Genomic DNA, 230,686 nt, shown 5'->3' on the forward strand with positions numbered 1-230,686 from the left:
ACCCCACCTCAGAGCCAACAGCTGAAATTGGGGGGCTTTGATATCAGTTTCAAAACATAAACCCACTTATTTTGACCGAAATCAAACCTTTTTTCCAACAATTTTTTTTTTACCGGACAATAGTGAAAAAACTACGGGAATTATTCAGTTTCTGAAATACGATCCCTGGAGTAAAGACAATTACGAAAAGCAGCCAAATGGAGCAGTGGTACGCAAGTGGGGCGAAAAAGACCCAACTTTAGGAGAAGAAATTACCGGGCATGTAGCTGCTACCTTACTCAATGTAACTGGGAATATCCTCGCAGCACCGATTCAATCTATCAATCCAAGTATTGCCAATTACAAAATTAAAGGTGATGCTGCCAGGTATGCTGCTTGCCAAACAGAACTAAGTTACTTTTCTATAGATTATCAAAAAAATCCAGACCTGGCTGCTGCATTATTATTAAAAGCAAAACAGCACGCTGCAGGTTTTAAGCCATAGGAATTTCTTCCGATCTGGTTTTGCTCAGCGTAATGCCTAAAGTCATCACAATGCTGGTACCCAATACCACCAGGAATAAGAAAGATGTTCCCACCTCTGGAATTTTCAGCGAAGCAGGCAGATTAAAATAAAGCAAAATACTAATTAAGCCACGTGGCGCGATGTATCCGATTGGCGTAAGTGCACCTTTTTTAAACACTTTAAGGAAGAAAAAGCGGATCACAAAGATCGTTACCAGGATGAAAAAACCGTTGGCCAGTACAGGCTTGTCGTTTAGTTCACTAATATTCATGGTGAAGCCAAAGATCACGAAGAAAAAGGTTCTTAAAATAAAAGCACTTTCGGCAGAGAGCTGATAAAGTTGGGATAAATCTGCAGAGAGGTTTTTATAAAGAAATACTCCCCTGAACCAGGCATTCTGGATGGTATCTGCATTGTTCAGAAATAACCCGGTGCTCAGAATCAGCACCAGCGAAGATAAATGGTACGATTGCCCAATGGCATAAACCAGAATCAGGATGGAAATGATCAGGAAGAATTTAATATGGTGTACCAGTTTGCCCATTACATAAAGCAGCACCACGCAGGCAATCGCCGATAAAAAGATAATCAAAAATGTGCTCAGGCCTAAACCAATAAAAGCGGAAGTAGTGATGGAGTGGTTAGTGATGGCGAAGTTGAAAATGATAATACCGAGGATATCGGAGAATGAAGATTCATAGATTACAAACTCCCGGTCTTGTTTACCCAACGCCGCTGCCGATGGAATGGCAATAGCCGAGCTGATTACACTAAATGGAATTGCATTCGCAATGCAGGTGTAAAGATCTTTATGAGTAATCTGATAAATAATCAGTGTAATAACGGTGACCGAAGCAAGCAGAATGGTTAATGCAGAGAAAAAAGCACTTTTGATAATTTTATTTTTTTCGCGATCGTACTTCAATTCCAGTGAACCCTCAAAAACAATCAGGATTAAACCCACTGTTCCCAGCGTGGGTAAAATAGAGAGAAAATTAAACGTCTGAATTTTAAGGTTATCGACCAGAAATCGCAGGCCAATGCCAAGTAGCAGCAGTAATAAAACTGAGGGTACTTTGGTTTTACTGGCCACCAGATCAAACAGATAGGAAAAGATTACTAATCCGCTTAAAATAATAAGTATGGTATATGTAGTCATATTTTGAGCGAATGATAAGCTGCTAAAATAAAACAAACAGATTAACCAGGAAGAAGTTTTATGTAAAATTTAGGCTTTAAAGAAGAGGGCTTTGAGTTCGCTGGCATCATCGGGATTCATTTTTCCACCCAAAACTAAGCGCAATTGTCTGCGGCGTAAGGCACCATTATAAAGTTCCAGTTCTTCTGGCGTTTCCGGAATGAGTTCGGGTACAGGGATGGTTCTGGCACTTTGATCTAGCGCCACAAAGGTATAATAGGCTTCATTGCTTTTTTGGCGGGCGCCACTCGGAATATTCTCCGCCCAAACATCTAAACGTACTTCTAAAGAGGTATTAAAAGCCCGGGTTACCTTGGCTTCGATGGTAATAACATCGCCCAGTTTAATCGGATGCTTGAAAGATACGTTATCCACAGAAGCGGTAACCACAATCCGGTTGCAATGTTTCTGAGCTGAAATTGCTGCTGCGATATCCATCCAATGCAAGAGGCGGCCACCCATCAGGTTGTTAAGCGTGTTGGTATCGTTGGGTAAAACCAACTCATTCATTATCGTAAAACTTTCTTTGGCAAATTTATTTTTCAGACTCATAATCCAGCAAAAGTAATTAAAAAGCTTGATAGAAGAAGGGTTAGGGGTTTAGAAAGGTTAGGGGTTTAGAATAGGTTATAGGGTTAGGGAAATGGAAGATGGAAGACGGGAAATGGAAGATGGATAATGGGAAATGGATCAGGATAGCGAAAAACGAAAGACAAAAAACGGGAACTGGGAATGGAAAACGGGAATTGGAAGATGGAAAATGGAACTGGGAAATGGATCAGGAAAAAATGAAAAACGAATGACGAAAAATACTAATATTCTCTTCAAAGCTACCCACCTTACCATCTAAACTATCTAACCCACAATACCCCATCATAACCATCTAAATTAATTATTTATCAGATAGGTTATGGGTTTAGCGTTGGTTATAGGGTTAGGGAAAAGTAATGGAAAATGGAGAATGGATAGGAAAACGACAAACGGGAAATGGGGAATGGAACTGGAACTGGGAAATGGATCAGGAAAAAACGATAAACGAATAGGAACATTCTCTTCAAAGCTACCCAACTTACCATCTAAACTATCTAATCCACAATACCCAACACTAACCCTTCTAACCCACACTAACCTCTCTACCCCCTTTATCGTATATTTACTCCGAAAATTACACTAATACATGCAAAATCAAACGCTTATTCAATATTTCCATTGGTATTATAACGAAGATCAAAATCTCTGGGTTAAGGTTGTAAAGGAAGCTGCTTACCTGAAAGAAATTGGGATAACAGGTGTTTGGTTGCCTCCGGCATATAAGGCCAGTACAGGTGCGGCATCTGTTGGTTACGATATTTACGACCTGTTTGATTTAGGTGAATTTGACCAAAAAGGGAGTATCAACACCAAGTATGGATCGAAGCAGGAATATCTCGATGCTATAAAAGCCTTGCAGCAACAGGGCATTATCACGCTTGCTGATATTGTTTTTAACCATAAAGCAGGAGCTGATGAGGTTGAAAAAGTGAAAGTAAGAACAGTAAACCCCGAAAACAGAAACGAATTTACAAGCGATGTTTTTGAAATCGAAGCCTGGACTAAATTTACTTTTCCGAACCGAAAGGGCAAGTACTCTACATTTATCTGGGATCATCAGTGTTTTAGCGGCGTAGATTGGGCAGAAGATCGTAAAGAAACCGCTATTTACTCCATTCAGAATTTTGTTGGCGAAGGCTTTGAGGAAGTTCCTTCCACCGAACTTGGCAATTATGATTACCTGATGTTTAGCGATATCGATTTTCGCAACCGTGCAGTAGTGGATGAATTGAAGTATTGGGGCGAGTGGGTGGTAGATAATACCCATATCGATGGTTTCAGATTGGATGCCGTTAAACACATTAACCCTGATTTTATAAAGGAATGGATTGAACACCTGGATGCTAAATACAATAAGCAATTTTTTATTGTGGCAGAAGACTGGAATGTAGATAATTACGAATCACAACTGGAGTATATTAAACTAATGGAGGGGCGGACACAAATTTTTGATTCTTTGCTGCATCATAATTTTTTCATTGCCGGCCAGGAAGGAAATACTTATGATATGCGCACCATTCTCAATAATACATTGGTTGAAATGGCGCCGAAATCGGCTGTTACTTTTGTAGATAATCATGATTCGCAACCGCTTCAGGCATTGGAAAGTTATGTTGATTTTTGGTTCAGGCCAATCGCTTATGCCATTATTCTGCTACGTACACAAGGCATTCCTTGTCTGTTTTTTCCTGATTTATACGGTGGCATTTACGATGATAAAGATAAAGAAGGGGATGAAGTTCACATTGAGCTCGCCATTTTACCAGAGGTGGAAATGATGAGTAAAATCAGGGCTGCGTTTGCATATGGTGAACAGCATGATTACTTCGACCACCCAAACTGCATCGGCTGGACAAGAGCCGGAGATGATGATCACCAAAATAGTGGCCTGGCGGTGGTGCTGAGTAATAGTGCGGAAGGATACAAAACCATGGAAATAGGGACGCGTTTCGCTGGCAAAACATTTATCGATGCTTTAGCTCATAGGCCGCAGGAAGTTATTATAGATGAAAAGGGCTGGGCAGAATTTCATTGCAATGCTGGTAGTGTGTCGGTTTGGGTTTTAAAAGTGCGTTGAGTTTCCCAAAAATCGTCATTGAGGCACGAAGCAATCTCTTTGCGATTCTTCGATTGAGATTGCTTCAGCAGATAAAAGATCTGCTTCGCAAAGACGGTTTTTTTGAGGGGATGCGCCAACCGGATCGTCATGCTGATCCGATAGCTATCGGATTTAGTTCAGCAGCTTTTTTTGGTAGATCCTGAATCAAGTTCACTGTTGTCCGGTAAAACTTTTTGAACAAATTTTTACCGGACAGCCTAATCACAAATGGCTGCAATATTCCTTAACCAAAAGAATATTTTGCAGGATATGGAAGCTATGAGCGGTTTAAAATATTAAAACCTCTGAAAATGATAGTTTTTTACCGGACAGCCGAATTAGTGCAAGATTTTTAGGAAACCTATAAAACAATGGGCTTACCTTTTAAAAATGAGATAAAAACAGCTTTTTTAGCTTGATTTAAAGGATTTAATGGATCGTTTAAACTTTAACCGGACAACAGTGAATCAAGTTCAGGAGGACGATTCTTCGTAAAGACGATTCTGTGAGAGTATTCTTTAACCGAATCGTTATTGATGAGGCACGATGAAGCAATCTCCTTTGCGATTCTTCGATAGAGATTGCTTCAGCAGATGAAGAATCTGCTTCGCAAAGACGGGCTTTTGAGGGGATTCATTCACCGAATCGTCATGCTGATCCGATAGCTATCGGATTTAGTTCAGCACCTTATTTTGGTAAGATCCTGAAACAAGTTCAGGCGGACGAGTTGCAAGAATTTCTCGCAGAGGCATCTAACCTCCTAAACCTATAACCCTCTAAACTTCTTCAACAAAGATCCTGACTCAAGTTCAGGAGGACGAGTTGCAAGAATTTCTCGCAGAGGCATCTAACCTCCTAAACCTATAACCCTCTAAACTTCTTCAACAAAGATCCTGAAACAAGTTCAGGAGAACGAGTTGCAAGAATTTCTCGCAGAGGCATCTAACCTCCTAAACCTATAACCCTCTAAACTTCTTCAACAAAGATCCTGAATCAAGTTCAGGAGGACGACACTTCGTGGGTTCATGAGGACGAATTTTTAACAAACCCTACAAAAAATCATCTTCTTTTCGATAAGCTGCAATAACCGCCAATTCTCCTTCCTTTCCGCTTTTTGAATTCCCATGTTCCATGCCCATCACACCTTTATAGCCTTTGGCATGCAGGTGTTTAAACAGGTTTTTGTAATTAATTTCTCCCGTGGTCGGTTCTTTCCTGCCGGGATTATCGCCAATCTGGATATATGCAATTTCATCCCAGCAACGATCGATAGTCTTAATTAAATCGCCTTCGGTGCGCTGCATGTGGTAAATATCATATAAAATTTTGCAGGATGGACTTTGCACGGCCTTGCAAACCGCATAGGTTTCATTGGTTTTCTGTAAAAACAATTCCGGAGTGTCGCTCAAAGTTTCCAGTACCATAATCAAGCTGTGAGGTTCAAAAATCTCCGCACCTGCCCGCATGGCATCTATAATGTTGGCGAACTGATTGCCATAAGGTAAATTGCGTTCATAAAACCCCGGAACCACAGTGAGCCATTTCGCATTGCAACGTTTGGCGGCCTCAACAGATTTTTTGCAGGTGGCGATGAATTTGTCTTTAAATTCTTTTTTTCCAGTGGCAAGGGAAGTTTTCCAGTTATCGCCACCATCTACCACAAAAACGCCCATCCTCATGTCAAGTTTTGCCAGCAGTTTTCCGATTTTCTCCTGTTCTTCCACTGATCGGTTTAGATAACCATTATCTTCAATAGAGCGGAAGCCTTTATCGTGCATAAACTGAATCTGATCAAGAAAGTTTTTTCCTGCATGGTTTTCAAACATGCCCTGATGAGGAGCGTAGTCCATATTGAAAACTTGATCTGCCACTGCCTGATAAGGTTTATCAGCAGCAAAAGCACTCGTAATGCCTGCGCCTGTAGTAATCGCACCAGCTGTAAGCAGGCTGTTTTTTATAAATTCACTTCTCTTCATTGATCAGTTTTTAAAATGTAAAAGCCAGTTTTAATTCTTTAATATTTTTCTAAATCCTATACTTAAGGTATCGGCAATGGAACCATCTGGCTTATGATACACAAAATAAGCTTCCAGATTTTTGTGTTCTTCTACAAATTTTAAAGCATCGGGGAGGTGCATCCCCATTAAGGCATTGTCGTAACCATCAGCCGTAATGGCATCTGCCGCATAAACCGTTACACTGATCATTTCATTTTCTAAGGGATAGCCGGTTTGTGCATTAATCAGGTGTGAGATTTTTTTCTTCCCGCTCTGATGAAACTTTCTGTAATTACCTGAAGTAGTGATGGCTCCTTTATTCAAAACAGCAATATGCCTGATGATAGGTTCGTCATTTTCATCAGGTCCTTCTATACCGATTTTCATAGGTGTTCCATCGGGCTTCGGACCTGCAATTCTGATTTCTCCGCCCAGTTCTGCAACATAACTTTTAATGCCTTTTCGGTTAAGATATGCTGCAATCAAATCCACACTATAGCCTTGCGCAATCCCATTTAAATCAATCTGAATACAAGGTTTTGTTTTGATGAGTAAACCCTTTTCCAATTTTAGATGTTGCATGCCAACACAATTTAAGATAGATTTTATTTCCTTTTCGCTTGGTTCAATTGTGGTTGCCTTGGGGCCGAAACCCCAGGCCTGAACCAGCGGCGCTACAGTAATATCAAAGATCCCTTTCGTATCAGTATTAATCTCGAAACTTCTTTTCAGCACATCGTTTAAAAAACGATCTGTTTTAATTTGCTTTTCTGCTGCATTAAATTGGTTGATGACTGAACCTTTTCGATATAAAGACATCGACTGATCAATCGCATCTAACAAGCTATCAATGCCACTTTTCGTTGCTAAGCTATCCTTTGCATAATACATAATTGTATAATCTGTTCCTTGTGCAAAACCTTTAACCTTAAATTGTTTTATTTCCTCCTGCCGGAAGAAAGCAAAAATCAAAGGCAGGCAAAGGAACAGAATCTTGTACATGATCGATTATAAAACTTTGGTTTTGCCCGGCATAGGGATGGGATAAAGTCCGTTTCCATCTGGCATTAACTTCGGATTGGCATCCCAGGCGAAACGTTCCGGCATGAGGCTATTGTTCGCAGCCAGGGCTTCATCCCATTTAATGGTTTGCCCGGAATAGGTAGCATAGCGGCCCATAATGCCCGAGAATGTAGTGGTTGCACCGTAATCTGCATTGGTGAATTTATATTCGCCTTTTGATATGGCATCAAAAAGTTCATCATGCTCGGTTTGATAGGGATTTGCATTTCCCTTAGTATTGTGGCTATAAATCTCTTTTCCTTTCGCATCATAAATAATGGCTTGGTTTCCTCCTGATAAGTAAACTTTGCCTTTCGTGCCCTGGAAAGTTTCATCAACCCGGTTAGAGGTACCTTCAAAATGCCTGCATTGGCTATAAACCACTACGCCATTGGGATAAGTAAATTCATTGGCATGGTTATCGTAAATTTCGCCATAATCTTTTCCGGTGCGCCAGGCCCGGCTACCTGTGCCTTGTACCGAAACCGGATTTGCACCAGTGATCCAATTGGCAATATCGATATTGTGAACGTGTTGCTCCACAATATGATCACCACATAACCAGTTGAAATAATACCAGTTACGCATTTGATATTCCATTTCGGTTTGATTCGCTGTTCGTGGACGAACCCAAACGCCACCGCTGTTCCAATACACCTGACCAGAAACAATATCGCCAATGGCTCCATCCTGAATCCGTTTCATGGCTTCACGGTAATTGCTCTGGTATCTTCTTTGTAAACCCACCACCACGTTAAGCTTTTTCTTTTTGGCTTCTTCTGCTGCGGACAATACCTTTCTGATTCCTGGCGCATCTACGGCCACTGGTTTTTCCATAAACACATGTTTGCCTTGTTTCACCGCTTCTTCAAAGTGAATGGGCCTGAAGCCTGGAGGTGTAACCAGTAACACCACATCTGCCAGTGGAATTGCTTTTAAGTAAGCATCGAAACCCACAAACTGCCGTTCTTTCGGGACATCCATTTTTGCGGCAAACTTGGTGCTTAACGATTGGTAACTGCTATCTAAACGATCCTGAAAAGCATCGGCCATGGCCACTAATTTTAAATTAAATTTAGTGCTTAATGCCTGAAAAGCTGCGCCCGTTCCCCTGTCGCCACAGCCAATCAGTGCAATCTTGATCGTATCGGTGTCAGATGCATAAGCACCGGCAAGCGGAATGCTACTTAAAATTGCGCCACCAGCCAATAAGGCAGAGGCCTTCAGGAAATCTCGTCTTTCGTTTGGGTTTGGTTCTTTTTTCATTTTTGATTTATATTTGGTTCGATAGCTAAGGTGATTTAAAAATCTTTAATCGGTTGCTTATTGTAGTAAGCATCAATTTCTGCCTTTGATGGCGCTTTTGCCGGACGTACTAATCTCATGCCCACAAACGGTGCTTCTGGGAACCACCAGTTACTTTTGGGGATTTGTGGATCGAGCTGTTTCCATGATGGGTCGGAAGCCAGCCTTACAGTTGAAGTGAGATTTTCTGGTGTTTCATCAAAAGAGCCACCACGGACGGCATTGGGATATAGTTTATCAGGAATGGCCACGGGATTTACAGCAACTTTCGATTGATCTTTAGCATAAAAATCTGCAAAATACTGATCGTAAGTCCATTCGCTTACGTTTCCATGCATATCAAATAATCCCCAGGCGTTGGGTTTCTTTTCGCCTACCGGATGTGTTTTATTTCCGCTGTTATCTTTGTACCAGGCGTACTCTTTCAAACTGGCGGCATCATTTCCGAAAGAATAATTGGTTGTTGTTCCGGCTTTGCAGGCATATTCCCACTCAGCTTCTGTAGGTAAACGGTAGAAAACTCCAGTGCGAACGTACAGCCATTTGCAGAACTGGATAGCATTATATTGTGTCATGGCTACCGCGGGCTGGTGTTCCTTACCCATGCCAAAAGTCATGTCCAGGTAGGGTTTTGTAGGTCTGGTTACCGCATCTACCTCAGCAGGAATTGGGGTAGTGCTGGCTTGTTTTTCATAATCCCGGTAAAGGAAAGGTTCAAAAATATCCCAGGTAACCTCATTTTTTCCCATCCAGAAGGCATCTAGTTTCACCTCATGAACAGGTTGTTCATCCGGCTTTCCGTTTTTGTTTCCCATTTTGAAAGTGCCAGCGGGAATTGCCTGCATCTCGAAACTCAGTTTGGTACCGTTAATGGATTGGGTATAAGCTTTTGAATCTTGAGCAAAGTTTTGCCCCGGCGCGGTGATGATTAATGCAAATGCAAAAATTCTCTTCAACATAAAATTGGTTAGATTTACCTGCAGGCAGGTGTTTGGTTACTTAGTAATCTGATGACTAAGGTAATTATCCGATCTTAAAATGAAGAAAATTTATGTAACAATAAAGGTATTAATGACAATTGTTATTTGATTTGAAAAGTTTTATTTGCGATCGGTTGGATTGTTACTCAAATTATTATAACCAACAAGTGTATCCCAACGGGCTCCAGGTCTTCTGTAATAAACAAAAATTTGATAACTGTTTTCAGTCTGGAAAAATGAACCTTCAAAGGGTTGAGTTTCTACGGTTTTAGTGTCGTTGTTTAGCCAGGCATATTCATAATCATATAAGCCTTGTTTTAGCAAAATAGTGGCATAAAACTGTTTTCTGCTGGCATCATAAAGTAACTTGCTATCTTTATTTAATACATAATTATTAAAACGGCCAACTACATAGGCTTCTCCATTTGCACTGGGTGCGGCAGTGTTAAGTGTAAAAAGAATATCTGTGTATTCGGCTTCTGTTTTATCATCTCTGCCTTCAGTATTCCGGATAAAGAAATTTCCATTTTCATCAAACTGATTTCCGAAAGCGCCAGTGCTTCTGGGTGCATCGTGGAAGAGCATCACATTAACGGTTTGGTTATCTCTGTAAATATCTTTTACGTTCTCTGCTTTGTAACGCAGGCTTCGGGTATCAAACTTCCTGAACTCATTATTCCCTGGAAAGTCATTGGTATTGATATCATTATAAACCAGTTGATTTGGGCGTACAAATGCGGGGCGGGTGTTTAGCGTTGCTGTATTCGGGTTGAAATTTTGCATCACCACTGCTTTGATATCCTGGTAAGGATTCGCAATAGACATGCTATGGTTAATGCTGAAGTTGATCTTCTGTTTGGCGTTTCTGTCTGTAACCTGCAAGGGGTTGGTAATTTCTGCAGCTACCGCCACCTGACTATCCAGAATATAAAAACGCTGAGAAATGACAGGTTTATTTTTGTCGCTATCGAGGTAGACTTTTAATACGTAATTGCCACTAATTTTTGGTTGAATCTGCGTATTGGGTAAGCTTACTTCATAATGGGTATATTTTCTGGTGGTATTAGAGGAGTAGCGGTAATCGATAATCCGGTCGTCGTTGAAGCCATCCAGATAGTCTGTGGTCGAAATTCTGGAGGGTTGCCAATCTGAGGTGCAATGTTCAATAGTGTACCAGTAATTTTTAGTTCCACCTAATAAGTCATCAAAGGATAATACAATTTTTTCTTGCGAGTTGAGCGTGATCAATGGTATACTTTGCTCTTTCGTGCTGTTATAACAAAGAACGGTTTTGATATTGGGCAGATAGATTTTATTCTCGTTGGTGAATGTTTGGTTGGTTTGGGCAAAGGCTAGGGAAGAAATAAAAAGTAAAATGATAATGATTAGTTTTTGCATGGATAAATGTAAAGAGTATTCAGCATAGATAAAGAGGATTGGGGGAGATATTTTTTGGAAGAAGAGGTTGGGTTAAATGGGTTAGAGGTTTAGGAGGTTAGGGGTTAGATGCCTCCGGGAAAAATTCTTGCAGATTGTCTTCCTGAACTTGATTCACTGTTGTCCGGTTAAAGTTTAAACGATCCATTAAATCCTTTAAATCAAGCTAAAAAAGCTGTTTTTATCTCATTTTTAAAAGGTAAGCCCATTGTTTTATAGGTTTCCTAAAAATCTTGCACTAATTCGGCTGTCCGGTAAAAAACTATCATTTTCAGAGGTTTTAATATTTTAAACCGCTCATAGCTTCCATATCCTGCAAAATATTCTTTTGGTTAAGGAATATTGCAGCCATTTGTGATTAGGCTGTCCGGTAAAAATTTGTTCAAAAAGTTTTACCGGACAACAGTGAACTTGATTCAGGATCTTTGTTGAAGAGTTTAGACATCCCTATTATCAAACCCAAATCCGTGTTTATCTGTGCCGGTCTGTGGTTAAATTTACCCCATCCCCAAAAACAAAAAGCCACAGAAATAATTCCGTGGCTTCTGCAAATATCTTGAATTCGTTATCCTTCCAGTTCCATAATTTCGGCGGCTAGCGTTTCCCATCTAGCCTGGTGCTGATCCAGATCTTTTTTAGCGGCTAAGTAACGTTTATTTGCTTCGGCCAATTTATCAGCTTTGCCATAAACATTCTCGTCTGCCAGTTCTGCCTCAATTTGTTTAACAGCTGCTTCTAATTCAGAAATTGAAGTTTCAATTTTCTTCAATTCATCATTCAGCTTTTTCAACTGATTGGCTGTATTTGGCGTAACTGGTTTTGGCTCTTCTTTCGGTTTTTCAGGCATCTTCACCGGAATCGGTTTTGAAATAGGAATTTCGCGTTTGCTATTCCATTCTTCATATTCAGCATAAGTTCCAGGGTATTGTTTGATCTTTTCGCCTTCGATGAACCAGATTTTGTTAGCCACATTATCTAAGAAATACCTATCGTGAGATACCGCAATGAAAGTACCTTCAAATTGCTGTAAAGCTTGAATCAGAATATTAACCGACTGAATATCCAGGTGATTGGTTGGCTCATCCAGAATCAGGAAGTTCGAATCTGTGGTTAACGATTTTGCTAAAGCCACACGCGATTTTTCTCCTCCGGATAATACTTTAATTTTCTTAAACACATCATCACCGGTAAATAGGAAACAACCTAAAATACCCCTTAATTCTGTATCGGTATGTTTTGGCGCAAAGGCCTGTAGTTCTTCTAAAATGGCATTGTCCAGGTGAAGTGATTCCAACTGGTGCTGTGCAAAGAAAGTAGTGGTTACATTATGACCCGTTTCACAGAAGCCATCAAATTTTTCTGCACCGGCAATCATTCTTAACAGGGTAGATTTACCCTTTCCGTTTGCACCAATCAAGGCAATTTTATCACCTTTTTCAATAACTGCTTCGGCATCTTCCAGGATATGAACATTCGGGTAATGTTTCGTAGCATGTTCAATCCGCACCACGTGGCGGCCGGAAGGTTTAGTAAATTTGAAACTGAAGTTTACCGTTGGGTTATCATCATCAACATCATCCACACGCTCCATTTTATCGAGGGCTTTCATGCGCGACTGCGCCATTTTAGCTTTTGATGCTTTGGCTTTAAAACGTTCAATTAAACGCTCTTCCTGTTTAATTTTAGCCTGCTGATTCTTAAATTCACCTTTCTGAATTTCACCGCGTAAAGCTTTTTCTTCTACGTAGAAACTATAGTTTCCAGCATAGACATTTAACTTTCCTTTGCGTGATTCTACCGTACGGTTCACAATTTTATCTAAGAAATACCTATCGTGAGATACAATTACAATCGCACCTTCAAAGCCCATTAAATAAGTTTCTAACCATTTAATGGAAGGTAAATCCATGTGGTTGGTCGGCTCATCCAGTAATAAGATATCTGGTGTTTGCAACAGAATTTTAGCCAGCATTACGCGCATTCTCCAACCTCCAGAAAAGGTATTTAATGGGCGTAACTGATCAGATGTGCTAAAACCCAAACCAGCCAGAATTTCGTTCGCTCTGTATTCGATGTTATAACCATCCAAAGCTTCAAACTCCTGTTGTTTATCACTCAGTTTATATAAAACCTCTTCGCTGTAATCAGTTTCAATCTTTTTAAGCAATTCTTCAATTTCATCATGAAGCTGGTTTTGGCGCTCGAAAGCTTCCATGGCCACATGCAAAATGCTATGATGAGATTCATACGAAAGTAAATCCTGGTTGAGGTAACCGATTTTTAAGTCTTTAGACATCGAAACCGTTCCTGAAGTTGGAGCGTACTCACCTACAATTATTTTTAAAAGTGTCGATTTTCCCGTTCCGTTTGCCCCAATTAATCCGGCCCTGTCGCCCGGTTTAATATGCCAGTTTGCTTCGTCGTATAAGGCTCTTGAGCCAATCAGGAATGTTAAATTATTTATTGAAATCATTTCGGCTGCAAAAGTACGAATTTTAAAGGCTTTTTTTAGTTTCAAAATGAAATAGGACCGAACTCAAATTTCTTTACGTTTTATTGATGATTAAAGATACTATATCAGCTAACTTATCCCGCATTTGAGAAGCCTGTCTATGTTCGATTAAGTAAAGGATTGAGCTATTTTAAGTATTGAGATGAAGAATAATGGAACGATAAATCTCTAGCTGAACGATGAGACATGGCTATTTTTTACAGTTGCACAATTACAACATTCGGATGAAAAATATATTTTTGCCCAAAATTATAAAGACATGAATAACGAAAATATTAAAATAATCAGTAAAGAAATTCTTTCAGATAACTGGTATACCTTAAGCAAGATCACCTTCCAATACAGCAAAAAAGATGGTACGGTAGAAACCCAGAGTCGTGAGACTTACGATAGAGGGAATGGTGCCACTATTTTGCTTTATAATAAAGTTTCGCAAACGGTTATTTTAACGAGACAGTTTCGACTTCCAACCTATTTGAACGGAAATGAATCGGGAATGCTGATCGAAACCTGCGCCGGACTTTTAGATCAGGATAATCCTGAAACGGCTATTAAGCGTGAAACAGAGGAGGAAACAGGTTATAAAATTACAGACGTAAAAAAGGTTTTTGAAGCTTACATGTCGCCAGGCTCAGTGACCGAAATTTTATATTTCTTCATTGCAGAATATTCAAAAGATATGAAAGTGAGTGAAGGTGGAGGTCATCATGAAGAGCAAGAGAATATAGAAGTGTTGGAAATGCCTTTTGCTGATGCCGTTAAAATGATTTCAACTGGCGAGATTAAGGATGGCAAAACAATTATGCTGCTTCAATATGCCCAGCTTAATCATTTATTTGAACAGTAGTAGTTTTATTTGACCGTCGGTTTCGACTGGTTTTAAATTCACTCATAGATTCAAAATAAATTTTAAATAGTCGAAAAAGTGTTTACCTTTGTACTGTAATAAAAATAATTACAGAATGAATAACAGATTTCCGGTTTCCCTTCATATTCTTATTTTGCTTGATGATGCGAGAGGAACGTTGGTGAGTTCTGATTACTTGGCTGGCAGCATCAATATTAACCCGGTTTTGGTAAGGAAAGAAATTGTAAACTTACGCAAGTATGGTTTCGTAGAGAGTAAGGAAGGAAAGGGCGGTGGATCTTTCTTAGCGAAGAATGCAAGGGAGATTAACCTGGGGGAAGTTTATAAAGCTGTGAAATCAGATCATATTTTGGGGAAAAATAAAAATGAACCTAATCCGAAATGCCCGATTGGACGGCAAATTAATGAACATTTACTCGGCCTGTATAATGATGCTGAAAAGGCCTTAATTGAAAATTTATCAAAACAAACATTGGCAGATTTTGCCTTAAAATTTAAATAGATTTTTTTTAAACTAAACTGTAATAAAAATTGTTACAATATTATAAACATAAACTTAATTTTAATTTAAACATTATGAAAGTAGCATTAATAGGCGCCTCAGGATTTGTAGGTAAAGCCCTTTTGAACGAATTGGTAAGTCGTGGAAATGAAGTAATTGCAATTGCCCGTGATACGGATAAAATTGAAAGTACAGATGAAAAAGTAACGAAAGTTGCGGTTGATGTATTAAATACTGAAGAATTGGCTGCGGTTTTAAAAGGAGCAGACGCGGTAGTGAGTGCATTCAATGCTGGCTGGACTAACCCAAATCTTTATAATGATACGGTTGCAGGTGCAGAAGCCATTCAGGCAGGCGTTAAAGCGTCGGGTGTGAAACGTTACATTTTTATTGGTGGTGCCGGTACCTTGCAAATCGATAGTAATCAATTGGTAGACGGACCAGATTTTCCGGCTGATATTAAACCAGGAGCAACCGCAGTAAGAGATTACTTCAATACTCTGAAACAAGAAACTGATTTAGATTGGTTGTTTTTTAGTCCAGCAATTGAAATGCATCCAGGTATTACCATTGGTCGCACAGGTAAATATCGTTTAGGTAAAACATCTCCGGTTTTTAATGAAGAAGGTCGCTCAATTTTATCTGTTGAAGATTTATCTATTGTTATTGCTGATGAATTAGAGAATAATACACACCACCAGGAACAGTTTACAGCAGCATATTAGGTAATGGGAAAGGGAGGATGTGAGATGTGGTTGTTGATTCAACCTGATTAATATCCTCCATTTTAAATCGTGATGGGACATTACAATTATATTTGATGTTATTCTTGTCCTTGCCAGACGGGCTCTCTTCTTTAGACAACCAAAGAAGCAAAGTTGCCGGCTCGCAATTATTCATATAGTCTTTATATTTTTAATTGTATTCATGAAGGCTTGCGCCATTTTTCTATTCAAGTCAGTGGGTGGGCTTAGTCAGTGCCATCCCGAAAAATTGACCATGCCGGTCTAAGCGCAGAACGAAGAAACAGTGGTTTGGCCTTGTTGGGTGGCTACAGCAATTGCCATTCCTGTTATTTATTGACTTAGCGCTATCTCTATCATTGCACGAAGCAATCTTAATGCAATCGCTATTTGCGTTAAGTCGTAGCAAGAGGCTACAACCAGATTTTTTTACGCTTTATACTTAAAATGATCTTATCTTGTTCTGGCCTAAACAGGATCTCTTCTTTTGACAACCAAAGGCTAGGTTAGTGCCATCCCAAAAAATTGACCATGCCGGTTAAGAGTAGAACGAAGAAACAGTGGTTTGACCTTGCTAGGTGCCTACAGCGATCAATTGTAACAAGCAATAGCCTAGATTGTTTAAGCCCATCGCTCATTTTCCATCCTCCATCTTACATTTTTTCCATATTTTATTTATCTTCGTTGCATGTATCGCCTTATTAAACCAATATTCTTCAAATTTGATCCTGAAAATGTACACTACTTTGTAGTTAAACGGCTCAAATGGTTTAATGATAAGTTTCCATTAGGTAAAACAATTATTCGAAGCAGTTTTGATATCAACATTAAAGGGTTAGAAAAAGAAGTTTTTGGCGTTAAATTTAGAAATCCGGTTGGATTAGCCGCTGGCTTCGATAAAAACGGTGAATATGTTGAAGCACTTAGTAATTTGGGTTTCGGGTTTGTGGAAGTTGGTACAGTTACACCGATGCCACAGCCAGGAAATGATAAGCCCAGAATGTTTCGGTTACCAAATGATGAAGCTTTAATTAACCGGATGGGCTTTAATAATAAAGGGGTAGATGTAATGGCAGAACGTTTGCGGTTGCTAAAAGACAGACATCCGGAAATTGTAGTTGGCGGAAACATTGGCAAAAATAAAGCGACACCAAATGAAGATGCGGTGAGCGATTATATCAAATGTTTCGACAGACTTTTCGATGTGGTTGATTATTTTGTAGTGAATGTAAGTTCTCCAAATACGCCCGGTCTTCGCGAATTACAAGAGAAAGAGCCACTTAAAAAAATCCTCAATACACTTCAGCAACGGAACCGCAAAAACGATATTTCCCGTCCGATTTTGTTGAAAATTGCTCCTGATTTAACTGATGCGCAACTTGACGATATTATTGAGATTGTAGCAGAAACAAAAATTGCTGGCATTATCGCTACTAATACAACCATCAGCAGAGAAAACCTGGCTACCGAAAAAGATGTAGCAGGTGAAATGGGGGGGCTGAGTGGTAAACCTGTTAAAGAACGTTCGACAGAGGTGATTAAATATCTTTCAGAGAAATCAAACAAGGCTTTTCCAATCATCGGCGTAGGTGGGATTCATTCTCCAAAAGATGCAAAAGAAAAGTTAGATGCTGGTGCTTGTTTGATTCAACTGTACACGGGCTTTATTTATGAAGGACCAGGCTTAATCAAGTCGATTTGTAAATCGCTTATTAAATAAAGTATTTACAGTGAAGCCTTATTTTGATAGGCAATTGACCTTCATTAAATAGGAGATGACGTTCCTTCACGTTTTTTGATTTCTTTATTTACCTTTTTTAAGTGGGTTAAACTGTGAACTGCCGGCTGCAATCCACAAATCGCTACTGCTATTAATGGGTAATTTTGGGCTTTTATAGAAAGAATGATGGTTATTGCTGCTACAATAACCATGACAACGCCGAGACCAAGTACATCATTTTTAAACTCTCTTTTTTTAAAGTAGAGTTCATCTACATTAAGATCTGCCAGACTAATTTCTTTTGTTTTCATTTGATTTTTATATTAATAAAATACCTCATCGATATTTATGTGCGATTGATATTTATATCATTAAATAATGATCATTGCTTCTAAACTACTCTACATTACGCAATTTAATTTCCTGATCAACATGTTTCAAAGAAATGAAAATAGGTAAAAAGGGGATAAAGATGCCTCCTAAAAGAGTTAGTAACACGTAATTTTTTTTCGTTATGGCCAGATAACACAAAACAATTACGGCGATAAGACTAACAATGCCTAAACCTATCGCTGCACCAGCTATTTTTTTCTTTTTGTTTAACAGTTCGGCGGTAGAGACTTCTTCCAGTCGGTTTGCTTTTGTATTCATTGAGGCGTACTTTAAATTTGTTAAGCAAGATAAAAATCTTCACTCAAAAGTCCAAATTGTAGTGGAATTTATTGAAATTGTAAAGAGGAGTATACCAGGTCAGAATAAATCTTTTTAAAATAAAAAGGCATAAAAAAAGCATCCTTTGATCAGAAGGATGCTTTAATTTTTTTTAGAAAAAGTCTTTCTAAAAACTATCTTGTTAAGCCAGCTAAAACAGCATTGTTTTTAGCTAATTGATCGTTCTTAGGTTGTGCAGAACGGCTTCCTAACTCAATGTTAGTTGCTCTTTTTAAAAATGCTACCTCTTGGTGAGCTGTATTTTTATTTCTTCTGTCTTTTCTTTTTAATCTGGTAACTGCCATGGTAATAACCTTTTAATTATTTTATTTGTACAAATGGAGGTCGAGAGCGGATTCGAACCGCTGTAGAAGGTTTTGCAGACCTCTGCCTAGCCACTCGGCCACTCGACCTTGAAATTCAAGGATGCAAAAATAACAATTATAACTTACTCCGCAAATAATATCTCAATAAATATCTTTTTAATTTCTAACTCGCACTATTTCAGTGCAAAAAATTGCTGCACTTATGGCCACGTTTAATGATTCAGCCTTGCCAACCCGAGGAATAGTTACCGGCTGGTTAATTTTTTCAATCACCTCCGCTGAAATTCCTTTTCCTTCATTACCTAAAATCACTAAACCTTCATTACCCCAATGGGTTTTATAAATAGACTGACCATCTAATAAAGCGCCGAAAATAGGGATATCAATATCGATTAAAAATGCAGGCAGATCTTGATAAAAAATATTAACACGTGCTAAAGATCCCATGGTAGCTTGTACGGTTTTAGGATTATAAACTTCAACAGCATCCAGAGAACAAATTATATTTTCAAAACCAAACCAGTCGGCAGTTCTGATAATCGTACCCATATTCCCGGGGTCTTGAACCCCATCTAATACCAGTGTGAACTTATTTTTGAGTTCATTTTTAGCTACAGATTTAGTTTCTGGCATTTTCACTAATGCCAAAAAACCTTGTGGCGTTTGTAAAGTACTAATCTTACCTAATTCAGCGTTGTTTACTTCAAATAAAGTTATATTTGCAGGTAATTTGGGTAAAAATTGATATTGCTCACTAACGTAATAGATGGTGTCGATCTGGTAGTTGGATGTGATAAACTCTTTTATAGACTTTATGCCCTCAACCATGAACAAGCCGCTTTCTTTACGAAACTTTTTTTGATGTAATGATTTAATAAAACTAATCTGAGATTTTGAAAGCATACCAACCCTTTATATATTCTAAACTGAAAAGTCTTGCAATATTACTATTATTTATTGTTTTAATTCAAGCTTGTTCATCTACAAAATACATAGCAGATTATCAATCAATTGTTAAGAAAGTTACTATAGATAGTGTTGACAAGAGATTTGAAGAGCAGGCCTATAATTATGTTCAGAAGGATATCAGACCACCATCCGCCTTTAGTATTAACGTGCCACTATATAATTTCTTCAATACCAAAGATGGAAGATATAAAACGAACAACATCAGGCCCTTTGGTACTCCACCAGCAATTTTAGATAGTACGTTGGTTGAAATCTCCAGAAATCAGATTCAAAAGTTTTTAGTTGGTAAAGGTTATTTCGCGGCAAAAGTTAAGGCTGACATTAAGGTAAAGGATAAAAAAGCAGAAATTAACTTTATAGCTAATCAAGGTAAGCCATCATATATTGATAAAATATCGGATTCGATTCTCACTAAAAATGTAAACAATGTTTACGATAATGTTAAACCAACTTTTACCCGTTTACATAATGGTATGCAATATGATGTAGATTCGCTTACTTACGAGCGTGAGCAGATTTATCGCGTGATGAAAGAAAATGGATATTTTTATTTTCTAAGACCTTATGTAAATTTTGATGTGATTGAAACCGATAAGCCAGAAAAGGTTGATCTAAGATTAAACATTACTAACCCACCAAGCGGACCACATAAACAGTATAACATCGATTATACGCACATGCTGATTGCGCCTAGTCCCGATGGTTTTCCAGATTCGGTGAGAAGTAAATTAAGTAAAGACACCGTTGGTGGTATTATTTTTACCGATTTTTCTAAACGCTACAGAAGAAACCCGATAGTGAGGTATGATTTTCTAAAAAAGGGAGAGATGTTTGATATCAGGAATGAGAATTTAACTTTCGACCGTCTTTATGAATTGAATATTTTCAAAAATGTTAAAATTGATTATTATAACAAAGACAGTACATCGAATAAACTTATTCCAATTATTTTATTGACGCCACAAAAGGTGATGAGCAATCGTGTTGAAGGAGAGGTTCCTTTTAATGGCGGTACAGTGGGCTTCAATTTGAGTAATACCTATACCAATAATAATCTCTTTAGAGGCGCTGAGCGATTCGAATTGCAGATTAAGGGTGGTTTGCAATCCCGTATAGGAAACGGTTCAAAACCCTTCAAAGATATTTACCAACGTGATTTTTCGGTTAGTGCCAGTATCTCTGTGCCGAGATTAATCATTCCCTTTTATAATCCAGAACTTGGTGGAAACGGAATGCCTCATACCACTTTTTCATCCAGCTATATTTATGCCTTACAGAAAGACATTTTAACCCGTCGGATTTTAATTAACTCTATTACTTACGATTGGGTAGAGACGAAATCAAAACTTCACTCTTTTACACCATTCAATTTCGAATATAGATTTGGAAATCTCCAGACAGAAAATATAGATCTGGTTACGCAGCTTAATAATAGATATTATATTGATTTATTAGGTCGAAAAGATCTTACGTTAGGTATGAAGTATACTTATTCTCTTAACGCCGACAAGTTGCAACAACTAAGAAGTTTTATTTACTTCAGAGGTGCTATGGATATAGCGGGCAATATGCTACGCGTAGTTTCGAATCTTACTGGATCTAAGCATGACCCAAATAACTTCTTAGAAGGCAGTTCTACTTTAAGGGATTATGGAACCATTTTTGGCTTACCATACAATCAGTATATCCGGCCTGAAGTTGATATCAGGTGGTACAAACATCTAGGTGGCGATAGACAATTTATAGCACGGTTAAATTCTGGAGTCGGTTATGCTTATGGTAACTCTATAGCAATTCCATTTGAAAAAAAGTTTTTCGCTGGCGGATCTAATGGAATTAGAGCCTGGCAAGCCAGAACGTTAGGGCCTGGAAACTATAATCGTGAAGTGTTAAGTTCAGATGTCGAGCGTCAGGCACTATTTGGATTAGATCAATTAGGGGATTTAAGATTAGAAGCAAATTTGGAATATCGGTATACGTTGATGAAAAAATTTTTCGGAGCAACGTTAAAAGGTGCCGCATTTGTTGATATGGGTAACGTATGGAATTTAACTCAAAATCCTGAAGATCCTTATTCAGAAATAAAAATGTTCAGACTCAGCAAACTTGCACAGCAAGTGGCTATTGGAACAGGTGTTGGCTTTAGGTATGATGTTCAATATTTTGTATTCAGGTTTGATATTGGTTTAAAATTAAAAGATCCTCAATTTTTAGGGTCAGAGCAATGGGTAATCAGCAAGTTATTTTCAGGGGCTAAAGAATTCAAAAATAATTACAATGCTTCGCATGGTCCGGATACTTATCGTTTTGTACAATATAATTTCGGAATTGGAATGCCGTTCTAAGCGAGTTCATTAACTGAAGAGATCTTTGGTCGCAGGATTATCCTGAGGGTTTTTAAATGGAAATTCCTTATATGGCTGCCATTTTTTATCGATATGCTTGTAAACATAAAACCCGGAAACGGTAAATGTTCTCTTAAATTTTTTATCCTTAAAGGTATTAACGATTGATTCAAAAACAGGCGGTTTTACATCTTTGAAAGCCAGCGTTAAATGGGGGGTAAACTTAAAATTCTCTCTTTGAGAATCAAGTTTCAGCGGGGTTAGGGCTTTCTTAATTTGCCTTTGAAGATTCATTATACCAGGATTTTGTTCCGCCTCCAGGTAGAAGGTATGCTGGGGAAAAGCATTAAAATTTAAGAGTACCTGTGTGAAGGAATCTGTGAAAGCAGCAGTCGATAAGGCATTGAAAAACCTTTCCTCGGTATCTCGGGAAGTAATTTTAACAGGATTATAAAGTGTAATGTGTGCGGGGCGTTTCAATGATTCGTAAACTTTGAATTTGTCGGCAATGTAGTTTCTGATTTCATCAATATCCTCAATAATTGAAGTCGGTGGAATTAAGCAGATTAAAAACAGGTTCTCCATAAATGATAATGATTAATATCGCAAATTTATGATTTTGAGATGGGTTGCAGGTGTTTCGAGTTCGTTAATATGCTTGTTCCAAAGGGGGCTTTAGTAGATAAGGGCTGCAATTTATATCATAGATGTAATCAGCAGACTACCAATTCATTCGGGTGTCGTATTCAGACTTATATATTGCAGCTTTATCATTGAAGCGATCATATCAGGTATTATTCGGAATTATTTACTTTCCGATCAAACAACTTATTTGTATTATTGTTTATTAGTTGCCTTAAAGTTAGGCTTTTTAAACTAATTAATCATACATCTAAAAAACACTTAAACATGAAGTTTCCTATTAAATTACTAGTTGTGGCTGTAGCAATCTCATTTACGGCCTGCAAAAGTGGAAATAAAAAAGACAATGAAACTAAAACTAAAACAGAGTATGCAGATGCTGGTAATGATGATGCCAATGAAATTGTGGAATATAACAATGTTTTAGTCGGTTTAACCGATAAGAATAATGCATACCTAAAAAGAATGGATGAAAACTTGCAGAAATTGGCTAAGGGATTGGCGAATCCGAATGATCGATTTGCATTTATTGGCATAGTTTCGCCTTATTCCTCATCGGATTTAAGCCATTCAAAACTTAAACCAGAAACGCCACCATCAGCATTAAGCAGTGATGATCAGAAATACTTTAAAGAAAATGTGGCAGGTTTGAATGAGACACTTACAAAAATTAAGGACACCTATAAATCATTGGACGACTATATAAAAGCTGAAGATTGGAAAGATGACAAGAGCGCTAAAGGAAACAAGCTAATAGATTCCATTTATTCAATGAGTAAAACTTATTATAAATACGATGAGAATCTTTTAGCGAAACTTGAGGTAATTGGTGATGATGCAGAAAGAATTGTCCTGAAAACTCATCCTTTGAAGGAATATATCTTTGCGATGAAAGATGATCGGAAGGCAGTAGGGGACTTTAACAAACTGATTGTCGGATCCAAAAATTTTAAAGCAGATGAGGATAAAATAAAATCAGCTTACGAAGCTTTAGTGGCACAAAATACGAAGCATACAGAAATGGATGCGCCTGATGCTACAAAATTTCCAAGCAAGGATGGCTCTTTTAAAACTTTTAATGAAAGTTTTAAAGATTATCTGATTGAGGCTAAAAAAGCAATAAGAGATGCTTCGGCAGCTGGCAAATTAACCGAAGATCATGCCGAAGATTTGATTAGGAAATATGATTATATGCGTACCACTTATAATTATTTTGTAGACTAATAATTGGATAGCATATTTAGATTATTTTAATAATGATTGCGAAGGTTTTGCTGATTGGTGGCAAACCTACATTAGTCAATAATTGTCCCGCAGATTTAGGAGATCGTGCAGAAGCAAGGAGGAAAAATCTGCGAAATCGTTTTGATCTGCGGGCCAAAACATTTTAACCTAATGGTTGGTGTCTCACCAACCAGCCTAAATTTATCTCTTCGACTTGTTAAATTCTAAGAGCATAATGAGCAAAAAAAAACCGATGGTTTGCACCATCGGTTTAATATATATTGAAATTAATTACTCAAAATATTCTTTCATTCTTTCGAAGAAGCTTTTGTCGTTTTTACCAGGTTGCGGTTTAAAGTTAGGCGATTCGCGTAGTTTTTCTAATAGACTACGTTCTTCACTGCTCAATGCTTTTGGTGTCCAGATATTGATATGGATGATTTCATCTCCTCTATGGTAAGAATTTACCTCTGGTAATCCTTTTCCTTTAAGGCGCAATAATTTTCCACTCTGTGTGCCAGGTTCAATTTTGATTTTTGCCTTTCCGTCAATAGTTGGTACCTCAATGCTAATTCCTAATGCAGCATCGGCAAAACTCAAATGCAGATCATAAACAATATTGTTTCCTTCGCGTTTTAAAGTTTCGTGTGGCGTTTCTTCCACCAAAATAATTAAATCTCCCGGAATACCGCCATTTGGCGCTGCATTTCCTTTTCCACTCATGCTCAACTGCATGCCTTCACTGACACCCGCAGGAATGTTAATGGTAATGGTTTCTTCACCACGTACCACACCGTCACCATGACAAACTGTACATTTAGACGTAATCTGCTGGCCGCTACCATTACAAGTAGGGCAGGTAGATGCCGTTTGCATCTGGCCTAAAATAGTATTTGTAACGCGTCTTACTTGTCCGCTACCGCCGCAAGTACCACATGTACTTACAGAAGATTTATCCTTTGCACCAGAACCATCACAGGTTTTACAAACAATTAGTTTATTAACCTTAATTTTTTTCTCAGCACCATGAGCAATTTCTTCGAGGGTTAACTTTACTTTAATACGTAAGTTTGTGCCTTTCGATACCCTTCGGCCACCACGTTGCTGGCCACCGCCACTGCCGCCGCCAAAAAAGCTTTCGAAAGGATTATGTCCACCAAAAATATCTCCAAAGTTGCTGAAGATATCGTCCATATTCATATTACCGCCACCACCATAACCTCCTGATGCGCTACTGCCAACACCGGCATGACCAAACTGATCATAGCGTTGTTTTTTTTCAGCATTACTTAACACCTCGTAAGCTTCTGCAGCTTCCTTAAATTTATCTTCTGCAGCTTTATCGCCAGGGTTTTTATCCGGATGATATTTAATCGCCATCTTACGATAGGCTTTCTTTATCTCTTCGGCTGCGGCACTCTTGGTAACGCCTAGTACGTCGTAATAATCTCTTTTACTCATCTTCTTTTTAAAATGATTGAATTATTGAAGGATTGAATTATTGAATGTATAAACCATTCCATCACTCGCTCATTCTAAATTCAATAATTAATTTATGCTCCAACTACAACTTTAGCAAAGCGGATTACATTATCGTTAAGGGTGTAACCTTTTTCCACTTCATCAATTACTTTTCCTTTTAAATCGGCTGTGGGTGCAGGAATATTAGTAATGGCTTCGTGGAAGTCTGTATTGAAAGGCGCATTGATGCTCTCAACATCTTTTAAACCTTTTTGCGAAAGTGTATTTTTTAATTTTGTACTTACTAAAAGAATTCCTTCTTTAACAGGTGCCACATCTGCTGCAGTTTCCATTGCTTTTAAAGCACGGTCAAAATCATCTAACACTGGTAATAAAGATACAATTACGTCTTTACCAGCAGTTTGCAATAGTTCTACGCGCTCTTTTTGTGTACGGCGTTTGTAGTTATCAAACTCAGCATATAAGCGTAAATATTTATCGTTAAGCTGTTGAACTTCAGCTTGTAATTTTTCTTCTATGGATAATTCCGGCGCTTGTTCTGTCTCATTGACAGGAGCATCAGTATCCTCTACATTTTCAGCAGCATTTTCCGGTGTATTTTCAGGATTCATTATATTTTCGTCTTTATCTTTATTTTTTTTCTTATTAAACATAATATTAGGCTGAATTTTTTCTGTTAACGTCAACTATTTTGCCATTAACGTAAATCAGCCAAGCTGGCAGATTTATTTGAATTTAGCTGAACAGATTGACAGCGGATTTACAATTGTCGATTTTTAGCTATACGATTTTGGCAGAAACGAGATGGATGAACATAGAGTATAGCATTACGATTTTAGCTTTAGCATCAGCTTTTAAGTTTGATGCAAATCTAAAATCGTAATGCTGAAAATTTAAAATCTCTAAGCTATTTTAGCACCTTCGAGTATTACCCCATTTTCACATTTAATAATGCGGGATGGGAAGGTACGAATAATGTGATAATCGTGAGTAGCCATTAAAACTGCGGTTCCAGCCTGGCTAATTTGCTTTAAGAGGGTAACAATTTCCTCTGATGTTTCTGGGTCTAAGTTTCCGGTTGGCTCGTCGGCAAGGATAATCTCCGGATCGTTTAACAAAGCCCGGGCAATTACAATTCGTTGTTGCTCACCTCCGGATATTTCATGCGGCATTTTTTTAATTTTCGAACGTAAACCAACCTTATCCAACACATCTTTAATGCGTTCATTAATCAGTTTCGGATCATTCCAGCCAGTCGCTCTTAATACAAACTCAAGGTTTTTCTCAATGGTACGATCGGTTAGTAATTGGAAATCCTGAAAAACTACACCCAATTTACGGCGTAAAAAAGGCACCTGGCTTTCTTTTAAGTTTTTTAAATCAAAACCGGCGATGTTTCCTTCGCCGTTGCCAATGTGTAAATCGCCATATAATATCTTTAGTAAGCTACTTTTACCCGAACCTGTCTGACCGATTAAAAAGATGAATTCATCCTTTTCGATATGTAAATTTACGTTTGAAAGTACTAAGTGTTTCTGTTGAAAAACATCAACATTGCTTAAGTGAATTACTGCGTTTCCTGCCATTCTATATTTCTAATTTAGCAATTTGCCCAAAAGGCAAATTTTTAATCATTTCCATAATGTAATCTTGTTTTTCTGCCAGCCCTAACTTTTCTAAGGATTTATCTGGTCTGTCTACCCGAAAATAAGCCAAGAGCGTAAATTTTTCATCTCTTAGCTGTACATAATCAGGAATTTTGGCTATGCCTTTAACTTTTACGATATACATTGTTTTCAAAAATAGCTATTTAAGCTGAAAGCTGAAAGGCAAAAGACGAATAGGCTCTGCCACTTATCTCATTTAATTCAGCTTAAAAATCGTTAGGCCAGGGTATTTAAAAATTCAATTGTATTCACATTATCTGCATAATCCCAAAGTTTTGGATGCTGACTTTCTCCAAAATTGAAAGTTTGAACACTTAATGGTGTTTTAGTAATGATACACTGAATATTTTCGGCTTTTGTATTTAACTGCTCCTCTACAAATGTCAGGTTTTCATATTCCTGATAAAATAACACGGCCAGGGGAGAAGTTAAATTTTCATCTTCTTTGAGTAATAAAAATCCATTATCAAAGTGTTTTGCTGCATTTACCAGATAAATAGACTTGTTATAGTCATAGTTATTCTGATATTTAAAATGGTTGATAATGTTGCTATATTCCTCAATCCCTTCATAAAAGTTAGCAATGTCATATCCCTTCGGATAAAAAATCTTTGAAACGTTTCTGCAGCCTAAACCAAAATAGTCAAAAATATCTGCACCTAAGTTCTTTATCTCTTCAGGAGTTTCTGTTCCATCTAAAACAGCCACACTATTTCTATTTTTTCTGATAATATTAGGAACCTTGCTGAAATAATAATCAAAATACCTCGAAGAATTATTGCTCCCTGTGGCAATCACCGCATCAAAATCTTTTAGCCTTTCTACATATTCTATTTTATCCTGAAATGCAGGTTCAATATTATTAAGCGCTGCAATAACTGTTTTAATGAGTTTGTCATCAGATGAAGATAACTTGATCAGGGCAATATTTCCGGTAGCTAAAACACATAAAACATCGTGAAAACCAACCAAAGGAATGTTTCCGGCAAGGATTAAACCCACTTTTTTTGGCGAGGATGTGAAGCTGGCTGTTTTGAACCATTGTTCAACATCTTGATTATTTAACATCTCTGAGAAAGATAGTATAGACCGCTCAATATTCTCTAATGTAAACCACGCGTTGCTGTTTTGCACCTGGTAAATAGAATCTCCTAAAACATCAGTAGGATTAGCGAGCTTTTTGCCAAGTGCTTTAAATGCTATTATTGCTTTATCCTGAGTTAATACTGACATATTTAGAATTATTATTAATTGATTAAATCTTATCTTTGCAAGCGCAAAGGTAACTTAAGCAAAAGAATTAGACGAAGACATGGCGATTAAAATAACAGATGAGTGTATAAATTGTGGGGCTTGCGAACCGGAATGCCCTAATAACGCAATTTACGATGCCGGTACTGCCTGGCGTTTTTCTGACGGTACAAACCTGGAAGGTATCATTGATTTCGGTAATCAACAAATTGAGGCTGACTCCACACAAGAAGCAGTTTCTGATGAAGTGTATTACATTGTATCAGATAAATGTACTGAATGTAAAGGATTTCATGATGAGCCTCAGTGTGCTGCTGTTTGTCCGGTAGATTGTTGTGTGGATGATGAAGATATCCGCGAAACAGAAGAAGAATTATTGGCTAAAAAAGCTTGGTTACATCAAGAGGGTTAAGCTTAAGAAAATATAATGTGAAGGCGCTTTTTAGCGCCTTTTTAATTTAAAGAAATTTCATGATTTTCTGAATTCTTTCTTCTACACTAAAATCTCCTCTAATTTCCAATGCTTCCTTATTCAAACCCTTTATCCAGTCTTCGTGTACTTGTAAAGATCTACCTTTAAAGCCAGATGCCTTTGGATCAATATCATATTGGGCTGCCCATTCTATAAACTCATTATACTTTTTGATGCGGTCAGGATCATCATAAATGGCTGATCCATATCTTTCAAACTCTCTTTCTTTCAGTCTCCTCATTCTCACTTCAGGTGGAATCCAGAGAAATACAATCAAATCAAATTCGGGAAATACATTGTTGCCCCAACTTACGCTTGAGCCACCAAAAATCCAGTGATTTGTTTTCGATAAAGCCGTTTTAATAAGTTGATTTCTTTCATCAGGATCGCGTTTTGATATAAAAGGTGGATCCGTAGGCAGCCAAAAATACTGATCACTATCGAAATAGGGGATATTTAATTTCTTTGCGAGTGCAATGCCAAGAGTGGTCACGCCTGAAGCAGAAGCTCCAAATAAATGAATTTTCATTTTGTTTGATTGGAAAACTTAATCTCAAACATCGCATTTATTTGGGACATTCCAAAAGGTGAAAAACAGGTTTACAGGCAAATGGCACTTCTTTGCAAAATCAGATTCAATATTATCCTTTAGATTTTAAATCATTTCCAATACCTCAATTATTTAGCATCTTGATAAATTAATGCTTTAAACTGATTAGGCAATTGTCCGTGAGATAATGGTGATTGTTGAACGTAAATTTGTGCTGTCATTTTCTTTTTAGGGTCTACCCAATAAGTTGAACCAAAAAATCCTCCCCATCCATAAGAACCTGCTGTTTGTCCAAGTTTTTTGCTTCCCTTATCCGAAACAATTTCAAAGCCTAAACCAAAATAGTTATCTCCAAATGGGATATTGCCAATTTGATTTTTCGTCATTAAGGCTACACTGTTTTTTGATAGAATTCTTTTACCCTTGTATTCGCCGCCGTTTAAAAGCATTTGCAAAAAGATTCCATAATCTTTAGAGGTAGAAACCAAGCCAGCGCCACCTGCAAAATAACCATTCTCATTGATGGGGTAATTGATGGTTGATCCATTTACTGCGCCATCTTTCCAGGGTTTAACTTCCTTGGTTTTTGAATCTTCGGTATAAACGGATGATAATCTTGACTGTTTATTTTTAGGCAAAGCGAAATAAGTGTCGTTCATACCCAGCGAAATGAAAATTCTCTGTTTAAAAAACTGATCAAGATTTAAACCTGAAGTTACTTCCACTAACCTGCCTAATACATCCATTCCCAAGCTATATTGCCATTTTTGGCCAGGGTCAAATGAGAGTGGAAGTTTACCTAATTTATCAATATCGGTTTTTAGGTTTTTTTTATGATTAACAAATCCTGCTGAAATATCTGCCTTTGCATAAATGGCCTGCATTTCAGGTGAGCCAATTTGCGCATATCCAAGTCCGGAGGTATGGGTGAGCAATTCACGAATAGTGATTTCGCCTTTTGCAGGCCTGGTGGTATAAGTGGAATCTTTCGGGTTGAACTTATCTAAAATAGTAGGGTTTTTAAAGGTTGGGAGGTAATTGGAAATGGGATCATCCAATGAAAATTTTCCTTCCTCCAATAGCATCATTACCGCAACACTGGTAATCGCTTTGGTTTGTGAGGCTATTCTTAGAATGTCATCAGTTTTAAATGGTCTTCCCACCTGATTGCCAAATGCCTTGTTGTAAACCGTTTTACCCTCAATAGAAATGTTTGCGGTAATTCCTTTTATCCAACCGCTATCCAGGTATTGTTTAAAGAGTTGATCAATTTTGTTGAGTTTCTCTTTAGAAAACTGATTGCCGTTTGTTTGTGCTTGCAAGGCATTGAATGTCAGCAAGACAAACAATACCGACAGGGAAAATAGTTTTTTCATCTGTTTTATATTTCTTTATTCAGCTACATCCCACTTATTCGGAATAATCAGCACAGGGCAGGCAGATTTTCGTGCTACGTGTTCTGCCACACTTCCCATTAAAAAGTGGTATAATCCTGTTCTGCCATAGGTTCCAATTACAATAAGGTCAGAACCCCATTCGTCAGATTGTTGGATAATGCCATGTGCAGCGGTATCTACTACACTTAGATAGGTTGTTGGAATACCATTACCATATTTATTTTCGATTTCTTTTAATAAAATATGGCTGTTTTCTTCACTGTTATCGTAGGTTTCTAGAAATACAGGAGCCAGCGTTAAGTCGGGATTTACATTTGCCGGAACGGGTTCTATAATATTCACCAGCGCCACCTCTGCCTGAAATTTTTCGGCCATGTCGTAACCAGTCTTCGCTGCTTTTTCCGAACAGGTACTATTATCAACCGCAATTAATATTTTCTTAAAATTCATAATTAGTAGATTAAATGATCATCATAAAAATAACAATTTTATGCTCAGAATGTTATGCAATAGCCGTAATTTATTAGTTTTACTCAATCTTTAACAAGTATAACAGATGGAAAATCAATATGGGATTTGCAGGGTCGCTGTAGCGCCTTTAAGAGCAGAACCTTCAGATCGGGCAGAAATAGTATCGCAGCTTTTATTCGGCGAACAGGTAGAGATTATCCAGAAAGATGAGCGTTGGTGGTTAATCCAAAACGGTTATGATGGTTATCAGGGATGGATGGATTTTAGACAGCTGGCAGCTATCACTCAGGATCAATTCGTAGACCTGCAAGATTGCAAGTTATTGTCTCCGCTAAGTTTTAATAATGAGCTAATTGCTGCTGATGGCAGTATTTATCATTTGAGCCCTGGGAGTAATTTGCCATATCTTGCTGATGGACATTGTTATGTAGGTAAAGAGAAATTCAGGTTAAACTTTGAGCCTCATGATCGTGCAGAGAGCGATTTTAAAAGTCAGGTTGAAGCAACGGCTAAATTCTTTCAAAATATACCGTATTTATGGGGAGGTAGGCACTTGTTCGGGATGGATTGCTCTGGCTTTGTGCAAACGGTTTTTAAACTATTGAATATCAAATTAAACAGGGATGCTTCGCAACAGGCAGAACAAGGTGAACTGGTTGGCTTTTTAGCAGAATGCAGACCTGGCGATGTGGCATTCTTTGACAACGAAGAGGGGAAGATTACTCACGTCGGAATCATGTTAAGCCCTAATGAAATCATTCATGCTTCTGCAAAGGTAAAGATTGATCCGATAGATGATCAGGGGATTTTTAATCGGGAATTAGGAATTTACAGTCATAAGTTAAGGATTATTAAACGTTTTGTGGAATAGCTTTTTACATCTAAACGGTAGAGAAATCATTGTAAATTTCGTTATATTTGTTAGTATCAATATTTAGCTTATGGAGCCTAAAGTTAGGAAAATGGCAATGATTGTGCGTAAATTTAACATGTATGAACATGATCAGGCGGCTGATGATTTAAACTATTGGCTTTCTAAATCTCTAGTTGAGAGGATTTCCGCAGTTACTTTCTTAGTTAATCAAACGCTAAAACCAGGGCAAAAAATGGATAAAACAAAATTTAGAAAAATTATTGTTCAAAAATGATCATTTCTGAAGATTTTGAGGATTTTCTAAAATTTTTAAATCATTACAAAGTAGATTATATCGTTGTTGGCGGATAAGTCTTAATTTTCTATCTCCCAAACCATTACTTTTCTGTCATCGCCAGTTGAAATCAAAAACTTTCCATTATTGCTCCACATTATTTTATTGATGGAATGTGTATGGCCGATTCCTGCTTTTTCCAAACTTAGAATTTTATATAGTTTAAAATTTTCTGCATCCCAAAGTTTAATGCTTTTATCCTGACTGCTCGTGGCAAAATAGGGTAGGGTAGGGTGAAAAGCAATATCGTATATCGTAAATAGATGTGCTGGAATGGTTTGCAATAATTTATAAGTAGGCAAGCCCCAAACCTTCAGTTGTGCATCTCTGCTGCCAGAAATCAAATATTTTCCATTCGGATGGTATGCTAAAGAAGTTACGGGTAAAGTGTGTCCTTCCAGATTTTGCTTTAAACTGTAATCGGCAAGATTGTAGATTTTAATTAAATGGTCCTTACATCCGAATGCAATTTCAGTTTCGTCGGGCGAGATCGCAATTGCCCTAACGGTATCATAAGCAGCCTGAAAACGATAAATTTCTGTGAAATCTTTGAGCGACCAAACGGCAACTGAACCATCTTCGCCAGTAGTTAATAGTTCGTTTTTGCTTTTAACCGTTTGAATATTGAAGATGGGCTTGGTATGAGCATTTATCCTTATCGTTACTTTTTCTTCTTTGAAATCATAAACACTAAAAGCGCCACTGCGTTCTCCAATAAAAAGCTGATTGTTATAATAGTGAAGGTGATAAACAGAGCTCTGTACAGGCATTTTAACCTTTACAAAAGCCATTGTTGCCAGTGACCATTCTACAACACCTTTATCATTCCCAGCACTAAAAAATATCTCTTCCTGATCTGAATTAGCTAAAGCATATACAGGATTCTGATGACCGGAAAGGGTTTTATAGTGTTTAAGCATTGGTGTTAGAGGTTGTGAGTTACAAGTTGCGGGTTAAGTTGTAGATAGTTTAGAAAATTTCTAATTCAATTAGTAAATCAATAATTGGATTTCTAAAGAAATAAAGAGGTACTATAATAAATAATGTCAGTAAAAATGATTTTGTCCTTTCAATTTTATGTTTTTTTAGATTAATTCCCATCAAAATAATTAAAGTTAAAATGATAAAAATTATGGCACCCCACTCGCCAATAAATACATTAATTGGTAAAGCCTCAATTCTTGCTGATTCAGCACCTTCCCCATAAGCGCCCCAATAAATAATAGGAATAAGTAAGATGTATGATAAGAAACATGTCAAAGTAGAAATTATAAATACCAAAAGAAAATGCCAAATTTTGGTTTTAGAGTTTAAAATGGTGCTAAAAATATCTATCATTTCTTAAGCGGTTTGACCGGTAACTTACAACTGGTAACTCGCAACTTATTGATGTCTTTTCTCTAAATTTTTCGCAATATCCTGAATGGATAAACCTTTTTCTTTCAATAAAAATAGCAGGTGAAAAACTAAGTCAGATGCTTCACCTATTAATTCCTCTTCCGTTTCAGCAAGTGCAGCAATTACCGTTTCAACTCCTTCTTCGCCAACTTTCTGCGCAATTTTGTTTAAACCTTTGCTGCGCATTTTGTTAATGTACGAGCCTTCGACAGGGTTTTCATAGCGATGATTGATGATGTTTTCCAGTTCAAAAATGAAATTCTGATTAAACTCAGTTTTAAAGCAACTGCGGCTACCCGTGTGGCAAGTCGGGCCAACGGCATCTGCTTTGATTAAGATGGTATCATTATCACAATCTATGTAAAGTTCTTTTACGTAAAGAAAGTTATTGCTGGTTTCTCCTTTTGTCCACAAGCGGTTTTTCGAGCGGGAAAAGAAGGTTACTTTACCTTCATCTTGCGTTTTTTCTAAAGCTTCCGCATTCATATAGCCTAGCATTAGGACCTCCAGGGTTTTATGGTCCTGAATAATTACAGGAAGTAGGCCAACTGTTTTATCCCAATCAAGGGATTGTATATCGATATTCATTTTTATGATGTTGCCATCATTGCGAGGTACGAAGCAATCTCTAGCAAAATAGATTGCTTCGTGCCTCGCAATGACGAGTGTATTTAGTAATTTATAATCTTACGGGAATTCCATGTCCTCGCAACTCTTGCTTCAAATCAGGTATCAGGATTTCGCCATAGTGAAATACAGATGCTGCGAGTGCGGCATCCACATTGGCTTTTTGGAAAACTTCCGTAAAATGTTCCATACTTCCTGCACCACCAGAAGCGATGATTGGGATGTTGATCATTTGGTTAACCCGTCCTAACAAACCGCAATCAAAACCGGCTTTTGTACCGTCATGATCCATTGATGTTAACAAAATTTCTCCTGCACCTAAATCTTCTGCCTGTTTAATCCAGTTTTCAGTTTCTAATTCAGTGATTAATCTTCCACCATTTAAGTGAACCATGTTTTTGCCGTCAACAAACTTTGTATCTACGGCTAAAACTACAAACTGAACACCAAAGGTTTTTGCCAATTCTTCAATCAGTTTTGGATTTCTAACTGCGGCAGAATTGATGCTGATTTTATCTGCACCAGCATTCAATAAAGCTTCTGCATCGGCAATTTCTGTAATTCCGCCACCAATAGTAAATGGAATATTGAGTTGCCTTGCTACAGACTTTACCATCTCAATCATCGTTTTACGACGTTCATGTGTGGCGGTAATGTCTAAAAAGACCAGCTCATCAGCGCCTTGCTGCGCATATTGAGCAGCCAGTTCTACAGGATCGCCGGCATCGCGTAAATCAACAAAGTTTACACCTTTTACCGTACGACCGTCTTTTACATCGAGACAGGGAATTATTCTTTTACTCAGCATCTGCTTGGTTTTTCGTCATTGCGAGGCACGTTAACATATTTGGGCGCTTTAGGCTCATCGTCACCCTGAATTCATTTCAGGGCCTTTTTGCATTAAAGATGCTGAAATGAATTCAGCATGATGACCGCTTGAGCATTGCGTCGAATTATTATACTAATCATTGGGTTATATGCTTGTAAGCGCCTTCAAATTCCATTCTTTAATCTCTTCAACGGTAATTCTATCTTCATAGATTGCCTTTCCAACCACCACACTTCTAATTGGGTATTTCGCCAACTCATCAATATCTTCCATTGAACTCACACCGCCTGATGCAATTAATTTAATCATTGGAGAATGCTCCAGCAGTTTTTTATACAATTCAACAGCTGCACCACCTAACTTTCCATCTTTACTAATATCGGTACATAAGAAGCGGAAGAAACCTAAAGCAAGGCATTTATCTACGTAATCCATTAATTTGATTGGTGAACTTTCCATCCAGCCAGAGTATTTGATCACTTCATCCAACACATCGATAGCAATCACAATGCGGTTTGCATAATCGTCTTTTTTGGCGAAAGCCTCACTCAGTTGTTGTAAAAAATCCGGGTTGGTGATGGCCTGGGTGCCTACGATCACGCGGTGAATTCCTGCATCAAGCAAATTGGTTACCTGCTCAATAGTCCGGATGCCACCACCATACTGCACTTTCATTTCCGTTTTTTTAATGATTTCGAAAAGTGACTTTTGGTTACTGAAATCACCTTTGGCGCCATTCAAATCAATAATATGGATAAAATCTGTTCCATTAGAACGGTATTTTTCAATCATTTCGGCGATTGAAACATCGTACTCAGTTTTTTGGTTGTAATCACCTTCACGCAGGCGAACCACTTTACCATCCAAAATATCAATAGCAGGAATTATGTACATATTTTTAAGTTAAAAGTTAAAAGCGAAAAATTAATATTCAGGATATGTAAACTCAAATCTAAATTTTGAGATCTCCTCCATTCAAGTTTGAAAAATTTTTTAATATCTGTTCACCAGCTTTACCCGATTTTTCGGGATGGAACTGAACGCCATAAAAATTATCTTTTTGCACTGCTGCTGAGAACCTTAATCCGTATTCTGCAGATGCAATGTCAAAAGTAGGGTTATATTCAATAAAGTACGAATGCACGAAGTAAAATTGTGTATTATCTTCAACGCCCTCAAACAGGCCGTTGTTATTTACACTAATTGCATTCCAGCCCATATGTGGGATCTTAATTTTCAGTGATTGATCAAACTTTTTAGTCTTCACCGGAACAATTGCTAAAAGTTCTGCATCGCCCTCTTCAGAATGCTCAGTGATTAACTGCATGCCCACACAGATGCCCAAAACTGGTTTCGTTAACGCTTTGATGGCGGCAACTAACCCCGTATTCTTTAATTTCTCCATCGCTGCACCTGCGTGACCAACACCAGGAATGATGATATGGCTGTATTTTTCCAAATCAGCTTCAGTATTTACCATTCCGTATTTTACGTTCAAGCGCTCTAAAGCTGCGGTAAGGGAAAAGATATTGCCAGCGCCATAGTTTACTATTCCTACCCCCCGGCCCCCTGAAGGAGGAGTTGAAGTGCTATAGTTCATATCAGTTTGCATAACTATTTACAAGATTAGTTGTCATCTTTTTTACTTGGTATTGCTATTTTCACCTTGCTTATAGCTCCCGTGAAGGGGAGTTGAAGTGCTATCGTTTAACTCCTCTGCTCCTAAAGTGGAATTTGAATTTCCAAAGTTCATATTTTGTGTAATTCTTTTAAAACTTTATTTATGCTATTTCCTTCTTGACCGATTTATGCTATTCCCTTTTCGCCTGCTCCCCCTTTAGGGGGCTGGGGGGGTTACAACACCCCCTTGGTACTCGGTAACACCATTTTCTCTGCATCACGTTTGATGGCCATTTTAATCGCTTTTGCAAAGGCCTTAAAGATAGCTTCAATTTTATGATGTTCATTATCGCCCTCAGCTTTAATGTTTAAATTGCATTTAGCTGCATCGCTGAAAGACTTAAAGAAATGGTAAAACATCTCCGTAGGCATATCGCCAACTTTTTCGCGTTTAAATTCAGCATCCCAAACAATCCAGTTTCTGCCGCCGAAATCGATAGCCACCTGTGCTAAACAATCATCCATTGGTAAGCAGAAGCCATAACGTTCAATCCCAAGCTTATTGCCCAAACCTTTAGCAAAAGCTTCACCAAGTGCAATCCCGGTATCTTCAATGGTATGATGTTCATCAATATGTAAGTCGCCTTTAGCAATAACTTCCAAATCTACGCTTCCGTGTCTGGCAATCTGATCAAGCATATGGTCGAAAAAGTTTAAACCCGTTTCGATTTTGGCTTTTCCTGTTCCATCTAAATCCAGATTGATGGTAATATCAGTTTCATTGGTTTTACGAACGTGGTTAATTTTTCTACTGCCGGCTTTAAGCAAGTTGTAGATATCTTCCCATTTCTGCGTCTCCAGGATAATAATATCTAATAAGGTCTCATGCTTATCTAAAGCTTCTGTAGAACCCAGCGCATCATTTTGACGAAGAAAGATCGCTTTTGCACCTAAATTCTTTGCCAACACCACATCATTTAACCGATCGCCGATTACATATGAATTTTCCAGATCATAATTTCCCGTTAAATATTTTGTAAGTAAACCAGTGCCTGGTTTGCGGGTAGGCGCGTTATCTTTTGCAAAAGTTCTGTCGATCACCACTTCACTGAAATGCACGCCCTCACCAGCAAAAGTATCCAGCATAAAATTATGGATCGGCCAGAAGTTCTCTTCAGGATTTGATGGTGTTCCAAGTCCATCCTGGTTAGTCACCATTACCAATTCATAATCCATCTCACTAGCAATTTTTGAAAGGTAATAAAGGGAACGCGGATAGAATTTTAATTTTGCAAAACTGTCTACTTGTTCATCATCTGGCTCAATGTTTAACGTTCCATCCCGATCGATAAATAATACTTTTTTCATGATATGTTTTTTAGCACATTTAATAAATGATCATTCTCTTCTTTTGTACCTACAGTGATGCGTAAACATCCTTCACATAATGTCACTTTTGAACGATCGCGAACAATGATTCCCTGATCGACTAAAGTGTTATAAATTTTACTTGCATCGGTTACGGCTGCCAAGATAAAATTAGCATCAGATGGGTAAACTTTTGTTACGATTTCCAGGCTGTTTAATTCGGCTGAAAGTCGTTCTCTTTCTGCAACAGATTCTTTGATCCAATTGTTCACTTGAGCAATGTTTTTTATTGCCTCAAAAGCTAAATCTTGTGTAGCCTGATTGATGTTGTATGGTGGCTTAATCTTGTTCAAAACATCGATCACTTTTGTCGAAGAAAATGCCATACCCAAACGCAAAGCAGCGAGCCCCCAGGCCTTAGAAAAAGTTTGCAAAATAACCAGGTTTCCGTACTCGGTTAACTCCTGAATAAAGGTCTTTTGTTTTGCATAATTAATGTACGCTTCATCGATCACAACGATGCCTTTGAAGTTGGCTAAAATCGTTTCAATATCAGTTCGGTTAATTGAATTTCCTGTCGGATTATTTGGCGAACAAATGAAAATTATTTTAGTGTTTTTGTCAATCGTTTCTGCAATTTTTTCCAGATCTAATTGGAAGTTTGGAAGCAGGTTTACTTTGCGAATTTCTACATCATTTATATTGGCAGAAACTTCATACATTCCATAGGTTGGAGGAAGAATAATTACGTTATCTTTTCCTGGATTACAGAACGCACGATACAACAAATCGATGGCTTCGTCACTACCATTTCCAAGGAAAGTATTTTCAATAGGTACGCCCTTAATTTTACTTATAGCATCTTTCAAATCCAATTGTAATGGATCTGGGTAGCGGTTGTAATTTGCAGGTAAAGGGGAACCATAACTATTCTCATTGGCATCCAGAAATATTGATGCCTGACCTTTAAATTCGTCCCTTGCTGTAGAGTAGGGGCGAAGGTTTTTTATATTATCTCTTACTAATTCGTTGATGTCCATTTTTTTTAAGGTAAAAGGTAAAAGCTGAAAGGTAAAAGGGATAGGCATGGGGCCTTAAGCTTCTACTTTATTTCTTCTACTGTTTTATTTTTTTTCTCTTTTAAATTTTCCTGTCTTCGGACTTCCGACTCCGGACTCAAAATTCAATCTAATACTCACTGCATTTTTGTGTGCTTCCAATCCTTCAGCGGCTGCAAGTGTTTCAACAGTTGGGCCAATATTCGCTAAACCCACGGGTGACACGTGTTGAAAGGTGATTTTTTTTACGAATGCATCTAAAGATACACCAGAATAGGCTTTTGCAAATCCGCTTGTAGGCAAAGTATGGTTGGTTCCAGAGGCGTAATCACCGGCACTTTCTGGAGTAAGATTTCCTAAGAAAACTGATCCTGCATTGACAATCAGCGGAATAAGGCTTTCAAAGCTTTCTGTAGCTAATAGTAAGTGTTCAGGGGCATATTCGTTTGAATAATCCATTGCCTGTTCTAAATTATCTACTAAAACTGCATAAGAATTATCAATTGCTTTGGCTGCTATATTCTTTCTTGGTAATATATCAAGCTGATTTTCAATTTCTTTTAATGTTTCAGTTATTATCTCGTTAGAAGTAGAAATCAAAATAGCCTGACTATCAATACCATGTTCTGCCTGTGCAAGTAGATCTGCGGCGACAAATGACGGATTGGCAGTCTCATCAGCGATCACTAAAACTTCAGATGGGCCAGCAGGCATATCAATTGCCACCTTGTTTTGTACCATTGTTTTGGCTATGGTAACATAACGATTGCCCGGACCAAAGATCTTATAAACCTGTGGAACGGTTTCAGTGCCGAATGCCATTGCAGCAACTGCCTGTGCACCTCCAACAAGGAATATTTTATCTATGCCTAAAAGCATTGCGCAATAAGCGAGATAGCAATTGGTCTTGCCATCACTTTGTGGTGGAGAGCAAACAATAATCTCTTTACATCCAGCAATTATTGCAGGTGTGGCAAGCATTAAAAAAGTGCTTGGTAAAACTGCAGTTCCTCCTGGAATATAAAGACCAACCTTCTCAATTGCTCTTGATTCACGCCAACAAACCACACCAGGCATAGTTTCCACTTTGTCTTCAATTTTTAACTGTGACTGATGAAATGTTTTAATGTTTTGATAAGCGGTATTGATTGCTTGTTTTGCTTCATCCGGTATGGTTGAAGCAATTGCTTTTAATTCTTCAGCATCTAAAAAAAGTTTTTCCAGCGCTACTTTATCAAAGGTTTTTGCAAAATTAAAGAGTGCTTTATCCCCATCTTTTTTTACTGTTTCGATGATGTCTGCGACACGTTCTTCAATCAATTTATCATCCTCAATTTGTCGCGAACACAGCGATTTAATTTTTTGATTAGATAAATCTTGGTAATTATAGATTTTCAATGTGTTATAATTTTAAATTAACTATTAGTTAATGTGAATTTATATGATTCTGATCTATTTTTAGGTGATTATCTTCTCAATTGGCATTACTAAAATACCTTCTGCACCGGCAGCTTTTAAGCTGTTTATTTTATCCCAAAAATCTTCTTCAGCAATTACAGAATGTACCGCAACCCAGTTAGGTTCAAACAAAGGAACTACCGTTGGACTTTTAACACCAGGTAATAAATCAACAACTTTTTGAAGGTTATCTTTTGATACATTTAGCACCACATATTTATTTGATTTTGCGCTAAGTACTGAACGGATTCTTTGCAATAATTCTGCTACCTCCGGATTGTCGGCGATTGATTTATTACCGATTAAAATGGCTTCAGATTGCATTACATCTGCGAAGGGTTTTAGTCCGTTGCTCTTTAGCGTTCCGCCTGTAGAAACGATATCAAAAATCGCATCACTCAAGCCTAATCCTGGTCCGATTTCTACTGAACCGGAAATGGTTCTGATATCAGATTTTATGCCATTTTCTGCTAAGAATTTTTCGAGAATGATAGGATAAGAAGTGGCAATGGCTTTACCATTTAGTTCTTCCAGATTTTGTATATCACTCGTTGCCTGAACAGCAATTTTAAGTGTACATTTCCCAAAGCCCAGTTTCTGTAAATAGCTTACTTCAGCTTTAGTTTCTACAATTACGTTTTCGCCTACAATACCCAAATCGGCAATGCCATCCTGTACGTACTCGGGAATGTCATCATCACGAAGGAAAAGGATTTCTAATGGGAAGTTGGTAACAGTTGATATCAGTGAACTTTTGTAGTTTTCGAAGGAAAGGCCACAGTTTTTTAATATTTCAACGGATTTTTCGTTTAACCTACCCGATTTCTGGATAGCAATTTTAAGTGTTTTCAAAGTATTGAATATAGAGTGAACAAGAAAGTATTTTACGGAAAAAAAGTTTTGAAGTACAAAACAAACATATCATATCGCCTAACGGCGATGGTGCAAATGTAAGTGATGGTTCAAAGTTAAGTTCATAAATATATTTCTGCCAATATCAATGCTTTAGCTGACTAGCGTTGGCAAATATAGTGTTTGAAATGGTAAATCAAAAAATAATGGCACTTAATTTGCCATTTATATTTTCATAGATAATTAAATCTATTTTGCCCTAAAAATGACGTGTTGAAAAATTTTCGCTTTCTAATTATTCCTATTATTATATGTGTTTCAGCTTGTAACTGGTTTAAATCGCCACCTGAAATTGGAAAAGTGCTCTCAGAACACTTTAAGAACAAGATTTACAAAGATTTCGATACAGTTGCTTATGACAGTATTTTCGTTAAAACATTGGATAGTCTTTCCAATGGATTCATCAATCCGAAAACGGTTAAAGCTTTTTATGAGGAAAACCATCGTGAACCCAGGTTGGTTACAAAATTCTACACCAATGGGGAATTAGATTCGCTGACTACTTATTTAGAAAATAGTAGGGTACATGGTTTTAATCCCGAAATATTTAAGGTTGAGCAAATTAAATCCCTGTTAAAGGAGCTTTCTGATAACAATTTTAAAAAGGTAGAAGAGACCTATCCTGTTATTGCCCAATTGGAAGCACTTTCCGCCAATGCCTATTTGAACTATAATAACTTCCTAAAATATGGTGTAGTGAATCCCCGAAATATCTTTTCGAGATACTATATTAAGGTAAAGCGTCCGGATAGTGCCGGGATGATTAAATTACTGGCTTCTGAAAGTATTTTAGATACACTAAGGGCCGTTCAGCCCACGTCTGCGCAATACAAAGGCTTGCAACGCGCTTACTTAAATGCAAATACAGATAGCGAAAAACGAATCTTGCTGCTCAATATGGAGCGTTTTAGGTGGAAAATGCCTGAAACCGGATCCAATTATGTTCAGGTTAATATACCTGATTTTAAATTGACCTGGTTTGATAAAGCTGATACCGTAATCAGCATGAAAGTTTGCGTAGGTGGGAAGCGTGAAAACGGCTATGAAGATAAGCTAAAAGCTTTCGCAAAATCTGGTAATTTAGATGATAAACCGAAAAATCATGAGACGCCTTTATTGTTTAGTAAAATTAACTCTATTCAGGCTAATCCAGTATGGAATATTCCAGTTAGTATTGCGCAAAGTGAGATCTACTGGATGGCCAGAAAAGACCCTTATTATTTATCAAATAGCAACATCAAAGTTTACTATAAAGACAAGCTAATTGGTGAGCCTGATACCATCAATTGGAACCGCTATTCGAGAGACAAATTGCCATTCAAATTCAAGCAAGGATCGGGTAGTGGAAACGCACTTGGAAAGTTTAAATTTATCTTCGATAATGGCTCTAGTATTTATCTTCACGATACCAATAATAAGAACGGTTTTAACCTAACTAACCGGGCAATTAGTCATGGTTGTGTGCGCATAGAAAAGCCATTAGAATTTGCAGAAAAACTGGTAGGAGATAGTTATACTTATGATAAATTAAGAGCCGAAGTTGACCTTCCGCCAATAGATAGTACGCATGTGAAATGGTATAAAAAAAGGCAGGCAGCAAAGGCTGATACTACAAAAGCATTTCAATTAAAACCAGCCTGGTTCGGACCAAAAAAAGCCGTGCCTTTATTGATTACTTACTTTACGGCCTGGGCACAAAATGATCATATCGAGTATCGCCCTGACGTTTATCAGATGGACGAAAAACTTTGGGTGGCGATGAAAAAATTTAGGTAGATAATATTTAAAGTTACTGATGCTAATAGACGTCCGATAGGAGCGTTAGTAACTTTAATCAGTAAATCAAGTTACTAACTTTAATAGCACCTCTAATATGAAGGTTAGTAACTTTACCATAAGTAAAATTAACTTACTAACGCTGATCTTAACTATGATAAGCGCATTTTGCTTAAATACAATATCTTTGTTTTTGGAACCGTCTTTACTTTTTTTCTAAATTACGTTTGGAATTTAGTTCCTAAATAATATATTTGTTTGTAGACACTTAAACAAATAATCAGGGTTACAGGATATAAAAATTAACGCTCAATTCCCGTCGCTGTAGCCATTCCACATCATTACTGTCAAATTACATGTACTTTAAAAGGTAACTTGTTCTTTTCTTCTGCACTTTATTGCGCTAAATCGAAATATCAATAATTTACATCTCATTTTTTACAATTATATTTTATAAAAAATCAAATTAATAATGGCTATCAATCTACAAAAAGGACAAAAAATTAATATTGGATTATCGAAGATCACCGTTGGACTAGGCTGGGACCCGAATGAAGGTACTGGTTATGATTTCGACCTGGATGCTTCGGCATTTATGATTAACTCAAATAGATTGATTCCAGTTGAAGAGTATTTTATTTTTTATGGCAATACCGATTCTCCTGATCAGGCATTGCACCATACAGGTGATGATCCAACCGGAGGCAATAGTGCTGATGGCGATGACGAAAGTATCCAGGTTGATTTATCCAAGGTTGATCCTCAGATTCAAGAAATCTTATTCGTGGTAACTATTCATGATGCCATAGGCCGTAAACAAAATTACGGACAAGTGAGAAATTCATATATCCGTATTGTAGATGATAGTAATGGAGAAGAAGTTGCCAAGTACGAATTGGGCGAAGATTTTTCTATTGAAACAGGTGTAGAATTTGGTCGCTTATACAAACGCGAGGGCAATTGGAAGTTTGAGGCTTCTGGTATAGGATATAAGGAAGATTTATCTTTTTTCCTGTCAAAATATTTTAAAGGTCAGATTATTAAATAATATCTAAATACGCTTTATGGCTATAAATTTAGTAAAGGGTCAAACTATTGATCTCCGCAAAAATGATAAAGGAGAAACTTTCGATTTATCGAAGGTTACCATGGGTTTAGGATGGGACGTTCGTCAAAAAAACACTGGTTTTTTCGGTAAGTTATTCGCCCCGAAAGAAGAAGAATTTGATTTGGATGCCATAGCTTTCTTGCTTGATGGCAATAATAAAGTCCTTAATCTGGGTAGAACCGTTAATCAAAACGGGCGTCAGGTTGGTTTATTTGAAGGAGATGTGATTTTCTTCAATTCCATGAGGCATCCTTCTGGAAACATCTGGCTAACCGGAGATAACAGAACAGGTGCCGGCGATGGCGACGATGAGCAGATCATCGTTAAGTTAGATGCATTGGACACCATTTATCAAAAAATAATTTTCATCGTATCCATTTACCAGGGCAGGCAGAATAATCAACATTTTAGCATGGTTGAAAATGCATTTATAAGGGCTGTTGATGCCAATGGAAAAGAAATAACGAGATATAGCCTTTCTGGTGATGCATCGTTAAATGGTATGTGCTCGATGGTTTTTGCCGAAGCTTACCGTAAAGATGGTGGCTGGAAATTCAGGGCCATTGGCGAACCACACCAAACAGATAGTTTCCTGGAGATTTTAAAGAATTACGTAGATGCATAGCATTTATAAAAAATTAAACCACTATTTAAATCTTAATAGTAAATTAACTACATATGGCAATCAACCTGCAAAAGGGACAACGCGAAGTAATTAATGCGCCTCAATTTACCATCGGACTTGGATGGGATACCAATAGTGCATCCACTGGTGCTAGTTTCGATCTGGATACTTCTGTTTTTGTATTGGGTGATAATAAGCGATTATTATCCGACGCACATTTTGTTTTTTATAATAACTTAAAAACACCAGATGGTGCTGTAGCGCATTCTGGTGATAACTTAACGGGAGATGGTGATGGCGACGATGAACAGATTAAGGTAGATCTATCAAAAATCGATTCGACTGCGGCAGAAATCTGTGTGGTAGTAACTGTTCATGATGCTGAGAATAGAAGGCAGAATTTTGGGCAGATCCGAAACTCTTATATCAGGGTATTGGATGGTGCCAACAATGAAGTGTTGAAATATGAATTAGAAGAAGATTTTTCTATAGAAACCGCTGTAGAATTCGGTCGGATTTATAAACGCAACAATGAATGGAAATTTGAAGCTGTAGGCGTAGGAATGAAAGATGGATTGGAATTTTTCTTAGATAAGTATAACTAAAACTGCTTTTAACCATGGCCATAAATTTATCAAAAGGACAAAAAATCGACCTGCGGAAAGAAAGCGGCGCCACTTTAACCAGTTTTTGTGTAGGAGTAAACTGGGGCGCAATTGAAACTAATGGTTTTTTAGGTTTAAAAACCAATAAACAAAGTGTAGATCTGGATCTTAGCTGCATCCTTATTGACGATAACAACAACCTTTGCGACCATCTTTATTCGCCATTGTATAAGATTGATTTTTTACAACAATTTGGGCTGCCTAAAGGAAAATTACTTTCCATGGATGGTGCTTTGCGGCATACTGGTGATGACCTTGAAGGAGATGCTGGAGGTGATGATGGTTTGGATAATGAAATTATCACTGTTGATTTATCGAAGATTGATTCAAAAGTAGCTAAGATTTTCTTCTTTTTAAATAACGTAGGGGAGGAAGATTTTTCTCAAATCCCCTATTCAAAAATCAGGATGTACGAAGGCACACCAACGCAGGTTAAAGAAGTTTTTGCTTCGTACAATGTATCTTCAGAACCGGGTTATGTTGGTAAAAAAGCACTCATTATGGGTAAACTTTATAAACGCAACAATGATTGGAAGTTTGATGCCATTGGAGACCCTACTTCAGATACTTTTATGGGGCAAACCATTAATTTGATCTTAAAATCTTATTTGTAATGAACATCAAAAATATAAAAGGTTTGAGTGAAGATGAAATTAGTGTAGTTGCAATTTATAACATCCCTGAGCATAAAGAAAGCCTTGCTCATTCATCAAATCCAAAAACGGCCGATACGATATAATATTCCCAATAATTTATAATATGAGAAGACTTCCAGTTTACCTGTTATTAGATACATCAGGCTCCATGAGCGGCGAACCCATTGAGGCGGTAAAAAACGGCGTTCAGGTAATGATCAGCTCATTGAGGCAAAATCCTCAGGCCATCGAGACTGCTTATTTAAGTGTAATTACATTTGATAGTGTGGCGCAGCAAATTATTCCTTTAACTGATTTAGCTTCCTTTCAAATGGTTGATTTAAAAGCTACAGGTGTTACAGCATTGGGCGAGGCTTTAATATTGGTGTCAAACAGAATTGAGAATGAGGTTGCCAAAACTACAACCGAGCAAAAAGGCGATTGGAAACCGCTGGTTTTTATCATGACTGATGGCGTACCAACTGATAATTGGTTGCCGGGCTTAGCTGAATTTAAGAAGCAAAAAGTAGCCTTTACGGTTGCCTGTGCAGCAGGTTCGGGAGCAGATACTGCTGTGCTTAAACAAATTACAGAAAATGTGGTAAGTTTAGATACAGCAGATTCAGCCAGTATTGGGAAGTTTTTCCAATGGGTAACAGCCTCAATTGGCGTTACCTCTACAAAGGTTGAAGATGCAGGAAAGGAAATTAGCTTACTTAAAGAGCTTCCACCACCACCATCTGAATTAAATATCGTTGTTTAATCGAATTTTATGAGAAGATTACCTGTTTACTTTTTAATAGATACTTCCGGATCAATGTATGGCGAGCCCATTCAGGCATTAAATAATGCACTAAGTGGAATGATTAATACGTTGCGTGCTGATGCGCAGGCACTGGATTCGCTTTGGATATCTATGATAACTTTTGATCGTGAAGTAAAAGAAATTGTTTCCTTAACCGAACTGGCATCTTTCCAGCTTCCTGAAATTACCTGCCCTCAAAGCGGACCAACACATACTGGTCAAGCTTTGGATGTTTTGTATAAAAAGGTACAAAGCGATGTCATAAAAGGCAATGCAAATCAAAAAGGAGATTGGAAGCCTTTACTTTTTCTATTTACCGATGGCAAACCAAGTGATTTGCAGTTTTACAGAGAAATGGTACCCAAGATCAAAACCTTAAATTTTGGAGCCATTGTTGGCTGTGCTGCCGGGCATTCGGCAAATGATGCATTGTTGAAAGAACTCACACCAGATGTAGTGCATTTGGATACTGCTGATAGTTCTACTTTAAAACAGTTCTTTAAATGGGTTTCTGAAACGATAGAGCAAGGAAACAAAAGCCAGGGGACAGGAGAAAGTGTTGCGCTGCCACCGCCGCCGAGCGAAATAACTATGGTAATATAAGATGGGAATATTTGGAATTTTAAGTTTGATAATTACGATTGTTTCGTTTATTGTCAAGATCACATCCAATAACGAAAGGGATGATTCACCTATTTATTATGTGCCTAATGCACCTGTTGATCATTTTCAAGAGTATAATTTAGATGGAATTGTAAATTGCTATGAAACTTTCAGGGTGAATAAACTAAATATATATGAATTAGAGCGTGATTTAAGAAATGGTCATCATGCTAAATTTAATTTATTGGCTACTCAGGCATCTGGAAACTGTTTGTATTTAAGTGTTCAGTTTGTAGATGTTTTTAATCGGAAAACCAGAAGTGGAGAAATGCAGGAAGTGCATAATAACGTGGTGACTTACTTTTCGATTAATTATCTGGAAGATAGTAAGAGCGTTCTTATTTATGGTTGTTCTAGTTATAACCAGCGCGTAAAGGATGGTTATAAAATGATAGCGGGAGAAATTCGTAAAGAAATTCCTGTATGATTTTAGCATTCAGAATTTTTCTAAATGTTTTGATAATAGGTTTATTTCTTTACTCAAAATTACTGCCGTATAAAGATAAATTAAACATTAAATATAAGGGTGTTTTCAACTTTTTCGAAGTTATTTTTCAACCCGTTCTTAATTTCCTGAAAACTTTAATAAAACCATTTCAGGTAGGGCAAGGCTTGGCTGTTGATATGACACAAATTGTATTGCTGATTGTGCTATTGCTCTTAAACAACTATTTTTAATATGAGAAGATTACCCATTTACTTTTTAATAGATATTTCTGAATCGATGGTTGGAGATCAGATCCAGCAGGTTGAAGAAGGGATGGCAACCATTATTAAAGCAATTAAAACCGATCCATATGCGATAGAAACCGTTTGGATCTCTATTATTGTTTTCGCCGGGCAGGCCAAAACCCTTGTTCATTTACAAGAAGTGGTCAGTTTTTATCCCCCAAAATTCCCAATTGGTGGGGGCACATCTTTAAGCAAAGGTTTGGGGCATTTAATGTTCCAAATGAGAAAGGATATTGTTAAAACCACCATGGAGCAAAAAGGTGATTGGAAACCAATTGTTTTCTTGTTTACCGATGGTGTACCTACTGATGATACCAAAAGTGCTATTGCAGAATGGAAACAAAACTGGCAGCGTACCGCAAATATGGTGGCCATTTCTTTTGGCGATAGTACAGATACCAGGATTTTAGCCGAGTTAACCGAAAATGTGCTTCAATTTAAAAATGCGACTACCGAAGATTATAATAAGTTTTTTAAGTGGGTAACAGATTCGATTAAAACCAGTAGCATCAGTGTAGAAAATAACGAATCAGGCTTCGAACTGGCCAAATTAGATGGAGATACACTTTCTAAAATTGACATTTCAAAAGCACCGGTTACCAACCAGTATGTAGATAATAACTATGTTGTTTTATCTGCTAAATGCCAAAATACCAAGAGGCCGTATTTGATGAAATATCGAAAGGTAATTAACGAATCTGGTTTTGATGGACTAAACCTGCAAACCCAGGCTTACAGGTTAGTAGGTGGATTCCAGGTAGATCATTCTTATTACGAATTATGCGAAGATAATGGGTTACAGCAAAAGGTAAATACCGAAGAATTAATTGGTGCGCCGTCTTGCCCGTGTTGCGGTAATCAGTTTGGTTTGGCCATGTGCCAGTGCCAGAAAATACACTGTATTGGTGATGAAAGTATAAGTACCTGCCCATGGTGTGGAAATGAAGGCAGTTATGGTTATGGTGAAGGGGGTTTCGATGTGGGAAGAGCACAGGGTTAAAATTTAATATAAATGCTTGAAACGAAGAAATACCTGGAAAGCCTGTTTAAAGCGCATAACATTGAGGTATTATCAAATAAAAAAAATCTCTTTGAGCAATATGTGAGTGATGCATTTAATATCGAAGCAGTAAAGCTGATCAAGGAAAAACATAAAAATATAATGGAGAAATGGGATTTAAAGGTCAAGATTGACGATGTTTTGGCAAAGCAGATCATCATTCCAAATGCAACGGTGGCAAAACCTTACCAGGCAGTTTTGGATTTTAACCAGTCTGAATTGCAGAATATCATTTTTGTAGAATTTGATAATTTAAATCAATATGGCTTAAATTTTAATGCTGATCTTAAACTGATAGAGGGAGTTCCGAGCCAAAGTGGTGATTTTAGAGTTAAAATGCTGTTTAGTGTTTTGGGTGAAGAGGAAAATTCAGAACCCCATGTTAAGATGATCTCATTGGTGATCAATGCTGATCCTAAATCGCTTTGGAAAAATATAGCCAGCGATGATCAGAAAGATGATGAATGGAAAGCTCAAAATTATTGGAAACCAGATCAGGTTAGTGATTTTCAGCCGCTGGGTGATAAACATATCTTAGTTTCTTCCAAAAGGGGAAGGAGTCATGCCAATGTAGGTTCTTTTAGAGAAGACGATTATGCCTTTAAACATTTTGAAGATAATGGATGGAGCATTGTTTGTGTGGCCGACGGTGCAGGGAGCGCAAAGCTAGCCAGGCAGGGATCGAAAATTGCCTGCAAAGCGGTTATCGATTATTTTGAGCAAAATTTAACGGCAGAAAGCTTAAAATCGTTTGATGAAATTTTATTGCACCATCATCAAAAAGGAGAAGATACAAAGCAGATTAGTCACTTTGTTTACAACAACCTTTCGAAAGCGGCATTCTATGCCCATAAACAAATTGAAGAATTCGCCACAAAAATAGAATGCCCGATAAAGGATTTTCATTCTACCTTAATTTTTGCCCTGTTAAAAAAGTTCGATTTTGGTTATGCCATTTTAACTTTTGGAGTTGGCGATTGTCCGATCGGTTTATTGAATAAAGATTTAACCAAAATTAAGCTGATGAACTGGCTTGATGTAGGCGAATTTGGTGGCGGAACCAGGTTTATAACCATGCCAGAGATTTTTAATAGTGAAAAATTTCCCACTCGTTTTGGTTTTACCTTAACCGATGATTTTTCTTACCTGATGCTCATGACGGATGGCATCTATGATGCAAAATTTGTGGTAGAGGCCAATTTAGAAAAATTAGAAAAATGGAAAACATTCATTGATGATTTGAAAGGAAATAATGAAGATAACGTAGCGATAGATTTCAATCCTTCAAATCAGGAAATTACCCATCAACTTTCTACCTGGATGGATTTTTGGAGTCCGGGAAACCACGATGACAGAACTTTGGCCATCATTTTTTAGCAACTACCATGTCAACAATAACTGTAAAATCTATACTAACCGGCCAGTCCTATCAATATGTAGATAATGGAGAACCTAAAAGTGGCACAGCCAAAGAGGTGTACTTTAGTCCTGACCGTAAATATGTTGTGGCCATTTTTAAAGAGAAGCAAGATTTTAATCAGAAAGAACGCTTAACGAAAATTGTAACGAGATACTTAAATCAAATTCAATCTAAAGAAGCTGGAGATTATTATTTAAATGAAATATATCGCTGGCCTACAGATCTGATAGAAACTAAAGATAAAATAGGAATTATCGTTCCCATATACCATTCAAAGTTCTTTTTTGCAAAAGGATATTCATCAAGTGATCTGATTAAGGGAGAAGAGAAAAATGGAAAGTGGTTTGCGGGGGCTAAATTCCGGAATAAGCAATTTCCGCTAAGTTTAGATCAGACAGAATTGGGTAGATGGCTCAATTATTTCCAAATTGGGGTTAATCTTTCCCGTGGTGTAAAGAAAATGCATCAGATGGGCTTATCACACTCCGACTTATCTTATAACAATGTGCTGATAGATCCATCAACAGGTTCGGCCTGTATGATCGATTTGGATGGTTTAGTTGTTCCGGGTTTGTTTCAGGCAGAAGTGATTGGAACTGCTGATTTTATAGCGCCAGAAGTGTTGGCTACCAAACATTTAAATAAAACAGATCCTAATAGAAAGTTACCTAATCGGTTAACCGATTTGCACGCTTTAGCCTGTTTAATTTATATGTATTTACTGCACCGGCACCCATTAAAAGGAAGCAAGGTACACGATCTGGATACCGAGAAAGATGATTTGTTGAGCATGGGTGAAAAAGCTTTGTTTGTAGAACATCCAACAGATTTATCAAACCGGCCAAAAATGAACCAGGTTTCGAAATGGGATACTTATTGGGCAGATGTAACTAAAATACCTTACACCATTACTGGTCCATATCTTAAAGCGCTGTTTGATAAGGCTTTTATAGATGGTTTGCACAACCCCATGCAACGGCCTACTGCCGAAGAATGGGAAATTGCCCTGTTAAAAACAACCGATCTGATGCAGCAGTGCAGCAATATCTACTGTGATCAAAAATGGTACGTTTTTGATAATACCACCATACCAAAATGCCCTTTCTGTGGCACCAGCCATAAAGGAACATTGCCGGTTTTAGATCTGTATTATCAATATCAGCCATCAGTTTGGAAACCTGAAAACCATAGATTAATGGTGTACAACAATCAATATTTATTTCAGTGGCATGTAAACCGCAACATCATCCGGAATGAAAAATTAACAGCCGAGCAGAAAATTCCGGTAGGTTATTTTACTTTTCACGAAGGGAAATGGGTATTGGTGAATCAAAAGCTAACTTCCCTGGTCGATAAAACAGAAGATAAAGTGATTCCAATTAATACAATGGTAGAATTGACTGATGGTAAAAAACTGCTGCTATCAAAAGAAGAGGGTGGAAGAGTAATTTTAATCACGCTTGCGAACAAATAAACTTCAAAACAAGTGGTTAATAATGGGTTTGATTAACTACTTGTTTTGCAATTGTTGCTGAAAAGGTGTTAAGAATTGATTAATTTTTAACCTGATTCGGAATTGAGAAATTTCTTAACTTTGTGTTGTTTTTACACAAATAAGGGATGATCGATCAAAATATCAAAATAGCTGTTGATGGTATAGTATTTGGCTACGAGAAAGGAATTCTTTACGTATTGGCTGTACAACAACGGTTCGGAAAGCTGACTAATCAATGGGTTCTTCCGGGAGGTTTTGTAAAAGATGATGAGCCGTTATTGGCAGCTGTTGAACGCGAACTTAAAGAAGAAGCTGGAATAACCGTAAATTACCTCGAACAACTCAATACTTTTGGTGATAATATTCACAGAGATGATCGATTTAGGGTAATTTCTGTCGCTTATTTTGCATTGGTAAATCCTCAAAATTTTGTTTTGAAAGCGGATACTGATGCTAAAGATGCCAAATGGTTTCCAGTGAATCAACTTCCTGCTTTAGGCTATGATCACAGCGATATGATAACGCTGGCACATCAGCGGTTAAAAAATAAACTCACTTACCAGCCTATAGGTTTTGATCTGTTAGGTGAAGAATTTTTGTTTTCAGATTTGGAGAATTTATACTGCTGCATTCTGGAAAGAGATATCGACAGAAGAAATTTCAGAAAAAAAATTCTGAGCTTTGGAATAGTTAATGAAACAGATAAGGTTGTAAAAATAGGTGCCAGTGGCAGGCCAGGCAAGCTTTTTACATTTGATAAGTCGAAATACAATCAACTTTTAAAGGATAATTTCCAGTTTGACATTAGGTTTGCGTAAAAAAAACACAAATTATTTTTGGATTATAAAAATCATTTATATATTTGTGTAAATAATACGCAAATATATGTTAAATTTAGATCCGAGTTTTACTCCGCTAGGCGAAAACAACTCCATAACCCACAAATCTTTTCTGTTCGCAGGTGGTGAACCACACATTAAAATTGATGGAAATTTCGATCAGAAAGAGCCAGTAACCATTACCCAAAGAATAAATTCTTTTAACGATTTAGGTTTAATCTGCATTACGGTTGATGCTTTGAAAAGAATGGGGGTGAAGGAAATTCACCTTTATATTCCATACTTCCCTGCGGCCAGACAAGATCGGGTGATGATCCCTGGCGAGCCTTTATCTGTAAAAGTATATGCCGATATCATTAACAGCATGGCTTTAGCTAGTGTAACCGTTTTTGATCCACATAGTGAAGTAACGCCCGCATTGCTTAATAACTGTATCACCATTTCCAATCATGAATTTATCAAGCAAGTGATTGCTAAAATCGGATCAGAGGTGAAACTTATCTCTCCTGATGGTGGCGCACTGAAGAAAATTTATAAAGTTTCTGAGTTTTTAGGTGGTGCTGAAGTAGTAGAGTGCTCTAAAAGCAGGGATGTAAAAACCGGAAGACTATCTGGCTTTAAAGTATATGCTGAGGATCTTTGTGGTGCCGACTGCCTGATTGTAGACGATATTTGCGATGGTGGTGGAACATTTAATGGTTTGGCTGAAGCACTTAAAGCAAAAAATGCAGGTAAATTATATTTGGCCATTAGTCATGGTATTTTCAGCAAAGGCTTTGATGAGCTAAGTAAATATTTCGAGCAGATTTTTACAACAGATTCTATAAAAGAAGTAGAACATCCGGGCGTAACGCAAATCAAACTTCAGGATATTCAGTAAGCCGGAATTTACACCCCGGTCTACGACCACCCCTCTGAAAGAGGGGAATGGCTATCGTAATTCCCCTCCTTTGGAGGGGTGCCCGAAGGGCGGGGTGGTTAAAAACCGAATAATAAGACTATCAAGTACCAAATCCATATCACATGAAAAGCAATGTTGTTCAAAGTGCACTGTTTGGTTTAGCCATTGGCGATGCACTTGGTGTACCTGTAGAGTTTCAATCAAGAGCATATCTAACACAAAATCCTGTTGAAAAGATGAAAGGTTATGGAACCCATCATCAGCCTGTTGGAACCTGGAGTGATGATAGCTCCCTCACCTTTTGTTTGGCCGAAAGCCTTTGTAATGGTTATAACCTCGAAGACATCGCACGAAAATTTTTGAAATGGTATAATGCTGATCTTTGGACACCACATGGCAAAGTTTTTGATATTGGCATCGCAACCAGTAAAGCCATCAATAAGATCGCCAATGGAACTGATCCCGTTTTATGTGGTGGAAACAACGAAACAGATAATGGAAACGGATCATTAATGCGGATTTTGCCAATGCTGTTTTATCTTCGGAATGAAGATAATCTTCAGGTAATATTCGAAAAGGTTGAGGAAGTTTCTTCCATTACCCACGCACATTTCCGTTCTGTTTTTGCATGTTTTATCTACATCGTTTACGGTTTGGAATTGTTAAAGGGCTGCGATAAAAGAGCCGCATATCAAAACATGCAGGGCAGAGTTAAAAAATTTATCGCACAAAATGCTTTCGAACCAAAAGAAATTAATCTCTTTGACAGGATTTTACAGCGCGATATAGCAACTGTTCCGGAGCATGAAATTTATTCATCTGGTTATGTATTGCATAGTCTTGAAGCCAGTTTATGGTGTGTCCTCACCACGCAAACCTACAAAGATGCGGTGCTGAAAGCGGTTAACCTTGGCGAAGATACCGATACAACTGCTGTAATTGCCGGCGGCCTGGCGGGTTTAATTTATGGTTTTGAATCCATCCCGCAAGAATGGATAGAGGTGTTGGTGAAGCGGACAGAAATTGAAAACCTTTGTGAACAATTGGAACAAGCATTTATGAACAAGCAGAAATACAGTGTTTCCGCTATTAAGGAAAAAGATGAATTCTTTTTCTTTTGGGAACATCAGGTACCGGAAGATGGAATACTCACTAAATCTTGTTTAACGCAGTGGTGGGATGCGCCTTTTATTGTTGATCAGGTTAATTACAGAACGGCTGAGCATTGGATGATGAGTAAAAAAGCAGAATTATTTAATGATGATATCGTGCTAAATAAAATCTTAGCCGCCACCTCGCCAGAAGAAGTTAAAAAATTAGGTAGGGAAGTGCGTAATTATGATGAAGGAATCTGGGCTAAAAACAGATACGAAATTGTGAAAACAGGCAATTTTCATAAATTTAGTCAGCATAAAGCGCTGAAAGAATTTCTGATCAATACCGGAGAAAAGATTTTAGCAGAAGCCAGTCCGGTGGATTTAATTTGGGGAATTGGCTTGGCCGAAGACGATCCCGATGTGAAAAATCCCGGTAAGTGGAAGGGATTAAATCTGTTAGGTTTCGCCTTGATGGAAGTACGGGATGAAATGAAACTTAATGATTTATAAACTTAATATCTGAACAGTTCTAAATCATTTTTGTTAAAATTAATCTATGAGAACACTAGTAATAGGCGATATACATGGCGGCTTAAAGGCCTTAATCCAATTATTGGAACATGCTGATGTATCAGAAGCTGATCAACTGATTTTTTTGGGCGATTATGTAGATGGGTGGAGTGAATCAGCACAAGTGGTAAATTACCTCATTCAACTGGAGGAAACGCACTCCTGTATTTTTATCAAGGGAAATCATGATGCCTGGTGTATCGATTGGCTTTGGAAAGGAATTGTTGATGAAGTTTGGTTTGCACACGGCGGAAAATCAACCATAGAAAGTTATAAAGGAATGCCTGAATCAATTAAACAAAAGCATTTGGATTTTTTTAGTAGAATGCAAGATTATCATGTAGATGAAAACAAGAACCTATTTATTCATGCTGGTTTTTCATCGATGCATGGCCCGGCAAAGGAACGTTATTCTTCAAATTACTCCTGGGATAGAACACTTTGGGAGATGGCGCTAACCGTAGATAACAGAATTCGAAAAGATTCAGCACTTTTCCCTAAGCGATTGCTGCTTTACCACGAAATTTATATCGGCCATACGCCAACGCTCTATTATGGTGTTGATGTCCCGATGCAAGGCTGCAATGTCTGGAACATAGATACTGGTGCCGCTTTTACAGGCAAACTCACCTGCATGGATATTCAAACCAAAAAATTCTGGCAGAGTGATGCCGTGCAAAGCCTTTACCCAAATGAAAGAGGAAGAAATAAAAATTAATAAATACAGTTAAACATAAATAAATATATCATGAACCCATTATTATTAACAGACGGATACAAAGTAGATCACCGCAGGCAATACCCAGAAAATACAACCTTGGTTTATTCAAACTGGACACCAAGAAAAAGCAGGTTGGATAATGTAAGCCATGTTGTTCTTTTTGGTTTGCAGTACTTTATTAAAAAATATATTATCGAAGATTTTAATCAGAATTTCTTTGCACAACCTAAAGAGGAAATTTTAAAAAAGTATGCCCGCAGGATCAATAATTATCTTGGCGAAAATTTAGTTGGTACGCAGCATATCGCAGATTTGCATGATCTGGGTTATATTCCAATGGTTTTTAAATCGCTGCCAGAAGGTGCTGAAGTGCCGCTTCGCGTGCCCATGTTTACCATGTATAATACCTTGCCCGAGTTCTTCTGGCTAACCAACTATTTTGAAACACTGCTATCGGCTGTGGTATGGTTGCCTTGTAATTCTGCTACCATTGCCAAACAATACCGGGCAATTATGGATAAATATGCAGCTGAAACCTCATCAGTACCCGAATTTGTAGATTGGCAAGGGCATGATTTCTCCATGCGTGGCATGGGTGGTATCGAAGCTGCAGTAACCTCAGCAGCTGGTCATTTATTAAGTTTTACCGGAACCGATACCATTCCGGCAATCGATTTCCTGGAAGAATATTATAATGCAGATTCAGATCAGGAATTAATTGGTGGTTCTGTTGCGGCTACCGAACACTCCGTAATGTGCATGGGTACAAATACGGGTGAGTTGGAAACATTTAAAAGATTAATTCTGGAAGTTTATCCAAAAGGAATTGTATCGATCGTATCTGATACCTGGGATTTGTGGAAAGTGCTTACTGAATATTTACCTGCCCTAAAAAACGATATTATCAATAGAGAAGGCAAGGTAGTAATTCGGCCAGATTCGGGAGATCCGGTTGATATTATCTGCGGGAATTCGAATGGTAAAGATGAAAACGAGAAAAAAGGCGTAATTGAATTACTTTGGGATGTTTTTGGCGGAAAAACCAACGACAAAGGTTATAAGGAATTGGTTCCGCAAATTGGCGCTATTTACGGTGATAGCATTACAACAGAACGTGCCACCCAAATTTGTGAACGCTTGAAAGCGAAAGGTTTTGCATCAACCAATGTCGTTTTTGGTATTGGTTCCTTCACTTACCAGTATAATACCCGCGATACCTTTGGTTTTGCCATGAAAGCTACCTACGGAGAAGTGGATGGCGTTGGACGAGAAATATTCAAAGATCCGATTACTGATGATGGCACTAAAAAATCAGCAAAAGGGTTGTTGCAGATTTTCAAAAATGCTAACGGCGAATATGAGTTGAAGGATCAGTGTAGCTGGGAAGAAGAGGCGCAGGGGGAATTGAAGGAAGTTTTCAGAGATGGAAACTTATTGATCGATTATTCTCTTGCCGAAATTAGAGAAAGGCTAAAGAATAGTTAACTTCGCCAAGTTTTTAACCGATCAGCCTCAGCGTTGGTCGGTTAAATTATGAAAGACACCTTCAAAAATGCAAGAAAATCCAACCTTTAACCATCAGGCTGATATTGTAAATAGTGCCGTGAGGTTTATAAACTCATGGTTTAAACAATCAAAATCGATTACTGAAGAGCTGAGCGACTTTTTTATTCTGCCAGGCGGAAAGGTGATTGGAAAGGACGTGATCATTGCCAGGTTAAAAGGAATTTTTGGACAATCTGACGAATATGTGGGTGGAAGATATGATATTATTGATGTTCATTTCGACTTATTAGGTGCAGGCAAGGGAATGGGTTTTGTAGAGGGCGTTGTCGGATTTAGGGCAATGCTGAAAAAGCAGTCGAAAATTGTAAGTGGGCCTTTTAAATTGTATTTTGCATTGCAAAACGGCCAGTGGAAAGTTGTAAATATAGAATTTCCGGGGTTTGCTTATTAGGATATCTTTCGGTTTAAATATGGCCTGCTGAACTTGATTCAGCATCTTTTCATAATTAAGACCCCTGAAATAAATTTAGGGTGACGACTATCTATTATTAACATAATGCCAATTTATGCCACGGAAACACAAAAACACGGAATTGATTTAATATATAAATACGCCCTGCTGAACTTGATTCAGCATCTATTTATTATTAAGACCCTGAAATAAATTCAGGGTGACGATTATCTATTATTAACATAATGCCAATTTCTGCCACGAAAACACAAAAGCACGGAATTGATTTAATAGTAAATACGTCCTGCTGAACTTGATTCAGCATCTATTCATTATTAAGACCCTGAAATAAATTCAGGGTGACGGCTATCTATTATTAACATAATGCCAATTTCTGCCACGGAAACACGGAATTGATTTAATAATTGCAAATCAAATTTTAAAAGTTTAATCTTGTATATTTGTACCAATATGGTACGCTAAAGATATAGGTATGTTAGTAGTTAGTAGTAGAGAGTTTAGAGAAAAACAAGCAGAATATATGGATATGGCCGATAATGGAGAACAGATTATTGTTCAAAGAGGCAAAAATAAAGCATACTCCATTACGCCAATTACTGATCATGATATTTATTTTTCAAAAGAGATGGTTGAAAAGATTGAAAGATCTTTATCGCAGGCGAAAAATGGAGAGGTTACACAAGTTATTGGTAAAGATGCATTGGTTGAATTTCTTAAAAATTTGTAATGTACAACTTAGAATTTACTCAACAAGCTGTAGAGGATCTTCGATGGTTAAGAAAAACTGATCAAACGGCTTACAAAAAGGTTCAGAAGTTATTAGTAGAACTTATTGATCATCCAAGTACCGGAACTGGGAAGCCTGAACTTAAGAAATATAATTTGTCTGGTTTGTATTCAAGAAGAATAACCCAAAAGCATAGATTGGTTTATCAAATAAATGGCGAAACAATAAGCGTATTAGTTTTGTCTGCTGCCGGGCATTACGGTGATAAATAAATATCAATCCTTTGGATTTTCGCATTAAAATTTTGTACCCAAAAGTAACATTGATAAAATAAACAGGGAATTTGATACCCGCTTCCATAATTTTTCTATCTTTGGTTTTTAATGAATTTCCTTTATCCGGGCTTTCTTTTCGCACTATTATCGGTTGCAATTCCGGTCATCGTTCATTTATTCAATTTTCGAAAATTTAAAAAGGTTTACTTCTCTAATGTTCAGTTCTTAAAAGAGGTAGAGCAGCAAAATTCGTCTAAAGAAAAGCTTAAAAATTTACTCATTCTTTTTTGCAGAATTTTTGCAATCATTTTCCTGGTGCTTGCTTTTGCACAGCCATATATACCGGTAGGCAAACAAAAAAATAGTCTGCTAAACAATGTGGTGAGTATTTACATCGACAATTCTTACAGTATGGAAGCCGTTAATAAAGATGGCAGTCTGCTCGATGAGGCCAAACGGAACGCTAAAGAACTGGTTAAAGGCTTCGGTATTAATGATCGTTTTCAATTGCTTACCAATGATTTTGAAGGTAAACATCAACGCTTGTTGAACGAAGAAGAATTTCTTAAAGCACTTGATGACGTAAAAATTTCGGCCACTTCCAGAAATCTTCAGCAGATTTTAAACCGACAGGGAAGCCTACTCAGCGGACCAGCCAATAAGTACAGTTTTGTGTTATCAGACTTTCAGAAAAATATTGCTTCAAATAAAAAACTTACAACAAATCCTGATATCCAGTATTCTTTCCTCAAATTAAATGCAACTGCATTGGCCAATATTGCGGTAGATAGCATATGGATGTTGTCGCCAAATCACCAGCCGGGTGCAAATGAAAGACTGGTGGTTCAGCTTAAAAATTATTCACCGGAAGCCGTACAAAATATTCCACTAAAGTTAACCATTAACAATCAGCAAAAAGGTTTGGGAGCTGTTTCTATTCCCGCAGAAAAAAGTGTTCGAGATACCTTAAGTTTTTCTGGCTTATCGGCTGGCTGGCAGAAGGGAATCATCAGTATTAAAGATTTTCCGGTCACGTTTGATGATACCTTGTCTTTCAGTTTTAAGGTTGATCAAAGTTTGCCGGTACTTAGCATTAATGGCACAAACGCTGGTAGTTACATCAAAGCACTTTTTGCGGCCGATGGCTATTACAAGCTTACTGAAAATGCAGAACAAAATGTTAATTATAATGGGTTTTCAAATTACAGGTTGATTGTAATTAACGGACTGCAAAATCCATCAACAGGTTTAGCGCAGCAGTTAAAAACCTATTTAAATGCTGGAGGTTCTGTGGTTGTATTTCCAGATCTGGATGCAGATATTAAGGTCTACAATTCCTTTTTAACATCTTTATCGCTGCCAGCTATTCAAAGTTTAAATAAGGAAGAAACCAAGGTTGATCAGATCGACCTTCAAAATCCAATTTTTAAAACGGTTTTTGAAGATATTCCAAAGAACCTGGATTTACCTGCGGTTAGCAGATATTTCACTTTTGTTGAAAGCAATGGAGCCAATAAAGAAAATATTTTATCACTTCCTGGCAGGAAACTTTTCTTCTCGAAATATGGCATAGGCAATGGCTTAGTATTCTTATCTGCAACAGGTTTAAATACAACCGATGGAAACCTGGCCCGCCACCCGGTTTTTGTGCCATTAATGTATCGTGTGGCATTAAGTGGCGGTACAGAAAGTTCACTTTATCATCACTTGGGAAGCGAAACCGTTTTATCAGGAAAGAAGATCACACTGGGGAAAAACCAAACTTTAAAGCTAACTGCCAGGAACTTAGAAACCATTCCCGAAATTCGTCAGGCAGATGGAAAAACATTAATTTATACTGCCGATCAGGTTAAAAATGCAGGTTTCTACAACCTCAATCTTGCAGACTCTACATTAGCTGTTTACGCTTTTAATAGCGGGAGAACAGAATCTGATATGCATTATCTTAGCAAAACCGAACTGAATAATTTAGCCGGAAAAAGTAATTTAAAGATCTTTGATACTGATCAAGACGCCGTAAAACTTACTGCAGGTACAGATAAAATCGGACAAACGATATGGAAACTTTGTTTAATTTTGTCGCTGATTTTTATTGCCGCAGAAATTCTTCTCATCCGATTTTTTAACAACAATAGCAAAAAAATATGAATCTCCTGGTTAAAAATGTAATCATTGCCGATCCGCAAAGCAGTTTTAATAAACAAGAATGTGATGTTAGGGTAGTTGATGGTCAAATTAAAAACATAGGTAAATTAACAGCCAATCAAAGTGAAGCCGTATTCGAAGCCGCAGGTGCTTATTTAAGTCCAGGGTTCTTTGATTTAAACTGCGTGGCAGGCGATCCTGGCTTTGAAACAAAGGAAGATATTCAAACGCTTACCGAGGCTGCAAAGGCTGGTGGGTTTACCGGTCTGGCCTTATTGCCGCAAGCCAATCCGGTTGTGCAATCAAAATCGCAGGTAGAATATATTATCAATAAAGCTAAAAATAACCTGGTTGATGTTTTGCCAGTTGGTGCAATTAGCCAGAATAGGGAAGCGAAAGAGCTTGCTGAGCTGTTCGACATGCAACAGGCAGGAGCGGTGGCTTTTTCTGATGGCGATAAAGCTTTGCAGGATGACGGTTTCATGAGCCGTGCGCTGCAATATGCAAAAGGTTTTGATGCTTTGTTAATGGTTTATCCCGAAAATAAATCCATCGCCGGGAAATCTCAGATTAACGAAAGTAAAAATTCTGTCCTTCTTGGGATGAAGGGCTTGCCCGCTTTGGCAGAAGAAATGCACATTGCCAGAGATCTTTTCCTGGCTACCTACAACGAAACTAAAATCCACATCAGTAATATTTCTACAGCGGGTTCGGTGGCTTTAATCCGGAAAGCTAAAAAAGAAGGTGTTCAGGTTTCTTGTGATGTAACCGCACATCATTTAGTGTTTACAGAAGAGCTTTTGGCAGATTTTGATAGCAATTATAAAGTTAAACCACCGCTGCGGGGTAAAGCAGATGTTAAGGCACTTATTGCCGGCTTAAAAGATGGAACAATAGATGCAATAACCTCCCAGCACCGCCCGGAAGAAATTGAATTTAAAAATGTAGAGTTTGAAATTGCCCATTACGGAATCATCGCTTTGCAAACCGTTCTTCCATTGTTGCTGAGGGCTGGTTTAGATGCGAGTTTAATCGCCGAGAAATTATCAATTAATCCACGTAAAATGCTAAATTTAGATATTCCGTTAATTGAAGAAGATACCCCGGCAAACTTTACGGTTTTTAACCCGAATGAAAAATGGTTGTACAATTCTTCAAGTAATTTTTCTAAATCAGCAAATAGCCCACTTTTAGGAACTGAACTTACCGGAAAAGTAACTTTGGTTTATAACAATAATCAATATAAAGGGAGCTAAAGGATTAAAGCTAAAAGACTAAAGCTAAGAGCCTAAAGTTAAAAGATTAAAACAAAAAGGTTAAAGCTAAATGGTTAATGCAATTTGCCCGGGCTTGATACCTGATACTAAATACTTGATACTAACAATATGGATAACAGAGTAAAAAAAGCGCTGGTCGCATCATTAAATAAATACGCTGAAGTTGCGGCGATTAATGTTGAAGGTTTCGAAACGGAATTACTGGTAGCATTCGAACTTGATACCAACTTTTTAAATAAAGCGACAGCATTTGATGCCGTTTTCGATTCGCATCCAAAATTTGAAGAATTACGCGAAGTATTTTTCGATTTGCTGATGGTTAACTTCTTTAGCAGTGATGTGCAGAAGCTGGAAGAAGATTATTTAGAAAGCGATGAATGGGCGAATATCGAAGAAGAAACCATTGATAGGGGAACAGAGTTGCTAAACCTTTTACTTTACATTAAAGAATGCAAAGATGAAGACATCGACCCTGAATTGGGCGATTTCCTTAAAGAATTTTTACTTGTAGAAGATGATGAGTTTCAGGATGAATTTGAAATCTACGAAGAAATGATCAGCAACCAACAATTGGCTGAGGGCAGTGTAGAAGAGATCTGCAACACCGCACCAACTTTGAACATTAGTGAAGAAATGCAGGATTTATTTGTTCCTTTTATGGTGTTTTTCCTTGATGTAGAAGGTAATACAACCACAACTGAAGAAATAATTCAATTTAGCAGTAACAAATCGTTCGATTCTGCGACTTATATATTAATCACAACAATTAATAGCTAAACTAAACATTCTTTATCATGGACAAAAGTGCTCAAATTTCCCAGTTATCCCTCAAGTATGGTTTCATATTAGCCGCTGTTTCAGTGGTGATCTCTCTGACCATGCATTTCATCAATCCGGTTTTGGTTTATACTAATGTAATGGCCTCAATTGGTGTTTTTGTTGTATTTATTGCTCTTTTGGTCGTTTCAGGTATCAACATTCGTAAGGAAATTGGTGGTTTTTGGACATTCGGAGAAGCATTTAAGGCTTTTCTAATCATTTCATTAATTTTGGCAATTACAGCCACACTTTACAATTTCATATTGATGAAGTTTATTGATCCTGATCTTCCGGCGAAAGCAGCAGCAGCGATTGAAGATGCGCAAAGAGCGATGATGGCTAAATTTGGCCTTGGTAATGATGAAATTGATGAAGCGATGGCTAAAGCAGGTAATATGCAGGAAAAACTGGAGCCAAGTTTCAAAAATACTTTCACCAGTTTTGGTGTTTCAATTGCATCTTATGGTGTAATCTCATTAATCCTGGCCGCGATCTTAAAAAAGAAACCACCGGTTACTTTTAATACTTTCCCAACAGAAGCCTAATTCATTTTATAACATTTAGAACATGCAGGTTTTATCATTTAATTTGATAAAATTTGCATGTTTTGTTTTAAGTCAAAAATCTAAATGCCAAACTTATACATCATTTCAGGTTGTAACGGAGCTGGTAAAACCACAGCTTCTTTCACAGTTCTGCCCGAAATGCTGAATTGTAGAGAGTTTGTGAATCAATTTTTCATTTTTTTCTGACCAGGGAAAGATCGTTAAAGTAGCAGCGAAGGACATAAAATTATAATACAGATCAAAATTTTTGAACGTGCAGGTTTTGTCATTTAATTTGATGAAATTTGCACGTTTTGTTTTAAAAGAGTTTGTAGAAAGATTCCAATCTTGATACTTAATACTCAATCCTTGATACTAATAAATGGATATATCAGTTGTAGTACCCTTATTCAATGAAGATGAATCTTTGCCAGAATTAACGGCATGGATTGATAAAGTGATGATAGACAATCAATTCAGTTACGAAATTGTGCTGGTTGATGATGGAAGTACAGATAAATCCTGGGAAGTAATAGAATTATTAAGGTTACAAAACCCGGCCATAAAAGGGATAAAATTCAGGAGAAATTATGGTAAATCTGCTGCTTTAAACGTGGGTTTTGAAGCCACTCAGGGCGATGTTATCATCACCATGGATGCCGATCTGCAAGATAGTCCGGATGAAATTCCAGAACTCTATCGCAGAATAAAGGAAGAAAAACTAGACCTGATCTCCGGCTGGAAGAAAAAAAGATACGACCCCATTACTAAAACTATTCCTACAAAATTATTTAACGCTGCCACCCGTAAAATGAGTGGAATAGAATTGAATGACTTTAACTGCGGTTTAAAAGCTTACAGAAGCGACGTCATTAAAACCATCGAAGTTTATGGCGAAATGCACCGTTACATTCCCGTAATTGCAAAATGGGCTGGTTTTAACAAGATTGCAGAACAGGTAGTAGAACACAGGGCCCGTAAATATGGTACTACTAAATTCGGTTTCAGCAGGTTTATAAATGGATTTTTAGATTTACTTTCTATTTTCTTTGTCGGCAAATTTGGTAAACGGCCAATGCACTTCTTTGGTTCGTTGGGTGTGTTGAGTTTCTTCCTGGGGATTATCATGTCACTTTATACCTTAATCGAAAAGCAATACTTAATCTGGAATGGTTTAGCCTATCGTGATGTAACCCAGCAACCACTTTTCTATTTATCGTTAGTGGCTATTGTTGTAGGATCGCAAATGTTCCTGGCTGGTTTTATCGCCGAGCTTTTATCAAGAAATGCACCAGAAAGAAATCAATACTTAATCGAAAAAGAACTTAAATAAGCTTAAAGACTAAAGCTTAAAGCAAAAAGTGCTTTGGTCTTTAGTCTTTCCGCTTTCAGCTCCAAGACATGTTTTTCTCCATCATCATTCCGCTTTATAATCGTCCGCAAGAAATTGATGAGCTTTTGTATACCCTAACCAAGCAAACTTATACACAGTTTGAGGTGCTGGTGATTGAAGATGGTTCTGTTCAAGATGCAAAGGCTATTGTAGCTAATTATGCTGATCAGCTAGATATCAAGTATTATTTTAAGGAAAACGCCGGACAAGGTTTCGCCCGGAATTATGCCTTTGAACGAGCCAGTGGTGATTATTTCATCATTTTTGATTCTGATATCCTGGTGCCTGCCGATTATCTGGAAATCGTAAGAAATTATCTTCATGAACATCAACTGGATGCCTACGGTGGTCCGGATGCTGCGCATGAAAGTTTTACGCCGGTTCAAAAAGCGATCAGCTATGCCATGACTTCCCCATTCACTACCGGTGGTATTCGTGGGAATAAAAAACACGTTGGTCAGTTTCATCCACGAAGCTTTAATATGGGGGTTTCCCGCCAGGCCTGGGAAAAGGTAGGAGGGTTTATATTAACCCGTTTAGGTGAAGATATTGAATATAGTATCCGGATTCATGAAAATGGCTTTAAAATAGGCCTAATCCCGGAGGCCAAGGTTTATCACAAGCGGAGAACTAGCTTTAGTCAGTTTTACAAGCAGCTACATTTCTTCGGCAGGGCCAGAATTAATATTTACAAACATTTTCCAAAGGAACTGAAACTGGTTCACTTTTTCCCTGCCATCGCTACTGTGGGCATGATGGTAACGTTACTCATGAATTTTATCTATCCGCCTTTGGCTTATATTTTAGATTTCATGGTGTTATTATATTTTATGTTGATATTTTTTCATTCCTGGTTTATAAATAAATCGTTTAAAGTTGCATTTTTGAGTATTATATCTTCGTTCATCCAATTAACCGCTTATGGTTTAGGGTTTATACAGGATTTATTTAAAAGAGTGGTTTTTAGTAAGAAATAGGGAAGAGGAAAATATGGAATAAAAATTAGGAAGAAGGGAATAGCTGGTGGGAAACAGAAGGCAAGAAACCGAAAGTTGAACACCGTGCAACGAACTAAAAAACAAAACAACTAACGAACTGATAAACTAAAATGATCAACTATCTAAAAGAAAGTACATTTGCGGTTAATGATGTGATCCGTAAGGCATGGAGCATCATGACGAAACATTATTTTTCGATTGCTACGCTGTGCTTTCTGATGTTTATCACGGCGAGCGCATCCAGTCTGATGGCTTTCTTTATTAAGGATGTAAGTCGGGTTTTAAGTTTTTTTATGGTGATTATTTTCATCATGCTGTACTTTACGATCAACCTTTCCTTGTTTAAATATATTTTTCATCTTATTGATAATGAGGATGAAGATGTTACCATTGTTGGTACATTGCCAACGAGACAACAAATCATTCGATTTTTAATTGCCACACTGTATTTTATTGGCTGTATTTTATTTATTGGCCTCATTTTGTTTCCGGTTTTATATGTGCTTGATCCGGTTTTGCGGTACCTGGTTAGGATTGGCTGGGTAGAAAGTTTTCAAGCCACAGGGATCATTATTACGCAGATTGCAGTGGGAATTGGTATTCTTGCTTTATTTATCACCTGGTTAAGGATTTCATTTTTCCCTTTCTTTATTATCGATAAAAACGTTGCCCCATTCGAATCTATTAAACTTAGTTTGGCCATCACCAAAGGGAATTTTACTAAAATTTTGTTGCTGTTACTGGTTTTGGGTGGTGGATACCTGATCTATTTATTATTTAACTTTTTGCATTGGCCATTTGTGGCTTTTGTTGTCAATATTTTGAGTTCATTTATTATCGTTCCATTATCGAGCGTAGCCTTAACAGTGGCTTATCGTAAAATTGCAAGTGAATATAAGGGCGATGAACATCCTGATATTTTGCATAACATCGTATAATCCCCCCAACCCCCTGAAGGGGGAGCTTAAAACCCAAAGTAAAATTAATGGCTATAGATAAAAACGATAGAAAAGCAAAGCCCCCTTCAGGGGGTTGGGGGCTTAAGGCAGCATTAAGTAAACCCTTTGCAGCATTTGCAGTTTGGCAAATTAACAAGTGGAAAAAAAATGCCGTTGCCACCCAAGATAAGATTCTTCGACAACTTATAGATCAGGCGAAAAATACCGCTTTTGGTAAAGATCATCGGTTTGCTGAAATTACCAATTACAGTGATTTTAAGAAGAATGTTCCCGTTCAGGATTATGAAGGATTAAAGCCTTACGTAGATCGGGTGGTTGGTGGTGAGGCTGATGTGCTTTGGAAAGGTAAACCGCTTTATTTTGCCAAAACATCTGGTACCACCTCTGGCGTAAAATACATTCCGCTTTCTAAAGAATCTATGCCAGAGCACATTAAAGCTGCCAGAAATGCTATTTTAACTTATATCAACGAAACGGGGAAGGCTGATTTTGTAAACGGGAAAATGATTTTCTTACAGGGAAGTCCGGTTTTGAGTGTTAAAAATGGCATTAATGTAGGTCGTTTATCTGGTATCGTTGCCCATCATGTACCGGCATATTTGCAGAAAAATCGTTTGCCATCTTATGAAACCAACATTATCGAAGACTGGGAGGAAAAGGTCGATGCCATAGTTGGCGAAACCATTCAAGAAGACATGACGCTGATCTCTGGAATTCCACCCTGGGTACAAATGTATTTCGATAAGCTTTCTGAAAAAACAAACGGGAAAAAAATTGGAGAGATTTTCAAAAATTTTAGTCTTTTCATTTATGGTGGTGTGAACTTCGAGCCTTATCGGGCTAAGATTGAACAAAGCATCGGCAGGAAAATAGATTCCATCGAAACTTATCCGGCCTCTGAGGGTTTTATCGCTTACCAAGACTCTCAGCAAGATAAAGGTTTGTTGTTATTGGCTGATGCAGGGATATTTTATGAGTTCATTCCGGCAGATGAATACCATAATGACAATCCTACGAGACTATCATTAGGAGAAATAAATCTGGATGTTAATTATGCACTGGTTTTAAATACTAATGCAGGTTTGTGGGGCTACAGCATTGGTGATACAGTAAAATTTGTTTCCAAAAATCCATACAAAATTGTGGTGACCGGACGGATTAAACATTTCATCTCTGCATTTGGCGAGCATGTGATTGGTGAAGAGGTAGAGCAGGCCTTGTTAAGTGTTGCGAATGAGGAAAAGGTAGAAATTACAGAATTTACGGTTGCGCCTCAGGTAAATCCAGAAGAGCATCAGCTGCCTTATCATGAGTGGTTTATAGAGTTTTCTACTGCACCGAAAGATTTGGTTGCTTTTAGTAAAAAGGTAGATGAGGCTTTGCAGAAGAAAAATATTTATTACTTTGATTTAATTGAAGGTAACATCCTTCAGCCATTAATTATACGTACGTTGCAAAAAGATGCTTTTGTAAATTACATGAAAAGTGAAGGGAAATTGGGCGGACAGAATAAAGTACCCAGGTTGAGTAATGATAGGAAGTTGGTGGATGGGTTGGAGAAATATATTGTTTAATCTCCATCGTCATTGCAAGGAGGTACGACGCGGCAATCTCATTTGAACTTTCGTCCTGGCCGGACGGGCCTTTTTCTTTTTGATGTCAAAAAGAAACAAAAAACACCGGCTGAAAATTTTTGTTTTGAAGTTTCTGCCTGGGCTTAATTTGTGCATGCCCAAAAATTTGTTAGGCCGGAATTAAGTAGAACGGGGAAACATTACTCAGGCCAAGTTACGTGGAAATGCCACACTAAAATTTAGGTTGTTCAAAAAAAGCAACAAGAATAAAAAGAAGAAAATTTGAAAAACATAACCATATTAGGTTCTACAGGAAGCATCGGTACGCAGGCACTTGAAGTGGTGCGGGATAATCCATCGATTTTTAAGGTTTCTGTATTATCTGCATTAAAAAATTCAGAGTTATTGATTCAGCAAGCAAAGGAGTTTAAGCCTGAAGTGGTCGTCATTTGCGATGAGAGTCAGTATCTATATGTTAAAGATCAATTATCGTCTTTAAACATTCAGGTTTTAGCCGGCGAAGAGGCTTTAAGTGAAGTGGCTGCCTATCCTAAAAGCGATATGGTGCTAACGGCATTAATGGGTTCGGTGGGCTTAAAGCCTACCATAGCTGCGATTAAAGCCGGGAAAAACATCGCCTTAGCGAATAAAGAAACGTTAGTGGTTGCGGGAGAATATATCACCGCTTTAGCTGCAGCGCATCAGGTAAAAATTCTTCCTGTCGATTCGGAGCATTCGGCAATCTTTCAATGTCTGGTAGGAGAGGAGCAAAATGCGATTGAAAAAATTTACCTCACCGCATCCGGCGGACCATTTCTTGGTAAAGGAAAAGACTTTCTCTCCACAGTAAAAAAAGAGCAGGCTTTGAAACATCCCAATTGGGTAATGGGGGCTAAAATCACCATCGATTCTGCTAGTTTAATGAACAAGGGCCTGGAGGTAATTGAGGCAAAATGGCTGTTCAACCTTGAGGTAGATCAAATCGATGTGATCGTTCATCCGCAGTCGATTATTCATTCGATTGTGCAATTTACTGATGGATCTATGAAAGCGCAGATGGGTGTTCCGGATATGAAATTGCCCATTCAGTATGCCATAAATTATCCCGACAGGCTAAAAAACAATTTCAAGCGTTTTAATTTTCTGGATTATCCGAATTTTAGTTTCCAGCAGGCTGATGTGGAAACGTTTAAAAATCTGGATTTAGCTTTTAAAGCGTTGAAAAAAGGCGGGAACATGCCCTGCATTTTAAATGCGGCGAATGAAATTGTGGTGGAGGCATTTTTAAAGGATAAAATTGGTTTCCTGCAAATGAGTGATGTTATTGAACAATGCATGGCAGAAATTAACTTCATTGAAAAACCACAATTAACCGATTATTTAGAAACTGACAAACATAGCCGTATCTTAGCCGGCGAATTGGTAACAAAAAGTAAAGTTTAACATCTAAAATAAAAATATTTAGTATAGCGTATGAATGGATTGATTATGGCGGGGCAGCTGCTGCTCGGATTGTCTTTATTGGTAATATTACACGAATTAGGGCATTTTCTGGCAGCCAGGGCATTTGGTATTAAAGTTGAAAAGTTTTATTTATTTTTTGATGCCTGGGGTTTTAAACTCTTTAGTTTCAAAAAAGGTGATGTGGAGTATGGCGTTGGATGGTTACCACTTGGTGGCTACGTTAAAATTGCCGGGATGATTGATGAAAGTATGGATACCGAGCAAATGGCTCAACCTGCTCAGCCCTGGGAATTTCGCTCAAAACCGGCCTGGCAACGTTTAATCGTTATGCTTGGTGGTATTATTGTTAATGTTATAGTGGGTATTTTCATATTCTGGATGCTTACTTTTAATGTTGGTAAAAGCTATACTGTAAATGAAAAATTGACTGATGGAATTTCTGTAGGCACGCTTGGTAAAGAAATCGGGTTAAAAAACGGGGATAGAATCCTGGCAATCAATGGAAGTAAATTAATCCGTTTTGAAGATGCCATTTCGAGCAAGGTATTGTTTGATGGCGCACAATTGACCATTTTAAGAGGCAGTCAGACTTTATATGTTTCCGTTCCGGATACGATTTTAAATAAGTTATCAAAGAACGATAAAGAGAATTTTATTAGTCCACGTTACCGCATGGCCAGCGTGGCTACGGTGCTTGCGCCAGATGAAAAAGCTGATCAGCAATCTTTTCTGGATCGTATTTTTGGACGTAAATTCGTGAAACCAGTTTATCCGGCTTATTCGGCAGGGATTAAAGCTGGTGATAGTATTTTGGCTGTAAACGGAAAGCCGGTAACTTTCTTTGATCAGTTTAAAGACATGGTTTCTGCTAACAAAAACAAGCAGATTTCCATTCAGGCTTTGCGTAAAGGCAAACCAGTTGATTTCAATATGAAAGTGGGACCAGAAGGAACTATTGGTATTTCACCTAATTTTATCTTTCCTGAAACGGCACATGTGGATTACGGTTTCGCAGAATCATTACCGATAGGGGCAGGTATGGCCTGGAGTACATTTGTAGATAATGCGAAGGGTATTGGTAAAATGATTACCGGTAAATTGAGTGCCAGGAATATCAGCAGTCCGATTGGGATTGCAAAAGTTTACGGCAGCACTTTCGATTGGGTTAAATTCTGGACTTTAACTGGTTTAATTTCGATGGCATTGGCTTTTATGAATTTATTACCAATCCCTGGCTTAGATGGAGGGCATGTAGTGTTTTTATTAATCGAGATGGTGCAACGGAAGCCAGTGAGTGAGAAGGTGTTGGAGAAGGCTCAGATTGTAGGCTTCGTGATCTTAATTTGTTTAATGGTGTTTGCTTTCGGTAATGATATTTTAAAATCTTTCGGTAAGTAAAATCAATTTTATATTATTGCCGCAGCTGTGCAGATTTGAACAATCGATCTGAACAGCTGCGGCTTTTTAATTTAATACCCACCATGAGCGAAGCACCAAAGCAACCAGATTATTTTGAGTTTTACGAATTGCCTGTTCAATTTAATCCGGATCAAAATATAATAAAAGCCAAATTCTATGCTTTTAGTAAAAAGTTTCACCCTGATTTTTATGCCAACGAGAGCGATGAAAAGCAACAGGAAGTACTGGAATTATCTACGCTGAACAATAAAGCCTATCAAACGTTAAGCAATGCGAAGAGGCGATTGAAATACGTATTAGAACTGAAAGGCATTGTGGCTACTGATGAGGGTTACCAGCTGCCTCAATCCTTCCTGATGGAAATGATGGATGTAAATGAGGCTTTGATGGATCTGGAATTCGAACCTGATGCCACTAAATTGGCCGAGGTTAAAAAAGATATAGACCTTGTTGAAAAACAGCTGGAAGATGAATTAAATCATTTGGTTGAGGCCTTTGATCGTAATCCGGATGATTCTGAAAAGTTTTTGCCTGCTATAAAAGATATTTTTTATCGTCAAAAATACACCGCCAGAATCCGTGAACGCTTATCAAAGTGATCAAGTGTGGATAAGAAATCATATTTCCAGCTTTCAGCTCATGCTTAGTGATTACCTCATCGTTGGATAGACGATATCGGCCAGTTATCGTTTAGATCTACAGGCAAACTTAAGTTATATACAAGGTAAGTGTGGCGAGAAGATGGCCTTGAGGTGGAGTAAAGGTGGGGTGAAGGCGGGGTAAAGAAATCGATTTTTTAAGTCCGGGATCTAACAGTACCTTAAATATAGGGAGAATAATTAAATTACCTTCTATAACCTGAACGTTCGATTAATAATATGTCTTAGGATATTATTTAAACATATTATTGCTATTAGTTAACCCCTATCCGCCTATCGGCACCTTTCCCCTGAAAGGGAAAGGCTTTGAAAAATATTTATCGAAGCTATAGGCGAGGTGTTTTAATCGCTTCGAAATCTCATCATTATCACCGCTGCGATATGCAATTCCTACCGATTTATCTGGAGGTGCCCGCAAGGCGGGGTTATTAATTTGTCCTGGCCAGACGGGCTTTTTTCTTTTGGCATCAAAAGAAACAAAACCGAGCATTTCTGCGAGCTCATTAACACAGAAAAAAAACAATAAATAACACATTAATAACTGTCGGCTTAAAATTTTTGTTTTAAAGTTAGTGGTTTGGCTTTGATAAGCTATCCCCAAAAATTTGTTAGGCCGATTTGAGCGGAACGAAGATGCAATACTTAGGCTTAGCCAGGCGAAAATACAAATAGTAAAAAGTCTCATTATCAATTAATTGAAAATAACGTCAATGGTAGGCGTGGTTGCAGACCGGGTTTTTAAATCAATTAATAGTTATCGAATTCAGGTTTCTATAATAATGGGTAGTGTTTACCTTTCTTCTTTTAGCTGTTCTACAACAACACCCAATTGTCAAATCATTTTTTAGTATTCGCTGAAGCATCTGTTTTACACTATTTTCGGAAAAAAATCAGATTCATGAGTTCACTATCCGTTTTTCGAAAAGTTGCTGTGGCAGAAGGGATTTCCTATTTGCTTTTGTTATTCGTAGCCATGCCTTTAAAATACTGGGCTGATCTTCCCTTATATGTGAAGTATACCGGATGGGCGCATGGGTCATTATTTGTGCTGTATGGTGCTACTTTGATTATGGCCTGGCAGGAACAAAAATGGAAATTCGGGAAAGCGGTCTTGATTTTTCTTGCTTCATTACTGCCTTTCGCACCTTTTATCGTGGATCGCAAACTAAAAGATGAAAGACCAGAAGCTGTAAATAACAGTTTGTAAGCGGGTTATAAAATATTTCAAATCAAAGTGAAAATATTTTTGTGATTTCCGCTTTCGTTTTCTACATTTGCATCCCGTCCAACACATGCCCGGATGGCGGAATTGGTAGACGCGCTGGTCTCAAACACCTGTGGGAAACCGTGCCGGTTCGACTCCGGCTCCGGGTACTAACCGGGCTCAAGCCCAAATTGACTAAGGACTGCTCGTCAAAAAGCAGTCCTTTTTCTTTGATTTTCAGTAAGTTATCAAGAAATGTCGGGTTGATGAAAGCGGTTCTAAATGACCCTTTACCCCATGTCAGGTTATCTTTGAACACAACTCTAATCAATGTTTGCTTATATCGGAGCGCTCAGTGATCAGTATGGATTTAACCAAAAGGGAAAGCAGCATTGCATATCCTGTTGCTATTAAACATTGTAATTGGGAGCATTTGGCCTACAATACCAAGATGATCACAAAAGAGATATTCAAAGAATTAAACCTCGAACAGAATCCCGAGCTTTAGATTATAATTTAGGATTTGCGAAGTTTTGTCTTGTGTCAGGATATAAATAGGTTAATGATCAGAGCCTTTAACTTGAATATATTTAGGAGTATGTAAAAATAAGTGTTAATAGTTGGCTTGATACAATAATTGGCTGTTTCAGACGTATTATGATAGAGAGCGTTAATTTAGATGGCGGTAAACAGTCGGTATGATTGTTTACCGCTTTTTTTATAAATTGTTTTTGGCAATCTCCCGAAAAACATCTTTTGGATTTTGAGATTTTATGGATGACATCTGCAACTTAAAGTAGTTTTATAGGTTTGCTGAATGGGCAATGAGTTACTAATCAATATGATATTTATATTTTTTTGTTAATTTAGCAATTGTAATTATCGTCCATCCTTAATGTTGTTTCTATGAGAACGTTGAAATTGACACCTGTTTTAAATGCCATATTTTTAACCCTTATTGTCTCTGCCTGCTCATCTTCAGGCCGATTAAAGGAAGATATTTCTGGAAAATATGCTTCTACTGGTGAAAATGAGTATGATTATTTTAAAGACACCATGGAAGTTAAGTCTACCGATGAAGGTAAATTTGATATTCAAGTAATTGCTACCTGGTCTGCTGCAAAAAGGGATGATCCTGAACGGCCAAATAAAAATAAAAAGGCAGGGCTATGGAACAATTATGGAGCGGATGAAATAGAGGTAGCCACATTACAGGCCAGTGACACTACACTAAGGATTACCGAACCGATGACAGGTAAAGTAAGGATATTTAAAGTTGATACGGATAAAAAGACAATTACTCAAATCTCAGCCGATGGAACCAGGCACGTATACACTAAAATCACTCATTGATTTTAAAAGATAAAAAAGAATAGAGATAAACTTAAAAACGCAGATTATTTTGGGTTTGAAAAGATTCTGCACTGCTTCTCTTTCCCGATAGTCCCGCTTTTCAATCGGGTTTATTTTATTTTGTGCTGTATTTTATAGGTCTCTTTCATAGCAGATTCCAGAGGCTAATTGCTTTAAGTAGATATTATAGCAAAAGAAAATGCCCCTTCATCAAAAGAATGCAAGGGGCATTTTTGATCCAACCTTAAGTGCTTTTTATGTTCATTTAAGAGGATTAAACTTACTTAATTAAGGTGTACGGCCTGATCGTCAGCTTTAACGGCAAGACCAATAACATATTGAACCAAGAAAGAATCAACTAAAGAAAGCGCATAGTCACGGTCTATTGGCAACATATCTGAGCTTAGTAACTCTTTGTCAATAAAGTGTTCCGCATCCCACAAAGAACGGGTCAATTCCGGGTGTTCAGGTTCGATATGTTCAATGATTCGCTCAAATGCGTTGTCTGCTGCCGTAATAAATTCTTTTCGGTCATCCTTATTAAGAGGGAGCGAGGAGATTTTTGCGATGGGTTTGCTCTCCAGGCGATCAATCTGTTTCTTTTCAATGATCGGTTCTTCGCTCGGTAATAGTCGATAGTCCTCATAATAAATGTCCTGTTCTCCTTCCAGAAAAATCCGGATAAAGATCTCTAATCTGAATTCATCATCAATTGTTTTGTTACCAGTTTCTACGCCTAAGATATAATCCTGCCAATCTCGTACACTGACCCTATCCATGTTATCATATAATAATTTTGATAATTCCAACCTGGATGGCGATGCTTTTGACATCTCTGTCCATTTAGTAAATCCTCCTAATTTCGCAATGATGTGCTGTGCATTCATCAGCGTGAAATTATCTTCATCAATACTGAAGTCAGATACGAGTGTGCCAAAATCAAAATATTTTGGTTCGTATTTATACATGTTGCGGCCTAATTTAGACTCGAAAACGGACGTTTGGGTTTTGTAATCTTTAAAAAGATTTTTTGCTTGGAGTTTGAAGTACTCAACTGTTTTCATAATACATTCCTTATTCACCAACTTTATTATCCAGAATTTTGCGTTCGTAATCTTGGTTGGATAATAAGCAGGTAGGTTTGCATTATTAAACTATTGGCTGATGAAATCTTTGCACGAACGGGCATGCTTGCCATAAGCATACACAATTATAGATAAAAAAAATATTAATGTCAATACTTGGTCGTGTGTGTATCTAGGTAAATGGGGTCTTCTTCAATTTTGATGAAACCTCCAAATTTTAATCAGCTAGAACATGTTCGCACAGTTTTTACGTGGCCTTTTCAAGAATCATGTCAGCTTCTAATTAATGAATATCAATTCTTTCACAAAAGTGACGAACAACCGAAATACTGGTCACTATTGCCGAAATACCCAATCTACAATTTACTCGTGTTATTTAAAAAAGTTATCTTTACATCAGTCATTTCTTTCCCTAGTTTATTGCTAACTAAATAATATTAACGCTTGAAAAAACCTATAAAAACCAAAGTACTTACGCTTGAAGAATTGGCTAAAGTCAGTATTACGAAAAAGACTTTTCAGTTCGGTAGATCGGATTTTAATTATGACTATAAAAAATTGGTGAAGCTTGGGAATCTGGATGAACAGCCGGACTTAGTTCTTATCATTCCTACAGAAGAGTTCATCAGTGTTTTTTTTAAGGCCATTTCTTCACAGTTGAACTTCAAGCTTAACAAAGATTTTGCGGCCAGCCTGGAATTTATCCAGCAGGTTGAAAAATATTATAGAGAAAATAACAGAGTCGTTATTGGTATTACAGAGCAAATTAATTCTTTATTAAAATACCTGTTGGTAAAGTCTGCCCTTGAACATGCCAGCAATTTCGAAGATGTCATCCCAATGTTCGAATCTCAGGATAAGGTATTCTTACTTCACCAATTTAATCAAGTGTTGTTCGAAAATCTCCCGGTTTTAGATTTACCTGTTAAACATGTAATTAAGTTAAGTACATTTTTGATTCCAAAAATGGAATCCAATGTTTATTATAATGCCAGCATAAGTCAAATTGGGATTGGCATTACACAACATAGCGGATTACAAGAAACTATCGCTGATGAGTATTTAAACTACTGCCTTTCTGAACCAGGCATCCCGACTTTGATTTTCGCTGCGGTAATTGCAGGGAAATACCATGTGACCGGTAACAATCCTCAGTTCCTGCAAGTTATTCTTAAAGATGAAAAAACCCATCTGTCTATCGTTACAGCGGTTTCCGCATTTAAAATCCGGGACGAAAAACAGGCATTGGAAATTATAGATCTTATTGAATTAATAAATCCTCAAACCGACGAGCTATTGATGGGCATGCCGCTTTTTTACGTAAGGCTCATTGGGAATAGCAACCTATCGGGAACTACCGTTATTAATAAGTCATTTTCTGCATTGCAGGATTTGATTCTCCAACCAAATATAGCGTTAAAGCAATTGTTGCTTCATAACCTGAGAATGATTGATAGTCATGATGTTGAAATTAGTCAGCTGATCCTTTCAATAGGAACGGAAGTCACAAATAAAGTTCTGCATGACGGCATCAGCAATGCCTTAGCTGGCCGAAACAAGCCAAAGTGCTTTTTTGATTTTGTAAAAGCTCATGCCTCCTATGGAGCGAAATTTCCTGTTAGTGCTTTTGATTACCCTATCCATCAATTTTTAGATGAAACGCCCGAGGAGTTTTCCATGGAATTGATTGCGTTGCTAATACATGATGACGGACCGATCAGACTGACTGCAGGTCAGATCTTGAAATCTGTGAATCACTCACGACTTCAGTTCAATTTTGCAATAGATTTGCTCACATTGCCACCGATGTACCAGTACAAACTTTGGGTGTCGGTTCTCCACATGGACTTAGATATTGAACGCGCACTTCCAATCGTGTTGCCAATAAGAAAAAGCAGTTCAAAATTTGTAGCTGATGTATTTAAGCTAAAGCTGGAATATGAAATTGAAAACTATGGCATTCCTATCATTGACATTCTTGAAAAATATGCAGACCACAGTGATCCCGATGATCAGGCGCTGATTGTGAGATTAAAAGAAAAAAACGAGCAGATAACTGAAATGATGAGACAAAAATCAGCTATCAAAGAGTTGAATCCATATTACACTCAATCTAAACTCATGAAGGAATTCGACGAAATATGGAGGGCTAAATTTAATAGCTCTATTCAGAAAAGTGTAGATAAGGGTAGTATTATCAGTCAACTAGCTACAACCGTAATACTTGCTAAAGGCGGAGGTTGGAAGCAGGAAGATAAGGTAAACAGCCAGATAGGCCAGCTTTCAAAAATTGGCGCAAGTATGGTGTTTCCGAGGCAACACTCCATATCGCCGAATAAATATGATTATGAAATGCGAACATGGTATATAGAAGACTGGACGAAAGATTTTAAACGATGGGAAGCAACAATATTATTGTAAGGGAATACCTTGAAAATTTGAAAGAGGACGGGGAACTTGACGCCCTGTTTCCGATATTAATTAACCTGATGGGCTTTCGTATTGTGGCAACAGCAAAAGAGGCAAAAGGGCAATCTCAGTATGGAAAAGACATTATCGCCATCGGTAAAGACGAACAAGGAATCAAGCATCGCTATTATTTTGAGTTAAAAGGACATGCTGATAAAGATATAACGGACAAAAACTACTCTTCAAAAGACGGCGTTCGTGAATCAATAATAGAGGCGAAGGATACGGCCTTCAATGACAGTTCTATTCCAGCTTTTAATTCTTTACCGATCAAAATCGTTTTTGTCCATAATGGGATAATGAAGACAAACATCAGGCCTACCTTTGAAGGATTCATAGCCAGGGAGTTCAAAGATGGGGAATTTGAAAGGTGGGATATTTTTTATCTAACAGATCTGTTTAGTCAATATTTGTTTAATGAAAACCTGTTGACGGATGAACAGAGCCTCCGGCTGTTTAAGAGAACGCTCATACTTCTAGATGCGCCTGAAAATGACTTCAACGACTTTAGAACGCTGTTTGATTTGCAAATAGAAAAAATTGGTGAAACAAAAAAAGGAAGATCGTTTCATAAATTCTTTGCGACTCAGATTCTTTTAGGAAACGTAATCCTCCATTATAGCATCGAAAATGGGAATTTAGAACCCGCTAAACAGTGCCTCACCTATCTTTTGTTGAAAACATGGTCGTGGGTGTTGTTGAATAAGCTGGAAACTAAACCTTCTGTAACTAGGGAATTTAGAAAACTTGTCTCATTACACTATAAAATGCTGGACAATTATTTCGTGACCACTTTTCCTGTAGCATCTACTGAAAATGGACTTTACTCAGAGCGAGGCGGATTTTTTGAGGAGGCAGGTTTTCCACTGAGAAGTTTTGAATATCTTAATTATTTTATTTATTACTGTCAGGCTAGGCAATACTACCCACGATTTTTACCTACAGTTTCAGCCGCAAAACGGACAATATTACTGAGCAAGCAAAAGGCTGCTTTAAAGCTATTGATTGAGAATAATGATGGTTGCTACAGGGCAGTAATGGACTATCATTCTATCACTGTGCTTAATGTCTTTCGATTTGTTTTAGATCAACATGATGAAGACGACATGCGGTTCGTAGCCGACTATTTAGTGAGCTTATTTGACAATATAGTCATTACTCAAATGATAGCTGATCGCTTTCCTTTGCTTTCCCAGGATCCTTCTTTGTTAATCAAAGCCATGGCTAGTGGTAAGAAAGAGGGGTACGAAGATCGGAGTTCGCTACTCATTATGATTTTATTTGAACTGGCAACTGTTTTAACAGGTGAATTTATCTATGACAGCTACAAACCAGGCTTCGAAGGGAAAATCAATTTACAAACCGCATATCCTAATTTTAAAGCATATGACATTGAGCAATTGCTATTTGAGAAGCATTTTGATCAAGAGTTCTATGTTGAGACGAATCTCAGTTTGAAAAGTTCCTTTAAAGACTTTAGGGAATGGATGTGTACAAAGCCTATTGAGAAGATCAACTATAGGACAGACAAAGCTGGATTTAGCTATTTGAGAACACTTGCTCACATTTATTATAAGAATGAATTTTTCCCTGATTTCTGGAGGATTATGCTCGTACCAAATAAAAGAGAAGATAAGGGAAATGGTGCGGAAGGAACAATTGAGTAATTTTTTGTAGGGCATTACTATGTAAGCCATTAATTTAAATTAGTATGAAAGACAAACATTGTAAAAAGCCCGGATGTGAGAATATAGCCATTTCTTTTAGTGATTTTTGTGGTATGCATTCTAGTAATAGAGCCATAAGGATAAAGCTAAAGGAGCATAAGCTTGCAGAGTTTAAGGACGTAAAATTATCAGGCTTAAATCTAAAGGAGTTGACCTTTGAAGATAAAGTGTTCACCAGGCTGCGGCTGGATTCCAGTGAACTGGGGTTAATTAAGTTTACACGTTGTACTTTTGATCTGCCGGATTTTATCCATCTAACTTTTAACACCTGTTTTTTTGTCGACTGCACTTTCACTGGCTTTGAAGCTAATGATGTATCATGGATGGGCTGTACATTTTCGGGCTGTAGCTTTAAGGAAGGGCAATTCACTCAATGTCCATTCGACGACACTAACCTAAAATTATGTGTATTTGAAACTACCGAATTTAACGGACATTCTTTCTTCGATATTAAGGAATTCGCCATGTGTTCATTCGAGCTTTGCCTGTTTCTACAGGTGAATTTTCTCCGTGTTGATATGTATGGTTGCAAAATAGACAATTGTAACCTTAATAAATCCTCCTTGTATGATTCAGTATTTGAAAAATGCGAGTTCAGTAATTGCTCAAATGATTTTAGGCAGATGGGTCCACCTATGCTCTGTCATTTTATTGAAACAACGTTTGAAAACTTTTACTTGCCGCGTTCGACATCGAAATGGAATAATTTCAAATTTACACGTAAAAGATTTTACCGCCGGATAGTTAAGATGATTATGGATTCAGGCAGCAATGGGGAAGATAGTTTATCAGAATTAACATTGGCATTAAAGCGCCTGGACAAGCTGAGGTATCGACCGTCATTATCTTTTAATCAAACCATTAATGATTTTTTTGCAGGTTTACTTAAAGAGAATGGCGCCAGCGGGAATTATCAGGCCGCAGGTGATGTACTTAACGAATACGGGAAAGTACCCGAGCGATATCGAGGCAGATCGTCATTCCTTCTTCCTCCTCCAACACAATTGAAGACAACCGCATTACGCAACGGCCCTGCCCGATTGATCCTGAAAGTCAAACTTAACACCTGGCATTTAAATAAAATAAGTGATTTCTTAGGCAAGCTGTCCAGACTGGAAAAATTTCTACCAGCAGGTCAGCCTTTGGTTTTGCGTACCTTAGAACATGGTAGCTTAGTGGCAGAGGCTTATGGAGACCTTAAGCAGTTGTTAGCAGCGGGTAGGCTATTAGATGTGGATAAACTGGAGGCCGAGCTGGCGAAGTTAGGATCGGCAATTGAAAAAGAAAGTCTAGATATTGAAAAGCAGAAAATTGAACTGGAGTACTTTCGCGAAGAAAAGGAATTAGATCTTGCAGTGAAACGCCAGCAGTATGCAATGGATCGCATGATATTGCTAAACCAAAAGCTTGATATGCTGGAAAGATTAGAGCGGAGATTGGGCATCGATTATAGTAGCTATGCAAATTCACCAGAAGGACGCATGGCTTTGGCACTTGCTGAAGAAATCAAGGCCGAATTCCCAATCCTTAACCTTAGAATTGAACAGGATGAATCAGATTTTGAATCGCGCTAAATATTATGATAGAAGAAAATTTAAACAAGATACCGCCATGGATGAAGCGGATGCACAACGGAAGCCTAGCTGAGGCAAGGGCCCGGGCGTTTTTATTGGATAGATTCTGGATATTAGAAAGATCGATAGATATTGATGGTGCCGATTTTATTATTCAAAGAAGACTAAACCAGGCAAACTTGCTAGATAGAGAAGGTCCAAGGTTTGGGGTTGTACAGGTAAAATACTTTGCTTCTTCCAAAACTGAGCAACGTATCCATCAGGATTATATCGTTGATAAGGAGGGCTTACCCAGGAAGGAATTTTTTATTCTTTGCCATAGTGGAGATGAGCGCTCCAATGAGCATTATTTTCTGACTGCAGAAACTCTGCATGAGGATTTTAAGCTACGAAAGACCAAAAATGGTATGCAGTATGTTATTCCGGGCCGGAAAATTTTGAGTAATCTTAAATATAAGATAATTCATCCTACAATTGTACTAGACCGTATGGAGCAATTGCTGAAACTTGCTGACTTCACCAGTAACCGGAAATTCGTCTCATGGAGCCTGCCCTCCGTGGAGGCACCCATCGACGATATAGAGGGGGATTATAAAGAACCAATTCCAAATTGGGGAATGCCTGTGCCAGAAGGATTTCAAAGTCTAAAACAGTCGGTGCATGCTTCGCTACTGCAGATTTCCAAGGTGTATGACCAACTAAAAGAAATCACTCGTACCTCAGATCCGATGAAGGCAGTCCAGATCATGGATGAACTAAAAAGCAGCTGTTATCACCATGGATGGGCAATCCCTTTACCAGAAGAACTTGGTAATCCCGATTTCGAAAATGCTTGTAGGAATGTTAAACAGCAAGTGGATAGGCTCAAATCAGATGGGTTGCTGGATGTATTTCTAGGGCTCAAGGGACATTTCAAAAAACAGATTATTGAGTTTTTATCTGGAAAAGATCTATTAGATGAATCACTTGTCCATTGGTTTTCTTTTAATACGGACGAGACTTTCCAGATAAAAGATATCCGACACTGCTTGGAGCACTTTAATGATTTTATTGGAAGTCATCAAAAATTGGTTGCTCCTGATTTTAAAGGAACCCAAGATTTGATCCTGATCAGTCCGGGTAAGTTTTTGGCTTTTTGGAGGCCAGCGATTCTATTAAAGGAGTACACAGGGGAAAACAAGCTAGCTAAGTATTTTAAGCAAAGTTCATCCAATCTTGAAGAGCTTTGCCTGAAAGAAATATTAGACGAAAGATATTACATCCGCAATTATAGTGATGGAACGCGTAGCTAATGAAAAAAGATGCATTGGTTTAGCTATATCTAGGGTTGTGAGAATCAATTCCGACTTATTTTCTTATAAACTAATTTTGATCAACCAAGCTTAAGGTGACCCTAGGTATATTTCATAATTATAGCCATACCGCTTATTCTTTCCCCGATGGCAGAAGCTTTCGTTCAGACGGTTTTAAAAAGGTTGTTGTACAAGATGCAGCAATTAAGGCCACCGAATGTGGTGGCCCCGTCTTTGATGCGAATGGCCAGTTCGTTGGTATTTATATTGGCCAGCATAGCCGCACCTCAACAGTTATTATGCCGGCTGAGGTTATCGCTTGGTTTGTAAACGCTTAAGTATTTGTGCGTTTAAAGTAGGTCGTCTAAAAAGCCCAAAGAACGCGAACCAGCAGCGCAAAGATTACTTATAGTACCTCCCTATATGATTTTAAATAATTTCCTAGTTGGATCAAGCGATTCGAGCACCTTTTGCAGATCCGTTTTCGACTGCTGGAAATAATGCATTAGATTAGCAAGGTTGGTGGTTAGGTAGAGGCTTTCCATTTGGATGCCCATAACATTGTCCAAACATTTACGAGTTACAGTAGCCATTTGATGTGTATCTGTATCATCGCTTAGCCTGTCGAGTTCTTTGATCATAGGGGTAAAATATTCTCTATCTAAAGTACGGTAGTCGAATTTACCATCTTCCAAATGGGGGAGAACCTGTACACCATAAAGTTCGTCCAACGTCCTGAACTTATCGCTGTAAAGAGCTTCTTTTCCACCCTTATTGATAAGTGTATTTTTATAGACGTGAAGTGCATGTAGCAGTTCTTGGAAATTTGCATTCAGTTTATCGTTTCTTTTTCCTATCTCTTCTAGTCCCTTGAAAAAGGTGTCCTTGAGCAATAGGCTATTGGATTTGATGATACTGATCTGGAGATTGATCTGCCCGGTCAGCGATACTGCCTCCTTGTAATCGTTAATGAAGTACCTGTTAATATAGGTGAGCAATTCGGATTTGTCTAGCGATTCGAAGTTTTCGCACTCTAACGAAGCTATGCTGACTAGTTTTGGAGGTTCATTCGGGTTTGCCTGCCGGTGATCTATCGCTTTTTGAATTTCCTCAACTTGCCTTTCTAATGGCTTGATTAGGATCTCAAGCTCCGTCTTCCACCTTTTACCAATCTTTTTCGTCCGCTTGATGTTTCCCCAGCCGTCGATCAGCTCTTTGAGCAGCAAACCCAGTACAAGGGTAATCACGGGAAGAATGTCCTTGTACCATGGATTGGTGTTTTTGGCCGCAGGATTATCCATTCGAATGTAGATGCAATGGTCAAGTTTCCTTGATGGTACCTTGACTTCTTTTACAACCAGCACAGCATTGACAGCTGGCATTACGTGCTTTGGTGTGTCAGTTTTTTTCTCAATAGGGACGGTTACCTGTTTGGGCGTAGTTTTTTCCAGTGACCTGACATCCTTGGAAGCAATCAATGCCATGACCATCAGAAAGATTGTAATGAATTTGGTTTTGGAAAGCATAGGATGCAAATTTATATTTTTTATAGGTTGCGCAAATATACCCATTTCTATCTCGCCCTATCTGAACCTGGAGATATGTTGTTTATCAGAAATCCAATTTCTGCTTCATTGATATTTGACAGAGATCAAATCGTAATTTCATAGTTCAAGTATCCTAAATAGTTGATATGGATATCACATGTGCAAAAATTGGATATTCTTAGATTTTTCTATAATGCCATACGGGATTTAGTAAGGACAGATTAAATACCCATTTAATTAATCAGCACCAAGGTACCCGGTGGACTTTCGGGGCGCAAAAATTGTTCGGCATAAACCCACTGGCTTTCCCTTTAGCCCATTTATTCCGCTGCATTTTTTGCTTGCTCAGTCACCGGCTGGTGTTCGCGCAATTAATCAAAATTTTCCATTTAAAATTTAAAGAGATGAAAGCGCAAAATTTAAATCCACTATTACAGGTTTCAGAGATCAGAGTTTCTTACCATCCGAAATTTCGTGCCAGCGAAAGACCAAGCGTAACTACTTCCAGACAAGCTTATGAGGTACTGATCAACAATTGGGATCTAGATAGGATTAACTTCCAAGAGCAGTTCTATATACTTCTTTTAAATACCGCTAGTAAGGTGATCGGCATATCTCAAATCGCTGCTGGAGGAAAAACTGTTACTGTTGCAGATCCGAAGCTGATCTTTAGCGTAGCATTAAAGGGACAGGCAACCTCAGTTATTTTGGCGCATAACCATCCTAGTGAAAGCCTAAAACCTAGTGAAGCAGATATCAACCTGACCAGGAAAATGGTTGAAATAGGTAAATTGCTAGAGTTGAATGTATTTGACCATCTGATTGTAACAAGGAACAGGTATTATTCATTTGGAGATGAAGGGCTAATTTAACTTAGCCCAATTATCATCACATTAATTGCGCTTCAATATGACTGAAAATACATTCTGATTTTTCAGAATATCGTTTAGATAATAAGGAGGTATAGATAAAACCGCTATTCGATCGAAAAAACTTTCTTTAAAAATATGATGCATACCGATCAGCATTTTTTTAATGTTTTCTAAATGGTTTAGAGATGTCTTTTATTCGTGTCATTTTCATATATTTATTTTTTAAAAGAAATTTTAACAATCTCATATGTCTGATCGCAAGGAAATTGAAATCAACACCGCGAAAGAGGAGTTGAAGAGGATTAATGCTAAGTTAACCAAGCCCCATTTATTAATTGGCGGGCTTGCGGTACAACAATATGTTTCTAGTCGGAATTCTAAAGATTTGGATCTAGTCTGTGATCATAAGACTGTTCAGCAATTGATAAAGGATTTATATCCTAGTAAAAACTACGACGTGATTGACCTCAACGAAGATGAATACCGCCCATCTTTCGAAATTGTCAATAAAATCAAAAAGAATAAAATGATTTTTTTAGGACCGAAGATTTGGGAGCGAGAGCCCTATATGGGAATAAATTGGGAAGAGTTGTTGATAGATGCTCAACCTTTCAGCTATAGGGGCGAGAAGCTTCAAAATATAAAGGTTCCTTCTATTGAAATGTTGGCATTTACTAAAATGCTTTCATTTATTTCTAGAGTTGGAAAATCACCAACTAAGGGAGAAAATGATCTCCAAGATTTTATCGATTTGACCAATAATAAGCACTTCAAAACCAATGCTCTTATAGATAAAATTAGATCAGAGAAATGTGAGCAAATCATTTCCCAGAAAATCCAAGAGTTTGATAGCTTTGGTGAATTATGGGAACAGTCCTTATTACTAGACATGGTAAATATTCTGGTTCCTCTAGCTGGTAAAGCTAATAAATCCACCGACACCGATGAGCTCGATGAAAAACGCGCCGAAATACATGAAGTTGAAAATTCGGTTGCCTTTTATGATTTGATAGCTGATAAGTATGATGACCGGAATACTAGAGAAATGTTTAATACCCATAAGAGCGTGATTTTGCTTCTTAATGAAAAATTAAGAAATGTGTCTTCATTAAAGGTGTTGGACATTGGTAGCGGAACTGGACGGAATATTGCATTTCATTATTTCGGCCATTCAAATATCGTTTGGCACTGCATTGAACCGTCTGCTCAAATGCGCGCTAAATTTGAGGCTAACCTGGAAAAATCAAAAATTGTATGTCGTATATTTGAAAACTCGATTTATGAGTTGCCTATTGAGCTTGAAACCGAGACATACGATGTCATTATTTTGTCCTTTGTGTTAAGTTCGCTGCCTAACATGCCAGATTTTAAAGAGTTGGCAAGCTTATTGAACACTAAGGGCATTGTCGTAATTGCAGATGCCGCACCTAGTTATGCCAAACTTAAACCACTATATGATTTTCAGTTAGGAAAAGATAAGGTTACCGCGTTGGCGCCTCGACAGGTCGATCCGTTTGATGTGGCAAAAGAACTCCTTCAAGAGGATTTGTTGATGAAAGAAGTTATTACAATCGAAAAGTCTAATGGGAGTCATTATTCGTATGTTTTAAGATTTCAGCGATAAGGAATATGGATGTTATTGAACTAATGGATTTTTTTCGTGTAAATCCAAATTATGAAATTAATACTAATTGGGTTGTCATTACTGGAGCCCCAAGTTCTGGAAAAACTACTTTGATTGAAAAATTGAAGGAGCTTGGTTATGCTACTTGTTCGGATATTAGTAGGGAATTAATAGAAAATCGGTTGAATACCGGGATGACCCTAGAGGAGATTTACCGAGATGAGCATGCTTTTCAATCAGAAATTCTTGCCGAGATGATTAACAAGCTTCAAACTATTCCTTCAGGTAAATTAGTTTTTCATGACTATTGCATACCTGATAATATACCTTTCTTAAAAATGCTGGAAATTCCTGTAACGGATGAATTTCGGCTTTCATCGAAACTTTATCGATTTAAAAAGGTCTTCATCTGTGAGCCATTTTCATTAGAAATTGATGGTATAAGACGTGAATCTTCAAAGGATCAATTATTCTTAGACATGGAAATTGAGAATATTTATGAAGAATTAGGTTATAGCGTCATAAGATTGCCAGCTACCGATGTGAATGAACGAATTCGCACTATCCAAGCGAATGTTAGTCAGTTAGCAGAGCTTGAAAATCTTAGTATTATTAGCCAATTGATAAGAGAAGAAGCCGCAGCTATTGATGCTGCTTTAGGCGAAAAGCTAATTGTTCCTGAGCCAATAGCCAAATTGGAGAAAGTAGTTGCTAATGAAAATGATGAATCAATTGAAGATCAATTTGAGAGGTCGAGAGAACGTATTCTAAGAATAAAAGACCTAAGCATAAAATTGCGGACTACAAATGGCTTGCAGGAATTAGAAAATGAGCCAGCCTATAAACGAAAGCAAATGCAAAAAGATCAACAATCTTCTGAGTCGCAATCTTCGCGATTTACTTTACGCAATGACGAAGGAACAGAAATTATACCAAATAGCTCTTTTTTACACGATAACGTAGATTAATAAAAAGGATTGTTTTATTAATTAATATTTTATCACTATCCAATAGTTGGTGTCTTCCAACCGCCAATCATTGCCACAAGAATTACAGGACAGGCGGGGTTTATTTACCATTCAGCCAAGCCCAAACGAAGAGCTGACTTTTGTGAAAGACAAAAACCTGCCAGATGAAATAGAACGGATAGAATTTGATCAATCTGCGGCAGCGCATATCCAAGGACAACTATTTAAAATGGGCATCAGGGAAGATATGCTGTTCCCGACCTCGACGGTTACGCCAACGACGGTATAAGGATTAACGAGATACTTGGTGCACATCATTACAAACAATGTTAGATTTAAAATTTTAGTACCTTTAGAAACGCTGACGACCCTTTAAATTATTAGACCTTTACCTTAAAATGAGCGAGACAAACCCAACCGTCAATATTTATTTTGATAGCCCTAAAACTTTTGACGCTGGTAATATCCTTTCATTGAACGGCATTACCGGACTATACTTTATTTTTAGTTCTTCTATTCAGATTCAATATCCCTTTGATACTTCCAGGCTGCTTTACATTGGCATGAGTGAAAAGAAAACCAACAGTATCGGAAGCAGGTTGAATGGTCACTTTGGCGGTAAATCAAAAAACGTCGGTTTGGTGAGTTATAGAAAAGTGGAACCGCTATGGTTTACCTATATCAATTTCGAAATGCTTAAAGGTATCTGGGCTTTTCGCGTTGAGGATTTGGAAAGCTATTTCATTTTAAATTTTGTGCAGCATTTTGGCGTTTATCCGATTTGCAATAATAAGACAGGTCTGGATGTGATGAGTAACAATATCGCAACACATTTCAAGATCGACTGGAACTATTTTAAATAACAGCTATGAGTAACGAGGTAAAATCGGGCAAGGAAATTTTGGATGACTTTTTTAAAGAGATTGGAAACATTCCAAATGTAGACAAAACGCTTGCGCAATCTTTGGCAACCCTATACGAACAGGGGAAACTCACCGACACAAACGTGAAAAATGAATTACACACTTTAAGAGAGCAGGATGCCGATCAAAATTAAGCAACTCCATATTTCCGGGTTAAGGGGAGTCCAGGAACAGTTCGCCTTAGATCTTGGTGAAAAATCCATCCTTTTATACGGGGATAATGGCACTGGTAAAAGCAGTATATCGGATGCACTGGAATGGTATTACACCGATGCGGTATCGCACCTGGGCAGCCAGGAAATAGATTTGAAAGATGCGCTTAGAAACGCTTACCTATCTGGGGAAAAAGAATCGTCGATCAAGATCAACTATAGTAAACCGGCCATTAATGCCGAAAGAAAGCTCTATTATAAAAAAGGAAAATTAGTTACTGAATTTTCAAATGAGACAACCGATTTTGCAGAATATCTTGAACGGTCACGAAAAGAAAACTTGTTACTGCGTTACCAGTTCCTGCGCGATTTTGTTGACCAAACAAAGAGTGACAAGCTAAAGAACTTGTCGGATATTATTGGTTTCTCCGAAGTGACAAAAGCAAAAGAAGTATTAAAGAAGTCTTTCAACTTTGTCAAAGCTGAAATCAAAAACCAAAACTTTGAGAACCAAATCAATACTCAAAAAACTACCTTAATTGAAAAAATAGGGGCGGCCTTCAGCCGAGAGGCCAATCTTTTTGAGAAAATCAATGAAACCATTGCTCCATTCAGCTTAGGCTTCACCGTTGCCTCAATGGCCGATATAGATAAGGTGTTGGCTAAATTGAAAACACCTGCGTCCTCCAAATTCGTAAACGAGCTGAGGTTTCTGGAAACCTGTCAGGCATCACTAACGAACCTACAAAAGGAAGTTGATTTCATCGATACTGAATACACTAAATACCATGCGGAATTTAATAAAATTGCCGATGATGTAGAATCCATCATGCAGACCTATCTTGCCGAACTCTTAAAGGTCGGAAATGATGTCATCGTCAAGAAATTCCATAAGGACGAAAGCTGTCCGCTTTGCTTACAACCAAAAAACCTGACCGACTTACAGGCAGAAATAAAAGTACGTCTTCAGGAAATAGGAGAATCTGCTAAAAAGAAAGCGGCTTTCGACAGTTCAAAAACAAGCATGGTGGCCATTGCTGCGGAACGTATCAAAAGGCTCGATGCTTTGGCAACCGACCTGCTGTATAAAGATCCGGCCAATGCAAAAATCAGCGCGGCTGTTGCTGGATTGAAAGAGAAAATCGAACTGTATCAGAAAGCTGCATTGGAAAAGGTTACCTCCGGCAATAAGTTAAGCGACGCATCTTCGTTGAAACTTCAGGCAACGGATTTCCTTGAAAACGTCGACATAACTGCCCGGATCACAAAGATAAAAACAGCCATTGAAAGTGACAACACAACTGTGCTATATGCTAATATATCAGCTGCCAAAGATGCTTTTTTGAAAATCAAAAATTTCGAGAAAGACCGGGAGAAACTTGAAAAACAAAAAAACTCGCTGGAGATCATATTTAACGAGTTTGTAAAAAAGCAAAAAGAAGGTCTACAGAATTTTATTGATACCTTTTCGGGTACCATCAATGAGTTTTACCAGTACATGAACCCCGGTGAATTGTTTGAGGAAATCCGTATCGTCACCATTGGTGAGGAAGACGAGCTTAACGGTATAACCATTGAATATAAGTACAAAGGGGAATGGGTATCACCGCCTCAAAAATATTTTAGCGAATCTCACCTGAACTGTTTTGGCATTTCATTTTTTTTAGCATCGGTGGTTGCTTTTAATAAGGAAAATAAGTTTTTAATACTAGATGATATTATCTCAAGTTTTGACACCAATCACAGGAAAAAATTTGCTGACCTGTTGTTCGAAAAATTCGCGGACTATCAAATCGTCTTGCTTACCCATGAAGAACAATGGTTCCAATATGTTCGTCAGATTGCTAAGAAAAAAGGATGGTTGATTAACGAAATCAAGTGGACAGAAGCAAAAGGGACACATTTAAATGAATCGCCCGATGACCTAAAAGAAATGATAGAACTTAACTTAGCTAATGGAAACGTAACCTTTCTGGGAAATCCTATACGGAGATATTTGGAGCACATCCTAAAAACGATCTGTTTAAACCTAGAGGTTAAATTAAGCTTCAGATACAACGAGGTAAACGAAAAGAGGATGCCAGATGAAATGATTAACGAGTTGAAATCGAAAATAAACAAGACCAGTGTGGAATTAAAAGCGAAACTTCCAATTATAGATAAGTTGTCAGGCTCTTCGGTATTCGGCAACCTTCTTTCACATGACAACCCATTTGACCCAAAACTTGGAGATTTAAAGGCATTTTGGAGTGATATAATAGAATTTGAAAAGCTATTTCATTGCCAGGATGCAGCCTGTAAAAAACCCGATGTTTCATTAAGAAATTATGACACGGTTGCCAAGAAAATTCGATGCGGCTGCGACATCACCAAATACGATTGGAAAACTTAACCTTCGTTTATGCAATTAATAAGGCTATGTCAAAATGATGAACCGGGATAACTTTAGTACCGAAACCAAACGCATTTTAGCGGGCCGGGTGGCATATGGTTGCAGTTATCCAGGGTGCCCGGCGATAACCATTGGGCCAAATACGACAGATCATCAGAAGGTAATTATTTTAGGAGAAGCCGCACATATCCATGCTGCGGCACCACTTGGCCCGCGTTATCTTCCCGAAATGACTGTCGGGGATCGCAAATCGATTGACAACGGTATTTGGATGTGCAGAGCACATGCACGTTTAATCGATGCCAATAAGGGCAATTACGCAGCGGAAACATTGCTTCAATGGAAACAATCAGCAGAGGCAGAAGCTTATCGCGCCTTGAAAAATATAGAGAGAACCAAATTTCCTGACCCTACTACGATCATCTGCCTGAACCCCAATCTAATGTTTGAGGGAATATGGAAAGCGGCCAATAACGACATCTGGACATTCCTGATCAAGGAGTTTATTTACGGGGATATTGATTCGCTCAAGGCATACCATTCAAAAACGGACAGGCCATTCAATAATTATGTGATCGTAGAATCACAGGGAGATGGACGTCTGATCGACCAGCACTTTCAATGGAATTACCGGGCGGGTGAGATGGAAATCAGCGTTAAGGTTTTCCCCTCTATCATTCGCAGAAATCCCGACAATATAGGCAGTGATACTTCAACAGGTCTGGATGGAGATATTGAGTTCGAGGATAATGATTTTAAAGTCGTTTCCGGAAAGGAGTACGCTAAGCAACTTATTGAACGTAACCTAAGCATACAGCTGGGCAGCTGGCCTGTCCACCCTAAAACAGGGTCTCTTTTTACAAAATATTACAAAGAACATAAAGCCAATCGTCTGTTGCTGAACAGGCTCATTAAAGTTGAAATCACAAGGCTCATGACCATCCCCGTAGATACCGATGATGCGACGGATGAACCAGAACTGAGCTTCATCAATCGGGTACATGAGGTAAGGGTACTGGAAGAACTGGACAATATCGTACCCGTTTATATTGCTTTGGAATGGGGAGACGGCTCATTCTGGAGCGATACTTTGCACATCCACCTTCATCAGTACAGTCATGAATTGGAAAGTGAATTGACTGATTTTCCGCAATTCATACAAGAAACTTTTGACCAGGTGGCCTTGGCACAAATGAGGAGGCTAACCGCGAATCTAGCTACAGAAGAAGTACAGGAAAAAGTTAACCCAAAGGCCATTATGAAAGTTTTCACGGATGTGCTCCCGGACATCATGAAGAAAGCAGACACAGCTTTAAACACAGAAATCTACCCGCTTTTTGACACACACATACTATACCGCTCCTTTGACAATAACACCTTTGAATACAATACCTCATACGATTTGGAACTGGCCATGTATCAGCGGGGCATTATACAACAGGTCGGGGTTACCATTAGCCTGAAGGGCTTTAAAAAGGCAGGCATAAAGGCATTCGATACCATTAGTGACCTGTTCATTTATTTCAATGATTACAATTACATGGTGGGTAGTTCAAAAACTCAGCCCTGGCTCATTAAGTTGTACCATCAGTCACCATCCGCAGATGAAACGCAGCGACTTGCAAACCAGTTGATCAATATCGTGATGAAGCAAATCAATCAAAAGATATTGGAGACCGGTTTGTCTGGAGACCTTTCAGCATGACACGCGATTACCCATAGCTGACTTACTTGATATATTTAGCAAATAACTCTTTAAGGCCCATCGTCAAATTCTCGGGGCTATCAGTTCCAAAGGTCATGTAGTGTACTGGTTCGTCCTGCTGCTGAACATTATATTGAAAATCCTTAAACATGTGCAGGTACCGCTCTTTAAAAAAGTCCTTGTCATATTTCTTAAAATAGATATTTTCATAGGAAGCGCCCGTGTGAATGTTAAACGAACCTGAAAGCACCTCTACATAATCATCATAAATACCAACGTAGTATTTGGCGTGAGACTTCTGAAAATAAGCCGTGCCCTTTTTGTCCATCTTTTTTATTAAAGGCTCTAAAAGTCCAAGCTCGACTAGCACCTTGAAATCTATTCCTGAATTGTCCTGCGCTTTTTTGTAAAGGTTGAAAGTACCCTTGCGTGTAATAAGCTCGGTTTTCTCAATATCGACATTGATTTCCAGCCAGTTCCAAAGTTCTTGTAGCGCTTGCTCCGAACTCTTATAATTGAAACCAATAAAAGGCACAACCAGCAGCACTTCCCGCGCAGTATACCGCCACCTATTTAAAAAACGTTCCAAAAACACGATCAGTTGATCTCTGGTGTAAATCCCGTCAACTTCATACTCTATATCTACGCTAGAATGATGGATCAAATATAAATTATCCATGCACAGGTCATTTTCAGAATCTACTCGCTTAGCAAAAACGGCACTATAGTTTTTGCGAGCTCTGCTATAGTTGATAATGATAAAAGACTTTTCAGCACTATAACTGCCTTTCAAATAAAAATGGGCATAGGCCTGGTATTTTGAAGTGATCTCCTGCGTTAATTTCAAGAGTTCCTGCTGAGCAGTCTTTTCAAAATTTAATGAACCTTTTGTAAACAAAGGAAACTCCGAGGGCGACCAATCCACCATTGGTGGCCGCTCATAATTAAATACTGCAGAGATATTCAGCTTATCCATCAGGGTCGCAGAAATTTTATGTTTCTCAAGTAAGTGAGCCGGAAGCTCATCGGTCCATACATCCAACTTCTTCCCGCCATTTACTATGCCCGATGCATCGTAAGGATTAGTTAACTTACAGGGAAAAACAGTTTTGCAAGTTTCGCATTCGATCACTAATCCGCCCCTATCGTTTTCACCGCCCACAAACCTGCCCTCACTTAAATGAATAGGAGCTTTGCATTTTTTACTGGGACAGATTACGATTTTAAGATGACGTTTGATTTCCATTTATAGGTTATGTTTTAACAAAGATAGGATTTGTCTATCAGCATAGCCAAGTTAAACATGGGTAGTCAGATCAACGCTGAACTAAACTAACATCAGGGTACTACATAAATGCAGTTTGCAGTTCACACCTATGGGATGGAATCCTCTATATTAAGGGCACTTCTTCCCAATTTACTTGTCTTTTTTGGTCGGTTTCTGTTTCGTTCGGCCTTGGTGAAGATTTCCGACAACCTCAAAATTTTTGGAATCGAAAGAATTTGTAATGGCAAATGACCTTTCCTTTCCGATAGTCAAGGGCCAAAGAGGATTAGTCTGATTATCCAGAGCATGGGCATTATAAAAAAACGGGAGTAAAAGTGATGAACTCTCAATAATTCTGAAAATTTGTTCCTGAAAGTAATCTTTATAAAAATCTGTTCTATCACCCTTATTTCGCTATAAAGTAGCCTTCTTTAACCTTTAAGATGTTTTTTTTTGAGACTGTACTTGGATTTGATTTTGGTTTACAGCTTTTTGTAAGGGCATTAGGATATATCTTCCTAATGCCTGTCTTTGAAGAAAATTATACTAAGAAATTAAGATTTAAAAGGTTAATATGTTGGTATACAGTATATTCTTGTAAGATCGTCCAGAAACTGGTTCGATCTTAGTGTGTCCGGGAGTACAAATTGAACTCAATTCCGATGGTTATTGTTCTTTCGGAGATGAAGGTTTGATATAGCCTGAGAACTTAACACTTTCTTTAATTCATATATTTCTTATGATCCACATTCAAAGAATTTCTATGAAGATTTGAATGAGCCTTGGATATACTGTTTTTGTTCTTTACCGCTATTCGATTGAAAAAATTTTCGATGATTTTAAACGGCGAGAATGTTTATTGTGAATTAAAATCAAAAAAATAAAAATTATGTGCAACTTTGAAATCAAAATAAAAGTTTTATAAAACTCCAAATTTTTGGTTCTAAAGTAACCCGCTAAAGGGTCGTTTTAGAACCAAAAATGAAATTTATAAGCAATAAAATATACATTTACTCTATGAAGCCCTTTGTTGTCAAATCGTCAATAATGGGTTCAAGAAGGCTTAGAAATCTATCGAGGTGTTCAAAGTATTCCCGCTCATGGGTACAATAAAAGGTCTTTAGCTTTGTTAAAGGCCTTTTTTATTTTCGAGATACAATTATTTAGATAGGTTATTGTTCTGATTGGTGAGAACACCAACCGGAGGGTAATTAGGCGTCTCCTTCTGATGAGCAGATATTAAGCAGTAGCAACCTCGGGCTTTTTCTCTTTTGTAGGGAGCAAACGATTTAACAGCTCTTCCAGTAATGGAACAAGCGGGATAAAAAGCAATACGCCTGTGGTATTGAAGATCATATGGGCATTGGCTATCTTTTGCTCTATGCTTGCATTGCCCGAAATCTGTTCTATAAATCCGGTGAAGAGCGGAAAGATCAACAGGCCTATGGCAATGGAAATGATATTGAAAAGCAAATGAAAGAGACCGGTCTTTACTGCCTGCCTGTCCGAACGGATGGTTGCCAGCAGGGTATCTGAACAGGTGCCCAGTTCCGCACCGATCATCACGGCGATACCACCGCCAAGATTGATTAGTCCTTTTTTTGCAAGGGTAATGACCATGCCTACGGTAGCGGATGATGACTGAATAACAAGTGTCACTAGTGCGCCGATAGCGGTTCCCCTTAATGGATTGTCTAATTTTTCCATCCAGGTTAAAAAAGCGGGATCGTCTTTTAAGGGTTCAACGGCACGTTCCATCGTATATAGGCCAAAGAACAGAATGCCGAAGTAAAGTACCACTTTTCCTGTTTTGGAAACTTGTTCGCTTTTTGAGAACAGGCTGAACACCAGTCCCAGAAAAATCGGTATGGGTGAATACTGCCCGATGTCCAGCGCAATAAGCTGACTGGAAAAGGTTGTACCTATGTTAGCGCCCATTACAATCCCCATAGACTGCCTGAACGTTAATGCGCCTGCATTGACCAGCACAATGGTCATGATGATAACAGCCGATGAAGAATCAAGAATGGTTGTGATTACAATGCCGGTCAGTATGGCGGTGAATACGTTTTTGGTAAAGAAGCCCATCCATTTTTTAGCCTTATCGCCAAGCAATTCTTTAAGCGTATCAGACAGGTTGTTGATGGCGAAAAGGAACAGGCCAAGCCCACCCAATACCATCAGTATAATTTCCCACATAAAATTTATAGTTATCCCTGTCTATCAACAATTGACACATCGAGCTAAGACATTAACAATCTGTAAGTTTCGGAGTTTGGTGCTGTGTATTAAGGTTGTGTAAAGAAACACTACGTTTTATCTCATCATGGCGTGAATAAGCCAACTACTGATAACGTAAGCAGTTCCAGCCGCCTCCTTCCGTTCCTCCGCCACCCATGCTGCCTGCCACTTTATAATTTCTTATAAGTGTTTCAAATCTCTGGTCAATATATTCTACCCATCTTTTTGGTAGCAAAGCGCTCAACAATCCCTTTGACGTTAAGACCGAGCCCTACGGGTTTGCTGAAAAAAAAATCTTCCCTGCTCACTACGCTCACGAGTTTTTCTGAAAAGTCTTGCCTGACAAAGGGATTGGTTTAGGTGAGGGTGCTTATCAAAAAGACAGGAGGCCCCTGCCGACTGACATATTAAAAAAACAGATAGCACATGAAAACAAAAACAGCAAATGGCAGCAGCCGACCCACCGCAAGAAGCAAAGCAACAGCACAGACAAACGCCTATAGGGCAAAATCAAATTGTTATCAGTAAAAGTGGGTGTATTCAACCCTTCAAAGGGATGGAACTCCTGTTTTTTGAAGAAGCCCATCTTTGCTTGCGCCGAATACTTTATCTCAAATCAGTTCTAAGGGACGATAACCAGATAAATCCTCACCATATTGCCTTGCTGTATTCCGCCAGCTAACCGTTCTACCCTTTTTTCTCCCCTCTTGGTATGCCCCACCTGGTTGCTCACTCAGGAATGAATATAAAAAGAGATTATGCTCAGGGAAAGCAATTTCCTCATCCTTGATACAAGGGATTTCATTTAATTGCTTGCTGATGTACATGACCAATTGTATCGGGTCTGAAGCAAAAAGGGGCATGCTCTTAAAATGCAGCCGTTTCGCCCTGTCGTCAGCGAAAACCTCCATCAATTGATTGGCTTTATATTCCAGCGATATTCCAGCGTCCATATACACTGTCGAAATATCATCCAGACTATCTCCGATAACCTGCATTCCTTCAAGGACAGTATTTAAATCGTCCTGACTGAAGAATTCGCTGAACTGCTCAACCATAGCATGTAGTTCCTGTTGCTGCTGCTGGAAATTTATGTTTTTTTCTGCAGTGATCGAACCGAGTTCATCGTGATATGTCTTTAGCGCTGATTTATCCGTCAAAAACCGTATTGGCCCCAAGCCTTTCAGCGGCAATAATTCCCAAAATGGCGAATGTTGGTTAAGGTTACTCATATCACAAAATTAAAAATTATTTGAAGGAAAACCATAGGTGTTAATGGGGCATTACTTTCCTGCCCGTTCAGCCCGGTTTGGGATTGGACTATACCTGGTGTTTGAAATCTTAAAGTTACATGGCAGCCATATTAAGGTGGATAGCAGAGTAGGTGAGGTTCGGCTTTCTTATTTAATCTCGCAGTAGACACTGGGCTATAAATGCCTTTGGTTATTTGATCTTTCCGCTTTGATTATGTTTATTCAGCGCAGCGGGATGAGTCCATTATCATTATTCCATCGTTTTTTGGTAATTTTTAAATAGAGGAATAGCGTATGATTTGATAATCAGCTTGGAGAAATGGGGCGAAAACAATAGAGCTGTTTTGGAGGCAGCCCTTAGTGAAAAAAAATAATAGAAATATTAATATGCCAACCTAATGTAATTATATTGTTTAACTATTGTGAGATATATTTCGTTGACTTCGTTTGCATAAAATGTTCAGAAGTAACTGGTAACTACGCATATGTTTTCCTTTATCATCAACATTAGTTGGGTAAAGGCAATCAACAATTATGAAATCTTACTTTCAACTTTTAATTCTATGTTAACATTGGTTCCCTGTCCATTATTACCCGAAATGATATCAAATTTTCCACCCAAATAGGCTACCCGTGTTTTGATATTACTGATTCCCATCCCTTTCTTTTCTTCCAAGCTTCCAATATCAAAGCCTACGCCATCATCCTCAATAGTAATCATAAAATTATTCAGATACAGACTACATTGCAACAACACATTTTTTGCTTTTGAATGCTTTGCAACATTATTTAATAGCTCTTGTACGATACGATAGATGGTCATCTGCTGATCAACAGGCAAGCCATCAATTACGCCCAGGCATTGAAAATCAATCACTAAACTATCTGACATAAAAGACTCACATAAATCTCTCAAAGAAACTTCAAGGCCAAATTTGAGTAAGGAGGCTGGCATCAGATTGCCTGCAATTGATCTCAATTCAGTGATTGAATTATCCAGGCGATTCACAATTGAGCCCAATTCCTGATCATCAGTCAAACCTGACTTCGCAGACCATCCAGAGAGGTTTATTTTAACAGCCGCAAGCATCCCGCCCAATCCGTCGTGCAAATCGCGGGCTAGCCTCTTCCGTTCTTCATCCTGCCCATTGATCATTGCACGCGTCAGTTTAACCTGATATTGCTGATCAATGTATTTCAGTTCCTGTTGGTAATTCAATTCTTTCAATTTTTTTCTGTTCTGGAAAAACAAAAATCCGCCAACCAACAACAATGCAAGAACCAAACTTACAGTCCCTAATAACCAATTCATCAGAAGTCTGTTCTTGGCTTCAAATTTAACCTTCTCATTGGCAGCAGTCAGCTCGGATATGCGTTTTTTATTTTCTGCAGTTCGGAACTTGGCTTCAAGCGCATTAATATCGGTATTGATCTTACTTTTATATAGGCTGTCACTTAATTTTCCATGTCGTTCTAACCACGAATAAGCAGCTTTAATATTGCCCAGGCGGAAATTGTTTCGTGCCTGCTGATTAAAAATTGATTTTCGGTTATTAGCTGAAGTCATGAAATCATTGTCTTTCGCTACACTATCAAGTATGTGTTGAGCAGCTTTATAATCCTTAAGATTAGTCAATGCAGAATATTTTTGAATCAAGAGACTTTTTACCAGATAGCTCAGTTTGAGTTCTTTTCCAATGGCAATTCCTTTATCATAACTTTTTAATGCTGATTTGTATTGATGCACGCCCTCGAAGTAATTTCCTTCCGAGAAATAGTAATCGGGCTGTATTTCAGATTTTGGATAGTTAATCAAAATAGCCTTTGCCTTATCCAGCATGGATTTCGATTGGGGAAACTTAAATAAATAGTTATAATTCGCTGAGGCAAGAATGTAGGCTTTCGCTAAAACGGGTGAGTTAACAGACAAATTTTTTGACATCTCAATCGCCAGATTGTAATAGGTTTCGGCTTTAGAGCGCTCACGGCTATTCATAAAAATCATGGCCAACTGGGTGTAGTAAGTTGCAAGTTTTAGCGTATCACCGCTTTTCTTTGCCAGCGGAATGATCTGGTTGAGCAGCATATCCACAACCGTCTTGATGTGATCATTTTTTTGCTGGATAATGGCGCTATTATGCAATACCCGCGCTCTGAAAAGGTAGGCTTCTTTATTGGAATATCTGGAGAGCAATTGATTGCCTTTAAGCGCAGCTTTTTGGCTTTTTAACGTATCGCTTTCCAGAAAGACTATAGATTCGTAAAAATAGGAGATGGCCTGCAAATAGGGATGTTTTTTGCCCAATTCCCGGCCCTTTTTTAAATGCCACTTTGATTTCTGATCTTCATGTTTATTGACGTAATAATATGATAAAAGAAAAAATGTCCTAGCTTTTATGCTGTCAGACACATTCAGCTTTAAGCTCTTATTCAGGCTGTCCGCATATGATTCCTGATTTAACGGTAATTGTGCTTTACACCAAGCGATGCACAACGGCAATATTAAAAGAACAAGTATATATTTTTTTGCCATTTATATTAGTTATGTAAATAGACTTGCTGGAAATGTTGCCATAATTATAAATCCGAAACAACTATAATAATACACCACAATTATAGTGATTAGTGTGACTTAAAATCATTCCGCAAGAACAAAATACCTAAAAACCAGTAGAAATAATTCCCTGTAAGAAAGTATTGTATAGCCTGTGCTATCGAAATAATTTTGTACAGATGCTACTGAAAGTGACAGTCAGGATCAGAGTATAAATTTAAAATTATATAGAATATCTTTTACTATTAGTCATGAACCAAACGTTATGAAAAAATTATCTGTGTTGATATTTTATTTGTTGGCCATAAGTTCCTGCACAGCTCCTGGTGCTTATAAAAACCAGTATTAGAGAAAAATAAAGATCAGGATACTGTTCAGGATATTCGGCAAAAGTTTACAGACGGTAAAATTGAAATTACCACCCCTGGATTATCCCTGGGGGAAATTTTCCAAAGTGTAGATCCAAAAAAAGGAAATGTTCGTAAACAGCTCGAAAATGCTATCAAACTATCCAGCCCTAAAACAAAGCTAGAATTTGAGGCCATCAATAATAAAAATCCTATGATGTTACTCAACTTTATGCTGTTACCCTGGAAATCATCCATTTTCCTAAAGCCAGGTGCAGCAACAGGGAAATTTGACGCTTTAACTTATCATGGCGAAAATACGGTGTAAGATCAATGGACAGTATTATGAATTCAATTACATGGTGAATGCCAATGATAAGCCCGCTACGGACATCGTACATTTTGTAGTTATCGGTGGATATGAAAAGCAGGATATGATTAAAGGGTTTGGCATCGATCTTCAGCTACCTGATGGGGCAAAAGAGACTACTTACACTGCTATCGGAAATACTGCCCTGGCACTTCATGGAAAATACTATATTCAGAATATGAAAGATGGAAAAATCGTAAGTACTACCGGATATAATGGGGGAACAAGTGAAGGCACATCTTTCACGTTGACCATCAACAGATTAACTAAATGGGGCGTAAAAGGGACTTTTTCCAGTAAGCTTAAACTGGTTGGTGGTGACGGTTATGCGGATATTACTGAAGGAAAGTTTTCTGCACCATATAATTAAATTGAAACCTATGTACAAAGTTTTAAGCCAGCAACTATAACTTCAAAAACACTTTGTATGCACACCTCAGGGATATAGTTTGGATATTAGGATTAGTGATAAGTAAAAGTTATTCCTTCTATGAAACGACGCTATAATAGACTAATCGCGACCTGGGACTTGTGCAATCAACTCTACCTCCAGTTTGGCATCAGCTTCATAAAGCCGGCTAACCTGCACCCAAGTAGCAGCAGGATAGTCTCCTTTGTAAAATTCCTTTCTTGCACCGTTGTACTTTTTCATCGTCTCGATATCAGTAGTATATAGGGTCTCTTTTACCACATCTTTTGAGGTTGCACCGTATGCATGGAGGCACTTCTCCAATGTTTTATAAACTTCAGCTACGCCCTTAAGGCTTAGATCAGCTGTTGGAACACCCGAAATATAAAGGGTATTTTCTGCTTTTACGACCTGGGCATATCCGGCGCCTTCGTTTTGCTTTTGTGCATCGCCCCAGTGCCATTTTTCTTTAATAGTAGCTCTTTGTTTATGTTGGTGGTTCTCTGGTCGATCTTTTGAACCGGTATCATGGCCACAACCAACATGGGCAACCAAAAATGGAATCAAACAAAGTAGTATAGTCGCTTTATTCATTTTGTAGCTTGATGTTATTTTCTTCATAATATGATGTAATGATCACTTTTGGCCTGCTTTCTTGTCATGCTGATGGTCTATCTCTGCACCTTATCAAAGTAGTGAGATCATTTAGTTTTTTTCTTTAATGTAATTCCATAATTATAAAATATATTATAAATCTCAAAAAACCTGTCTTCCTCTTTCTCGCCAAGTGATGTATTAGCAAAGAAAATCACCGCTATTTCCTTCTTCAGATCAGACAGCATAAAGGTTCGCACACCAGGATCAGAACCATTGTGGCCGATTCGCGTACCACCCATTTTAGTTACCCAAAACAGGCCGGAATTCAATTTTGCCGGATTTACATTTTCTGGCTTATTGGTATCACTAAATTGAAACTTGAGCATCCCCTGTACGGATTTGCTTTTTAGTATCTCCTTTCGATCATATTTCCCGTCACCTAGCAAGCAGATATAGAACTTGGTCAGCTCACCATTAACAGAAAAAATAAGGCAGGTTTGCGTTTCATCTTAAGGGATTACTATTAATATATAAATTAAGACTGCGATAAAACTGCTTTTGTTACAACTAAGCTTCTTCTTAAATGAATAGGCTTAGTTGTAGATCAGTATATGTGATTGGATAACCTAAAATTTTAGGAATGTATGCTGATATTGCTGATGAACAGCTTTGCACCATTTTCAGATTTATTAGGGCCACTGATGTAAAAATACCGGGCTGCCTTGGGTTGAAAAAGTATAGTGTCTGCCAGCTTGGTGTTATCCAGATATACGGTCATTTGATTGCCGCTTATGACCAGCTTGACATGCAGTGTGCGGTTGGCGGTTGCCGAAAGATCGAACCTGGTGTTTGCTTCCTTACTTAAATCATAGTTGCCAATGTTAACAGCGTCCGCATCATAATAATGCAGTTGCACAAAAGCTCCGCCGTTGCTGATGTAATCCCGTACAGCATTGTCTTTCACAAAACCAAAAGAAATTGGTGATATGTCCTTAATTTGCTCTGCCTGCGCCAGTATATCAAATTCAAAAGTAAAGCTCTTAGGAAGGGAAGCAGGCCTGTTCAATTTATAGGATATGTTATCCTGAAGTAATAGCCACTTAGCCTGCTGGCTGGCAGGGCGGGCAATCGTCGCCGCGCCATTTGTTTTAATACTGCGTGGGGTTGCGCCAATCTCGTATCTGGAGAAATCTTCGTTAAAATCAATATTTTGCGCTGCCGCCTGAAATACGGAAAGGCTGCTAAAGACAATAAGCAGCACGGTAATCAAAAAGTATTTTCTCATATTTAAAGGTATTAAAGGTTAATGTAAAAATCAATTGTAGGGTGCTGAAAATTTTCCTTCGGTTACGGTAACGTATTCATCACCAGCACCAACCAGTTTCAATTTACCTGAAAAAGTTCCTTTTACGCCCCAATCTGTTAAACTGGTAATGGTCAATTTAAAACTGGTTCCTTCGCTGGTTCCGCCATTATAGCCGGTGGTACCCACGATCTTTCCGTCTTTCATATTCTGGATATAATATTTACCGTGAAGGGAAAGTGCGGTCGTACCTTCAGCTACATAGGTAGTTTCTTTTGCTCCTCCGGGAAGAAACAGGTCGATACCAAACCCCTTGATCATGTCCTGTTTTTCCCATCCGCCGACTACCACAAAATGTACAGTATCGGTAGCAGGTTTATCGTTGGCGTTCACCCGGTAATTGAATTCGTAATATTGCCCGTTTAGCTTACAGGTAAGGAATTTCTCGGTATCGCTGGTGGTTTCACCACCGTTCTTACTACAGGCCGATAAGCCAAGTATTGCCAACGCCAATACTGCAAGTTGTACTCTTATTTTTTGATTTTTCATCGAATATATGTCTGGGATAAAACATGTTTATTTTAGCTTAACAGAGATCTCACCGTCATCCATGCCATCGATATTCTTTTCAGCAAATATTTGCGGTGCGGCTTTTTGCAACGTTTTGAGGATATCTGGTGTCGAGCCTGAATGCTGAAGCATGAGTGAAGAACCCGAAGAGCTGAACTTCATCTTTGTACTTTCAATTCCCTTTGCTCCTTGGAGTTTCTCATTAATATTTTTCAAAGTTGCAAAGTCCACACCGCTGAGCTTTACGGTAGTTTTGGTTATTGAAGAACCATCTTTCTTTTTCCCTAACAGCCCCAGTATTTTATCGCCAGTACTTTTTGTCCGGTCCGCAGTACGGCCCGCACGGTCTGCCCTATCAGATGCCCTATCAATTTTGTCCAGAATGGCTTGGGCCTTAGTTAATGTCGTCCCGAATATCATCAGGCCCGCACAAATTATCATGATCTTTTTCATTGTTATTTTGATTAAATTATAAAATATTGTTTATTGTGATCGCTTAAGGCATCTGTTAGAATACCCTAACCGATGTCCCGAAAGTTATTATTCTGTTTTTTTTACCACGATATTTTTGCTACCGTCAAGATTAATTTTAAATCCTTCAATTTTATTATTGCTATAAATAAATTGATTGTTAATCCCTGGAGCCTGGTACATAAAAAAATCAGTTTCAGAAGTAAAATAAACTTGCCACTTTTGCCCTGACAGCTCTAAAAATAGATTCCCCTTATCTTGCGAAATAATGTATTCCCGATCATTAGAGCTATATTTGCCTGTAAATTTCGTTAATTCACTGCTGTTAATTTTTATAACTTTTTTCAATTCAGGCTTGTAGAAGTTTTTCCATTTATAAACAGTTGCTATACTGTTGATGATTTCATAGAGTATGGTTTTATCTGTAGAATTGCACATCACCACTACGCCATTTCCATCTTTTAAGCTGCCAAAATACAGGCTGGTAAAGCCTTCATTGACGCCACCATGTCTGAAATATTTTGTTCCTTCTTTATCTTCAATAAAAATACCCAAGGCAGCAGAATTATCAAGATAAGGCGTAAGCATGAGTTTTGTCATTTCTTGACTAAGTGATTTGTTTGATTCGCCTAACAAGGATTTTTGAACTTCAATTACATATTTTGATAATTCTGTTGGATTTGTCCATAATCCTGCTGCTGCCTGTTCCGGATAAATGTGATATTTCATTTCTACTTCCTTGTTTCCATTGTAACCTGTGGCTAACAGTTTAAGCTTGCTTTTTAATGTGGTATTCGTGTAAAAGCTATTTTGCATCCCAATAGGTCTTAAAATGTTACGCTTCATGTAATCAGCATATTTTTTGCCGGATACATCCTCAATAATTAATTGAGAGATCACTGTTCCTCCTCCCGAATACTTGTATTTTAAATCGGGTTCAAAAACAGATTTTACAGCGTCGCTGTTTGCGGGTTTAATTCCGTTCAAAATCTGGATAATATTGGGTAAGGATTCAAGTTTCTTATATCCATTAAATCCACTAACATTTATGCCACCCGTATGACTCAATAAATTTAAAATGGTGATCTTCTTGCCTTTCGATATGGAATCATAAGGAAATTTCCATGAATGTAAATAAGTATTTATATCTCTATTGAGGTCGATACTCTTGTTCTCTGCTAATTTTAACATACCTAACGCATTCAGTGATTTACTTATTGAAGCTGCTTGAAAGAGAGTTGCAGGGGTAACACTCCTGCTTTCTGCTGAATCAGCCCAGCCATACCCTTTTGCCCATTCGAGTTTATAATCTTTTATAACGGCAATACTTAAGCCCTTTATTTTATAGAAATTCATCCGCTCTTTCAAATTCCATTTAGGTGTATTTTCTATTTCTACCCAGCTGGCCAACTGATCTTCAACTTGTGCTATTTTACTTTCAACCTCTTGTGAATACTTTTTCTGCGATTTAAGCACGACACATGAAAACATAAAGAGGGTCAGTAAAAAGAATGCTTTACTAAATTTAAGGTTCATCTTATATTTGATTGCTATTAATTAAATTAGTTCTACTTTTTGGAAATGAATCTAATTTCCTGTGCTACTTGCATGGCTACTATTCCTCATCTGAACACCGTATTTATAAAGCTCATTGTAAATACCAAAGAATTTGGCCTCCTCTGTTTCCAGCAGTGAGGTATTGATGAACATAATCACCGCAACTTCCTTTTTAAGATCAGAAAGCATGAAAGTCCTTACACCAAAGTCGGAGCCATTGTGCCCGATCCTTTTTCCACCCATCTTGGTAGACCAGAAAATGCCGGAATTCAGCTGAGCTGGCACCACATTTTCAGGTTTATGCGCATCATCGAACTGAAACCGGAGCATCTCCTGCACCGTTTTCTCCCTGAGAACCTGTCTGTTTTGAAATTTACCGTCGTTCAGTAAACAGATGAAGAAGTGGGATAGGTCACTAACCGACGTACGTACGCCACCATCGGGATAAGTGGTAATTCCATATATCGGAATCAATTTAATACTGCTATCCGCCTGTTTCTGGTAAAGCCTGGTGTGTTTTTTCAGATTGATCTCTGACAGGAACCAGCCTGTGTCATCCATTTTTAATGGCTTGAATAGATATTCCCGGCTGTAGTCGTTCAGCTTTTTACCTGTCCGTACTTCAACGATGTAGCCGGCCAGCGCCGTGCCGAGATTTGAATACTCACGAAACGTACCCGGCTTATGATCGAGAAAATTTTCTTTTGAATAATATTTGCCACCAGTTGTAAAATAGTTTTTCAGAAAACCGCCCAGTGCTTCCTCTGAATCTTTCCCGTTAACATATAAGCTGTCGGAGGTATAAAAAGGGAACCTGTCATTCAGGCCGGAGGTATGGGTAGCCAGGTTACGCAAGGTGATTTTCTCTTTCGGAAAGAATGGGTTATGAATCTTAAAGGGTAGATAGGTATTGATATCTTCATCAAGGGAAAGTTTTCCCTGCTCCACGGCTTTCATTAGGCAGGCCCCGGTAATGGTTTTAGAAATCGATGCAATGTTCATCACTGTTGATGTAGTGAATGGCACCTTGTTCTCCCGGTCAGCGTAACCATACCCTTTTGACCAAACCAATTTCTTGTCGACGATAATGGCTGCACCTAAGCCTACCAGTTGTGCATCATCCATTTTTTTCTGTATAATGCTGTCAATTGAGCTTATATATTTTACTGGTGATTGTCCAATCTGTTGCCCGTAGGCCGTTGCACCTATGGTAATGCATAAAAGCAAAGTAATGATGTTAATTTGTGATCTCATCTTGATAATTTCTTTGAAAACTTCGATGAAAATCGAGTAAAATAATTTATCTGCAACACAACTCTGCCAGAAAAGCCAAAAGGATGTACAGAAACTGCTATACGACCACATATTTCATTTCATCTTTGAATTTGCCCTTTTCAGGAGGGTTTTCCGCTATTCTGTCGTGTTTGGTGAGGGTAATTCTTCTATGTGCTATATTTGATCATGCCATTGATCGAAAGAATCGTTAAGTTCAGCCTGACTCACCGTTTTCAAACGCACGTCATCTTTTGGCTGATAGTTGCATTGCTTTTCATGAACCGGTACGATATTGAAGAATATAAACAATTCGACAGTATTATATACCGTCAAATTTATTATATATCGGTTACGATGCTAGCGTCGTATTTTCTTGCCTACCTCATTATTCCTAAATTAATGCGCTCGAAGAACTATTTTGAGGTAGTTGTCTATTTTATTGCAGGTTCTTACCTTATCTCTGCTTGCTCCCGTATCGCTGTTATATACCTTTTGGAACCGCTGATCAGAACACCTCCTTTCGCGCAGGAATCGCTATGGCAGATACTATCTGATCTTCCAAAATTAGTTACACATTATTTTGCCCTATCATTTTCTGCGGCCTGGGTATTCGCTTTTGTTAAACTGATCCGTGATCAGTACGTGGTTCAGCAACGTTCGCTGATGCTGGAGAAAGAAAAGGCAGAAACGGAACTCAAAGCTTTACGAAGCCAGCTCAACCCGCATTTTTTATTCAATACCCTGAACAACATTTATTCGCTGTCGCTGATGAACTCTCCTGTTACCTCAAGATCGATAGCCGGCTTGTCTGAGATACTCGATCATGTGCTTTACCGGTGTAACACTGCTTATGTCTCTATTTCATCGGAAATCAAACTGATCGAGAACTATCTTGCATTGGAAAAGCTTAGGTATGACGAACGGCTACAGGTAAATTTTGATTATATAATTGACAGGGAGGCAAGCATCGCACCATTGATTTTATTATCTTTCGTGGAAAATGCATTTAAACATGGCGCGGGCATGGATGCCGGCTACCCCTTTATCGCAATCAATCTCCATCTGCAAAATGGTCACCTTAGCTTCAAGGTCACAAATAGTATTCTGGATGATGAACCTGAAACTGGGGACAATCGCATAGGCTTAAACAATGTTACGCGGCAGCTTGATCTGGTCTATCCGTTGCGGTATAATTTAAATATAAAGAGGATCAACCATATATACGAGGTAGAATTGGGAATTGATCTGGAAGAAGTATAACAAAATCGTTTTGGGTATATGAAAATAAAATGCCTTCTGGTTGATGACGAACCGCTTGCCATAAAACTAGTGCAGAACCACCTTGCTCAACTGGATGCTTTCGAGGTCGTTGCCACCTGTTCCACTGCTATAAAGGCACTGGAAATCTTAAGAACTATTCCAGTCGACCTGATGTTTTTGGATATCAAAATGCCCCAAATGAAGGGTATTGACTTTTTGAAAGGCCTAAAGGATCCACCAGCGGTGATCGTGACAACAGCTTATCGGGAATATGCCATTGATGGTTATGACCTTGATATCGTCGACTATCTCCTTAAACCGATAACCTTTGAACGATTTTTCAAAGCGGTAGACCGGTATTTGCGAGAGCGTAAAGCTGGAAACTCTATTGCTGCAGTAAGAACGCCGAATCCTTATTTATTTTTGAAGTCCGGATTACGAAATCACCGGTTAAATACCGAGGATATCTTATATATAGAAAGCCTTAAAGATAATATATTAATTGTTTGCACAAATAGTTCACTCACTATAAGATATAAGATCGGTGATCTCGAACCTGATATCATGTCGTTCCCCCTAATCCGCATCCACCGCTCCTTTATTGTTAATTTAGATAAAGTTACTTCCTTTAGCGGGAGCGAAATATCTATTGGGAATAAAAATCTTCCTATTGGTCTAAGTTATAAAGAATACGTGCTAAAGAAATTAAAAATTTAGCATTGGCTGAGCAAGTATGCCTCAGCGAGATATATAGTGCGTATTTCAACGAAAGTAACCCGCCTAATCCGGACCAAAGTGGCTGCGAGATTGACTCCCGGGTGCAGTAATAATTAGGCTTTAACTCGATTCAAGTTTTTAGTCATTAATTAACAATACATTATACTTCTTTCCCAGGAGGTTTTTCGATTTTGTTAATATAATATTTTTTGAACCAAAATGATGCATTTTCGGGCAGTGTATCGTCCCACACTTTTACTCCGGATACAACTTTAAAGTGTCCGGCAACCTTGTATGGCGCATCGTTGACTGAGTTATCAAAGAAGTAAGCCTGATAGGCAATCTCGGCTGCATCGTATAGAAACTCCAGAGACCTGTAGTATCGTTGTTCTATTCTTTCAGCAGGAACGTTATGTCCACCCTCCCTGACACGCAGCGTGACCCGGTATTTGTTGATTTCAGGCGATTCTGTACCTACAAAATACAGATATACCTTATAGCCTGCAGCAGCAGCAAGACGCATGTCTTCTAGATTGGATTCATGGGAAAATACGGTTTCGAAAGAAAATCTTTTTTTTGCCTTGATTAATGCGTGTCTGAGGAACCTGGCTACAATCTGCGCAACCCTGTCTAAATCGTCCATATTAATTACTTTCAGCTTATTTCCTTCTAAGGAAAAAGCTTTCTCAAATTTAACTTTGGAAAAACCGCCAAAAAGCAGTCCCTGAGACCCCGCAAAATCGATCAGTTCATCTTTGGCCGCGCCAACCTGATAAGGGGTAAAAGTAAAGCGTCCAGTTTTTAGGTTCTGTGCAATATCATCAGCATTAATATAAATACCAACGTCGAGCTTTTGGTTCTCGTTTACCTGAGTACTGCGGATTGTTTTGATGATTGTGCTCTTTCCCGATCCGTTTGGTCCGGCGAATACACGTAGTCGTAACTGAGAGGATTTTTTTTCAGCCAAAGCTATAGAATTAGGCCGTCTGCAACTCTTCTATCTTTTCCACACGGCCATCACTGTGCGCACGGACAACCCATCCATCCTTAACTGTAACTACATAGCCCATAACTTCCATCGCATTCTTGGCCGCTATTTTACCTGCGCTTTGAGCTTTACCTACAAGCAGTCTTTTAGTCAGATAAGCAAACCCGTCTTTGGTTCCCCATCTGCTTTTCCTTTTATGTACTGTTTTTGATCTTGTTGCCATAATACTTAAAGATACAAAAATAACATATTGTTTTACAACAATAATATTAATATCTACAAAGTTAGCAGCGGTATGATAAAGATACCATCTATAAGAAATAAGCCGAGAAGCTTTACCTTAACGATAAGTAGAATGAATATTTTTGAATAATTGTGTTAAGCCTAGATACTACTGCGTTATTTTCTGGAAGAAAAGAGTGGCTTGCTTTTATTGGTGATGGGTGCATGCCCACTGTGGATTTACCGTCAGTATAAATCGCAGCATAATATGGGCTAAGTCTATTTATCAGAAAGTACGTTGTATAGGCTATATGATTGTTTCTTTATAGGTGGTCAAAAAATGAGGGAATTTTGATAAAATCAATGTGGCCTCGACTGGTACGTGGTTTAATCATGCTGCGAACCAAGAGTATCGATTCCTAAAGCCCAGTCGCCATAAATACCTATTTTACGGCTGTCTTTTCCTCCTTTTGGCACAAAGTTCAGCAAAAACAATACAAATTTCCTGAATTCGTCTTACCTGCCATCAATTCGTTAATTCGACCTTTATATCATAATTAAAATCAAAGAAATGAGAAAGACAATTTTAATAACTGGAACAAGCAGTGGGTTAGGAAAAGAAACAGCAAAACTATTTCAGCGGGAAGGTTGGAACGTTATTGCCACCATGCGTAAACCTGAAAGTGAAACTGAATTAAATCTATTAGAAAATGTTCTGGTAACCAGGCTGGACGTTTTGGATTTAGATTCTATTGAAACCGCGGTAAATAAGGGGATCGAAACATTTGGAAGGATTGATGTATTACTTAATAATGCGGGTTATGGTGCCTATGGTCCTTTAGAATCTTTTTCAAGGGAGAAAATCATCCGTCAGTTTAATACAAATGTGATTGGTCTTTTAGATGTTACCAAAGCATTGCTACCACATTTCCGTGGAAATAGCAGCGGCATAATTATTAACATTTCTTCTATTGGAGGCAAAATGGCGTTTCCATTAGGAGCGCTGTACCACGGAACTAAATTTGCTGTGGAAGGTATTTCTGAATCCTTGAAATACGAAGTTTCAGAATTTGGAGGTAAAGTAAAGATTATTGAGCCAGGTGCTATCACTACTGACTTTACGGGGCGTTCCCTTGATTTTAGCAACAATGAAACTTACGCAGAATACCAACCCTTTATTGGAAAAATCATGTCAGCTATGCAGTCCTTATTTCAAAATGCTTCACCGGCAAGTGTTATTGCTAATGTTATTTACCAGGCAGCCACAGATGATACCACGCAATTGAGATACATAGCAGGCGAAGATGCGGAATTTATGATCGCAAATCACAAGCAGCATGATGATGAATCTTTTGAGTCAGGAATAAAGGCCCAATTCGGAATTTAGTTCCTTTAACTAGATTATTGGAACCATTGCATTGGTAATGGCTTCAATAATTATCATATTTACGAAAACCCCTATGACATGATGAGTAAAATTATTCATTTACAAACGATCTCGGAGATATTTTTACTATTCGGACTGGCTAACGATATCCACCATCCTCTGGTTGGTGTGGTAGACTTTAGCAAAGTGAATCAGCAAATAGACTGTGAAATAAAAATGTCTGCAGATTACTACTCCATCATGTTTAAAAACTATCCTGATAATAAAATCAAGTATGGTCGCAAGATCATTGATTTTCAGGATGGTAGTTTAATCTGCATGGCACCCAATCAGGTCATCGAAATTGACAATAATGAGCAAGCGTCTGAAAACATAATGGGTTGGGGATTATTCTTTCATCCTGATCTAATCCGGGCAACTTCCTTAAATGACAAAATGAAGGACTACAGCTTTTTTTCTTATGAAACTTCGGAAGCGCTTCATTTGTCTGAAAAGGAAAAGCATGTTTTATATAATTGCGTATCCAAAATTAACACTGAACTTGAAGAGAATATAGACGTACATAGCCAGAACATTATCGTCTCCACGATTGAGTTGCTGCTCAATTATTGCAGCCGTTTTTACGGACGGCAATTTATAACAAGGAAGAGTTCCAATAATTCAGTGCTCGTTCAGTTTGAGAAAGTTCTCACCGAGTATTACAACCAGGACAATAAGCAAGAAAAGGGCTTGCCTACAGTAAAATACCTATCCGAAAAGGTGCATTTATCACCTGGATATTTAAGCGATTTACTCAAAAAAGAAACTGGTAAAAATACTCAGGACCATATTCATTTTTATTTAATTGAGGAAGCTAAAAGCAAGCTGATCAGTACAAATAAATCTGTTAGTGAGATTGCATATGAATTAGGCTTTGATTATCCTCAATATTTTAATAAACTGTTCAAGCAAAAAACAGGGAAAACTCCTATCAAATTCAGGAATATGAATTGATGCCAGCAATGAAAAAAGAATAATGAAAATCAAGAGGACGTTATGCAGATTAGGATATATACTTGATCTATTCTTAGAAGCTGTCTAAGAATTATGATTTATCAACTTACAAATTTCAAAAGCCTATGCGTTAAAGAATTTCGCAAGTTTTGATGAGAGTACTATAAAACTTTCGAAGTATTTCCCCCAACAAAGGCCACCAAAACTTCGCAAGTTGATCTTCGTTCATGAAATTTAAAAAGCCTATGCTTAAAGAATTTCGCAAGTTTTGATGACGGTACGCTAAAACTTTCGAAGTATTTCCCCCAACAAAGGCCACCAAAACTTCGCAAGTTGATCTTCGTTCATGAAATTTCAAAAGCCTATGCGCTAAAGAATTTCACAAGTTTTGATGACGGTACGCTAAAACTTGCGAAGTATTTTCCTCAACAAAGGCCACCAAAACTTCGCAAGTTGATCTTCGTTCATGAAATTTCAAAAGCCTATGCTTAAAGAATTTCACAAGTTTTGATGACGGTACGCTAAAACTTGCGAAGTATTTTCCCCAACAAAGGCCACCAAAACTTCGCAAGTTGATCTTCGTTCATGAAATTTCAAAGCCTATGCGCTAAAGAATTTCTCAAGTTTTGATGAGAGTACTATAAAACTTTCGAAGTATTTCCCCCAACAAAGGCCACCAAAACTTCGCAAGTTGATCTTCTTTTATGAAATTTAAAACAGCTCAGCAATGAAATCGAAAATAGCACCGGTATTTTATAAGCGTTACCACCCTTAAGCGTATTTTGGGGAAGGTAAGGTATACCAGTTTACCAGCTACTGCCACATTGAACACGCTGGCAAGATTTACTGGTAGCAGCGATTAGAAAAGCGAATTTGCTTTAATAGCAAGGCCAATAATAAATGTGAAACACTTTTTCTCGAAACAAAAAAATGTTTCGGATAATTTTGTTTCTAAAATAACGTAAATTGGATTAAAATTTCGCAGCATGAAAAAATTAAGAGATCAAATCGGGTTAACACAAACCGATATGGCTAAACTGATTGGGAGTAATAAAACCACAGGCAGTTTATATGAAAAGGGTTTACGCGAGCTTAATCCTAAAGCATTAACCATGTTAAGCACCATTGAACGCTTAATGGAAAATATGGACGAGATCCAATTGACAGAAAAAATCAGTTTAAATGATCAGAAAGCTTTAGTGGCCATGCTCAAAAAGCTAACCTACGATCAGAAACTTGCGGAGCAGAAGTATGAAATGCTACAAGAAAAACTTTTGAGAATGGAAGAGGCTTATGCCAGCAACCGTAAGCTGTGGCGTTTGCTTAACAAACTGAAAAAAAAGTTACTGGGTAAAGCTGTTAATCCTTATGTGGGTGTGCTCGAAATCAGGTGTTTAGATAAATTAAAAGCCTGCGGCCTTCATCAACAAGTTTTGCTGCGCCATCAACTTTCTATACTGGAAAGTGAAATTACCTCTGCACAACAAATTATTAAGGAATATGAGGGGGTTGGTGTGCCGGTGATGAAGTGATTTATTAATTTAAAATCCACATGCTACACGACTGCAAGCCGGGATCAAGATAAAATCAGGGATGGCACATTTTAATCTCGATCAATAAATTTCTGTTGGGTGGTAGCCACTTTTTATTAGGATCCTTACGATCTGCAGTTTGGATAAGCGTTCCTGTAGTTTTGATAAGATTTCCACTTTTTACATTTTTAATTTGTCTCGGTTACATAATTGATTTTACCAAAAATAGCGTCAGATGCGAAGATCTGTTTGTTGCAAATGTTTGTCAATTTTGCGGAAAGGGTCTTTTTGATTATTATTGCCATACGTTTCAATTATAATCGGAAGTACAAATGCAGAATAGCACCACAAAATCCCGGATGTTCGAATTAGAAGAAGAATTGGACAAATCTGGCGGCATGGTTGTGAATTCTCAGGTTGAGTTACTTCCCGTTTTTGCGCTTAACGAACCATTTAGATCAAATTCCTTTGCTGTAGTGGTGACGAAGAAGGGGAGTATGAGTTTAAATTATGACTTCGTATCCTATGATTTGACAGAAAAAGAGGTGTTTTTTGTGGTTCCGGATGCGATGTTTGAGATCATAACAATGTCTGCTGATGTAGAATTTTTATGTTTGAGTTTTCAGCGAGATTATCTTAAAAAACAAGGTATTTTCATGAACAGTGGTGAAATCATGCAAGTGTTTTCAGAATCTGCAATACGTAAAGTGGCATTATCTCCGGAAGAATACCAGGAGATGACTTTTCACATTACTGCCTTAGGTAGAAAGCTGGCACTGCCAGATCACACACCTCATATCAAAGAAATAATCAGGCATACCTTTTTGTCTGTATTTTACGAAGTGGTACTGGTGAATGGTAAATACTGGTCAGGAAATCCTGTTCAGCAAAATCGAAAGGAAGAGCTTACCAGCGACTTTTTGTTGATTCTTGCAGAAAATTTCAAAACAGAAAGAAGAATTGAGTTTTATTCGAAAGCTCTCTATGTAACGCCCAGGCATCTTTCTCAGGTGGTAAAGCAGGTTACCGGTAAAACCGCGGGGGAGTTTATCGATGAAATGGTTATTAGGGAGGCGAAGGTATTACTCTCTGCTCATGTCCTGAACGTTGGCCAGGTAGCCTTTGAATTGTGTTTTAGTGACCAATCTTTCTTTGGAAAATATTTTAAAAAATATACTGGAATTTCTCCCTCTCAATATAGAGCCATCAGCTCAATAGCTCAAAATCCACCATTTTGACCAATTAAGCATACAACTTAACCTTTTTCATCGCTTTATTATGTTTCATATTTGTCCGTCAATACCAATTGACCGGTACTAAAAAATATAGAAGCATAATATGAAATTAAATCTTAACTCCTCGGCATTCGCTATTCTTACGCTTAGTTGTCCTTCCTCAAGTGAAATGGTATTCAGTTTCGCTTTAGGTGATTCCAGTTTCTCCCTCTTTTCATTTTCATACATCCATTTTCAAACAGCTTAAGCTCAACATCTATCATGTCGTCAATCATTAAACAAAACACAAGGTTATTTTTTCTGGCCATAGCGCTCGTATATGGATGTGGAAATGAAAAGAAAGCGGAAAAGGGTTCAATGGATGCTCCTGTAAAGGTCACCGTCCATAAAGTTAATGCCGCTGAACTTCCGGAGGAGTTTTTTTACAGTGGAAGTATCGAAGCAGATATTAGCGTAGCTATGGGTTTTTCTGTTCCGGGTAGGGTTATCTCCGTAAATGTTCAGGAAGGACAGAGGGTTTCTGCGGGTCAGTTGCTGGCTTCCATAGAAACTGTAGATTATAATAATGCCTTCCAGATTGCAAAGGCTTCTGAAGAGCAGGCCCAGGATAATTTCAACCGGTTAAATGAACTCCATAGCAAGGGGAGTCTTCCTGAACGTGATTTCATCACTGTAAAAACTGCCCTCGTACAGGCAAAAGCAAATACTAGTCTTGCTAAAAAGAAGCTTACTGATACCAGGTTATATGCGCCCTATGCAGGAATCGTATCTGCAAAGATGGTAGAACGGGGAGCGATGGTGGCACCTGGTCAGCCTGCTTTTACCTTATTGAAAACCGATCAGGTATATGCAACCGTTTCAGTAGCCGAAAGTGAGATCAGCCACCTCTCCATTGGAAAAACGGCTATGGTAGAGATTCCTGCACTTAAAACCACTGTTCAGGGAAGTATCGATATTATTAACCCACAGGCAGACAATACATCAAAAACATACGCTGTAAAAATAAGACTGAAGAATAATGCGGGCAAATTGCTTCCCGGAATGATTGCCAATTTAAATATTAAAACAGGAATTAATAAACAGGGTATTTCAGTTCCGGCAAGTTCGATCGTTAGAGACCAGGATGAATTAAATTATGTATTTGTTTTAGACAAGGAACAAAAAACAGCCATTAAAAGGCGTATTTCTCCAGCTGGCGTTACCGGAGATAACCAAGTCATAATCAAATCTGGAATCAATCCCGGAGATCACCTGGTGGTTAGTGGTCAGACCAATTTAAAAGACGGAAGCAAAGTTCAATTTTAAGGTTAAATATAGCTATAGACAATGAGTAATCACAAAAAACTGCATTTTCTGGAAGCCGCGATGAAGCATAAACAAGTGGTGCTGCTGGTTACCGGATTATTGCTTGTAATGGGGATGTATGCCCTTAAAAATATGCCTCGTAGTGAAAATCCGAGGATTGATATGCCTACCGCTTTGGTTTTTGCATTCTATCCCGGTGCAGATGAGAAACAGGTAGAACAAGAAGTAACTAAAAAGGTAGAACAATACCTTTTCTCTTTTGAGGAGATTAAAAAACGGAAGACAAAATCCGAAACAAAAGAGGGGCAAACCTTTCTTACCGTGGAGATGAATACCGAGGTGAAAGACAGGAAGAAATTCTGGCATACCATGCAGCTGGATATGGATGCCAATCTTCGTAGTAAGCTACCCAGTGGTGTCATTGGGCCATTCGTAAACAGCAGCTTCAGCGATGTTACTGCTATGATTATTGGCGTATCATCTAACGGAAGAAGTTATGCCGAAATAGAAAAATACCTGGATAAACTGGAGGATGGGCTAAAGACCATTCCAACAGTATCAAAAATTAATCGAACTGGTGGACAGCGGCAACAGCTTTATGTCAACGTTAATGACAAGAAATTGGAGCAGTATGGATTCGACATTTCAACGTTAATGAGAACTCTTCAACAACAAAATGTAACCTTCTATTCTGGCGAGCTCAATAGCAGTTCAAATAATGTTGTGCCTATTTATACCAATAGCCGTTTCAAAACAGAAGCAGACCTGGCCAGTCAAATCGTTTATACCCAGCCTAATGGTTCGCTTGTCAGGTTAAAGGATGTAGCGGTATTGGAGAGACGGTTCGAAGAAAAATCCTCCTATGTGAGAATGGGTGAGATGACAACCATGGTACTGTCCATCGATATGCAGCCTGGAAATAACATTGTGCAGTTTGGTACCGATGTAGAGCAGCGCATCAGCGAAATTCAAAAGTCATTTCCACAGGATATCAAAATTAATACCATTGTAAACCAGCCAGAAGCGGTGGGACACAGCATCAGCGACTTTATGAAAGAATTTGCCCTGGCAATTGTTTCCGTAATTATTGTGGTTATGCTTCTTTTGCCAATCAGGGTGGCAGCAGTTTCTTCTGTGGCCGCACCGATATCTATATTAATCACTTTTGGAATCATGAAAATGGTTGGATTGGAGCTTCATCAGGTTACACTGGCTGCACTGATCATTGTGCTGGGAATGGTAGTGGATAATGCAATTGTGGTGGTAGATAATTATATTGAGAAACTTGATGAGGGAATAACGCCCTGGACAGCGGCATGGACATCTGCGAAACAGCTTTCTCTACCTATATTCACGGCAACCCTTGCCATTATATTCGCCTTTGCTCCGCTGGCTATTTTTATGGATGGTATTGCAAAGGATTTCATGCTGTCACTGCCAATAACTGTTGCTATTGCTTTGATCACATCCATGCTTGTCGCTTTACTCTTAACGCCATACATGTGTTATGTATTTATCAAAAAAGGGCTTAAGCATAAAATGTCTGATCGTCCGTTAAAGAAAAGTCTGCTGGATAGAATTCAAAATATTTTTGATGTGGGTGTGGAGTTCTGCTTCAGGTGGCCGAGGATGACCATGGTCTCTGCTGTTGCAGCGGTATTACTGGCTGTATTGATCGCTGGTAAGGTTGATCCTCAGTTTTTCCCGATCAGTGAGCGAAATCAGTTCAATATGGAGCTTTGGATGCCTTCAGGTAGTTCTCTCTCTCAAACCGAAGAGCAGGTTAAAAGACTAGAGAAAATTCTGAATAACGATAAAAGGGTAGAAAGGGTAACCAGTTTTGTAGGCATGAGTTCCCCGCGTTTTCACACCTCATACGCACCAGAATCACCGAGAAGGAACTTTGCCCAGGTGTTTATCACCACCAAAGGTAATGAGGAAACTGAAGAAATGGTGCATGAATATTTACAAAAGCTAAAGGGTTTTCTTCCTGATGGACAGATTAAGATTAAGCAGCTTAGTTTTCAGGAAGGTGCACCCATCGAAATCAGGGTGATTAGTGATGATTTTATCGCACAGAAGCGGGTTGCTGTACAGATAAAAGAGATTTTAGAGAAAGCAGAGGGTACCAACTATGTGAGGCTCGACAATGGAGAAGATTATTTCGGGATAAAGCTTAAGGTAGACCAGGATAAGGCAAACAGATTGGGTATATCCAATATGGCGCTTACGCAAACCCTTGGTGCCGGGCTTAGGGGCTATGCTATCTCTACACTTTGGGAAGGCGACAAGCCTGTTGATATCTTCCTTCGTTATGATTCCTTGAGCAGAAGCAATATCAGCTCCCTGGAAAATATTCACCTCACCTCGGCCTATGGTAATAAGGTGGCCATAAAGGAAGTTGCTGAGCTTACTCCTGAATGGCATACCGGTATGATTGCCCACAGAAACGGGCTGCGTACCTTAAACGTGCTGTCTGAATGTCAACTCGGGCTTAAGCCATCAAGAATCATCAAAAACATAAGACCTGAAATAGATAAGATAGCACTTCCAGACGGGGTAAGGATTGCCTATGGTGGTGATGAGGAATCCAGTGCAGACAATACGCCTCCAATGATGATCTCTCTTGGTGTAAGCTTGATATTGATCTTTTTAACGCTGCTGTTTCAGTTTAAGAATGTAGGAAAATCTTTGATTATCCTGGCTACCTTCCCATTAAGCCTATTAGGTGCCTTTTCGGGATTGTATCTTACAGGTAACCCTTTGGGTATGACTGCTTTTATGGGGATCGTTAGTTTGATTGGAATTGTAGTAAGAAATGGGATTATTTTGGTGGATTATGCAGATGAGCTTATTCACGAACATGGGTATAAGATCAAAGCGGCGGCACTTGCTGCTGCTAAAAGAAGAATGCGTCCGATTTTTCTGACTTCAGCCGCTGCTGCGGTAGGGGTGGTGCCAATGATTATCAGCAAGTCGCCGATGTGGGCGCCACTGGGGAGTGTTCTGGCATTTGGACTTATTGTTTCTATGATTCTCACGCTGTTTGTGGTTCCGGTACTGTATTATAAGTTTATCAAACCAGAACCGGATAATTTGGAAGCGGAAGATGCTGAAACAGAAATTCTTTATAAACCAACGCATCACTAATCATTACAATTATTTTTAAAATATAAGAAATGACTCTAAAAATTTCAGTGACTGCATTTTTTGTGTTTGCAGTTCAATATCTATATGCCCAGCAGACGCTAGTTTATAGCCTCGATGATTGCAGGAACAAGGCCCTGGAGCATAACAAAAAAATGAAGATTGCCCAAAGTGGGATTGATGCCGCAAAAGCATCTTATCAATCTGTGGTGGCTTCTTCTAAACCTGCCCTTGATGCATCGGTGATAGGCCTGCATTTGGGAAAGCCTCTTGGTGGTGCATTGGATGGCATGATACCTGAATTTGTTGGAAATGGTAGCTTAACTGCTTCAGTACCAATTTACGCGGGCGGAAAAATTAAAAATGGCAAATCTGCTGCCGGGAAAGGAATAGAGATCTCTGAAGTGAACAAAGTATTAACTGCTGCAGAGGTATTACTGAATGTGGAAAAAGCCTATTGGCAAGTGGTACAGGTTAATGAAAAAATTGTTCTTGCTACCAAATTTAAGGCGATGTTGCAATCTCTGGAAAAAGACCTGAGGAACTCACATGATGCCGGACTGATTTATAAAAATGATCTTTTAGAGGTTCAGGTTAGTTTGAACGAAGCCGAATTAAACCTGGGTAAGGCTGAGGATGGCTTGGTCATGGCTAAACTGAGCCTGGCGCAAGTGATCGGAAATGCCGGGGAAACTGATTTCAAGCTTAGCGACACCGTCTCTGGCAATTTCATGGAATTAACCAGGCCTAACATCAACCTGAATTCGGAACGCAGGCCGGAAATCGCAATTCTGAAAAAGTCCATTGAAGTTCAGGAGCTTCAGAAGAAAATTCTTATGGGGGATAGGTTGCCAACTTTTGCGCTTGCCGCAAGTGGCTTCGGAACAGCGGGTAAGCGCGTGAATATAAAAGATGGCTCAAATTTCATGGCCAGCTATTATGGATTAGCTACCATCAGTATTCCTATTTTTGATTGGGGCAAAAAATCCAACAAGGTTAGAGAACAGTCTTTTAAAATTGCAATGCAGCAGCAACAGTTGGCCGAGTCAAAAGAATTTGTGGATTTGGAGGTTCAGAATGCCTACTTGCAATTGAATCAATCTTCCAGAAAGATCAAGCTTTCGGATCTTTCTCTGGTGCAGTCTTCGGAGAATTTAAGGATCACTGAAGACAGGCTGAAGGCGGGTACAATTGTTGGTAAGGATGTGTTGGAAGCACAGGCGATATGGCAGAATGCTTACAACAGTACCATTGATGCGCGTATAGAATATAAAATTAATGAAGTGATACTCAGGAAAGCCCTTGGAGAATTAAATTAAAGAAATACGATAGTCAAACTTGCTTTGGCTATTGTATTTAATTATCGACTTAGAGTTGAACCAATGATAGACAGTAGACTTGTTGTAAAAGTTGCCATGAGACGGTATACTTACTTTGGAATTCTTAAAACTACTTTTCAGGAGATTGCAAAAGTACTGGATGTGCTCCCGGGCCAGGTGTATCAATGTTATCCATTTAAGGATCTTCTGACTATCGCAGTCATGGAGCGGCTCTTACAAAAATATTACAGGCAAGTTGTGAATGCATTTGACACCTCGAAAAATTTTCGTGAAAATCTTCTTCTCGTTCTAAAAGCCCGTTATTCTTTTGTAAAGACACATTACAGGATTTACCTGACGCTAGAAAGTTCTATGGAGCAGGAAAATTATCATAAACTTGAGGAGGTTTACAGCCTGGTCAGAAATCGTATTTTAGATCATCCCAAATGTTATCTCTTAGTTAGTAAAACTGATGATGTGGTTACACCAGCTGTATTAAATGAATTTATTACTGTGCTTGATGAGGAGTTATTTAACTGCTTTCGGGTTTTTCAGCGCAAGTTGTTGCTGAACCAAAGGCAACTCAACAGTATTTTTGATCAGCAATATAAAATCAGCGAGGAATTTCTGGCTAAGATGAACCAGTAACTTTTATTCGGGTACCCTGATCGGTAGAATAGTCGAGTACTTAATCTCATCGAGTACGAATGAACTTTGAATCTTACCTACATTTGGAATGGTTGCCAATTTTTTTGATGCAAAATTATTGTACTCCTCCAAATCCTTCACGATCACTTTTAGGATAAAGTCGAAAACGCCTCCTGTCAGGTAGCACTCTACTATCTCCTCTATTGCCCTGACCTTCTGATTGAATTGTTCAATAAACTCCGCATTCTGGATATTCAATGATACTGCACAAAAAACCATCAATGGCAGGCCTACCAGTTTTCGATCTACCAGGGCAACGTATCCTGTAATATACCCGGCATCTTCCAAAGAAACGATTCTTTTGTAGATAGGTGTCTTTGTCATATTTAATGTATTCGACAGGACTTGAATATCGAATTTAGCATTTTTTTGAAGGTGTTGTAGAATCAGTTTGTCAACCCTGTCGAGAGGGGGCAGAAGATTTTTTCCTTTAATTTTTTCCATCGATGGTGTTATTGCTATTTATTCCTGTTTTTATCTGTAAATCAGTTTAAAGTCGCAATTTAAATTAATATTGGAACTTAATAATGCAAACTACATAATTTTGTTGAAACATATTATCATTATGGATATTGATCAAAAAAAGTGTGTCATCATTATAGACAGTTCATTGCCAAAGGGTGTAGCAGCTAATGTGGCAAGTATACTCTCCATTTCAATTGGCCATAAAGTGCAGGGCATTGTTGGACATGATATCGTGGATAAAGATGGTATTACGCATCAGGGGTTAACCCGGCTACCTATACCTATCCTGGGTGCTACCCCTGAGGAAATTATTTCCATCAGGGAAAAATTCCTGAACCTGGATGCTGAAGACAAATACATTTTCGATTTTTCGACCCTGGCGCAGCAAGCACGAACCTATGAAGAGTATCAGGAAAGTATTGCTATAGCGGGAGGCAAGGAAATTATTTACCTCGGTATTGCATTAATAGCGGGTAAAAATGCAATCAATAAAACTACAAAAGGTCTGTCATTAATCTAATTATTCAAATTCATTTGTATGAAAATAGTCGTTCTTGATAAGCAAAACTTTCTGTCTGACTTTCCGGAAATGCCATTTGAATGCAGCTGGAAGGAATATGAAGATACCAATCCTGAAGAACTTATTGAAAGATTAAAGGATGCTGAAGTTGTCCTCACACATAAGGTGGCCTTAAACGAGCATCATTTTGCACTTTTGCCAAAGCTCAAAATGATCAGCACAAACAGCACTGGTTACAATACAATAGATGTATCGGCAGCATCGAGATATGGCATTGTGGTCTGCAATATTCAGAACTGGTGCACAAATTCGGTAAGTGAGCACATACTTTCCTTTATTTTTAGTTTGAGACGGAATTTGATACCTTACCATAATGCAGTAAGAAACGGCGCGTGGGAGAAACAGGCGAAAGGAAGTTACCTCATCATGTATCCGCCAAATAAAGAAATATTTGGTAGTACCATCGGGATTGTGGGATACGGCACATTGGGAAGGCATTTAGAAACAAAGGCGATGGCACTCGGCATGAATGTTTTACTTGCTGAGCGAAAGGGTAGTGAGCAAACCCGGCCAGGCTATACACCCTTTTCCAGTGTTTTAAAAGAGAGTGACATTATCGTGCTGCTGGCGCCACTGAATGAACAGACTTATAAAATGATTTCCGCGTTCGAAATTAACCAAATGAAAGGGGAGGCTTTGCTTATTAATTGCGGCCGCGGAGGGTTAGTTGATGAACATGACCTGGCTAATGCACTTCAAAATGGTATTATTGCGGGAGCTGCGTGCGATGTATTGGAAAATGAGCCACCTGAGGCAAGCGATCCCTTATTAAGTTATACTGGAGAAAACCTCATTTTATCATCGCATATAGCTTTCGTTAGCCGTGACTCTATCTCCAGAAATACCGAGCAGATTGTCGATAATATTTTGAGTTATTATTCGGGAAGGCCAAAGAATGTTGTGAATGGGATTGAAGCTGCTCCATAGTAAAAAACACCTTGCTTTAGTGCTCAAATTATGGTCTAGATAATATTAACTCAGGAATTGTGATTGGTCTTTCAGCTGGCTTTTTGCCTGTTCAGCATGTTTTTTGCAAAATCACAACACCAATTTCTATAAATTTTTTACCTATCTTAGTATATGAGAATATCTGATGATACATCTTCTATTGCCCCCTCAAGACCCGCTGCGGTATCAGAAACCATTCAAAATGACGCAGATATTTTTCACATACTGGATCTGGGCATAGCCGATAACCCATTTCTTTCATTTGAATATAGCAGGAAAATATTTTACACGGCCACTTTATTGCAAGGGGAATATCAACTTGAATTCGAGGATAGAAAAATTGATATTTCGGGCAATTCACTACTTTTTACCACTACCAAAATTCCTTTTGGGGTGCATGCGAATGATTCGGGATATGCCGGGATCAGCTGCGTGTTTAAAGAGGAGTTTATTACCAAAGCTAACAGTGGTTACCGTTTACTAGAATTCCCGATCTATAAACCGGGCAGGCAGAACATCTATTCGCTCACAGATGAGCAAACAAAAGATTTTATTGATATCTACGCTAAAATTTTCAATGAAAAACACGAAAATAGTGCCTTTAAAAGTAATCTGCAACGTACTTACCTGCTCGAAATCATTTTTAATGCACAAAAGCTCGCTCCGGTTAGCTCATTCGTAAAAACAAATAATACGACCGAGGTGATTGCCTGTTCCTTCATCAGATTATTGGAATCACAGTTTCCCATAGAATCTCCGCAGAATGAGATCAAATTAAAACTCCAAAAGATTTCGCAGACAACCTGTCGCTTCATCCAAATTATTTGAACCGCCAGGTAAAATTATCCAAAGGAAGAACGGTAAGTGAGATCATCGCAGCAAGAATTGTTCAAGAGGCTAAGATCTTATTAAAATTAACCAACTGGCACATTGCTGAGATCTCTTTTGCACTCGGTTTTGTGGAGCCGTCACATTTCAATCTGTTTTTTAAAAAACATGCAAACACTTCTCCTACAGATTACAGAAAGGTCATATAAGGAACAAATAGGTCTTTTATAGATCTTAGAATTGGCTAAGTTTCATGAATAAAGATCAGCTTGCGAAGTTTTGGTGGCCTTTGTTGTGGGAAATAATCGAAAGTTTTATGTTACTGTCATTAAAACTTGTGAAATTCTGTAGTGCGCAGCCTTTTGAAATTTCGTAAGTTGATAAATTATAATTTTAGACTGCTTCTTAAACGAGTTAAGTTTGATTATAGTAAGGATTGGTTTTATTTACGCTAACACCGGCTATGCTATCCGTTTTATCTTTGTATTAAAATTATAAAAATTACAATTATGACAAAGATAGCATTAGTAACCGGCGCCAATAAAGGCATTGGTTTTGAAACAGCGAAACAACTTGCACAACAGAATATCAAGGTTTTATTAGGTGCGAGAAATGAAACAGAAGGTAAAAAGGCAGAAGGAATTTTAAGAGACTTGTCGTTAGATGTTACCTACATCAAACTGGACATCAGTGATTCTACAGATATAGAAAACGTTAAAAACTACATTGAGGGCGAGCATGGCGCATTGGACATCCTGATCAACAACGCAGCAGTATTTTTAGACGGTGAATGGTTCGGAAATAATACTGAAACTGTTACATTAAAAACCCTTCGTGATACTTTTGATATTAATTATTTTGGAACTGTTGAACTGACCCAAGCGCTATTGCCTGCAATTAGAAAAAGTGATGCCGGACGCATTGTTAATGTCAGCAGCGTTTCAGGTTCCTTCGGTGTTCATTTAGATGAAACACATTGGCTATACGCTTTAAAACCATATGCTTACAGTGCCTCTAAAACAGCCTTAAACCAGTTTACCGTTTTTCTGGCGAATGCATTGAGTGATTCTAAAATTAAAGTAAATGCAGTAAATCCAGGTTGGGTGCAAACCTCCATCGGTTCAGATCAGGCTCCATTAACTCCAGCAGAAGGCGCTAAATCAGGCGTAGAGATGGCATTAATTGATGAAAATGGTCCGACAGGAACTTTTTCTCAATCTGGTGAAATTTTACCTTGGTAAATATTGATTCTTATTTTGTATAAAATATAAGAGTTATAATTAATTTTCAAGCAATTATCATCTAAACCAACTACCAGCCCTTCCTTTACCAGGAAGGGCTGGTAGTATATCGCATATTATTATTGTAAGCTTACGCCCACAGATGCCCTTGTTTCGTCGTAAAACAGGTTCAGGGCCTTAGGTTTGGTGCCGGCAGGAATACGGAACGTAATCAGCTCCGATTCTTTAGTCGATTCCGCTTCAACGCTAACTCCGCCTCCTTCTGATCGTGAAATAGCTGTGTTATTATCCAACGTTAATCTAAAATCTGCAGGGCCTACAAAAACAGAAGAACCTCCTATTTTATTTTTATTGGTAACACTTATTTTAAAGGTAAACTCGATACCCTCTGATTTTCTGTCGGGGTCGCTCAAATCTGTCGCACTTACTGGTATCACTTTTACAAAGGCTTCTTTTTGCTTACCCAGTAAGGCGCTATCGGGTGTAAAAGTGGCCGTGTAAGTTTTGGGAGCGTTTCCCTGCGCTACAGGTGCAGCAGTATCGGTTACAGGCTGTTCAGTTGCTGCGTTGGTATCGCTGCCTCCGGCTGTGTTGTTTGCCGTTTTTTGCTTGCAGGAAAATGATATGGCTGATAGGCCAAAAATTGCAATTAATGTGACTTTTTTCATGGTTTTTGATTCTTAAATTATTAAAATTTTAGTTATTAAATGTCCGTATCCTATTGGCCATCTTAAAAAAAACGCACAATTTATATCCGTCCGTAGTAGGTACTACTTCTTTTATTTTTTATGTACACTAATGACTTAAACTCCTGAATAACAATGATATATTTAGTGAGTTTGACTTCTCATTTGACGTATATAATTAAATAGAGCGTTGTGTTATTTAACTAGGGATATTCACCAGAGGCTTTCTGTCTTTCAGCGGAATGACCAATTTTAATCCCGACCATATTTCATCTATTGCGCAGACCTTAATGTCCACAAGCCCGTTGTGGAGTGCAAGCCCCCGTACCACATCTTCGGTCATGTCTGTCATTACCTTTGATGCTTTTTTTGGCCATGAGATCCATATTATTCCGTTGGGGAAGATTTCATTTTTTAACAAAGGGATATCGCGGCGCAGGTCATCCGCAGATTTCGTAAAATAATGGATCAGGTTTTTCTTGGGTTCTTTATCATCCAGTAAGTGAACGTTAGCTGGCATATCCTCAAAAAGGCCAAAATAATAATAAGGCTGACCAATCAGCCTTATTTTAAAACCCTCTTTGATGCCTAATTTTTTCGCCAGGGGCGTTCCGGAGTATCCTGAAGTTTTCATCAATTTCTTTTAGCACTATTTGTTATTCATAGGAACATTAATCCGCTGTATTGCCATTCGTAATAAAATTCGCCTGTTTTATTGAAGCGCCTTATCGACGAGTTTCCTGAGTTGATTATACTTTTCCTGTCTTCCATCTGATCTCAGGTAGAAAGCCATCAAAAAGGCGCAATACTTTTTCTCCTTATCTATCCAAGGGAAAGCTCCGAACAGGCCAGGGCTGCTCAGCACACCACTACCTGTTATCCATTCTCCGTAGCCATAGCCCATACCTGCGGCCTCTGCAGGTGTATAAGCTATTTTAACATCGGCTGTGATCCTGTTGACCTGCATTTGTGCAATGCTGTTTTCTGACAACACCCGCTTGCCATGAAACTCTCCCTTGTTAAGGATCATGTTCAGGAAGTTCATATAATCATTGACTGTACTGACGGCACCACCCGCTGGCAAGGCCACTTTACCCTTGCCGAAATCGGTATGTTTCATTTCCAGCGGTATTGCTATGCGCTCGGCAAACAGTGTTTCAAAGCTCTTGCCGCTGATCTTTTCGATCACCGCACCGGCTATCTGCAGACCGGTATTGCTGTAACGAAAAACCTTGCCGGGCTGTCCTTCCATTGGGTAATCTGCGATCTTGCCAATCTCTTCTTCCATACTGTTAACCTGTCTCATTTCCGCCAGGTTTTCGCGCAGATCGGGGGATCGTATTCCGGTCATATGTGACAAGCATTCGCTGATGGTGATCGATCCTTTTTTATTTTGAGACAATATGGGAAAGAATTGGCCAACGGTATCCGTCAGCTTTAATTTGCCCTCATCTACAAAGGTCATCACTAGGGCTGCACTCAGCCATTTGCTGCAACTGGCAATTGGTTGCCGGGTGCTTGAGGTATAATCGCTGAGATCCGCTGGTTTCCCCTGCTTTTTGGCGACCAGCCTGACCAGCATCTTATCTCTTCCGCTCATTTTGTTTACCGCATGGCTGTAAACTATCTTTCCATCCTTGCTAACCACCATCATGAGGCGGCCGCCCATACCGGAAACCTGTTCGGCAAGCCATTGATCTACCTGGTTAAATGGCTGTTGGGCTCTGGTATTTCCAAACACTGTCAGGACAATTAGTAAGACTATTATTTTCTTCATCGTATTGGGATTGATTAATTGCAATTAGAGATTCTGGGATTGTCCGGGCTGTTGCATGGAAACAGGTATTTGCCTGGATCGTATTTAGGGCTAGGGTTATCGGTAACCTCTAGTGGAGCCATAGACTGCCCATTGTAACCAGGCATACTCACTTGTTCCGTAGAGCCATTGCCCAGTGCAACGTTCTTCCCGGCCGGGCTACCATTAAAGCTGTAGTCTATCAGCGCATCCAGTAAACGGTAAACCCCGTAATAATCGTAGGCATCGTAAGCAGAGCGGCTATTGGGCAGGTTATGCTCCGTTGAGTATTTATAACCTGCCACCGTTGAGGGCTTCAGGTAATAGTAGTCTTTTTCCGAATCAGAGATATTGATATTCTTAAAGATGTCAATGGCCAGGCGGTGGTCATTATAGACATCCTCGTCATAGACCTGCGTGATCATTCTGGTGTTTGCCGGGAAGCTCCCAAGTTGCGCCGGCGTGATCTGGTAACTGTACCAGGGTGCCATCGTGAAAAGGAAACGCCCGTCCTGCCCCCATCCTTTTTCAGTAAAGGCCTTGTAGGACAATCCTATAGATGCGCCACCGCCAAAGGAATGGCCCATAAAGCCCACTTTTTTGGTATCGATGATGTTCGGGTAATCAGCTGCGGCTTTGGTAAAACCTGTCCATAAGGTCAAATAACGGTGATCAATGCTGATGTCAGTTGTAGGGTAAGGTACAAAAACAACAACGTAACCCTTTTTAGCGATGAACTCAAACAGTCCCCGGTTATATTCCTTATCCTCCCCGCCATAAGGGTGCGAATAAAAGATCGTTGGCCTGGCTACGGCGGTGCCTTCGGGATAAAAGATGGTTACCTGAGTGCCTGGATATTCGGTGTTAGGAAAGCTAATCTCTGCGACCTTATAGGTCCCGTCAGCACCATAGCCGGACGAAGGACGGGAGATCGGACCGGCTAGGTCATCATCCAAGGGAACAGGATCAGTGCTACTGTCGCTATTTTTGGAACATCCGGATAGCAACAGTAATAAAAAGCTCATTTTAAAAAAAATAGATTTCATTGGATCTTTTTAAGTATTTAATTAAGAGTACTGCTATTATTGTTGACCCATCTTTGATTTCATTTTTTCTTTCATCTCCTCCTCAAATGCCTGGTACTGCTTATACTGTTCGGCTGTGAATACCTTTTTCAGTTCCCCGTCCTTTTCCTTTTGGAGGGTCTTGAGCTGTTTGAACTTAGAGAGTTTGCTAGCGTCGCTTTTGATGATTGGGTCGTTTTTTAAAGCATACTTCAGGTTGATTGCCTGTACATGGTTAAGCTGCCCTGAATCCAGGCTAAGTTTGGTTTTCATCAGACTGGTCTGGAATTGTGCCCTTTCTTCCGGTGTCTTGTCCTTCATCCCGGTTGTATTTTGTGCCGTGGCCAATTGGGTGGACAGCATCATCAACAGGCTTAGCGCTAGGGCAAGTCTAAAGTTGTTTTTTTGATTTTTAATGTTTTTTTGATTAATGTTTTACGTGGTTAAACTATTTAATAATGGACAGAGGGTTAATGAACAACGACTACGCGCCGGCGTACAACAGGGCGCATAACAACAGCCCTGGCGGGTGCGACCACAACGGGTCTGATGACTGGTCTTTGAACGACTACAATTTTTCGGGCAGATGTTCTTCTTACAACAACATGCGTTTGGGCATTCACTGATGAGGCACTTATAAATGCCAGGGCTGTAATTAAAAGGATTTTCTTCATGATATTGAAATTAAATGAGTTGCTTTTAAGTAAGACTTTAAAATAAGATGCCGATTATTATTTTTCCTTTGAAGCTTCTAAAACAGGGCTTGAATTTACTATGGATGTGGTTGAGATGACTGGTTTAAACCAACCCAGAAATCCATGCATGACCAAGCGGAATGGGTTATAGCTTAGAAAGCCTGTAGTTAATCCATAGTTCACCCGCTCGGTTTCCGGCTGGTAAGTACCAAACAGCCTGTCCCAGATAATCAGCACACCGCCAAAATTCTTATCTATGTAAATGGGATTGCTGCCATGGTGAACACGGTGCGATGATGGTGTGTCCATCACTTTTTCTACCAGGCCCAGTTTGCCAATGGCTTCGGTATGCAGGAAGAACTGGTAGACCAGGTTGAGTGCATAGGAAATCACGATAAAGTCAAATGGCATTCCAAGCAGGGCTGCCGGTATAAAGAACAGCGGGCTAAGGAGTGCTGAAAACCAGTTGAGCCGGTAAGCAGCAGTCAGGTTCATGTGCATAGCCGAATGATGGATCAGATGGAAAGCCCAAAGCGGTTTCCACCTATGCGATGCGCGGTGGAACCAGTAATAGATAAAATCCGCAGTTACGAACGTCAGTAAAAATATCCAAACATTATGCGGCAGTTTGAAAGGGGAAAGATGGGCAAAGAATCCCAATACAGTCAATTGGTAGCCAGCAAACAAGTATTTAGATAATTGAAAGCCTGCAAATACCAAAAGGTTAGAAAAGGTTTCCTTCACTTCATAAGCATTGCGGCCTTTTTTCCAGCTCCAGATAATCTCCGCAGTGATTAAGAGTAGCAGGAACAATAAAATGTAAACGTGATACGGCCCGGTTTGATGTTTCATTACTTCGTTTTTTAATGTACGATGTAATTTGGTGAAGAATACATTAAGGGAAAAGGCCGGATCGGCTGAGACTGAAAAATCAGGGGGTGAAGTGTTTAGCTGTTCATCCAGTCTTTAAACTCCGGCACACGCGCCTTACTGATCAGGATGTGTTCTGATGGCTCCGGTTTTACTTTTACGGACAAGCGGCCATTGAAATAAAAATCAACTTCAGAGATGGCCATCCGGTTAACGATAAATTGCCGGTTGGCACGAAAGAATAATTGCGGATCCAATTGCTCTTCCAGGTGCTCCATCGTATGATCCAGAAAATATTGCTTTCCGTCGGATGTATGACCATACACAACCTCATTTTTGGTGTAAAACCAGGCCATTTTTGCCGTTTCTACCGGTACCAGTTTGTCACGGTAATGCACCAGAAAGGATCTCCTATAAGACTTGACACTGGACTGGAACTGCTCCATGAGCCGATCAAATTTTGACCCGTCAGGTGCCTGTCCGTATGGCATTACCAAAGTTTCAAACTTTTGCAGGGCACGCATGATGTCCTGCTCATCAAATGGCTTCAGAATATAGTCGATACCATTATTTTTAAAAGCTTCAATGGCGTAATCGTTGTAAGCGGTCACAAATATTACTGCCCGGTTAATCTGTGCCTGTTTGAAGATCTCAAAGGATAATCCATCTGTGAGCCGGATGTCCATAAAAACCAGGTCATAACCATGCTCATGCGTATTGAACCAGGACACTGCCTCGTCTACACCAGTAAGCATGGAGATCACCCTGATGTTTCGGTCAAGATGTTCCAATATATGTGCCAGGTTACGCGCCGTAACCGGTTCGTCTTCGATCAATACAATGCGTAGTGCTTTCATCAGCTCAAAGGTAGTTTAACAATAAACATCTCATTTGTTCTTTCGATCTCAATTTCTTGGTTCACCAGCAAGCGAAAACGTTCGTTCAAGTTAACCAGCCCAATTCCAGTGCTGCTTTCTGGCAGGGTCATTTCCTGAAGGTTATTGCTGATGATCAAACACTTATCTTCTCTATAGATACGTACAACCAAAGGATGATCAGCGGTAGCGGAGTTGTGCTTGGCGGCATTTTCTAATAGGGGTTGTAAGGAAAGGTGCGGGATTCGGGCATTGAGATCAAACTGTCCGATCTCAATTTCAAGGCGGAAAGCCTTTTCAAAGCGCATGTTCAACAGTTGCGCATAAGATCTGAGCGTTTCCAGCTCCTCGGCAACGCTCACCAGCGCTGTGCCGGATCGCTGGAGCGCATTCCTGAATACTTTCGACAGGTGAAAAATATAGAACTGCGCCAGCTTCGGGTCTTCCCGGACAATACCGGAGAGACTACTGAGGGAATTGAAAAGCAAATGCGGGTTTAGCTGTTCTTCCAGCAGCTTTAGTTGCGCTTCCAGGTACGCGCTTTTTAACTGTTCATGGTCTTTGTCCTTTTGTTTGGCTTCCCTGAGTAGCAGGATAATCCTGATGATAATGCCGATAAGGATGGCACTCAGACCGAAACGGGCAAAATACCCCATTCGGTGCAAGCCCGTTAAGTGGTTACCCGCAAAAAGGGCATATTGGAGGAAATTGCCAGCAACTATAAGCAAAAAGATTAAAAAAACGTTGGCACCGAAATAAATACCATAGCGCTTTTGTTCCCGATAACTGGCGAAACCCGTGCCCTTTTCCAGGTTCAGGTAAAATAGTAAGCCACAAAAGATCAGGTTTAAAAAGAACTGGAAAGTCAGTTCACCCAGGTCGAACTGCCAGTAGTGCGCCATGACCCCACTAGTCCGTAAAGCCAGTAAACGGGCAGAATTCACCATCAGGGCAATCAATAAGGAGCTGTAACCGCAAATACGGAGTTCGTTCTTATCCATAGACGAAAGTAGCCATTATATTTCCGTTGCCGATATGTTGAGCAGGTGAAACTGATAAAACAAATAGGTGAAGTGTTCAAATGAAGAGTTGAAAATAAAACAACTGCATTTATGGTGTTTGATCATTTTGTTTACATTTTGAAATTAGGTTCGTAGTCCCTTACCTTTACTCTTTACCGTCAACAGGGCGTTCCATTACTTTCAGCGAAATCCCAATTTATTGTCGACAAGCTTTTTCACAAGACCGACAAATATATGATATGAATGTAGAAGAGTTTAGAGATTTCTGTCTGTCATTTCCTGATACACGAGAGGGTATGCCTTTCGAGGGTTTCTTTAAAAATTCGCAGTCTATCCTCGTATTTTACGTGGGTAAGAAGATGTTCTGTTTGTTCGACCTCGATAAATTTGATCGTTGTACATTAAAATGTGACCCTAACCTTGTTGATGAACTTAGGGGGCATGAGGGCATTGACAAACCGTTTAACCTGAGCCAAAAACACTGGATAAGTGTTGCTTTGAATGGGGATGTATCGCAGGAATTGATCAAAGATCTGGTTACTAAATCTTACCAACTAGTTGCAGATGGTGTATCGAAGGGAAATAAATAAGGTCTTTATAAATTCTGTTAGATGAAATTTAAATTGATCAGTATATCAAGATGGTAGTGGATAGATTTTAGAAGTCATTAGACTAGGTAATTATTTTAGAAATTTATATTATCTGGAAAGGTTGCGTAATGGCTACTGCTGTTGTATGCCTTTTTTAGCCTGTTAAATATTATAGCGAACAATTTTAAACTGTTCGCTATAAAGTTCTGATTTCGAAGATGTTAGTTAGAGGTGTAAACTTCTTTTAAAAACGCTTTTGCAGTCATTGGCTTTCTGCCCAAAAGATTTTCTAAATCTGTTTTTTCAGTTGAAAATTCTCCTTGCTTAATGGCCTCGGCAAAACCTGCAAACATTCCAACATATTCAGTTGGAACGCCTGCTCCTGTTAATGTTTCCATGTAAATATCTTTTGGAGGACTTACATAATTGATTTGTCTACCTACTATTTCACTTAAATCCTGAGCCATTTCTTGAATCGATATATTTTCGGTGTTGCTCATTGAATATTCTTTGTTTTCGTGTCCTTCGCTCGTCAATACATTGGCAGTAGCTTCAGCCATATCATTCCGCAAAGCAAATGCCGATTTTGTGTCACCTGCAGGCAAAAATATTCCACTTGTTAAAACTTGTTCTCCGAAAAACATTGGTAACGCATCGAGATAAAGATTATTTCTAAAAATGGTGTAAGTCAATCCACTTGCCTTAATCAGATTTTCTGTGTCAATATGCGATTTTGCAACAAAGGAAATAGGTGAAGTTTCGGTGTCATTTTTTCGCTCAAAACTGGTATATAATATATGTTTTACCCCTGCTTCTATAGCTGCCTTCACTGCATTCTCGTGTTGTTGTCCACGTTTCACGACATCAGAACTTGATACCAATAACAACTTGTCAACGCCCTTGAAGGCTTCTACCAATGCTGTATAGTTGTCGTAATCGCCAATTTTTAAGGTAATTCCTTTTGTTTTCAAGTCTTCCGCTTTCTCCACATCTCTTACCAAAGCCGAAATACTGTTTGCCGAAATGCCTTTTTTTAATAGGAAGTCGATGGTTGCTTTTCCATAATTTCCTGTTGCTCCTGTTACTAAAATCATATTTTATAATTCTTTAAATATTGTGAAGCAAAGATATATTACCTTTGCTTCTTAAAGTATAGTAGTATACTAAAGTATAGCGATAAATTTCATAATTGAGGAAAAAATGGAAAGTATAAAGAACTTCAAATCTTGTCCAGGGCAATATGTGTTACATATAAATGACACTATGAACGTAATTAGCGGAAAATGGAGGTTAGCAATTATTGCTTCCGTCCTTTTTGGCAAAAAGCGTTTTACCGAAATACAGCGGAATATTCCGAAGATAACACCAAGGATGTTAAGTAAAGAACTGAAAGAACTGGAACTGAATGGAATGATTGTTCGAAATGTTTACGACTCAATACCTGTAACTGTGGAGTATGAATTATCCGAATCAGGAAAATCAATTACAGAAGTTATGGATAAAATGATTGAATGGGGTATAAAACATAGAATATCTGTGCTTGCAAAGCCAAGTGCTCAGGCTTTAATTGCAGTAGTTGAATAACGATTTTTAATTTGTTTACTCTATAGTAAGTGAGCAAGTTTCTTAACTGGTCAGTATCTTGGGAAGATTACTGATAAAACTATAGAAAGAAAGTCGGTAAAACACCTTCCATAAATCGGGTGAATCGACTTGAAAAAAACTTAAAATTTTCCGAATTAATTTTCAACTTATACTGTGCTTTAATATTTAAACTTCTATTTCTTTTATGTTGCCCAATTAACAGTGAATTTATGATTCCCTGTTTGAATGACCTGAAATAATTAGCTTTTAATAATCCAATCTTCAGTCATTGATACCGAAGCCACCGTAGAAATGAACTTTCTAGCCCAAACTACATTTGTTTTGAATTTCATAACTTGCAAAATGAAACGTAAAGAGACGATCAACGAATTTTATACCAATCACGGACAGGAATACCCGAAAACAGGGAAATTCAACGTGTATCGTAGGGAAGAGTTTGCGTGCGACTCTACTTCTTTACCGCCTAATCGCAGGGATTTCTACAAAATATCATTGATACTAAATGGAGAAGGCATTATTTCATCGGCAGATAAAGCCATTAAAATCAATGGGAATACCATTACGTTTATGAATCCGCTTATTCCCTATTCCTGGGAACCGACAACAGAAAATCAGACAGGTTATTTTTGCCTTTTCACAGAGGATTTTGTGAATCAAAACCTTAAGGCAGAAAGCCTATCGCAATCTCCATTGTTTAAAATTGGTGGTAATCATATCTTTTTGCTGACAGATGAAAGCGCAAGATTGTTAAGCGGTATTTTTGAGAATATGTTTCGTGAAATACAATCAGACTATGCGAATAAATATGATTTACTGAGAAGTTACGTGCAGATTGTGATGCACGAGGCCATGAAGATACAACCGCCAGAAACGTTTTATCAACCCACAAACGCTTCCGAACGCACAGTTACGTTATTTCTGGAATTGTTGGAGAGGCAATTCCCGATAGACTCACCAAGTCAAATCATCAAACTCAAAAACGCCAACGAATTTGCGGCACAACTAAACGTGCATACCAATACGTTGAACCGTGGCTTAAAAGAAACAACTGGCAAAACCACCACGGATTGGATTGCCGAACGTATTACAAAAGAAGCAAAAGCATTATTGCAGTTCAGCAGTTGGGATATTGCTGAAATTGGTTATAGTTTAGGCTTTGAACATTCATCGAACTTTATCATTTTTTTCAAAAAGCAATCAGGTATTACACCTTTGCAATTCAGGAAAGAAATCGGAGTAAGTATGGTTTAAATAACAGCATTTAAACCCTGTTACAGGTTCTGTTCGGCAGGAATAAACTCGCCTTTTTCGCTTACGACCTGATTGCCCCATTGCGTAATCGCTTCTAAAACTGGTGCAAAAGTTTTGCCGAAATCAGTCAGGCTATAAATCACTTTTACGGGTGGTTTTTTGCCATAGACTTTTCTTGATACCAAACCATCTTTTTCCAGTTGTTTTAACTGCAAACTCAATGTCATCTCGGTGACAGACGGCATTTCCTTGCGGAGTTCATTATACCTTTTTGGTTCGTCCTTTAAGTGGTAAAGGATAACAGCTTTCCATTTTCCACCCACCAAATCCATTGTCAGGCTTACTGTACAGGGATAAATTTTTCCATTCAGCTTTACGTAATCGCCAATACATTCTGTTTTCATACTGCCCTTTTTTTAACCTATCGATTTGGATAGTTATTGCAAATGTATTCTACTAAAATTAGTTTTGCAACTATAATTATGATAGTTCAAATTAAGTATAAATCAACCAAAATTAAAGACAATGAAAATTCTAATCGTATTGGCACACCCAGAACCCCAAAGTTTTAATGCCGCAATGTATTATTCAGCAATAAAAACATTACTAGAAAACGGTCACGAAGTAAGAACATCGGATTTGTACCAAATGAATTTCAATCCTGTTTCGGGCAGGCAAAATTTCACAAGTGCAAAAAATGAAGCCTATTTCAGTCAGCAAAGCGAAGAGCTTTTCGCGTATGGGAACAATGCTTTTGCAGATGATATAGTTGCAGAACAAGATAAAGTGTTCTGGTGCGATTTGATGATTTGGCAGTTTCCGCTCTGGTGGTTTTCTGTCCCTGCGATATTGAAAGGCTGGGTGGATAAAGTTTTTGCAATGGGAAGCTTTTATGATAATGGACGAATTTATGATAACGGTATGCTGAAAAGCAAGAAAGCCTTGTTATCTGTAACGACAGGTGGCCCTGAAAAGAATTACGTGACAACGAAATACGGCAGCACTAATCAAATATTGCATCCTATCCAAACAGGTATTCTTGAATTTGTCGGTTTTTCTGTCCTGCAATCCGAAATACATTTTTCTATCGAACGCATTACCGACGAAGAACGGAAAGCCGTGCTGGAAAAGTGGGAAAAACGTTTGAAAAACATTTTTATATAAACGCTCATCCATTCTGTTTTCATTCGGCACACTTCTTTGTTTCCATATCATAACAACCCGTTTGATTAGCATAATTTTTAAAAAACAACTGTATCTAATTTCGCTTCATTAAATTTTGATTTATGAAAGCAATACAATTAGAAAATTACGGCATAGAATATTTAAAGATAGCCGAAATACCGACACCCGAAATTGTCGAAAATGAAATATTAGTTAGAACCACAGCAGTTTCTCTGCAATACCTTGATTTGCTTACCGTAGAAAATACAGCAGGCTTCAATATCCCGCTTCCGTTTGTTCCAGTTTCTGAGGGTGTGGGCATAGTTGAAGCCATTGGGAAAAACGTAACCCGCTGGAAGAAAGGTGATCGTGTGCTTATTCCATTTATTCCACGTTGGGAAGCAGGCAAAATTACAACTTACCACAATACGCTGAGAACAGGCTTGCAAACTTCGGGAACGTTGGCAGAATTTACCGTACAGCCTGAAAATACACTGGTACGTACGCCTGAAAACCTGACCGATGAAGAAGCAACATCTCTTTCGGTTGCAGGCTTAACCGCTTGGGCAATGCTCATCACACAAGCCAACATCAAAGCAGGGCAAACCATTCTGATACAGGGAAGCGGAGGCGTTTCTTTGGCTGCCTTGCAAATCGCAAAGATGTCGGGCCTAAAAGTCATTGCAACCACAGGAAGCAAGGAAAAGGAGCAAAAGCTCAAAGATTTAGGAGCTGATGAAGTCATCAATTACAAAGATTTTCCCGAATGGAGCAAGGAAGCAAAACGGCTGAACAACGGCGTAGGTGTAGATGTAACGCTTGATGTAGCTGGAAGTGAAACGATTGAGCAAAGTATTCTTTCCGTTAGAGAACACGGTTTTGTGGGCTTGGTAGGTTTTATGTCGGGGAGCAAATTAGCCTTTGATGTATTCCAGCTCATTATGAACTATATCCGCCTGCAAGGCTATTCCGTAGGCAATGCACAGGAATTGGGAGATTTGGTGAATGCCATTGAAAAGAACAATCTTAAACCTGTTTTAGATAGCATTTACCCCATAGCACAAACACAGGAAGCATTTCAGAGATTAAAATCGGGTAGTGTTTTCGGAAAAGTAGTCATCAAATTTTAAAACAATCAAAGCAATGAAAGTAAGAAATATAATAACCGTAATACTCATCTGCCTTGTTTTAAAAGGTTTTTCTCAACAAACCATCAGCGGGTTTGCAATGCCCGAAAGCATAACATCGGACGGCAAACGCTTTTTTGTATCCAATCAGGGACAAGACTTTTTGAATAAAGATGGCGATGGTTATATCAGTGAAATCTCGGCAGACGGAAAATTAATCAACCAAAAATTTCTTCCTCAGAATGGTATATTGAATGCTCCGAAAGGAATGGCGGTTGCCAACGGTATTTTGTATGTGGCAGATTTAGACAGAATAGTAGGTTTTGACATCAATACAAAGAAAACGGTATTTGAACTTATTATACCACAAGCTGTTGTTTTAAATGATGTTTGCCATCTGGAAAATGGCTTTATCGGTGTTACAGAAACAGTTTCAGGCAATATTTATAAAGTAAATACCAAAAATAAAACCTTTGAAATAATCGGCAATCTACCCACTGCAAACGGCATTAATTATGATGAGAACACAAAACGGTTGGTAGTTTGTACCAACGGAAAAATTTTAGGTGAGGGTGCTGTTTACACCAAAACAGGTAATGGAAATTTTCAAGCACTTCCCAATATTGCCAATGGCTTTTTTGATGGAGTGGAATGGATAAATGATAGCCATTTATTGATTTCTGATTGGGTCACATTTCCCACCAAAGGTTTTGGTAAACTTTGGATTTATGATTTGAAAACTCAGCAAGCCAAAATGCTATTAACCGAAGAAAGTATTGCGGATATCTATTACAACCCAACCACTCAAAAAATCTATATGCCTCAAATGCTGAAAAATAAGGTCATCATTACAGACAAAAAGGAATTGGAAACGAACCAAAAACATCAATACAACAAATTATATCAATATGGTGTGGCCGACGCTTTTGTGGGCGGTTTATACAAAGGCACTTTGCCACTGAAAGAACTGAAACTAAAAGGCGATTTTGGCTTAGGTGCACCCGATATGCTGGACGGAGAATTGACGATGCTTGACGGCAAAGTATATCAGACCAAAGCCACAGGCGAAACCATTGAACCAGACAACGATTTTAAAACTTCGATGTTGTTTACAACGTTCTTTAAAGCCGATACGGTTTTTAACGTACAAGATACAATTGGAGAAAAAGCCCTTTTGGAACTGATAGGCAAGAAGATGAAAAATAAAAATTCAATGTATGCCATTAAAATATCAGGGCATTTCGACCACATAAAAACAAGGGCATTTCCACCTGTACAAGATGAACCATTACCTGTGATTACGGCTATTTTGGATACCCAAAAGTTTTTTGAGTTTTCAGATACTCACGGTACTCTGGTCGGTTATCATCTGCCCGAATACCTCAACGGTATTAATGTCAAAGGATTTCATTTTCATTTTCTTTCTACGGAAAAGACACAGGGCGGACACGTTTTGGACTTCAGGGCAGGAAACTTAACAATAGAAATTGCCGAACTGAAAAGTTTTGAGCTGAATATACCAATAGACAAAGACTTTCAGACTTTCAAATTTAACACTAAAGACAATGAAGCTTTAAAGCGTGTAGAACAAGGGAGATAAAGTTCAAAGACTTGATGTTATTGAATCACTCAATTAAATGACTGTTTAAATTGAAGTGGTGTCATTAATGTTTTCTTTTTGAATAGCTTGTTGAAAGACTGCGGATATTCGAAACCCAATTGGTAGGCAATTTCATTTACCGATAATTTGGTTGTAGTAAGCAGTTCTTTTGCCTGCTCGATAAAATAATTGTGCAGGTGTTGCTGTGTGGTCTGCCCGGTAAGATTTTTGAGCATATCATTCAGGTAATTGGCAGATACAAAAAGATGGAATCAACTGTTCATTAAGAAAAGGACCATATATATCTGCCGTGTCCAAAAAACTACCGCCCAATTCCAATGAACGATGGATGGTAGCGATCGCTTCTTTCTCATCTGCTTTTCCATAGATATCTCCCCCGAAGCCTGTTGTCATACCCATACAGCCAAGACCTAATGCAGGAACAACTAATCCTTGACTGCCTAATTTCACTTCTTTAATGTTGCTCATAGATTTGTTATTTTAATTTATAACGAAGTTATGTTGGGCAAGCCGATTAAAAGTGTCCAAATCACTTGGGATTGTATCCAAAAAATCTCTTGAAATAAACGCTTTGCTTTTTTAGCAGCGATCTTATGCTATTAAGCAAAACGGCAGGAATATTTTTTGACAGGTATTTTTATGTAAAAAAATGCCCCAATCAACTGGAACATTCTTTTACATAAATGTAATACAACCAAATTCGTTACCAAACTTTTGAAATTAGAGATTAATCAGCTTTTCAAAAATATCCGTAGAATCGCCTTTCAGATTTATCTGGTCAAAGTAGTTAAACCAGTCCGAATTTGCCATAAGGTCTTGAACCCCATTTGCAAGCTCATCAGTTGGTACAGTCCAAACGACAAAGAAATTGTAGTCAGCACGATGAAGGGTATCCTGGTCATTTTCGTTCATGCTGATGATTGCTACTCCCTGGTCCATTAGGCCCTTTGCAGACTCATTAATGTGAGCAAGGTAAGCGGCTCTCTCTTCTTTGTTTAGATCAAGCCAGGCTTGTGTTGGTGTAAAAAGTTCGATAAAATACTTCATTGTGCTTTTGTTTAATGATTTTTTAAATGATACTTATAAATATTTTTTTGTAATAAGCAACTGCTCACAAAGATATTAGCTCTGAAAATAGTAGGGAATAGACAAATCGTGCTAATGATGTCACTATTGGTGCTTTTAAGCTGGTCTATTGATTTGATCGCATCATATCGTATCAATGCTGCTGATGATATCTGTTGCAATTTTGAAAGACAATCGTCAAAATTATTTACCTTAAGTAACTGCTTGTTTTTTTATGCTTTTCAGACGTTTAATGAAAAATTAATCCTGAATTAGTCTTTTATAGTTTAAGGTGTAGATAAAATAAGATATAAAAAAAATGTACCTAAGATGGATGGTTATTATTCTTCTGAAATTTTAGAAAACCGCCTATTTCAATCAATTCGTCAATAAAATGGTTCTAATTTCGCACAGCAACAGACGACGAATTTTTAGAGCAGTTCTGAGAAAAACTGCTTAGTTATTTATAAGAAAGATGGCTATAAGAAATGTGGTTCTATGTTTTGATGTCACAAATGTAGATATATTCAAAAACGCATTTTTGGACCTACACCGCTGGTTTTTTTGGTTCGGGCCCTATCATTGAATTTGGCTAATAACTGATTTTTTTTAGATATTCAAGGACCTTTTAGGTGGTTATTATCTGAAGAGTAATATGCTGTAAAACTATAGATTAACACTTTTAGAATGTCCTTACATTAAGTAATACTAATTTATCTTTTAGCAGTTTTGCAACAATAATATTATACTTTTTTTCCTTATTCAATCTGGATGTTTTCTTACAAATCCGGAATTGAATTCCTGTTATTCCGGAATTGGATTCCGGATTTGTAAGAAAATTAATTATTGTTGGCTATATTTGTATATGATTACTCGTACTGCAGAAGAAGAAGTTAAACTTTTGGCAAGCCAATTTAAAGCTATAGCCATTGTAGGCCCTAGACAGTCTGGGAAAACAACCCTAGCCAGAACTGTATTTCCTAATAAGCAATATGTTTCACTTGAAAATTTGGATAATAGATTATTTGCAACAGAAGATACGAGAGGCTTTTTAGCACAGTATTCCGATGGGGCTATTTTTGATGAAGCACAGCGTGTACCTGAACTATTTTCTTATTTACAACAGGTATTAGATGAAGATATAGAAAAAGGAAAATTTATATTAACTGGATCTAACAATTTTTTGCTACAGGAGAATATCTCTCAAAGCCTGGCTGGTAGGATAGGTTATTTATATCTTTTACCATTTTCTACGGAAGAAATCGGAACAATCACTAATAAGCAACAAAGCATTGAAGAGGCTATATACAACGGAGGATATCCTCCTATATATGACAATCAAATTTCCCCAAATAGATGGCTGTCAAATTATATTCGAACTTATGTTGAACGCGATGTACGACAAATTAAAAATGTAAATAATTTAGGGGCTTTTGAAAGGTTTATAAAACTTTGTGCCGGACGAATTGGGCAATTGTTAAATGTGACTAGTTTGGCCAATGAAACAGGCGTAGATGCAAAAACAATAAGTTCGTGGATTAGTGTGCTGGAGAGTAGTTTTATTATTTACCTGCTTAAGCCACATCACCAGAACTTTAACAAACGTTTGGTAAAAATGCCAAAATTGTATTTTTATGATACTGGTTTGGCCTGCTCACTATTGGGGATTCAACATGCTGATCAGCTAAAAACACACTCGGCGCTAGGCAATTTATTTGAAAATCATGTAATTACAGATATGATTAAAACCAGATATAATAAAAATGAACCAATGAACTTGTATTTTTGGCGAGACAGTTCTGGTAATGAAATGGATGTGATTATAGATAATGGAGGGACGCTGCATCCGGTAGAAATTAAATCAGGAAAAACTATTACTCCAGAATTTTTTAAGAATTTTAAGTTCTGGCAAAAGATATCTGGTACAGAAGGAGGAGTAGTCATTTATAATGGCGAGCAAGTTCAAAATAGAAGCAATGGATTGAAAATTGTACCTTGGAATAGTTCAGAAGCACGAATTTAATGTGTTTATTATTGCTTTAACTATAATAAGCAATATAAACATTTGTATTTAGAGCTTTCTCTTGATATTGATGAGGTCATATATATTTGGCATACATTAAAAGAAATTTCAGAACTTAAATATATACTTCATAGTATTAATAAGATTTACAGCACTGACTCTTCCATACAAAAATGTATTCAAGTACTGCGTAAAACATGTAACTATTTCTTCCTGAATGGGTTACTGAATTCTTCTTTTTTACAAAGAGGCTTTAATTTTCAATTCCCTCGATTCCTCAATTCCAGGCATATTGTCTTCTGCCCACTGGGTCAGGCTTTTTAGGTGAGGTATCAAGGAGCGGCCTCTTTCCGTAAGGTTATATTCTACTCTGGGTGGTATTTCAGGAAACGCTGTTCGCTTTACCAGCCCATCAGCCTCCAATGTTTTTAAAGTTACGGTCAGCATCTTTTGCGAAATATCCCCTACGCCCTTGTGCAGTTCATTAAAACGCATTTTATTTGTGCTCCCTAAAATAAGCAAGACAAGCATCGACCATTTGTCGCCGATACGGTCAAGCACATTCCTGATCGGGCATTGTCCCGTGCATTCTTCAAAATTTTTTTCGCTATTGTTCATTTTAAACTGCTGATTTTCAACACTACATACTTCAAGGTAAGTATAAAACCTTTCTGTGCCTTCTTGCTTAGCCTCCAGTAACTAATTATCTTTGACTTACCAAAAGTAATTAAATATTCTTTGGTACGCAATTTAGACATTTAATCAATTTACTATGAGCAAAATTTAGTAACAGGCGTTACAGGCCATTTAGGAAAAATTGTTGCCGGGCAATTATTGAAAGAAACAGCTGCTGAAAACATCGTAGCATTGGTAAGAAACAAAGAGAAAGCTGGGGATATAATATACAAAGGTATAGAAATCCGCATTGGTGATTTTGACGATATAGAAGCATTGGAGAAAGCCATGCAGGGAATTGAAAAGGTATTGCTGATTTCAGGTTCAGACCCTGTAAACCGTTTGGGGCAGCATAAAAACATGGTAGATACTGCTGTGAAAAAAGGCGTAAAACACATTGTTTACACCAGTGTTTCTTTAAAGGATTTCGACAGTTCTGCCAACCAGTTCCTGATGCAGAGCCATTTCCAGACGGAAGATTATATTAAGCAAAGTGGGCTGACTTATACATTTTTCAGGAATAACCTTTATACAGATGTAGTTCCAATGTACGGTGGCGAACAGGTTTTTGAAAACGGCATTACGGCACCTGCTGGCGATGGAAAAACAGCTTTTGCTTTGCGGAGCGATATTGGTAAAGCACTTGCAAAAGTATTGGTACAAGATGGCCATGAGAACAAAATCTATGACATTACAGGAAGCCAGGCTTACTCGTTCACTGATGTAGCCCAAACTTTGAGTGATCTTTCTGGTAAAAATGTAGTGTACAACGATTTGCCTGTAGAAGTTTATACAGCACAGCTTAAAACATTCGGTGTTCCGGAGGAATTTATCGGTTTAATGGCGGCTTTTGCTACGGATATTAAAAACGGACAACACGAAACAGTGAGCAGCGATTTAGCACAATTGCTGGGACACAAGCCTGCCGATTTGAAACAAAGCTTAAAAGAGATTTACGGATTATAATTTTTATAAATTATGAACCTTCCATGATTAAAATAATGATTAAACACATATGAGAATGATATTTTAATCATGGCAAGCTCCATCTGACCATTAAGAAAATAAAAATAAACAGATGAAATACAAACAATTGGGCAACACTGGGCTTAAGGTATCCGAACTTTGCCTGGGAACCATGACATTTGGTGGCGGCGGTTTCTGGACAGCCATTGGAACTTTGCCACAGGAGCAGGTAAACGGACTAGTAAAACAAGCCGTAGATGGAGGCATCAACTTTATTGATACTGCCAATGTTTATAGCGAAGGATTGAGCGAGCAGATGACCGGAAAGGCCATCAAAGACCTCGGATTGAACCGCTACGATTTGGTTTTAGCTACCAAAGTGTGCGGTAAAATGGGCGAAGGCATCAACAATATCGGTCTCAGCAGAAAGCAAATTCTGCAACAGGCCGACGAAAGCCTGCAACGTCTCGAAACAGACTATGTCGACCTGTACCAAATACACGCTTTTGACCCTTTAACACCGTTGGAAGAGACATTGGAAGCCCTGGATATTCTGGTGAAAAACGGGAAAGTCCGTTACATTGGATGCAGCAACCTCGCCGCTTGGCAGATTATGAAGGCCCTGGGTATTTCGGCACAAAACCATCTGAGCAAATTCGTATCGCTGCAAGCTTATTATACCGTTGCCGCAAGAGATTTAGAACGTGAAATTGTCCCGCTTTTGTTAGACCAAAAACTGGGACTGATGGTTTGGAGTCCCTTGGCAGGCGGATTATTGAGTGGAAAATATAACCGCAACACCGAGTTTACTGAAGGTCGAAGGGCACAGTTCGATTTCCCACCGATAAAGCTTGATAAAGCTTTCGATATTATTGATGTGATGGAAGTAATTGCCAACGAAAAGCAGGTAACTGTGGCGCAGATTGCATTGGCGTGGCTGTTGCACCAACCGGCGGTAACATCTGTAATTGTGGGAGCAAACAAGCCCGAACAACTGGCCGATAATATGAATGCCGTTAACGTACAACTTACTTCAGATGAACTCCAAAAACTGGATGAAGTTAGCGAATTGACACCCGAATATCCACATTGGATGATTGATATGCAAACTGCGAACAGGCTTTAAAATGAAATAAACCACAATAGACTGGAGGTCTGCAAGGTTAAATTGGAAAAATTAATCTGAGAAATTTTGCCGCAGATTCACAGATTTTAAATCGTTTTTAATCTGTGGCAAATAGTAGAATTAATAATAAAGCCTTTGTGAGTCTTAATAGTGAAAAATACTAATCCATTATGTCCAGAAGAAAATTCATCTCAGATTCCGTAAAAGCAGCCGCCTTTTTGGCTGCGGCTCCGTTAGCATCGCTTTCCGCAATGCCTCTTACAGAAAAAATTGAAACTGCCCGAAAAGATTTCCCCGATAACCTGAAGCAATTAGGCAAATTTGTTTTCCCGGAAAAATTCGGAATAGGCGGAACCGCTGCAGGAAATATTTTTAAGGAAAACAGCCACTTACAAATCGAAGCCGCTTTTGAAGCCGCCTGGAATACTGGATTACGGTATTACGATACCTCTCCTTTTTATGGAATGGGATTGAGCGAAAGACGTTTGGGGCATTTTCTCTACGGTAAAGACCGCAAAGAATATATCCTTTCTACCAAAGTAGGACGTATTATGGACCCTGACCCTGACTACAAACTCAGTCCGCTTTGGTGTGGCCCCCTAAATTTTAAATTCCATTATGATTATACCGCTGCGGGAGCAAGAAGGTCGGTAGAAGACAGTTTGCAAAGATTGGGCGTACCTTATCTGGATGTCGCTTTCATCCACGACCTTTCGCCAGATACACTGGGCAACCAATATGAAGAATATTTGAAAATTGCGCTTAAGGGTGCGATGCCAGAACTCATCAAAATGCGTCAGGAAGGCATCATCAAAGGTTGGGGATTGGGAGTGAACCTGCCCAATGCCATTGTTCCGACCATACAACAATCGGACCCCGATTTTATGCTTATTGCCACGAAATACAGTATGGTGGACCACGCTGAGGTAGTTAATGAAGTATTCCCCGAAATGAAAAAAACAGGCGTGAAGGGTATTATCGGAGCTCCGCTAAATTATGGTTTTCTGGCAGGTCGCGGACGTTTCAACTATGGTAACGATATTCCGGCAGAGATGGCTGCAAAACTGAAAGTAATAGAAGAAGTGGCTGCAAAATTCCGTATAGATGTTCGTACCGCAGCGTTGCAGTTTTCTGCCGCTCCCGACGAAGTGGCTGCCGTAATCCCCGGGACCAGCAATGCCATACATGCAATTGAAAACATTCAGTCGATGTCCGTAAAAATTCCCAACGAATTCTGGGCAGAACTCAAAAAAAGAAAAATAATCGAGCAGCAGGCTGCTGTTCCTAAAATTTAAAAAACATTTAATTACTCAAAAATGAAAAAAATACTTATCACCAATCTTTTGTTCGCTCTATGCGCTTTCGGCAGTCTTCACGCACAGGATGCGGTAACAGCGGCAAAAAATCCCGATGCACTTTTCACCAGCAAAAATCCGGTTTTGCACAAAAACAAACAGGCAGCATATCACATTGTAAAAGATCTTTTGGAAGCCAATCATTGGGAAATGGCCGATAAATACCTGACAGAAAGATATATCCAGCACAACCCTAATGCCGGAAACGGACGAGCGGCAGTAATACATTTTTTTACCCAGATATTGAAAGTAAAACCAACACCGATTCCTAAAAAAATGAAAACCCAGGTAGTATCGGTTGTAGCTGAAGGAGATTTGGTAACTGTTGCCTTCGTAAAAGAGGAAAAACATCCAACTGACCCTTCAAAAACCTATACCACCACTTGGTTTGACCAATGGCGTTTTGTGAATGGGAAAGCGGATGAGCATTGGGATGGGGCTTTATTAATGAAATAGATCGGAAAAACTATCTAACTTTTTTTTCCAAATGACTGGTTGGATGTTTTTATTCATTTGAAAAGAAAGAAACCTCTTATCTTAAGGCGAACGACGACATTGGATAGGAGCAGACTGGTTAATAGTATATAGAAATTCTAGTAAACTATTAATGTTGATCAAGATTACTTTAAATTTAAGTAAAAAAGGTACAGTGATGCTTACTGAATACAGTTATTTGTATTTCTGGGAAGTATACTGAACCTTTTTTGACCAGTCTTATTTGGGTGCCTGATCGGCAGAATAGTAGCGTGCTTAATTTCATCGATTACGAAGGAACTTTGTATCTTACCAACATTTAGAATGGTTGCCAATTTTTCGGATACAAAATTATTGTATTCCTCCAAATCCTGCAAGATCACTTTTGAGATAAAGAACAGTTTCCGAAAATTTATTTATCTTAATCGTTATGAAATCAATAGTTCAGTATCATTTTATCAATGAAAAATATGGGAAAACTTTACTGATAGATATTGTTCCGATTGCTGAAATCAATAAGTATATAGAAAAAGAACCCATCCACAGGCTTACTTTTTATGATATCACTTTTATAACCAATGGAAGTGAAAACGTTTTTATCAATCAAACTGAATTGCATGTTAGCGCAGGGGATGTGATCTGTTCTATTCCTGGTGAAATCTGGAGCTGGCCAAAACAGACCGCAATGCAAGGCTATGTATTGCTATTTGAAGAAGAATTTCTGTTTTCCTTCTTCAACGATAAACAGTTTTTAAACAAATTCAGGTATCTGAAACATGGTCGCTCTTCTCCGTTGATCCGGCTTAAGAAAAAGCTGTTTAAAGAAGTTGTAGCCTATCTGGAGCAAATAAAAGGTGAAATTCAATTGGGCGTTACCAGTAGTGAACATGTTCTGCGGGCATTGTTGTATCTAATCCTGGCACTTCTTGAACGGGCAGAGGCCGTAGCGGTCAAAACCATATATACAAATACGAAGGAAGAACAGGCAAACAGGCATATCCAGGCCTTCGTAAAACTGGTGGATGAACATTATCTACAATCACATGATGTTCAGTTCTTTGCTGATAAACTTTTTATAACGGCCAATTATCTAAACAGGATGGCGAAAGAGTATTTAGGATCTACTTCCAAATCGTATATACTAAATCGGGTTATTCAGGAAGCAAAAAACCTACTCAACTACACCAGCTTATCCGTTGCAGAGATCAGCAATCAATTAAAATTTGAAACGCCGAATTACTTTGTCCGTCTTTTCAGAAAGTATGTGGGGATAACACCAAAGCAATACCGAGATGAAAAATCTTGACCTCTGGATTTCAATTTTTCATTAACGCTTCAGGAAGATTCCTGCTGAAGTTTTGCTTTGTTCTTCTGCAACTTTGCCAAAGCGCTGTTGTTGCAATCTGTCGTATTCTTTTACATAATCGGGATGTTCTGTACCCATCATACGATCCCAGAAGCGAAAGTATAGTCCATAATTTCCTTTGAATTTACTGTGGTGCAGGTTGTGGTGCACCGAAGTATTCAGCACTTCAAATGCCCTGGTGTAGCGGAACGATTTCGGCATAATTTCATACCCGAGGTGGCCGTAAACATTAATCATAAAGCCTGTTACTGTAAACAGGAGGATGGTGAGCGGATGCATAGGCAACAGAATTACAATTGGTACCAATACCAATCCTTCGGTAATGGCTTCCAGTACATGAAAACTGTATGCGGTCCAAGGGGATGGGTTGGTGCTTTTATGGTGTACCAAATGGGTAAGTTTAAATAATTTTTTATGGTGTAATAAACGGTGCATCCAATAAAAATAAGTATCATGAATAATCAGGCTCAGCAATAAGGCAACACCAATGTACCAGATGGGAAAGTCGGTAATGTTTTCGTAAATTCTGGTATACTGACGTAAAGGCGTAAACACCAAACCAACGGCAATTAGCGTAAATACCAGCGTACTCTGCAGGGAATGCCATACCTCGTACATAAAATCTTTTTTAGATGCGATTTTTTGCTGAATCTTAAATTTACTCAGCTTTGCAGGCATGAGCAGGTAAAACAGCGCAAAGGGGATACCCGCCAGTATAAAATACCTGATGGCCGAAGCACTAAAAATACTGAGCGTTACTTCTATTATCTTTTCCATATTCATATCATTTTTCTACTCCAAAAGTAAAAAGCAGATCGCCTATGGCCAGTTAACAAAGGATAATTTAGGTGCTTAACAAAAGATAATTTAAGTGGATGTTTTTCCTCTGGTGTGCATCCTTTTGCGGATGCGGCTTAACGATACCGGAGTAATGCCGAGCATAGAGGCGATATATTTATCCGGAACCCGGTTTACCAGATCAAAGCGTTCTGCAAGCAGTTCGCGATAACGTTCTTCGGGCGATTGTGTTACAAAAGATTCCAGCATTTTTAAAGATTCTGCCAGCATTTTCATCAGAAAGAAGTTTCGAAGCGGTTCATATTCCGGATGGGTTTTCAGTATTTCTTCTAAAACATCATAATCTATTTGTAACAGTTTTACCGGCTCCAGCGCCCGGTAAATAAAGCGGGAAGGCTGGCGGTTAATAATGGTATCGTGCGAAGCAATAAATTGGCCTTCCCAACGCAAAAGCAGTGTAGCCTCATCGCCATTCTCTTTTATCGTATAGGTACGCATTACTCCTTGTTCAATAAAGGCAAGTCGTCTTGTGTTTTCTCCCTCCCGAATGTAGGCTTCATTCGCTTCCAGCAGTACCTGGGTAGTCATTGCAAACAAAGGCTGTGTATCGGCCGGCAGCACACCAGCCAGATCAAACAATAATTCCTGCAATGTATCTATAGAAGTTCCCATACGTAAATACCAACAGCCGGCATAACGGCATATGGCTAAATTAGAGATTCCGGGGCAAGCTTGCAAAGTATTATTTATTGCAGCTCATTTTTTGCCAAATGGCAAGGGGTTCAAAGTGTACTTTGACTAACTTACATGCATGAAAGAATTATTTGCATTTATCCTGAGGTTCGGAAATCTCAATCAACAACAGATCGACTTTATATCCAGCAAGGCTGTTAAAATGCAACTAACCAACAATGCATATTTTTCTGAAGCTGGAAAAATTGCCCGGGAAGTAGGTTTTGTGGTAGAAGGCATAGTTAGGGTGTGCTATTATAACAACAAGGGTGAAGAAATTACCAAGTATTTTATTGAGGAAAATAACCTGGTTGTAGACTTGGAAAGTTTTGATCTGGAGATTTATTCGGGTGCCTATGTGCAGGCCGTTACCGATTGTACCTTAATCGTTTTTCAGAAAAAAGACTGGCAGGAGCTGTTGCAAACCATTGTAGGTTTTGAAACCATCGTTCATAAAATCATTTCCCGGGCACTGATTCAAAAGGTAGAGCGAAGGAGTCCACTAGTATCAGAAGATGCCACCACACGCTATCTTAAATTCCTCGAAATTTACCCAACCGTAGCTAACCGCATTCCACTTTCCTATATTGCTTCTTATCTGGGGGTTACGCAATCTTCACTGAGCAGAATCAGAAAAAATATCCGGTAAATCGCTTTTTGCCTTATGGCAAATGATTCCAGAATCAATTGATGCAACTTTACCGCATCAAATTAAAGAAATAGAAAATGAAATCAGTATTAATAACAGGAGCCAACAGAAGCATTGGTCTAGAAACCGCCAAACAGCTTTCAGCAAAAGGATTATTCGTTTATCTGGGAAGCCGTAATCTCGAAAAAGGAGAAGCGATTGTAAATGGTCTCCACCTGCAGGGGTATGAAAATATTAAAGCAATCGCAATTGATGTCACCAATCCCGAATCCATATTGGTAGCCAAAAACAGCATAGAAAAGGAGCAGGGAAAACTGGATATCCTGATCAACAATGCAGGGATTCTCGGCGATAATCCACAAACCGCTGCCGAAACACCTGTCGAAAACATTCAGGACGTTTTTAATACCAATTTTTTCGGCGTAATTAGTGTAACACAGGCATTTCTGGATTTACTTAAAAATTCTGACAGTCCGAGAATTAGTAATATCACCTCCGGACTTGGATCATTAACCCTTCATAATGACCCTTCCTGGGATTATTATCACGTTAAAACTGCAGCTTACGGACCGTCAAAAGCTGCGTTAAATGCCTATACTATTGTGCTGGCTTATGAATTAAAAGATCTTCCTTTTAAGGTGAATGTAATTGATCCGGGCTATACCGCTACAGATTTTAACCAGCATAGTGGATCAGGCTCTGTGGAAAGTGCAGCCTCTTTTATTGTAAAACATACCCTTACTAATGAATCTGGTGCAACCGGAAAGTTTTTTAGCAATGATATAAAAGATGAAAGCGGCATCAGCCCCTGGTAGTTTTTTCTTAAAAGATGCCGGAAGCGGTGTTAATCATCATTTCAATGGCCCGTAAATTGCTGGCCATTGAAATATAAATTAATTTATTGCAAAACTTAAAAATAACACTTCGGTCTCCGGCTCTTTTTAGTTTCGATATAATAGCCTACCGAAATTTCATGCGAGCCGTAATCGTAATTACTCAGTTTATTCAGGCTATAATCATAACCATAACCAATGCGCAGGTTAGACCGAATAAAAAATTCGCTGATGAAACCAACCGCCGCCTTACTGTTCAAGCCGCGCTGCAGGTTTTCTTTAGGGTAAAGTTTTACCGAGGTTCGGTAAACTGCACCAAGCCAGAAACGCTCTTTAATCAATAAAAACGCATTTAAATCTAATGAGGTTGGGCCATGTAAATCATCTTTAATTAAAAATGTGGGTTTAAAAACAAAATCCACATTTACAGGAAATGCCATGCCTGCAGTGAGGTAGAAATGGGGTTGAACTTTTACGTTAAGCGCATTATAATCGCTAAATACGGATAATGATTTAGTCAGGAGGTTGTTGGCAGAAAAACCGATAAAAAACTTTTCGTTAGAATAATGTACACCGGCCCGTACATCGGGCATGGTTTGATTTACCACTCCTGTAATGATGCGGTTATCGCCCTCTTCGATAGGGTCTAACAAATTGCCGTTTAAGGAAGATTGGATTACGCCCACGCCTAAACCAAAGGCAAGGATATTGGTTTCAGTACGATCGAGTTTTATCCGGTAGGCAAAGTTTGCCGATGCATTTAAACTATTTTGTGCGCCAATTTTATCTTTGGTGATGATCATGCCAATGCCTAAACTTTCATCTTTAATTGCCTCATCTGCTGATAGGGAAAGGGTTTGTGGCGCTCCCCGAACGCCTGTCCATTGTGCTCTTGCAAAAGCCTGGAGATAAAGTTCTTCCTTATAACCCGCATAGGCAGGGTTAATGTATAGGCCATTAAATACATATTGCCCAAACTGGGCATCCTGCTGCGCCAAAAGCTTAGCAGCTGATGTAATCATAATTAAAACAAAAAATATTCCTCTCCAAATGCTCATGTTTATATATTTTATCATATTTACCGTATTACGGTTACATAACCTTTGTAATCTTGCCAGCCTGAAGTTCCGTTCTTTACTTTAACTATGTAGAAATAGGTTCCGTCTGCCAGTCCCGGGGCAGTCCAATCGTTCTGGTAGTGATTGGATTGGTAAACTGTACTTCCCCATCGGTTAATAATGGTCACTTCATTTGATTCAAAGGATTCCAGGTGTTGGATATAAAAAGTGTCATTCTTCCCGTCCCCATTAGGCGTAAAAACATTTGGTATTCTTAAACCTGAAATTTCTTTTTGATCGGTTGATTTATTATTGGCGAGGTTCGGATCAAATTCTGTTGCCGTAACCACTGCCGTATTGCTCACCATACCTGGCTGTTTAGACCTTACTTTAATTACCAGTTCAGCAAACTTACCATTGGCCAGCAAAGGGATGTTCCAGGTGATGGACTGTTTAAGCTGATCGAAGGTGGCCAAGCCATCTGTGGGTTGCCCCAGTTGTTCAAATGATAGGTTTTTTGGAAGTGCATCTTCAATCACCAGATGGGTGGCATCATTAGTACCATTATTTCTAACATTTAGATAATAATCAAAAACCTGGTCAATGACTACAATCTTTGATTCAGATCGCTTTGTTATGGCTACATCAGCAACAGGTCGACGTGGCACAATCACTTCTATTTCATTAGAAATATCAGAGATACAACCGAGCGTATTCCATGTGGCTACTCTATAAATCCCTGCAGTTGCGGTAATCAGTGTCTGGGTATTTTGCCCATTAACCAATACATCATCCTTATACCAGATATACGAAGCTGCCCCTGCCGAATTTGCACGCAAAACCACTGACGATCCTGGTGCGATCGCAATCGTTTGCCGCCCTTCGGGAGCAGTCTGGCTCATTGCTGTTTGTATAAAAAACAACATCATAGCCAATAACAGAAAGGAGAATTCCCTTCGCTTCATTTTACCTTATATTTCAGAAAATGTAACCTTCTACCTAGAAAGTAACTGCTGTGGCAGTACCTGTAAGGGTTCCTGGCGTAATGGTTGGTTTTGTTGGTTTAGCCGTAACTGTAATGTCATGATCGGCAGTTTGCGGGCAATAGTTTTTGCCGCCAATTACATAACCTACTTTTAACCTGTGTTTCTTTGTCCCAACTGTAGCTGGCGCTGATGGGGTATAATCTTTTGCCGTTGCACCAGATATTGCCGTTTCTGCATTTGCTCCATCAAGAGTATACCATTGATAGGCAAAGGCCTGAGTATTAGCATCCGGACTTGATACTTTGCCTTTTTGAGCAAGCGGACTTTCCAGACAGAAATCAGCTGGTGTAAAATCAACCACCAAAGGCTCAAGCACGTACACCGGTATTTCTTGCAATTCAGATTCACAGGCACCTGCTATGGTTGATTTAGAACTTAAATAATAGTAGCCGGTATTTAAATTCGCTGCTGGGATTTTTCCCGAAACCAGCGTAATGCCTGTACTTGGCGTAGTGGTTTGAGTTGCACTGTACTTTACAATCCACTCTCCTCCGGAAGGGGCGGGCGGCAGGGTCAGGTCTGATCCTTTACAGAATAGACTCACATCAGGAGTGGTTGGGAGTACCTGGGCAGATACTTTTGAGAATGCGCAGATGATTACGACGATAACTGCGAAGATTGTTTTTGTAGTTGAATTGTTCATGGGGACTGATTTTTTTGTTTGATTAATATTGTGATGAAGTCTGTACCAGCACATGTGGTGCTGATGGTTTTGGATTTATTTTAATGTTAAAATTTAGCTGAGTACTGCAACCTGTTGCGTTCTTAAGGGTTAATACACCCGAATGGACACCCACCGTGGCATTAACAGGGATATTAAATGGGATGTTCCCCGCTGGTAAAGGCTGGTTGGTAATGGGGTCAAAACCTGCTGTATTCCAGGTAATGCTATAAGTTATAGGATTATTTACCGGGTTGGTATAACTTAATGATGATGCTGTAAAGCCCTGGCAAATTTCGGGTTCAGCACCGAGCGTTAAATCTGGCAGGGCACTTACCGATACGATAAAATCTGTTTTTTTCTCTTCGCAACCTCTGGCAGTAGCGGTTATGGTTGCGGTACCTGTAAATGTGTTATTCCAGCTTACCTTGCCGCTGGCGGCATCAATAACACCAGCGGCTAACGGCAATAGGGAGTATACCATTTCTGTGGTATTGCTCGCCGTTGCCACATAAGTGTCTGTGCCGGCACCAATGCAGCGTTTATCGGTTAACCCGCTATTAAAAACGGGCGTGCTCACCTTTCCGTTTACCGTAATATTTCCGGTTATGGTTAATGCATTTCCGGCAGTACCCGTTACGGTGTAAGTTTTTGATGGCCCTGCGTTGGTTGGTGTGCCGCTAACGGTTAATTTCTTAGTTCCATTGCTATAAGAGTAGGTTATACCAGTTGGTAATCCAGTAACAATAACATTGTTAGTACCTGATGGAATATCGAAAATAATATTATCCATCACTATACCTACACAAACCACTCTATCGCCAGACCCCGTATTGGTCGTAACCGAACTCTGGTCATTATTGGTTACCTGATCAGGTTGAGAACCCGTAATGGTAGCGGTATTTATATTCTGGCCTGTTTTGACCACCTTTGCCGTAATCGTTAAACTCATACTGGCATTATTGGCTAGGTCGCCGATGGTCCATATCCCTGAGGCCGGATCATAAATTGTACCCTGCGGTGCCACGCTCGATACGTAGGTAAACCCGTTAGGCAGCAGATCTGTAACTGATACCCCTACGGCATTGCCATCACCTAAATTTTCGGCTTTAAGGGTAAATATTACATTGCTGTTTAGTTCTGGATAGGCTACATTAACCGTTTTAGTGATGGAGCGGTCGATATTACAAAGCGAGATGTTCACGGGTAGAGATGGTGCGCTGATCCCACATTCTAATTGCGTAGTTACACTGTAATTTCCAGATGATGTGGCCACGTAGGTATTATTAGTCGCCCCGTTTATCAGCACACCATTTAGGTACCACTGGTACGGACCTGCATTTGCTTTAGCGGTTAATGTTGCAGTAGTACAATCGGTTTGACTGTAAGTAGGCTGTTCTGCTTTTTCAGGGAAACGCGAAATAAAGTTCGACATGGAGAATCCATCACCTTGTTGTACCATCGAAACCGTAAGCCGATCGGCGCTGGTTATGGTGATTACCTTTGGCGAGCCAATATCTGCTTTCGTAAAACTTATTAAATACAAGCCAGAAGTTCCGAGAGGTTTCCGGGTGCCAACACTTGCTATCGCTTCAATATCACTATTGGTATAATTGGTTGTACCAAATTGCGTTGTTAGATAGATTTTAGCAGTGCTTCTTGTAATGATATAGCCAAAATAAGATAAATCACTATTGTTATAAGCGGTGAACTTATTGGTTTCTACCGTTTTAGATCCCGAACAGCTGGATATCGGAACCAGTGTGGCCACATCAACTTCGCAACCACCGCCGCTTGAAATACCAGCCGTTCCTGAAAATACGCCTACGTTTTTGGTGGCTTCAATTCTTGAGGATGAATACCTTCCTGTATTAATGCCTGGCGGATTTGCCGCGCTATAGTCTCCGGAAACAAAACCATGTTCGAAAGTTTTAAAATCACCGGCTTGAGCCAATGTAAAGGTAGTTGTGGTTTTCTGGGCACCGTTCAGGTCAAAGCTAGTAACGGTAACCACGGTGTTACCCTCTGTTGCAATCACTGTAGTTTGCTCGGCGATTGAATTACCTTCGCCTCTAACTACCATATACTCCTGCCCCAACGAAGCTATTGGAGGAATTGGATTATAAGCACCATCTCCACAGCCCCCGGGAGCATCCAGATTTGCTGCGGTATTCATTACAGCCGATCCTGACGATTCTACCAGTGTTCCCATTGCTGCAGTAAACAAATAACTCTGTCCGGCATTTAATGTTGCTGTAGCCACTCCCCCTATTTTAATAATAGTGTTATTTTGAGTGGCCATGATGCTATAGACTGGCGGCTGTACATTAGTTGTAAGATTCCCATCCCGATAATACCCTACCCGAAAAGATGTTCCAATCGCCGCATCACCAAAACTAAAGAGCGAAGCATTCCCTTTAATATTTGCATCAGAACCATCAGTCCCTAAATTATCAGAGGCTACGTTTCTTAAATTCACCGAAATAGATCCGGTAGCTTTTACAATTAAACCCGCTGCATTAAGTACGGTATTTAGCTGGTGTGCAGGCACATCTTTAGGTAATCCAGTAAAGCGCTGCACATAAGGAGTACCCTGTGTGCAGGTAAAATTGAATAATACTGTACCATCGCTTTTAGATATGGTGCCGGTAACAGTTCCGCTCTCTGATGCAATTACAATTTCGTTGGCCTTACTCCAGTATTGCCAGGGTGCGGGGGCAATATAATGTAGAGAATAACTGGGTGGAAATAAAAGTTTTCTAATATTTATGGTTTCTGAATGGGAAAAAGCAGATAAACTATTTAAGCTGAAAACTGTTTTGGTTTTACATTGCACAGCAGTAATATTTACTGCACCAAGCAATATTAATCCAATTAACCAGTTAAATATAAATAGTAGTAACCCTTTTATCATACAAAAACCATTAGAAAGCCCATTATGCTCCTAACATGGTTCTGAAATTTATTAAAGTGTGGGGCACATCTTAATAAAGATTACACAATCAGGTCAATAACTTTTAAGCAGTATCAATCTATTTACGTAAACGAAAAATGTATGGTTTTTGGGGATCTTACACGCTAATGTAAAGAAAAATTTTGCAGTAAAATATACCATCAATATTAATTTTAAAGCATCTGGAGGCAGTTTAAAATCAATTTTACGCAAAACAAAATCGACTGTATTTCTACTGATACGTGAATTAAAGACAAATGATTTTAATTTGTCCGTTTATTAATTTTTTTTAACCGTAAGTGTCTTTTAGTCAGCGTTTTAAGTTATTTAATTATTTTGAGTTTACAACAGAAAAGGTTGGTCGGTTTTTTTGTAAAAAAAGATTTTTAAATCATTGTCAAGATAAATTTATGGTAGCAAAATCAATGATTTTTGGGTAAGAGGCATTGTATACTTCATCGGTCTTAATTTTCTGAAAGCGAGTGGTGAGGATAATCGCCTCAATTGTAGTATAATGTAATGAGAATTTCTTGAAAAGGATCCATCTTAATTTTCAAAAACAGGAATTAAAATCGTAAAATTATTTTGCCACGGAAACACAGAATACACGGAAGATTGGTCCATAGTCATGTAAAATGCTACACCCTGCCAGGAACTTTTCGTTTGATTGATCAGCGGAAAAGATTTAGCTTCGCTGAGCTCTGCGATATTCTCCACTGCGGTCGAAATTTTGTAACACTTCCTGATTCCCGTAAAACTACTACGCTTTGCAGTCGTATTTTTCTTATTTTCGGTATTACAGCCTTGTCTCAATTATATCCAAATGGCAGAGCCTCGTTGGGTAATGGCTGTTGGGGCTTGTGCCAGTAGCGGTGGTATTTTTGATACTTATTCTGTACTGCAAGGTATTGATGAGCCAATTGTTAGTAAGGTACTATATGATAATTTTGCGTCACCTTCGAAAGTTGATTTAGGGATTAATATCATGATCATAAAATCAGGGTCCAAAAGGATCATGATCGACTCAGGCTGCGGATCCAATTTTGGAAAAGATTCAGGCTGGCTGATTGAAAATCTGGGTCGAATGAAATTACCGATATTGTAATAAGCCACGCACATCCAGATCATATTGGTGGGCTCACCGACAAAAGTGGACAGATCATATTTCAAAATGCATCCATTTATCTTTCCAGACTCGAACATGATTTCTGGATGTCGGCCGAACCAAACTTTTCTAAAAGTAAAATTAAGGATGAGGGATTAAAAAAGTTGGTTGTAGAGGTAGCAAAGAAAAATATTGCAGCGCTAAAGCCACGCCTGCATCTACTGGAAGATGGTGATGAGATCCTGGATTGTATTAAGGTACAGCTAGCACCTGGCCACACGCCTGGTCACTTTGTTTCTCAAGTATTTTCCGGTCAAGAGAAACTCTTTCACATTGCAGATCTCGTTCATTCCGCAATACTGGTCATTGCACATCCAGAATGGGGATTTGAAGGGGACACTGATTTTGAACTCGCAGTAAAATCAAGGGTCAGAGTGCTAAAAGAACTTGCTGATTCAAGATCTATGGTGTTTTCCTACCATCTTCCCTGGCCGGGACTTGGCCATATCAGACAAAATAGAAAGGGTTTCGAATGGGGTCAAGAACTTTCTTCGCTCCCTGACTAAGCAGAAAAATAGACTGGTTATTTAATATTACCAGTCTGTTAGTATTCTATTTTAGATATTCAAGAACTAAGTTAAGTAGAATCTACCTGGCTCGAATTTTAGCTAATAATTTGCCTTCTCATGTATTTCGGGAGCGATGTATAAACCTCAAGTCTTTAGCTTTTAATTCCGTGAAAACTTAAAAAATTGCATATAAATTCAACGAATGATTATCTTCGTTTGCATATGGGTAAATTATCTCGTCAAGTGAAGTTATGTGCAAATTATTATTTGTTAGGCCTATTGTTATCCATTTGTTCCTGTAAGAGCTTACATGTTATTGACCAGATCCCTAATGATACATATCACATCTCGAAAGTACAATATTCACAATTAGATACTTCTGCAAAAGCCCTGATTAAAAGAAAAATAATGGTTGATTTAGAACAATCTGATAGCAACTTTATCCTAAAGCCAGCATTAGGAAATCTAAAACAGGTTGAAATTAATTTAGAGAAAATTGAAATCCTAAAAATGTACAGATATACATTCGATATTGATGTTTTGACCGTTCCCTTTAAAATCAGACCCGGTGTAAATGGTTTTCCTGAACAATTGAATGCTAATTTTGATGCAGCCCTGTATCTTGGGAGACGCCGGGATAGTTATACTATTCAAAAGACCCGGAAAGGGCGTTCGCTAAAAACAAAAATGACCGGAGTAGGCTACGGATACGGCGGGTTTATAGGAATAGGCTCGGTTACCATGAATCCATTTGTCACCAATCAATATATTGACTATGAATATGATGGATTTGTGATCAACGGTGGTATTGCAGGTATCTATGATGCCAAAAAATTCAATTTGGGTATTGCTATCGGTGCTGATTTTCTTGTAGATAAAAACCGCAAAAGCTGGATATATCAGGGTAAGCCATGGATAGGAGTATTGTTCGGTATCAACCTTAATTGATTACAACCACTTTTTTTTAAAACAAATGTAGATTAATAATGTTGCGACAGCCATCAGAGTCAATATACCAGGGTAACCCATCTTGCATATAAGCTCCGGCATAAACTCGAATTCATAACATATATTTCAACAATAAATGGTATTAATGCACCTAGGTTAAAAAATCAAAACTGGCTTGAAATTTTTTACGGATCCGGCTTAAAGACTGGTGTTTTCCTACCATCTTCCCTGGCCGGGACTTGGCCATGTCAGACAAAATGGAAAGGGTTTCGAATGGGTTCAAGAATTTTCTTCGCTCCCTGACTAAGCAGAAAAACAGACTGGTTATCTAATATAAAAGTACCAGTCTGTTAATATTCTAGCTAGAATTAGAATCGGTCGTTTTGGTTCAATCTCCGGCGGGGAGACCCAGGCGTAAAAATGTCGAACCTTGTGTTGGTTTCATTCCAATTTACGCCAATAATGGCTAGGAGCAGATCAATTATAGTTTAGGCCAAGCCAGGCAATATTGGTTATTCCATACTTTTAAAACCTCAATAACAGGTAGTATACTAAGGCCTAATTGGGTTAGTGAGTATTCTACCCTGGGCGGTGACTCAGCAAATGCAGTGCGGCAAATAATACCGTCGCGTTCAAGTTCCCTGAGCTGCATCGTAAGTGTTGCCTGAGCCACATTATCGAGCTTTCGGCGGAGTTCTCCAAAACGCCCGACCTCGTTATTTTTGACCAGTTCTACAATCGGTAGTTTATATTTCCCGCTAAGGATACGAAGTGTATTGGTCACAGGACAGTTATTTTTCTCTTGCTCATCAATTTCCAAATTTGTAAGTAACTGGTGTTCACCAATAGTTTGTTTTTTCATACTAAGTATCATATTTATTCCTACTTGACAACAAACTGTTATAAAGCAATCTTTGACTTCAAAATAAGCTAAAAAAAAAGCTTTTTAAGATAATATATATGACATTTTTTACAATTGGAGATTTTAAAAAGATAACAGTTTTACTCCTCCTTTCAGCGACTGTATTCCTATCGGTACTCGATATTTTTATTGTCAACGTGGCGCTGCCAAGTATACAGAAGGGGCTCAGAGCAACAGATGGAGATTTGCAGCTGGTGGTCGCGGCCTACCTGATGGCCTATGCTGCATTGATGATCTTTGCAAGTAAGTTAGGGGATCGGCTGGGAAGAAAAAAAATATTACTAGTAGGTTTAGTTGGCTTTGGTATCACTTCCCTGTTATGTGGATTGGTAGAAACACCTTTTCAACTGAATATAGTAAGAGCCCTGCAGGGAGCCTGTGGCGCCTTGATGGTTCCCCAGGGACTGGCCTTGCTGCAACAGCTATTTCCTGAAGAAAAAGAACGGTCTTGGGCGCTGGGAATATATGGGAGCATCGCTGGAATAGCCTCTGTTTTGGGACAATTACTTGGAGGGTTGCTGCCAGCATGGTCTCCTAATGTTAGCTTGTTTGGTGATGTAGTAGGCTGGAGGCTGATCTTTCTGATCAACGTTCCCATAACAATCCTGGTAACGTTTCTTACAATACTATATATTCCTAAAGTGGATAAGCTAAAATCAGGACGGTTTGATTATGTAGGTTTGTTCTTGCTGACCATCTTTTTACTCTTCCTGATATATCCGCTGATCAGAGGCCGGGAAATGGGATGGCCGCTGTGGAGTATAATGATGTTAGGTTTGTCCTTTCCGATATGGAAGCTCTTAAAGGTTCAGCAACGCAAGGTAAAGGATAAAGGATTTGATCCCTTAATGAATTTTGATCTTTTTAAGAATATCACTTTTAAATTTGGTGTTGTACTTTCGCTATTTTACTTTATTGCACAAGACTCTTACTTTTTAATTACAGGTTTTTTTTTGCAGAACGGATTAGGCGTGTCATTTGTAAACGTAGGTGTTCTATTTGTATTCCAGGGTTTAGGTTATGTTATAGGTTCGTTCTTATCAGCCAGGCTGATTAAATTTAACAAAGACAGAATCATTAGCCTAGGCCTAATAATCATGATTTTTTCATTAATCGGGCATATGTTTGCTTTTGGTAGCGGAAAAATAGGGTTGCAGCACTTCATGTTGCTAGCGCTTTATGGTTTTGGATGTGGTAGTGTACTACCTTCTCTGTTAACAATGTCGCTAAAAAATATTGGCAGTAAGCATGCTGGCAGTGCATCAGGAATTTATTCTACAGTGCAGCAGACTGCAATAGCACTTGGGGTAGCGCTCGTAGGAGGGCTTTTCTTTTATATGTTGCAAGGAAGGATTTCTTCAGGTGCATTTCTGGAAGCTTACAGGGCGGCAAGCTTTATGAACATCATTTTTCTAACGATAGTTCTTGGGATTTTGCAATGGTTTCCAAAAAATCAATTGTAATAGTGCCGGCTAATATAGAAAAGGAAACAATAAGGTACTTACTAAATCTGCTTTCAGGGATAATAAATAAAACGTGTCAATATCGTCTAAGGTAATTATAAGTTCTTTGATATTTTGCGGAATGGCTTTTTGCTTGTAGTCTTTGAGAAAATCATTTCCAACCTTTCTTACTGCTTCAATTATGATTGGGATGCTAGAAAATCATATAGGATTGAAAACAGTGGTTCGCCTGAGCGAAGGCCGGAAGTTTTTATTAAAACTGAGCAGGATGGGGGATATATGGTTGTTAGTGTAGCTGATAATGGGACGGGAATCGCTGAAGCAAATCTGGATTCTATCTTTACCTAATACCACCGTCTTATCGATTCGGTGGAGGGTTCTGGTGTTAGGTTGTACCTGGTCAATGAGATCGTCAATAATTCCGGGGGTAAAATTACTGTGGAAAGTGAACCTGGCAAAGGAATTACGTTTAAGATATTCTTGAAACTTGATCTGCAGACCTGATTTATCGTTTAGATCATGCCTTCTTAAATAATTTTTATGATCGCTAAGAAACTGTCTGAATTTCATGAATGAAGATCAACTTGCGAAGTTTAGGTGGCCTTTGGTGGGGGGAATACTTCGAAAGTTTGTGGGTATTATCATCAAAACTGACGAAATTCTTCAGCGCACAGCCTTTTGAAATTTCGTAAGTTGATAAATTATAATTTTTAGACAGCTTCTAAGTTTTAGTTTTTTCTCTGTCCGGGGGCATAGGGCTTGGCAGACTTTGAACCGTTGGCTTTTTTCGCCTGGCCTGGAGGCACTTTGCCGCTATTTCCTGCGGTACGTACTGAATAACAGGCGCTAAAGGATACGATGAGTAGCGTAGCCAATAAGATGTTTATAGTTTTCATAGTCTTTTTTAATAGTGATAGCCAATTTCGTGCCGCATTTTTTTGAACTACCCTTAATTTATTGCTTCGAAATATCATGTAATGGCGATCTTGCTTCAGCTTCCATAGCTTTACTTTATCCAAAAGAGAAAAAATACTGACACAGATCAATCCGAAGCTACAATGCTATCTGTGCATGAACAGGAAATTTAGCGGAATTCGGCAATTTTGGTTCGATCTCCGGTGGGGAGATCCGAACGTATGAAGGTCGAACCATTACCGATGCGTAAACCAGCTATTACAAGGAGTGGATAAGATCGCATGTTAATTCAAAATCTAACCGTTTTCTTTTATATTTAGCACTTACTTTAGTATAGGCCATGCTACATGTTATAGGAGTTGTTATTTCTTTATTTCTTTCCACACTACTTTTTACAAAGCGAGGTAAATCCAATGCAGACCTGGTATTGGCTTTTTGGCTCTTCTTGATTTGTCTTCACTTGTTTTGCTATTATTTACTTGCGTCAGCTAAATTTCTGGAATTTCCATACTTATTGGGCCTCGAAATTGCCATGCCACTGCTTCATGGGCCATTTTTCTTTTTGTATACAACTTTGTTAACTGGAAAGAGGATCAGTAAATTATACTGTTTTCTTCATCTTCTTCCTGCAGTTTTGGTATATATTGCTTTGTCAAAGTTCTTTTTATTATCAGCAACCGAAAAGATATTTATTTATGAAAATAATGGCGTTGGTTATCTAGGATTATTAAAAATCATCCATTTTGCAATTTTACCTTCTGGTATTGCCTATATTATCATGTCGCTTTATCTGATCGAAGAACATCGCAAAAATATTTCAAACTTAGTTTCTTATCTGGAAAATATCAATTTGAATTGGTTAAGAAATCTGATGATCGGTATGTGTATAATCTGGTTATCTATTCTGTTAGGCAATGATATCTCTACTTTTACATTAGTAGATTTGTATATCTTGTTTATTGGCTATTCTGGTATCAAACAAGTTGGGATGTTTAGCAACAACGTCATTCCTTTGCCTGCTAACAATTTAGAGATGGGACTATTAGGAACCATTGAAGATAAACCTTTAATCACTACTAGGGTAAAATATCAAAAATCGACAATAGGGGATAGGTTCTTGTCAGAAATACATTTGCAAGTTAAGCAGTTAATGCAGCGAGAAAAGTTGTTTAAAGATCCTGAACTTGGCTTGAATGAACTTGCAGAACAATTGAACATTCATCCAAATGTTTTATCTCAGGTGATCAATACACTAGAAAATAAGAACTTCTATGATTATATCAATGAACTTAGAATTGAAGAATTTAAGCTCATTTTGATGCGACCAGAAAATCAAAAGTTCACATTACTCGCCCTCGCATACGAAGTTGGCTTCAATTCTAAAACTTCCTTTAATAGAAATTTCAAAAAGAAGATAGGAATGTCGCCGACAGCTTATTTAAAACAGCATAAAATACACCTCCAAGCCACAATTAGACTATAATAGGTGCCACCTTACAAAGTGGAACCATTTTTAGCCCTTTAGTATGCATTTTTGTTGAAATAATGTTCGGGGCATGTTGTATCTGCAATTACCTCATTACTTTTAACCTGGTGCGCTAACATGAAAAAAAAGATCTTTTGGGTTTTATTTAGCTTTTTCTCTATTACTATTGGGCTATATCCACTTAAGTATTTCTTAATAAATGGAAAGGTTGGAATATTGAATGGCAAACCCGAATGGCTTTTAACCAATGTTGTCTGGTATATTGCATTTTATATACATATTGTTTTTGGAGGGGTTGCATTACTTGTGGGATGGCTTCAGTTTAGCTCGAAACTTAGGTCAAGAAATGTTAAAATACACAGGCACATTGGGAAAATTTATGTTGTATCGGCTTTATTCAGTTCCTTTTCTGGTTTTTATATTGCGCTGTTTGCAGATGGAGGTTTCCGGGCATCGCTTGGATTTAGCTGTTTGAGTATTATCTGGTTTTGTACTACCTTAATGGCTTACTTAGCCATTAGGAATCAAAATATCGTAAAACATCAAGTATTGATGGTTTATAGTTATGCAGCTTGTTTTGCTGCTGTTACACTAAGAATCTGGCTGCCTGTTTTAATTTTAATTATTGGTCACTATATCACGGCTTATATTGTTGTGGCGTGGTTGTCGTGGATTCCAAATCTGCTTTTTGCCTATGTGATTACAGAAAAATTAACTGGAAAATTAAGTAGAAGGGATTCCTGAACAAACTATATCTAAAAAAAGTGCAAAATTTCTGAAGGTGAAGTCAAAAATCAGGACTATTTTGCTAACAAATAATCGGTAGGGCTGGAATTGAAACCATCAAAATCAATCCATTATTCCGTATAAATGGAGCAGAAAACTCCGCATCTTTACCCTAGCTGTATCGTTTAAAATACCTAAGCCTTTCTTTCTATTGCATTATTAATTTTGATGTCATGTTTCTATGTTGCATAATGCTATAAGGGCGATTTTAGCCAAATCTTCCATAAATTGGTTCGATCTTAATATGGTTGGGAGTGCAAAACCCCCTTTGCTTAGCGTAGCGAGAGTTTTTTGGTTATTGAAGGAACATTTATTAAAAACAAAATATGAAGAAAATCGGATTAGTTGGCGGGATAAGTTGGGTTTCCACAATGGATTATTATAAGTTCATTAACGAAGGAATAAATTCGAAATTAGGTGGATTAAATTGCGCAGAATGCATTATTTATTCTTTAAATTTTGGTGAGATCCAGGCAAAAGGCTGGGACAACTCTTTTGAATTATTACTGGAAGCTTGCATGAGCCTGCAAAGAAGTGGTGTGGATAATATTATTTTGTGTGCCAATACTGCACATCTCTTTGCTGACAGACTTCAAGAACTAGTCGGATTGCCAATTATTCATATTGTTGAAGAGACCGCAAAAGCAGTAAATAAGGCAGGTTATGAAAAAGTCGGGTTATTAGGAACAAAATTCACAATGGAAATGGATTTCTACAAAAATAAACTTCAGGAATATGGCTTAGATGTTTTAATACCAGAAAAGCAAGAAACCAGAGATTATCTTCAATACACGGTAAAAGAAGAATTGGGAATCGGTTTTATCAATCCTGAAACAAAAATCAACTATATTTCTATCATAAAAGAATTGGTTGAGCGTGGAGCACAATGTATAATTTTAGGTTGTACAGAAATACCAATGTTGATTAGTCAGGATGATTTTGCCATACCTATTTTTGATACGACAAAAATACATTCAAAAGCAATTGTTGAATACATCATTTCCTAGAAGAACCCATTAAAATATTAGTAATCGATTCTTACTGTTATAAACAATGAGCAATCGATTTCTTTGATTATCATAGCAGAATATGCCCCTTCTTTTTTAACCGTTTTCGTTTTACGGAACCTGCTGTTACAAATGAGTACTTAACTCGATATGCAGGCAGATCAAAATCAGATCTGTTTTTTTAATATATATTGTGTAGAAAAACCCATGCCTGTAAATTCAACAGTATGAACAGATTAACGAAATAAAACTTAGGTAGTTTGGTGAGAAACTAAGAAACTGTCTAAATTTAATGAACGAAGATCAACTTGCGAAGTTTAGGTGGCCTTTGTTGGGGGAATACTTCGAAAGTTTGTGGAATTATCATCAAAACTGACGAAATTCTTCAGCGCACAGCCTTTTGAAATTTCGTAAGTTGATAAATTATAATTTTTAGACAGCTTCTAAGCTATATGTTAAATCTTTGTGTACTCGGGCCTTTTTCTCTTTGACCTCTGTGGTTGAAAAGGGATTAAGTGGTAATTCCGTTTCACCAACAGAAACTCATACCTGTAAATTTAATAGTATGAACAGATTAACAAAATAAAACTTAGGCTGGTTGGTGAGACACCAACCTTTAGCTTAAAGCAATTTTTCATAAATCGACGCCTAAACTTATAATATAAAATGCACCAGTTGGAGTAGGCATGCCTCCAGGTAAATGATTTACTTTCTGATATTTTTAGTAAAATCAAATTAATTGGTATATCCATTTGGCATACTTCCAGGCAGAACTCAGATGGATTTCTCCATATGGATAATTTGAAGATAAGTTCCGTCAGCTAGTGGCACTTTCTCTTCTTCAATACGTTTATAACCCATGGCCGTATACAAAGCTTCACCGGATAGTGTCGATCCGAGTTCGAAAGATTTGAAACCATGTGCTATCGCAGCTTTTTCACAAATGTTGATCATCATGCGCCCGAGGCCTTGTCGTTTCCAATCAGGGTGTACAAAGAAAGCGCGTATCCTGGCCGCATCCATGGACGGATCTAGCAATGGATCTGCCAGTTCTTTATACTGATCTCCGCCGTATAGCGTATTGCGTTTACTCCATCCTCCGCAAGCCACGATGGTGTCACCATTTTCGATCAGGTAATAAGTCTGATCTTCAATCAGCTGGTTATCTATACCGAAAATATACTTCAGTGAACTTTCAATCTGCTGCGGGGTATAATAACCGGCACTCAGCGACCGGACGGATGCATGTAATAGAAGCTCCAGCGTTCCAACATCATTTAAGGTGGCTAAGCGGCTGACAAAAGACATGTTGTAGTTGATTAATGTTTTTTATGCCTAAAATATGTGTTTTCTCATAAAAATCAAGTGCTTCCTCAATTAATCCGTCAAACGGTATTGGTTTTTAAATTAAACTTCTTCCGTTTGACGAATGTGTCATCTGACTGTTATTTATAAAGCAATTTGCAAACCGATTCTGGTATACAATTCTTGGTTAATGACAGATGAATTAATACTAGTTTTTATTTATTAACTAGTTTCAATGCACCTTCACTATACCTTGCTCCCGTATCGGGAAACTGTTTTAAAAGAGTATCAATAGCTTTAAAGTCATCTACCGATAAGGTAACATCTATTGCGCCAACATTCTCTTCCAGGTATTTTCTTTTTTTAGTTCCCGGGATTGGAATAATATCATCACCCTGGCCCAATACCCAGGCAAGTGCAAGTTGAGCAGGGCTAATTTCTTTGCTTTTTGCAATGTCTGCAAAACCATTTACCAATTTTAGGTTGTTTTCAAAATACTTGCCTTCAAAACGGGGTAAAGTCCTTCTGAAATCGGTTTCGGCAAAGCCATCGGTTTGGCTGATTGCTGTTGTAACCAGTCCACGGGCCAACGGGCTGTAGGGAATTAAACTGATCCCCAGTTCTCTAACCGTTGATAATATTTCCCCTTCCACATCTCTCGTTAAAAGAGAATATTCGCTTTGCAGCGCCGCAATAGGATGAACGGCATGTGCTTTTTTGATAGAAGCAGGTGAAGCTTCGGAAAGGCCTAAATAACGAACCTTACCTTCTTTAACCAATTCGGCCATTGCCCCAACCATATCCTCAACAGGTACATTTGGGTCTATTCTATGGGCGTAGTAAAGATCGATAGTTTCTATTTTAAGCCTTTTTAAACTTTTTTCTACTGCTGTTTTGATATAAGCCGGAGAACCGTCAAAATAGGTGTTGACAGAATTACTCGGGCCTGCTTCATCATTTTTAAACCTGAAGCCAAATTTGGTTGCAATAAAAATTTTGTCGCGGTTTGGAGCCAGAACTTTCGATATCAGTGCCTCATTATCGCCATTTGCGTACATGTCTGCCGTGTCCCAAAAGTTTATACCTAAGTCCAATGCTTTATGTAAAGTGGCAATTGATTCTTTATCATCTGTGGGACCATAAGCGAAACTCATGCCCATACAGCCTAAGCCTAATGATGAAAGTTGCTCACCTGTTTTACCTAATTTTCTATATTTCATAATCTTTGAATTTTATTAATCGAAATTTGTTGATAGCGTTATTTCTTTCCATGTATTGATTTCGTCTTTTTCCTTTTCCCGCTGATCGATCACCAATTGATAGGCATCAGGGCCAAGCAATAAATGCAGGGGAGGATTGGGGTTTCTTGATAAATCAAAAAGAATAGCAACCAGTTTCTCCGGATCTCCTTTTTGTTTGCCACTTAATTCAGACAGAGTTTCCGCAACAGCCGTTGAATTATAGGCTGCTAAACTATTCTTTGCAAAGGCAATTGCGCCTTCTTCCCATAAGTTTGTTCTAAATTCTCCAGGGGCGACAACAGTCACCTTCACTCCAAAAGGTTTAATTTCTTCATGCAGGGCTTCGGAAATACCAATTATGGCGAACTTCGCGGCACTATAACTTCCCGCATTTGGATAACCGGCATAACCTGCACTTGAAGATATATTGATGATGTAGCCTGATTGCTGTGCCCTTAAATACGGCATTGCTGCCCGGATCACATTAACTGTTCCGAACAGGTTGACATCTAAAGTTGCCCGAAATTCCTGATCGGTTAACTCCTCAATACTCCCGCCAAGAACGTAACCTGCGTTGTTAACCACTACATCCAACTGCCCGAATTGGTCAATGGCCTGTTTTACCGCCATTTTCACATTTTCATCATCTTTAAGATTGACATTTAGGGGAAGGAAATCACTTTCATATCCGAAGACCTTACTTTTAAGGTCTTCCGTATTTCTGGTGGTTGCGACCACGCGATCACCATTAGACAAAACCAGTTTAACCAGGGCAAGGCCTAAACCATTTGAAGCTCCTGTGATAAACCATACTTTTTTATTGCTCATCATGTATTTCCTTGTTTTGATTAAACAAAGTTACATTGCAACGGTAAGGAAAGAATTAAACTAATCTAACCAAAAGTTATAAAAATCAAACTATTCAGATCTGAAGGAGTTTGGCGTGATCAAAGCATGTTTTTTGAAAAAATTGTTGAAATATGCGGGATATTCAAAGCCCAGGCAATTTGCAATTTCAGCTACATTCCAGTCAGTATGTTTAAGCAAGGCCTTTGCTTCTGCCATAATTCTATCTGCAATGTGTAAACCAGTTGTTTTTCCTGTAATCTGCTTTACAGCACGGTTTAAATAATTTACATGTAACGATAGTTTAAGGGCAAAATCATTTGGTGTTTTCAATGATAAATAATGTTGGGGCGTGTCTATCGGGAACTGGCGTTCTAAAAGTTCAAGAAAAAGGTTTGTAATTCGTGAACTCGCATTAGTATGTTTAAAATAATTTTTTGCAGGCTGCATTTTTAAAGCCTCATGAATTAACAGATGGACGTACGATCTTAAGAGTTCCGTTTTATGCAGATAATCGGTATCAATTTCCTGCATCATCGATTCGAAAATAGAATTTACTTTTTCCTGCTGTTTTTCATCCAGAAAAAATACGGGCTCGCTTCCTACTTTAAATAGGGGAGATTCTAAAACGCTGGTCTGATGACTCTCGGTATGGATAAAGCTATCCGTAAACAAACAAAAATAACCACTTTGATTTTCTGAGGCGGGCTCCCAGGAATAAGGGATCATTGGATTAGAAAACATCAATGCCGGACGATCAACTTTCAAACCTTTGTTGGCATAATAAAGTGTTCCCTCACCAATAACCAGCGAGATTTTGTAGAAATCGCGGCGATTATAAGCGGTTACAGATGTGCCACAGTTATGGTTACGGTGTTGTACATTAAACTGCTTAGGTTTATAGGATGATGCTGATGAATAACCAGGCGCAATACGGGTGTAAAACTCTTCTATGGTTTCTGTTTTCATAACTCAAAGTTATAAAAATCAAACGAGATGTTTTACGGCAAGGGTTTTAAATGAATTTACGATACAGTTTCCTGCTTTTGACAAACCGATGTCAGCTGTTCGTTATTATTCTTATCAATTTTCGTTTAGGAGCAGGTTCCAAAAACTAATTTTCCTTCTCGTCTTAAAACCAAGTTTTGCATACAATGATACAGCTCCAATATTTGTATCCGCAACGTGTAAATATGGAATTTTGTGTTCGTTGAATGTTTTGTTACTTGCATAAGTGATCAACTGTTTTGCATAACCTTTTCCGGTGTGTTCAGGGTGTGTTACAATAGCACTTAGTTCGGTGTATTCATTCATTTTCATGCGTTCTCCTGCAACTGCAACAAGTTTATTGTCCTTGTAAATGCCATAATAGCTCCCCAAGTCGGGCGTCTTATGCTTGAAATAACCTGGTTGAACCAAATTAACTAATGTAAATAAGTCAGCCTTATGGTTTTCTGTGTGAAGTTCAGTTATCTGTTCGTCTATTTTGATCTCAATTCGTTTATCAAGAACCATTTGATTACAAACTAATTCATTATTCAGCCGAACTGTTTCACTGATGTTTGGTTGATTGCCAACTATAAAAAAGTTGCTTGTTAATGAAGCGTATAAATTAATTGCTGTTTCTGTTCCTTCGGAATTTATGAAGCCACCGAAAGGACAATAATCTGGGTGATAAAATTTTACATCCTCATAGTCAACAGCGAAATTTTTATGGGTTTCGTTCAAAGAATGCCAGGTTGGATTGTCTAATTTATTTGTTTCCATTTTAGATATTGCGTTGTTTCAATATAATGATAGCCAAAACTACTATTATTGTAGTCAAATATAAAAGTGGGTCTATAGTAAATCAATTTCAAGTTTCTGATCATTTGGAAATGATTTGTTAATGAATCACATGAATTTTTAAAACTATTTGTTTTTCTTAAATTGGCAGGATGAAATCAAATGTATTAGATACCATCGGCAGTTTTTCTGATTGGGAAAATACACTATTTGAAAAGGAAATTAAGCTCCGCAGGATTGCTAAAAACGAAGTCCTGCTCGAAGAAGGAGAAATTGCATCATCTGTTTTCTTCATCCTGGAGGGCTCACTTTTTCAACATATTAAAACAGGCGAAAACGTTCAGACCATTATAGATCTTCACCTGGAAAACGAATGGGTATTAAATCATAAAAGCTTTGTTACCCAGCAGCCTGCCGATAGTGCTATTTCTTCATTTACCAATGCCTATATTTTAGAGATTAGTCTCGAATCGATCCATCGCCTCATTGGGTACTCCCAATCTTTTCTTAAGCTAAACAAAATCATGGATCATGCCGTTTCCAGAGTTGTATTTTTTGATAAAGCTTCCACACCGATAGATAAATATCTTTATATCTTAAAGAACAGACCAAAGTTGATTCAAAATTTTCCATTAAAAATGATTGCCTCTTATTTGAAAATTACGCCGGAAACACTTAGCAGGGTTAGGGAAAAGATTATTCGGCCATCTGGCATTTCTTGATTGTAATCAACTATGTGTATAAATCAGGTTCAATATCTTTGTTCCATTAATAATATTGAATAAAAATATGGAATACAATGCACTTTCAATCCGGCCATTTATCGGTGCAAAGGATTTTGAACAATCTCGCGGTTTTTATAGAGACCTGGGGTTTACCGAAAAAAACATATCGTTGAAGATGTCACTTTTTCATAAAGAAAAGGTAGGATTTTACCTTCAGGATGCATTTGTGCAGGATTGGATCGACAATACTATGGTGTTTATTGAAGTCGAAAATTTAGATCATTTTTACCGTGATATGTTCGCACTAAACCTGTCGAACAAATATCCAAATGTGAAGCTAATTCCGATCCATGAAGCGCCCTGGGGAAGAGAATGCTTTCTGCATGATCCATCTGGCATTCTTTGGCATTTTGGGGAATTTAAATAACAAGTTATGGATGATAGGGGAGTGGGTGAGTTTTGGAATGAAAACGACGTAGTATGGACTAAGCTGGCAAGGGCAGGCTTTGATATTTACAGAGATCGGTTCAATACTCCAATCTAACGATTAAATAAGCTTAGTTTAGGCATTGGTTTTGATTTCGCAGCCCGCGGAAGTCCTTTAAAATAAATGGGTTAATTAATTAAGACTTATGCTTTCCTTAAGTATATTTGAATATAAGCCGTCGTAGCATGAACCCATCCTTTACAGCCCTACAGAAAATAAGACTGGTTTAAATTGACCACATAAAAATAAAATCATGGCAGTATTTAATCCCTATTTGCACTTCACCGGTAACACCGAAGAAGCTTTTACTTTTTACAAATCTGTACTTGGCGGAGAATTTGTTAAGGTTGCTCGATATAGCGATCTTCCTCAATCTGATGAACATCAAATGCCAGAAGCATATCTTGATAAGATCATGCATATTGCGTTGCCGCTTGGACATGGTAATTTCCTGTTTGGTTCGGATGCTATATTGGAAAGTGCAGATAGAAAGTTTACTGCCGGCGATAATTTTCATATTGCTATTAGCGCTGAAAGCAAAGAGGAGGCTGACAAGTTATTTACCGGACTTTCAACTGGAGGGAAAATAGAAATGCCTATTGCAGATAGTCCCTGGGGTTCTTATTTTGGTATGCTAGCCGATAAGTTTGGTATTCAATGGACAATAGATTTTGATCCTAATGTATAAAAATGGATAATGTAGTCACATTTCAATAGCGACTCAAGCGTTTGATAGGGGAAGTAGAAAAGCTATTTTAAACCTTTGTATGGGTTTAGATGACGCGTGCATGCGCTTCGTGGTTTAAGTTTAGTCAGTTTAAAATTGATATTTCTTTGTCTTAGCCAGACGGGCGTCTTTCTTTTTCTTGGCAAAAAGAAACAAAACCCAAGGCTTGCATCCTTTCTTGAATAGCAGTATCAAAATTCGAAGAGCGGCAATATGAGGCTTAGCCCTTTCTTAAACCCTCCCTCGCTGCATATTTCCTTGGTTATTCGGATTATGAAAGTTTGTGCAAGAATTTCAATGAGCTCTTCGGCGAAATCCTGCTAGGCCGGATGCGTACTTGGGTAAATGAAGTGGTAGTTTTAAAGTTTATTTAGCATGGATACATAGAATGAGCGCTATAACCACCTAACAAAGCCAAACCACTGTTTCTTCGTTCTGCTGTTAGACCGGCATGGTCAATTTTTCGGGGTGGCACTGAACTAGCCTACCCACTGACTTTAACAGAAAAATTGCGAGCCGGCAACTTTGCTTCTTTGGTTGCCCAAAGAAGAGAGCCCGTCCGGCTAGGACTAGATAAAATCTCCTTAATTAGAAATTAATAACATCTTCTTTGTCTTAGCCAGACGGGCGTCTTTCTTTTTCTTGGCAAAAAGAAACAAAACCCAAGGCTTGCATCCTTTCTTGAACAGCAGTATCAAAATTCGAAGAGCGGCAATATGAGGCTTAGCCCTTTCTTAAACCCTCCCTCGCTGCATATTTCCTTGGTTATTCGGATTATGAAAGTTTGTGCAAGAATTTCAATGAGCTCTTCGGCGAAATCCTGCTAGGCCAGATACGTACTTGGGTAAATGAAGTGGTGGTTTTAAAGTTTGTTTAGCGCAATTGCTATAGCGATCGCTATAACTACTTAGCAAGGCCAAACCACTGTTCTTCGTTCTGCTGTTAGACCGGCTACGACTAGATAAATCGAAATTATAGCAACTTTGGATGTGATGTCATTCGGTAATTAATGGTTCAGCCTCTCATCGCTTGCAGATGCTTCGTGCCTCAGCATGGGCAGCAAGTGTTTATAGCGATTGCTACAGTAACCAAGCAAGGCCAATCAATAACATGTTTTGTCATCTCATTGTATAATACCCACAACATTAAGAACCGGATTTAATCGTTTTCCGTTTATTTAAATGTTAGAATTAAATCAATGGGACGATTAAGATTCATCAAGAATGCATAAAACTAATTGCATTTATTTAATTATGAACAGAGGTTCTGGATGGGATCTCTGCAACTAAAGCCCTGCATTTTTGCAGGGCTTTTTGTTTAAGTATTTTGTGAAATAATTGTTTTTTCAGTGATCCCAGGTTTCGATCATTTTGAATTATGGCTGTCCATCATAAACTGGTGTATCCTTTAAAAGTAACAACATACTTTCTGGTAAATAAGGTCTTCCTCCGGTAGCTGGTACGAATGTTCCGGTGAAAACACCTTTAGTCATCACTTTATTATTCAGCAAAATGGATTGCTTAAAATGAACTTTTGGTAAGCCTTTGCCATCCCCATACAATTCGCAGGTTACGGTGAACTCATCGCCTCTTTTTAATGATCTTAAAAATTGGATGCTGTAATTGGAGAGTACCATGTGAATTCCTTTTCTAGCTTCTTCTTCAAAATCAAAACCAAGAACTTCTTTGATAAATGCATGTCTGCAATATTCCATGTAAAACGGATAGTATAATCCATCCATAATGTTTTGAACATCAATGTGCTCATCTTTTACCGTGTAAGTTTTTGTAAATTCCATTTTTTTGAAATATCCGTTTAAGTTGTATTTTTTGTACTGTTTAGCTCTAAAACGTAAAATGCTCTAAAAAAAGTCTTAACATTTAAAATTAAATTACTATGTTTCTTAATGTGTTTCTTGCTGTAAAAAGGATTTTCTCTAAAGATGGAGTGGTTATATTTATCATTTTGCAAATCTCTGCATTTGTATAGCCATCAATGGCATATAAGTTAAATGTAAGGCGTTCTATAACAGGGAGTTTCTGTACGGCTGATAACAGCTGATGGCTGGCTAAATCCCTGTCAGGAGCAAAATCATTAAACGCTTTGTAACGCATAGATTTTTTAATGGTACATGCAACTTCATCTTTATAATAGGTTATTATGCTATGGATCATAATCTTTTGAAGATTTTCAAAAAAAGCCTCATTTTGTTTAGATAATTTTGAATTGGAGAACAGTGTATAAAAACCGTTATTCATTATTTCTAAACTTTCCGTTCGGTTGGTGGCATAACGGATGCAGATGCCCATTGCATAGCTATAATATCGCTTATATATTTCTCTTTGAGCATTTCTGTCGCCTGCTTTACAACTGGTAAGTAACTCTTGCAAATCCCCATCAACTAATACTTTGATCATAATACTTTTGATTTGCTTGTTTTTTTTTAGCGAGATTTTCGTTTTTTCAGGTTAAACAATAGTGTATTTCTGGTTTTTACTTCTTTATCTTAATGCTCTATTTGAAACTGAAAGTTAAAGCGTAAATTTGAAGCGAACAAGAAGGTACTTTTTTGTTATTGAATTAATTCGAGGTAACTAATGTTGATTATTAGGGGGTTATGGAAGAAAATAATTCGAAAAATTTTGGTGGTCAATGTCCCGTTCGCAGTTTGCTCGATAGAATAGGGGATAAATGGCCTATATTAGTTATTTCTCTTTTGGGTGGATTCGGAACACAGCGCTTTAGCGAATTGAGTCAGAAAATCGGTACTATTTCACAAAAAATGTTAACTATTACATTAAAAAACCTGGAAGCCGATGGTTTAGTTACACGAAAAATGTACCCTCAGGTTCCTCCCCGTGTAGAATATACGCTTACAGAACTGGGAGAAAGTCTTTTACCAATAATAAAATCTTTGGTTGATTGGGCAACAATCCACATTCCTGATGTAGAAGAATCACGAGAACGGTATAAAAATAAAGGAGTTCATTAAGTCCTCAATTTGGCTGTTATGCTTGGTTGGTCAAGAAAACCACAATCTTGCAGCACAATTGTTATGATTAAATTCTTTGTGTTTACGATATGTCCTGATAATATTTAATAACACAAATTGTGTTATATTATGGATTCCCGTAAGGTTGATTTGCATTGCCTATGTAGGTTTACACAGCGATAAAGATGCTAATTATCGGTTGTTTTAATACGTATTTATTAGTATTGTGACAATTGAAAATTTCTCTTAATTTATCGCCTAATTAACTCTTTTATAAAATTTATTTACGCGCTACATTGAAAATAATCATCCTGATGGTGTTAACTTTAACACTGTTTCATACCGCACCATCCAGCATTAAAGCTAAAGAAGCTATTTCTACCTGTTATGGCTATAATCCCTGTACAGCCTGTTCCAATTGTAGCAAGTGTAAAAATTGTGGTGCCGGTGGTAGCTGCGGTGTTTGCGCTGGGAAAAGTGTGAGAAAAATTAATTCTTTTTCAGGTAACGGTACAACGAAAACCAAAACGGCTAACTATACAGGCCGATGTAAGGCAATAACAAAAAAAGGAAGCCAATGTAAACGAAGTGGAAGTGGAGAAGGATACTGCTGGCAGCACGGAAAATAATAAATAATGCACGATCATTTATTTCATTAATTGTAAGATAAATGATACTTATTTCATTTCTAAATTTTCTGATAAAGAACTATCTTTAAAAAGTACGCAGGAAAATCATCAGAATAGGCAAGTCTTTATGGCTTGTCTATTTGTTATTAAGGGCTTTGTGATTACTAAATATAGTATTCATCGTTTTATCTTGCAATTCTTATAGCTGATTCATTGCCTTACTATACCGTAAAATCGGGCTCCCTGTTAGACACGTTCAATCTGGGTTTAAGCACTTTCATCCTGGACATGTGCAGCCTCATCTGTATGATTAAAGTAGCTTTTGTATGAGACTCACATTTTACTGTATAGATAAATAGAAGATAAAAAATATTTGATCTTTTCAGCCCGTTTTAAATCACCATTTTTTCGAATTCTTGTCTATCAATTAAGAAAAAACATAAATTTCTATAGCAGATATAGGTTGGAGTCTTTAAATCCAGCCGAAAAGAAAAATTCAACTATTTGTTTTTGGTTGGGATCTCATTCATAATCAGTAAAATGATGTTGCTCTATCACACTACAGTTAAAAATATAACGATTTAACTTTCAATTATAAACAAATTTGGAATATTACAGTTTAAATGTTACATTCGTGTCTTATAATTAGGTATTAATAAGAGTCTTGCGATCACCGTTCTGAAGCCGTTAACGCAAGTCAGCAGATTAATACCCACAGCTTAATTGTATGTGCTATATTTGCGCTTCAAAATAGTTGTGGGCTCTGCTGTAATTCCATGTTAACATAAGGCTTCAGAAACTTTTTAGTGATCATGGTTTGAAGAGCCCACAGTTATTCATTCCCTCAAGACTCATATTCAAACAATATGAGTATGAACCCAAAAGTAAATCAAGTGCATTTAAACCCTTCGCTTAATCCTAAAGCGGCACTTCTTTTTGCGTTCGTATCTCTTTCAAAACATTCTATTTATGCCACCCATCCCAAAAAATGTCCGTTTAATTATTTATTTGCCTTGAAGCCAAAAAATCCTGTTTAGTTTGGAGGGCAATTCCTGTGCTGCTTTTACTTCTAGTTTAGAGGTATAATAGAGGTTTAGGCAGCCAGGTTTTGTTTTTAATTATTAGGCTAATAAATAATTTTAGCGCTAGATGATAGGTTTTATAGTTCTGGTTAACAGATATTTAATCTATTAATTTGAAGCAGTAAGTGCCTTGTAGAAACAAATGGTTTTTATAAGATTGAGCTTACGTACGCAACGAAAAAAATTAAGGCAAACCCTAAATACATTGTTATCCTGTGATTTTAGCAGGATAGCATTTTTTAGGCTTACATATAAATTGTATAAGAGGTTAAGAATAGAATAATGGCACTGAATAAAGAAAGTGCCTGCTATTCTCAACTTCATAAAAAGCAATGCATTAATTAGAATGAACCAAATTAAATAACCAAAAACTTTGCTGCGACATAGGCCTTGATGACATAAGATGCTATTCTTCAAGTTTAGGGCGGCCAACAGCAAAAAATAATGAGCTAACCTTAAATCCCAACTACCATGTTTAAAAAGATAACGACAACAGTCGTAAGGGCTTTCCTATGCCTAAAAAATTTCAAGAAAGATACTATAAAAAGCATAGCGGAAGAAACCATTTCACATCAAATTGCCAGGTACAAAGAACCGACTATTTATCAGAGAAAAATAGGTGAGGGGCAAAAACGGTCGATAAGATCTCGCGAACTGAGCATCCTCTCTGAATTATCATTTGCAGAAATAAAGCTGGAATGGCTAAAGCGTAGCCGTCAGCTCTTAGCTGTTGTATTATTTTTATTTATGAACCATTATACAAATGCTCAGGCGAAAACGCTGATATATGGGTTAAAGTCTTTTAAATCAACGGAATTAACAGATCGACATGGTAAAACTTAGGCTGGTTGGTGAGCCACCAACTAGTAGGAGGTGGGTTAATTGATGCGGGCGTCTTCCTGAACTTGATTCAGGATCTTTCTTCGATAAAGTTACTAACTCTACAAGCAGAATAATCATCAGAGTTAGTAACTTTTAATTTTCCCTTCAAATTCCCTTTACGGTTTCCCGTAAGGAAAGCCTACGGCTACTTTATACTTTTGGCGTATAACCACTGGTTACAAACTGATTTATCCCCCAACAAATGGAATTAAAATTAAAGCTGGAGCAATTACACCAACGCGTGAATGGTTTAAAAGACCAGATCAAAACGGAAGAAGCCACTAAAAATGCATTTGTGATGCCTTTTATCCAGATTTTAGGCTACGATATTTTCAATCCTACGGAAGTAATTCCGGAGCATATCTGCGATATTGGTACCAAGAAAGGGGAGAAGATCGACTATGTCATCAAAAAAAACGGAGAACCCATCCTTATATTTGAATGCAAGCACTGGAAAGAAAAGGCTGATGCCCACAACTCTCAACTTCATCGATACTACCATGTTTCAAAAGCGAGATTCGGAGTGTTAACCAATGGTACGATTTACAATTTCTATATGGATCTGGAGAAACCCAATATTATGGATGAAAAACCTTTTTTTACCATAGATATTGAAGACCTGAAAGACAGCTCCATTAAAATTTTAGAAGGATTTACGAAAACTGACTATAGTCTGGAAAGCATTCTTGATTCTGCTGAAAGCCTGAAATACATCAAAGCCATTAGGAAGGAATTTGAAAACGAGATTGAACATCCTTCTGATGAACTGGTGAAATTGTTGGTGAATAGATTTTTCGATAAGCCACTAACCGCCAATAGAATGGTGGCTTTCAAAGAGTATGCAAAGAAAGCGCTTGTTCTTTCTATCAATGAGTCGATCAGTTCCAGGTTAAAATCTGCATTAAGCATCAACGAAACCATCGAGAAAACTGAAGAAGCCAAAGTAATACCGATTAATGAAACAGCAGACAACAAAATTATTACCACTGAAGAAGAAATAGAGGCATTTCAAATTGTAAAAGCCATTCTTCGGGAGCGAATTCCTTCATCCCGCATTGCAGCCAGAGATACGCAATCTTACTTTGGTGTATTGCTGGATGATAATAACAGACGACCAATCTGCAGGTTTCACTTTAATACTGCCAATAAATATCTGGAAACCTTTGCAAAAGGTAAAGATGCCGGAGAGAAATTTCTGATTGCTTCTCCTGATGATATTTACCAGTACAGGGCACAGCTGCACCAAACATTAGATCAGTATATAGATTTTGGAAAGTCTTAAATAGATTTTCTATCATTAGGCATCACATTGATCACGCTCATCAATTGCTGATTACACCTAAAATGTAATCAGCAATTGCTATTATCTTTTTAAACTTTGCTTCTGATTGAAGTTGATCATCCAGCTAAGGAATTAACTTTACTTCACGAAGCTGATCAAAAAGTTCATAAAAAGTTTCTTCCGTATCCTGAAAAACCGTAAAGCCTAATTTTCTGCTTTTTGCCATATTAGTCATTACCTCAATAGGTCTGCCCAGATCAAGATCGGTATGCCATGCACTGGCCAGTCTGCTCAGCGAAGCTTCCTTAAGTTCGTATTGCTGAGCAATTTCCTGCCATTTTTCGCCATCATTGGCCATTTCTTTTTCCAGCGGATGGATTTCACCATCAAATCCGACAGCTTCTACACCAAAGTAATCTGCAATTTTAAACCATAATCTGCTCCAACGGAAAACATCCCCGTTTACTACATTAAAGGCTTCATTTTTCGCTGCCTCGGTAGTAGAGGCCCAGATTAAGTGTTCGGCAAGTATGCGTGCATCCGTTACATCAGATAATCCGTTCCATTGTGCCGCCGAACCAGGCCAGGTAAATTTGCGACCAGTTTCTTTGCAAATGGTAGCATAAGTGGCCAAGGTGGTACCCATATTCATGGCATTTCCAACGGCTTTACCAATTACCGTATGCGGCCTATGGATGCTCCAGCTAAAACCGTCACGCTCGGCGGCGGCATAAACCTCATCTTCCTGTGCATAATAAAAATTCTCGATATTTAATCGTGGGTGTTCTTCACGCAGGGGTGTTTCTGGTAAAAAACCTGCTGATGCATAAGCTTCAAACGGACCTAAATAATGTTTTAAACCCGTAACCAATGCTACATGTTGCACCGATTTCTTTGCTGATAATACATCCAGAATGTTCCGCACCATTAATCCATTTACCCGAATATTTTCGGCTTCTGTATCATTCCGCATCCAGGTAGTAATGTAAACATGAGTTGGCTCTACATCTGCCAACGCAGTTTTAAGGCTCTCGATATCCAATAAATCTGCAGCGACAGGTTTCAAACCTTCGATATTTGTATTGGGGTTACGGGCTAAACCGAAAGTTTCCCAACCAGTTGAGAGCAGTTTTTCAGCCAGGTTGCTTCCGGTGATACCGCTTGCACCTACTACTAAAGCTATATTTTTCATTTTATGAAATTTTAAAGATTTATTAATTTGATAGATCAATTCATCGTTTGATGAAAGCTCTTCAGTTACCTGCAAATTTAAGTTGATACTCTTTTTTAAGCGTTGACCTGTATCAAATAACAAACTTGATTTGCATCAAGAGTTTTTCAAAAGAAGAGCATAGGATATTCTGCTGATGAAAATTATCTTTGTAATAATTACCAACCACCTATGTTCGATGTACTTTTTAGTCATATTCAGGAAAAAGTTTCGCTTACTGAAGCTGATAAAGCTACCATGCCCAACTTTTTCATTCCCAAAAAATTGAGAAAGCGGCAGTATCTTTTGGAAGAAGGTGAAGTTTGCAAATCTCTTGCTTTTGTAACTAAAGGTTTGTTAAGAACCTATAATGTTGATGGAAAAGGGAATGAGCATATGAATGTTTTTGGCTGGGAAGGATGGTGGATTTCTGATTTTAATAGTTTTTTATCAGAAGAACCCGCATTATTTAATATTGATGCCATTGAGGATTGCGAATTGCTTTTAATCTCGAAAGTAGATTACGAAGCACTTACGATAGCTGTTCCTGTAATGGACCGTTACTTCCGAATTCTTTATCAAAATAGTATCGTTACTAAGGAACGTCGTTTGATGAGTTCCGTGACACACACGGCCGAAGAAAAATATCTGGAGTTGATAGAATCAAATTCGAAAATTGCAGAACGCCTTTCTCAAAACCTAATTGCATCTTATCTGGGTATCGCACCTGAAACACTCAGCCGGATTAAAAAAAACCTCTCCTCAAGAAGGTAATTAGTTACCCTATCGCCAATAAAGGAGCAAAGCGAAAAAAAGCGCCCGTTAATTAAAATCCGATTGACTGTTTCATTAATTTACTCACATGGCTTTCATCGGTAAGACCAAATTCTGCTGCAATTTGCTTTAACCTAAATTTTCCACTGGCCAGGCGCTGTTTAATTAACTGGTTTCGGTAGGTTTTAATGTATTCTCGAAGCGTAGATCCGGTGTTTTTTTTAAAATATGGGCCGATGTAATCTTTTGTAAGTTTAAATTGCTCAGCCATCCTTCCTGCCTTAAGTTTTTCTGGTTGGTAGATATTTTTATGGATATAGCAAAACACAGCCTGAAGGTCGGCAGTTCGGTGTACTGTTGATTTGATTTCAGGCATATTTCGTTGTAAAATATGAGCAATGGAAAGGGCCTGCATCCAGATCAGTTGCTCGTTCCTCAGCAAATCTTCCTTCAATGATAAGATGACATCAAAAAGCATACTGATGCTAAACTGATCTTGCTGGTCAAAAACAAAAGCAGATAAATGTGTCTCCCGGCTTTTTATCAGGTATTCTAAATGACGGATGCCCGGATGATTAAGATTTTCATTCTGATAAAGATATAGATCGATAAATTTCAGGTAGATAAAGCGTGTTTTTTTCTCTACTACAAAGTAATGCGCCTCCTCAGGTCCAATCAGAAAAACTTCACCACCCTTGTAATCTACCTGAACAGAATTGATAAAATGGCAGCCAGATCCATGCTTAATGTAAATTAATTCGTAGTGATTATGCTGATGAGCAGGGTGCACCCATTCGGCTACTTCAAAATCAGAAATTTTAAGGGGTTCGAACTGTTTGTAGCGCTTAATCATAGATAAGTACAAACTTATCATAGATTGATACATAAAACCAAATTATTTTTCAGTGGAACTTTGATTTGTCGCACAAGCCGACCTAATTAAAGTAATTATATATGAAGCAAGAAAACACGGCACTCGTGGTTGGTGCAAATGGCGTTATCGGCAGCAACCTAATTTCGCACCTGGAAAGTTTTGAAAACTGGAAAATTATTGGCCTTTCACGCCGTGGAGGGAAAAGTAACAGTAAGACCACTTATTTATCGGTAGACCTTCTCCAAGCTGATGATTGTGAAAAAAAGTTGAAAAATTTAACCGGTATTACCCATATTTTTTATGCTGCCTACCAACACCAGGATACGTGGGCTGAACTGGTTGCACCTAACCTGGCCATGCTCAAAAATGTGGTAACCGTAATTGAAAAAGTTGCAGATCATTTAGAGCATATTAGTTTAATGCAGGGATATAAAGTTTATGGGGCACATTTAGGTCCTTTTAAAACGCCAGCTAAAGAAACAGATGGTGGCCACATGCCACCCGAATTTAATGTAGATCAGCAACTATTTCTAGAAAGACAGCAAATTGGAAAAAGCTGGTCGTGGTCTGCCTTGCGTCCTTCGGTAGTGGGAGGTACGGCACTTGGCAATCCGATGAATTTAGTATTGGCCATAGCAGTTTATGCAACAATCTCGAAAGCACTGGGGCTTCCGCTTCGCTTTCCAGGAAAACCTGGCGCATATGATAAGCTGATGGATATTACAGATGCCGGACTGCTGGCGAAAGCAACCGTATGGGCGGCAACGAATCCGCAATGTGCTAATCAGGCTTTTAACATTACCAATGGAGATCTTTTTCGATGGAATGATTTATGGCCAAAAATAGCCTGCTATTTTAAAATGGAAGCAGCGCCGCCATTAAACATGCCGCTGCAAACCGTTATGGCAGATAAAGCTGAACTATGGGAAACCATTCAGGAGAAATATGGATTGAAAAAGCATGCTTATGACCAGGTTTCATCATGGGCATTTAGCGATTTTGTATTTTCATGGGATTATGATTTTTTCTCAGACGGGAACAAGGCAAGGCTGCTCGGTTTTCATGAGTTTATGGATACTGAACAAATGTTTTATAAATTATTTGATGAGTTAAGGGCCAAGCAAATAATTCCCTGATCGGTAATAAATCATCATCCTTTCAAAAACAATCCCTTTCCAAAGCAGGTTATTGCCTCTTCCCTGACTTTAATTGCTTTTGTTTAATTAGCAGGGAAATAACCTGCTAATTAAATTCTGATTAAACAAAAAACGGCATTTCGCTTTGAAATGACGTTTTTATTATTTTAATTATGTATTAGTTATTCTGAGGCTGCCTCAGCATTGATAGAACTTACTGCAATTTCAGTTAGCGCTACATCTGTTGCTTTTTCATTTTCCAATGTTTGGCCTAATAAATCTGCCACATCCTGATGGCCCATGTTTTCTGCGAAAACTTTCAGCGTTCCATAGGTAGCGATTTCATAATGTTCTACTTTTTGTGCTGCAAGAATCAAACCTGCATCACGAACCATTGTGCCTTTATCTGTTTCAGAAATAATCCCTTCAGCCTCTTCTAAAAGCCCGGCCATTGCCTCGCATTTTTTAGCTGCTGCTTTCTCTCCCAATAGTTCGAAAACTTGTTCAAGCGTCTGTATATGTTGCTGTGTTTCTTCAGTATGTTTTTCAAATGCGGCAATAAGTTCATCACTGGTTGCTGCCTTTTTCATCTTTGGAAGGGCTTTAACTAAATGTTTTTCTGCCCAATAGATATCTTTTAATTCATCAACAAAAAATTCATGAAATTCTGAATCCTCCATTTTGCCAGTTTTAGCTGTATCTTTTTTACTAGTAGGTGTTTTAGTAGCGGTTGCTGTTTTAGTAGTGGTTGCTTTTTTAGCAGTTGCTTTTGTCGTTGCCATAGTTTTTTATATAGTATGATGTGTAAATAGAACCCTGTCTATTAGAATAAGGTTTTGGCTATTTTAATCTTTCTTTTGTGACTTATGAAGCACCTCGCTTTTTAAAATGTTAAACTTTTAATTCTAAAGGATTGTTTCTGAAGATAACACGTAAAACAATAAAATATGAAAGCAAAAGAGCGCTATGATCACATTCCAGATCAGCAGGAAGGAAGTAAGATTGATGTAGAGGAAAGCCGCAATTTTGAAACGGTTGATGATGCCATTGCATTTTTCACTTTGGCGCGCCGTAGATTATTGAATATTAATGATTGGGGCGAAATATCTGGCCTGTCTACTTTCCAGCTTTTTGATGAATATGGAAAAGAAGTGAACCGTGAAGGACAGCAAGGAGACTACATCAGGATTGATATCCCCGGACCTGGAACACAATCGGGTGATGGTTTTGATTGGGTAAGAATTGAGGAAATAATTAGCCGTAAGGATATTGATGAAGAGCTGCTCACCATTCAGGTTCGCCCAAGTGGAAAGCCGATGTCTGAAGATAATTCACCTGCACATTTCTTAAAAGCAGAGGCTACCTCAACCTTTATTGTTCGCCGGTTACAGATGTTGGTTAGTACTGAAGAACATGGAAGGAATGAAATGGCGAATACCGATACAGAGAATATTTTAGATAATGCCAGAAACTTGTTAGTAGGTGGAGCAGCCAAGTTAGGTTTGTCTTATCCACAATGGAAACTGCTGGTAAAAGGAATAATGGCCCCAGCGTGATTTCGTTACTAACCACAAAGCAAGCAAAGAATTTACGCAAAGATAAATTAGATTACTTGCAAAGTTATTTTCCACGGAAACACGAAGTGCACAGAACGAAATGAATTGATCCGTTGTAAATCTGCGTTTCCCTGGCAAACTTTATGATTAAATATTTAGCACAGAGCGTACAAATTTATTTACCACGGAAGCACAAAATGCACAGATAAAAATGAATTAGATTCCGTGTAAATCTGTGTTTTCGTGGCAAACTTTATAATTAAATATTTAGCATAGAGCATACAAATTTATTTGCCACGGAAGTACGAAATGCACAGAAAGAAATGAATTAGATTCCGTGTAAATCTGTGTTTCCGTGGCAATTTTTACTATTTAATATTTAGTGTTGTGCGAGCAAATTTATTTGTCACGAAAGCATGAAATGCACAGAAAAAATGAATTAGATTCCGTGTAAATCTGTGTTTCCGTGGCAATTTTTACTATTTAATATTTAGTGTTGTGCGAGCAAATTTATTTGCCACGAAAGCATGAAATGCACAGAAAGGAATGAATTAGATTCCGTGTAAATCTGTGTTTCCGTGGCAATTTTTACTATTTAATATTTAGTGTTGTGCGAGCAAATTAATTTGCCACGAAAGCACGAAATGCACAGAAAGAAATGAATTAGATTCCGTGTAAATCTGTGTTTCCGTGGCAATTTTTACTAATTAAATACCTGTTGGCGGAATTAATGTAGTGAAAATATATAATAAAAAGGCCTGCGTCAACTTAAACAGATGCAGGCCTTTTTTATTGTGTATTTAAAGCTGAATATATAACTTAGAGGCTGTTTTATAAACGAACTCGTTCAAGCTACCAAATCGTCGAAAATTTAAAGCAAAGAACGCACGAGTCGAGTTAACGTCTACGCTATAGCGTGGGGTTATGTCGTCCGTGTGTGCGCTTTTCGACGAGCGTGGTAGCAGATGAGGCCCCACGTTTGTATTTGTTGATGATCTATAATGGGGCTATAGGTAACTTAAAATTATATGTCCTCATCTTCACTCAAAATTATTATTTGTGCAGCTGTCATCCTTTTGATGTTTGGCTGCATGGCCGATTACATGCCGTCTCATTATTATTTCTTTACACGATGTATATGCGTTATGGCATTCAGCAGTATAGGAATAATGTCGGTATACGAAAATAAGAACATTCATGTAATAGTCTGTATTCTTTTTGTCGTACTGTTCTTCCCGTATATAGGATTTAGCTTTAATAAGAGCGTATGGCAAATTATTGATGGTATAGTTATCCTTCTCAGTGGATATTATGGGTATAAAAGATTTTTAGAACCAGTTGAATTAGAAAATGAAGACGATTATTAAAAGAATTTTTCAAATCATGATCTTACTATGTGTATTGATGATGATTGGTAGATTGTTTGACATACTTGAACAATGGAAATCAAGGATTCCGTACGATACGTTATTTTCTTGGTTCTGTATGGGTATATTCATATCTCTATCTACAATATATCTTTTTATAGGCCTTATACTATGCATACCAAGAAAGCTTAAGAGGAATAAGAATTATCAGAAAGAGCCGTTTTAATTTTCCCGACTGGAATGCCTCTTAAATAATTTAAATATTGGAGAACTGTCATAGCCGTTATCTTGGAAAGTATTCTTGTTTTGTATCTCGTAAACTGCTTAGCATAGTTAATCTGTATCCTAAATTGCGCACACAATTGCGAAAATATAGTCTCAATTCTTTTTCTAACGATCCTGAATGTTTTAGGGACTTTTACTTTTACATTTTGGTTGGATCTGCCCGGCACCTGTAAGGATATATTACATTTCTCTAATAGAGATTTTTTGATTGATGCACTGATATATCCTCTGTCTCCAGTTATAATACAATTTCTAAATGTGTGGCTAATATCCTTTAAATAATGTACGTCGTGTATTTTTGCATTTGAAAGATCGAATTGTTGTATGACTCCAACAGGAGAGCATATTGCATGTAATTTATACCCATAAAAGTATCTGTTTTGTGATGCACAAAAACCCTTGCCTGGGCTCTCAAAATCATGCCCTTTAGAAAATGTGCTTCTGTGTTCTCTGGATAATTTACATATTTCCATAGGCATTGAATCAATAGCGAAGACATCAGTATGGTGATTCATTATTGATACAATCTTATTTCTTACATGTTCAATGATTTTAAATAAATTCTTAAGTCTATCATTATATTGCCTTCTACTCAAAATGTTTGGAAAATCTAATTTATAATCTGAATTTAAAATATGGAATAAATGATTTTCACTAATAATACCAGTTGCTTCTGCGGTTAAACTAAGAGCTATTATTTCAATGTCTGAGAATTTGGGTTTAGGTCCAGGTCTTAGATAGGTTCCAGTCACAGGCAGATCATTGCCCATAACTTCCGTAAGGACATGCAAGATCTTGTCGAAATTTGACTTAATGCAGTGCATGGAAATTTTGTAAATACCCAAAATTTTCCGTACTTTGCAGTACAGAAAATGAAATGGCGTAACAGCCGGTGTTAAAACCAGCGTTTACATTTTGTTTTTTCGGAAATAGAAAGCCCCGCGGTCGCCAAACTTCAGGGGCTTTTTTATTTATCTATAAAAAGTTTTTTTAATCCGTATTTATAATCTCTGTTATTCCCGCTTCTACCTATCTCTCCTTCATCAAACATTTTAGAAAGAGTGGTTGAAATTTTCAGTCTAATATTTCTATCGGGCTCAATGTTATGCCTAATACAAACACATTCTGATATTTCATTTGAAGATAAAATCGATTTTCTCTTATTGAGGCAATACCTTATTTCTTCCCTCCACTTTAAATTAATAGATAAAGTAGGCTTTTCATTTAGATAGGCCAATATTTTTCTGAAAGACTCAGCCTCAATTTCTGCAAATCTTAACTTATAGTTAAAATGTTCAATCAGCTCCTCTTTGCTTAATTTGCTTTTGACATGGGAAATAGCATCTTCAATATCATTCATATTTACAATGTTTAAACAAAAGTTGTAAATATTTATTTAAAATAAAAACAATATTTAAAAATGTTAATAAATAATAAGGGCATCCAAATTAGATGCCCTTATTATTTATATTTGAAAAATTAATTCCGCCAACAGGTTAATTAAATATTTAGCACAAAGCGTACAAAGTTATTTGCCACGGAAACACGAAACGCACAGAAAAATGAATTTGATTCCGTATAAGTTTCCTTAGCAATTTTTACTGTTAATTATTTATCATCTCCAGCTTTATCATCTGCTTCTGCATCAGCGCCGAGTTGCTGTTTTGCCAGTTCTTCAGGGCTTTCTTCATCGCCTGTATAGGCACTATCAGCATCACTACCTTTAAGATCATCAGCAGGAATTACACCCACTTTTTCTTCCTTCTGTTCTTCTTTTTTATTATTCTCGTTTTCCATAATTTTCTTGTTTTAACATTAATATAAATTTAGTAGCCCTTTATCGTTATCATTTTCTTGCTCGTTTTCTTTTAGGTTCGTATTTATCTTTTCATTTTTAGTTCATTAAAAGAACAAAGTTGATGAAGGAAGGGTTTTGGCTAAAATTAATGGTGTCTCTTAATCATTCTTATTAATACTATAATTTCTTTGAATGCCATAAAATATGATCTTAAATAATTTTTTAAAACAATTAAGGCCAATTATATCTTTATGTTTTCGTGGTATTGTAAAATTGAATTTATATTTTGCGAACCTTAAATAAACAGATAAATATGGCCTCAGGTTTTTTCGCGATTTTAGATGATATTGCTGCTTTAATGGATGATGTAGCGGTTACCGCTAAAATAGCCACCAAAAAAACCGCTGGCATTTTAGGTGATGATTTGGCTGTAAATGCAGAGAAAGCCACTGGTTTCCTGTCTTCCCGTGAGTTGCCTGTGCTCTGGTCTATCACTAAAGGCTCATTGATCAATAAGATTATCATTGTACCCATTGCCCTGCTGCTAAACTTCTTTTTCCCTATAGCCATCAAATTTATTTTAATTCTGGGCGGGTTTTATCTCGCTTATGAAGGCGTGGAAAAAATAATAGAGTTTCTTTTTCATCGCCATGCCAATGCTAAAGCGGCTAAAGATGTTATTCAGGATGATAAAGCAGCAGAAAAGGCTAAAATAAAATCTGCGGTAACAACAGATTTCATCCTATCAGTAGAGATTGTAATTATAGCCCTTGGTACGGTTTTAGAACGAAGTGTAACCGTTCAGATTTTAACGGTTTCTGTAGTTGCAATTTTGGCAACAGTTGGTGTTTATGGTATTGTAGCGCTAATTGTAAGAATGGATGATACAGGCTACAAACTGGTTAAACATTCGGATGATAAAGGCTTTTTATCTGTAATAGGAAATTTACTCATCAAGTCATTACCAATCATTATTAAAGTATTAAGCTTCGCCGGTACGGTAGCATTAATCCTGGTTTCTGGTGGTATTTTTGTTCATAATATTGAATTTTTACACCATTTCTTGCCAAATTTAATGTCTACAATTAAAGAGTTTGCCATTGGTCTGGCAGCGGGATTAGTGGCCGTTGGCTTAGCTGAAGGGGTTAAGAAAGTAATTCCTTTATTCAAAAAATAGATACGTTTTAATTCTATCTGGTTATAGTAAGATGGCACGCAGAAATTTATCCATAGGGAATTATTTCAAATTGGCTTTCAAAAATACCTGTGGATTATAAAAACGGTCATTAAGCTGTGCATTGTTCATCGTTAACCAACTTGCACAACCATAGTCATCGAATTTTTTTCTGATTTCCAGGTGCAGGTGATGGTAATCTCCACCATATTTTTTGCTTTCTTCTTTGGTAAATAAGCGGGCAAGTTTTGTGTTTGGACTGGTAAAATCGCCGGTTTTCACATAAACTTCCTTAAGGTGTTTGTAGCTTGTAAACATCACTGTGCCATTTTTCAGCTTATGCTTTAATACAACTGTTTTTTGGTTTTCTCCTAAGTGTATAGAGCAAACCACGCCATTTGCCATTGCATAAACATCAATTAACTTATTTTTTGGCGTTGCCGGATTAATATCAATAGCGGTATGAATGTGCCCTTTATAATAGCTATCGCGATGATCGCCGAAAATACTGATGATTTTAATCTGGGCTATTTTCTTTCGATCGGCAACATGGAATGGTAAAAACCAATGATCTGCTACCTGATGAGGATTGACATCCGTATAATAAGGTTTCCATCGGTCTTTATCATTGTCGATTGTAGGCGTTTCGAAAAGGAAAAATGCTAATAATAAAAATAGGCTAAGTCTCATCAGGTACGAATAAAAAAGCAAGATAAGATAAAATTTTTGGGTTCCCTATGCTAAGCCTTTTCTTTTCAATTCTATCACCGTGATTTCCGGCCAGATACCAATCCGCCCGGAAAACCCAAGAAAACCAAAGCCTCGGTTCACATTCAGGTACCGGTTATTTTCTGTTTTAATGCCTGCCCAGTGTTTGTAGCGATATTTTACCGGACTCCATTTAATGCCGAAAGCTTCAATGCCAAACTGCATTCCGTGCGTATGACCAGCCAAAGAAAGCTGAATTTTTGAGGGATGGTTTTTAACCTGCGCATCCCAGTGGGATGGATCATGTGAAAGCAGGATCTTAAAATCGTTTACCGAAGTATTTTGTAAGGCCTTATTTAAATCTCCACGTTCACCAAAACCAACGCCCCAGTTTTCGATACCCGCAAGAATTATTTTTTCTCCGTTTTTTTCGAGTACTACATGTTCATCCAAAAGAAGTTTGAAACCCAACTCCTGATGATAGGCCTTCAACTGATTTAAATTTTGCACTTTCTCCGCCTCCGAAGGCCATTTAATATAATCGCCATAATCGTGATTTCCTAAAATAGAAAACTGACCGAATGGCGCTTTGATCTGTGAGAAATGATTGAGGTATGGAACAATCTCTGAGGCTGCATTATTAACCAAATCGCCTGTGAAAACGAATAAATCACTTTTTTGTGCATTAATGAGGTCGATACCTTTTTGCACCAATTTGGGTTTTGTAAAACTTCCGGCATGCACATCAGAAATTTGAGTGAGCGTGAAACCATCAAAACTTTGAGGTAAATCATCAAAATACAAAGTGTGTTTAATTACCCGGTATGCATACTTTCCTCTGGTAATGCCAAAGGCGAAAAGGATTATCGTAAGGCAGAACATGATGAAAGCAAAATCTACCCAATAATGGTTTCTTTCAGCAATTTGATAGCCCTGCGGCTGGAAATTAGTGGCTATTGATATCATTGCCCGGTAAATATCTCCGATTAACAGAAAGAATGCAAAAATCATTTCCGAAACCAGTACGATCAAAAAAGCATGACTAACAATAGTGAAAAACTGATTGATACCTTTACGCATTTGAGTAATTGCGAAAACCAGGGAAACCGTCAGACTGATAATTAAAACCCAAAAAACTGGCGCTAACCATTCTTTGTGATAAATGACGCCAAAGCCAGAAAGGACATAAGCACTAAGGGCAAAAAATAAGAGCGCCACCACTAAAACGGGCAACAAATTAGTTCTTCTTTTCATTTTAAAATTAACAAACGGTGGCAAAGTTAGATTTTAAACCGGCGTTAGCGGATTTGTGTTCAACCAGCGGCACATTTTTACGTAGGTTTGATTAATAGGAACATGCATTTTTTTGCATATTTAGATAAATCCAGATGGTTAGAAATTTAAAGATCTTCCAGTGTACTGTTAGAAGTTTTCTGTGAATACTGCGAATTTCATAATTATACTTAATTTATTAGCTTTGTAGGATATATGCTATCCAAAAAAACTAAATACGCCATAAAAGCACTTGTTGCGCTTGGTAAAAATGTAGAAAAACCACCTATGCAAATCTCTAAGATTGCCGAGGAGGAGCATATTCCGAAAAAATTCCTAGAACAGATTCTATTGGATTTGCGTAATGCCGGCTTTCTGTATAGCAAGAAAGGGGCAGGAGGTGGCTACAGCTTAAATAAAAAGCCTGAAGAAATCCTGTTGGTGCATGTGATGCGGGTTACAGATGGTCCTATCGCGATGGTTCCCTGCGCAAGTTTGAACTTTTACCATAAGTGTGATGAGTGCGAAGATGAGAAAACCTGCGGAATCAGAAGTGCTTTTATAGATGTGAGGGATGCTACGCTTAAGGTTTTGAGCGAAACCAGCATCGCCGATGTAATAGGCCGTGAAGATACTTTGAAGCTTGGAATAGAAAGTTTATAATTCAGATAGAGTCATTCTCTTTTTGCTTATGCCACATAACGAATGAGATTGCTTCAATTGATGAAAAATAACAATGGTAGTTTATTAATTTGCGAAGAATCGTCCTCCTGAACTTGATTCAGGATCTTACCAAGATAGGTATTGAACTAAATTTACTGCGTAGCTTTCCGCTGCGCTACAGGTCAGCATGATGAATCGATTAGTACATCCCCTCGAGAAATCCATCTTGCAACGAATCGTCCTCCTGAACTTGATTCAGGATCTTACCTAGATAGGTATTGAACTAAATACCATTGATGTAATTTGTTAAATACCTAAAAATAAATTAATTATAAAACGTCACTAACATTGATTTCCTAAAACCAATCACCAACACACAAACTTTTTTAAGAAAAATTACTACTATTCCTATATACTTTATATATTTGGAGGATGAACTTCAAATCTATAATTAGAAATACCAGCGCCAAATCGATGTGCTATTGTTGTAAAACAAAGTAGAAGAGGGTATTTGAATAATTTATAGGTATAAAATATTGGATGCTTCTCAGTAAAAAGAGAAGCATTTTTTGAATAAAGCTAACAACATATATGCAAAGTTTCAGAACAGAACTCGAAAACAATATTGTCGAGCAAGACATTATTGATTTAGAGAATAAGATTAAAGCTTTCCGCGATGGCACCATTCACGATGAAAAATTCAGGAGCTTACGTTTAGCTCGCGGAGTTTACGGACAAAGGCAGCCTGGCGTACAAATGATTCGCATTAAGCTCCCATTCGGCAAGGTGACTTTTAAACAGTTGCTCCGTATTGCAGATATTGCCGATGAATACGGAAGTGGAAATTTGCACCTTACTACCCGTCAGGATATTCAGTTGCACTATGTGAGTTTAGACAGAACGCCAGAACTTTGGGCGAAACTGGAGCAAGATGATATTACCCTTCGCGAAGCCTGTGGAAACACTGTTCGTAATGTAACGGCATCGCCCAATTCGGGAATAGATAAAGATGAACCCTTTGATGTTTCGCCTTATGCACATGCGGTTTTTAAATATTTTTTGCGTAATCCGATCTGCCAGGAAATGGGCAGAAAGATTAAAATTTCGTTCTCATCAAGCGATAAGGACACCGCTTTTAGCTACATCCATGATTTAGGATTTATTCCAAAAATCAATGAAAATGGGGAGCGGGGCTTTAAGGTTTTATTTGCAGGTGGCTTAGGCGCACAACCATTTTTAGCCAGCCCGATTGAAGAATTTTTACACGAAGATCAGTTAATTCCTTTTACAGAATCGGTACTTCGGGTTTTCGATCGCTATGGCGAACGTACCAACAGGAATAAAGCACGTTTAAAATATTTAGTGCAAAAACTAGGTTTAGAAGAAGTTTTACGTTTAGTTGCCGAAGAACGCATCGCCAATAAAGTAAAAACCTACACTATAGACAGAGATACGGTGCCTCAGCCTGCAATGCCTTTGGAACAGCACTATGGCGAAGTGGAAATATTAAATGAAGCACATTACAAGCATTGGTCGGCTACAAATATAGTAGAACAAAAGCAGGAAGGTTTTTATTCGGTTTATGTGAAAGTGCAGGTTGGAGATATCAAAACAGATAAAGCAAGAGCATTTGTAAACGCGATTAAACCATATGTTGCAGATGAAATCAGAATTACGCAAAACCAGGGTTTACTGCTAAAATTTGTACGAAAAGAAGCTTTGCCATCATTATATACAGCTTTAAATAAAATCGGTTTCACTACAGCAGGTTTTGATAGCCTGGCAGACATTACCACTTGCCCGGGAACAGATACTTGTAATTTGGGGATCTCCAATTCGATGACTTTAGCTGAGGTTTTGGAAGATGTAATTTACACCGATTTCCCAGAATTTATATACGAAAAAAATATCAAGATCAAAATCAGTGGCTGTATGAATTCTTGCGGTCAGCATGGTTTAGCAGAAATTGGTTTCCATGGAAGTTCAGTAAAAGCAGAAGGCAAAGTGGTTCCGGCGGTTCAGGTAATGCTTGGAGGCGGGACAGTTGGAAATGGTGTTGGTCGCGTTGCAGAACGGGTAATTAAAGTACCTTCAAAAAGAGCAACAAGTGTTTTGCATTTCATTTTAAATGATTTCAAGGCGAATAACGAAGCTGATGAAAACTTCCATCAGTACTATGACCGAAAAGGGAAGGATCATTTTTATCAGCTGTTAAAGCCGTTGGCAGATCTAACGAACCTTCAACAAGAAGAGTTTGTAGATTGGGGACATGTAGAGCAGTTTGTTACCGCGATTGGTGTGGGTGAATGTGCAGGCGTGGTGATCGATTTAGTGGCTACGCTACTTTTAGAAGCCGATGAAAAATTTGGATGGGCGAAACAGAATTTAGAAAAAGGGGCTTATGCAGATGCGATTTACCATACGTATAGCACATTTGTAAGCGCTGCAAAATCTTTGCTTCTGGACAAAGGAATAAATAGCAGCACGCAAGTTGGTGTGATCAGAGAATTTGATAATCACTATGTAGAAACGGGTGAATTTAACTTATCGACTAACTTTTCGGATTTGGTTTTACAAATTAATAAGAATGAACCCACTGCAGCATTTGCCAATAGTTATTTCAGCCAGGCAGATGATTTTTTAAATCAAATTAAGGAGAAAAGGGCAGTAGAAGTGAAGTGAGAAGTGATAGAATGAATGAATTAAGGAATGAGAGAATTAGTGAATATGTAGATAATACAATCGCTAGAAAAACATTCACTAAATCAATCATTCAAAAATTCAATAATTTAAAAAATTATGGTTAATCAAAATAGAGAATCAAGAATTACACTTTTAGGCGCAGGTCCCGGAGATCCGGATTTGTTAACTTTAAAAGGTGTTAAGGCATTACAGGCCGCAGATGTAGTGCTGTATGATGCATTAACCAATGAGGCATTATTAGAACATGCGCCAGCCGAGGCCATTAAAGTATATGTTGGTAAACGTTCTGGTGAACATTCTTATCCACAGGAAACCATTAATAAACTGATGATTGATTATGCCTTGAATTATGGCCATGTGGTACGTTTAAAAGGCGGAGATCCATTTGTGTTCGGCAGAGGGTATGAGGAATTAGATTACGCGGCTTCCTACAGTATTCCGGTTGATGTAATTCCGGGTATTTCGAGTTCAATTGGTGTGCCGGGCTTGCAACAAATTCCGGTAACACACCGTGGCCTGAGCGAAAGCTTTTGGGTAATAACCGGAACAACTACATCGGGTGAGGTTTCTAACGACATTTATCAGGCAGCAGAATCAAATGCTACGGTTTTAGTTTTGATGGGCTTGAAAAAATTAGCTAAAATTGTAGAGATCTTCAAAGCAGCAGGCAGAAGTAATTTGCCCGCAGCAGTGGTTCAAAATGGTTCATCAGCAGACGAAAAATTGGTAGTAGGTACAGTGGATACGATTGAAAATTTAGTTCAGCAGGAAAATGTGAAAGCACCGGCGCTGTTAATTTTTGGAGAAGTGGTTTCCTTACACCCATCATTTAAAAAACTCGTAAAACAATATGCAAGTATTGCCTAACCAACCCGATAATGAAGCATCTTTCTCTGAAGAGGAGAAAGGTAACCAGCTCTTTCCAGTTTTTATAAAGCTGAACAAGTTGCGTACATTATTAATTGGTGCCGGAAATATTGGCCTCGAAAAGTTAACGGCAATTGTTAATAACAGCCATCATGCGAAGATTACAATTGTTGCCGAAATTGTTTCACCAGAGGTTTATGCATTGGTTGCAAATTATCCAAATATTAAGGTAAAACAGAAAAGCTTTGATGTTTCAGATTTGGAAGATATTGATATCGTTTTCGCAGCGACCAATAATTATATCCTGAACGAAGAAATCAGGGTGGTTACGCATGAGAAAGGTCTGCTGATCAATGTAGCAGATAAGCCAGACCTTTGCGATTTTTACCTGGGTTCCATCGTGCAAAAAGGCGATTTAAAAATTGCCATTTCTACCAATGGGAAATCCCCAACCATCGCAAAACGCTTAAAGCAAATTTTAAATGAAGGTTTGCCAGCAGAGCTGGATGAAACTTTACAGAATATGAGTGCTTTACGGCAAACGCTAACCGGCGATTTTTCTGCAAAAGTTAAAAAACTTAATAAGGTTACCAAAAGTTTAATTTACCCGAAAAAGAGTTTCGCAGAACGAAACATCAAATGGTTAATCTGGATTGCTTCGATCTTACTTATCGGCGCCATTGGTATTTCTTTATGGAACACCGAACCAGAATTTCAATCGTTTTTAATTCACATCGATCCGCTATTTTACTGGTTTTTAGGGGCAGGGTTTTTATTTGCTTTGGTAGATGGGGCAATCGGAATGTCGTACGGGGTAACCACTGCATCTTTTTCGCTAGCCATGGGATTACCGCCGGCATCGGCAAGTATGGCCATCCACATTTCAGAAGTAATGAGTAACGGTATTGCAGGCTGGATGCATTACAGAATGGGGAATGTGAACTGGAAATTGTTTAAAATTTTAATTATACCAGCAATTATAGGAGCGGTTTTAGGTGCATATATCTTATCGTCTTTAGAACATTACAGCTCTTACGTGAAGCCGGTTGTAGCGGTTTATACCTTATTTTTAGGAGGTATAATTTTGATGAAAGCATTTAACATCAAAAGAAAAAAAGCTGATGAGAAGATAAAGAAAATCGGTTTGTTGGGTTTCGTTGGTGGTTTTATCGATGCGGCCTTTGGTGGAGGATGGGGGTCTATCGTGTTATCAAGCCTGATTGCAGGAGGCCGTCACCCATTATTCTCTCTCGGAACCGTAAAAATCAGCAGGTTTTTTATTGCCACATTAAGCTCCCTAACATTCTTTACGATGTTGGGCGGTAAACACTGGGAAGCCGTTTTAGGTTTGATTATTGGGAGTGCAGTCGCATCGCCGATTGCAGCGAAAGTATCAAATAAAATTTCGGCGAAGACCATTATGGTTGCCGTTGGAATTATTGTGATGATTGTAAGCTTGCGCAGTGTAATTGTGTTTATTTTAAAATTAATTTAGTGATGGGAAATTTAGCGGAGATTAAAGAAGAATTATCTAATTTCAACACCATAGAAAAATTAAAGTTCCTGGCAAATAAATACCCGGGTAAAGTTATTTTCTCAACAAGTTTTGGCTGGGAAGATCAAGCCATTACGCACCTGATTTTTTCAAATAATATTCCAATAAAGGTATTTACTTTGGAAACAGGTCGGCTTTTTCCAGAAACCTATTACGTTTGGAATCGAACTTTAGAAGTATATAATAAGCCCATTTACGCTTACTATCCGCAAAATGAATTGTTGCAGGATCTGGTAAATACAAAAGGGCCGAATAGTTTTTATGAATCGGTAGAAAATAGAAAAGAGTGCTGTTACATCCGCAAGATCGAACCCTTAAAAAGAGCATTACAAGGCAACGAAATTTGGGTAACGGGAATCAGGGCTGAGCAAAGTGCAAACCGCGAAGATATGCACGATTTAGAATGGGATGAAGGAAATCAGCTGGTGAAATTTCATCCAATATTCCAATGGACATTAGAGGAGGTTAAAACCTATATCAAAGAAAATAATATCGTTTATAATACTTTACACGATAAAGGTTTTCCAAGCATCGGCTGCGCCCCATGTACAAGAGCCGTTCAGCCGGGCGAAGATTTCAGAGCGGGAAGATGGTGGTGGGAAGACCAAAGTAAAAAGGAATGTGGTTTGCATGCTACGGAAGATAGTTTAAAGGTTAAAGCTTAAAGACTAAAGCGAAAAGCATAACAAGGGTGCTTCTGTCGATTAATCGTCATTGCGAGGCAGGACAAGAAGGAGCCGAAGCAATCTGTATGAGAGGAATAAGGATGAAGGTGTAAGACTAAAGCTAAAAGACCAAAGTGAAAAGAATAACAAGAACACTTCCTTCAACTAATCGTCATTGCGAGGCAGGACAAGAGGGAGCCGAAGCAATCCATTAGGAAGAAAATGAGCGCTTATTGAGAAGGCAGGTAGATTGCCGCGTCGGTTGAAAGCAATGATGATATGGTAAAGAAATAGCAACAGCAGTAATAACAACAAATATAAATAGTTGAATAGCGGAACATTCCAACCTTCAACAATCAAACATTACAACATTTTTAAATGAGCACATATAATTTTGATTATTTAGATGAACTAGAGGCCGAAGCAATCCACATTTTACGTGAGGTTGCAGGGCAATTTGAGAAACCAGCCTTGTTATTTTCAGGTGGAAAAGATTCAATCACCTTGGTTCGTTTAGCAGAGAAAGCTTTTCGTCCCGGGAAATTTCCTTTTCCATTGGTTCACATTGATACTGGTCACAATTTCGAAGAAACCATTACTTATCGTGATCAAATGATCGAAAGTATTGGTGAACGATTAATCATAGGTTCTGTTCAGGAATCTATAGACCAGGGGAAAGTGATTGAACAAAACGGTAAGAATGCGAGTAGAAATGCCTTACAAACGGTTACGCTGTTAGATACTATCGCTAAACATCAGTTTGATGCTTGTATAGGCGGCGCCCGGAGAGATGAAGAAAAAGCCCGTGCAAAAGAACGTATTTTCTCCGTTCGGGATGAATTTGGCTCTTGGGATCCTAAACGCCAGCGCCCAGAACTTTGGAACATTTATAATGGTAAAATCCACAAAGGTGAAAACGTTCGTGTTTTTCCTATCAGTAACTGGACGGAACTTGATGTATGGAATTACATCCGCAGGGAAAAAATAGAATTGCCTAGTATTTACTTTGCCCATGAGCGCGAAGTGATTACCAGAAATGGTCAGTTAATGGCCGCCTCTCCATTTTTAAATATGGATGCTGAAGATGTCGTATTCCGCAAACAAGTTCGTTTCCGTACCGTTGGCGATATGTCTTGTACCGCTGCAGTAGAATCAGAAGCAACTTTAATCGACGATATTATCTCCGAAATCAGTGAATCAAAAATTTCTGAACGCGGTGCAAGATTGGATGATAAGGTTTCTGAAGCTGCAATGGAGGATAGGAAAAAGGGTGGGTATTTTTAAGGAAGTATCAAGTAGCGAGTATCAAGTATCAAGACTGGGTGCAAGCTAAGCGCTTAGGGAAATTTTATCAAAAATAAGTGCAGGTATAAAAGTGAGGCAGCAATTTGTCTTGATACTTTTATCTTAATACTAAAACAAACATGCTCCTAGAAACTTTTTATAAAAATGATAGGCTGCAATTTGTCTCGATACTTGATACTTTTATCTTGATACTAAAACAAATATCCTCTTAAAGAATTTTTTATTAAAGCAAAATAGGAAGTGTAAAATTGATAGACTGCAATTTGTCTTGATACCTGATACTTTTATCTTAATACTAAAACAAACATGAACATATTAAAATTTTTCACAGCAGGTAGCGTAGATGACGGTAAGAGTACCTTAATCGGCCGCTTGTTATACGATACAGATTCTATTTTAGCCGATCAGTTAGAAGCCTTACAAAGTTCTAACCGCAAAAACGACGATGGAACAATAGATTTAGCCATTTTAACCGATGGTTTAAGAGCAGAGCGTGAGCAGGGAATTACCATTGATGTGGCTTACAAATATTTCCAGACCGAGAAGCGTAAATTCATCATTGCTGATACGCCAGGACATATCCAGTACACCCGAAACATGGTTACTGGTGCCTCTACGGCAAACTTGGCTATTATTTTAATCGACGCCCGAAATGGGGTAGTGGAGCAAACCATTCGGCATTCTTACCTGGTTTCTTTGTTAGGTATTAAACATATTGTGGTTTGTATCAACAAAATGGATATGGTTGATTATGATGAGGCCGTTTATAATTCGATTATAGAAAAATATAAAGTATTGGCACAACAGCTTAAACTGCAGGATGTGACTTACATTCCGGTGAGTGCGCTGAAGGGAGACAATATTGTTCAGAATTCTTTGCATATGGACTGGTATGAGGGTGAGAGCTTATTGCATTTTTTGGAAAAAGTAGATACCGATAATCTGGACAAATCTCAGTTGGCCAGGATGCCAGTGCAGTGGGTTATTCGTCCTCAAACAGCTGAATTACACGATTATCGCGGTTATGCCGGCAGGGTATTAAGTGGAACTTTCAAGCTGAATGATCGGGTTACGGTATTGCCTTCGGGCGCAAGTTCTACAATTGAAAAGATAGAGTTTTTTGATCAGGCACCAGATGCCGCTCATGCAGGACAGTCAGTGATCATCCATTTAAAAGATGATGTAGATATCAGTCGTGGAGATACCATTGTGAACGCATCGGCTTTGCCACAAGAATCGAAGCTAATTGAGGCTGATTTATGTTGGATGGATGGCCGTGCTTTAGATACTTCAATCATGTATTTAATTCAGCATAACAGTAAGACTACTAAATGTAAAATCAGTGAAATTTTGCATAAAGTTGATATCAATACGCTGGAGAAACATGCTGCGGATGAATTTAAATTGAATGATATTGGCCGGGTAATTTTAAAAACGGCAGATGCTTTGGCTTTCGATTTATATGATGATAACCGGGCAAATGGTTCTGCAATTTTAATCGATAGCCGTACAAACTTAACGGTTGGCGCTTTAATGTTTAGAGCTTCAGTAGAATAAAATGTAAGAGGGTATAGTGGTAGATGTTTTTATCCCGAACCACAAACAAGTATAAAAAAGCTGAATTTCTAATTTAGATAGAATGTAATTTCTTCGGGACACCATCTGGTGCCCCGTTTTTATTTAATGGCTATGGCGTTATAAGTTCTTGATTTCTTATGGAAACGTATGAAACTTATCATCTGATTAGTATATTTAGTAAAGAACCTTTAATTTTAATATTATGAAAAGAAATCTTCTATACATTGCCTTTGCAGCTGTCCCTTTCATTTTTGCTTGTAACCAGTCTGAAAAGAAAGCTGATTCCTCAAAGAAAGACTCTATAATCAATCAAACTTGTTATGCATCATCATTCCAAAAAGATAGTGCTGCAATGATTTTAAATACTATGGCATCGGGCAAGGTTACTGGTTCGTTGTTAATTAAGTATAGCGAAAAGCCAAAAAACAGTGGTGAGATAAATGGGAAGTTTCATGGCGATACCCTATTGGTTGATTATCGTTTTAATACAGGAAGCGATACCACCAGAGCATTCACAAATCCTTTGGCTTTCTTGAAAAAAGATGGCAAACTGATAATGGGCGTTGCTCAAATTGAAACTACGCTGGGCAGATCATATTTTGTTAAAGGAAAACCGATTAATTATGATGCTGGTAAGTTTACTTTTCAGGAAGTTCCTTGTAAATAGGGGGGAAAGACTAAAGCTGAAAGACCAAAGCTGAAGTAATAAAAACGAACCCTTTATCTTATCGTCATTGCTTTCAGAGACGAAACAACCTTGCGTTAGTCCGGAAATCTTTTCCGTACTTCTATAACTGTGGATTTTAATCCACCATAATGATTCAATAGCTTAATTTTTGACAGTTTATATTTGAAATAACCCGCATCGAATTAAATTTGATTTAAGGATTAAAAATCCTTAGTAAGATCAGTCAGGATTATAAATCCTGACCAACGTAAGATTGCCACTAACATTACCGATGAAGGATCGGAAGATGTTCTCGCAAGGACGTTCAATGAGCAGAGAAACTAATGCGCTAAATTAACGCACTCGTCATTGCTTTTTCAGCGACGAAGCAATCTCATCACTGTTGCGTTAGTCCGGAAATCTTTTCCGGACTTCTATAATTGTGGATTTTTAATCCACCATAATGATTCAACAGTTTAATTATTGACAGTTATCAATTTGAATTAACTCGCACCGAATATTAAGTTTGATTTAAGGATTAAAAATCCTTAGTAAGATCAGTCAGGATTATAAATCCTGACCAGCGTAAACGAAAAACAAATAACGAAAAATGCTTATACAAAATACTAAATAAAAATTATTTTAAAATAAATTACTACAATTTCTATAGACTTTATATATTTGTTTAATTAGTAAGATTAAAAACGAGCTAAAATTTTCTGACATGATTTTAAATAAAGTAGAAAAAGCGAACATTGAACCAAAAATTACACTAGTAGGTGCCGGTCCTGGTGATCCGGATTTATTTAGTTTAAAAGGAGTTAAAGCATTAAAAACAGCAGATGTTGTACTATATGATGCAAATGTGAACGAAGCTTTATTGTGTTATGCACCAGAAGGTATTCCGAAAGTGTATGTAGGTAAGCGCACTGATGATGAAGATTTTTCTCAGGATGCCGTAAATAAACTGATCGTCGATTATGCTTTAAACTATGGTCATGTGGTTCGTTTAAAAAGCGGAGATCCGTTTTTCTTTGCAAAAGGTTACGAAGAAATAGATGCAGCCGAATCCTACAGCATTCCAACTGAAATTATTCCAGGGATTTCTAGTGCAACTGGTGCGCCAAGTTTGCAAAAAATCCCAATGATCTATAAAGATTTAAGCGAGAGTTTCTGGGCGGTAACCGGAACAAATTCTAAAGGCGAAATTTCTGAAGATTTATACATCGCTGCAAAAACCAAAGCAACTATAGTAGTTTTAAATGGTATTGAAAAAGTAAAAGAAATTGCCGCGATCTTTCAAAGTGAGAACAAAGGCTTATTGCCAGTAGCAGTGATTCAGAATGGTTCTTCAAAAGATGAAAAAATTGCAATCGGAATCGTAGATACCATTGCAGAAGTGGTAGAAGACAAAAGGATTCAGGCACCAGCACTATTGGTGTTCGGAGATGTGGTTTCATTGCACCCACAATTTCAACCGATCAGAGATTTTTATGAAATTATTGCTGAAGAGTATTAATAATTAACCTAAACCATAATTATTTGTTTTGTTGTAAAACCGCAGGTGAAAGCCTTGCGGTTTTTGTTTGTGATAGTAAGTGGTTAGATTTTTGTGCTGGTTGGTGACTCTCCAATCGAAAATTGAAGAAAACAAAAAAGCCAGTCTGAATGGATCAAACTGGCTGCTATATAATATCAAGTGATCGTATTAAATTACACTTCCACTAGGTAAAACTGCACCTTTTTTTACAACCACAATACCGTCTTTCACTGCGTAAAGTTCATGATCGCCATCTTCTAAGTGCGGTCCGCCATTAATCTTTACATCATTACCAATGCGACAATTTTTGTCAATAATGGCGTTGTTGATGTAACACCTATCGCCGATACCTATTAAAGAATTGCCTTTTTCGGTTTCAGACTGAATTTCTTCAAGAGTTTGATATCGGTCGCTTCCCATCACATAAGCATTGGTTACTACGGTATCTTTACCAATACGAGCTCTGATTCCCAACACGGCATGCTCAATTCTACTGGCCTGCACAATGCAACCTTCAGCAATAATAGCTTTCTCTAATGTTGTACCAGAGATTTTAGAAGGTGGTAGCATCCTTGCTCTCGTAAAGATTGTATGATTGCTATCAAACATGTTGAATTTCGGAATCTCGTCAGTTAAACCTAAGTTAGCTTCAAAGAATGACGAAATATTACCAATATCTGTCCAATAACCTTCATACTGATAACTTAACACCCGACTTTCGTTAATCGCCCTTGGCAAAATTTCTTTACCAAAATCTTTCTCTTCTTCGTTTTCATTCAGGATGTTAATTAAGTATTCACGGTTGAAAACGTAAATCCCCATAGAGGCCAAAAAGTTACGACCTTCAGCCTGCATTTCTTCACCGGTGTCAGATACCCATGCCTCTAAACCTACTTTTGGTTTTTCTGTAAATGAAGTGATCATGTTTTCTTCATCAGCTTTCAAAATACCAAAGTCTGTTGCATCTTTCGCTGTAACCGGGATCGTTGCGATGGTAATTTCTGCTTTGGCTTCGATATGTTTTTCAATCATATCTTTAAAATCCATCTGGTATAATTGATCGCCGGAAAGAATTAAAATATAATCGAATTCATGTGAAACGATGTGGTGCATACATTGGCGCACAGCATCTGCAGTTCCCTGAAACCAGCCAGCATTTTGAACTGTTTGCTCAGCAGCAAGAATATCAACAAAAGCCGTACTAAAATGGCTAAAGTGATACGTGTTTTTAATATGCTTATTTAACGATGCCGAGTTAAATTGCGTCAGTACAAACATGCGGTGAATACCCGAATTTAAGCAATTGGAAATCGGAATATCCACAAGCCTGTATTTACCAGCAATTGGAACTGCAGGTTTAGAACGTGTTTGTGTGAGTGGCGATAATCTAGAGCCCTGGCCACCGCCAAGGATAACGCCTAAAACTTTATCAGTCATGTTTAAGCTTATTTTAATATTTGGTATAATTCTATATAATTTGTAGCCGCCTGATCCCAGGAATGATCAATTTTCATCATTGTTTTCCGAACAGTTTTAAAGGCCTTTTTATCATTGTATAATGCTAATCCACGACTTATGGCATGGGTAACATCCCATACGCTGGTTTGATCGTGACAGATTCCAAATCCACGATCACCAATGTCGATCACCGTATCTCTTAAACCCCCAACCCTGCGTACAATAGGAACGGTTCCATACCGCAATGCATAAAGTTGATTTAAACCACAAGGCTCAACCCTCGATGGCATTAACAGAAAATCTGCACCTGCATACATCTCGTGCGAAACTTGTTCATTGTATCCGATGTAAGCATTGTATTTTCCACTGTAATAATCTTTTATTTGATTCAGTCGCCCTTCTACCGCGCTATCTCCGGATCCTAAAATCAAAATATTAATATCATCTCCATGTTGCTGAAGTGCGGTGTAAAAAATATCTGGCAGTAAATCAGCACCTTTTTCATCAACCAACCTTCCTATAAAAGTGAAGAGTGGTTTTGAAGAATCTAATAAGAAAACATCGCAAAGGGCTTTTTTGTTTGCTGCTTTTCCACATTCTAACGTTTTTAGATTGTAATTTTTACCCAGCATTGGGTCTGTTTCCGGATCCCAAACCTCGGTGTCAATTCCATTTAAGATCCCTACAGATTTCCAGCGTTCCTGTCTTAAAAGGCTTTCGAGTCCACGGGCATTAAACATCATTTCTTCCATATAACTTGGCGAAACTGTAGTTATCCGCCATGCACATTTAATTGCTGCAGCTAAAGGATTAATGGAATCTTTCCACCCTAATAATCCACCTTTCCATAAATCGAAAGCAGGCAAATAATAAAGTTTATCCCAGCCAAACTGACCTTGATATTGTGCGTTATGAATAGTTAAAACGGTAGGGACTTTGCTAATGGCCTGATACTTTAAACAATTGGCCACCATAAAGGGTACTAAACCTGTGTGGTGATCATGGCAGTGAATAATATCAGGGCGGTGTTCCCATTGGGTAATCCAATCTAATGTTGCAATCTGAAAAGCAACAAATCGTTCGGTATCATCATGATAGCCATACACATTTGGCCGATCGGTTAAGCCTTGAATATGAATGAGGTATAAATCGAAGCCTAATTTATTTGTCTTCTCTTTTAAAACACGGTATTGAAAATGATTATTTCCATAATTAGACCAGGCATCATAAACCACCTCAAACTCATTCTCACGGATAAATTTTGTATCGTAAGCCGGTACAACCACTTTGGCAATGTGGCCGATTTTATTTTGGTATTTTGGTAAAGCCCCAACTACATCAGCTAATCCGCCAACTTTTGCAGCAGGGTAACACTCGGCGCTTATATGTATAATTTCCATCAAATATTTGGTGTAGATAACTGTGTTAAGTTAGTAATTGTTTTTCGATTTGAGCATATTCGTAAATTTATTTTTAGGTGAAATTTCGTATGCTGGGTTACCTTTCTATTTAGCTATTGCTGTACAGAAAGTTGCGATAAAAATGTAGCTAAATGGCAGCTTTGTAATTTTTATAACGCTAATCTTATTCTAATATGCTGAGGTTTAAATAGTGGTATTAATGGTTTTTGAAAGTGAGCAGTAAAATGTCAGTGGCGGCCAGCAATCCTGCTTTTTGCTGCAATTTTTTTGTTAATTTTCAGATGGGAAATAAATGAACGTTTAACAAAAAAGATTTCCGCTTCAATCAGGCTTAAATACAAAATTTAGTAATCGGCTTTACGCCAAATCAGTTCATGTTAAAAAGAGCTTTTTTACATTCCTGCCAACATTTTTGGCATAAGCTTGTTAGTTTATAAACACATAAAAATAGTTTATGGCTGAACAGCATCTTTATCAAACTGGAATAATAGGAAATTGTGCGTTTATGGCACATGTAAACAAAAATACCGATATCACCTGGCTTTGCTGGCCTCGTTTTGACAGCCCTTTTGTATTTGGAAGTTTACTGGATAAAAACAAAGGCGGAGAATTCTCCATTCTTCCACAAGGCGAATACAATTCAACGCAATATTATATTGAAAATACGAATGTATTAAGGACAGAAATAACCGCTGAAGACGGAAAATACCGCATTACAGATTTTGCACCGCGCTTTCGGCTTCATGAGCGCTATTTCAAGCCGCTCATGTTTATCAGGAAAATCGAACCTTTAGAAGGAAATCCACGGGTAACCATTAAATGCCAGCCGGTTTACGATTATGGTAAAGGAGAAATGAAGGCCAGTCGCGGCAGTAACCATATTGATTATTTGGGTTGTGATGAAAATATACGCCTGAGTACTAATGTTTCCTTAACTTATATTATTGATGAGAAGGCATTTGTACTTAATGAAACAAAATACCTGATCATGACTTACGGTCAAGATTTGGAAGCGCCTATTGTGAGCACAGCGGAAAACTTTCTTAGGGAAACGATTGGTTACTGGAGATTATGGATTAAGCATTCTACCATTGCTGGTTTTTATCAACCACTCGTGATCCGTTCTGCGCTAGTTTTAAAAATTCATCAATATGAAGATACCGGGGCAATTATTGCTGCAAGCACAACCAGTTTGCCAGAATCTCCGGGAAGTACAAGAAATTGGGATTACCGTTATTGCTGGTTAAGAGATTCTCATTATGTGCTTACCTCTTTAAATCATATCGGTCATTTTGAAGAAATGGAGAAGTATTTTAATTACCTCACTGATATTTCTCATAGTGAAGATGAACGTTATCAGCCTTTATACGGTATAGCAGGAGAACGGGAAATTATTGAAACTACGCTTGATCATTTAGAGGGTTATAAAGGTGAACAACCTATTCGAATTGGAAACCAGGCCTACGAACACATTCAGAACGATATTTACGGACAGGTTTTAACGTCGATGTTGCCGCTTTACACTGACCATCGTTTTGTGTTTTCAGAACGCAGTGATTCGGTTAAATGGATCGAAAGCGTGTTGTCTAAAATTGAAAGAACTATCGATGAAAAGGATGCCGGTATTTGGGAATTCAGAAATATAGCCAACGTGCATTGTTACAGCAATTTGTTTCAGTGGGCTGGCGCACATGCAGCTTTGAAGATGGCCAAAACAATCGGTAATCAGGATTTCGAAGAGCGTGCACAAATCTTAATTGATAAAGCTGCTGCACACATTGAGGCCTGTTATGATCCTGAGCGTAAGGTTTATACTAATGCGGTCGGCAGTCCATATTTAGATGCCAGTACCTTACAGCTGATTATGATGAATTATCTTGATCCAGCTTCTGACCGTGCCAAAGATCATTTAATTGCATTGGAAAAGGAACTTAAAACAGAAGATGGCTTGTTCTATAGGTATTTACATGCTGATGATTTCGGGAAGCCTAAAACTACTTTCCTGATCTGCGCTTTTTGGTATGTAGAAGCCCTGGCTTGTGTAGGTAGGGTTGATGAAGCGATTAAGGAATTTGAAAACATCATTAAGTATTGTAATCATTTATTGCTTTTCAGCGAAGATGTTGATGCTAAAACGGGTAGTCAGTGGGGGAATTTTCCTCAGGCATACAGCCACGTGGGGTTAATGAATGCCGCACATCGCATCGCGATTAAGTTGGACAGACCAGTATTTTTATAAAATTAATCCCAACCGTATTCATAAATTAGATGAATACGGTTGGGATTTTTAGATAGGTGCTGAACTAAATTTACTGCGTAGCTTTCCGCTGCGCTACAGGTCAGCATGACGAATCGGTTAATACATCCATAAGGAAATTCCTTTGTGACGAATCGTCCTCCTGAACTTAATTCAGGATCTTACCTAGATAGGTACTGAATTAAATTTACTGCGTAGCTTTCCCCTGCGCCACAGGTCAGCATGACGAATCGGGTTAGTGCATCCCTCGAGAAATCCATTTTGCAACGAATCGTCCTCCCGAACTTAATTCAGGATCTTACCTAGATAGGTACTGAATTAAATTTACTGCGTAGCTTTCCGCTGCGCCACAGGTCAGCATGACGAATTGGTTAATACATCCATAAGGAAATTCCTTTGCGACGAATCGTCCTCCTGAACTTGATTCAGGATCTTACCTGGATAGGTGCTGAACTAAATTTACTGCGTAGCTTTCCGCTGCGCTACAGGTCAGCATGACGAATTGGTTAGTGCATCCCTCGAGGAAATCTCTTTGCAACGAATCGTCCTCCTGAACCTGATTCACTGTTGTCCGGTAAAACTTTTTGAACAAATTTTTACCGGACAGCCTAATCACAAATGGCTGCAATATTCCTTAACCAAAAGAATATTTTGCAGGATATGGAAGCTATGAGCGGTTTAAAATATTAAAACCTCTGAAAATGATAGTTTTTTACCGGACAGCCGAATTAGTGCAAGATTTTTAGGAAACCTATAAAACAATGGGCTTACCTTTTAAAAATGAGATAAAAACAGCTTTTTTAGCTTGATTTAAAGGATTTAATGGATCGTTTAAACTTTAACCGGACAACAGTGAACCTGATTCAGGATCTTACCGAAGATATGTGCTGAACTAAATTTACTGCGTAGCTTTCCGCTGCGCTACAGGTCAGCATGACGAATTGGTTAGTGCATCCCTCGAGGAAATTCGTTTTGCGACGAATCGTCCTCCTGAACTTGATTCAGGATCTTACTTAGATAGGTGCTGAACTAAATTTACTGCGTAGCTTTCCGCTGCGCTACAGGTCAGCATAACGAATCGGTTAGTGCATCCTTCGAGAAATTCCTTTGCTACGACTCGTCCTCCTGAACTTGATTCAGGATCTTATCTGGATAGGTGCTGAACTAAATTTACTGCGTAGCTTTCCGCTGCGCTACAGGTCAGCATGACGGATCGGGTTAGTGCCTCCTTGCAATAACGAATTTACTTGACAAATCTTAATATAAATTAATGAATTTCTGTAACCTCATCCTTAACCAAACCCCATAGCAACTTTCTCACCTCTTTATAATCATTCAGGTAATACTTCGCTTCAGAAATGTTGTTTCCAACCTTGATTGTAAATGCATCATTAGGTAAGGCCCTGAAAATATCTTCATCGGTATGATCATCACCAAGTGCAAGAATAAAATCTGGTTGCTTGCCATAAAGCCAGTTCAGCGCAGCTTTACCTTTATTCACCTCCATATTTTTAAACTCGATCACTTTATTTCCAGGCATTAGTTGCAAGCCTTTGTCTGCGGCCAGAATTTTTAAATGACTCACAATCTCATTTGCTCTCAAGTCGCCTAATCCTTCTTCCGCCTTGCGGTAATGCCAAACTAAAGAATAACTTTTTTCTTCTATGAAAGATCCTGGTGTTCTATCTGTATAAGTTTCCAGAATTGATTTCATTTCTTGTTTCCATTGATCGGTTAAGAGCGGAAGGCAATTCCATTTGTCGCCATAAGCTTTTTGCCATGCACCATGTTCTGCAATTAGATCAACTTTTAAGTGTCCAAACCATTTCTCCAGCGTCTCATTTCTTCGTCCGCTGATAATAACTACTGTATTTGATGGGTCTGCTGTTAGTTTTGAAATCAAATTATAAAGTTCTTCATCAGGCGATGCATCATCGATGTTTCCGGCAAAATCTACAAGGGTTCCATCATAATCAAGGAACAATACCCTGTTTTGTGTGAGGTCATATTCTGCAGAGATTACTTCTTTAATGGAATGTACTGCGTGTTTCGTTAATAATGAGTTTTGAGAATCTTTCACTTCGTCTAGTCTTAAAATAAAATTATTAACCCAATGTTTAACATTGAATTTTTCTACAATGCCCCTCATGGCTTTCATGCGGGTTTGTTGTTCTGCTAACGGCATTTTGAGGGCCAAAACAATGGCCTCCATAATATCGCCTAAATTATTCGGGTTCACGATTACGGCATCTGTCAGCTCTTTTGATGCGCCGGCCATTTCGCTTAAAATAAGCACGCCATCGTTGCGATTTCTACTGGCCACATATTCCTTGCTTACTAAATTCATACCATCACGCATGGGCGTAACCAGGCAGATATCTGCAGTAGCGTAAAGTGCTGATAAAACTTCAATTGGAAAGGAACGGTAGAAATAGTTAACCGGAATCCAGTTAATGGAACGGTACCGGGCATTTAAATTACCAACAAACTGGTCAATTTGTTCTTTTAAATCCCTGTATTGCGGAACGGTATCTCTGGATGGCACAACAATCATATACAACTCTATTTTGCCGATATATTCTGGATGCGCCTGGAGCAGTAATTCTAATGCTTTTAAACGTTCCAGAATTCCTTTACTATAATCCAGGCGATCGATTGATAGAATTACTTTCATATCTTCTTTGCCTTTACGGAAGTATTCAATTTCCTTTTGAACTTCATCGTAGGCAGTTAGATTAGAAAATTTATCAAAATCAATTCCCATTGGGAAAGCTTCGACAACGATTTGCCTTTCGTTACTATTTAAAATATTGGCTGATGAATTTACAGGAAGTAATCTGGTTGCCGTGCTTAGAAAATGACGAACATCATCATAGGTATGGAAACCAATTAAATCTGCACCCAACATTCCGTTCAGTAATTCTTCCCGCCAAGGGATTAACCTGAATATTTCGTATGAAGGGAAGGGGATATGCTGGAAGAAACCGATGATAGATTGTGGTAATTTTTCACGTAAGATTCCGGATAAAAGTAAAAGTTGATAATCCTGAATCCATATTTTATCTTCTTTAGCAAGTACTTCGAATGCAGCTTTCGCAAATTTATCATTTACAGCTTTGTAGCAATCCCAATAGCTTTGTTCATAATGTGCGTAGGTAACGAGGTAGTGAAAAACGGGCCATAAAACTTCGTTTGAAAACCCTTCATAATATAAGTTAATTTCTTCCTGAGTGAGGAATACGGGGTAGAGATTGAGGGCGGAGAGTTTATCTATTACTTCTTGTTGTCTTTCTTCTGGCACTTCGATTCCGGGCCAGCCGATCCAGATGGAGTTGCCTGTTTTATAAACGTCTCCGAGGCCTGTAGCGAGTCCGCCTTCACTTGGGATGAAGGTATACTCGTTGTTTTCTTCAATGATTTTAACGGGTAGTCTGTTCGATATTATAACTGTTTTCATGCTTGTATTTGATGTATCCACATAAATAAAAGCACATAAAATTGATTTTGTTTGAATTTTAGGGGTAAAAAAACATTCAAATGATATAATAAAAATCCTTCATCGGTATTTTTTTACAACTTACATGTGTCTGAAATTTAATTTTTAAGCTGGTTTTTAGGCTAAAATCAGCGTCTTTTAAACATAGTTGAATAGCAATGAAAATGTTGTTTTTTCGTTTGGAACGGACACGACTTCAATACTTCCCCGATGCATTTTCATAATATTCCGACTGATAGTCAAACCAATGCCTGAACCATTTTTTCTGGTAGTATAAAAGGGTACAAAAATCTTTTCTAAATCTACCACTTCAATGCCTTTGCCGTTATCGGTAACATCGATATAGAGCTTAGTATTTTCCAATCGGTAACTTACGGTGATATGTGGGCTTTCCTTTTTTTCAACGGAATAAATACTGTTGGTAATCAGATTGATAAGTGCTTGTTCGATCAGTTTTAAATCGAGTTGGACGGTGATTTTGGAACTGGTTTGCTCGACCTCTAACACCACATTTTTAACCTTTGCGAAAGGTTGCATCAAAACCTTAATATGCCTCAAAATTTCGCCAATGGTGTGCGATTCGAGATTTGGAGTGGGTAACTCAGCAATAAGCCGGTAATCTTTAACGAAATCTAAAAGCCCCGCCGAACGGCGTTTAATGGTTTGTAAGGCTGTTTTCAAGTCTTCCATTTCATCCAGATCAAGATTTTCCTTGTCAGTTACCATGCTGTTTATCGTATCTGATAGTGAACTAATTGGCGTGATGGAATTTAAAATTTCATGCGAAATCACACCAATCAATCTATTCCAGGCTTCGGTTTCCTTTTGCTCAATTTCATCTTTAATATTTTGAAAACTGATGATGGTGTAGTTTTTTCCGTAGAGATTAAGCGGAATGACTTCGGTAGAAAGCTGGATAAACTTCTCGTGTATTTTCAATTCCAGGAAACGCTTTCCGCCATTCGGAATTTGATCAATCTCGTTAGCGAAAGTCGGCAAATGCTGCTTTAAACGATGCCAGTATTTGTAGGCTGGTACACCTAAAAGGTTGGAAGCCGCCTGATTGAAAAAAGCTATTTCCTGATGGTCGTTATCATTAACCGTCGCATTAATTACGATTACACCAACTGGAACCTGTTCTAGAATGGTTTTAATGAGCTGAAACATCGCTTCCTGCTCCAAACGAATTTGCTTATGCACTTGCAGAATTTCTCCAAACGATTCGTATAACTCGGGGAAACTTCCTTTGGTGGCCTTATTTTTAAAATTTAAGGTATGATCACGTGTTTTAACAGCCAGGATAAAGCGCTTAATATCAGAACGGATTTCATTGATATAGTAGTAAAGCGAAATGATTGTTCCGAAAAAAATCAAACCCACACCAATAATCGTAAACCAAAGCTGAGTGTTTTTGATGAGATAGAAGAGCAGATAACCAAGTAAATTGATGATCAGCAGCCGGAAGATTAAACGAAAAGTAAAGCGTTTGTAAAACATGTTTTGTAGGCTAAAAGACTAAAGCTAAAAGACCAAAGCGAAAGGCCAAAGGTAATACTCCTTTAGTCTTTAAGCTTTTTGCTTTCGGCTCAAATCCCAAATTTCTCAATTCTCCTGTATAAAGCTGCGCGGGTTAAACCCAATTCTGCTGCGGCTTTTGAAATATTTCCTTTGTGTTTATCGATGGCTTTTTGTACCATCATTTTCTCCATATCGCCAAGCGCCATTTCATCCGGAATTGAATTGTTTTGTGCAAAACGTTGCGGACTAAGTTGCAGGTCTTCTTCGGTAATTTCCCGTCCGTCGCTCATAATTACCGCTCTTTCCAATACATGCTGCAATTCCCTTACGTTTCCGGGCCATTTATAATTTAGAAGAATATCTTCAGCTTTATTGCTTAAACTTCGGTTTTCTTTATGATATTTTGTGCTAAAAACCTGCATAAAATAATTGGCTAAAAGCAAAATGTCTCTTCCGCGCTGGCGTAAGGGTGGTAATAAAAGCTCAACAGTATTAATCCGGAAAAGTAAATCCTGTCTGAATGTATTTTTCGCAACCATATCGTTCAAAGGCATATTTGTTGCCGTAATCAACCGGACATTCACTTTCCGCTCCTTGCTTTCTCCTAAACGGATCACTGTTCTGTTCTGCAAAACACTCAAAAGTTTCGCCTGGAGTGGTAAGGTCAGATTTCCAATCTCATCTAAAAAGATGGTCCCGCCATCGGCCAGTTCAAACCGCCCGGGTTTATCTTCTTTTGCATCAGTAAAGGCACCTTTAGCATAACCAAAAAGTTCACTTTCAAATAAATTTTCATTTAACGAACCTAAATCCACATGCATAAATACTTGATTTTTTCGCTGGGAGTTTCCATGGATTTCATAAGCAAAAACTTGTTTACCAGTTCCGTTCTCGCCCAAAATCAAAACATTTGCATCTGTTGGTGCTACTTTTATCAAAGTGTTTTGAAGCTGTTTAATACCTTCCGCCTGACCAACAATATTCTCGAAACCCCGGGTCATATCTTTTTGTAAAGAAGAATGAATCTTTTCGAGTTTTTTTACTTTTCTGTTCGATTCCCGCAACTTAGAAGCGGCAGAAATGGTGGCAAAAAGTTTTTCATTTTCCCATGGCTTTAAAATGAAATCTGTTGCGCCTTTTTTTATCGCCTTAACAGCCAATTCGACATTTCCAAAAGCTGTCATCAAAATAACGACGTAATCTTTATCAATTGATAAAATATGCTCCAGCCAATACAATCCCTCGCGTCCGTCGCTGGCACCTTTTTGGTAATTCATATCCAAAAGGATGATATCCACTTCGTTTTTGCTCAGTAAAACGTTAATTTCTTTTGGCGATTTGCAGGTAATTACTTGTTTTACCTGCTGCTTGAGGAACAATCTGGCACTCAATAGAATGTCGTCATCATCATCAATGATTAAAACTGTGGCGTCTAACCCCTCCGCCCCTAAAGGGGAACCTGAATTTCTATCGTTCATGTAAGTTGTATTATGTAAAGCGTAAAACCAACTCCTCCGCCCCTAAAGGGGAACTTGAATTTCTATCGTTCATGTAAGTTATATTATGTAAAGCGTAAAACCAACCCCTCTGCCCCTAAAGGGGAACCTGAATTTCTATCGTTCATGTAAGTTGTATTATGTAAAGCGTAAAACAAACCCCTCTGCTCCTAAAGGGGAACCTGAATTTTTATTATTCACCTTTATTTTTACACATGTTATAGCTCTCGCTATTCAACATCGCCTGTAAACTCCTCCTTTAGGGGGCTGGGGGGTAAATTTAACGAAACTGTCCGCTCGCGTACATAAACTGTTCGATAATGAACAGAATAAATTATGTAAAAATATTAAATAGCTGATTATTAGCTTTTTGATTACGTTTGTTTCTTCTGGCACAAGCTTGGTTATTAGAGAAACCGAACAGTACAACCAAACAATGGATAAGAAAATAGAGAAAAAGAGATTTAGCAAAAAAACCTTGATAATGATAGGTGGGGCAGTTGTTTTTATAGCAATTGTACTTTATGGCTATACTTTATCGCTAAAAAAAACATATAGTGCCGATGCTGAGAAATTAACCATTAGTAAGGTTCAATATGGAGATTTCGAAGATGTTGTTTTACTGAATGCCAGTGTTGTTCCATTAACATCGGTTATTGTGAGTTCGGCAGAGGGCGGTACTGTTGCAGAAATTTTTACCGAAAATGGCGCATCTGTTGTAAAAGGAACGCCCTTATTAAGGATCGCTAATTCTAACGCGATGTTGGGTTATACTTCGCAACAAACTGCTGCAACAGAGCAAATCAATCAGTTGCGTAAATCCAGGTTAGATTTAGAGCAAAATCAAAGAATCTTAAACCAGGATGTACTTGATGTTGAAAATAACCTTCGTACGGCTACCCGCCAATATAGATTAGACAGTACCTTATATATTAAGAAAGTAATTACGCTTCAGGAATTTAATAAGTCGGTTCAGGATTACGAATATTATCAAGGTAAGCTCCGTATTGTAAGACAAGCCATTAAACAGGAAAATCAAAGTCGAAAAATGCAGCTTTCCCAGATCGATCAATCGATGAATCAAATGAACGAAAGCTTGGAGATGATCCGTAAAAATATTGAAAACATGACGATTAAGGCACCGGTTTCAGGTAAATTATCTTCTTATGATCCGGTAACTGGTAAATCTTATAATTCAAATGAAATGATTGGTAAAATCGATGTTTTGCAAGGTTATAAATTGCAGGCAGGAGTTGATGAATACTACATTAATCGGGTTAAAGAGGGGCAAACGGCAAGTTGCGAATTTAATGGTAAAATTTACAATCTAACCGTGAGTAAAGTTATTCCAGAAGTTACGGCCGGTCAGTTTCAGGTAGAAATGGTATTTAAAGGACCATCGCCTGAGGGTTTACGTCGCGGTTTATCGCTGCAAACCAAATTGACTTTATCTGATAATAGTAAATCGTTGCTTTTGGCACAAGGCCAGTTTTTTCAGAGTACTGGCGGATCGTGGGTATTTGTGGTAAACAACGGGAAGGCAACCAAGAAAAATGTTAAAATTGGTCGGAAAAATTATCTGTATTATGAAATTCTAGATGGTTTGGCCAAAGGTGATGAAGTGATTACCTCTTCTTATGACCAGTTTAATCAGTATGATCAGGTGGAGATAAGTAAGTAGAGATGTAAAATGGATGAGTTGGGAGTTGGGAGTTTTTAAAAATAGGAATACAGTTAGGAAATATATTCAAGTCTTGATACCTGATACTAAATACTTGCTACTAAATAATTAATAAAAATATATTCAGGTCTTGATACTTGATACTAAATACTTGATACTAAAACGCTATGATCAAAATAGAAAATCTGGAAAAAGTTTATAAAACTGAAGAAGTAGAAACTACGGCACTTAATGGCATTAACCTTCATGTAAAAGAGGGAGAATTTGTATCCATCATGGGACCATCGGGCTGTGGGAAATCTACCTTATTAAATGTGATGGGTTTATTGGATAAGCCTGAAAGTGGCAGTTACAAATTTATTGATACTGAGCTTTTAACACTAAACGACAGAGAACGTTCCAATTTCAGAAAAAGAAATATGGGTTTCGTGTTCCAGAATTTCAATTTAATTGATGAATTAACGGTTTTTGAAAATATCGAACTACCATTAATTTATAATAAAATCCCATCGGAAGAGCGCAAAAAATTAGTTAACGAGATCATTGAAAGAATGAACATCGTAAACAGAAGCGGTCACTTTCCACAGCAACTTTCTGGCGGACAGCAACAGCGGGTGGCCGTAGCCAGGGCATTGGTGACCAAACCGAAACTGGTTTTGGCAGATGAGCCTACCGGGAACTTAGATAGTTCTCATGGTAACGAGGTAATGGAATTGCTTTGCGAGTTAAACGAAACCGGAACAACTATCGTGATGGTAACGCACTCTAGTCATGATGCCAGCTTTTCTAACAGAATCATCAACCTGAAAGATGGTCATGTAATTTCTGAGAAGATTAACAAAAGCAGAAATGAGGAATTAATATAGGCAGGAAGACAGAAGGTTTTGAGGTTGAAGGTTAAAATGCTCAAACCTTTCTATCCTTAACCTTCCCGCCTTCAACCTTATAAAATAGTTTTAGTTTAGTTAATGATAGCCAACCGAATCTTCCTGGATAGGAAGATTCGGATAAGGCGCTGTAAAGGATTAAGGAGCAAGGATTAAAGATTTAAGCCAAAAGACTAAAGCGGAAAGAATAATGATTAAAGACCAAAGCAGAAAGACTAAAAATTAGAGATTAAAGCAATTTGCCGGCGTCTTGATACCTGATACTAAATACTTGCCACTATATACTCACTACTCGATACTACGATATGTTCAAACTCAACTTAAAAATCGCTTTGCGAAACCTTTGGAGAAATAAAGGATTTACCTTGATAAATGTAGGTGGATTAGCTATTGGTTTAGCCAGCTGCATGATTTTGTTATTGTATGTAAGCTACGAGTGGAGTTACGACAAGCAATTTAACAATAACGAAAAAACATATGTTGTTTATCAAAGTGTAGTTGCAAATGGTAAAACTTTTAGCTGGGCATGGACACCAAATGTGATGGCGAAGGAAGTACAGGGAAAAATTCCAGGAGTTAAATATGCGTCACGTTCTACCTATCCCAGACAAAAGTTAATTACAGTTGGAGATAATAAGATAGGTAGCAAGTCTGTTTTTGCAGACCAAGCATTTATTAAAATATTAGATTATAAATTTATAAAAGGCAATCCTGCGCAGGTTTTAAAAAATGTTAATTCTATCATTCTTACCAAATCTTTCGCTGAAAAATTATTTGGCAATGAGGATCCTATTAATAAAACGGTCAAGTTAGAAAATCAAGATGTTTTAAAAGTTGAAGCAGTAATTGAGGATGTACCGGCAAATAGCAGCATACAATTTGATTGCATCATGCCCTGGGCAATGTTCGAGAAAACAGAACCTTGGGTTAAAGAGGGTAATTGGGGCAATAACATGTGTTTAACGCTTGTTCAGCTAAAGGATAATCGCTTTTTTTCTGAAGCAAGTGCTTCAATGGAAGGGATTTATAAACGCAACCAAAAAGATAATCTGGCGGTGAGTTTATTACATCCTTTAACCAAATGGCACTTGTACGGCGATTTCGAAAACGGCAGATCTATTGGTGGTAAAATAGATCAGTTAAAAATATTTCTGTTGCTAGCCTTTTGCATTCTATTGATTGCCTGTTTTAACTTCATGAATTTATCAACTGCCCGGTCTGAGCGCAGAGCCAAAGAGGTCGGTGTTCGGAAGGCTATCGGATCAACGCGTAAATCGCTGGTGAGTCAGTTTTTCTTAGAATCGCTGCTCATCACATTTATCGCCACTGTTTTTGCTTTTATTTTGGTTGAAGTAAGTTTGCCTTATTTTAACAATTTATTAAACATCGAATTACAAATTGATTATAGTAATATCAATTTTTGGGCTACACTGTTTGTTTTGATGACGGTTACCGGTTTAATAGCTGGGAGTTACCCTGCACTTTACCTCTCTTCTTTTGATCCGGTTAAGGTGCTAAAGGGTTTCAAGATCAAGACAGATTCATCAGTTTCTGTAAGAAAAGTATTGGTGGTAGGACAGTTTGTTTTTGCAGCTTCTTTAATTGTCTGTACTTCAGTGATTTATCAGCAATTAAATTTTGTTAAAAATAAACCAATTGGATACGACCAGCGTAACTTGATACAAATAGCAGTAGAGGGCAAAATGCGTGATGAAGGTAAATTAGAATTGCTTAAGTCGCAGTTAATTAAGTCTGGCGCAACAACCCACGTAACCTTTTTTAGTTCAGACGTTACTGAAGGTGGAAATAATACTACGGATATCCAGTGGGAGGGGAAAAATCCAAATGAAAATATATCGTTTAACCATCGGGGAATAGGTTATGATTTCATTCAGACTATGGGTACCGAGTTGATGATCGGCAGAGCGTTTTCTCCGAAATTCCCTAATGATAGTAATAGTATAATGCTGAATGAGGCTGCCGTAAAAATGATGGGATTAAAAGACCCTATCGGCAAAATTATAACTTTTTGGGGACACAAGCTCACTACAGTTGGTGTGGTAAAAGATTTTGTAGTGGAAAGTGCTTATCAAAAGGTAGCTCCAATGGTTTTTCATCTGATAAATAAGAATAATGCAAACGTAGTCATTGCTCGTTTAAACCCTGATCAGAACATTAGTTCCTCGTTAGCGAAAATTGATGAGTTGGTAAAAGAAGCAGAACCCAATTACCCTGTTAACCGCAAATTTGTTAATGAATCTTTCGAAGTAAAATTTCAGGATGAAAAGTTATTGGGAACACTTTCTAACTGGTTCGGTGGTTTCGCCATCTTTATTTCTTGTCTGGGATTATTAGGCCTGGCACTTTTTATGGCAGAGCAACGCAAAAAGGAAATCAGTATCAGGAAAGTTTTAGGTGCCAGTACAGGTAATATTCTTACGTTGCTGAACAAAGATTTTATCAAACTTGTAGCCATAGCAAATCTAATCGCATTTCCGTTAGCTTACATAATAATCAACAAATGGCTTTCTGCTTTCGAATACCGGGTTTCCATATCTGCATTGCCCTTTATTGCAGCAGGAGGGATATCAGTAATTATTGCAGTACTAACAGTAAGCATACAATCGATAAAAGTGGCGAAAGCGAATCCGGTTGATGCTTTGAAATATGAATAGAAACGAGTTACAAGTTGCGAGTTACCAGTTTAAAGTCTGGGCTCGTAACCTGTAACTTATAACCCATAACCCAAATATGTTCAAATTAAACCTGAAAATCGCTTTGCGAAACCTGTGGAAGAACAAAGGCTTCTCGTTAATAAATATTGGTGGCTTGGCTATAGGTTTAGCCAGTTGTATGCTTCTATTATTGTATGTATCCTACGAATTTGGGTTTGATAGGCAATTTAAGAATTACGACACCACTTATATTGCCCATACCAATATGACGGCCAATGGAAAAGTACACAGCTGGGCTTGGACTCCAGGTTTACTGGCACCAGAACTTAAAGAAAAATATGCAGGTATTGTAAATGCAGCTAGATCTTCTTATCCATTTGATCAATTAATTAGCTATAACGATAAAAAAATCAAAAATAGGGGTTTGTTTGCTGATCCATCTTTTCTTGATATACTGGATTATAAATTTATAAGTGGTAATGCGGTAACGCCACTTAAAGATATTAATAGCGTTATTTTAACTCAATCATTGGCAGAAAAATTATTTGCAGGCGAAAATCCTTTAGGTAAAATAGTAAAGCTGGATAATAAAGATGGATTAAAAGTTGAAGCGGTAATTGCTGATCTGCCAGTGAATAGCAGTATAAAATTCGATTATTTAATGCCATGGAAATTAAATGAAAAAAAACATGAATGGATAGCTAAGCAGGGATGGGGGAGTAATTTCTGTTTAACCCTGGTTCAACTTCAAAATAGTAGTTTATTGGATGGGGTAAATGCTAAAATTAAAAATATTTATAAAGGCCATGATAATGAAGTAAATACCAACGAATTGTTTTTGCATCCTTTATCAAAATGGCATTTATATAACGAATTCGAAAACGGGGTAACTATTGGTGGAAAAATAGATCAACTGAAGATTTTCTTGATGCTGGCAATTTGTATCCTTCTTATTGCTTGTGTTAACTTCATGAACCTTTCTACTGCACGATCAGAAAAAAGAGCCAAAGAAGTTGGTATTCGCAAAGCAATTGGATCTAGCAGGAAATCTTTAATAAGTCAGTTTATACTCGAAAGTACTTTACTATCTTTAATTGGAACCGTAGTTGCCTTCACCTTGGTTGAAATTAGCCTGCCTTACTTTAACACATTATTAGATATTAGTCTGATTATTCAATACAACGACTGGAGGTATTGGGCAACTTTAATTGGATTAATTTTATTTACTGGCTTATTAGCCGGTAGTTATCCTGCGTTTTACTTGTCATCTTTTGAACCAGTAAAAGTGCTTAAGGGCTTTAATCTTAGAGATGGATCAGCTATATCAGTAAGAAAAGTATTGGTTATCTCTCAATTTGTGTTCGCGGCAAGTTTAATTGTTTGCACTGCAGTTATCTATCAGCAATTAAACTACATTAAAAATAAACCAATAGGCTATAACCAGGGTAATTTAATACAAATGGCAGCTATAGGTGCTTTGACGAGTACTAAAAAAATCGACTTATTAAAAACGCAGTTAATCAAATCAGGTGCCGCCCAAAACGTTTCTTTGCTGAGTATGAATATTGATGAAGGTGGGAATAATACATCAGATATACACTGGCAGGGTAAAAATCCTAATGAAAAGGTATTGTTTAACCAAAGGGGAATAGGGTACGATTTTATAGCTACTACTGGTACAAAAATGATAGAAGGAAGAGAATTTGGTGTTAAATTTCCAGGTGATTCTAACAAGGTTTTGGTAAATGAAGCTGCTGTTAAAATAATGGGGCTGAAAAATCCGCTAGGTACTGTAATTGATTATGGAGATTCTAAAGCTACTATTATTGGCGTAATGAAAGATTTTGTTGCAGAATCTCCCTACCAAAAAGTAGCACCAATGATTTTTAATAAAATCTATCATGATGAAGGAGGTGTAATTTTAATTCGATTAAATGAAGCACAAAACATTAGTACTTCGCTTGCAAAAATAGATGCACTTGTGAAAATTATAAATCCAGATTATCCCGTAGATAGAAAGTTTGTCAGTGATTCTTTCGAAGAAAAATTCCAATCTGAAAAACTCTTAGGTACACTCTCTAACTGGTTTGGTGGCTTTGCAATTTTCATTTCCTGCCTGGGATTATTAGGCCTAGCCCTGTTTATGGCAGAACAACGTAAAAAGGAGATCAGCATCCGCAAAGTTCTGGGGGCGAGCACGGCAAATATCCTTACGCTGCTAAATAAAGACTTTATTAAGTTGGTAGCGATTGCAAATGCCATTGCTTTTCCATTGGCTTACATTATCATTAATAAATGGCTTTCTAAATATGAATACCGGATTGATATTTCAGCCCTGCCCTTCATGATAGCGATTACTTTATCTGTTTTGATCGCCATTTTAACCGTCAGCATTCAATCTGTTAAGGTGGCGAAGGCTAATCCGATTGATGCACTTAAATATGAATAAATAAAGGAAGGAAGGAAGAAGGTTTGAAGGTAGAGGGTTAGCACCCAAAGCCTTACCGCCTTTAGCCTTCCAACCCTCAACCTTAAAAATATGTTCAAACTCAACTTAAAAATCGCATTGCGAAACCTTTGGAAAAACCGGGGAATAACGGCCATTAATGTTGGTGGTTTGGCTATTGCTTTAGCTGCTTTTATTTTGGTGGCCATGTATTTTACTTATGAAACCAGCTTTGATCAGACAAATCCTCACTACGAGAATATTTATGTGGTTGGAAGGATAGAGCCTGATTTTAAAACCAATTATACCTCTCCGCCACTAGCAAAAGTGATTAAGCAAAACTTTCCTGAAGTCGAAAATGCAGGGATAACAAAGATAAACCGATCATGGGAGTTGGCCATTAAAAATGGCAAAAATGCCATTTTCACGAAAAATATTTTGCAGGCTGATTACAATGCCGCAGAAATTCTAGATATCAATCCTATAGGTGGGCTGATTAAGCCCTCGGGTGATGTGGAAAGATTGACTTATCTAAATGTTGAGAACATAAAAACGCTGTTTCCAGATAAGCAGGATAATAAACCCGAAATGGTTAGCTATGGATCTGCCAGTTCAGGGATAACCGGAACAATAGCCGGTGCGATCATTAATAATGAACATTCAAATTTTAGCTTCGACGGTGTATCTATAGGCAACGAGATTGGAAAAGGAGAAACCTACGGTTATAATAATTATAACACTTTCATCCAGGTAAAACCAGGAACTGATGTTGCAAACCTTCAGGAGAAAATTACCAATTTATACAGAGCTGAATTATTAAAGGGCGAAACCGATTTAAAGACAATCGATGAAATAAAGGGTATATCTATATTTTTAGATCCTTTAGCAAATCAGCATTTAAAGCCGAAAGCAGGTAATGACACACCATACAAAATATTAATTTCGCTCTCGGTTTTAGGTTTCTTAATTCTGGTAATTGCCTGTATCAATTTTACTAACCTCAGTATTGCTCAGGCCACCAAAAGAGCCAAAGAAGTAGGGATTAAAAAGGTGATGGGCGCTTATCGACTTCAGCTAACGGTTCAATTTCTAACTGAAATATTCGTTCAGTGTTTGGTTGCAACTGTTTTGGCAATGGTTTTTGCAGAATCGGCTTTACCATATTTTAACAATTTGTTTCAGGTAAACTTAACGCTATGGCATGTTGATAATAATTTATTCTGGCAATTGCCTTTGGTTTTATGCCTCATCACCATCATCGCCGGGATTTATCCTGCTTTAGTCCTATCTGGGTTTAAGCCAGCATTGGTTTTGAAAGGGAATTTTTCCACCAGTAAACAAAGTTCCTGGTTACGAAACGGATTATTAGTTTTTCAGTTCAGTATCGCCGTAATTTTCATTATTGGTTTGTTCATCATCAACTCACAATTGAAATATATGCGAAGTGAGGATCTAGGATTTACGGCCAATCAAGTCGTTTATGTTAAGAATATCGCTTATTTTAATGATCCTGCTAAATTTAAAACCATTAGAAAAAAAATCCTTAAAATTCCTGGAGTAAAATCTGCAACAGTAGCTACTGATGTACCTGATGGTTCTGGAAATGGATTGAATGGCTATACCTTTGAAGGTCAGCAGAAAAGCATTGATTTTGTTGATGTGGATTTCGACTATTTTGAAACCTTAAATATTAAGCTAAAAGACGGTCGGTTTTTCTCGCCAAAATTCAGCACAGATACCGGAAATGCTGCGGTGATTAATGAAAGTGCCGTTGCCAAATACGGCATGAAAAATCCTATAGGTAAAACAATTCGAGGTTGTGAAACCGATTATAAAATTGTTGGTATTGCTAAAGATTTTAAAGCCCAAGGATTTGAAAGCACCATTCAGCCTACAATTTATACCATTAAAAATCCTTGTGGCAATTCTAAAACACAAATCATGCTCAAAATTGAGGAAAGCAAAATGGCGGATGCCCTGGCTGCTTTGAAAGCACAGTGGTCTCAAATAAATCCTAAAGATGGTGAAGATTTCAGATATGAATTTTTAGATGATTTATATGGTAAACTCTTTAAAAAACAAGAGCAATTACAATCTGCATTTTTTGCAGCGGCATTATTAACCATTTTTATTGCCATCTTAGGTTTGTTTGCCTTCGCAAAATACATCACTAACGGTCGGATTAAAGAAATAGCTGTTCGCAAAATTTTAGGTGCAAGCGACATTCAAATCTTTAAATTAATAAACAGTTCATTCTTTATGATGGTACTTGTGGCAAATGTCATTTCATGGCCCGTGGCGTATATCCTAACTAAAAAATGGCTCGAAACCTTTGCTTATCGAATTGATTTGCCAGTTTTACCATTTATCAGCAGTGCATTGATTACGATTTTATTAACCGTTTTAACGGTGAGCATTCAGGCGAAAAAAGCAGTAAAAGCTAATCCTGTTGATGCTTTGAAATATGAATAAAAGGTTATGGAAGAGGTTAGATTGATTATAGGTTTAGGTGGTCCAAACTCCCAACAAATAACTTCCAACTTTAAAAGGTTAGATGGGGTATGGGGTTAGTAGCCTTAAACTTTAAAAGGGTATAGAAAGGGTTAGATGGGGTATAGGGTTAGAGCTTACAGCGTTCAACTATCTAAACTCATAACCTGCTCTACAGTCTTGATACTTGATACTAAATACTTGATACTAAACATGTTCAAATTAAACTTAAAAATCGCCCTTAGGAACCTTTGGAAAAACAAGGGATTCACTTTAATAAATATCGGCGGGTTAGCTATAGGCATGGCTTGCTGTTTAATGCTTTTATTATATGTTAACTATGAATGGAGTTATGATAAGCAATTTAAAAATCTGGATAAAATATATTTTGCCAAGTTAAAATTGAAATTCAATGGAGAGCTGGCCACGACAGGTGCTGTTCCTTATAAATTAGCCAAATCGGCTTTAGAAGAAATTCCGGGCATACAAGATGCCGCAAGATTATCCATCAATAATGGGCAGCAACTCTATAGCAATAAGGAGAATAAATTTAAACTTCATTCAATTTTTGTAGATAAATCCTTCATAAAAATACTTAGTTATAAATTTCTATATGGTAATTCGGCAACAGCCCTTGATGAGCCGGGTTCAGTAATCATCACCTCAACCACTGCCAAAAAGCTGTTTGGAAGTGAAAATGTAGTAGGGCAAAGTATTAAATGGGATAATCAGAGAACACTTAAAGTATCTGCTGTAGTAGAAGATCTTCCAAAAAATCAAACCATACAATTTGATGTTTTGCATCCCTGGGCTTTTTTAGAATACATAGAACCTGAAATTCCGGCAACAGGTTGGGGAAGTATAGATTGTGCTACAATATTCCAGCTGAAGGATAATGTTGTACTTAAAGATGTTAATGCAAGATTAAAGAATTTTATCGTAAATAAAAATCCACCAATGAAGGCTTATGTATACGAACCATTTCTTTTTCCTTTTAGTAAATCACATTTGTGGGATGAATTTAAAAATGGTGAAGTTGTTGGCGGAAAAATTGATGAGGTAAGATTATTTGCAATTCTCGGTCTTTGCGTTTTGCTTATTGCATGTATCAATTACATGAATTTATCTACGGCAAGGTCTGAAAAACGAGCCAGAGAAGTTGGCGTTAGAAAAGCATTGGGATCAGCAAGAAGTACACTTATTGGCCAGTTTCTTTTAGAATCTATTATTCTCTCTTTTGTGGCGGTGCTGATTGCATTTGTTTTGTTAGAAGTTTTTCTGCCATATTTTAATAACCTGCTTGATATTAAGATTTTTATCGACTACAGTTCCTCTACATTTTGGATTGTTTTAGTTAGCCTGGCGCTCCTAACGGGTTTTTTAGCCGGAAGTTACCCGGCATTTTATCTATCCTCATTTATTCCTGTAAAGGTGCTTAAAGGTTTTAAAGGAAGTTCGGGTTCACTCAGTATTCGGCGGGTATTAGTGATTTTGCAGTTTAGTCTTTCCATTTGCATGATTATTTCGGCAATTGTTGTGTATAGTCAAATCCAATATCTCAAAAATAAACCTTTGGGTTTCGATCAAAATAATATGGTTCAATTGGATATTGAAGGAGAATTGAAGAATCATTCCAGACTGGAAGCTTTTAAAAATAATCTGATCAAAAATGGAGCAGTAATATCTTCAACGGAGTTTGCGGGTAACTTCACTGGAGGGGGCTCAATTACAGGCGATTTAAGTTGGCCAGGTAAGGCCGCAGAAGATAATGCTATTATAAATTATAGAAGTACAGGCTTCGATTATACAAAGACCATTGGAACAAAAATTATTGCGGGGAGAGATTTATCAGCTAAATTCCCTGCAGATACTATTACCTCCGTATTATTAAATCAAACTGCTGTAAAGCGGATGAGCTTAAAGAAACCCGTTGGCACAATTCTTAAGTGGGGTGATAACCCACCATTAACAGTGGTAGGTGTAGTGCAAGATTATTTTAATGAAAGTTTGGGAAAGGTGGTTGAACCGACTATTTTTTATTATAATGTTAAAAAAAGTTCCGTTTTATTACTGCGACTAAACCCAAATCAATCACTAAGTAGTTCCATTCAGGCAATAAAGAAAATCGGTGAGCAATTTAATCCGGCCTATCCCCCTCAAATCACCTATGTTAATGATGGAATGAAAGAAAAACTGCAAAGTGAAAAATTGCTTAGCGTGCTTTCTAATATTTTCGGCGGTTTTGCCATTTTTATTTCCTGTCTGGGTTTATTAGGTTTAGCGCTTTACATGGCGGAACAGCGAAGTAAAGAAATTAGTATTAGGAAGGTTTTAGGTGCAAATTTATCGGATATTTTGGTGCTACTGAATAAAGATTTTATGAAGCTGGTTCTCATTTCGAATATTATTGCCATTCCGGCAGCTTATATTTTAGTCAGTAAATGGCTCGAAAAATATGATTATAAAATCACGATCAATCCGTGGCCTTTTGTAATTGCTCTTTTAACATCTATAATTATTGCTGTTTTAACCGTCAGTTTGCAAACTTTTAAAGTAGCCAAAGCCAACGCAGTAGATGCACTTAAATATGAATAAGAGGAGGGTTATGGAAGAGGTTTGATGGGGTATGGGTATAGGCGCCCAAACTCCTAACTATAAAAGGGTTATGGAAGAGGTTTGATGGATTATGGCCTTAACAGTGAACGATCTATCATCTAAACTCCTAAACCGGCTAACCTACTGTCCATCTTGATACTTGATACTAATACTTGATACTATTATACACTCACTACTATAAAACATGTTCAAATTAAACTTAAAAATCGCCCTGCGGAATCTTTGGAAATACAAAGGGTACACAGCCATTAATGTTTTTGGCTTATCCATTGGCTTAGCGAGTTGTATCCTCATTTTTATTTTTGTGCGGTATCAAATGAGCTTTGATCAGGATTATGACAATGGCAATCGAATTTATCGTGTCGTTTCCCAATGGAAATATAATGATGGGAATTT

Annotated in this window: 215 protein-coding genes, 2 tRNA genes and 1 pseudogene (1 of these 218 cut by a window edge); 126 read left to right on the forward strand and 92 right to left on the reverse strand. The window is 38.1% G+C overall.

Annotated features, from left to right (window positions below):
• Positions 1-37: 37 nt before the first annotated feature.
• Entirely contained in the window at positions 38-484 is a 447-nt protein-coding gene (locus tag ACN1CD_RS15705) for a hypothetical protein (protein WP_419131338.1), read from the forward strand.
• Here ACN1CD_RS15705 and ACN1CD_RS15710 read toward each other — a convergent pair.
• Positions 474-1,664 carry a sodium:proton antiporter gene (locus ACN1CD_RS15710; RefSeq protein WP_419131339.1) on the reverse strand — a complete coding sequence of 397 codons (1,191 nt, stop codon included), beginning with the start codon at positions 1,662-1,664 and terminating at the stop codon, positions 474-476. The genes ACN1CD_RS15705 and ACN1CD_RS15710 overlap by 11 nt on opposite strands.
• A 69-nt stretch (positions 1,665-1,733) precedes the next feature.
• Positions 1,734-2,255 (reverse strand): acyl-CoA thioesterase, encoded by a 522-nt coding sequence (locus ACN1CD_RS15715; RefSeq protein WP_419131340.1) that lies wholly within the window; start codon positions 2,253-2,255, stop codon positions 1,734-1,736.
• Positions 2,256-2,353: 98 nt separating this feature from the next.
• Here ACN1CD_RS15715 and ACN1CD_RS15720 point away from each other — a divergent pair, with 98 nt between their 5' ends.
• The 3 genes from ACN1CD_RS15720 (at position 2,354) to ACN1CD_RS15730 (ending at position 4,371) form a co-directional block, all read left to right on the forward strand.
• Positions 2,354-2,506, forward strand: coding sequence for a hypothetical protein (locus ACN1CD_RS15720; RefSeq protein ID WP_419131341.1), 153 nt, complete (start codon positions 2,354-2,356; stop codon positions 2,504-2,506).
• Between the two features lie 107 nt (positions 2,507-2,613).
• A complete protein-coding gene (locus ACN1CD_RS15725) occupies positions 2,614-2,877 on the forward strand; it encodes a hypothetical protein (protein WP_419131342.1) in 264 nt (87 codons plus the stop codon).
• Between the two features lie 3 nt (positions 2,878-2,880).
• Positions 2,881-4,371 carry an alpha-amylase gene (locus tag ACN1CD_RS15730; RefSeq protein WP_419131343.1) on the forward strand — a complete coding sequence of 497 codons (1,491 nt, stop codon included), beginning with the start codon at positions 2,881-2,883 and terminating at the stop codon, positions 4,369-4,371.
• Between the two features lie 1,070 nt (positions 4,372-5,441).
• Here the strand turns inward: ACN1CD_RS15730 and ACN1CD_RS15735 are convergent.
• The 6 genes from ACN1CD_RS15735 to ACN1CD_RS15760 form a co-directional block, all read right to left on the reverse strand.
• Complete coding sequence (locus ACN1CD_RS15735) at positions 5,442-6,368, reverse strand: hydroxypyruvate isomerase family protein (RefSeq protein ID WP_419131344.1); 927 nt, start codon at positions 6,366-6,368, stop codon at positions 5,442-5,444.
• A gap of 30 nt (positions 6,369-6,398) precedes the next feature.
• Entirely contained in the window at positions 6,399-7,391 is a 993-nt protein-coding gene (locus ACN1CD_RS15740; RefSeq protein ID WP_419131345.1) for an FAD:protein FMN transferase, read from the reverse strand.
• 6 nt (positions 7,392-7,397) lie between these two features.
• The gene (locus tag ACN1CD_RS15745; protein ID WP_419131346.1) at positions 7,398-8,717 is read right to left on the reverse strand and encodes a Gfo/Idh/MocA family oxidoreductase; all 1,320 of its coding nucleotides are present in this window, start codon (positions 8,715-8,717) and stop codon (positions 7,398-7,400) included.
• A 35-nt stretch (positions 8,718-8,752) separates the two neighbouring features.
• Positions 8,753-9,715, reverse strand: a complete 963-nt coding sequence (locus tag ACN1CD_RS15750) for a formylglycine-generating enzyme family protein (protein ID WP_419131347.1) — start codon at positions 9,713-9,715, stop codon at positions 8,753-8,755.
• 141 nt (positions 9,716-9,856) lie between these two features.
• Positions 9,857-11,134 (reverse strand): DUF5103 domain-containing protein, encoded by a 1,278-nt coding sequence (locus tag ACN1CD_RS15755; protein WP_419131348.1) that lies wholly within the window; start codon positions 11,132-11,134, stop codon positions 9,857-9,859.
• A gap of 604 nt (positions 11,135-11,738) precedes the next feature.
• Positions 11,739-13,646: an ABC-F family ATP-binding cassette domain-containing protein gene (locus ACN1CD_RS15760; RefSeq protein ID WP_419131550.1), complete on the reverse strand. Its 1,908-nt coding sequence runs from the start codon at positions 13,644-13,646 to the stop codon at positions 11,739-11,741.
• 298 nt (positions 13,647-13,944) lie between these two features.
• Between ACN1CD_RS15760 and nudK the strand changes: the two genes are divergently transcribed.
• From nudK to ACN1CD_RS15780, 4 genes are all read left to right on the forward strand, one after another.
• Positions 13,945-14,532 (forward strand): GDP-mannose pyrophosphatase NudK, encoded by a 588-nt coding sequence (gene nudK / locus ACN1CD_RS15765; protein ID WP_419131349.1) that lies wholly within the window; start codon positions 13,945-13,947, stop codon positions 14,530-14,532.
• Between the two features lie 115 nt (positions 14,533-14,647).
• A complete protein-coding gene (locus ACN1CD_RS15770) occupies positions 14,648-15,055 on the forward strand; it encodes an Rrf2 family transcriptional regulator (protein ID WP_419131350.1) in 408 nt (135 codons plus the stop codon).
• Between the two features lie 29 nt (positions 15,056-15,084).
• A complete protein-coding gene (locus ACN1CD_RS15775) occupies positions 15,085-15,780 on the forward strand; it encodes an NAD(P)-dependent oxidoreductase (protein ID WP_419131351.1) in 696 nt (231 codons plus the stop codon).
• A gap of 706 nt (positions 15,781-16,486) precedes the next feature.
• Positions 16,487-17,518, forward strand: coding sequence for a quinone-dependent dihydroorotate dehydrogenase (locus ACN1CD_RS15780; protein ID WP_419131352.1), 1,032 nt, complete (start codon positions 16,487-16,489; stop codon positions 17,516-17,518).
• Positions 17,519-17,562: 44 nt separating this feature from the next.
• Here ACN1CD_RS15780 and ACN1CD_RS15785 read toward each other — a convergent pair whose 3' ends face one another.
• The 5 genes from ACN1CD_RS15785 to ACN1CD_RS15805 all read right to left on the reverse strand — a co-directional run bounded on the left by ACN1CD_RS15785 (position 17,563) and on the right by ACN1CD_RS15805 (position 19,458).
• Positions 17,563-17,829: a hypothetical protein gene (locus ACN1CD_RS15785; RefSeq protein WP_419131353.1), complete on the reverse strand. Its 267-nt coding sequence runs from the start codon at positions 17,827-17,829 to the stop codon at positions 17,563-17,565.
• Positions 17,830-17,914: 85 nt separating this feature from the next.
• On the reverse strand, positions 17,915-18,169 hold the full coding sequence (locus tag ACN1CD_RS15790) for a hypothetical protein (protein WP_419131354.1): 255 nt from the start codon (positions 18,167-18,169) through the stop codon (positions 17,915-17,917).
• A gap of 194 nt (positions 18,170-18,363) precedes the next feature.
• Positions 18,364-18,534, reverse strand: coding sequence for a spore protein (locus tag ACN1CD_RS15795; protein ID WP_154282140.1), 171 nt, complete (start codon positions 18,532-18,534; stop codon positions 18,364-18,366).
• A gap of 34 nt (positions 18,535-18,568) precedes the next feature.
• Positions 18,569-18,642, reverse strand: a tRNA-Cys gene (locus ACN1CD_RS15800).
• A gap of 69 nt (positions 18,643-18,711) precedes the next feature.
• A complete protein-coding gene (locus ACN1CD_RS15805) occupies positions 18,712-19,458 on the reverse strand; it encodes a TrmH family RNA methyltransferase (protein WP_419131355.1) in 747 nt (248 codons plus the stop codon).
• Here ACN1CD_RS15805 and ACN1CD_RS15810 point away from each other — a divergent pair.
• Entirely contained in the window at positions 19,449-21,869 is a 2,421-nt protein-coding gene (locus ACN1CD_RS15810; protein ID WP_419131356.1) for a BamA/TamA family outer membrane protein, read from the forward strand. The genes ACN1CD_RS15805 and ACN1CD_RS15810 overlap by 10 nt on opposite strands.
• Positions 21,870-21,878: 9 nt before the next feature.
• Here ACN1CD_RS15810 and ACN1CD_RS15815 read toward each other — a convergent pair whose 3' ends face one another.
• Positions 21,879-22,454, reverse strand: a complete 576-nt coding sequence (locus ACN1CD_RS15815; RefSeq protein WP_419131357.1) for a 2'-5' RNA ligase family protein — start codon at positions 22,452-22,454, stop codon at positions 21,879-21,881.
• A gap of 324 nt (positions 22,455-22,778) precedes the next feature.
• Here ACN1CD_RS15815 and ACN1CD_RS15820 point away from each other — a divergent pair, with 324 nt between their 5' ends.
• Positions 22,779-23,735 carry a hypothetical protein gene (locus tag ACN1CD_RS15820; protein WP_419131358.1) on the forward strand — a complete coding sequence of 319 codons (957 nt, stop codon included), beginning with the start codon at positions 22,779-22,781 and terminating at the stop codon, positions 23,733-23,735.
• A gap of 291 nt (positions 23,736-24,026) precedes the next feature.
• Here the strand turns inward: ACN1CD_RS15820 and dnaJ are convergent, their stop codons facing one another.
• The 5 genes from dnaJ to ACN1CD_RS15845 form a co-directional block, all read right to left on the reverse strand.
• The gene (gene dnaJ, locus ACN1CD_RS15825) at positions 24,027-25,196 is read right to left on the reverse strand and encodes a molecular chaperone DnaJ (RefSeq protein WP_419131359.1); all 1,170 of its coding nucleotides are present in this window, start codon (positions 25,194-25,196) and stop codon (positions 24,027-24,029) included.
• A gap of 92 nt (positions 25,197-25,288) precedes the next feature.
• Positions 25,289-25,870 (reverse strand): nucleotide exchange factor GrpE, encoded by a 582-nt coding sequence (locus ACN1CD_RS15830; RefSeq protein ID WP_419131360.1) that lies wholly within the window; start codon positions 25,868-25,870, stop codon positions 25,289-25,291.
• 249 nt (positions 25,871-26,119) lie between these two features.
• The gene (locus ACN1CD_RS15835) at positions 26,120-26,803 is read right to left on the reverse strand and encodes a cell division ATP-binding protein FtsE (RefSeq protein ID WP_419131361.1); all 684 of its coding nucleotides are present in this window, start codon (positions 26,801-26,803) and stop codon (positions 26,120-26,122) included.
• Position 26,804: 1 nt separating this feature from the next.
• Entirely contained in the window at positions 26,805-27,008 is a 204-nt protein-coding gene (locus tag ACN1CD_RS15840) for a fructose-6-phosphate aldolase (RefSeq protein ID WP_154282148.1), read from the reverse strand.
• A 92-nt stretch (positions 27,009-27,100) separates the two neighbouring features.
• Positions 27,101-28,117: an acyl-CoA reductase gene (locus tag ACN1CD_RS15845; protein WP_419131362.1), complete on the reverse strand. Its 1,017-nt coding sequence runs from the start codon at positions 28,115-28,117 to the stop codon at positions 27,101-27,103.
• Positions 28,118-28,196: 79 nt separating this feature from the next.
• Between ACN1CD_RS15845 and ACN1CD_RS15850 the strand changes: the two genes are divergently transcribed.
• The gene (locus ACN1CD_RS15850) at positions 28,197-28,547 is read left to right on the forward strand and encodes a 4Fe-4S dicluster domain-containing protein (protein WP_419131363.1); all 351 of its coding nucleotides are present in this window, start codon (positions 28,197-28,199) and stop codon (positions 28,545-28,547) included.
• A 46-nt stretch (positions 28,548-28,593) separates the two neighbouring features.
• On the opposite strand, the gene ACN1CD_RS15855 is transcribed toward ACN1CD_RS15850, so the two are convergent.
• From ACN1CD_RS15855 to ACN1CD_RS15865, 3 genes are all read right to left on the reverse strand, one after another.
• The gene (locus tag ACN1CD_RS15855; protein WP_419131364.1) at positions 28,594-29,136 is read right to left on the reverse strand and encodes an adenylate kinase; all 543 of its coding nucleotides are present in this window, start codon (positions 29,134-29,136) and stop codon (positions 28,594-28,596) included.
• A gap of 149 nt (positions 29,137-29,285) precedes the next feature.
• Entirely contained in the window at positions 29,286-30,533 is a 1,248-nt protein-coding gene (locus ACN1CD_RS15860) for a serine hydrolase domain-containing protein (protein ID WP_419131365.1), read from the reverse strand.
• 15 nt (positions 30,534-30,548) lie between these two features.
• Positions 30,549-31,004 (reverse strand): universal stress protein, encoded by a 456-nt coding sequence (locus ACN1CD_RS15865; protein WP_419131366.1) that lies wholly within the window; start codon positions 31,002-31,004, stop codon positions 30,549-30,551.
• Between the two features lie 106 nt (positions 31,005-31,110).
• On the opposite strand from ACN1CD_RS15865, the gene ACN1CD_RS15870 reads away from it, so the two are divergent.
• A complete protein-coding gene (locus ACN1CD_RS15870; RefSeq protein ID WP_419131367.1) occupies positions 31,111-31,896 on the forward strand; it encodes an NlpC/P60 family protein in 786 nt (261 codons plus the stop codon).
• A gap of 70 nt (positions 31,897-31,966) precedes the next feature.
• The gene (locus tag ACN1CD_RS15875; protein ID WP_419131368.1) at positions 31,967-32,173 is read left to right on the forward strand and encodes a hypothetical protein; all 207 of its coding nucleotides are present in this window, start codon (positions 31,967-31,969) and stop codon (positions 32,171-32,173) included.
• 80 nt (positions 32,174-32,253) lie between these two features.
• Here ACN1CD_RS15875 and ACN1CD_RS15880 read toward each other — a convergent pair whose 3' ends face one another.
• The 10 genes from ACN1CD_RS15880 to hisG form a co-directional block, all read right to left on the reverse strand.
• Positions 32,254-33,153 (reverse strand): WD40 repeat domain-containing protein, encoded by a 900-nt coding sequence (locus ACN1CD_RS15880; protein ID WP_419131369.1) that lies wholly within the window; start codon positions 33,151-33,153, stop codon positions 32,254-32,256.
• A gap of 49 nt (positions 33,154-33,202) precedes the next feature.
• On the reverse strand, positions 33,203-33,571 hold the full coding sequence (locus tag ACN1CD_RS15885; protein WP_419131370.1) for a hypothetical protein: 369 nt from the start codon (positions 33,569-33,571) through the stop codon (positions 33,203-33,205).
• A 45-nt stretch (positions 33,572-33,616) separates the two neighbouring features.
• Positions 33,617-34,219, reverse strand: coding sequence for a bifunctional phosphoribosyl-AMP cyclohydrolase/phosphoribosyl-ATP diphosphatase HisIE (hisIE, locus tag ACN1CD_RS15890; RefSeq protein ID WP_419131371.1), 603 nt, complete (start codon positions 34,217-34,219; stop codon positions 33,617-33,619).
• 91 nt (positions 34,220-34,310) lie between these two features.
• Complete coding sequence (gene hisF, locus ACN1CD_RS15895) at positions 34,311-35,066, reverse strand: imidazole glycerol phosphate synthase subunit HisF (RefSeq protein WP_419131372.1); 756 nt, start codon at positions 35,064-35,066, stop codon at positions 34,311-34,313.
• A 165-nt stretch (positions 35,067-35,231) separates the two neighbouring features.
• Positions 35,232-35,981, reverse strand: coding sequence for a 1-(5-phosphoribosyl)-5-[(5-phosphoribosylamino)methylideneamino]imidazole-4-carboxamide isomerase (hisA, locus tag ACN1CD_RS15900; RefSeq protein ID WP_419131373.1), 750 nt, complete (start codon positions 35,979-35,981; stop codon positions 35,232-35,234).
• A gap of 58 nt (positions 35,982-36,039) precedes the next feature.
• Complete coding sequence (gene hisH, locus ACN1CD_RS15905; protein WP_419131374.1) at positions 36,040-36,687, reverse strand: imidazole glycerol phosphate synthase subunit HisH; 648 nt, start codon at positions 36,685-36,687, stop codon at positions 36,040-36,042.
• Positions 36,688-36,941: 254 nt separating this feature from the next.
• Complete coding sequence (hisB, locus tag ACN1CD_RS15910) at positions 36,942-38,075, reverse strand: bifunctional histidinol-phosphatase/imidazoleglycerol-phosphate dehydratase HisB (RefSeq protein WP_419131375.1); 1,134 nt, start codon at positions 38,073-38,075, stop codon at positions 36,942-36,944.
• A complete protein-coding gene (gene hisC, locus ACN1CD_RS15915; RefSeq protein WP_419131376.1) occupies positions 38,072-39,115 on the reverse strand; it encodes a histidinol-phosphate transaminase in 1,044 nt (347 codons plus the stop codon). The genes hisB and hisC overlap by 4 nt, the downstream gene beginning before the upstream one ends.
• Positions 39,116-39,199: 84 nt before the next feature.
• On the reverse strand, positions 39,200-40,531 hold the full coding sequence (gene hisD / locus ACN1CD_RS15920) for a histidinol dehydrogenase (RefSeq protein WP_419131377.1): 1,332 nt from the start codon (positions 40,529-40,531) through the stop codon (positions 39,200-39,202).
• A gap of 60 nt (positions 40,532-40,591) precedes the next feature.
• The gene (gene hisG, locus ACN1CD_RS15925) at positions 40,592-41,443 is read right to left on the reverse strand and encodes an ATP phosphoribosyltransferase (RefSeq protein ID WP_419131378.1); all 852 of its coding nucleotides are present in this window, start codon (positions 41,441-41,443) and stop codon (positions 40,592-40,594) included.
• 270 nt (positions 41,444-41,713) lie between these two features.
• Between hisG and ACN1CD_RS15930 the strand changes: the two genes are divergently transcribed.
• The 31 genes from ACN1CD_RS15930 to hscB all read left to right on the forward strand — a co-directional run bounded on the left by ACN1CD_RS15930 (position 41,714) and on the right by hscB (position 72,787).
• A complete protein-coding gene (locus ACN1CD_RS15930; RefSeq protein ID WP_419131379.1) occupies positions 41,714-43,279 on the forward strand; it encodes a L,D-transpeptidase family protein in 1,566 nt (521 codons plus the stop codon).
• 472 nt (positions 43,280-43,751) lie between these two features.
• Positions 43,752-44,327, forward strand: coding sequence for a TerD family protein (locus tag ACN1CD_RS15935; RefSeq protein WP_419131380.1), 576 nt, complete (start codon positions 43,752-43,754; stop codon positions 44,325-44,327).
• A gap of 16 nt (positions 44,328-44,343) precedes the next feature.
• Positions 44,344-45,012: a TerD family protein gene (locus ACN1CD_RS15940; protein ID WP_419131381.1), complete on the forward strand. Its 669-nt coding sequence runs from the start codon at positions 44,344-44,346 to the stop codon at positions 45,010-45,012.
• A 53-nt stretch (positions 45,013-45,065) separates the two neighbouring features.
• The gene (locus ACN1CD_RS15945; RefSeq protein ID WP_419131382.1) at positions 45,066-45,617 is read left to right on the forward strand and encodes a TerD family protein; all 552 of its coding nucleotides are present in this window, start codon (positions 45,066-45,068) and stop codon (positions 45,615-45,617) included.
• Positions 45,618-45,631: 14 nt separating this feature from the next.
• Positions 45,632-46,291: a TerD family protein gene (locus ACN1CD_RS15950; protein ID WP_419131383.1), complete on the forward strand. Its 660-nt coding sequence runs from the start codon at positions 45,632-45,634 to the stop codon at positions 46,289-46,291.
• Positions 46,291-46,416, forward strand: a complete 126-nt coding sequence (locus tag ACN1CD_RS15955; RefSeq protein WP_419131384.1) for a hypothetical protein — start codon at positions 46,291-46,293, stop codon at positions 46,414-46,416. The genes ACN1CD_RS15950 and ACN1CD_RS15955 overlap by 1 nt, the downstream gene beginning before the upstream one ends.
• Positions 46,417-46,436: 20 nt before the next feature.
• The gene (locus tag ACN1CD_RS15960; protein WP_419131385.1) at positions 46,437-47,075 is read left to right on the forward strand and encodes a vWA domain-containing protein; all 639 of its coding nucleotides are present in this window, start codon (positions 46,437-46,439) and stop codon (positions 47,073-47,075) included.
• Positions 47,076-47,084: 9 nt separating this feature from the next.
• On the forward strand, positions 47,085-47,720 hold the full coding sequence (locus ACN1CD_RS15965) for a vWA domain-containing protein (RefSeq protein ID WP_419131386.1): 636 nt from the start codon (positions 47,085-47,087) through the stop codon (positions 47,718-47,720).
• A gap of 1 nt (position 47,721) precedes the next feature.
• The gene (locus tag ACN1CD_RS15970) at positions 47,722-48,207 is read left to right on the forward strand and encodes a hypothetical protein (protein ID WP_419131387.1); all 486 of its coding nucleotides are present in this window, start codon (positions 47,722-47,724) and stop codon (positions 48,205-48,207) included.
• Between the two features lie 252 nt (positions 48,208-48,459).
• Positions 48,460-49,512, forward strand: a complete 1,053-nt coding sequence (locus ACN1CD_RS15975; protein WP_419131388.1) for a TerY-C metal binding domain-containing protein — start codon at positions 48,460-48,462, stop codon at positions 49,510-49,512.
• 12 nt (positions 49,513-49,524) lie between these two features.
• Positions 49,525-50,949, forward strand: a complete 1,425-nt coding sequence (locus ACN1CD_RS15980; RefSeq protein WP_419131389.1) for a PP2C family serine/threonine-protein phosphatase — start codon at positions 49,525-49,527, stop codon at positions 50,947-50,949.
• Positions 50,950-50,957: 8 nt separating this feature from the next.
• Complete coding sequence (locus ACN1CD_RS15985) at positions 50,958-52,466, forward strand: helix-hairpin-helix domain-containing protein (RefSeq protein WP_419131390.1); 1,509 nt, start codon at positions 50,958-50,960, stop codon at positions 52,464-52,466.
• A gap of 146 nt (positions 52,467-52,612) precedes the next feature.
• A complete protein-coding gene (locus ACN1CD_RS15990) occupies positions 52,613-53,305 on the forward strand; it encodes an NUDIX hydrolase (protein ID WP_419131391.1) in 693 nt (230 codons plus the stop codon).
• A 67-nt stretch (positions 53,306-53,372) separates the two neighbouring features.
• Positions 53,373-54,206 (forward strand): ribose-phosphate diphosphokinase, encoded by an 834-nt coding sequence (prs, locus tag ACN1CD_RS15995; RefSeq protein WP_419131392.1) that lies wholly within the window; start codon positions 53,373-53,375, stop codon positions 54,204-54,206.
• Between the two features lie 143 nt (positions 54,207-54,349).
• Complete coding sequence (locus ACN1CD_RS16000) at positions 54,350-55,834, forward strand: ADP-ribosylglycohydrolase family protein (protein WP_419131393.1); 1,485 nt, start codon at positions 54,350-54,352, stop codon at positions 55,832-55,834.
• A 46-nt stretch (positions 55,835-55,880) separates the two neighbouring features.
• A complete protein-coding gene (locus ACN1CD_RS16005; protein ID WP_419131394.1) occupies positions 55,881-56,612 on the forward strand; it encodes a metallophosphoesterase family protein in 732 nt (243 codons plus the stop codon).
• Between the two features lie 30 nt (positions 56,613-56,642).
• Positions 56,643-58,100 (forward strand): nicotinate phosphoribosyltransferase, encoded by a 1,458-nt coding sequence (locus ACN1CD_RS16010; RefSeq protein WP_419131395.1) that lies wholly within the window; start codon positions 56,643-56,645, stop codon positions 58,098-58,100.
• 67 nt (positions 58,101-58,167) lie between these two features.
• Positions 58,168-58,572 carry a hypothetical protein gene (locus ACN1CD_RS16015; RefSeq protein ID WP_419131396.1) on the forward strand — a complete coding sequence of 135 codons (405 nt, stop codon included), beginning with the start codon at positions 58,168-58,170 and terminating at the stop codon, positions 58,570-58,572.
• A gap of 493 nt (positions 58,573-59,065) precedes the next feature.
• Positions 59,066-59,320, forward strand: coding sequence for a type II toxin-antitoxin system prevent-host-death family antitoxin (locus ACN1CD_RS16020; RefSeq protein ID WP_419131397.1), 255 nt, complete (start codon positions 59,066-59,068; stop codon positions 59,318-59,320).
• The gene (locus ACN1CD_RS16025) at positions 59,320-59,592 is read left to right on the forward strand and encodes a Txe/YoeB family addiction module toxin (protein WP_419131398.1); all 273 of its coding nucleotides are present in this window, start codon (positions 59,320-59,322) and stop codon (positions 59,590-59,592) included. Before ACN1CD_RS16020 ends, ACN1CD_RS16025 begins: the two co-directional genes overlap by 1 nt.
• 111 nt (positions 59,593-59,703) lie before the next feature.
• A complete protein-coding gene (locus ACN1CD_RS16030; protein WP_419131399.1) occupies positions 59,704-61,743 on the forward strand; it encodes a BatA domain-containing protein in 2,040 nt (679 codons plus the stop codon).
• Positions 61,740-62,996 carry a dihydroorotase gene (locus tag ACN1CD_RS16035; RefSeq protein WP_419131400.1) on the forward strand — a complete coding sequence of 419 codons (1,257 nt, stop codon included), beginning with the start codon at positions 61,740-61,742 and terminating at the stop codon, positions 62,994-62,996. Before ACN1CD_RS16030 ends, ACN1CD_RS16035 begins: the two co-directional genes overlap by 4 nt.
• A 129-nt stretch (positions 62,997-63,125) precedes the next feature.
• Positions 63,126-63,794, forward strand: coding sequence for a hypothetical protein (locus ACN1CD_RS16040; RefSeq protein ID WP_419131401.1), 669 nt, complete (start codon positions 63,126-63,128; stop codon positions 63,792-63,794).
• Positions 63,795-63,811: 17 nt separating this feature from the next.
• Complete coding sequence (locus tag ACN1CD_RS16045) at positions 63,812-64,381, forward strand: DUF4199 domain-containing protein (protein WP_419131402.1); 570 nt, start codon at positions 63,812-63,814, stop codon at positions 64,379-64,381.
• A gap of 382 nt (positions 64,382-64,763) precedes the next feature.
• On the forward strand, positions 64,764-65,714 hold the full coding sequence (locus ACN1CD_RS16050) for a glycosyltransferase family 2 protein (RefSeq protein WP_419131403.1): 951 nt from the start codon (positions 64,764-64,766) through the stop codon (positions 65,712-65,714).
• Positions 65,715-65,782: 68 nt separating this feature from the next.
• Entirely contained in the window at positions 65,783-66,751 is a 969-nt protein-coding gene (locus tag ACN1CD_RS16055) for a glycosyltransferase (protein WP_419131404.1), read from the forward strand.
• 131 nt (positions 66,752-66,882) lie between these two features.
• A complete protein-coding gene (locus ACN1CD_RS16060; protein ID WP_419131405.1) occupies positions 66,883-67,710 on the forward strand; it encodes a hypothetical protein in 828 nt (275 codons plus the stop codon).
• A gap of 47 nt (positions 67,711-67,757) precedes the next feature.
• Positions 67,758-69,305: a GH3 auxin-responsive promoter family protein gene (locus ACN1CD_RS16065; RefSeq protein ID WP_419131406.1), complete on the forward strand. Its 1,548-nt coding sequence runs from the start codon at positions 67,758-67,760 to the stop codon at positions 69,303-69,305.
• Positions 69,306-69,587: 282 nt separating this feature from the next.
• A complete protein-coding gene (locus ACN1CD_RS16070) occupies positions 69,588-70,748 on the forward strand; it encodes a 1-deoxy-D-xylulose-5-phosphate reductoisomerase (protein ID WP_419131407.1) in 1,161 nt (386 codons plus the stop codon).
• Positions 70,749-70,778: 30 nt separating this feature from the next.
• The gene (gene rseP / locus ACN1CD_RS16075) at positions 70,779-72,167 is read left to right on the forward strand and encodes an RIP metalloprotease RseP (protein ID WP_419131408.1); all 1,389 of its coding nucleotides are present in this window, start codon (positions 70,779-70,781) and stop codon (positions 72,165-72,167) included.
• 83 nt (positions 72,168-72,250) lie between these two features.
• Complete coding sequence (gene hscB, locus ACN1CD_RS16080) at positions 72,251-72,787, forward strand: Fe-S protein assembly co-chaperone HscB (protein WP_419131409.1); 537 nt, start codon at positions 72,251-72,253, stop codon at positions 72,785-72,787.
• A gap of 325 nt (positions 72,788-73,112) precedes the next feature.
• Here the strand turns inward: hscB and ACN1CD_RS16085 are convergent, their stop codons facing one another.
• Positions 73,113-73,532: a hypothetical protein gene (locus tag ACN1CD_RS16085; protein ID WP_419131410.1), complete on the reverse strand. Its 420-nt coding sequence runs from the start codon at positions 73,530-73,532 to the stop codon at positions 73,113-73,115.
• A 213-nt stretch (positions 73,533-73,745) separates the two neighbouring features.
• On the opposite strand from ACN1CD_RS16085, the gene ACN1CD_RS16090 reads away from it, so the two are divergent.
• From ACN1CD_RS16090 to ACN1CD_RS16100, 3 genes are all read left to right on the forward strand, one after another.
• Positions 73,746-74,054: a DUF3817 domain-containing protein gene (locus ACN1CD_RS16090; RefSeq protein ID WP_419131411.1), complete on the forward strand. Its 309-nt coding sequence runs from the start codon at positions 73,746-73,748 to the stop codon at positions 74,052-74,054.
• 87 nt (positions 74,055-74,141) lie between these two features.
• Positions 74,142-74,221 (forward strand) — tRNA-Leu (locus ACN1CD_RS16095).
• Positions 74,222-74,957: 736 nt separating this feature from the next.
• On the forward strand, positions 74,958-75,404 hold the full coding sequence (locus ACN1CD_RS16100) for a hypothetical protein (RefSeq protein WP_419131412.1): 447 nt from the start codon (positions 74,958-74,960) through the stop codon (positions 75,402-75,404).
• Between the two features lie 284 nt (positions 75,405-75,688).
• Here ACN1CD_RS16100 and ACN1CD_RS16105 read toward each other — a convergent pair whose 3' ends face one another.
• Positions 75,689-76,372: a hypothetical protein gene (locus ACN1CD_RS16105; protein WP_419131413.1), complete on the reverse strand. Its 684-nt coding sequence runs from the start codon at positions 76,370-76,372 to the stop codon at positions 75,689-75,691.
• 561 nt (positions 76,373-76,933) lie between these two features.
• Between ACN1CD_RS16105 and ACN1CD_RS16110 the strand changes: the two genes are divergently transcribed.
• Genes ACN1CD_RS16110 through ACN1CD_RS16125 form a run of 4 tightly spaced genes read left to right on the forward strand, consistent with a single transcriptional unit; the run spans position 76,934 to position 83,551 of the window.
• A complete protein-coding gene (locus ACN1CD_RS16110; RefSeq protein ID WP_419131414.1) occupies positions 76,934-78,910 on the forward strand; it encodes a hypothetical protein in 1,977 nt (658 codons plus the stop codon).
• On the forward strand, positions 78,886-80,625 hold the full coding sequence (locus ACN1CD_RS16115; RefSeq protein ID WP_419131415.1) for a hypothetical protein: 1,740 nt from the start codon (positions 78,886-78,888) through the stop codon (positions 80,623-80,625). The genes ACN1CD_RS16110 and ACN1CD_RS16115 overlap by 25 nt, the downstream gene beginning before the upstream one ends.
• 44 nt (positions 80,626-80,669) lie before the next feature.
• Entirely contained in the window at positions 80,670-82,259 is a 1,590-nt protein-coding gene (locus ACN1CD_RS16120; protein ID WP_419131416.1) for a pentapeptide repeat-containing protein, read from the forward strand.
• 5 nt (positions 82,260-82,264) lie between these two features.
• Positions 82,265-83,551 (forward strand): hypothetical protein, encoded by a 1,287-nt coding sequence (locus ACN1CD_RS16125; protein ID WP_419131417.1) that lies wholly within the window; start codon positions 82,265-82,267, stop codon positions 83,549-83,551.
• A gap of 419 nt (positions 83,552-83,970) precedes the next feature.
• On the opposite strand, the gene ACN1CD_RS16130 is transcribed toward ACN1CD_RS16125, so the two are convergent.
• Positions 83,971-85,077 (reverse strand): hypothetical protein, encoded by a 1,107-nt coding sequence (locus ACN1CD_RS16130; protein WP_419131418.1) that lies wholly within the window; start codon positions 85,075-85,077, stop codon positions 83,971-83,973.
• Positions 85,078-85,502: 425 nt separating this feature from the next.
• On the opposite strand from ACN1CD_RS16130, the gene ACN1CD_RS16135 reads away from it, so the two are divergent.
• The 8 genes from ACN1CD_RS16135 to ACN1CD_RS16170 all read left to right on the forward strand — a co-directional run bounded on the left by ACN1CD_RS16135 (position 85,503) and on the right by ACN1CD_RS16170 (position 93,734).
• On the forward strand, positions 85,503-85,970 hold the full coding sequence (locus ACN1CD_RS16135) for a JAB domain-containing protein (RefSeq protein ID WP_419131419.1): 468 nt from the start codon (positions 85,503-85,505) through the stop codon (positions 85,968-85,970).
• A 247-nt stretch (positions 85,971-86,217) separates the two neighbouring features.
• Positions 86,218-87,594 carry a class I SAM-dependent methyltransferase gene (locus ACN1CD_RS16140; RefSeq protein WP_419131420.1) on the forward strand — a complete coding sequence of 459 codons (1,377 nt, stop codon included), beginning with the start codon at positions 86,218-86,220 and terminating at the stop codon, positions 87,592-87,594.
• 5 nt (positions 87,595-87,599) lie between these two features.
• The gene (locus tag ACN1CD_RS16145) at positions 87,600-88,562 is read left to right on the forward strand and encodes an AAA family ATPase (protein ID WP_419131421.1); all 963 of its coding nucleotides are present in this window, start codon (positions 87,600-87,602) and stop codon (positions 88,560-88,562) included.
• Between the two features lie 70 nt (positions 88,563-88,632).
• Positions 88,633-88,851: a hypothetical protein gene (locus ACN1CD_RS16150; RefSeq protein ID WP_419131422.1), complete on the forward strand. Its 219-nt coding sequence runs from the start codon at positions 88,633-88,635 to the stop codon at positions 88,849-88,851.
• Positions 88,852-88,960: 109 nt separating this feature from the next.
• Positions 88,961-89,425 carry a hypothetical protein gene (locus tag ACN1CD_RS16155; protein ID WP_419131423.1) on the forward strand — a complete coding sequence of 155 codons (465 nt, stop codon included), beginning with the start codon at positions 88,961-88,963 and terminating at the stop codon, positions 89,423-89,425.
• A 5-nt stretch (positions 89,426-89,430) separates the two neighbouring features.
• The gene (locus ACN1CD_RS16160; protein WP_419131424.1) at positions 89,431-89,619 is read left to right on the forward strand and encodes a hypothetical protein; all 189 of its coding nucleotides are present in this window, start codon (positions 89,431-89,433) and stop codon (positions 89,617-89,619) included.
• Positions 89,603-92,029 carry a hypothetical protein gene (locus ACN1CD_RS16165; RefSeq protein ID WP_419131425.1) on the forward strand — a complete coding sequence of 809 codons (2,427 nt, stop codon included), beginning with the start codon at positions 89,603-89,605 and terminating at the stop codon, positions 92,027-92,029. The genes ACN1CD_RS16160 and ACN1CD_RS16165 overlap by 17 nt, the downstream gene beginning before the upstream one ends.
• 271 nt (positions 92,030-92,300) lie before the next feature.
• Positions 92,301-93,734, forward strand: a complete 1,434-nt coding sequence (locus tag ACN1CD_RS16170; RefSeq protein ID WP_419131426.1) for a hypothetical protein — start codon at positions 92,301-92,303, stop codon at positions 93,732-93,734.
• A 22-nt stretch (positions 93,735-93,756) separates the two neighbouring features.
• On the opposite strand, the gene ACN1CD_RS16175 is transcribed toward ACN1CD_RS16170, so the two are convergent.
• The 4 genes from ACN1CD_RS16175 to ACN1CD_RS16190 form a co-directional block, all read right to left on the reverse strand.
• Entirely contained in the window at positions 93,757-94,980 is a 1,224-nt protein-coding gene (locus ACN1CD_RS16175) for a hypothetical protein (RefSeq protein WP_419131427.1), read from the reverse strand.
• A gap of 1,260 nt (positions 94,981-96,240) precedes the next feature.
• Positions 96,241-97,200 (reverse strand): Na/Pi cotransporter family protein, encoded by a 960-nt coding sequence (locus tag ACN1CD_RS16180; protein WP_419131428.1) that lies wholly within the window; start codon positions 97,198-97,200, stop codon positions 96,241-96,243.
• A 653-nt stretch (positions 97,201-97,853) separates the two neighbouring features.
• Complete coding sequence (locus ACN1CD_RS16185) at positions 97,854-98,474, reverse strand: hypothetical protein (protein WP_419131429.1); 621 nt, start codon at positions 98,472-98,474, stop codon at positions 97,854-97,856.
• A gap of 553 nt (positions 98,475-99,027) precedes the next feature.
• Positions 99,028-100,800: a histidine kinase gene (locus tag ACN1CD_RS16190; RefSeq protein ID WP_419131430.1), complete on the reverse strand. Its 1,773-nt coding sequence runs from the start codon at positions 100,798-100,800 to the stop codon at positions 99,028-99,030.
• A gap of 904 nt (positions 100,801-101,704) precedes the next feature.
• Between ACN1CD_RS16190 and ACN1CD_RS16195 the strand changes: the two genes are divergently transcribed.
• Positions 101,705-102,136 carry a hypothetical protein gene (locus ACN1CD_RS16195; RefSeq protein ID WP_419131431.1) on the forward strand — a complete coding sequence of 144 codons (432 nt, stop codon included), beginning with the start codon at positions 101,705-101,707 and terminating at the stop codon, positions 102,134-102,136.
• A gap of 141 nt (positions 102,137-102,277) precedes the next feature.
• On the opposite strand, the gene ACN1CD_RS16200 is transcribed toward ACN1CD_RS16195, so the two are convergent.
• The 7 genes from ACN1CD_RS16200 to ACN1CD_RS16230 all read right to left on the reverse strand — a co-directional run bounded on the left by ACN1CD_RS16200 (position 102,278) and on the right by ACN1CD_RS16230 (position 107,927).
• Positions 102,278-102,796: a RidA family protein gene (locus tag ACN1CD_RS16200; RefSeq protein ID WP_419131432.1), complete on the reverse strand. Its 519-nt coding sequence runs from the start codon at positions 102,794-102,796 to the stop codon at positions 102,278-102,280.
• An 80-nt stretch (positions 102,797-102,876) separates the two neighbouring features.
• The gene (locus ACN1CD_RS16205; RefSeq protein WP_419131433.1) at positions 102,877-103,158 is read right to left on the reverse strand and encodes a hypothetical protein; all 282 of its coding nucleotides are present in this window, start codon (positions 103,156-103,158) and stop codon (positions 102,877-102,879) included.
• A 248-nt stretch (positions 103,159-103,406) separates the two neighbouring features.
• Positions 103,407-104,057 carry a hypothetical protein gene (locus ACN1CD_RS16210; RefSeq protein WP_419131434.1) on the reverse strand — a complete coding sequence of 217 codons (651 nt, stop codon included), beginning with the start codon at positions 104,055-104,057 and terminating at the stop codon, positions 103,407-103,409.
• 30 nt (positions 104,058-104,087) lie between these two features.
• Complete coding sequence (locus ACN1CD_RS16215; RefSeq protein WP_419131435.1) at positions 104,088-104,624, reverse strand: hypothetical protein; 537 nt, start codon at positions 104,622-104,624, stop codon at positions 104,088-104,090.
• Between the two features lie 27 nt (positions 104,625-104,651).
• Complete coding sequence (locus tag ACN1CD_RS16220; RefSeq protein WP_419131436.1) at positions 104,652-105,098, reverse strand: hypothetical protein; 447 nt, start codon at positions 105,096-105,098, stop codon at positions 104,652-104,654.
• Positions 105,099-105,185: 87 nt separating this feature from the next.
• Positions 105,186-106,652 carry a serine hydrolase domain-containing protein gene (locus ACN1CD_RS16225; RefSeq protein ID WP_419131437.1) on the reverse strand — a complete coding sequence of 489 codons (1,467 nt, stop codon included), beginning with the start codon at positions 106,650-106,652 and terminating at the stop codon, positions 105,186-105,188.
• A gap of 51 nt (positions 106,653-106,703) precedes the next feature.
• Positions 106,704-107,927: a serine hydrolase domain-containing protein gene (locus ACN1CD_RS16230; protein WP_419131438.1), complete on the reverse strand. Its 1,224-nt coding sequence runs from the start codon at positions 107,925-107,927 to the stop codon at positions 106,704-106,706.
• A gap of 207 nt (positions 107,928-108,134) precedes the next feature.
• On the opposite strand from ACN1CD_RS16230, the gene ACN1CD_RS16235 reads away from it, so the two are divergent.
• The gene (locus tag ACN1CD_RS16235; RefSeq protein WP_419131439.1) at positions 108,135-109,208 is read left to right on the forward strand and encodes a sensor histidine kinase; all 1,074 of its coding nucleotides are present in this window, start codon (positions 108,135-108,137) and stop codon (positions 109,206-109,208) included.
• An 18-nt stretch (positions 109,209-109,226) separates the two neighbouring features.
• Complete coding sequence (locus ACN1CD_RS16240; protein ID WP_419131440.1) at positions 109,227-109,925, forward strand: LytR/AlgR family response regulator transcription factor; 699 nt, start codon at positions 109,227-109,229, stop codon at positions 109,923-109,925.
• A gap of 160 nt (positions 109,926-110,085) precedes the next feature.
• Here ACN1CD_RS16240 and ACN1CD_RS16245 read toward each other — a convergent pair whose 3' ends face one another.
• Entirely contained in the window at positions 110,086-110,892 is an 807-nt protein-coding gene (locus ACN1CD_RS16245) for a hypothetical protein (RefSeq protein ID WP_419131441.1), read from the reverse strand.
• A gap of 10 nt (positions 110,893-110,902) precedes the next feature.
• Positions 110,903-111,136, reverse strand: coding sequence for a hypothetical protein (locus ACN1CD_RS16250; protein WP_419131442.1), 234 nt, complete (start codon positions 111,134-111,136; stop codon positions 110,903-110,905).
• Between the two features lie 570 nt (positions 111,137-111,706).
• On the opposite strand from ACN1CD_RS16250, the gene ACN1CD_RS16255 reads away from it, so the two are divergent.
• From ACN1CD_RS16255 to ACN1CD_RS16290, 8 genes are all read left to right on the forward strand, one after another.
• On the forward strand, positions 111,707-112,522 hold the full coding sequence (locus ACN1CD_RS16255) for an SDR family oxidoreductase (protein ID WP_419131443.1): 816 nt from the start codon (positions 111,707-111,709) through the stop codon (positions 112,520-112,522).
• A gap of 78 nt (positions 112,523-112,600) precedes the next feature.
• Entirely contained in the window at positions 112,601-113,515 is a 915-nt protein-coding gene (locus ACN1CD_RS16260; RefSeq protein WP_419131444.1) for a helix-turn-helix domain-containing protein, read from the forward strand.
• A gap of 986 nt (positions 113,516-114,501) precedes the next feature.
• Positions 114,502-115,047: a helix-turn-helix domain-containing protein gene (locus tag ACN1CD_RS16265; protein WP_419131445.1), complete on the forward strand. Its 546-nt coding sequence runs from the start codon at positions 114,502-114,504 to the stop codon at positions 115,045-115,047.
• Between the two features lie 332 nt (positions 115,048-115,379).
• On the forward strand, positions 115,380-116,285 hold the full coding sequence (locus tag ACN1CD_RS16270) for a helix-turn-helix domain-containing protein (RefSeq protein WP_419131446.1): 906 nt from the start codon (positions 115,380-115,382) through the stop codon (positions 116,283-116,285).
• A gap of 258 nt (positions 116,286-116,543) precedes the next feature.
• Positions 116,544-117,587 (forward strand): efflux RND transporter periplasmic adaptor subunit, encoded by a 1,044-nt coding sequence (locus ACN1CD_RS16275; RefSeq protein WP_419131447.1) that lies wholly within the window; start codon positions 116,544-116,546, stop codon positions 117,585-117,587.
• A 21-nt stretch (positions 117,588-117,608) separates the two neighbouring features.
• The gene (locus ACN1CD_RS16280) at positions 117,609-120,737 is read left to right on the forward strand and encodes an efflux RND transporter permease subunit (RefSeq protein ID WP_419131448.1); all 3,129 of its coding nucleotides are present in this window, start codon (positions 117,609-117,611) and stop codon (positions 120,735-120,737) included.
• A gap of 29 nt (positions 120,738-120,766) precedes the next feature.
• Entirely contained in the window at positions 120,767-122,053 is a 1,287-nt protein-coding gene (locus ACN1CD_RS16285) for a TolC family protein (RefSeq protein ID WP_419131449.1), read from the forward strand.
• A gap of 63 nt (positions 122,054-122,116) precedes the next feature.
• Entirely contained in the window at positions 122,117-122,701 is a 585-nt protein-coding gene (locus ACN1CD_RS16290) for a hypothetical protein (RefSeq protein ID WP_419131450.1), read from the forward strand.
• A gap of 3 nt (positions 122,702-122,704) precedes the next feature.
• Here the strand turns inward: ACN1CD_RS16290 and ACN1CD_RS16295 are convergent, their stop codons facing one another.
• Positions 122,705-123,205, reverse strand: coding sequence for an Lrp/AsnC family transcriptional regulator (locus ACN1CD_RS16295; RefSeq protein WP_419131451.1), 501 nt, complete (start codon positions 123,203-123,205; stop codon positions 122,705-122,707).
• Positions 123,206-123,326: 121 nt separating this feature from the next.
• On the opposite strand from ACN1CD_RS16295, the gene ACN1CD_RS16300 reads away from it, so the two are divergent.
• From ACN1CD_RS16300 to ACN1CD_RS16320, 5 genes are all read left to right on the forward strand, one after another.
• On the forward strand, positions 123,327-123,746 hold the full coding sequence (locus ACN1CD_RS16300) for a DUF2000 domain-containing protein (protein ID WP_419131452.1): 420 nt from the start codon (positions 123,327-123,329) through the stop codon (positions 123,744-123,746).
• Positions 123,747-123,764: 18 nt separating this feature from the next.
• Positions 123,765-124,733, forward strand: coding sequence for an NAD(P)-dependent oxidoreductase (locus ACN1CD_RS16305; RefSeq protein ID WP_419131453.1), 969 nt, complete (start codon positions 123,765-123,767; stop codon positions 124,731-124,733).
• Positions 124,734-124,886: 153 nt separating this feature from the next.
• The gene (locus ACN1CD_RS16310) at positions 124,887-125,582 is read left to right on the forward strand and encodes a hypothetical protein (protein ID WP_419131454.1); all 696 of its coding nucleotides are present in this window, start codon (positions 124,887-124,889) and stop codon (positions 125,580-125,582) included.
• A complete protein-coding gene (locus ACN1CD_RS16315) occupies positions 125,579-125,791 on the forward strand; it encodes a helix-turn-helix domain-containing protein (RefSeq protein WP_419131455.1) in 213 nt (70 codons plus the stop codon). The genes ACN1CD_RS16310 and ACN1CD_RS16315 overlap by 4 nt, the downstream gene beginning before the upstream one ends.
• A gap of 300 nt (positions 125,792-126,091) precedes the next feature.
• Entirely contained in the window at positions 126,092-126,823 is a 732-nt protein-coding gene (locus ACN1CD_RS16320) for an SDR family oxidoreductase (RefSeq protein WP_419131456.1), read from the forward strand.
• A gap of 119 nt (positions 126,824-126,942) precedes the next feature.
• Here the strand turns inward: ACN1CD_RS16320 and ACN1CD_RS16325 are convergent, their stop codons facing one another.
• From ACN1CD_RS16325 to ACN1CD_RS16360, 8 genes are all read right to left on the reverse strand, one after another.
• Positions 126,943-127,491, reverse strand: a complete 549-nt coding sequence (locus ACN1CD_RS16325; RefSeq protein ID WP_419131457.1) for a hypothetical protein — start codon at positions 127,489-127,491, stop codon at positions 126,943-126,945.
• Between the two features lie 217 nt (positions 127,492-127,708).
• Positions 127,709-128,143 carry a DUF3052 domain-containing protein gene (locus tag ACN1CD_RS16330; protein WP_419131458.1) on the reverse strand — a complete coding sequence of 145 codons (435 nt, stop codon included), beginning with the start codon at positions 128,141-128,143 and terminating at the stop codon, positions 127,709-127,711.
• Positions 128,144-128,221: 78 nt separating this feature from the next.
• Positions 128,222-129,286: a serine hydrolase domain-containing protein gene (locus ACN1CD_RS16335; protein WP_419131459.1), complete on the reverse strand. Its 1,065-nt coding sequence runs from the start codon at positions 129,284-129,286 to the stop codon at positions 128,222-128,224.
• A gap of 14 nt (positions 129,287-129,300) precedes the next feature.
• On the reverse strand, positions 129,301-130,350 hold the full coding sequence (locus ACN1CD_RS16340; RefSeq protein WP_419131460.1) for an alpha/beta hydrolase: 1,050 nt from the start codon (positions 130,348-130,350) through the stop codon (positions 129,301-129,303).
• Positions 130,351-130,386: 36 nt separating this feature from the next.
• A complete protein-coding gene (locus tag ACN1CD_RS16345) occupies positions 130,387-130,689 on the reverse strand; it encodes a hypothetical protein (RefSeq protein ID WP_419131461.1) in 303 nt (100 codons plus the stop codon).
• Between the two features lie 410 nt (positions 130,690-131,099).
• Entirely contained in the window at positions 131,100-131,915 is an 816-nt protein-coding gene (locus ACN1CD_RS16350; protein WP_419131462.1) for a sterol desaturase family protein, read from the reverse strand.
• A gap of 95 nt (positions 131,916-132,010) precedes the next feature.
• Positions 132,011-132,790: a LytR/AlgR family response regulator transcription factor gene (locus ACN1CD_RS16355; protein WP_419131463.1), complete on the reverse strand. Its 780-nt coding sequence runs from the start codon at positions 132,788-132,790 to the stop codon at positions 132,011-132,013.
• A complete protein-coding gene (locus ACN1CD_RS16360) occupies positions 132,790-133,809 on the reverse strand; it encodes a sensor histidine kinase (protein WP_419131464.1) in 1,020 nt (339 codons plus the stop codon). Before ACN1CD_RS16360 ends, ACN1CD_RS16355 begins: the two co-directional genes overlap by 1 nt.
• 260 nt (positions 133,810-134,069) lie before the next feature.
• Between ACN1CD_RS16360 and ACN1CD_RS16365 the strand changes: the two genes are divergently transcribed.
• A complete protein-coding gene (locus ACN1CD_RS16365; RefSeq protein ID WP_419131465.1) occupies positions 134,070-134,420 on the forward strand; it encodes an MmcQ/YjbR family DNA-binding protein in 351 nt (116 codons plus the stop codon).
• 221 nt (positions 134,421-134,641) lie between these two features.
• Here the strand turns inward: ACN1CD_RS16365 and ACN1CD_RS16370 are convergent, their stop codons facing one another.
• Complete coding sequence (locus ACN1CD_RS16370) at positions 134,642-135,514, reverse strand: SDR family oxidoreductase (protein ID WP_419131466.1); 873 nt, start codon at positions 135,512-135,514, stop codon at positions 134,642-134,644.
• 106 nt (positions 135,515-135,620) lie between these two features.
• Here ACN1CD_RS16370 and ACN1CD_RS16375 point away from each other — a divergent pair, with 106 nt between their 5' ends.
• Positions 135,621-136,004 carry a winged helix-turn-helix transcriptional regulator gene (locus ACN1CD_RS16375; RefSeq protein WP_419131467.1) on the forward strand — a complete coding sequence of 128 codons (384 nt, stop codon included), beginning with the start codon at positions 135,621-135,623 and terminating at the stop codon, positions 136,002-136,004.
• Between the two features lie 363 nt (positions 136,005-136,367).
• Positions 136,368-137,276, forward strand: coding sequence for an AraC family transcriptional regulator (locus ACN1CD_RS16380; protein ID WP_419131468.1), 909 nt, complete (start codon positions 136,368-136,370; stop codon positions 137,274-137,276).
• A 20-nt stretch (positions 137,277-137,296) separates the two neighbouring features.
• Here ACN1CD_RS16380 and ACN1CD_RS16385 read toward each other — a convergent pair whose 3' ends face one another.
• On the reverse strand, positions 137,297-137,680 hold the full coding sequence (locus ACN1CD_RS16385) for a winged helix-turn-helix transcriptional regulator (RefSeq protein WP_419131469.1): 384 nt from the start codon (positions 137,678-137,680) through the stop codon (positions 137,297-137,299).
• A 121-nt stretch (positions 137,681-137,801) separates the two neighbouring features.
• Here ACN1CD_RS16385 and ACN1CD_RS16390 point away from each other — a divergent pair, with 121 nt between their 5' ends.
• The 3 genes from ACN1CD_RS16390 to budA all read left to right on the forward strand — a co-directional run bounded on the left by ACN1CD_RS16390 (position 137,802) and on the right by budA (position 141,167).
• Positions 137,802-138,440 (forward strand): NAD(P)H-dependent oxidoreductase, encoded by a 639-nt coding sequence (locus tag ACN1CD_RS16390; RefSeq protein WP_419131470.1) that lies wholly within the window; start codon positions 137,802-137,804, stop codon positions 138,438-138,440.
• 122 nt (positions 138,441-138,562) lie between these two features.
• Positions 138,563-139,570 carry a zinc-dependent alcohol dehydrogenase family protein gene (locus tag ACN1CD_RS16395; protein WP_419131471.1) on the forward strand — a complete coding sequence of 336 codons (1,008 nt, stop codon included), beginning with the start codon at positions 138,563-138,565 and terminating at the stop codon, positions 139,568-139,570.
• Positions 139,571-139,583: 13 nt separating this feature from the next.
• Positions 139,584-141,167 (forward strand): acetolactate decarboxylase, encoded by a 1,584-nt coding sequence (gene budA / locus ACN1CD_RS16400; protein WP_419131472.1) that lies wholly within the window; start codon positions 139,584-139,586, stop codon positions 141,165-141,167.
• Positions 141,168-141,196: 29 nt separating this feature from the next.
• On the opposite strand, the gene ACN1CD_RS16405 is transcribed toward budA, so the two are convergent.
• From ACN1CD_RS16405 to ACN1CD_RS16415, 3 genes are all read right to left on the reverse strand, one after another.
• Entirely contained in the window at positions 141,197-141,403 is a 207-nt protein-coding gene (locus ACN1CD_RS16405; RefSeq protein ID WP_419131473.1) for a helix-turn-helix domain-containing protein, read from the reverse strand.
• Position 141,404: 1 nt separating this feature from the next.
• A complete protein-coding gene (locus tag ACN1CD_RS16410) occupies positions 141,405-141,656 on the reverse strand; it encodes an aldo/keto reductase (RefSeq protein ID WP_419131474.1) in 252 nt (83 codons plus the stop codon).
• Between the two features lie 252 nt (positions 141,657-141,908).
• The gene (locus ACN1CD_RS16415; RefSeq protein ID WP_419131475.1) at positions 141,909-142,235 is read right to left on the reverse strand and encodes a DUF6616 family protein; all 327 of its coding nucleotides are present in this window, start codon (positions 142,233-142,235) and stop codon (positions 141,909-141,911) included.
• Positions 142,236-143,118: 883 nt separating this feature from the next.
• Here ACN1CD_RS16415 and ACN1CD_RS16420 point away from each other — a divergent pair.
• Complete coding sequence (locus ACN1CD_RS16420; RefSeq protein WP_419131476.1) at positions 143,119-144,276, forward strand: ATP-binding protein; 1,158 nt, start codon at positions 143,119-143,121, stop codon at positions 144,274-144,276.
• 240 nt (positions 144,277-144,516) lie between these two features.
• On the opposite strand, the gene ACN1CD_RS16425 is transcribed toward ACN1CD_RS16420, so the two are convergent.
• Positions 144,517-144,894 (reverse strand): winged helix-turn-helix transcriptional regulator, encoded by a 378-nt coding sequence (locus ACN1CD_RS16425; RefSeq protein WP_419131477.1) that lies wholly within the window; start codon positions 144,892-144,894, stop codon positions 144,517-144,519.
• A 147-nt stretch (positions 144,895-145,041) separates the two neighbouring features.
• Between ACN1CD_RS16425 and ACN1CD_RS16430 the strand changes: the two genes are divergently transcribed.
• From ACN1CD_RS16430 to ACN1CD_RS16445, 4 genes are all read left to right on the forward strand, one after another.
• The gene (locus ACN1CD_RS16430; protein WP_419131551.1) at positions 145,042-145,917 is read left to right on the forward strand and encodes an SDR family oxidoreductase; all 876 of its coding nucleotides are present in this window, start codon (positions 145,042-145,044) and stop codon (positions 145,915-145,917) included.
• Between the two features lie 112 nt (positions 145,918-146,029).
• Positions 146,030-147,043, forward strand: a complete 1,014-nt coding sequence (locus ACN1CD_RS16435; RefSeq protein ID WP_419131478.1) for an aldo/keto reductase — start codon at positions 146,030-146,032, stop codon at positions 147,041-147,043.
• Between the two features lie 170 nt (positions 147,044-147,213).
• Complete coding sequence (locus ACN1CD_RS16440) at positions 147,214-148,338, forward strand: aldo/keto reductase (RefSeq protein ID WP_419131479.1); 1,125 nt, start codon at positions 147,214-147,216, stop codon at positions 148,336-148,338.
• A 21-nt stretch (positions 148,339-148,359) separates the two neighbouring features.
• Entirely contained in the window at positions 148,360-148,854 is a 495-nt protein-coding gene (locus tag ACN1CD_RS16445) for a nuclear transport factor 2 family protein (RefSeq protein WP_419131480.1), read from the forward strand.
• 200 nt (positions 148,855-149,054) lie between these two features.
• Here ACN1CD_RS16445 and ACN1CD_RS16450 read toward each other — a convergent pair whose 3' ends face one another.
• Positions 149,055-149,255 carry a hypothetical protein gene (locus ACN1CD_RS16450; protein ID WP_419131481.1) on the reverse strand — a complete coding sequence of 67 codons (201 nt, stop codon included), beginning with the start codon at positions 149,253-149,255 and terminating at the stop codon, positions 149,055-149,057.
• A 47-nt stretch (positions 149,256-149,302) separates the two neighbouring features.
• Here ACN1CD_RS16450 and ACN1CD_RS16455 point away from each other — a divergent pair, with 47 nt between their 5' ends.
• Positions 149,303-150,178 (forward strand): helix-turn-helix domain-containing protein, encoded by an 876-nt coding sequence (locus ACN1CD_RS16455; protein ID WP_419131482.1) that lies wholly within the window; start codon positions 149,303-149,305, stop codon positions 150,176-150,178.
• 21 nt (positions 150,179-150,199) lie between these two features.
• Here ACN1CD_RS16455 and ACN1CD_RS16460 read toward each other — a convergent pair whose 3' ends face one another.
• Both ACN1CD_RS16460 and ACN1CD_RS16465 read right to left on the reverse strand, forming a co-directional pair.
• Positions 150,200-151,015 carry a sterol desaturase family protein gene (locus ACN1CD_RS16460; RefSeq protein ID WP_419131483.1) on the reverse strand — a complete coding sequence of 272 codons (816 nt, stop codon included), beginning with the start codon at positions 151,013-151,015 and terminating at the stop codon, positions 150,200-150,202.
• A gap of 90 nt (positions 151,016-151,105) precedes the next feature.
• Complete coding sequence (locus ACN1CD_RS16465; protein WP_419131484.1) at positions 151,106-151,708, reverse strand: Crp/Fnr family transcriptional regulator; 603 nt, start codon at positions 151,706-151,708, stop codon at positions 151,106-151,108.
• Positions 151,709-151,847: 139 nt separating this feature from the next.
• On the opposite strand from ACN1CD_RS16465, the gene ACN1CD_RS16470 reads away from it, so the two are divergent.
• Both ACN1CD_RS16470 and ACN1CD_RS16475 read left to right on the forward strand, forming a co-directional pair.
• Positions 151,848-152,417 (forward strand): Crp/Fnr family transcriptional regulator, encoded by a 570-nt coding sequence (locus tag ACN1CD_RS16470; protein WP_419131485.1) that lies wholly within the window; start codon positions 151,848-151,850, stop codon positions 152,415-152,417.
• Positions 152,418-152,494: 77 nt separating this feature from the next.
• Positions 152,495-153,232, forward strand: a complete 738-nt coding sequence (locus tag ACN1CD_RS16475; protein WP_419131486.1) for an SDR family NAD(P)-dependent oxidoreductase — start codon at positions 152,495-152,497, stop codon at positions 153,230-153,232.
• Between the two features lie 95 nt (positions 153,233-153,327).
• Here the strand turns inward: ACN1CD_RS16475 and ACN1CD_RS16480 are convergent, their stop codons facing one another.
• The 4 genes from ACN1CD_RS16480 to ACN1CD_RS16495 are packed head-to-tail and all read right to left on the reverse strand — an operon-like array spanning position 153,328 to position 158,929.
• A complete protein-coding gene (locus ACN1CD_RS16480; RefSeq protein ID WP_419131487.1) occupies positions 153,328-154,326 on the reverse strand; it encodes a type IX secretion system membrane protein PorP/SprF in 999 nt (332 codons plus the stop codon).
• A gap of 2 nt (positions 154,327-154,328) precedes the next feature.
• The gene (locus ACN1CD_RS16485) at positions 154,329-155,273 is read right to left on the reverse strand and encodes a gliding motility-associated C-terminal domain-containing protein (protein ID WP_419131488.1); all 945 of its coding nucleotides are present in this window, start codon (positions 155,271-155,273) and stop codon (positions 154,329-154,331) included.
• A 34-nt stretch (positions 155,274-155,307) separates the two neighbouring features.
• Positions 155,308-155,997: a hypothetical protein gene (locus ACN1CD_RS16490; protein ID WP_419131489.1), complete on the reverse strand. Its 690-nt coding sequence runs from the start codon at positions 155,995-155,997 to the stop codon at positions 155,308-155,310.
• Between the two features lie 22 nt (positions 155,998-156,019).
• Complete coding sequence (locus ACN1CD_RS16495; protein ID WP_419131490.1) at positions 156,020-158,929, reverse strand: hypothetical protein; 2,910 nt, start codon at positions 158,927-158,929, stop codon at positions 156,020-156,022.
• An 853-nt stretch (positions 158,930-159,782) separates the two neighbouring features.
• Between ACN1CD_RS16495 and ACN1CD_RS16500 the strand changes: the two are divergent.
• The 3 genes and pseudogenes from ACN1CD_RS16500 to ACN1CD_RS16510 form a co-directional block, all read left to right on the forward strand.
• Positions 159,783-159,890 (forward strand): annotated as a pseudogene (locus ACN1CD_RS16500) (NADH-quinone oxidoreductase subunit B); the annotation flags it as partial.
• A gap of 206 nt (positions 159,891-160,096) precedes the next feature.
• Positions 160,097-160,639 carry a hypothetical protein gene (locus tag ACN1CD_RS16505; protein WP_419131552.1) on the forward strand — a complete coding sequence of 181 codons (543 nt, stop codon included), beginning with the start codon at positions 160,097-160,099 and terminating at the stop codon, positions 160,637-160,639.
• 411 nt (positions 160,640-161,050) lie between these two features.
• The gene (locus ACN1CD_RS16510; RefSeq protein ID WP_419131491.1) at positions 161,051-161,590 is read left to right on the forward strand and encodes a hypothetical protein; all 540 of its coding nucleotides are present in this window, start codon (positions 161,051-161,053) and stop codon (positions 161,588-161,590) included.
• Positions 161,591-162,071: 481 nt separating this feature from the next.
• Here ACN1CD_RS16510 and ACN1CD_RS16515 read toward each other — a convergent pair whose 3' ends face one another.
• On the reverse strand, positions 162,072-162,452 hold the full coding sequence (locus ACN1CD_RS16515) for a winged helix-turn-helix transcriptional regulator (protein WP_419131492.1): 381 nt from the start codon (positions 162,450-162,452) through the stop codon (positions 162,072-162,074).
• Positions 162,453-162,550: 98 nt separating this feature from the next.
• On the opposite strand from ACN1CD_RS16515, the gene ACN1CD_RS16520 reads away from it, so the two are divergent.
• On the forward strand, positions 162,551-163,975 hold the full coding sequence (locus ACN1CD_RS16520; RefSeq protein ID WP_419131493.1) for an MFS transporter: 1,425 nt from the start codon (positions 162,551-162,553) through the stop codon (positions 163,973-163,975).
• 369 nt (positions 163,976-164,344) lie between these two features.
• The gene (locus ACN1CD_RS16525) at positions 164,345-164,479 is read left to right on the forward strand and encodes an ATP-binding protein (protein ID WP_419131494.1); all 135 of its coding nucleotides are present in this window, start codon (positions 164,345-164,347) and stop codon (positions 164,477-164,479) included.
• 224 nt (positions 164,480-164,703) lie between these two features.
• On the opposite strand, the gene ACN1CD_RS16530 is transcribed toward ACN1CD_RS16525, so the two are convergent.
• Entirely contained in the window at positions 164,704-164,871 is a 168-nt protein-coding gene (locus tag ACN1CD_RS16530; RefSeq protein WP_419131495.1) for a quinol oxidase subunit 4, read from the reverse strand.
• Positions 164,872-165,230: 359 nt separating this feature from the next.
• On the opposite strand from ACN1CD_RS16530, the gene ACN1CD_RS16535 reads away from it, so the two are divergent.
• From ACN1CD_RS16535 to ACN1CD_RS16545, 3 genes are all read left to right on the forward strand, one after another.
• Positions 165,231-166,373 (forward strand): helix-turn-helix domain-containing protein, encoded by a 1,143-nt coding sequence (locus ACN1CD_RS16535; protein WP_419131496.1) that lies wholly within the window; start codon positions 165,231-165,233, stop codon positions 166,371-166,373.
• 120 nt (positions 166,374-166,493) lie between these two features.
• Positions 166,494-167,120 (forward strand): DUF2306 domain-containing protein, encoded by a 627-nt coding sequence (locus ACN1CD_RS16540; protein ID WP_419131497.1) that lies wholly within the window; start codon positions 166,494-166,496, stop codon positions 167,118-167,120.
• A gap of 368 nt (positions 167,121-167,488) precedes the next feature.
• Positions 167,489-168,169, forward strand: a complete 681-nt coding sequence (locus ACN1CD_RS16545; protein ID WP_419131498.1) for an aspartate/glutamate racemase family protein — start codon at positions 167,489-167,491, stop codon at positions 168,167-168,169.
• Positions 168,170-168,943: 774 nt separating this feature from the next.
• Here the strand turns inward: ACN1CD_RS16545 and ACN1CD_RS16550 are convergent.
• The 5 genes from ACN1CD_RS16550 to ACN1CD_RS16570 all read right to left on the reverse strand — a co-directional run bounded on the left by ACN1CD_RS16550 (position 168,944) and on the right by ACN1CD_RS16570 (position 173,328).
• A complete protein-coding gene (locus ACN1CD_RS16550; RefSeq protein ID WP_419131499.1) occupies positions 168,944-169,477 on the reverse strand; it encodes a GNAT family N-acetyltransferase in 534 nt (177 codons plus the stop codon).
• A 212-nt stretch (positions 169,478-169,689) separates the two neighbouring features.
• Positions 169,690-170,694: an aldo/keto reductase gene (locus tag ACN1CD_RS16555; RefSeq protein ID WP_419131500.1), complete on the reverse strand. Its 1,005-nt coding sequence runs from the start codon at positions 170,692-170,694 to the stop codon at positions 169,690-169,692.
• A gap of 15 nt (positions 170,695-170,709) precedes the next feature.
• A complete protein-coding gene (locus tag ACN1CD_RS16560; protein WP_419131501.1) occupies positions 170,710-171,546 on the reverse strand; it encodes an SDR family NAD(P)-dependent oxidoreductase in 837 nt (278 codons plus the stop codon).
• Between the two features lie 87 nt (positions 171,547-171,633).
• On the reverse strand, positions 171,634-172,530 hold the full coding sequence (locus ACN1CD_RS16565) for a helix-turn-helix domain-containing protein (protein WP_419131502.1): 897 nt from the start codon (positions 172,528-172,530) through the stop codon (positions 171,634-171,636).
• Between the two features lie 114 nt (positions 172,531-172,644).
• Positions 172,645-173,328 carry a GNAT family N-acetyltransferase gene (locus tag ACN1CD_RS16570; protein WP_419131503.1) on the reverse strand — a complete coding sequence of 228 codons (684 nt, stop codon included), beginning with the start codon at positions 173,326-173,328 and terminating at the stop codon, positions 172,645-172,647.
• A gap of 170 nt (positions 173,329-173,498) precedes the next feature.
• Between ACN1CD_RS16570 and ACN1CD_RS16575 the strand changes: the two genes are divergently transcribed.
• From ACN1CD_RS16575 to ACN1CD_RS16585, 3 genes are all read left to right on the forward strand, one after another.
• Positions 173,499-174,068 (forward strand): Crp/Fnr family transcriptional regulator, encoded by a 570-nt coding sequence (locus ACN1CD_RS16575; protein ID WP_419131504.1) that lies wholly within the window; start codon positions 173,499-173,501, stop codon positions 174,066-174,068.
• Between the two features lie 67 nt (positions 174,069-174,135).
• The gene (locus ACN1CD_RS16580) at positions 174,136-174,498 is read left to right on the forward strand and encodes a glyoxalase (protein WP_419131505.1); all 363 of its coding nucleotides are present in this window, start codon (positions 174,136-174,138) and stop codon (positions 174,496-174,498) included.
• 313 nt (positions 174,499-174,811) lie between these two features.
• On the forward strand, positions 174,812-175,246 hold the full coding sequence (locus tag ACN1CD_RS16585) for a VOC family protein (RefSeq protein ID WP_419131506.1): 435 nt from the start codon (positions 174,812-174,814) through the stop codon (positions 175,244-175,246).
• A gap of 1,414 nt (positions 175,247-176,660) precedes the next feature.
• Here the strand turns inward: ACN1CD_RS16585 and ACN1CD_RS16590 are convergent.
• Positions 176,661-177,083 (reverse strand): acyl-CoA thioesterase, encoded by a 423-nt coding sequence (locus ACN1CD_RS16590; RefSeq protein ID WP_419131507.1) that lies wholly within the window; start codon positions 177,081-177,083, stop codon positions 176,661-176,663.
• An 88-nt stretch (positions 177,084-177,171) separates the two neighbouring features.
• Positions 177,172-177,702 (reverse strand): RNA polymerase sigma factor, encoded by a 531-nt coding sequence (locus tag ACN1CD_RS16595; protein WP_419131508.1) that lies wholly within the window; start codon positions 177,700-177,702, stop codon positions 177,172-177,174.
• A gap of 200 nt (positions 177,703-177,902) precedes the next feature.
• Between ACN1CD_RS16595 and ACN1CD_RS16600 the strand changes: the two genes are divergently transcribed.
• The 4 genes from ACN1CD_RS16600 to ACN1CD_RS16615 all read left to right on the forward strand — a co-directional run bounded on the left by ACN1CD_RS16600 (position 177,903) and on the right by ACN1CD_RS16615 (position 182,152).
• Positions 177,903-178,277: a winged helix-turn-helix transcriptional regulator gene (locus ACN1CD_RS16600; protein ID WP_419131509.1), complete on the forward strand. Its 375-nt coding sequence runs from the start codon at positions 177,903-177,905 to the stop codon at positions 178,275-178,277.
• Between the two features lie 1,501 nt (positions 178,278-179,778).
• Entirely contained in the window at positions 179,779-179,943 is a 165-nt protein-coding gene (locus ACN1CD_RS16605) for a hypothetical protein (protein WP_419131510.1), read from the forward strand.
• 516 nt (positions 179,944-180,459) lie between these two features.
• Entirely contained in the window at positions 180,460-180,831 is a 372-nt protein-coding gene (locus tag ACN1CD_RS16610; protein ID WP_419131511.1) for a hypothetical protein, read from the forward strand.
• 241 nt (positions 180,832-181,072) lie between these two features.
• Complete coding sequence (locus ACN1CD_RS16615) at positions 181,073-182,152, forward strand: type I restriction endonuclease (protein ID WP_419131512.1); 1,080 nt, start codon at positions 181,073-181,075, stop codon at positions 182,150-182,152.
• A 124-nt stretch (positions 182,153-182,276) separates the two neighbouring features.
• Here ACN1CD_RS16615 and ACN1CD_RS16620 read toward each other — a convergent pair whose 3' ends face one another.
• On the reverse strand, positions 182,277-183,344 hold the full coding sequence (locus ACN1CD_RS16620) for an SDR family oxidoreductase (RefSeq protein ID WP_419131513.1): 1,068 nt from the start codon (positions 183,342-183,344) through the stop codon (positions 182,277-182,279).
• A gap of 210 nt (positions 183,345-183,554) precedes the next feature.
• Between ACN1CD_RS16620 and ACN1CD_RS16625 the strand changes: the two genes are divergently transcribed.
• Positions 183,555-184,136, forward strand: coding sequence for a Crp/Fnr family transcriptional regulator (locus ACN1CD_RS16625; RefSeq protein ID WP_419131514.1), 582 nt, complete (start codon positions 183,555-183,557; stop codon positions 184,134-184,136).
• A gap of 52 nt (positions 184,137-184,188) precedes the next feature.
• On the opposite strand, the gene ACN1CD_RS16630 is transcribed toward ACN1CD_RS16625, so the two are convergent.
• Positions 184,189-184,989 carry an AraC family transcriptional regulator gene (locus ACN1CD_RS16630; protein WP_419131515.1) on the reverse strand — a complete coding sequence of 267 codons (801 nt, stop codon included), beginning with the start codon at positions 184,987-184,989 and terminating at the stop codon, positions 184,189-184,191.
• A gap of 101 nt (positions 184,990-185,090) precedes the next feature.
• Here ACN1CD_RS16630 and ACN1CD_RS16635 point away from each other — a divergent pair, with 101 nt between their 5' ends.
• On the forward strand, positions 185,091-186,146 hold the full coding sequence (locus ACN1CD_RS16635) for an SDR family oxidoreductase (RefSeq protein ID WP_419131517.1): 1,056 nt from the start codon (positions 185,091-185,093) through the stop codon (positions 186,144-186,146).
• Between the two features lie 182 nt (positions 186,147-186,328).
• Here the strand turns inward: ACN1CD_RS16635 and ACN1CD_RS16640 are convergent, their stop codons facing one another.
• Entirely contained in the window at positions 186,329-186,928 is a 600-nt protein-coding gene (locus ACN1CD_RS16640; protein WP_419131518.1) for a ferritin-like domain-containing protein, read from the reverse strand.
• A 165-nt stretch (positions 186,929-187,093) separates the two neighbouring features.
• Here ACN1CD_RS16640 and ACN1CD_RS16645 point away from each other — a divergent pair, with 165 nt between their 5' ends.
• Together ACN1CD_RS16645 and ACN1CD_RS16650 are read left to right on the forward strand one after the other, a co-directional pair.
• Positions 187,094-187,702, forward strand: coding sequence for a hypothetical protein (locus ACN1CD_RS16645; protein WP_419131519.1), 609 nt, complete (start codon positions 187,094-187,096; stop codon positions 187,700-187,702).
• A gap of 1,028 nt (positions 187,703-188,730) precedes the next feature.
• Complete coding sequence (locus ACN1CD_RS16650; RefSeq protein WP_419131520.1) at positions 188,731-189,069, forward strand: DUF6804 family protein; 339 nt, start codon at positions 188,731-188,733, stop codon at positions 189,067-189,069.
• 188 nt (positions 189,070-189,257) lie between these two features.
• On the opposite strand, the gene ACN1CD_RS16655 is transcribed toward ACN1CD_RS16650, so the two are convergent.
• The 3 genes from ACN1CD_RS16655 to ACN1CD_RS16665 form a co-directional block, all read right to left on the reverse strand.
• A complete protein-coding gene (locus ACN1CD_RS16655) occupies positions 189,258-190,178 on the reverse strand; it encodes an IS982 family transposase (protein WP_419131521.1) in 921 nt (306 codons plus the stop codon).
• 143 nt (positions 190,179-190,321) lie between these two features.
• Positions 190,322-190,714, reverse strand: a complete 393-nt coding sequence (locus ACN1CD_RS16660; protein WP_419131522.1) for a hypothetical protein — start codon at positions 190,712-190,714, stop codon at positions 190,322-190,324.
• 248 nt (positions 190,715-190,962) lie between these two features.
• Complete coding sequence (locus ACN1CD_RS16665; protein WP_419131523.1) at positions 190,963-191,151, reverse strand: hypothetical protein; 189 nt, start codon at positions 191,149-191,151, stop codon at positions 190,963-190,965.
• 314 nt (positions 191,152-191,465) lie between these two features.
• Here ACN1CD_RS16665 and ACN1CD_RS16670 point away from each other — a divergent pair, with 314 nt between their 5' ends.
• Positions 191,466-192,329 carry a DUF808 domain-containing protein gene (locus ACN1CD_RS16670; RefSeq protein WP_419131524.1) on the forward strand — a complete coding sequence of 288 codons (864 nt, stop codon included), beginning with the start codon at positions 191,466-191,468 and terminating at the stop codon, positions 192,327-192,329.
• A 60-nt stretch (positions 192,330-192,389) separates the two neighbouring features.
• Here ACN1CD_RS16670 and ACN1CD_RS16675 read toward each other — a convergent pair whose 3' ends face one another.
• Together ACN1CD_RS16675 and ACN1CD_RS16680 are read right to left on the reverse strand one after the other, a co-directional pair.
• A complete protein-coding gene (locus ACN1CD_RS16675) occupies positions 192,390-193,016 on the reverse strand; it encodes a M23 family metallopeptidase (protein WP_419131525.1) in 627 nt (208 codons plus the stop codon).
• A gap of 45 nt (positions 193,017-193,061) precedes the next feature.
• Entirely contained in the window at positions 193,062-194,288 is a 1,227-nt protein-coding gene (locus ACN1CD_RS16680) for a metallophosphoesterase (protein ID WP_419131526.1), read from the reverse strand.
• Positions 194,289-194,522: 234 nt separating this feature from the next.
• Here ACN1CD_RS16680 and ACN1CD_RS16685 point away from each other — a divergent pair, with 234 nt between their 5' ends.
• The 9 genes from ACN1CD_RS16685 to cobA (ACN1CD_RS16725) all read left to right on the forward strand — a co-directional run bounded on the left by ACN1CD_RS16685 (position 194,523) and on the right by cobA (ACN1CD_RS16725) (position 205,828).
• Complete coding sequence (locus ACN1CD_RS16685) at positions 194,523-194,969, forward strand: RrF2 family transcriptional regulator (protein ID WP_419131527.1); 447 nt, start codon at positions 194,523-194,525, stop codon at positions 194,967-194,969.
• Positions 194,970-195,560: 591 nt separating this feature from the next.
• Entirely contained in the window at positions 195,561-197,651 is a 2,091-nt protein-coding gene (locus tag ACN1CD_RS16690) for a HEPN domain-containing protein (RefSeq protein WP_419131528.1), read from the forward strand.
• Positions 197,652-197,768: 117 nt separating this feature from the next.
• Positions 197,769-198,539: a uroporphyrinogen-III C-methyltransferase gene (gene cobA / locus ACN1CD_RS16695; protein ID WP_419131529.1), complete on the forward strand. Its 771-nt coding sequence runs from the start codon at positions 197,769-197,771 to the stop codon at positions 198,537-198,539.
• Positions 198,523-200,034: a TSUP family transporter gene (locus ACN1CD_RS16700; protein WP_419131530.1), complete on the forward strand. Its 1,512-nt coding sequence runs from the start codon at positions 198,523-198,525 to the stop codon at positions 200,032-200,034. Before cobA (ACN1CD_RS16695) ends, ACN1CD_RS16700 begins: the two co-directional genes overlap by 17 nt.
• A 2-nt stretch (positions 200,035-200,036) precedes the next feature.
• Positions 200,037-200,759, forward strand: coding sequence for a phosphoadenylyl-sulfate reductase (locus tag ACN1CD_RS16705; RefSeq protein ID WP_419131531.1), 723 nt, complete (start codon positions 200,037-200,039; stop codon positions 200,757-200,759).
• Between the two features lie 378 nt (positions 200,760-201,137).
• Positions 201,138-202,043: a sulfate adenylyltransferase subunit CysD gene (gene cysD / locus ACN1CD_RS16710; RefSeq protein WP_419131532.1), complete on the forward strand. Its 906-nt coding sequence runs from the start codon at positions 201,138-201,140 to the stop codon at positions 202,041-202,043.
• Between the two features lie 327 nt (positions 202,044-202,370).
• Positions 202,371-203,621: a sulfate adenylyltransferase subunit 1 gene (locus ACN1CD_RS16715; RefSeq protein WP_419131533.1), complete on the forward strand. Its 1,251-nt coding sequence runs from the start codon at positions 202,371-202,373 to the stop codon at positions 203,619-203,621.
• A gap of 223 nt (positions 203,622-203,844) precedes the next feature.
• Positions 203,845-204,309 carry a hypothetical protein gene (locus tag ACN1CD_RS16720; RefSeq protein ID WP_419131534.1) on the forward strand — a complete coding sequence of 155 codons (465 nt, stop codon included), beginning with the start codon at positions 203,845-203,847 and terminating at the stop codon, positions 204,307-204,309.
• Between the two features lie 724 nt (positions 204,310-205,033).
• Positions 205,034-205,828 (forward strand): uroporphyrinogen-III C-methyltransferase, encoded by a 795-nt coding sequence (gene cobA / locus ACN1CD_RS16725; RefSeq protein ID WP_419131535.1) that lies wholly within the window; start codon positions 205,034-205,036, stop codon positions 205,826-205,828.
• A 189-nt stretch (positions 205,829-206,017) separates the two neighbouring features.
• Here the strand turns inward: cobA (ACN1CD_RS16725) and ACN1CD_RS16730 are convergent, their stop codons facing one another.
• Together ACN1CD_RS16730 and ACN1CD_RS16735 are read right to left on the reverse strand one after the other, a co-directional pair.
• Complete coding sequence (locus tag ACN1CD_RS16730) at positions 206,018-207,286, reverse strand: glucose-1-phosphate adenylyltransferase (RefSeq protein ID WP_419131536.1); 1,269 nt, start codon at positions 207,284-207,286, stop codon at positions 206,018-206,020.
• 8 nt (positions 207,287-207,294) lie between these two features.
• A complete protein-coding gene (locus ACN1CD_RS16735) occupies positions 207,295-208,707 on the reverse strand; it encodes a glycogen synthase (protein WP_419131537.1) in 1,413 nt (470 codons plus the stop codon).
• 475 nt (positions 208,708-209,182) lie between these two features.
• On the opposite strand from ACN1CD_RS16735, the gene ACN1CD_RS16740 reads away from it, so the two are divergent.
• A complete protein-coding gene (locus tag ACN1CD_RS16740) occupies positions 209,183-210,967 on the forward strand; it encodes a glycoside hydrolase family 15 protein (RefSeq protein WP_419131538.1) in 1,785 nt (594 codons plus the stop codon).
• Between the two features lie 1,285 nt (positions 210,968-212,252).
• On the opposite strand, the gene ACN1CD_RS16745 is transcribed toward ACN1CD_RS16740, so the two are convergent.
• From ACN1CD_RS16745 to ACN1CD_RS16755, 3 genes are all read right to left on the reverse strand, one after another.
• Positions 212,253-214,442 carry a bifunctional alpha,alpha-trehalose-phosphate synthase (UDP-forming)/trehalose-phosphatase gene (locus tag ACN1CD_RS16745; protein WP_419131539.1) on the reverse strand — a complete coding sequence of 730 codons (2,190 nt, stop codon included), beginning with the start codon at positions 214,440-214,442 and terminating at the stop codon, positions 212,253-212,255.
• Between the two features lie 177 nt (positions 214,443-214,619).
• A complete protein-coding gene (locus ACN1CD_RS16750) occupies positions 214,620-215,978 on the reverse strand; it encodes a sensor histidine kinase (protein WP_419131540.1) in 1,359 nt (452 codons plus the stop codon).
• A gap of 89 nt (positions 215,979-216,067) precedes the next feature.
• Complete coding sequence (locus ACN1CD_RS16755) at positions 216,068-217,477, reverse strand: sigma-54-dependent transcriptional regulator (RefSeq protein WP_419131541.1); 1,410 nt, start codon at positions 217,475-217,477, stop codon at positions 216,068-216,070.
• Positions 217,478-217,931: 454 nt separating this feature from the next.
• Here ACN1CD_RS16755 and ACN1CD_RS16760 point away from each other — a divergent pair, with 454 nt between their 5' ends.
• The 7 genes from ACN1CD_RS16760 to ACN1CD_RS16790 all read left to right on the forward strand — a co-directional run.
• On the forward strand, positions 217,932-219,176 hold the full coding sequence (locus ACN1CD_RS16760) for an efflux RND transporter periplasmic adaptor subunit (protein WP_419131542.1): 1,245 nt from the start codon (positions 217,932-217,934) through the stop codon (positions 219,174-219,176).
• A gap of 167 nt (positions 219,177-219,343) precedes the next feature.
• Positions 219,344-220,042, forward strand: coding sequence for an ABC transporter ATP-binding protein (locus tag ACN1CD_RS16765; protein WP_419131543.1), 699 nt, complete (start codon positions 219,344-219,346; stop codon positions 220,040-220,042).
• Positions 220,043-220,368: 326 nt separating this feature from the next.
• Positions 220,369-222,738 carry an ABC transporter permease gene (locus ACN1CD_RS16770; RefSeq protein ID WP_419131544.1) on the forward strand — a complete coding sequence of 790 codons (2,370 nt, stop codon included), beginning with the start codon at positions 220,369-220,371 and terminating at the stop codon, positions 222,736-222,738.
• Positions 222,739-222,814: 76 nt separating this feature from the next.
• Positions 222,815-225,187 carry an FtsX-like permease family protein gene (locus ACN1CD_RS16775; RefSeq protein WP_419131545.1) on the forward strand — a complete coding sequence of 791 codons (2,373 nt, stop codon included), beginning with the start codon at positions 222,815-222,817 and terminating at the stop codon, positions 225,185-225,187.
• A gap of 90 nt (positions 225,188-225,277) precedes the next feature.
• Complete coding sequence (locus tag ACN1CD_RS16780; RefSeq protein ID WP_419131546.1) at positions 225,278-227,656, forward strand: FtsX-like permease family protein; 2,379 nt, start codon at positions 225,278-225,280, stop codon at positions 227,654-227,656.
• 231 nt (positions 227,657-227,887) lie between these two features.
• Entirely contained in the window at positions 227,888-230,269 is a 2,382-nt protein-coding gene (locus ACN1CD_RS16785; RefSeq protein ID WP_419131547.1) for an ABC transporter permease, read from the forward strand.
• Between the two features lie 205 nt (positions 230,270-230,474).
• A protein-coding gene (locus tag ACN1CD_RS16790; protein WP_419131548.1) for an ABC transporter permease crosses the window boundary here: on the forward strand, positions 230,475-230,686 show its 5' portion. 2,179 nt of this gene lie beyond the right edge of the window; the window shows 212 of its 2,391 coding nt (coding positions 1-212); it begins with the start codon at positions 230,475-230,477; the stop codon falls past the right edge of the window.

It is taken from the genome of Pedobacter sp. N23S346, assembly GCF_048515415.1.
Lineage (GTDB): Bacteria > Bacteroidota > Bacteroidia > Sphingobacteriales > Sphingobacteriaceae > Pedobacter.

Excerpts from the sequence above, each read along its gene's own strand:
- ACN1CD_RS15710 (WP_419131339.1), bottom strand. The coding sequence starts at position 1,664 with ATGACTACATATACCATACTTATTATTTTAAGCGGATTAGTAATCTTT.
- ACN1CD_RS15715 (WP_419131340.1), bottom strand. The coding sequence starts at position 2,255 with ATGAGTCTGAAAAATAAATTTGCCAAAGAAAGTTTTACGATAATGAAT.
- ACN1CD_RS15720 (WP_419131341.1), top strand. The coding sequence starts at position 2,354 with ATGGAAGACGGGAAATGGAAGATGGATAATGGGAAATGGATCAGGATA.
- ACN1CD_RS15725 (WP_419131342.1), top strand. The coding sequence starts at position 2,614 with ATGGGTTTAGCGTTGGTTATAGGGTTAGGGAAAAGTAATGGAAAATGG.
- ACN1CD_RS15730 (WP_419131343.1), top strand. The coding sequence starts at position 2,881 with ATGCAAAATCAAACGCTTATTCAATATTTCCATTGGTATTATAACGAA.
- ACN1CD_RS15735 (WP_419131344.1), bottom strand. The coding sequence starts at position 6,368 with ATGAAGAGAAGTGAATTTATAAAAAACAGCCTGCTTACAGCTGGTGCG.
- ACN1CD_RS15740 (WP_419131345.1), bottom strand. The coding sequence starts at position 7,391 with ATGTACAAGATTCTGTTCCTTTGCCTGCCTTTGATTTTTGCTTTCTTC.
- ACN1CD_RS15745 (WP_419131346.1), bottom strand. The coding sequence starts at position 8,717 with ATGAAAAAAGAACCAAACCCAAACGAAAGACGAGATTTCCTGAAGGCC.
- ACN1CD_RS15750 (WP_419131347.1), bottom strand. The coding sequence starts at position 9,715 with ATGTTGAAGAGAATTTTTGCATTTGCATTAATCATCACCGCGCCGGGG.
- ACN1CD_RS15755 (WP_419131348.1), bottom strand. The coding sequence starts at position 11,134 with ATGCAAAAACTAATCATTATCATTTTACTTTTTATTTCTTCCCTAGCC.
- ACN1CD_RS15760 (WP_419131550.1), bottom strand. The coding sequence starts at position 13,646 with ATGATTTCAATAAATAATTTAACATTCCTGATTGGCTCAAGAGCCTTA.
- nudK (WP_419131349.1), top strand. The coding sequence starts at position 13,945 with ATGAATAACGAAAATATTAAAATAATCAGTAAAGAAATTCTTTCAGAT.
- ACN1CD_RS15770 (WP_419131350.1), top strand. The coding sequence starts at position 14,648 with ATGAATAACAGATTTCCGGTTTCCCTTCATATTCTTATTTTGCTTGAT.
- ACN1CD_RS15780 (WP_419131352.1), top strand. The coding sequence starts at position 16,487 with ATGTATCGCCTTATTAAACCAATATTCTTCAAATTTGATCCTGAAAAT.
- ACN1CD_RS15785 (WP_419131353.1), bottom strand. The coding sequence starts at position 17,829 with ATGAAAACAAAAGAAATTAGTCTGGCAGATCTTAATGTAGATGAACTC.
- ACN1CD_RS15790 (WP_419131354.1), bottom strand. The coding sequence starts at position 18,169 with ATGAATACAAAAGCAAACCGACTGGAAGAAGTCTCTACCGCCGAACTG.
- ACN1CD_RS15795 (WP_154282140.1), bottom strand. The coding sequence starts at position 18,534 with ATGGCAGTTACCAGATTAAAAAGAAAAGACAGAAGAAATAAAAATACA.
- ACN1CD_RS15805 (WP_419131355.1), bottom strand. The coding sequence starts at position 19,458 with ATGCTTTCAAAATCTCAGATTAGTTTTATTAAATCATTACATCAAAAA.
- ACN1CD_RS15815 (WP_419131357.1), bottom strand. The coding sequence starts at position 22,454 with ATGGAGAACCTGTTTTTAATCTGCTTAATTCCACCGACTTCAATTATT.
- ACN1CD_RS15820 (WP_419131358.1), top strand. The coding sequence starts at position 22,779 with ATGAAGTTTCCTATTAAATTACTAGTTGTGGCTGTAGCAATCTCATTT.
- dnaJ (WP_419131359.1), bottom strand. The coding sequence starts at position 25,196 with ATGAGTAAAAGAGATTATTACGACGTACTAGGCGTTACCAAGAGTGCC.
- ACN1CD_RS15830 (WP_419131360.1), bottom strand. The coding sequence starts at position 25,870 with ATGTTTAATAAGAAAAAAAATAAAGATAAAGACGAAAATATAATGAAT.
- ACN1CD_RS15835 (WP_419131361.1), bottom strand. The coding sequence starts at position 26,803 with ATGGCAGGAAACGCAGTAATTCACTTAAGCAATGTTGATGTTTTTCAA.
- ACN1CD_RS15840 (WP_154282148.1), bottom strand. The coding sequence starts at position 27,008 with ATGTATATCGTAAAAGTTAAAGGCATAGCCAAAATTCCTGATTATGTA.
- ACN1CD_RS15845 (WP_419131362.1), bottom strand. The coding sequence starts at position 28,117 with ATGTCAGTATTAACTCAGGATAAAGCAATAATAGCATTTAAAGCACTT.
- ACN1CD_RS15850 (WP_419131363.1), top strand. The coding sequence starts at position 28,197 with ATGGCGATTAAAATAACAGATGAGTGTATAAATTGTGGGGCTTGCGAA.
- ACN1CD_RS15855 (WP_419131364.1), bottom strand. The coding sequence starts at position 29,136 with ATGAAAATTCATTTATTTGGAGCTTCTGCTTCAGGCGTGACCACTCTT.
- ACN1CD_RS15860 (WP_419131365.1), bottom strand. The coding sequence starts at position 30,533 with ATGAAAAAACTATTTTCCCTGTCGGTATTGTTTGTCTTGCTGACATTC.
- ACN1CD_RS15865 (WP_419131366.1), bottom strand. The coding sequence starts at position 31,004 with ATGAATTTTAAGAAAATATTAATTGCGGTTGATAATAGTACCTGTTCG.
- ACN1CD_RS15870 (WP_419131367.1), top strand. The coding sequence starts at position 31,111 with ATGGAAAATCAATATGGGATTTGCAGGGTCGCTGTAGCGCCTTTAAGA.
- ACN1CD_RS15875 (WP_419131368.1), top strand. The coding sequence starts at position 31,967 with ATGGAGCCTAAAGTTAGGAAAATGGCAATGATTGTGCGTAAATTTAAC.
- ACN1CD_RS15880 (WP_419131369.1), bottom strand. The coding sequence starts at position 33,153 with ATGCTTAAACACTATAAAACCCTTTCCGGTCATCAGAATCCTGTATAT.
- ACN1CD_RS15885 (WP_419131370.1), bottom strand. The coding sequence starts at position 33,571 with ATGATAGATATTTTTAGCACCATTTTAAACTCTAAAACCAAAATTTGG.
- hisIE (WP_419131371.1), bottom strand. The coding sequence starts at position 34,219 with ATGAATATCGATATACAATCCCTTGATTGGGATAAAACAGTTGGCCTA.
- hisF (WP_419131372.1), bottom strand. The coding sequence starts at position 35,066 with ATGCTGAGTAAAAGAATAATTCCCTGTCTCGATGTAAAAGACGGTCGT.
- hisA (WP_419131373.1), bottom strand. The coding sequence starts at position 35,981 with ATGTACATAATTCCTGCTATTGATATTTTGGATGGTAAAGTGGTTCGC.
- hisH (WP_419131374.1), bottom strand. The coding sequence starts at position 36,687 with ATGAACTATAGCACTTCAACTCCTCCTTCAGGGGGCCGGGGGGTAGGA.
- hisB (WP_419131375.1), bottom strand. The coding sequence starts at position 38,075 with ATGAAAAAAGTATTATTTATCGATCGGGATGGAACGTTAAACATTGAG.
- hisC (WP_419131376.1), bottom strand. The coding sequence starts at position 39,115 with ATGGACATCAACGAATTAGTAAGAGATAATATAAAAAACCTTCGCCCC.
- ACN1CD_RS15935 (WP_419131380.1), top strand. The coding sequence starts at position 43,752 with ATGGCTATCAATCTACAAAAAGGACAAAAAATTAATATTGGATTATCG.
- ACN1CD_RS15940 (WP_419131381.1), top strand. The coding sequence starts at position 44,344 with ATGGCTATAAATTTAGTAAAGGGTCAAACTATTGATCTCCGCAAAAAT.
- ACN1CD_RS15945 (WP_419131382.1), top strand. The coding sequence starts at position 45,066 with ATGGCAATCAACCTGCAAAAGGGACAACGCGAAGTAATTAATGCGCCT.
- ACN1CD_RS15950 (WP_419131383.1), top strand. The coding sequence starts at position 45,632 with ATGGCCATAAATTTATCAAAAGGACAAAAAATCGACCTGCGGAAAGAA.
- ACN1CD_RS15955 (WP_419131384.1), top strand. The coding sequence starts at position 46,291 with ATGAACATCAAAAATATAAAAGGTTTGAGTGAAGATGAAATTAGTGTA.
- ACN1CD_RS15960 (WP_419131385.1), top strand. The coding sequence starts at position 46,437 with ATGAGAAGACTTCCAGTTTACCTGTTATTAGATACATCAGGCTCCATG.
- ACN1CD_RS15965 (WP_419131386.1), top strand. The coding sequence starts at position 47,085 with ATGAGAAGATTACCTGTTTACTTTTTAATAGATACTTCCGGATCAATG.
- ACN1CD_RS15970 (WP_419131387.1), top strand. The coding sequence starts at position 47,722 with ATGGGAATATTTGGAATTTTAAGTTTGATAATTACGATTGTTTCGTTT.
- ACN1CD_RS15975 (WP_419131388.1), top strand. The coding sequence starts at position 48,460 with ATGAGAAGATTACCCATTTACTTTTTAATAGATATTTCTGAATCGATG.
- ACN1CD_RS15980 (WP_419131389.1), top strand. The coding sequence starts at position 49,525 with ATGCTTGAAACGAAGAAATACCTGGAAAGCCTGTTTAAAGCGCATAAC.
- ACN1CD_RS15985 (WP_419131390.1), top strand. The coding sequence starts at position 50,958 with ATGTCAACAATAACTGTAAAATCTATACTAACCGGCCAGTCCTATCAA.
- ACN1CD_RS15990 (WP_419131391.1), top strand. The coding sequence starts at position 52,613 with ATGATCGATCAAAATATCAAAATAGCTGTTGATGGTATAGTATTTGGC.
- prs (WP_419131392.1), top strand. The coding sequence starts at position 53,373 with ATGTTAAATTTAGATCCGAGTTTTACTCCGCTAGGCGAAAACAACTCC.
- ACN1CD_RS16000 (WP_419131393.1), top strand. The coding sequence starts at position 54,350 with ATGAAAAGCAATGTTGTTCAAAGTGCACTGTTTGGTTTAGCCATTGGC.
- ACN1CD_RS16005 (WP_419131394.1), top strand. The coding sequence starts at position 55,881 with ATGAGAACACTAGTAATAGGCGATATACATGGCGGCTTAAAGGCCTTA.
- ACN1CD_RS16010 (WP_419131395.1), top strand. The coding sequence starts at position 56,643 with ATGAACCCATTATTATTAACAGACGGATACAAAGTAGATCACCGCAGG.
- ACN1CD_RS16015 (WP_419131396.1), top strand. The coding sequence starts at position 58,168 with ATGCAAGAAAATCCAACCTTTAACCATCAGGCTGATATTGTAAATAGT.
- ACN1CD_RS16020 (WP_419131397.1), top strand. The coding sequence starts at position 59,066 with ATGTTAGTAGTTAGTAGTAGAGAGTTTAGAGAAAAACAAGCAGAATAT.
- ACN1CD_RS16025 (WP_419131398.1), top strand. The coding sequence starts at position 59,320 with ATGTACAACTTAGAATTTACTCAACAAGCTGTAGAGGATCTTCGATGG.
- ACN1CD_RS16030 (WP_419131399.1), top strand. The coding sequence starts at position 59,704 with ATGAATTTCCTTTATCCGGGCTTTCTTTTCGCACTATTATCGGTTGCA.
- ACN1CD_RS16035 (WP_419131400.1), top strand. The coding sequence starts at position 61,740 with ATGAATCTCCTGGTTAAAAATGTAATCATTGCCGATCCGCAAAGCAGT.
- ACN1CD_RS16040 (WP_419131401.1), top strand. The coding sequence starts at position 63,126 with ATGGATAACAGAGTAAAAAAAGCGCTGGTCGCATCATTAAATAAATAC.
- ACN1CD_RS16045 (WP_419131402.1), top strand. The coding sequence starts at position 63,812 with ATGGACAAAAGTGCTCAAATTTCCCAGTTATCCCTCAAGTATGGTTTC.
- ACN1CD_RS16050 (WP_419131403.1), top strand. The coding sequence starts at position 64,764 with ATGGATATATCAGTTGTAGTACCCTTATTCAATGAAGATGAATCTTTG.
- ACN1CD_RS16055 (WP_419131404.1), top strand. The coding sequence starts at position 65,783 with ATGTTTTTCTCCATCATCATTCCGCTTTATAATCGTCCGCAAGAAATT.
- ACN1CD_RS16060 (WP_419131405.1), top strand. The coding sequence starts at position 66,883 with ATGATCAACTATCTAAAAGAAAGTACATTTGCGGTTAATGATGTGATC.
- ACN1CD_RS16065 (WP_419131406.1), top strand. The coding sequence starts at position 67,758 with ATGGCTATAGATAAAAACGATAGAAAAGCAAAGCCCCCTTCAGGGGGT.
- rseP (WP_419131408.1), top strand. The coding sequence starts at position 70,779 with ATGAATGGATTGATTATGGCGGGGCAGCTGCTGCTCGGATTGTCTTTA.
- hscB (WP_419131409.1), top strand. The coding sequence starts at position 72,251 with ATGAGCGAAGCACCAAAGCAACCAGATTATTTTGAGTTTTACGAATTG.
- ACN1CD_RS16085 (WP_419131410.1), bottom strand. The coding sequence starts at position 73,532 with ATGAGACTTTTTACTATTTGTATTTTCGCCTGGCTAAGCCTAAGTATT.
- ACN1CD_RS16090 (WP_419131411.1), top strand. The coding sequence starts at position 73,746 with ATGAGTTCACTATCCGTTTTTCGAAAAGTTGCTGTGGCAGAAGGGATT.
- ACN1CD_RS16100 (WP_419131412.1), top strand. The coding sequence starts at position 74,958 with ATGAGAACGTTGAAATTGACACCTGTTTTAAATGCCATATTTTTAACC.
- ACN1CD_RS16105 (WP_419131413.1), bottom strand. The coding sequence starts at position 76,372 with ATGTATAAATACGAACCAAAATATTTTGATTTTGGCACACTCGTATCT.
- ACN1CD_RS16115 (WP_419131415.1), top strand. The coding sequence starts at position 78,886 with ATGGGAAGCAACAATATTATTGTAAGGGAATACCTTGAAAATTTGAAA.
- ACN1CD_RS16120 (WP_419131416.1), top strand. The coding sequence starts at position 80,670 with ATGAAAGACAAACATTGTAAAAAGCCCGGATGTGAGAATATAGCCATT.
- ACN1CD_RS16125 (WP_419131417.1), top strand. The coding sequence starts at position 82,265 with ATGATAGAAGAAAATTTAAACAAGATACCGCCATGGATGAAGCGGATG.
- ACN1CD_RS16130 (WP_419131418.1), bottom strand. The coding sequence starts at position 85,077 with ATGCTTTCCAAAACCAAATTCATTACAATCTTTCTGATGGTCATGGCA.
- ACN1CD_RS16135 (WP_419131419.1), top strand. The coding sequence starts at position 85,503 with ATGAAAGCGCAAAATTTAAATCCACTATTACAGGTTTCAGAGATCAGA.
- ACN1CD_RS16140 (WP_419131420.1), top strand. The coding sequence starts at position 86,218 with ATGTCTGATCGCAAGGAAATTGAAATCAACACCGCGAAAGAGGAGTTG.
- ACN1CD_RS16145 (WP_419131421.1), top strand. The coding sequence starts at position 87,600 with ATGGATGTTATTGAACTAATGGATTTTTTTCGTGTAAATCCAAATTAT.
- ACN1CD_RS16155 (WP_419131423.1), top strand. The coding sequence starts at position 88,961 with ATGAGCGAGACAAACCCAACCGTCAATATTTATTTTGATAGCCCTAAA.
- ACN1CD_RS16160 (WP_419131424.1), top strand. The coding sequence starts at position 89,431 with ATGAGTAACGAGGTAAAATCGGGCAAGGAAATTTTGGATGACTTTTTT.
- ACN1CD_RS16165 (WP_419131425.1), top strand. The coding sequence starts at position 89,603 with ATGCCGATCAAAATTAAGCAACTCCATATTTCCGGGTTAAGGGGAGTC.
- ACN1CD_RS16170 (WP_419131426.1), top strand. The coding sequence starts at position 92,301 with ATGTGCAGAGCACATGCACGTTTAATCGATGCCAATAAGGGCAATTAC.
- ACN1CD_RS16175 (WP_419131427.1), bottom strand. The coding sequence starts at position 94,980 with ATGGAAATCAAACGTCATCTTAAAATCGTAATCTGTCCCAGTAAAAAA.
- ACN1CD_RS16180 (WP_419131428.1), bottom strand. The coding sequence starts at position 97,200 with ATGTGGGAAATTATACTGATGGTATTGGGTGGGCTTGGCCTGTTCCTT.
- ACN1CD_RS16185 (WP_419131429.1), bottom strand. The coding sequence starts at position 98,474 with ATGAGTAACCTTAACCAACATTCGCCATTTTGGGAATTATTGCCGCTG.
- ACN1CD_RS16195 (WP_419131431.1), top strand. The coding sequence starts at position 101,705 with ATGGCGAAAATACGGTGTAAGATCAATGGACAGTATTATGAATTCAAT.
- ACN1CD_RS16200 (WP_419131432.1), bottom strand. The coding sequence starts at position 102,796 with ATGAAGAAAATAACATCAAGCTACAAAATGAATAAAGCGACTATACTA.
- ACN1CD_RS16205 (WP_419131433.1), bottom strand. The coding sequence starts at position 103,158 with ATGCTCAAGTTTCAATTTAGTGATACCAATAAGCCAGAAAATGTAAAT.
- ACN1CD_RS16210 (WP_419131434.1), bottom strand. The coding sequence starts at position 104,057 with ATGAGAAAATACTTTTTGATTACCGTGCTGCTTATTGTCTTTAGCAGC.
- ACN1CD_RS16215 (WP_419131435.1), bottom strand. The coding sequence starts at position 104,624 with ATGAAAAATCAAAAAATAAGAGTACAACTTGCAGTATTGGCGTTGGCA.
- ACN1CD_RS16220 (WP_419131436.1), bottom strand. The coding sequence starts at position 105,098 with ATGAAAAAGATCATGATAATTTGTGCGGGCCTGATGATATTCGGGACG.
- ACN1CD_RS16225 (WP_419131437.1), bottom strand. The coding sequence starts at position 106,652 with ATGAACCTTAAATTTAGTAAAGCATTCTTTTTACTGACCCTCTTTATG.
- ACN1CD_RS16230 (WP_419131438.1), bottom strand. The coding sequence starts at position 107,927 with ATGAGATCACAAATTAACATCATTACTTTGCTTTTATGCATTACCATA.
- ACN1CD_RS16235 (WP_419131439.1), top strand. The coding sequence starts at position 108,135 with ATGCCATTGATCGAAAGAATCGTTAAGTTCAGCCTGACTCACCGTTTT.
- ACN1CD_RS16240 (WP_419131440.1), top strand. The coding sequence starts at position 109,227 with ATGAAAATAAAATGCCTTCTGGTTGATGACGAACCGCTTGCCATAAAA.
- ACN1CD_RS16250 (WP_419131442.1), bottom strand. The coding sequence starts at position 111,136 with ATGGCAACAAGATCAAAAACAGTACATAAAAGGAAAAGCAGATGGGGA.
- ACN1CD_RS16255 (WP_419131443.1), top strand. The coding sequence starts at position 111,707 with ATGAGAAAGACAATTTTAATAACTGGAACAAGCAGTGGGTTAGGAAAA.
- ACN1CD_RS16260 (WP_419131444.1), top strand. The coding sequence starts at position 112,601 with ATGATGAGTAAAATTATTCATTTACAAACGATCTCGGAGATATTTTTA.
- ACN1CD_RS16265 (WP_419131445.1), top strand. The coding sequence starts at position 114,502 with ATGAAAAAATTAAGAGATCAAATCGGGTTAACACAAACCGATATGGCT.
- ACN1CD_RS16270 (WP_419131446.1), top strand. The coding sequence starts at position 115,380 with ATGCAGAATAGCACCACAAAATCCCGGATGTTCGAATTAGAAGAAGAA.
- ACN1CD_RS16275 (WP_419131447.1), top strand. The coding sequence starts at position 116,544 with ATGTCGTCAATCATTAAACAAAACACAAGGTTATTTTTTCTGGCCATA.
- ACN1CD_RS16280 (WP_419131448.1), top strand. The coding sequence starts at position 117,609 with ATGAGTAATCACAAAAAACTGCATTTTCTGGAAGCCGCGATGAAGCAT.
- ACN1CD_RS16285 (WP_419131449.1), top strand. The coding sequence starts at position 120,767 with ATGACTCTAAAAATTTCAGTGACTGCATTTTTTGTGTTTGCAGTTCAA.
- ACN1CD_RS16290 (WP_419131450.1), top strand. The coding sequence starts at position 122,117 with ATGATAGACAGTAGACTTGTTGTAAAAGTTGCCATGAGACGGTATACT.
- ACN1CD_RS16295 (WP_419131451.1), bottom strand. The coding sequence starts at position 123,205 with ATGGAAAAAATTAAAGGAAAAAATCTTCTGCCCCCTCTCGACAGGGTT.
- ACN1CD_RS16300 (WP_419131452.1), top strand. The coding sequence starts at position 123,327 with ATGGATATTGATCAAAAAAAGTGTGTCATCATTATAGACAGTTCATTG.
- ACN1CD_RS16305 (WP_419131453.1), top strand. The coding sequence starts at position 123,765 with ATGAAAATAGTCGTTCTTGATAAGCAAAACTTTCTGTCTGACTTTCCG.
- ACN1CD_RS16310 (WP_419131454.1), top strand. The coding sequence starts at position 124,887 with ATGAGAATATCTGATGATACATCTTCTATTGCCCCCTCAAGACCCGCT.
- ACN1CD_RS16320 (WP_419131456.1), top strand. The coding sequence starts at position 126,092 with ATGACAAAGATAGCATTAGTAACCGGCGCCAATAAAGGCATTGGTTTT.
- ACN1CD_RS16325 (WP_419131457.1), bottom strand. The coding sequence starts at position 127,491 with ATGAAAAAAGTCACATTAATTGCAATTTTTGGCCTATCAGCCATATCA.
- ACN1CD_RS16330 (WP_419131458.1), bottom strand. The coding sequence starts at position 128,143 with ATGAAAACTTCAGGATACTCCGGAACGCCCCTGGCGAAAAAATTAGGC.
- ACN1CD_RS16335 (WP_419131459.1), bottom strand. The coding sequence starts at position 129,286 with ATGAAGAAAATAATAGTCTTACTAATTGTCCTGACAGTGTTTGGAAAT.
- ACN1CD_RS16340 (WP_419131460.1), bottom strand. The coding sequence starts at position 130,350 with ATGAAATCTATTTTTTTTAAAATGAGCTTTTTATTACTGTTGCTATCC.
- ACN1CD_RS16345 (WP_419131461.1), bottom strand. The coding sequence starts at position 130,689 with ATGAAGGACAAGACACCGGAAGAAAGGGCACAATTCCAGACCAGTCTG.
- ACN1CD_RS16350 (WP_419131462.1), bottom strand. The coding sequence starts at position 131,915 with ATGAAACATCAAACCGGGCCGTATCACGTTTACATTTTATTGTTCCTG.
- ACN1CD_RS16355 (WP_419131463.1), bottom strand. The coding sequence starts at position 132,790 with ATGAAAGCACTACGCATTGTATTGATCGAAGACGAACCGGTTACGGCG.
- ACN1CD_RS16360 (WP_419131464.1), bottom strand. The coding sequence starts at position 133,809 with ATGGATAAGAACGAACTCCGTATTTGCGGTTACAGCTCCTTATTGATT.
- ACN1CD_RS16365 (WP_419131465.1), top strand. The coding sequence starts at position 134,070 with ATGAATGTAGAAGAGTTTAGAGATTTCTGTCTGTCATTTCCTGATACA.
- ACN1CD_RS16370 (WP_419131466.1), bottom strand. The coding sequence starts at position 135,514 with ATGATTTTAGTAACAGGAGCAACAGGAAATTATGGAAAAGCAACCATC.
- ACN1CD_RS16375 (WP_419131467.1), top strand. The coding sequence starts at position 135,621 with ATGGAAAGTATAAAGAACTTCAAATCTTGTCCAGGGCAATATGTGTTA.
- ACN1CD_RS16380 (WP_419131468.1), top strand. The coding sequence starts at position 136,368 with ATGAAACGTAAAGAGACGATCAACGAATTTTATACCAATCACGGACAG.
- ACN1CD_RS16385 (WP_419131469.1), bottom strand. The coding sequence starts at position 137,680 with ATGAAAACAGAATGTATTGGCGATTACGTAAAGCTGAATGGAAAAATT.
- ACN1CD_RS16390 (WP_419131470.1), top strand. The coding sequence starts at position 137,802 with ATGAAAATTCTAATCGTATTGGCACACCCAGAACCCCAAAGTTTTAAT.
- ACN1CD_RS16395 (WP_419131471.1), top strand. The coding sequence starts at position 138,563 with ATGAAAGCAATACAATTAGAAAATTACGGCATAGAATATTTAAAGATA.
- budA (WP_419131472.1), top strand. The coding sequence starts at position 139,584 with ATGAAAGTAAGAAATATAATAACCGTAATACTCATCTGCCTTGTTTTA.
- ACN1CD_RS16405 (WP_419131473.1), bottom strand. The coding sequence starts at position 141,403 with ATGCTCAAAAATCTTACCGGGCAGACCACACAGCAACACCTGCACAAT.
- ACN1CD_RS16410 (WP_419131474.1), bottom strand. The coding sequence starts at position 141,656 with ATGAGCAACATTAAAGAAGTGAAATTAGGCAGTCAAGGATTAGTTGTT.
- ACN1CD_RS16415 (WP_419131475.1), bottom strand. The coding sequence starts at position 142,235 with ATGAAGTATTTTATCGAACTTTTTACACCAACACAAGCCTGGCTTGAT.
- ACN1CD_RS16420 (WP_419131476.1), top strand. The coding sequence starts at position 143,119 with ATGATTACTCGTACTGCAGAAGAAGAAGTTAAACTTTTGGCAAGCCAA.
- ACN1CD_RS16425 (WP_419131477.1), bottom strand. The coding sequence starts at position 144,894 with ATGAACAATAGCGAAAAAAATTTTGAAGAATGCACGGGACAATGCCCG.
- ACN1CD_RS16435 (WP_419131478.1), top strand. The coding sequence starts at position 146,030 with ATGAAATACAAACAATTGGGCAACACTGGGCTTAAGGTATCCGAACTT.
- ACN1CD_RS16440 (WP_419131479.1), top strand. The coding sequence starts at position 147,214 with ATGTCCAGAAGAAAATTCATCTCAGATTCCGTAAAAGCAGCCGCCTTT.
- ACN1CD_RS16445 (WP_419131480.1), top strand. The coding sequence starts at position 148,360 with ATGAAAAAAATACTTATCACCAATCTTTTGTTCGCTCTATGCGCTTTC.
- ACN1CD_RS16455 (WP_419131482.1), top strand. The coding sequence starts at position 149,303 with ATGAAATCAATAGTTCAGTATCATTTTATCAATGAAAAATATGGGAAA.
- ACN1CD_RS16460 (WP_419131483.1), bottom strand. The coding sequence starts at position 151,015 with ATGGAAAAGATAATAGAAGTAACGCTCAGTATTTTTAGTGCTTCGGCC.
- ACN1CD_RS16465 (WP_419131484.1), bottom strand. The coding sequence starts at position 151,708 with ATGGGAACTTCTATAGATACATTGCAGGAATTATTGTTTGATCTGGCT.
- ACN1CD_RS16470 (WP_419131485.1), top strand. The coding sequence starts at position 151,848 with ATGAAAGAATTATTTGCATTTATCCTGAGGTTCGGAAATCTCAATCAA.
- ACN1CD_RS16475 (WP_419131486.1), top strand. The coding sequence starts at position 152,495 with ATGAAATCAGTATTAATAACAGGAGCCAACAGAAGCATTGGTCTAGAA.
- ACN1CD_RS16480 (WP_419131487.1), bottom strand. The coding sequence starts at position 154,326 with ATGATAAAATATATAAACATGAGCATTTGGAGAGGAATATTTTTTGTT.
- ACN1CD_RS16485 (WP_419131488.1), bottom strand. The coding sequence starts at position 155,273 with ATGAAGCGAAGGGAATTCTCCTTTCTGTTATTGGCTATGATGTTGTTT.
- ACN1CD_RS16490 (WP_419131489.1), bottom strand. The coding sequence starts at position 155,997 with ATGAACAATTCAACTACAAAAACAATCTTCGCAGTTATCGTCGTAATC.
- ACN1CD_RS16495 (WP_419131490.1), bottom strand. The coding sequence starts at position 158,929 with ATGATAAAAGGGTTACTACTATTTATATTTAACTGGTTAATTGGATTA.
- ACN1CD_RS16510 (WP_419131491.1), top strand. The coding sequence starts at position 161,051 with ATGGTTGATTTAGAACAATCTGATAGCAACTTTATCCTAAAGCCAGCA.
- ACN1CD_RS16515 (WP_419131492.1), bottom strand. The coding sequence starts at position 162,452 with ATGAAAAAACAAACTATTGGTGAACACCAGTTACTTACAAATTTGGAA.
- ACN1CD_RS16520 (WP_419131493.1), top strand. The coding sequence starts at position 162,551 with ATGACATTTTTTACAATTGGAGATTTTAAAAAGATAACAGTTTTACTC.
- ACN1CD_RS16530 (WP_419131495.1), bottom strand. The coding sequence starts at position 164,871 with ATGAAAACTATAAACATCTTATTGGCTACGCTACTCATCGTATCCTTT.
- ACN1CD_RS16535 (WP_419131496.1), top strand. The coding sequence starts at position 165,231 with ATGCTACATGTTATAGGAGTTGTTATTTCTTTATTTCTTTCCACACTA.
- ACN1CD_RS16540 (WP_419131497.1), top strand. The coding sequence starts at position 166,494 with ATGAAAAAAAAGATCTTTTGGGTTTTATTTAGCTTTTTCTCTATTACT.
- ACN1CD_RS16545 (WP_419131498.1), top strand. The coding sequence starts at position 167,489 with ATGAAGAAAATCGGATTAGTTGGCGGGATAAGTTGGGTTTCCACAATG.
- ACN1CD_RS16550 (WP_419131499.1), bottom strand. The coding sequence starts at position 169,477 with ATGTCTTTTGTCAGCCGCTTAGCCACCTTAAATGATGTTGGAACGCTG.
- ACN1CD_RS16555 (WP_419131500.1), bottom strand. The coding sequence starts at position 170,694 with ATGAAATATAGAAAATTAGGTAAAACAGGTGAGCAACTTTCATCATTA.
- ACN1CD_RS16560 (WP_419131501.1), bottom strand. The coding sequence starts at position 171,546 with ATGATGAGCAATAAAAAAGTATGGTTTATCACAGGAGCTTCAAATGGT.
- ACN1CD_RS16565 (WP_419131502.1), bottom strand. The coding sequence starts at position 172,530 with ATGAAAACAGAAACCATAGAAGAGTTTTACACCCGTATTGCGCCTGGT.
- ACN1CD_RS16570 (WP_419131503.1), bottom strand. The coding sequence starts at position 173,328 with ATGGAAACAAATAAATTAGACAATCCAACCTGGCATTCTTTGAACGAA.
- ACN1CD_RS16575 (WP_419131504.1), top strand. The coding sequence starts at position 173,499 with ATGAAATCAAATGTATTAGATACCATCGGCAGTTTTTCTGATTGGGAA.
- ACN1CD_RS16580 (WP_419131505.1), top strand. The coding sequence starts at position 174,136 with ATGGAATACAATGCACTTTCAATCCGGCCATTTATCGGTGCAAAGGAT.
- ACN1CD_RS16585 (WP_419131506.1), top strand. The coding sequence starts at position 174,812 with ATGGCAGTATTTAATCCCTATTTGCACTTCACCGGTAACACCGAAGAA.
- ACN1CD_RS16590 (WP_419131507.1), bottom strand. The coding sequence starts at position 177,083 with ATGGAATTTACAAAAACTTACACGGTAAAAGATGAGCACATTGATGTT.
- ACN1CD_RS16595 (WP_419131508.1), bottom strand. The coding sequence starts at position 177,702 with ATGATCAAAGTATTAGTTGATGGGGATTTGCAAGAGTTACTTACCAGT.
- ACN1CD_RS16600 (WP_419131509.1), top strand. The coding sequence starts at position 177,903 with ATGGAAGAAAATAATTCGAAAAATTTTGGTGGTCAATGTCCCGTTCGC.
- ACN1CD_RS16605 (WP_419131510.1), top strand. The coding sequence starts at position 179,779 with ATGAACCCAAAAGTAAATCAAGTGCATTTAAACCCTTCGCTTAATCCT.
- ACN1CD_RS16610 (WP_419131511.1), top strand. The coding sequence starts at position 180,460 with ATGTTTAAAAAGATAACGACAACAGTCGTAAGGGCTTTCCTATGCCTA.
- ACN1CD_RS16615 (WP_419131512.1), top strand. The coding sequence starts at position 181,073 with ATGGAATTAAAATTAAAGCTGGAGCAATTACACCAACGCGTGAATGGT.
- ACN1CD_RS16620 (WP_419131513.1), bottom strand. The coding sequence starts at position 183,344 with ATGAAAAATATAGCTTTAGTAGTAGGTGCAAGCGGTATCACCGGAAGC.
- ACN1CD_RS16625 (WP_419131514.1), top strand. The coding sequence starts at position 183,555 with ATGTTCGATGTACTTTTTAGTCATATTCAGGAAAAAGTTTCGCTTACT.
- ACN1CD_RS16630 (WP_419131515.1), bottom strand. The coding sequence starts at position 184,989 with ATGATTAAGCGCTACAAACAGTTCGAACCCCTTAAAATTTCTGATTTT.
- ACN1CD_RS16635 (WP_419131517.1), top strand. The coding sequence starts at position 185,091 with ATGAAGCAAGAAAACACGGCACTCGTGGTTGGTGCAAATGGCGTTATC.
- ACN1CD_RS16640 (WP_419131518.1), bottom strand. The coding sequence starts at position 186,928 with ATGGCAACGACAAAAGCAACTGCTAAAAAAGCAACCACTACTAAAACA.
- ACN1CD_RS16645 (WP_419131519.1), top strand. The coding sequence starts at position 187,094 with ATGAAAGCAAAAGAGCGCTATGATCACATTCCAGATCAGCAGGAAGGA.
- ACN1CD_RS16650 (WP_419131520.1), top strand. The coding sequence starts at position 188,731 with ATGTCCTCATCTTCACTCAAAATTATTATTTGTGCAGCTGTCATCCTT.
- ACN1CD_RS16655 (WP_419131521.1), bottom strand. The coding sequence starts at position 190,178 with ATGCACTGCATTAAGTCAAATTTCGACAAGATCTTGCATGTCCTTACG.
- ACN1CD_RS16660 (WP_419131522.1), bottom strand. The coding sequence starts at position 190,714 with ATGAATGATATTGAAGATGCTATTTCCCATGTCAAAAGCAAATTAAGC.
- ACN1CD_RS16665 (WP_419131523.1), bottom strand. The coding sequence starts at position 191,151 with ATGGAAAACGAGAATAATAAAAAAGAAGAACAGAAGGAAGAAAAAGTG.
- ACN1CD_RS16670 (WP_419131524.1), top strand. The coding sequence starts at position 191,466 with ATGGCCTCAGGTTTTTTCGCGATTTTAGATGATATTGCTGCTTTAATG.
- ACN1CD_RS16675 (WP_419131525.1), bottom strand. The coding sequence starts at position 193,016 with ATGAGACTTAGCCTATTTTTATTATTAGCATTTTTCCTTTTCGAAACG.
- ACN1CD_RS16680 (WP_419131526.1), bottom strand. The coding sequence starts at position 194,288 with ATGAAAAGAAGAACTAATTTGTTGCCCGTTTTAGTGGTGGCGCTCTTA.
- ACN1CD_RS16685 (WP_419131527.1), top strand. The coding sequence starts at position 194,523 with ATGCTATCCAAAAAAACTAAATACGCCATAAAAGCACTTGTTGCGCTT.
- ACN1CD_RS16690 (WP_419131528.1), top strand. The coding sequence starts at position 195,561 with ATGCAAAGTTTCAGAACAGAACTCGAAAACAATATTGTCGAGCAAGAC.
- cobA (WP_419131529.1), top strand. The coding sequence starts at position 197,769 with ATGGTTAATCAAAATAGAGAATCAAGAATTACACTTTTAGGCGCAGGT.
- ACN1CD_RS16700 (WP_419131530.1), top strand. The coding sequence starts at position 198,523 with ATGCAAGTATTGCCTAACCAACCCGATAATGAAGCATCTTTCTCTGAA.
- ACN1CD_RS16705 (WP_419131531.1), top strand. The coding sequence starts at position 200,037 with ATGGGAAATTTAGCGGAGATTAAAGAAGAATTATCTAATTTCAACACC.
- cysD (WP_419131532.1), top strand. The coding sequence starts at position 201,138 with ATGAGCACATATAATTTTGATTATTTAGATGAACTAGAGGCCGAAGCA.
- ACN1CD_RS16715 (WP_419131533.1), top strand. The coding sequence starts at position 202,371 with ATGAACATATTAAAATTTTTCACAGCAGGTAGCGTAGATGACGGTAAG.
- ACN1CD_RS16720 (WP_419131534.1), top strand. The coding sequence starts at position 203,845 with ATGAAAAGAAATCTTCTATACATTGCCTTTGCAGCTGTCCCTTTCATT.
- cobA (WP_419131535.1), top strand. The coding sequence starts at position 205,034 with ATGATTTTAAATAAAGTAGAAAAAGCGAACATTGAACCAAAAATTACA.
- ACN1CD_RS16730 (WP_419131536.1), bottom strand. The coding sequence starts at position 207,286 with ATGACTGATAAAGTTTTAGGCGTTATCCTTGGCGGTGGCCAGGGCTCT.
- ACN1CD_RS16735 (WP_419131537.1), bottom strand. The coding sequence starts at position 208,707 with ATGGAAATTATACATATAAGCGCCGAGTGTTACCCTGCTGCAAAAGTT.
- ACN1CD_RS16740 (WP_419131538.1), top strand. The coding sequence starts at position 209,183 with ATGGCTGAACAGCATCTTTATCAAACTGGAATAATAGGAAATTGTGCG.
- ACN1CD_RS16745 (WP_419131539.1), bottom strand. The coding sequence starts at position 214,442 with ATGAAAACAGTTATAATATCGAACAGACTACCCGTTAAAATCATTGAA.
- ACN1CD_RS16750 (WP_419131540.1), bottom strand. The coding sequence starts at position 215,978 with ATGTTTTACAAACGCTTTACTTTTCGTTTAATCTTCCGGCTGCTGATC.
- ACN1CD_RS16755 (WP_419131541.1), bottom strand. The coding sequence starts at position 217,477 with ATGAACGATAGAAATTCAGGTTCCCCTTTAGGGGCGGAGGGGTTAGAC.
- ACN1CD_RS16760 (WP_419131542.1), top strand. The coding sequence starts at position 217,932 with ATGGATAAGAAAATAGAGAAAAAGAGATTTAGCAAAAAAACCTTGATA.
- ACN1CD_RS16765 (WP_419131543.1), top strand. The coding sequence starts at position 219,344 with ATGATCAAAATAGAAAATCTGGAAAAAGTTTATAAAACTGAAGAAGTA.
- ACN1CD_RS16770 (WP_419131544.1), top strand. The coding sequence starts at position 220,369 with ATGTTCAAACTCAACTTAAAAATCGCTTTGCGAAACCTTTGGAGAAAT.
- ACN1CD_RS16775 (WP_419131545.1), top strand. The coding sequence starts at position 222,815 with ATGTTCAAATTAAACCTGAAAATCGCTTTGCGAAACCTGTGGAAGAAC.
- ACN1CD_RS16780 (WP_419131546.1), top strand. The coding sequence starts at position 225,278 with ATGTTCAAACTCAACTTAAAAATCGCATTGCGAAACCTTTGGAAAAAC.
- ACN1CD_RS16785 (WP_419131547.1), top strand. The coding sequence starts at position 227,888 with ATGTTCAAATTAAACTTAAAAATCGCCCTTAGGAACCTTTGGAAAAAC.